This window comes from Qipengyuania triglochinis (genome assembly GCF_054655615.1).
Genome location: NZ_BAAHND010000001.1, coordinates 1,012,693 through 1,240,151 on the forward strand (window position 1 = coordinate 1,012,693; position 227,459 = coordinate 1,240,151).

211 protein-coding genes, 1 other RNA gene and 1 pseudogene (1 of these 213 running past the window's edge) are annotated in these 227,459 nt (G+C 60.1%); 104 read left to right on the forward strand and 109 right to left on the reverse strand.

The window, feature by feature from the left end; all coding sequences use genetic code 11:
- The 3 genes from ACYQ0G_RS05035 to ACYQ0G_RS05045 all read left to right on the forward strand — a co-directional run.
- Positions 1-45, forward strand: partial view of a hypothetical protein gene (locus ACYQ0G_RS05035; RefSeq protein ID WP_460100067.1) — the 3' portion only. 654 nt of this gene lie to the left of the window's left edge; 45 of the gene's 699 nt are visible here — the last part of the coding sequence; the start codon falls outside the window, past its left edge; its stop codon occupies positions 43-45.
- A gap of 189 nt (positions 46-234) precedes the next feature.
- Entirely contained in the window at positions 235-645 is a 411-nt protein-coding gene (locus ACYQ0G_RS05040) for a hypothetical protein (protein WP_460100070.1), read from the forward strand.
- 39 nt (positions 646-684) lie between these two features.
- Positions 685-954, forward strand: coding sequence for a hypothetical protein (locus ACYQ0G_RS05045; protein WP_460100072.1), 270 nt, complete (start codon positions 685-687; stop codon positions 952-954).
- A 49-nt stretch (positions 955-1,003) separates the two neighbouring features.
- Here the strand turns inward: ACYQ0G_RS05045 and ada are convergent, their stop codons facing one another.
- Positions 1,004-2,053: a bifunctional DNA-binding transcriptional regulator/O6-methylguanine-DNA methyltransferase Ada gene (ada, locus tag ACYQ0G_RS05050; RefSeq protein ID WP_460100075.1), complete on the reverse strand. Its 1,050-nt coding sequence runs from the start codon at positions 2,051-2,053 to the stop codon at positions 1,004-1,006.
- 103 nt (positions 2,054-2,156) lie between these two features.
- On the opposite strand from ada, the gene ACYQ0G_RS05055 reads away from it, so the two are divergent.
- The 10 genes from ACYQ0G_RS05055 to ACYQ0G_RS05100 all read left to right on the forward strand — a co-directional run bounded on the left by ACYQ0G_RS05055 (position 2,157) and on the right by ACYQ0G_RS05100 (position 12,627).
- Positions 2,157-3,737 carry a trypsin-like peptidase domain-containing protein gene (locus tag ACYQ0G_RS05055; RefSeq protein ID WP_460100078.1) on the forward strand — a complete coding sequence of 527 codons (1,581 nt, stop codon included), beginning with the start codon at positions 2,157-2,159 and terminating at the stop codon, positions 3,735-3,737.
- A gap of 139 nt (positions 3,738-3,876) precedes the next feature.
- Positions 3,877-4,431, forward strand: coding sequence for a F0F1 ATP synthase subunit delta (locus tag ACYQ0G_RS05060; RefSeq protein ID WP_460100081.1), 555 nt, complete (start codon positions 3,877-3,879; stop codon positions 4,429-4,431).
- 12 nt (positions 4,432-4,443) lie between these two features.
- Positions 4,444-5,973, forward strand: coding sequence for a F0F1 ATP synthase subunit alpha (gene atpA, locus ACYQ0G_RS05065; protein WP_460100084.1), 1,530 nt, complete (start codon positions 4,444-4,446; stop codon positions 5,971-5,973).
- A gap of 7 nt (positions 5,974-5,980) precedes the next feature.
- The gene (locus tag ACYQ0G_RS05070; RefSeq protein WP_460100087.1) at positions 5,981-6,274 is read left to right on the forward strand and encodes a putative quinol monooxygenase; all 294 of its coding nucleotides are present in this window, start codon (positions 5,981-5,983) and stop codon (positions 6,272-6,274) included.
- A 7-nt stretch (positions 6,275-6,281) separates the two neighbouring features.
- Positions 6,282-7,166 carry a F0F1 ATP synthase subunit gamma gene (locus ACYQ0G_RS05075; protein ID WP_460100090.1) on the forward strand — a complete coding sequence of 295 codons (885 nt, stop codon included), beginning with the start codon at positions 6,282-6,284 and terminating at the stop codon, positions 7,164-7,166.
- 13 nt (positions 7,167-7,179) lie between these two features.
- Positions 7,180-7,542: a hypothetical protein gene (locus ACYQ0G_RS05080; protein ID WP_460100092.1), complete on the forward strand. Its 363-nt coding sequence runs from the start codon at positions 7,180-7,182 to the stop codon at positions 7,540-7,542.
- Between the two features lie 20 nt (positions 7,543-7,562).
- Positions 7,563-9,020: a F0F1 ATP synthase subunit beta gene (atpD, locus tag ACYQ0G_RS05085; RefSeq protein WP_460100095.1), complete on the forward strand. Its 1,458-nt coding sequence runs from the start codon at positions 7,563-7,565 to the stop codon at positions 9,018-9,020.
- 2 nt (positions 9,021-9,022) lie between these two features.
- Positions 9,023-9,280, forward strand: coding sequence for an ATP synthase F1 subunit epsilon (locus ACYQ0G_RS05090; RefSeq protein WP_460100098.1), 258 nt, complete (start codon positions 9,023-9,025; stop codon positions 9,278-9,280).
- A gap of 117 nt (positions 9,281-9,397) precedes the next feature.
- Entirely contained in the window at positions 9,398-10,396 is a 999-nt protein-coding gene (locus tag ACYQ0G_RS05095; protein WP_460100100.1) for a phosphatase PAP2 family protein, read from the forward strand.
- 98 nt (positions 10,397-10,494) lie between these two features.
- Entirely contained in the window at positions 10,495-12,627 is a 2,133-nt protein-coding gene (locus ACYQ0G_RS05100; RefSeq protein WP_460100103.1) for a prolyl oligopeptidase family serine peptidase, read from the forward strand.
- A 56-nt stretch (positions 12,628-12,683) separates the two neighbouring features.
- On the opposite strand, the gene ACYQ0G_RS05105 is transcribed toward ACYQ0G_RS05100, so the two are convergent.
- Together ACYQ0G_RS05105 and glmU are read right to left on the reverse strand one after the other, a co-directional pair.
- Complete coding sequence (locus ACYQ0G_RS05105) at positions 12,684-12,962, reverse strand: HNH endonuclease (RefSeq protein WP_460100648.1); 279 nt, start codon at positions 12,960-12,962, stop codon at positions 12,684-12,686.
- Positions 12,959-14,341: a bifunctional UDP-N-acetylglucosamine diphosphorylase/glucosamine-1-phosphate N-acetyltransferase GlmU gene (glmU, locus tag ACYQ0G_RS05110; protein ID WP_460100105.1), complete on the reverse strand. Its 1,383-nt coding sequence runs from the start codon at positions 14,339-14,341 to the stop codon at positions 12,959-12,961. The genes ACYQ0G_RS05105 and glmU overlap by 4 nt, the downstream gene beginning before the upstream one ends.
- Before the next feature lie 60 nt (positions 14,342-14,401).
- Here glmU and ACYQ0G_RS05115 point away from each other — a divergent pair, with 60 nt between their 5' ends.
- The 3 genes from ACYQ0G_RS05115 to ACYQ0G_RS05125 all read left to right on the forward strand — a co-directional run bounded on the left by ACYQ0G_RS05115 (position 14,402) and on the right by ACYQ0G_RS05125 (position 17,448).
- Positions 14,402-15,085, forward strand: coding sequence for an HAD-IA family hydrolase (locus tag ACYQ0G_RS05115; RefSeq protein ID WP_460100108.1), 684 nt, complete (start codon positions 14,402-14,404; stop codon positions 15,083-15,085).
- A 124-nt stretch (positions 15,086-15,209) separates the two neighbouring features.
- Positions 15,210-16,139, forward strand: coding sequence for an SDR family NAD(P)-dependent oxidoreductase (locus ACYQ0G_RS05120; protein WP_460100110.1), 930 nt, complete (start codon positions 15,210-15,212; stop codon positions 16,137-16,139).
- Positions 16,140-16,323: 184 nt separating this feature from the next.
- On the forward strand, positions 16,324-17,448 hold the full coding sequence (locus tag ACYQ0G_RS05125) for a hypothetical protein (protein ID WP_460100113.1): 1,125 nt from the start codon (positions 16,324-16,326) through the stop codon (positions 17,446-17,448).
- Between the two features lie 77 nt (positions 17,449-17,525).
- On the opposite strand, the gene ACYQ0G_RS05130 is transcribed toward ACYQ0G_RS05125, so the two are convergent.
- The 4 genes from ACYQ0G_RS05130 to ACYQ0G_RS05145 are packed head-to-tail and all read right to left on the reverse strand — an operon-like array spanning position 17,526 to position 20,523.
- Entirely contained in the window at positions 17,526-17,879 is a 354-nt protein-coding gene (locus ACYQ0G_RS05130) for a DUF2794 domain-containing protein (RefSeq protein WP_460100115.1), read from the reverse strand.
- Complete coding sequence (epsC, locus tag ACYQ0G_RS05135) at positions 17,879-18,586, reverse strand: serine O-acetyltransferase EpsC (protein WP_460100117.1); 708 nt, start codon at positions 18,584-18,586, stop codon at positions 17,879-17,881. Before epsC ends, ACYQ0G_RS05130 begins: the two co-directional genes overlap by 1 nt.
- Before the next feature lie 28 nt (positions 18,587-18,614).
- Positions 18,615-19,226 (reverse strand): HdaA/DnaA family protein, encoded by a 612-nt coding sequence (locus tag ACYQ0G_RS05140; RefSeq protein ID WP_460100119.1) that lies wholly within the window; start codon positions 19,224-19,226, stop codon positions 18,615-18,617.
- Positions 19,227-19,248: 22 nt separating this feature from the next.
- Entirely contained in the window at positions 19,249-20,523 is a 1,275-nt protein-coding gene (locus tag ACYQ0G_RS05145; protein ID WP_460100121.1) for a heavy-metal-associated domain-containing protein, read from the reverse strand.
- A 91-nt stretch (positions 20,524-20,614) separates the two neighbouring features.
- Here ACYQ0G_RS05145 and purM point away from each other — a divergent pair, with 91 nt between their 5' ends.
- The 4 genes from purM to ACYQ0G_RS05165 are packed head-to-tail and all read left to right on the forward strand — an operon-like array spanning position 20,615 to position 23,712.
- Positions 20,615-21,712, forward strand: a complete 1,098-nt coding sequence (purM, locus tag ACYQ0G_RS05150; RefSeq protein WP_460100124.1) for a phosphoribosylformylglycinamidine cyclo-ligase — start codon at positions 20,615-20,617, stop codon at positions 21,710-21,712.
- Positions 21,705-22,298, forward strand: coding sequence for a phosphoribosylglycinamide formyltransferase (purN, locus tag ACYQ0G_RS05155; RefSeq protein ID WP_460100126.1), 594 nt, complete (start codon positions 21,705-21,707; stop codon positions 22,296-22,298). The genes purM and purN overlap by 8 nt, the downstream gene beginning before the upstream one ends.
- Positions 22,298-22,504, forward strand: coding sequence for a hypothetical protein (locus ACYQ0G_RS05160; protein ID WP_460100128.1), 207 nt, complete (start codon positions 22,298-22,300; stop codon positions 22,502-22,504). Before purN ends, ACYQ0G_RS05160 begins: the two co-directional genes overlap by 1 nt.
- Positions 22,501-23,712 carry a sulfotransferase gene (locus tag ACYQ0G_RS05165; RefSeq protein ID WP_460100131.1) on the forward strand — a complete coding sequence of 404 codons (1,212 nt, stop codon included), beginning with the start codon at positions 22,501-22,503 and terminating at the stop codon, positions 23,710-23,712. Before ACYQ0G_RS05160 ends, ACYQ0G_RS05165 begins: the two co-directional genes overlap by 4 nt.
- Here ACYQ0G_RS05165 and ACYQ0G_RS05170 read toward each other — a convergent pair.
- From ACYQ0G_RS05170 to ACYQ0G_RS05195, 6 genes are all read right to left on the reverse strand, one after another.
- Positions 23,704-24,129, reverse strand: a complete 426-nt coding sequence (locus ACYQ0G_RS05170) for a nuclear transport factor 2 family protein (protein ID WP_460100134.1) — start codon at positions 24,127-24,129, stop codon at positions 23,704-23,706. The genes ACYQ0G_RS05165 and ACYQ0G_RS05170 overlap by 9 nt on opposite strands.
- A 95-nt stretch (positions 24,130-24,224) precedes the next feature.
- Positions 24,225-24,647 (reverse strand): nucleoside-diphosphate kinase, encoded by a 423-nt coding sequence (gene ndk, locus ACYQ0G_RS05175; RefSeq protein WP_460100137.1) that lies wholly within the window; start codon positions 24,645-24,647, stop codon positions 24,225-24,227.
- Between the two features lie 89 nt (positions 24,648-24,736).
- Entirely contained in the window at positions 24,737-25,258 is a 522-nt protein-coding gene (locus ACYQ0G_RS05180; RefSeq protein WP_460100139.1) for a hypothetical protein, read from the reverse strand.
- A 40-nt stretch (positions 25,259-25,298) separates the two neighbouring features.
- Complete coding sequence (locus ACYQ0G_RS05185) at positions 25,299-25,739, reverse strand: DNA polymerase III subunit chi (protein ID WP_460100141.1); 441 nt, start codon at positions 25,737-25,739, stop codon at positions 25,299-25,301.
- Positions 25,740-25,773: 34 nt separating this feature from the next.
- Positions 25,774-25,926 carry a DUF2256 domain-containing protein gene (locus ACYQ0G_RS05190; RefSeq protein ID WP_221542924.1) on the reverse strand — a complete coding sequence of 51 codons (153 nt, stop codon included), beginning with the start codon at positions 25,924-25,926 and terminating at the stop codon, positions 25,774-25,776.
- A gap of 15 nt (positions 25,927-25,941) precedes the next feature.
- Positions 25,942-27,399: a leucyl aminopeptidase gene (locus ACYQ0G_RS05195; protein WP_460100144.1), complete on the reverse strand. Its 1,458-nt coding sequence runs from the start codon at positions 27,397-27,399 to the stop codon at positions 25,942-25,944.
- Between the two features lie 100 nt (positions 27,400-27,499).
- Between ACYQ0G_RS05195 and ACYQ0G_RS05200 the strand changes: the two genes are divergently transcribed.
- From ACYQ0G_RS05200 to rsmA, 4 genes are all read left to right on the forward strand, one after another.
- A complete protein-coding gene (locus tag ACYQ0G_RS05200) occupies positions 27,500-29,860 on the forward strand; it encodes an LPS-assembly protein LptD (RefSeq protein ID WP_460100146.1) in 2,361 nt (786 codons plus the stop codon).
- 126 nt (positions 29,861-29,986) lie between these two features.
- On the forward strand, positions 29,987-31,336 hold the full coding sequence (locus ACYQ0G_RS05205; RefSeq protein ID WP_460100149.1) for a peptidylprolyl isomerase: 1,350 nt from the start codon (positions 29,987-29,989) through the stop codon (positions 31,334-31,336).
- A 2-nt stretch (positions 31,337-31,338) separates the two neighbouring features.
- Positions 31,339-32,346 (forward strand): 4-hydroxythreonine-4-phosphate dehydrogenase PdxA, encoded by a 1,008-nt coding sequence (pdxA, locus tag ACYQ0G_RS05210; RefSeq protein WP_460100151.1) that lies wholly within the window; start codon positions 31,339-31,341, stop codon positions 32,344-32,346.
- Positions 32,339-33,172 carry a 16S rRNA (adenine(1518)-N(6)/adenine(1519)-N(6))-dimethyltransferase RsmA gene (gene rsmA, locus ACYQ0G_RS05215; RefSeq protein ID WP_460100153.1) on the forward strand — a complete coding sequence of 278 codons (834 nt, stop codon included), beginning with the start codon at positions 32,339-32,341 and terminating at the stop codon, positions 33,170-33,172. The genes pdxA and rsmA overlap by 8 nt, the downstream gene beginning before the upstream one ends.
- A gap of 10 nt (positions 33,173-33,182) precedes the next feature.
- Here rsmA and ACYQ0G_RS05220 read toward each other — a convergent pair whose 3' ends face one another.
- A complete protein-coding gene (locus tag ACYQ0G_RS05220) occupies positions 33,183-33,728 on the reverse strand; it encodes a PilZ domain-containing protein (RefSeq protein WP_460100156.1) in 546 nt (181 codons plus the stop codon).
- Between the two features lie 68 nt (positions 33,729-33,796).
- Positions 33,797-35,896: a malate synthase G gene (locus ACYQ0G_RS05225; protein ID WP_460100159.1), complete on the reverse strand. Its 2,100-nt coding sequence runs from the start codon at positions 35,894-35,896 to the stop codon at positions 33,797-33,799.
- Between the two features lie 155 nt (positions 35,897-36,051).
- Here ACYQ0G_RS05225 and ACYQ0G_RS05230 point away from each other — a divergent pair, with 155 nt between their 5' ends.
- Together ACYQ0G_RS05230 and ACYQ0G_RS05235 are read left to right on the forward strand one after the other, a co-directional pair.
- On the forward strand, positions 36,052-37,260 hold the full coding sequence (locus ACYQ0G_RS05230; protein WP_460100162.1) for a hydrolase: 1,209 nt from the start codon (positions 36,052-36,054) through the stop codon (positions 37,258-37,260).
- Positions 37,257-38,273 carry an arginine N-succinyltransferase gene (locus ACYQ0G_RS05235; protein ID WP_460100164.1) on the forward strand — a complete coding sequence of 339 codons (1,017 nt, stop codon included), beginning with the start codon at positions 37,257-37,259 and terminating at the stop codon, positions 38,271-38,273. The genes ACYQ0G_RS05230 and ACYQ0G_RS05235 overlap by 4 nt, the downstream gene beginning before the upstream one ends.
- 166 nt (positions 38,274-38,439) lie before the next feature.
- On the opposite strand, the gene ACYQ0G_RS05240 is transcribed toward ACYQ0G_RS05235, so the two are convergent.
- Positions 38,440-38,685, reverse strand: coding sequence for a hypothetical protein (locus ACYQ0G_RS05240; protein WP_460100167.1), 246 nt, complete (start codon positions 38,683-38,685; stop codon positions 38,440-38,442).
- Between the two features lie 247 nt (positions 38,686-38,932).
- Between ACYQ0G_RS05240 and ACYQ0G_RS05245 the strand changes: the two genes are divergently transcribed.
- Together ACYQ0G_RS05245 and ACYQ0G_RS05250 are read left to right on the forward strand one after the other, a co-directional pair.
- Positions 38,933-40,183, forward strand: a complete 1,251-nt coding sequence (locus ACYQ0G_RS05245) for an N-succinylarginine dihydrolase (protein ID WP_460100171.1) — start codon at positions 38,933-38,935, stop codon at positions 40,181-40,183.
- Between the two features lie 147 nt (positions 40,184-40,330).
- Positions 40,331-40,639 carry a hypothetical protein gene (locus ACYQ0G_RS05250; RefSeq protein ID WP_460100175.1) on the forward strand — a complete coding sequence of 103 codons (309 nt, stop codon included), beginning with the start codon at positions 40,331-40,333 and terminating at the stop codon, positions 40,637-40,639.
- Positions 40,640-40,853: 214 nt separating this feature from the next.
- Here ACYQ0G_RS05250 and ssrA read toward each other — a convergent pair.
- Together ssrA and mscL are read right to left on the reverse strand one after the other, a co-directional pair.
- Positions 40,854-41,197, reverse strand: a transfer-messenger RNA (tmRNA) gene (gene ssrA, locus ACYQ0G_RS05255).
- 22 nt (positions 41,198-41,219) lie between these two features.
- Positions 41,220-41,702: a large conductance mechanosensitive channel protein MscL gene (gene mscL, locus ACYQ0G_RS05260; protein ID WP_460100178.1), complete on the reverse strand. Its 483-nt coding sequence runs from the start codon at positions 41,700-41,702 to the stop codon at positions 41,220-41,222.
- 157 nt (positions 41,703-41,859) lie between these two features.
- Here mscL and ACYQ0G_RS05265 point away from each other — a divergent pair, with 157 nt between their 5' ends.
- The 5 genes from ACYQ0G_RS05265 to ACYQ0G_RS05285 are packed head-to-tail and all read left to right on the forward strand — an operon-like array spanning position 41,860 to position 45,342.
- Positions 41,860-42,474: a LemA family protein gene (locus ACYQ0G_RS05265; RefSeq protein ID WP_460100180.1), complete on the forward strand. Its 615-nt coding sequence runs from the start codon at positions 41,860-41,862 to the stop codon at positions 42,472-42,474.
- Between the two features lie 27 nt (positions 42,475-42,501).
- Positions 42,502-43,335, forward strand: a complete 834-nt coding sequence (locus ACYQ0G_RS05270; protein ID WP_460100183.1) for a TPM domain-containing protein — start codon at positions 42,502-42,504, stop codon at positions 43,333-43,335.
- The gene (locus ACYQ0G_RS05275; RefSeq protein WP_460100186.1) at positions 43,335-44,009 is read left to right on the forward strand and encodes a TPM domain-containing protein; all 675 of its coding nucleotides are present in this window, start codon (positions 43,335-43,337) and stop codon (positions 44,007-44,009) included. The genes ACYQ0G_RS05270 and ACYQ0G_RS05275 overlap by 1 nt, the downstream gene beginning before the upstream one ends.
- A 2-nt stretch (positions 44,010-44,011) precedes the next feature.
- Entirely contained in the window at positions 44,012-44,557 is a 546-nt protein-coding gene (locus tag ACYQ0G_RS05280; protein ID WP_460100188.1) for an NUDIX hydrolase, read from the forward strand.
- Positions 44,558-44,559: 2 nt separating this feature from the next.
- A complete protein-coding gene (locus ACYQ0G_RS05285) occupies positions 44,560-45,342 on the forward strand; it encodes an SDR family oxidoreductase (RefSeq protein WP_460100191.1) in 783 nt (260 codons plus the stop codon).
- 32 nt (positions 45,343-45,374) lie between these two features.
- On the opposite strand, the gene ACYQ0G_RS05290 is transcribed toward ACYQ0G_RS05285, so the two are convergent.
- The 3 genes from ACYQ0G_RS05290 to ACYQ0G_RS05300 are packed head-to-tail and all read right to left on the reverse strand — an operon-like array spanning position 45,375 to position 45,868.
- Positions 45,375-45,596, reverse strand: coding sequence for a PspC domain-containing protein (locus ACYQ0G_RS05290; RefSeq protein WP_460100193.1), 222 nt, complete (start codon positions 45,594-45,596; stop codon positions 45,375-45,377).
- Positions 45,593-45,712, reverse strand: coding sequence for a recombination protein F (locus tag ACYQ0G_RS05295; protein WP_460100196.1), 120 nt, complete (start codon positions 45,710-45,712; stop codon positions 45,593-45,595). The genes ACYQ0G_RS05290 and ACYQ0G_RS05295 overlap by 4 nt, the downstream gene beginning before the upstream one ends.
- 36 nt (positions 45,713-45,748) lie before the next feature.
- Positions 45,749-45,868 (reverse strand): recombination protein F, encoded by a 120-nt coding sequence (locus tag ACYQ0G_RS05300; protein ID WP_460100198.1) that lies wholly within the window; start codon positions 45,866-45,868, stop codon positions 45,749-45,751.
- A 230-nt stretch (positions 45,869-46,098) separates the two neighbouring features.
- On the opposite strand from ACYQ0G_RS05300, the gene recF reads away from it, so the two are divergent.
- The gene (gene recF, locus ACYQ0G_RS05305; RefSeq protein WP_460100199.1) at positions 46,099-47,181 is read left to right on the forward strand and encodes a DNA replication/repair protein RecF; all 1,083 of its coding nucleotides are present in this window, start codon (positions 46,099-46,101) and stop codon (positions 47,179-47,181) included.
- Here the strand turns inward: recF and ACYQ0G_RS05310 are convergent.
- Positions 47,178-47,876 (reverse strand): arylesterase, encoded by a 699-nt coding sequence (locus ACYQ0G_RS05310; RefSeq protein ID WP_460100202.1) that lies wholly within the window; start codon positions 47,874-47,876, stop codon positions 47,178-47,180. The genes recF and ACYQ0G_RS05310 overlap by 4 nt on opposite strands.
- Positions 47,877-47,899: 23 nt before the next feature.
- On the opposite strand from ACYQ0G_RS05310, the gene ACYQ0G_RS05315 reads away from it, so the two are divergent.
- Positions 47,900-48,613, forward strand: coding sequence for an ABC transporter ATP-binding protein (locus ACYQ0G_RS05315; protein WP_460100651.1), 714 nt, complete (start codon positions 47,900-47,902; stop codon positions 48,611-48,613).
- A complete protein-coding gene (locus ACYQ0G_RS05320; RefSeq protein WP_460100205.1) occupies positions 48,610-51,117 on the forward strand; it encodes an ABC transporter permease in 2,508 nt (835 codons plus the stop codon). Before ACYQ0G_RS05315 ends, ACYQ0G_RS05320 begins: the two co-directional genes overlap by 4 nt.
- Positions 51,118-51,206: 89 nt before the next feature.
- On the opposite strand, the gene ACYQ0G_RS05325 is transcribed toward ACYQ0G_RS05320, so the two are convergent.
- Positions 51,207-53,915, reverse strand: coding sequence for a TonB-dependent receptor (locus ACYQ0G_RS05325; RefSeq protein WP_460100208.1), 2,709 nt, complete (start codon positions 53,913-53,915; stop codon positions 51,207-51,209).
- A 270-nt stretch (positions 53,916-54,185) separates the two neighbouring features.
- Here ACYQ0G_RS05325 and typA point away from each other — a divergent pair, with 270 nt between their 5' ends.
- Entirely contained in the window at positions 54,186-56,006 is a 1,821-nt protein-coding gene (typA, locus tag ACYQ0G_RS05330; protein ID WP_460100209.1) for a translational GTPase TypA, read from the forward strand.
- A 71-nt stretch (positions 56,007-56,077) separates the two neighbouring features.
- Here typA and ACYQ0G_RS05335 read toward each other — a convergent pair whose 3' ends face one another.
- From ACYQ0G_RS05335 to ACYQ0G_RS05345, 3 genes are all read right to left on the reverse strand, one after another.
- On the reverse strand, positions 56,078-56,929 hold the full coding sequence (locus tag ACYQ0G_RS05335) for an outer membrane protein (RefSeq protein WP_460100212.1): 852 nt from the start codon (positions 56,927-56,929) through the stop codon (positions 56,078-56,080).
- A gap of 156 nt (positions 56,930-57,085) precedes the next feature.
- Positions 57,086-57,406: a hypothetical protein gene (locus tag ACYQ0G_RS05340; RefSeq protein WP_460100214.1), complete on the reverse strand. Its 321-nt coding sequence runs from the start codon at positions 57,404-57,406 to the stop codon at positions 57,086-57,088.
- Positions 57,406-57,843, reverse strand: coding sequence for a ZIP family transporter (locus ACYQ0G_RS05345; RefSeq protein ID WP_460100216.1), 438 nt, complete (start codon positions 57,841-57,843; stop codon positions 57,406-57,408). Before ACYQ0G_RS05345 ends, ACYQ0G_RS05340 begins: the two co-directional genes overlap by 1 nt.
- Before the next feature lie 103 nt (positions 57,844-57,946).
- Here ACYQ0G_RS05345 and putP point away from each other — a divergent pair, with 103 nt between their 5' ends.
- On the forward strand, positions 57,947-59,428 hold the full coding sequence (putP, locus tag ACYQ0G_RS05350) for a sodium/proline symporter PutP (RefSeq protein WP_460100218.1): 1,482 nt from the start codon (positions 57,947-57,949) through the stop codon (positions 59,426-59,428).
- A 62-nt stretch (positions 59,429-59,490) separates the two neighbouring features.
- The gene (locus tag ACYQ0G_RS05355; protein ID WP_460100654.1) at positions 59,491-60,162 is read left to right on the forward strand and encodes an extensin family protein; all 672 of its coding nucleotides are present in this window, start codon (positions 59,491-59,493) and stop codon (positions 60,160-60,162) included.
- Between the two features lie 6 nt (positions 60,163-60,168).
- Here ACYQ0G_RS05355 and ACYQ0G_RS05360 read toward each other — a convergent pair whose 3' ends face one another.
- From ACYQ0G_RS05360 to ACYQ0G_RS05390, 7 genes are all read right to left on the reverse strand, one after another.
- Complete coding sequence (locus tag ACYQ0G_RS05360; protein ID WP_460100220.1) at positions 60,169-60,801, reverse strand: response regulator transcription factor; 633 nt, start codon at positions 60,799-60,801, stop codon at positions 60,169-60,171.
- A gap of 164 nt (positions 60,802-60,965) precedes the next feature.
- Complete coding sequence (locus ACYQ0G_RS05365) at positions 60,966-61,715, reverse strand: proteasome-type protease (protein ID WP_460100222.1); 750 nt, start codon at positions 61,713-61,715, stop codon at positions 60,966-60,968.
- 13 nt (positions 61,716-61,728) lie between these two features.
- Positions 61,729-62,544 (reverse strand): transglutaminase family protein, encoded by an 816-nt coding sequence (locus ACYQ0G_RS05370; RefSeq protein ID WP_460100225.1) that lies wholly within the window; start codon positions 62,542-62,544, stop codon positions 61,729-61,731.
- Positions 62,544-63,488: an alpha-E domain-containing protein gene (locus ACYQ0G_RS05375; RefSeq protein ID WP_460100228.1), complete on the reverse strand. Its 945-nt coding sequence runs from the start codon at positions 63,486-63,488 to the stop codon at positions 62,544-62,546. Before ACYQ0G_RS05375 ends, ACYQ0G_RS05370 begins: the two co-directional genes overlap by 1 nt.
- A gap of 18 nt (positions 63,489-63,506) precedes the next feature.
- Positions 63,507-64,934: a circularly permuted type 2 ATP-grasp protein gene (locus ACYQ0G_RS05380; protein WP_460100230.1), complete on the reverse strand. Its 1,428-nt coding sequence runs from the start codon at positions 64,932-64,934 to the stop codon at positions 63,507-63,509.
- A gap of 64 nt (positions 64,935-64,998) precedes the next feature.
- The gene (locus ACYQ0G_RS05385) at positions 64,999-65,763 is read right to left on the reverse strand and encodes an esterase/lipase family protein (RefSeq protein WP_460100232.1); all 765 of its coding nucleotides are present in this window, start codon (positions 65,761-65,763) and stop codon (positions 64,999-65,001) included.
- A 34-nt stretch (positions 65,764-65,797) separates the two neighbouring features.
- Positions 65,798-66,349, reverse strand: coding sequence for a DUF3617 domain-containing protein (locus ACYQ0G_RS05390; RefSeq protein WP_460100235.1), 552 nt, complete (start codon positions 66,347-66,349; stop codon positions 65,798-65,800).
- Positions 66,350-66,449: 100 nt separating this feature from the next.
- Between ACYQ0G_RS05390 and uvrB the strand changes: the two genes are divergently transcribed.
- The 3 genes from uvrB to ACYQ0G_RS05405 all read left to right on the forward strand — a co-directional run bounded on the left by uvrB (position 66,450) and on the right by ACYQ0G_RS05405 (position 71,135).
- The gene (gene uvrB, locus ACYQ0G_RS05395; protein ID WP_460100238.1) at positions 66,450-68,645 is read left to right on the forward strand and encodes an excinuclease ABC subunit UvrB; all 2,196 of its coding nucleotides are present in this window, start codon (positions 66,450-66,452) and stop codon (positions 68,643-68,645) included.
- A gap of 347 nt (positions 68,646-68,992) precedes the next feature.
- Entirely contained in the window at positions 68,993-70,510 is a 1,518-nt protein-coding gene (locus tag ACYQ0G_RS05400) for a S10 family peptidase (protein ID WP_460100241.1), read from the forward strand.
- 31 nt (positions 70,511-70,541) lie between these two features.
- Positions 70,542-71,135 (forward strand): hypothetical protein, encoded by a 594-nt coding sequence (locus ACYQ0G_RS05405; protein ID WP_460100244.1) that lies wholly within the window; start codon positions 70,542-70,544, stop codon positions 71,133-71,135.
- On the opposite strand, the gene ACYQ0G_RS05410 is transcribed toward ACYQ0G_RS05405, so the two are convergent.
- Positions 71,092-73,137 carry a protein-disulfide reductase DsbD family protein gene (locus ACYQ0G_RS05410; RefSeq protein ID WP_460100656.1) on the reverse strand — a complete coding sequence of 682 codons (2,046 nt, stop codon included), beginning with the start codon at positions 73,135-73,137 and terminating at the stop codon, positions 71,092-71,094. The two genes, ACYQ0G_RS05405 and ACYQ0G_RS05410, sit on opposite strands and share 44 nt — an antisense overlap.
- A gap of 52 nt (positions 73,138-73,189) precedes the next feature.
- Here ACYQ0G_RS05410 and ACYQ0G_RS05415 point away from each other — a divergent pair, with 52 nt between their 5' ends.
- Positions 73,190-74,404, forward strand: coding sequence for an FAD-dependent monooxygenase (locus ACYQ0G_RS05415; RefSeq protein WP_460100247.1), 1,215 nt, complete (start codon positions 73,190-73,192; stop codon positions 74,402-74,404).
- A gap of 3 nt (positions 74,405-74,407) precedes the next feature.
- Here the strand turns inward: ACYQ0G_RS05415 and ACYQ0G_RS05420 are convergent, their stop codons facing one another.
- The 3 genes from ACYQ0G_RS05420 to hemC all read right to left on the reverse strand — a co-directional run bounded on the left by ACYQ0G_RS05420 (position 74,408) and on the right by hemC (position 76,950).
- The gene (locus ACYQ0G_RS05420; protein ID WP_460100249.1) at positions 74,408-75,259 is read right to left on the reverse strand and encodes a hypothetical protein; all 852 of its coding nucleotides are present in this window, start codon (positions 75,257-75,259) and stop codon (positions 74,408-74,410) included.
- Between the two features lie 66 nt (positions 75,260-75,325).
- A complete protein-coding gene (locus ACYQ0G_RS05425; RefSeq protein WP_460100252.1) occupies positions 75,326-76,012 on the reverse strand; it encodes a uroporphyrinogen-III synthase in 687 nt (228 codons plus the stop codon).
- Positions 76,009-76,950: a hydroxymethylbilane synthase gene (gene hemC / locus ACYQ0G_RS05430; RefSeq protein WP_460100254.1), complete on the reverse strand. Its 942-nt coding sequence runs from the start codon at positions 76,948-76,950 to the stop codon at positions 76,009-76,011. The genes ACYQ0G_RS05425 and hemC overlap by 4 nt, the downstream gene beginning before the upstream one ends.
- Positions 76,951-76,995: 45 nt before the next feature.
- Between hemC and tsaD the strand changes: the two genes are divergently transcribed.
- The 14 genes from tsaD to ACYQ0G_RS05500 all read left to right on the forward strand — a co-directional run bounded on the left by tsaD (position 76,996) and on the right by ACYQ0G_RS05500 (position 90,518).
- On the forward strand, positions 76,996-78,036 hold the full coding sequence (gene tsaD, locus ACYQ0G_RS05435) for a tRNA (adenosine(37)-N6)-threonylcarbamoyltransferase complex transferase subunit TsaD (protein WP_460100257.1): 1,041 nt from the start codon (positions 76,996-76,998) through the stop codon (positions 78,034-78,036).
- Positions 78,033-79,022, forward strand: a complete 990-nt coding sequence (locus ACYQ0G_RS05440) for an NAD(P)H-dependent glycerol-3-phosphate dehydrogenase (protein ID WP_460100260.1) — start codon at positions 78,033-78,035, stop codon at positions 79,020-79,022. Before tsaD ends, ACYQ0G_RS05440 begins: the two co-directional genes overlap by 4 nt.
- Entirely contained in the window at positions 79,019-80,533 is a 1,515-nt protein-coding gene (locus ACYQ0G_RS05445; RefSeq protein ID WP_460100262.1) for a lipopolysaccharide biosynthesis protein, read from the forward strand. The genes ACYQ0G_RS05440 and ACYQ0G_RS05445 overlap by 4 nt, the downstream gene beginning before the upstream one ends.
- Positions 80,534-80,799: 266 nt before the next feature.
- The gene (locus ACYQ0G_RS05450; protein WP_460100265.1) at positions 80,800-82,299 is read left to right on the forward strand and encodes a vWA domain-containing protein; all 1,500 of its coding nucleotides are present in this window, start codon (positions 80,800-80,802) and stop codon (positions 82,297-82,299) included.
- Between the two features lie 41 nt (positions 82,300-82,340).
- Positions 82,341-83,078, forward strand: a complete 738-nt coding sequence (locus tag ACYQ0G_RS05455; RefSeq protein ID WP_460100268.1) for an OmpA family protein — start codon at positions 82,341-82,343, stop codon at positions 83,076-83,078.
- 12 nt (positions 83,079-83,090) lie between these two features.
- A complete protein-coding gene (locus ACYQ0G_RS05460; RefSeq protein WP_460100270.1) occupies positions 83,091-83,216 on the forward strand; it encodes a hypothetical protein in 126 nt (41 codons plus the stop codon).
- Positions 83,213-83,770: a helix-hairpin-helix domain-containing protein gene (locus tag ACYQ0G_RS05465; RefSeq protein ID WP_460100272.1), complete on the forward strand. Its 558-nt coding sequence runs from the start codon at positions 83,213-83,215 to the stop codon at positions 83,768-83,770. Before ACYQ0G_RS05460 ends, ACYQ0G_RS05465 begins: the two co-directional genes overlap by 4 nt.
- A gap of 66 nt (positions 83,771-83,836) precedes the next feature.
- Positions 83,837-84,205, forward strand: coding sequence for a response regulator (locus ACYQ0G_RS05470; RefSeq protein ID WP_460100274.1), 369 nt, complete (start codon positions 83,837-83,839; stop codon positions 84,203-84,205).
- A gap of 90 nt (positions 84,206-84,295) precedes the next feature.
- Positions 84,296-84,682: a four-helix bundle copper-binding protein gene (locus ACYQ0G_RS05475; RefSeq protein ID WP_460100276.1), complete on the forward strand. Its 387-nt coding sequence runs from the start codon at positions 84,296-84,298 to the stop codon at positions 84,680-84,682.
- Positions 84,683-84,880: 198 nt separating this feature from the next.
- A complete protein-coding gene (locus tag ACYQ0G_RS05480; RefSeq protein ID WP_460100278.1) occupies positions 84,881-86,065 on the forward strand; it encodes an acyl-CoA dehydrogenase in 1,185 nt (394 codons plus the stop codon).
- A 211-nt stretch (positions 86,066-86,276) separates the two neighbouring features.
- Positions 86,277-86,918 (forward strand): maleylacetoacetate isomerase, encoded by a 642-nt coding sequence (gene maiA, locus ACYQ0G_RS05485; RefSeq protein ID WP_460100659.1) that lies wholly within the window; start codon positions 86,277-86,279, stop codon positions 86,916-86,918.
- Positions 86,919-86,932: 14 nt separating this feature from the next.
- On the forward strand, positions 86,933-87,943 hold the full coding sequence (locus tag ACYQ0G_RS05490) for a fumarylacetoacetate hydrolase family protein (protein WP_460100281.1): 1,011 nt from the start codon (positions 86,933-86,935) through the stop codon (positions 87,941-87,943).
- Positions 87,944-88,020: 77 nt separating this feature from the next.
- On the forward strand, positions 88,021-89,262 hold the full coding sequence (locus ACYQ0G_RS05495) for a potassium/proton antiporter (RefSeq protein ID WP_460100284.1): 1,242 nt from the start codon (positions 88,021-88,023) through the stop codon (positions 89,260-89,262).
- Positions 89,259-90,518: a hypothetical protein gene (locus tag ACYQ0G_RS05500; RefSeq protein WP_460100287.1), complete on the forward strand. Its 1,260-nt coding sequence runs from the start codon at positions 89,259-89,261 to the stop codon at positions 90,516-90,518. Before ACYQ0G_RS05495 ends, ACYQ0G_RS05500 begins: the two co-directional genes overlap by 4 nt.
- 27 nt (positions 90,519-90,545) lie before the next feature.
- Here the strand turns inward: ACYQ0G_RS05500 and ACYQ0G_RS05505 are convergent, their stop codons facing one another.
- Positions 90,546-91,709: an acyl-CoA dehydrogenase family protein gene (locus tag ACYQ0G_RS05505; RefSeq protein WP_460100290.1), complete on the reverse strand. Its 1,164-nt coding sequence runs from the start codon at positions 91,707-91,709 to the stop codon at positions 90,546-90,548.
- Position 91,710: 1 nt separating this feature from the next.
- Positions 91,711-92,472, reverse strand: a complete 762-nt coding sequence (locus ACYQ0G_RS05510) for a crotonase/enoyl-CoA hydratase family protein (protein WP_460100293.1) — start codon at positions 92,470-92,472, stop codon at positions 91,711-91,713.
- 111 nt (positions 92,473-92,583) lie between these two features.
- Here ACYQ0G_RS05510 and ACYQ0G_RS05515 point away from each other — a divergent pair, with 111 nt between their 5' ends.
- Positions 92,584-93,852, forward strand: coding sequence for an acetyl-CoA C-acetyltransferase (locus ACYQ0G_RS05515; protein WP_460100296.1), 1,269 nt, complete (start codon positions 92,584-92,586; stop codon positions 93,850-93,852).
- A gap of 21 nt (positions 93,853-93,873) precedes the next feature.
- Here the strand turns inward: ACYQ0G_RS05515 and cysN are convergent, their stop codons facing one another.
- From cysN to ACYQ0G_RS05530, 3 genes and pseudogenes are all read right to left on the reverse strand, one after another.
- Complete coding sequence (gene cysN / locus ACYQ0G_RS05520) at positions 93,874-95,781, reverse strand: sulfate adenylyltransferase subunit CysN (RefSeq protein ID WP_460100299.1); 1,908 nt, start codon at positions 95,779-95,781, stop codon at positions 93,874-93,876.
- Positions 95,781-96,698 (reverse strand): annotated as a pseudogene (cysD, locus tag ACYQ0G_RS05525) (sulfate adenylyltransferase subunit CysD); the annotation flags it as partial. The pseudogene cysD and the gene cysN, both read right to left, overlap by 1 nt.
- 251 nt (positions 96,699-96,949) lie before the next feature.
- On the reverse strand, positions 96,950-97,738 hold the full coding sequence (locus tag ACYQ0G_RS05530) for a hypothetical protein (RefSeq protein WP_460100300.1): 789 nt from the start codon (positions 97,736-97,738) through the stop codon (positions 96,950-96,952).
- Between ACYQ0G_RS05530 and ACYQ0G_RS05535 the strand changes: the two genes are divergently transcribed.
- Positions 97,719-97,943, forward strand: coding sequence for a hypothetical protein (locus ACYQ0G_RS05535; protein WP_460100302.1), 225 nt, complete (start codon positions 97,719-97,721; stop codon positions 97,941-97,943). The genes ACYQ0G_RS05530 and ACYQ0G_RS05535 overlap by 20 nt on opposite strands.
- A 117-nt stretch (positions 97,944-98,060) precedes the next feature.
- Here ACYQ0G_RS05535 and ACYQ0G_RS05540 read toward each other — a convergent pair whose 3' ends face one another.
- The 23 genes from ACYQ0G_RS05540 to ACYQ0G_RS05650 all read right to left on the reverse strand — a co-directional run bounded on the left by ACYQ0G_RS05540 (position 98,061) and on the right by ACYQ0G_RS05650 (position 123,514).
- A complete protein-coding gene (locus tag ACYQ0G_RS05540) occupies positions 98,061-98,843 on the reverse strand; it encodes a Bax inhibitor-1/YccA family protein (RefSeq protein ID WP_460100304.1) in 783 nt (260 codons plus the stop codon).
- 121 nt (positions 98,844-98,964) lie between these two features.
- Positions 98,965-99,468: a type III secretion system chaperone family protein gene (locus ACYQ0G_RS05545; RefSeq protein ID WP_460100307.1), complete on the reverse strand. Its 504-nt coding sequence runs from the start codon at positions 99,466-99,468 to the stop codon at positions 98,965-98,967.
- Positions 99,469-99,626: 158 nt separating this feature from the next.
- Positions 99,627-101,534, reverse strand: coding sequence for an SPOR domain-containing protein (locus ACYQ0G_RS05550; RefSeq protein WP_460100309.1), 1,908 nt, complete (start codon positions 101,532-101,534; stop codon positions 99,627-99,629).
- Between the two features lie 40 nt (positions 101,535-101,574).
- Positions 101,575-103,371: a cell division protein FtsZ gene (gene ftsZ, locus ACYQ0G_RS05555; protein ID WP_460100311.1), complete on the reverse strand. Its 1,797-nt coding sequence runs from the start codon at positions 103,369-103,371 to the stop codon at positions 101,575-101,577.
- Between the two features lie 138 nt (positions 103,372-103,509).
- Positions 103,510-104,808 (reverse strand): cell division protein FtsA, encoded by a 1,299-nt coding sequence (gene ftsA / locus ACYQ0G_RS05560; protein ID WP_460100313.1) that lies wholly within the window; start codon positions 104,806-104,808, stop codon positions 103,510-103,512.
- Positions 104,808-105,599: a cell division protein FtsQ/DivIB gene (locus ACYQ0G_RS05565; RefSeq protein WP_460100316.1), complete on the reverse strand. Its 792-nt coding sequence runs from the start codon at positions 105,597-105,599 to the stop codon at positions 104,808-104,810. The genes ftsA and ACYQ0G_RS05565 overlap by 1 nt, the downstream gene beginning before the upstream one ends.
- 106 nt (positions 105,600-105,705) lie before the next feature.
- Entirely contained in the window at positions 105,706-106,686 is a 981-nt protein-coding gene (locus tag ACYQ0G_RS05570) for a D-alanine--D-alanine ligase (protein WP_460100319.1), read from the reverse strand.
- Positions 106,687-106,792: 106 nt separating this feature from the next.
- Entirely contained in the window at positions 106,793-107,722 is a 930-nt protein-coding gene (murB, locus tag ACYQ0G_RS05575; RefSeq protein ID WP_460100661.1) for a UDP-N-acetylmuramate dehydrogenase, read from the reverse strand.
- Positions 107,723-107,760: 38 nt separating this feature from the next.
- Entirely contained in the window at positions 107,761-109,170 is a 1,410-nt protein-coding gene (murC, locus tag ACYQ0G_RS05580; protein ID WP_460100322.1) for a UDP-N-acetylmuramate--L-alanine ligase, read from the reverse strand.
- A complete protein-coding gene (gene murG, locus ACYQ0G_RS05585) occupies positions 109,167-110,378 on the reverse strand; it encodes an undecaprenyldiphospho-muramoylpentapeptide beta-N-acetylglucosaminyltransferase (RefSeq protein ID WP_460100325.1) in 1,212 nt (403 codons plus the stop codon). The genes murC and murG overlap by 4 nt, the downstream gene beginning before the upstream one ends.
- Positions 110,375-111,634, reverse strand: a complete 1,260-nt coding sequence (locus ACYQ0G_RS05590; RefSeq protein ID WP_460100663.1) for an FtsW/RodA/SpoVE family cell cycle protein — start codon at positions 111,632-111,634, stop codon at positions 110,375-110,377. Before ACYQ0G_RS05590 ends, murG begins: the two co-directional genes overlap by 4 nt.
- A gap of 5 nt (positions 111,635-111,639) precedes the next feature.
- Positions 111,640-112,935 (reverse strand): UDP-N-acetylmuramoyl-L-alanine--D-glutamate ligase, encoded by a 1,296-nt coding sequence (murD, locus tag ACYQ0G_RS05595; protein WP_460100327.1) that lies wholly within the window; start codon positions 112,933-112,935, stop codon positions 111,640-111,642.
- Positions 112,932-114,002: a phospho-N-acetylmuramoyl-pentapeptide-transferase gene (gene mraY, locus ACYQ0G_RS05600; protein WP_460100329.1), complete on the reverse strand. Its 1,071-nt coding sequence runs from the start codon at positions 114,000-114,002 to the stop codon at positions 112,932-112,934. The genes murD and mraY overlap by 4 nt, the downstream gene beginning before the upstream one ends.
- A 16-nt stretch (positions 114,003-114,018) precedes the next feature.
- Positions 114,019-115,476 (reverse strand): UDP-N-acetylmuramoyl-tripeptide--D-alanyl-D-alanine ligase, encoded by a 1,458-nt coding sequence (locus tag ACYQ0G_RS05605; protein ID WP_460100332.1) that lies wholly within the window; start codon positions 115,474-115,476, stop codon positions 114,019-114,021.
- Positions 115,473-116,954, reverse strand: coding sequence for a UDP-N-acetylmuramoyl-L-alanyl-D-glutamate--2,6-diaminopimelate ligase (locus ACYQ0G_RS05610; protein WP_460100335.1), 1,482 nt, complete (start codon positions 116,952-116,954; stop codon positions 115,473-115,475). Before ACYQ0G_RS05610 ends, ACYQ0G_RS05605 begins: the two co-directional genes overlap by 4 nt.
- Positions 116,951-118,654, reverse strand: a complete 1,704-nt coding sequence (locus ACYQ0G_RS05615; protein WP_460100665.1) for a peptidoglycan D,D-transpeptidase FtsI family protein — start codon at positions 118,652-118,654, stop codon at positions 116,951-116,953. Before ACYQ0G_RS05615 ends, ACYQ0G_RS05610 begins: the two co-directional genes overlap by 4 nt.
- A 41-nt stretch (positions 118,655-118,695) precedes the next feature.
- Positions 118,696-119,223, reverse strand: a complete 528-nt coding sequence (locus tag ACYQ0G_RS05620; RefSeq protein WP_460100337.1) for a hypothetical protein — start codon at positions 119,221-119,223, stop codon at positions 118,696-118,698.
- Positions 119,220-120,158 carry a 16S rRNA (cytosine(1402)-N(4))-methyltransferase RsmH gene (gene rsmH / locus ACYQ0G_RS05625; protein WP_460100338.1) on the reverse strand — a complete coding sequence of 313 codons (939 nt, stop codon included), beginning with the start codon at positions 120,156-120,158 and terminating at the stop codon, positions 119,220-119,222. Before rsmH ends, ACYQ0G_RS05620 begins: the two co-directional genes overlap by 4 nt.
- Positions 120,155-120,640 (reverse strand): division/cell wall cluster transcriptional repressor MraZ, encoded by a 486-nt coding sequence (locus ACYQ0G_RS05630; protein WP_460100340.1) that lies wholly within the window; start codon positions 120,638-120,640, stop codon positions 120,155-120,157. The genes rsmH and ACYQ0G_RS05630 overlap by 4 nt, the downstream gene beginning before the upstream one ends.
- A gap of 363 nt (positions 120,641-121,003) precedes the next feature.
- Positions 121,004-121,762: an ABC transporter gene (locus tag ACYQ0G_RS05635; protein ID WP_460100343.1), complete on the reverse strand. Its 759-nt coding sequence runs from the start codon at positions 121,760-121,762 to the stop codon at positions 121,004-121,006.
- On the reverse strand, positions 121,740-122,123 hold the full coding sequence (locus ACYQ0G_RS05640) for a hypothetical protein (RefSeq protein ID WP_460100345.1): 384 nt from the start codon (positions 122,121-122,123) through the stop codon (positions 121,740-121,742). The genes ACYQ0G_RS05635 and ACYQ0G_RS05640 overlap by 23 nt, the downstream gene beginning before the upstream one ends.
- 14 nt (positions 122,124-122,137) lie before the next feature.
- The gene (locus ACYQ0G_RS05645) at positions 122,138-123,154 is read right to left on the reverse strand and encodes a cysteine synthase A (protein ID WP_460100347.1); all 1,017 of its coding nucleotides are present in this window, start codon (positions 123,152-123,154) and stop codon (positions 122,138-122,140) included.
- A 42-nt stretch (positions 123,155-123,196) separates the two neighbouring features.
- Positions 123,197-123,514, reverse strand: coding sequence for a 2Fe-2S iron-sulfur cluster-binding protein (locus ACYQ0G_RS05650; protein WP_460100350.1), 318 nt, complete (start codon positions 123,512-123,514; stop codon positions 123,197-123,199).
- A gap of 87 nt (positions 123,515-123,601) precedes the next feature.
- Here ACYQ0G_RS05650 and ACYQ0G_RS05655 point away from each other — a divergent pair, with 87 nt between their 5' ends.
- Both ACYQ0G_RS05655 and ACYQ0G_RS05660 read left to right on the forward strand, forming a co-directional pair.
- Positions 123,602-124,219, forward strand: coding sequence for a DNA-3-methyladenine glycosylase family protein (locus tag ACYQ0G_RS05655; RefSeq protein WP_460100352.1), 618 nt, complete (start codon positions 123,602-123,604; stop codon positions 124,217-124,219).
- Between the two features lie 15 nt (positions 124,220-124,234).
- The gene (locus ACYQ0G_RS05660; RefSeq protein ID WP_460100355.1) at positions 124,235-125,041 is read left to right on the forward strand and encodes an SDR family oxidoreductase; all 807 of its coding nucleotides are present in this window, start codon (positions 124,235-124,237) and stop codon (positions 125,039-125,041) included.
- 70 nt (positions 125,042-125,111) lie between these two features.
- Here the strand turns inward: ACYQ0G_RS05660 and ACYQ0G_RS05665 are convergent, their stop codons facing one another.
- Positions 125,112-125,402: a 4a-hydroxytetrahydrobiopterin dehydratase gene (locus tag ACYQ0G_RS05665; protein WP_460100357.1), complete on the reverse strand. Its 291-nt coding sequence runs from the start codon at positions 125,400-125,402 to the stop codon at positions 125,112-125,114.
- Between the two features lie 55 nt (positions 125,403-125,457).
- On the opposite strand from ACYQ0G_RS05665, the gene ccmA reads away from it, so the two are divergent.
- Positions 125,458-126,042 (forward strand): heme ABC exporter ATP-binding protein CcmA, encoded by a 585-nt coding sequence (gene ccmA / locus ACYQ0G_RS05670; protein ID WP_460100360.1) that lies wholly within the window; start codon positions 125,458-125,460, stop codon positions 126,040-126,042.
- Positions 126,039-126,689: a heme exporter protein CcmB gene (locus tag ACYQ0G_RS05675; protein ID WP_460100362.1), complete on the forward strand. Its 651-nt coding sequence runs from the start codon at positions 126,039-126,041 to the stop codon at positions 126,687-126,689. The genes ccmA and ACYQ0G_RS05675 overlap by 4 nt, the downstream gene beginning before the upstream one ends.
- Before the next feature lie 25 nt (positions 126,690-126,714).
- Here the strand turns inward: ACYQ0G_RS05675 and map are convergent, their stop codons facing one another.
- Both map and ACYQ0G_RS05685 read right to left on the reverse strand, forming a co-directional pair.
- Positions 126,715-127,542, reverse strand: a complete 828-nt coding sequence (gene map / locus ACYQ0G_RS05680; RefSeq protein ID WP_460100365.1) for a type I methionyl aminopeptidase — start codon at positions 127,540-127,542, stop codon at positions 126,715-126,717.
- 41 nt (positions 127,543-127,583) lie between these two features.
- On the reverse strand, positions 127,584-128,411 hold the full coding sequence (locus tag ACYQ0G_RS05685) for a PdaC/SigV domain-containing protein (RefSeq protein ID WP_460100368.1): 828 nt from the start codon (positions 128,409-128,411) through the stop codon (positions 127,584-127,586).
- Between the two features lie 44 nt (positions 128,412-128,455).
- On the opposite strand from ACYQ0G_RS05685, the gene ACYQ0G_RS05690 reads away from it, so the two are divergent.
- From ACYQ0G_RS05690 to ACYQ0G_RS05715, 6 genes are all read left to right on the forward strand, one after another.
- Positions 128,456-129,844, forward strand: a complete 1,389-nt coding sequence (locus tag ACYQ0G_RS05690; RefSeq protein ID WP_460100371.1) for a leucyl aminopeptidase family protein — start codon at positions 128,456-128,458, stop codon at positions 129,842-129,844.
- 70 nt (positions 129,845-129,914) lie between these two features.
- Positions 129,915-130,268 (forward strand): hypothetical protein, encoded by a 354-nt coding sequence (locus tag ACYQ0G_RS05695; RefSeq protein ID WP_460100374.1) that lies wholly within the window; start codon positions 129,915-129,917, stop codon positions 130,266-130,268.
- A complete protein-coding gene (gene argC, locus ACYQ0G_RS05700; protein ID WP_460100377.1) occupies positions 130,258-131,187 on the forward strand; it encodes an N-acetyl-gamma-glutamyl-phosphate reductase in 930 nt (309 codons plus the stop codon). The genes ACYQ0G_RS05695 and argC overlap by 11 nt, the downstream gene beginning before the upstream one ends.
- Before the next feature lie 182 nt (positions 131,188-131,369).
- Positions 131,370-131,708, forward strand: coding sequence for a P-II family nitrogen regulator (locus ACYQ0G_RS05705; protein WP_460100380.1), 339 nt, complete (start codon positions 131,370-131,372; stop codon positions 131,706-131,708).
- 69 nt (positions 131,709-131,777) lie between these two features.
- Positions 131,778-133,187: a type I glutamate--ammonia ligase gene (glnA, locus tag ACYQ0G_RS05710; RefSeq protein ID WP_460100381.1), complete on the forward strand. Its 1,410-nt coding sequence runs from the start codon at positions 131,778-131,780 to the stop codon at positions 133,185-133,187.
- Between the two features lie 142 nt (positions 133,188-133,329).
- Positions 133,330-134,262, forward strand: a complete 933-nt coding sequence (locus ACYQ0G_RS05715) for a PilZ domain-containing protein (RefSeq protein WP_460100384.1) — start codon at positions 133,330-133,332, stop codon at positions 134,260-134,262.
- Between the two features lie 58 nt (positions 134,263-134,320).
- Here the strand turns inward: ACYQ0G_RS05715 and ACYQ0G_RS05720 are convergent, their stop codons facing one another.
- Both ACYQ0G_RS05720 and ACYQ0G_RS05725 read right to left on the reverse strand, forming a co-directional pair.
- Positions 134,321-134,968 (reverse strand): hypothetical protein, encoded by a 648-nt coding sequence (locus ACYQ0G_RS05720; protein ID WP_460100386.1) that lies wholly within the window; start codon positions 134,966-134,968, stop codon positions 134,321-134,323.
- Complete coding sequence (locus ACYQ0G_RS05725) at positions 134,965-135,171, reverse strand: helix-turn-helix transcriptional regulator (protein ID WP_460100387.1); 207 nt, start codon at positions 135,169-135,171, stop codon at positions 134,965-134,967. The genes ACYQ0G_RS05720 and ACYQ0G_RS05725 overlap by 4 nt, the downstream gene beginning before the upstream one ends.
- 145 nt (positions 135,172-135,316) lie before the next feature.
- Between ACYQ0G_RS05725 and ACYQ0G_RS05730 the strand changes: the two genes are divergently transcribed.
- The 3 genes from ACYQ0G_RS05730 (at position 135,317) to ACYQ0G_RS05740 (ending at position 137,652) form a co-directional block, all read left to right on the forward strand.
- Positions 135,317-135,916: a lysozyme gene (locus ACYQ0G_RS05730; protein ID WP_460100390.1), complete on the forward strand. Its 600-nt coding sequence runs from the start codon at positions 135,317-135,319 to the stop codon at positions 135,914-135,916.
- An 84-nt stretch (positions 135,917-136,000) separates the two neighbouring features.
- Positions 136,001-137,056: a hypothetical protein gene (locus tag ACYQ0G_RS05735; RefSeq protein ID WP_460100392.1), complete on the forward strand. Its 1,056-nt coding sequence runs from the start codon at positions 136,001-136,003 to the stop codon at positions 137,054-137,056.
- 14 nt (positions 137,057-137,070) lie between these two features.
- Complete coding sequence (locus ACYQ0G_RS05740; RefSeq protein WP_460100395.1) at positions 137,071-137,652, forward strand: fasciclin domain-containing protein; 582 nt, start codon at positions 137,071-137,073, stop codon at positions 137,650-137,652.
- Between the two features lie 9 nt (positions 137,653-137,661).
- Here ACYQ0G_RS05740 and ACYQ0G_RS05745 read toward each other — a convergent pair whose 3' ends face one another.
- From ACYQ0G_RS05745 to ACYQ0G_RS05760, 4 genes are all read right to left on the reverse strand, one after another.
- Positions 137,662-141,864, reverse strand: a complete 4,203-nt coding sequence (locus ACYQ0G_RS05745; protein WP_460100398.1) for a translocation/assembly module TamB domain-containing protein — start codon at positions 141,862-141,864, stop codon at positions 137,662-137,664.
- The gene (locus tag ACYQ0G_RS05750; protein WP_460100400.1) at positions 141,864-143,966 is read right to left on the reverse strand and encodes an autotransporter assembly complex protein TamA; all 2,103 of its coding nucleotides are present in this window, start codon (positions 143,964-143,966) and stop codon (positions 141,864-141,866) included. The genes ACYQ0G_RS05745 and ACYQ0G_RS05750 overlap by 1 nt, the downstream gene beginning before the upstream one ends.
- A gap of 28 nt (positions 143,967-143,994) precedes the next feature.
- Positions 143,995-144,837: an arginyltransferase gene (locus ACYQ0G_RS05755; protein ID WP_460100402.1), complete on the reverse strand. Its 843-nt coding sequence runs from the start codon at positions 144,835-144,837 to the stop codon at positions 143,995-143,997.
- 155 nt (positions 144,838-144,992) lie between these two features.
- On the reverse strand, positions 144,993-146,246 hold the full coding sequence (locus tag ACYQ0G_RS05760) for a threonine ammonia-lyase (protein WP_460100405.1): 1,254 nt from the start codon (positions 146,244-146,246) through the stop codon (positions 144,993-144,995).
- 111 nt (positions 146,247-146,357) lie between these two features.
- Here ACYQ0G_RS05760 and ACYQ0G_RS05765 point away from each other — a divergent pair, with 111 nt between their 5' ends.
- Positions 146,358-148,007, forward strand: a complete 1,650-nt coding sequence (locus ACYQ0G_RS05765; protein WP_460100408.1) for an amidohydrolase — start codon at positions 146,358-146,360, stop codon at positions 148,005-148,007.
- Here ACYQ0G_RS05765 and tatC read toward each other — a convergent pair.
- The 9 genes from tatC to ACYQ0G_RS05810 all read right to left on the reverse strand — a co-directional run bounded on the left by tatC (position 147,992) and on the right by ACYQ0G_RS05810 (position 155,253).
- The gene (gene tatC, locus ACYQ0G_RS05770; protein WP_460100411.1) at positions 147,992-148,807 is read right to left on the reverse strand and encodes a twin-arginine translocase subunit TatC; all 816 of its coding nucleotides are present in this window, start codon (positions 148,805-148,807) and stop codon (positions 147,992-147,994) included. The two genes, ACYQ0G_RS05765 and tatC, sit on opposite strands and share 16 nt — an antisense overlap.
- Entirely contained in the window at positions 148,807-149,259 is a 453-nt protein-coding gene (gene tatB, locus ACYQ0G_RS05775) for a Sec-independent protein translocase protein TatB (RefSeq protein WP_460100414.1), read from the reverse strand. The genes tatC and tatB overlap by 1 nt, the downstream gene beginning before the upstream one ends.
- Before the next feature lie 23 nt (positions 149,260-149,282).
- Positions 149,283-149,513, reverse strand: a complete 231-nt coding sequence (gene tatA / locus ACYQ0G_RS05780) for a twin-arginine translocase TatA/TatE family subunit (RefSeq protein ID WP_460100417.1) — start codon at positions 149,511-149,513, stop codon at positions 149,283-149,285.
- Positions 149,514-149,584: 71 nt separating this feature from the next.
- Positions 149,585-150,181, reverse strand: coding sequence for an SMC-Scp complex subunit ScpB (gene scpB, locus ACYQ0G_RS05785; RefSeq protein WP_460100418.1), 597 nt, complete (start codon positions 150,179-150,181; stop codon positions 149,585-149,587).
- Complete coding sequence (locus ACYQ0G_RS05790; RefSeq protein ID WP_460100666.1) at positions 150,178-150,915, reverse strand: segregation and condensation protein A; 738 nt, start codon at positions 150,913-150,915, stop codon at positions 150,178-150,180. The genes scpB and ACYQ0G_RS05790 overlap by 4 nt, the downstream gene beginning before the upstream one ends.
- A gap of 59 nt (positions 150,916-150,974) precedes the next feature.
- The gene (nagZ, locus tag ACYQ0G_RS05795) at positions 150,975-151,994 is read right to left on the reverse strand and encodes a beta-N-acetylhexosaminidase (protein WP_460100421.1); all 1,020 of its coding nucleotides are present in this window, start codon (positions 151,992-151,994) and stop codon (positions 150,975-150,977) included.
- A gap of 90 nt (positions 151,995-152,084) precedes the next feature.
- Positions 152,085-152,786: an SPOR domain-containing protein gene (locus ACYQ0G_RS05800; protein ID WP_460100424.1), complete on the reverse strand. Its 702-nt coding sequence runs from the start codon at positions 152,784-152,786 to the stop codon at positions 152,085-152,087.
- 4 nt (positions 152,787-152,790) lie between these two features.
- Complete coding sequence (gene argS / locus ACYQ0G_RS05805; RefSeq protein ID WP_460100427.1) at positions 152,791-154,530, reverse strand: arginine--tRNA ligase; 1,740 nt, start codon at positions 154,528-154,530, stop codon at positions 152,791-152,793.
- A gap of 69 nt (positions 154,531-154,599) precedes the next feature.
- A complete protein-coding gene (locus ACYQ0G_RS05810) occupies positions 154,600-155,253 on the reverse strand; it encodes a hypothetical protein (RefSeq protein WP_460100430.1) in 654 nt (217 codons plus the stop codon).
- A 93-nt stretch (positions 155,254-155,346) separates the two neighbouring features.
- Here ACYQ0G_RS05810 and ispH point away from each other — a divergent pair, with 93 nt between their 5' ends.
- Genes ispH through rnhA form a run of 3 tightly spaced genes read left to right on the forward strand, consistent with a single transcriptional unit; the run spans position 155,347 to position 157,767 of the window.
- Positions 155,347-156,333, forward strand: coding sequence for a 4-hydroxy-3-methylbut-2-enyl diphosphate reductase (gene ispH, locus ACYQ0G_RS05815; protein WP_460100433.1), 987 nt, complete (start codon positions 155,347-155,349; stop codon positions 156,331-156,333).
- A complete protein-coding gene (locus ACYQ0G_RS05820; protein WP_460100436.1) occupies positions 156,334-157,290 on the forward strand; it encodes a homoserine kinase in 957 nt (318 codons plus the stop codon).
- Between the two features lie 27 nt (positions 157,291-157,317).
- Positions 157,318-157,767 carry a ribonuclease HI gene (gene rnhA, locus ACYQ0G_RS05825; RefSeq protein WP_460100439.1) on the forward strand — a complete coding sequence of 150 codons (450 nt, stop codon included), beginning with the start codon at positions 157,318-157,320 and terminating at the stop codon, positions 157,765-157,767.
- On the opposite strand, the gene ACYQ0G_RS05830 is transcribed toward rnhA, so the two are convergent.
- Together ACYQ0G_RS05830 and ACYQ0G_RS05835 are read right to left on the reverse strand one after the other, a co-directional pair.
- Positions 157,764-158,858, reverse strand: coding sequence for an NAD(P)/FAD-dependent oxidoreductase (locus ACYQ0G_RS05830; RefSeq protein ID WP_460100442.1), 1,095 nt, complete (start codon positions 158,856-158,858; stop codon positions 157,764-157,766). The genes rnhA and ACYQ0G_RS05830 overlap by 4 nt on opposite strands.
- Complete coding sequence (locus tag ACYQ0G_RS05835; protein WP_460100668.1) at positions 158,858-159,835, reverse strand: alpha/beta fold hydrolase; 978 nt, start codon at positions 159,833-159,835, stop codon at positions 158,858-158,860. Before ACYQ0G_RS05835 ends, ACYQ0G_RS05830 begins: the two co-directional genes overlap by 1 nt.
- Positions 159,836-159,926: 91 nt before the next feature.
- Here ACYQ0G_RS05835 and ACYQ0G_RS05840 point away from each other — a divergent pair, with 91 nt between their 5' ends.
- From ACYQ0G_RS05840 to ACYQ0G_RS05870, 7 genes are all read left to right on the forward strand, one after another.
- Positions 159,927-160,628, forward strand: a complete 702-nt coding sequence (locus ACYQ0G_RS05840; RefSeq protein WP_460100444.1) for an A24 family peptidase — start codon at positions 159,927-159,929, stop codon at positions 160,626-160,628.
- 89 nt (positions 160,629-160,717) lie between these two features.
- The gene (gene cpaB / locus ACYQ0G_RS05845; protein ID WP_460100446.1) at positions 160,718-161,782 is read left to right on the forward strand and encodes a Flp pilus assembly protein CpaB; all 1,065 of its coding nucleotides are present in this window, start codon (positions 160,718-160,720) and stop codon (positions 161,780-161,782) included.
- A 38-nt stretch (positions 161,783-161,820) separates the two neighbouring features.
- The gene (locus tag ACYQ0G_RS05850; RefSeq protein WP_460100448.1) at positions 161,821-163,359 is read left to right on the forward strand and encodes a type II and III secretion system protein family protein; all 1,539 of its coding nucleotides are present in this window, start codon (positions 161,821-161,823) and stop codon (positions 163,357-163,359) included.
- 13 nt (positions 163,360-163,372) lie between these two features.
- Entirely contained in the window at positions 163,373-164,023 is a 651-nt protein-coding gene (locus ACYQ0G_RS05855) for a CpaD family pilus assembly protein (protein WP_460100450.1), read from the forward strand.
- A 9-nt stretch (positions 164,024-164,032) separates the two neighbouring features.
- Complete coding sequence (locus tag ACYQ0G_RS05860; RefSeq protein WP_460100671.1) at positions 164,033-165,283, forward strand: CpaE/TadZ family protein; 1,251 nt, start codon at positions 164,033-164,035, stop codon at positions 165,281-165,283.
- Between the two features lie 74 nt (positions 165,284-165,357).
- Entirely contained in the window at positions 165,358-166,329 is a 972-nt protein-coding gene (locus ACYQ0G_RS05865) for a type II secretion system F family protein (RefSeq protein WP_460100674.1), read from the forward strand.
- A gap of 16 nt (positions 166,330-166,345) precedes the next feature.
- Positions 166,346-167,335, forward strand: a complete 990-nt coding sequence (locus ACYQ0G_RS05870) for a type II secretion system F family protein (protein WP_460100451.1) — start codon at positions 166,346-166,348, stop codon at positions 167,333-167,335.
- A 49-nt stretch (positions 167,336-167,384) separates the two neighbouring features.
- On the opposite strand, the gene ACYQ0G_RS05875 is transcribed toward ACYQ0G_RS05870, so the two are convergent.
- Both ACYQ0G_RS05875 and ACYQ0G_RS05880 read right to left on the reverse strand, forming a co-directional pair.
- Positions 167,385-167,855 (reverse strand): MarR family winged helix-turn-helix transcriptional regulator, encoded by a 471-nt coding sequence (locus tag ACYQ0G_RS05875; RefSeq protein ID WP_460100453.1) that lies wholly within the window; start codon positions 167,853-167,855, stop codon positions 167,385-167,387.
- A 65-nt stretch (positions 167,856-167,920) separates the two neighbouring features.
- On the reverse strand, positions 167,921-168,796 hold the full coding sequence (locus ACYQ0G_RS05880) for a crotonase/enoyl-CoA hydratase family protein (RefSeq protein ID WP_460100455.1): 876 nt from the start codon (positions 168,794-168,796) through the stop codon (positions 167,921-167,923).
- 272 nt (positions 168,797-169,068) lie between these two features.
- Between ACYQ0G_RS05880 and ACYQ0G_RS05885 the strand changes: the two genes are divergently transcribed.
- Both ACYQ0G_RS05885 and ACYQ0G_RS05890 read left to right on the forward strand, forming a co-directional pair.
- A complete protein-coding gene (locus ACYQ0G_RS05885) occupies positions 169,069-170,448 on the forward strand; it encodes an NAD-dependent succinate-semialdehyde dehydrogenase (RefSeq protein WP_460100458.1) in 1,380 nt (459 codons plus the stop codon).
- A gap of 28 nt (positions 170,449-170,476) precedes the next feature.
- Entirely contained in the window at positions 170,477-171,076 is a 600-nt protein-coding gene (locus ACYQ0G_RS05890) for an SDR family oxidoreductase (RefSeq protein WP_460100460.1), read from the forward strand.
- A gap of 79 nt (positions 171,077-171,155) precedes the next feature.
- On the opposite strand, the gene ACYQ0G_RS05895 is transcribed toward ACYQ0G_RS05890, so the two are convergent.
- Entirely contained in the window at positions 171,156-171,941 is a 786-nt protein-coding gene (locus tag ACYQ0G_RS05895; RefSeq protein WP_460100462.1) for an SDR family NAD(P)-dependent oxidoreductase, read from the reverse strand.
- Between the two features lie 150 nt (positions 171,942-172,091).
- Positions 172,092-173,264: an acetyl-CoA C-acetyltransferase gene (locus ACYQ0G_RS05900; protein WP_460100465.1), complete on the reverse strand. Its 1,173-nt coding sequence runs from the start codon at positions 173,262-173,264 to the stop codon at positions 172,092-172,094.
- Between the two features lie 408 nt (positions 173,265-173,672).
- Between ACYQ0G_RS05900 and ACYQ0G_RS05905 the strand changes: the two genes are divergently transcribed.
- Positions 173,673-176,846, forward strand: coding sequence for a TonB-dependent receptor (locus ACYQ0G_RS05905; protein ID WP_460100467.1), 3,174 nt, complete (start codon positions 173,673-173,675; stop codon positions 176,844-176,846).
- Positions 176,847-176,981: 135 nt separating this feature from the next.
- On the opposite strand, the gene ACYQ0G_RS05910 is transcribed toward ACYQ0G_RS05905, so the two are convergent.
- Positions 176,982-178,436: a tetratricopeptide repeat-containing sulfotransferase family protein gene (locus tag ACYQ0G_RS05910; protein WP_460100470.1), complete on the reverse strand. Its 1,455-nt coding sequence runs from the start codon at positions 178,434-178,436 to the stop codon at positions 176,982-176,984.
- Between the two features lie 424 nt (positions 178,437-178,860).
- On the opposite strand from ACYQ0G_RS05910, the gene ACYQ0G_RS05915 reads away from it, so the two are divergent.
- Both ACYQ0G_RS05915 and ACYQ0G_RS05920 read left to right on the forward strand, forming a co-directional pair.
- Positions 178,861-181,872, forward strand: a complete 3,012-nt coding sequence (locus ACYQ0G_RS05915) for a TonB-dependent receptor plug domain-containing protein (protein WP_460100472.1) — start codon at positions 178,861-178,863, stop codon at positions 181,870-181,872.
- A 101-nt stretch (positions 181,873-181,973) separates the two neighbouring features.
- Positions 181,974-182,261 carry a hypothetical protein gene (locus tag ACYQ0G_RS05920; RefSeq protein WP_460100475.1) on the forward strand — a complete coding sequence of 96 codons (288 nt, stop codon included), beginning with the start codon at positions 181,974-181,976 and terminating at the stop codon, positions 182,259-182,261.
- A 37-nt stretch (positions 182,262-182,298) separates the two neighbouring features.
- On the opposite strand, the gene ACYQ0G_RS05925 is transcribed toward ACYQ0G_RS05920, so the two are convergent.
- Positions 182,299-183,333 carry a hypothetical protein gene (locus ACYQ0G_RS05925; protein WP_460100478.1) on the reverse strand — a complete coding sequence of 345 codons (1,035 nt, stop codon included), beginning with the start codon at positions 183,331-183,333 and terminating at the stop codon, positions 182,299-182,301.
- Positions 183,330-183,905 carry a hypothetical protein gene (locus tag ACYQ0G_RS05930; RefSeq protein WP_460100480.1) on the reverse strand — a complete coding sequence of 192 codons (576 nt, stop codon included), beginning with the start codon at positions 183,903-183,905 and terminating at the stop codon, positions 183,330-183,332. Before ACYQ0G_RS05930 ends, ACYQ0G_RS05925 begins: the two co-directional genes overlap by 4 nt.
- A 266-nt stretch (positions 183,906-184,171) precedes the next feature.
- On the opposite strand from ACYQ0G_RS05930, the gene ACYQ0G_RS05935 reads away from it, so the two are divergent.
- Positions 184,172-187,282, forward strand: coding sequence for a TonB-dependent receptor domain-containing protein (locus tag ACYQ0G_RS05935; RefSeq protein ID WP_460100483.1), 3,111 nt, complete (start codon positions 184,172-184,174; stop codon positions 187,280-187,282).
- A gap of 595 nt (positions 187,283-187,877) precedes the next feature.
- The gene (locus ACYQ0G_RS05940; RefSeq protein WP_460100484.1) at positions 187,878-190,886 is read left to right on the forward strand and encodes a TonB-dependent receptor domain-containing protein; all 3,009 of its coding nucleotides are present in this window, start codon (positions 187,878-187,880) and stop codon (positions 190,884-190,886) included.
- A gap of 75 nt (positions 190,887-190,961) precedes the next feature.
- On the opposite strand, the gene clpB is transcribed toward ACYQ0G_RS05940, so the two are convergent.
- On the reverse strand, positions 190,962-193,538 hold the full coding sequence (clpB, locus tag ACYQ0G_RS05945; protein WP_460100487.1) for an ATP-dependent chaperone ClpB: 2,577 nt from the start codon (positions 193,536-193,538) through the stop codon (positions 190,962-190,964).
- 137 nt (positions 193,539-193,675) lie between these two features.
- A complete protein-coding gene (locus ACYQ0G_RS05950; RefSeq protein WP_460100489.1) occupies positions 193,676-195,124 on the reverse strand; it encodes an ATP-binding protein in 1,449 nt (482 codons plus the stop codon).
- Positions 195,125-195,242: 118 nt separating this feature from the next.
- On the opposite strand from ACYQ0G_RS05950, the gene ACYQ0G_RS05955 reads away from it, so the two are divergent.
- The 5 genes from ACYQ0G_RS05955 (at position 195,243) to ACYQ0G_RS05975 (ending at position 202,458) form a co-directional block, all read left to right on the forward strand.
- The gene (locus ACYQ0G_RS05955) at positions 195,243-197,450 is read left to right on the forward strand and encodes an acylase (RefSeq protein ID WP_460100491.1); all 2,208 of its coding nucleotides are present in this window, start codon (positions 195,243-195,245) and stop codon (positions 197,448-197,450) included.
- Between the two features lie 95 nt (positions 197,451-197,545).
- Positions 197,546-200,446, forward strand: coding sequence for a M16 family metallopeptidase (locus ACYQ0G_RS05960; protein WP_460100494.1), 2,901 nt, complete (start codon positions 197,546-197,548; stop codon positions 200,444-200,446).
- Between the two features lie 57 nt (positions 200,447-200,503).
- Entirely contained in the window at positions 200,504-200,809 is a 306-nt protein-coding gene (locus ACYQ0G_RS05965; RefSeq protein WP_404677852.1) for a hypothetical protein, read from the forward strand.
- A gap of 162 nt (positions 200,810-200,971) precedes the next feature.
- The gene (locus tag ACYQ0G_RS05970; RefSeq protein WP_460100496.1) at positions 200,972-201,760 is read left to right on the forward strand and encodes a hypothetical protein; all 789 of its coding nucleotides are present in this window, start codon (positions 200,972-200,974) and stop codon (positions 201,758-201,760) included.
- Positions 201,751-202,458, forward strand: a complete 708-nt coding sequence (locus ACYQ0G_RS05975; RefSeq protein WP_460100499.1) for a hypothetical protein — start codon at positions 201,751-201,753, stop codon at positions 202,456-202,458. The genes ACYQ0G_RS05970 and ACYQ0G_RS05975 overlap by 10 nt, the downstream gene beginning before the upstream one ends.
- A 65-nt stretch (positions 202,459-202,523) precedes the next feature.
- On the opposite strand, the gene ACYQ0G_RS05980 is transcribed toward ACYQ0G_RS05975, so the two are convergent.
- The 7 genes from ACYQ0G_RS05980 to rpsU all read right to left on the reverse strand — a co-directional run bounded on the left by ACYQ0G_RS05980 (position 202,524) and on the right by rpsU (position 210,215).
- Complete coding sequence (locus tag ACYQ0G_RS05980) at positions 202,524-204,686, reverse strand: S46 family peptidase (protein WP_460100502.1); 2,163 nt, start codon at positions 204,684-204,686, stop codon at positions 202,524-202,526.
- Between the two features lie 123 nt (positions 204,687-204,809).
- Positions 204,810-205,961 (reverse strand): FG-GAP repeat domain-containing protein, encoded by a 1,152-nt coding sequence (locus ACYQ0G_RS05985; RefSeq protein ID WP_460100503.1) that lies wholly within the window; start codon positions 205,959-205,961, stop codon positions 204,810-204,812.
- Between the two features lie 16 nt (positions 205,962-205,977).
- Positions 205,978-207,477, reverse strand: coding sequence for an Asp-tRNA(Asn)/Glu-tRNA(Gln) amidotransferase subunit GatB (gatB, locus tag ACYQ0G_RS05990; protein WP_460100506.1), 1,500 nt, complete (start codon positions 207,475-207,477; stop codon positions 205,978-205,980).
- Positions 207,474-208,955: an Asp-tRNA(Asn)/Glu-tRNA(Gln) amidotransferase subunit GatA gene (gene gatA, locus ACYQ0G_RS05995; RefSeq protein WP_460100509.1), complete on the reverse strand. Its 1,482-nt coding sequence runs from the start codon at positions 208,953-208,955 to the stop codon at positions 207,474-207,476. Before gatA ends, gatB begins: the two co-directional genes overlap by 4 nt.
- Positions 208,955-209,257, reverse strand: coding sequence for an Asp-tRNA(Asn)/Glu-tRNA(Gln) amidotransferase subunit GatC (gene gatC / locus ACYQ0G_RS06000; RefSeq protein WP_460100511.1), 303 nt, complete (start codon positions 209,255-209,257; stop codon positions 208,955-208,957). Before gatC ends, gatA begins: the two co-directional genes overlap by 1 nt.
- Positions 209,258-209,307: 50 nt before the next feature.
- A complete protein-coding gene (locus tag ACYQ0G_RS06005; RefSeq protein ID WP_460100513.1) occupies positions 209,308-209,871 on the reverse strand; it encodes an FKBP-type peptidyl-prolyl cis-trans isomerase in 564 nt (187 codons plus the stop codon).
- 137 nt (positions 209,872-210,008) lie between these two features.
- Positions 210,009-210,215: a 30S ribosomal protein S21 gene (rpsU, locus tag ACYQ0G_RS06010; RefSeq protein ID WP_006834591.1), complete on the reverse strand. Its 207-nt coding sequence runs from the start codon at positions 210,213-210,215 to the stop codon at positions 210,009-210,011.
- Positions 210,216-210,421: 206 nt separating this feature from the next.
- Between rpsU and crcB the strand changes: the two genes are divergently transcribed.
- Genes crcB through ACYQ0G_RS06040 form a run of 6 tightly spaced genes read left to right on the forward strand, consistent with a single transcriptional unit; the run spans position 210,422 to position 214,123 of the window.
- Positions 210,422-210,832: a fluoride efflux transporter CrcB gene (gene crcB / locus ACYQ0G_RS06015; protein ID WP_460100517.1), complete on the forward strand. Its 411-nt coding sequence runs from the start codon at positions 210,422-210,424 to the stop codon at positions 210,830-210,832.
- Positions 210,829-211,959 carry an RluA family pseudouridine synthase gene (locus ACYQ0G_RS06020; RefSeq protein WP_460100519.1) on the forward strand — a complete coding sequence of 377 codons (1,131 nt, stop codon included), beginning with the start codon at positions 210,829-210,831 and terminating at the stop codon, positions 211,957-211,959. The genes crcB and ACYQ0G_RS06020 overlap by 4 nt, the downstream gene beginning before the upstream one ends.
- Positions 211,959-212,558, forward strand: a complete 600-nt coding sequence (locus ACYQ0G_RS06025) for an FMN-binding negative transcriptional regulator (protein WP_460100521.1) — start codon at positions 211,959-211,961, stop codon at positions 212,556-212,558. Before ACYQ0G_RS06020 ends, ACYQ0G_RS06025 begins: the two co-directional genes overlap by 1 nt.
- Positions 212,555-213,214: an HAD-IA family hydrolase gene (locus ACYQ0G_RS06030; protein WP_460100523.1), complete on the forward strand. Its 660-nt coding sequence runs from the start codon at positions 212,555-212,557 to the stop codon at positions 213,212-213,214. The genes ACYQ0G_RS06025 and ACYQ0G_RS06030 overlap by 4 nt, the downstream gene beginning before the upstream one ends.
- Positions 213,201-213,410 carry a hypothetical protein gene (locus tag ACYQ0G_RS06035; RefSeq protein WP_460100526.1) on the forward strand — a complete coding sequence of 70 codons (210 nt, stop codon included), beginning with the start codon at positions 213,201-213,203 and terminating at the stop codon, positions 213,408-213,410. The genes ACYQ0G_RS06030 and ACYQ0G_RS06035 overlap by 14 nt, the downstream gene beginning before the upstream one ends.
- A complete protein-coding gene (locus tag ACYQ0G_RS06040; RefSeq protein ID WP_460100529.1) occupies positions 213,407-214,123 on the forward strand; it encodes an ATP12 family chaperone protein in 717 nt (238 codons plus the stop codon). The genes ACYQ0G_RS06035 and ACYQ0G_RS06040 overlap by 4 nt, the downstream gene beginning before the upstream one ends.
- A gap of 27 nt (positions 214,124-214,150) precedes the next feature.
- Here the strand turns inward: ACYQ0G_RS06040 and ACYQ0G_RS06045 are convergent, their stop codons facing one another.
- Positions 214,151-215,050 (reverse strand): AraC family transcriptional regulator, encoded by a 900-nt coding sequence (locus tag ACYQ0G_RS06045; protein ID WP_460100531.1) that lies wholly within the window; start codon positions 215,048-215,050, stop codon positions 214,151-214,153.
- A gap of 149 nt (positions 215,051-215,199) precedes the next feature.
- Between ACYQ0G_RS06045 and ACYQ0G_RS06050 the strand changes: the two genes are divergently transcribed.
- Complete coding sequence (locus ACYQ0G_RS06050; RefSeq protein WP_460100534.1) at positions 215,200-215,925, forward strand: SDR family oxidoreductase; 726 nt, start codon at positions 215,200-215,202, stop codon at positions 215,923-215,925.
- Positions 215,926-216,081: 156 nt separating this feature from the next.
- On the opposite strand, the gene ACYQ0G_RS06055 is transcribed toward ACYQ0G_RS06050, so the two are convergent.
- Genes ACYQ0G_RS06055 through ACYQ0G_RS06070 form a run of 4 tightly spaced genes read right to left on the reverse strand, consistent with a single transcriptional unit; the run spans position 216,082 to position 219,652 of the window.
- The gene (locus ACYQ0G_RS06055) at positions 216,082-216,666 is read right to left on the reverse strand and encodes an ABC-type transport auxiliary lipoprotein family protein (RefSeq protein ID WP_460100537.1); all 585 of its coding nucleotides are present in this window, start codon (positions 216,664-216,666) and stop codon (positions 216,082-216,084) included.
- A 17-nt stretch (positions 216,667-216,683) separates the two neighbouring features.
- Positions 216,684-217,631 (reverse strand): MlaD family protein, encoded by a 948-nt coding sequence (locus ACYQ0G_RS06060; protein ID WP_460100540.1) that lies wholly within the window; start codon positions 217,629-217,631, stop codon positions 216,684-216,686.
- A gap of 9 nt (positions 217,632-217,640) precedes the next feature.
- Positions 217,641-218,543: an ABC transporter ATP-binding protein gene (locus ACYQ0G_RS06065; protein ID WP_460100543.1), complete on the reverse strand. Its 903-nt coding sequence runs from the start codon at positions 218,541-218,543 to the stop codon at positions 217,641-217,643.
- Positions 218,543-219,652 carry an ABC transporter permease gene (locus ACYQ0G_RS06070; protein ID WP_460100545.1) on the reverse strand — a complete coding sequence of 370 codons (1,110 nt, stop codon included), beginning with the start codon at positions 219,650-219,652 and terminating at the stop codon, positions 218,543-218,545. Before ACYQ0G_RS06070 ends, ACYQ0G_RS06065 begins: the two co-directional genes overlap by 1 nt.
- 103 nt (positions 219,653-219,755) lie before the next feature.
- Here ACYQ0G_RS06070 and ACYQ0G_RS06075 point away from each other — a divergent pair, with 103 nt between their 5' ends.
- A complete protein-coding gene (locus ACYQ0G_RS06075) occupies positions 219,756-222,593 on the forward strand; it encodes a valine--tRNA ligase (RefSeq protein ID WP_460100547.1) in 2,838 nt (945 codons plus the stop codon).
- 238 nt (positions 222,594-222,831) lie between these two features.
- Positions 222,832-223,566, forward strand: a complete 735-nt coding sequence (locus ACYQ0G_RS06080) for a 7-carboxy-7-deazaguanine synthase QueE (protein ID WP_460100550.1) — start codon at positions 222,832-222,834, stop codon at positions 223,564-223,566.
- Positions 223,567-223,688: 122 nt separating this feature from the next.
- Here ACYQ0G_RS06080 and ACYQ0G_RS06085 read toward each other — a convergent pair whose 3' ends face one another.
- The 3 genes from ACYQ0G_RS06085 to ACYQ0G_RS06095 all read right to left on the reverse strand — a co-directional run bounded on the left by ACYQ0G_RS06085 (position 223,689) and on the right by ACYQ0G_RS06095 (position 227,425).
- Positions 223,689-225,674 (reverse strand): ATP-binding protein, encoded by a 1,986-nt coding sequence (locus ACYQ0G_RS06085; protein ID WP_460100553.1) that lies wholly within the window; start codon positions 225,672-225,674, stop codon positions 223,689-223,691.
- A 99-nt stretch (positions 225,675-225,773) separates the two neighbouring features.
- Entirely contained in the window at positions 225,774-226,523 is a 750-nt protein-coding gene (locus tag ACYQ0G_RS06090; protein ID WP_460100555.1) for a TIGR02186 family protein, read from the reverse strand.
- A complete protein-coding gene (locus ACYQ0G_RS06095; RefSeq protein ID WP_460100558.1) occupies positions 226,520-227,425 on the reverse strand; it encodes a sulfite exporter TauE/SafE family protein in 906 nt (301 codons plus the stop codon). The genes ACYQ0G_RS06090 and ACYQ0G_RS06095 overlap by 4 nt, the downstream gene beginning before the upstream one ends.
- Positions 227,426-227,459 lie beyond the last annotated feature (34 nt).

A 227,459-nucleotide genomic window follows, 5' to 3' on the forward strand; every position in this document is an offset into this window, starting at 1 on the left:
CCCGACACGCTGGACGTCGATCTCCACCGGCCAGTGTCATTTTGAATGCTGGCGGCTACGGGCCGAAATGCCCTTGCTATTGGCTTGCGCCTTTTTCCTGCGCGCCTAAAGGTTTCGCGCCCGACGAGCCGACAATATTCGGTTATGTAATGCGGCGGAAATACGTAAAAAGTATTTGGTCATCATCAAAGTAAGCAGAAAAATTCCGCCCGATATTTATAGAAAGCTCTATCCATGATTGGTCTCTCACTTATTTTCTTGGGCCAGTTGGTAGTTTCCACCAATGAGCCACAGCGTGCCGAAGTCTGGGAAGAAACCTATCGTGCGGAATGTCCGGGGAATTCGTTGACGATCGCCCGTAGGATCGAGGATCCCGTCAGCCCGCCGGTAGTGACATTGAACGGCAAAGACGTTTCCGAGGCATCCGGCTTAGCCGAAGAACTGGGAGTGAGTGGCGCCGCTTATCGCATGTCGTTCCTGTGCTCTTCTTCCGACGAGGACGTGCTGTTACTCCGGTGGGTCCGCGGTCTGGCCGGCGATGACGGAACCGTTTCCTACCGGTCAGGCGCCGCTTCCTTCTCCAGAGATGAAGTGCTGGATGTCGAGGCGAGTGATGTAAGCGAAAGTGATTTCTGGTATCGCTAGCCGGCGCTGTTGGCTCAGCGGCGATACTAGAATTATCGCATGCCGCTTGGCGCATCAAGGGTTGTTCAGCAAATTGGGCTGAAGAAGATCCGGGCGTTTGCCACTCGCAACGACCACCAGCTCAGCGGACCCGCTCCGAAGAGCGTGATCTATTTTGAGGGAATACCCGACGGCGGAACCGCGGTCATTCGTTCACCAAATCAAAACCCGACCGCATTCACGCCGGAGAAAAGTCTGGAATTGGTCAACGGAAATCTGACCAGCTGCGATCGGCTGGACGATCGCGACTGGATTTGCACGTTCGGCTGACGGGCGAATTGATGGCGCATGCAACCTCTGAGGAGCACCTCGCCTGGCCTCACCCTTCCTTCTCCCGCCGCAGCAATTCCGCCTTTATCTCGGTGCCATAGGCATAGCCGCCCAGGCCGCCGTCGGCAGCGATTACGCGGTGGCAGGGGATGAGGACGGCGATGTTGTTTGCGCCATTGGCGCCGCCCACGGCGCGGCTGGCCTTGGGGCTGCCGAGCGCGGCGGCGAGTTCGCCATAGCTGCGGGTTTCGCCCGGCGGGATGTCGCGCAGCGCCTGCCACACGCGTTGCTGGAAGGCGGTGCCTTTCACGTCCAGCGGGATGTCGGCGCTGGTGGCGGTATGCGGGGCCTCGACCGCGGCGGCGACCTGTTCGAACAGGCTGCGGAAGTCCTCCCCGCCGTTGGCCAGTTCCGCCTTGGGAAAGCGGGCGCGCAATTCCTCCTCGCCCTCATCGAAGGACAGGCAGCAGACCCCGCGCTCGGTCGCCGCGACCAGCATCGGGCCGATCGTGGTGTCGACTTTCGCCCAATGCACCGTGCGGCCCTTGCCGCCATCCTTCCAGTCGCTGGCCGTCATGCCGCTGTCCTTCCTGTCGTCGTAAAAGCGTGAGGGTGAGGCATAGCCCGCTTCGTAGATCGCGCCGGTCACGCTGGTGCCCCCGGCCAGCGCCTCTTCCGCCCGCTCGCGGCGCAGCGCGCGTTGATAGGCGGCGGGCGACAGGCCCACCGCGCGGGTGAAGATGCGCTGGAAATGGGTGGGCGAATAATCGGTCAGCGCGCCGAGCCGGTCGAGCGAGAGGCTGTCCTCGGCTTCCTTCATCGCGGCGAGCGCGTGGAGCACGGCCTGTTCCTCCCGGCTCTGCTGGTCGGGGGCGCAGCGTTTGCAGGCGCGCAGCCCCGCCGCCTCTGCCGAAGCGGGATCGGCATAGAAGCGCACGTTTTCCCGCTTGGGCGCGCGTGCCGGGCAGGAGGGGCGGCAGTATATGCCGGTCGAGTGCACTCCGGTCACGAAAGCCCCGTCGAACCGCCGGTCCTTCGCCAGCGCGATGCGCCAGCGTTCCTCGTCGGTCAGGGGTGGGGTGTCGGGCGTCTTTACCATGGGCTGCTTTCCTAGCGTGTGGGGCAAGGAATGCCAAAGCTCTGGACGCGGCGCATCCCGAACCTTGCGGTCAATGCGGGGACATAGGTAAGGACCGGCGCCAATGACACGTTTTCTCACAGCAATCGCGGCACTGATGGCGCTGCTCCTGCCCGCCATCGCGCAGGCCGAACCTGCCGATATCGATGTGGCGGCGCGCGGCGTGGTCCGCGTCGTGATCCTTGGGCAGAGCAGCAATGACGAGATCTATCCCGTCAGCCATGGCACCGGCTTCGCCGTCGCGCCGGACAAGATCGTGACCAATGCCCATGTGGTGCGCGATGCGATGAGCGACGGCGATCTGCGCATCGGCATCGTGCCCAGCGGCGGGGGCGAGGCGGTGTATGGCCAGATCATCGCGGTCAACAGCCGCACCGATCTGGCGCTGGTCGAGGTGACGGGCGATCTGCGCCTCCCTCCCCTCGCCATCACCTCGCGCGAGGTGGCGGACAGCGGGCAGGTGGTCAGCGTGGGCTATCCCATGAATGTGGACCGCGCGCAGGGTCTGGCGATGAGCGATATCTTCCGCTCCATGCCGCCGGTGAAGAGCCCCGGCTTCGTCTCGGGTGCGCGGCCGAGCCGCCAGTTCGATACCATCCTCCACACCGCGCCCATCGCGCGCGGCAATTCGGGCGGCCCGCTGCTCGATCCGTGCGGTCGCGTGGTCGGGGTGAACAGCTTCGGCGCGGACAATGAAGGCGGCGATGCGGAATTCTTCTTCGCCGTGTCCAACCGCGAACTGCTGCCTTTCCTGCGCGAGAACGATGTGACCCCGCGGACCAATGACAGCCCCTGCCGCAGCCTCGCCGATCTCGATGCGGCGGAGAAGGAGCGGCTGGACGCGGAACGAGTGGAGGCCTTGCAGAAGCTGGCCCAGCGGACCGAGGAGACGCGCGAGAAGCGCGAACGTGCATTGCTGAAAGCGCAGCTGAGCGTGGCGCAGGACCGCGAGGACCGAATGGCGCTGGCTTTCGTGCTGCTGCTGGTCGCCTTCGGCCTGGGCCTGTGGGCATGGAGCCACCGCGAACGTACCGATTCCGAGGCAGAGGACGCCCCGCTGCGCCATAAGAAAGCGAACATCGCCTTCGCGCTTGCCGGCTTCCTTATAGTGGTGGCGCTGATCGCCTTCGTGACGCGGCCCGGCCTGGACGAGATCGACCGCCGCGTGGCCGCCGATATGCAGGATGGCACCACCGCTTCGGGCGGCAGCGACCCGCTCGCCGCCAATGCCGGGGGCGATGGCAGCTTCGTGTGCCATATCCTTCCCGAACGCAGCCGCATCACCAATGCGGAAACGCCCGAACTGATTTTCGACTGGACTGCTGAGGGCTGCGTCAACGAGCGCACGCAATATGGTTATGCCTCGGGCAATTGGTCGCGCGTGTTCGTACCGAACGAGGAAGACGCCGTGGCCGTGAACAGCTTCGATCCCGACCGCCGCATCTTCCGCTCCGAACGCTATCTCCTGCCGCGCAGCGCGATGAGCGAGGCCCGCGAGGCGCGCGGAAAGTACAAGGCCCCCAGCTGCGGCGCACAAGGTGCGGCGAGCACGCTCGGCGATCTGCAGGGCGAAGTCCTCGGCCAGCTTCCCCGCCAGCCCAACGAACGGCTGGTCTATCAGTGCGAGCCGAACGAAGGCCCGTGATCAACTAAGCTGACTCGGGTTGCCTTGCGGGACCCCCTTTGCTAGGCGCGCGCCAATCTTGCCGGGGCGATTCAATTTCGCTGCTAATCGGCATGGACGTACAGAACCCTTTTTCCGACCCTTAGAGGACGAGAGACGCGTGGATATTTCCGCCGGTATTCGGGCTAGCCTTGCAGGGCGTTATGCCTCAGCCCTATTCGATCTGGCCAGCGAGGCCGGGACCGTTACCGCGGTCGAATCGGACCTCGACAAGCTCGAGGCTGGCCTGGCCGAATCGCCCGAGCTCAAGATGCTCACCACCAATCCCCGCGTGACGCGTGGCCAGGCCGAAAAGGCCCTGTGGGGCGTATCGGCCATCATGGGCCTCAGCGACCTGACGCAGAAGTTTCTCGGCACGCTGGCGCAGAACCGCCGTCTCGGGCAGCTTCCCGGCGTCATTCGCGCCTTCCGCACGATCGCTTCCGCCCAGCGCGGCGAAGTCTATGCGGATGTTACCAGCGCCCATGCGCTGACCGACGCGCAGCTTGCCGATCTCAAGAGCAAGCTCACGGCCCGCGAAGGCCGTACCGTCAAGCTTTCCACGAAGGTCGACCCCGAGATTCTCGGCGGCCTCGTCGTAACCATCGGATCGAAGCGTATCGACGGCTCGATCCGCACCCGTCTCAATTCTCTCGCCCAGGCCATGAAGGCTTAAAGGACTAGAAACATGGATATCCGCGCCGCAGAAATCTCCAAGGTCATCAAGGACCAGATCGCCAATTTCGGCAGCGAAGCCGAAGTCAGCGAAGTCGGTTCCGTTCTCTCCGTTGGTGACGGCATCGCCCGCATCCACGGCCTCGACAACGTCCAGGCCGGCGAGATGATCGAATTTGCCAATGGCGTGCAGGGCATGGCCCTGAACCTGGAAGCGGACAATGTAGGTGCCGTGATTTTCGGCGCCGATACCGACATCGCCGAAGGCGACACGGTCAAGCGCACCGGCACCATCGTGGACGTTCCCGTCGGCAAGGGCCTGCTCGGCCGCGTGGTCGATGCTCTGGGCAACCCGATCGACGGCAAGGGCCCGATCGTTGCCGACAAGCGCATGCGCGTCGAAGTGAAGGCTCCGGGCATCATCCCGCGTGAATCGGTTTCCGAACCCGTGCAGTCGGGCCTCAAGGCCGTCGACGCGCTCGTTCCCGTCGGCCGCGGCCAGCGCGAGCTGATCATCGGTGACCGCCAGACCGGTAAGTCCGCCGTCGCGATCGATACCTTCATCAACCAGAAGGAAGCCAACGCAGGCGACGACGAAGGCAAGAAGCTATACTGCGTCTATGTCGCCGTCGGCCAGAAGCGCTCCACTGTCGCCCAGATCGTGAAGAGCCTCGAAGAAAACGGCGCGATGGAATATTCCATCGTCGTAGCCGCTACCGCTTCGGAGCCCGCTCCGCTGCAGTATCTCGCACCCTACACCGGCTGCGCGATGGGTGAATTCTTCCGCGACAACGGCATGCACGCCGTCATCTGCTACGATGATTTGTCCAAGCAAGCCGTCGCCTATCGCCAGATGTCGCTGCTGCTTCGTCGTCCTCCGGGCCGTGAAGCTTATCCGGGTGACGTGTTCTATCTCCACAGCCGCCTGCTCGAGCGCGCAGCAAAGATGAACGGCGCCAATGGCGGCGGTTCGCTGACCGCACTGCCGATCATCGAAACGCAGGCAGGCGACGTGTCGGCCTATATCCCGACCAACGTGATCTCGATCACCGACGGCCAGATCTTCCTTGAGACCGACCTGTTCTATCAGGGTATCCGTCCGGCCATCAACGTCGGCCTGTCGGTCAGCCGTGTGGGCGGTGCCGCCCAGACCAAGGCGATGAAGAAGGTCTCTGGCTCGATGAAGCTCGACCTTGCCCAGTATCGCGAAATGGCTGCCTTCGCGCAGTTCGGTTCGGACCTCGATGCTGCCACGCAGAAGCTGCTCAACCGCGGTGCGCGCCTGACGGAACTGCTCAAGCAGCCGCAGTTCAGCCCGATGCCGTTCGAGGAGCAGACCGTGTCGATCTTCGCCGGTACCAATGGCTACCTCGACGATGTCGCAGTGAACCGCGTAACCGATTACGAAGAGCAGATGCTGAGCTACATGCGCAGCGAGCATGCCGACGTGCTGGAAACCATCCGCACCACCGGCAAGTTCGAAGACGACACCAAGAACAAGGTCGTCGACGCGCTGAAGGCTTTCGCCAAGCAGTTCGCCTGATCGAGAGATGAGCTACACCGTCTTCGCCACGATCCCGGTCAAGCCGGAGCATATGGAGGCCGCCGCACAGGCAGTGGCCGCCATCGTGCCTGCGACTCGTGACGAAGCCGGTTGCATCTCGTTCGAACCGCGCCGCGCCGCGGACGGTTCGAGCATGATCATGATTTTCGAAGAGTGGGCGGATCGCGACGCGTTCGATTTCCACCATGCTCAGGAATATACCAAGGACGTCTTCGCGAAATACGAGAGCTGGCTCCAGTCGGAACCCCAGCTCGTCGAAGTGAAGTCGCTGGAAGGCTGAACGAGATATGGCAAGCCTCAAGGAACTCAAGGGCCGGATCAACTCGGTCAAATCGACCCAGAAGATCACCAAGGCCAAGCAGATGGTCGCAGCGGCCAAGCTGCGCCGTGCGCAGGCCGCGGCCGAAGCTGCCCGCCCCTATGCGGAACGGCTTTCGGGCGTGATGGGATCGCTGGCAAGCAAGGTGGCTGGCGACAGTGCGCCCATGCTGCTGCGCGGCAATGGTGCAAACCAGCGCCACCTGCTGGTGGTGGTCAACACCGACAAGGGCCTGTGCGGCGGTCTCAACGCCAATATCGTCAAGGCTGCCAAGGCCAAGGCGAAGGCGCTGATTGCCGAAGGCAAGGACGTCACCTTCTACCTCGTGGGCAAGAAAGGCCGCGCGCCGATCAAGCGTGACTATCCCAACCGGATCGCCAAGCACTTCGACACTTCCGAAGTCCGCCAGCCGGGCTTCGAGGAAGCCGAGGAAATCGCCGACGATCTGATCGCCCAGTTCGAGCAGGGCGAATTCGATGTCGCCCATCTCGTTTTCCCGATCTTCAAATCGGCCCTCGCGCAGGATCCCACCGTGGATCAGCTCATCCCTGTTCCGCCGCCAGAGGCTGACGGAGTAGATGGCATGGCCGGCAATGGCGCCGTGGTCGATTACGAACCGGGCGAAGAGGAAATCCTCGAGGACCTGCTGCCCCGTTACGTGAAGACGCAGATTTTCGGTGCTCTGCTGGAACGCGAAGCATCCGAACAGGGCGCCTCGATGACCGCCATGGACAACGCCACGCGTAACGCAGGCGATCTGATCCAGAAACTGACCATCCAGTACAACCGCAGCCGCCAGGCCGCCATCACCACCGAGCTGATCGAAATCATCGCCGGTGCCGAAGCTCTTTAAAGGACGAATAGACGTGAAGAAACTCGCCCTCCTCCTCCCGGTCTTCGCCCTCGCGGCCTGCGGTGAAGAGCCCGCACCCGAGCCGACCCCGGCCGAGGTTGCCGCGCCCGAACCGGTCAGCACCCTGCCCGCTCCGGACACGGAACTCTTCAAGACCACTTTCGCCGAAACCTGTGAAGGCGCAGAACCGGTCAACAACGCCGTGTGCCGCCGCGCCATGGGTGCCGAGACCGTAACCTGCGAATTCGGCCTCGGTGAAGACGAATACCTTCGCCACGAGGCAACTCTTGCCGTTAACGAGACGAACGACGGCTGGATGCTCGCAGACGCCGACGCCCTTTGCGCCGAACACAGCGCTCACCACAAAGCCTCCTGAGCCAGTAGGAACCTTTCATCATGGCCACCGCACCAAAGCTTAATCAAAGCCCCAATGGCGTAATCAGCCAGGTTATCGGCGCCGTCGTCGACGTCGCCTTCCAAGGCGATCTGCCGCCGATCCTGACCGCGCTGGAAACCAAGAACGGCGAGAACACGCTCGTTCTCGAAGTCGCCCAGCACCTCGGCGAAAATACCGTCCGTACCATCGCGATGGACGGCACCGACGGTCTCGTCCGTGGCCAGGAAGTCGTGAACACCGGATCGCAGATCTCGGTTCCTGTCGGACCCAAGACGCTCGGCCGCATCATGAACGTCATCGGCGCACCGATCGACGAACGCGGCCCGATCGGCGCTGAAGAAAGCATGCCGATCCACGCGGACGCACCGCTCTTCGTCGACCAGTCGACCGAAGCGGCCATCCTCGTGACCGGCATCAAGGTCATCGACCTTCTCGCCCCCTACGCCCGTGGCGGTAAGATCGGCCTGTTCGGCGGCGCCGGCGTCGGCAAGACCGTGCTGATCCAGGAACTCATCAACAACATCGCGAAGGGCCACGGCGGTGTGTCCGTCTTCGCCGGTGTGGGTGAGCGTACCCGCGAAGGTAACGACCTTTACCACGAATTCCTCGACGCAGGCGTTATCGCCAAGGACGAAGACGGCAACGCCACTTCGGAAGGTTCGAAGGTTGCGCTCGTGTTCGGCCAGATGAACGAGCCTCCGGGCGCGCGTGCCCGCGTTGCTCTCTCGGGTCTGACCATGGCGGAATATTTCCGCGACGTCGAAGGCCAGGACGTGCTGTTCTTCGTCGACAACATCTTCCGCTTCACGCAGGCGGGTTCGGAAGTGTCGGCACTGCTCGGCCGTATCCCTTCGGCCGTGGGCTATCAGCCGACGCTGGCCACCGACATGGGTAACCTGCAGGAACGCATCACCTCGACCACCAAGGGTTCGATCACCTCGGTCCAGGCCATCTACGTTCCCGCCGACGACCTTACCGACCCGGCTCCGGCTGCCTCGTTCGCCCACTTGGACGCCACGACCACGCTGAACCGCGCGATTTCGGAACTGGGCATCTACCCGGCCGTCGACCCGCTCGACTCCACCAGCCGCGTGCTCGAACCGCGCGTCGTCGGTGAAGAGCACTACCAGACGGCTCGCCGCGTTCAGGAAACGCTGCAGAAGTACAAGAGCCTGCAGGACATCATCGCCATCCTCGGCATGGACGAACTGTCTGAAGAAGATAAGCTGACTGTGGCCCGTGCCCGCAAGATCCAGAAGTTCCTCAGCCAGCCGTTCCACGTGGCCGAAGTCTTCACCAACATTCCCGGACAGTTCGTCCAGCTGGAAGACACGGTGAAGTCGTTCAAGGCTGTCGTCGACGGTGAATACGATCACCTTCCGGAAAGCGCCTTCTACATGGTCGGCGGCATCGATCAGGTGGTCGAGAAGGCCCAGAAGCTGGCGGAAGAAGGCTAAGCATGGCCCTGCATTTCGAACTCGTCACTCCGGCCAAGCTGGTCCGTTCCGAGGAGGTCCACATGGTGGTCGTCCCCGGCGCGGAAGGCGAATTCGGTGTGCTCGACGGGCATGCGCCCTTCATGTCGACCATCCGCGACGGCGCCGTGCAGGTCTACAAGACCGAAGGCGCTGCGCCCGAGACCATCGAAGTCCGCGGCGGCTTCGCAGAAGTGGGCGATAAAGGCCTGACAGTCCTCGCCGAACACGTCGAGGGCTGATCCGGCCTCACAATGAATTTAAAAGGGCGGCCGATGTGCCGCCCTTTTTCATGCCGCAAATGGAAAAGTAACCCGGGCCCGCTATGGCGATTCCGGACAGGGAGTTATCGAACCAGCATGGTCATTCGCGGCATTACCTTCGGCTATCTGACCATTATCGCGATCGCGTGTGTCGCCTTGTTGCTTCCCCTGCCGGACAACAGCCGGGGCGATTCCTTCCTGACGCTCGCGGTACTGGTCATCCCATTCTTCCTCTGCGCGCAGCCGCTGCGCCTGATGCTGAAGCGCCACCCCGCCCCCACCCGGCAATTGGTCGCAGAGTTCCGCGCCAACTGGCCTCAGATCCTGTGGGCGGCAGCGCTCTACCTCTCGCTTGCGGTCACGCTTGAAGCATTCAGCGCCATCAAGAAGTCGATCCCCTTCATCGTGCCGTTCTATCTCGATCCGTTCCTGATCGATCTTGACCGGACCCTCTTTTTTGGCACCGATCCCTGGCGTGTGACGCATACCCTGTTCGGGTGGCTGACCCAGCCGATCCTGTGGCTCTACAATGGCTGGCATTTCGCCCATATCGGGCTGGCCGTCTGGATCGCCTTTGCCTTCGACGAGGTCCAGAAGGTCCGCTTCACGCTGCTACTGCAGTTCATCTGGCTTGGGCTGGGCGGAGGAGCTGCACTAGCTCTTTCGTCGGTCGGCCCGATCATGGTTGGGGATTTCTATCCCAATGATGAGTTCCGACCTCTGCTGGACCTCCTCCAGCGGGAAGCGCCCTCGCTCATCACGACCAAAAACCTGCTTATTTCGACCATGGACGATCCGCTCCTCATCAGCGGCATTTCGGCTATGCCCTCGGTTCATGTAGCCATAGCGACTGCCATCGCCCTCTGGCTGCAGCGATACCGGATCCGGGTGCTGACGATACTTGGCTGGCTCTACGCGGCGGCCATCTATGTCGGTTCGATCCATCTCGGCTGGCATTATGCCACCGACGGTATGTTCTCAGCCGCCATGGTGCTGCTGGTGTGGTGGCTTTCCGGCCGGTACGTCCGGTGGCTGCAGAGCCGGGAATTCAACCTCGGACACCCTCGCCCCGCTTCGACAGCGTACGAAAGCTGACCGTGCAATCGTCGAACGGTTGAAAGGAGCCGACGGGCGATTTTACTCTTTCGTCCCGCGGCGGCATAGTGGCGCCTTTCCTAGGAGGGACGCGATAAATGAAACTTGTATCGACACTCGCGATGGGGGCGGCCATGGCCTTCGGCATGACGACACCCGTATTAGCGCAGGACGGCATTCCCGGCCCCGACGAAGATCCCTTCATCTGGCTGGAAGAAGCCCGCAGTGACAAGGCCCTAAACTGGGTCGAGACCGAAAACGAGCGGACCACCGCCCACATGATGGCAGACCCGCGCTTCGCCCAGCTCAAGGCGGAAGCGCTGGCGATCTACGACAGTGAAGACAAGATCCCCTATGTCTCCTTCCGTCCGGATGGCCTGTATAATTTCTGGCAGGACAAGCAGAACCCCAAGGGCATTCTGCGCCGCACCACGCTCGAAAGCTATCGCAGCGACGAACCGCAATGGGAAACCGTGTTGGACATCGATGCGCTGGCCGCTGCCGAAGGCAAGGAATGGGTCTACAAGGGCTCGTCGTGCCTGCCGCCCGAAATGCGTTACTGCATGATTTCGCTGTCCGACGGGGGGAAGGATGCCACCGTCATGCGTGAATTCGACATGCAGACCGGGACCTTCGTGGAAAACGGCTTCGTCATCGACAGCGAAAGCCAGGGCGATGCCGAATGGCTTGACCGCGATACCCTGCTGGTCAGCCGCGATTTCGGCGAAGGCACGCTGACGGAGAGCGAATATCCCTTCACCACCCGCCTGTGGAAGCGCGGAACCAAGCTTGCCGATGCACCGGAAATCTACCGAGGCGAAGCGAGCGACGTCTGGGCCGGTGCCGGCCTGCTGCGCGATAGCAAAGGTACGGTTCACGGCTATACCGCCATGCGCGGCACGTCCTTCCACGATCGCGCCTGGTATCTTCAGCAGGATGGCGAATGGGTCCGGCTCGACATGCCCGAAAAGTCCTCGCTTGGCGGGATCATCGATGGGCAGATGCTGTTCTCGACCGATGTCGACTGGACGGTGGGCAATCAGACCTTCCCGGCCGATTCGCTGATTTCCGCCGATCTGCAGGAATTCCTCGCCGATCCGAACGGCGCGACCAAGACGCTCGTCTGGGCACCGGGCGACCGGCAGACCAAGCAGGGCGGCGGATCGACCGCCAACAGCTACTACATCAACATTCTCGACAATGTGATCGGGAAGGTCCTGAAGTTCGACTATGTCGAGGGCAAGTGGGTCAGCAGCGAAATCGCCCTGCCTGACAATGCCACCGTCGGTGTGGCTGCCACGTCCGACGAATCCGACGACATCATGTATTCGGTGACCAACTTCCTCGAACCGAGTGCGCTCTACTATTCCGACGGCGCATCGACCCCGGAAATCATCAAGACCTCACCCGCCTATTTCGACCAGGCCGGAATGGACGTCGAACAGTTCGAAGCCACGAGCAAGGACGGGACCAAGATCCCCTACTTCCTCGTCAAGCCCAAGGGCATGGTGATGGACGGCACCACCGCCACGCTCTTGACCGGTTACGGGGGCTTCCAGGTGCCGCGTCTGCCCAGCTATCTCGGCACGACCGGCAAGCTGTGGCTCGAAAAGGGCGGCGCCTATGTGCTGGCCAATATGCGCGGCGGTGGCGAATTCGGCCCGATGTGGCACCAGAGCGCCATTCGCGAAAACAAGCAGCGGACTTGGGATGATTTCATCGCCGTGGCCGAAGATCTGGTCGCTCGCGGCATTACATCGCCAGACCACTTGGGCATCCAGGGCGGTTCGCAGGGCGGCCTGCTGGTGGGCACCGCCTTCACCCAGCGTCCGGACCTGTTCGATGCGGCGATCGTCCAGATCCCGCTGTTCGATATGCTGCGCTATCACCTGATCGGCCGCGGTGCTTCGTGGATCGGCGAATATGGCGATCCGCGCATTCCCGAACAGCGTGCATGGATCGAAGGCTATTCGCCCTACCAGAAGATCGTGGAAGGCGTGGATTATCCCGAACCCTTCCTCTGGGCATCGACCGCCGATGACCGCACCCATCCGGCGCATGCGCGTAAAGGTGCAGCCAAGCTCAAATCGCTCGGTCAGCCCTACTGGTATTACGAAGAAACCACCGGCGGCCATTCGGGCGGCGTCGACAATGAACAGCGCGCCCAGCTCCAGGCCCTGCAGATGGTCTATCTGATGCAGCGTCTGATGGACGACAACTCCGGCGAATAAACCCGCCAGAACCAGTGAAACCGATAGAGGGGCGGTCAGGAATGGCCGCCCCTTTTTTATCGCGCCCGTTTCACCGGCGCTTGGAAATCGGCGGGCTTGTCGGCAATCCAGCGCAGGAACCGGGCCATGTCTTCCGAGGCGGCAAGACGATCCCGATCGTCACCAAACCGCGCCAGTTCGGCATTGGTGAAATTGGCGTGGATCGTCTTGTGGCAGATCGGATGGACCGGCACCGTTGTCCGGCCCTTCTTCGATTTTGGGACAGGATGGTGCCACTGGATGCGGCGGCCCAGCGGGCGACCGCATAGCCAGCAGGTGAACGGCTCTTCGCTCAGCCCTTGTCGCCCCTGTCTTTGTTTTCGGCGGCCTTCTTCTTTTTCATCGTATCGTGGAAACGGTCGGCCCAGCCCGGTTTGACCATCTGGTCAGCGCGAACCATGCGCAATTCGCCAGCCGCCACGTCGCGGCTCACCGCGCTGCCGGCCGCTACAATGGCGTCCGCACCGATGGTAACGGGCGCGATCAGCGCGCTGTTGGAGCCGATGAAGGCGCGTTCGCCGATTGTCGTCTTGTGCTTGAAATAGCCATCGTAATTGCAGGTGATCGTGCCCGCGCCGATATTGGCGCCTGCGCCGATTGTCGCATCACCGAGATAGGTCAGATGATTGGCCTTGGCGCCTTCGCCCAAAGTGGCCTTTTTCATTTCCACGAAATTGCCGACCTTGCTTCCCTTTTCCATCACGGCCCCGGGGCGCAGGCGGGCATAGGGGCCCACTTCACAGCCCTCGCCAACGCTGGCGCCTTCCAGATGGCTGAACGCGCGGATAGTCGCGCCGTTGGCCACCGTCACGCCGGGCGCGAAAACGACATTGGGCTCTATGGTCACATCGCGGCCAATAACCGTGTCATAACTGAAGGACACGGTTTCGGGGGCCTTCAGGCTGGCACCTTCGGCCATGGCTTCCTCGCGGCGGTATTCTTGCCACTGCCGCTCTGCCGCGGCGAGTTCGGCCCGGCTGTTAATGCCCGTCACCTCGTTCGGATCGGTGCAGGAGATCACGGCGCTGGTATCGCCGTCTTCATTGGCGATATTGACGACATCGACGAGGTAATATTCTCCCTGCGCATTGTCATTGCCCACGCGGCGCAACAGGTCGAACAGATCGGCCGAGCGAGCCGCCATGACGCCCGAATTGCACAGCCGACAGCCGCGCTCTGCTTCGTTGGCGTCCTTGAATTCGACCATCTTGGAAATTCGGCCGCTCTCATCCGCAATGACGCGGCCGTAATGGCCCGGATCTTCAGGCTCGAAACCCAGTACCACCACCTTCGGCTTGTCTTCGGCATGGAGCCTGTCGAGCATGGCTTCCATCGTTTCGCCGCGCACGAAGGGAACGTCGCCGTACAGGACCAGCACATCGCCCGAATAGCCCTTCAGGCCACCCTCGGCCTGCTGCACCGCATGGCCGGTGCCGTGCTGCGGTTCCTGCAGGGCTGTCTCGGCACGATCGCCCAGCGCTTGTTCGACCTGGTCGCGCCCCGCGCCGACGATGACCACTTTCTTGGCCGGTGCCAGTTCGTCTACCGTGGCCAGCAGATGATCGAGCATGGGCCGTCCGGCAATCGGGTGGAGCACCTTGTGCAGCTCGCTCTTCATGCGAGTGCCCTTGCCCGCGGCAAGAATGACGGCGGCGAAATCGCGTTTGTTTTCCATGTCGGGGGCCATGCCATCATTCGCTTGCAGTTTGAAGAACCATCCTGCACTCGATTGGCAATGGCAGATTTTCCCTTCGATATCGTCGCCTTCGACCTCGATGGCACCCTTCTCGAAACGCACCGGGATCTTGGCACGGCGGTCAATCATGCGCTCGCGCTTGGCGGTTTCGCCACGATCCCGGTCGAAAGCGCGACCGACCTGATCGGCGGCGGTGCCAAGGCCATGCTCAAGCAGGCGATCGACCAGCAGGGCGGCCTTCCGCATGAGGAATTCCGCAAGCTCTATAAAAAGATGCTGGCCTATTACGGCGAGAATTATGCCGTTCACACGCGCCCCTATCCCCATGCGGTGGAGGTGCTCGACACGCTGGCTGCCCGGGGCATTGCCACCGGCGTGGTGACGAACAAGTTCGAGGAATTTGCCCGCGGCATTCTCGGCACGCTGGGGCTGCTCGACCGCTTCGCCTTCGTGATCGGCGGCGACAGTCTCGGCAAGGACGCGGACGGCAATTACATCGCCAAGCCCGCAGCAGATCCGCTGCTCAAAGCACGCGAACTGGCGGGCGGCGGCGCGATGGTCTTCATCGGCGACAGCAGTTACGACATGAAAGCGGCCCGCGCGGCAGGCGTCCCCGCCATTCTGGCCTGCTATGGTTATTGTGACGGCACGGCGGCGGAACTCGGCGCCGAAGCGGCGATTGATTCGCTGGCCGAACTGATCCCGACGCTGGATCGGCTCTAGCCCTCGTCCTGCCCCTACGGCACGGCGGATCGCCGCGCATACGGTTGCAAGTGCGGGGTTTAAGTGCCACTTCGCCTAGGCAATTGACCTTTACGTAAACGACAAACAACACAGGAGCAGCCCCATGAGCATCGATTTCAAGGACAAGGTAGCCATCGTCACTGGCGCAGGCGGGGGCCTGGGCCGCGAATATGCGCTCGAGCTCGCCCGCCGCGGTGCCAAGGTCGTCGTCAACGATCTGGGCGGTTCGCGCGATGGCACCGGCCATTCGGACATGGCCCTGCAGGTCGTCGAGGAAATCGAGAAGGCTGGCGGTGAAGCCGTGTCGAATGGCGGCAGCGTCACCGAATTCGACCAGATGGAAAAGATGGTCGCCGACGCCAAGCAGAAGTGGGGCGGCGTGCACGTCGTCATCAACAACGCAGGCGTCCTGCGCGACAAGACCTTCGCGAAGATGACCATGGACGATTTCGAATTCGTCGTGGATGTCCACCTCAACGGTTCGGCCAATGTGTCGAAGGCCGTCTGGGAAACCATGCGCGAGCAGGCCTATGGCCGCATCCTCATGACCGCTTCGTCGACCGGCCTGTTCGGCAACTTCGGCCAGGCGAACTATGGCGCGGCCAAGCTCGGCCTTGCCGGCCTGACCAAGACGCTGCAGCTCGAAGGCGCGAAGTACAACATCAAGGTCAACACGATCAGCCCGGTCGCCGGTACGCGGATGACTGAAGATCTCTTCCCCGAAGAAGCCTTCAAGCTGTTCGATCCGGTGAACGTGGTCCCGGCCGCACTCTTCCTCGTCAGCGAAGATGCCCCGACCAATGCCATCGTGGGCGCAGGCGCAGGCGGCTTCCACAGCGCCTGGACGGTGATGAACGACGCCGTGTGGCTCAAGGATGAAGAGCGGACCGTCGAAGGCTTCGCCGCCAACTGGGACAAGATCAGCGACTTCTCGAACCTCAAGGCCCCGCAGTCGGGTGCCGAACAGTCGGGCGCGATCCTGACCGCGATGCAGAAGGTTACCGGCGAGGGTCCGTCCTCGGCACGCGGATAATCCAAGCGAACTGCACGACCACAAAACTCGTCGTAGAACATTGCAACCCCGCATCATCTCCGGATGGTGCGGGGTTTTCTTCTCATCAGTGCCACGCACGTTTTCGATCTCAGCCCTCACAGCGTATTGACCTAGTAATACACCAAGCCTATGCCACTCTCTCCTTCAATCGGGAGATTTGGCGATGTACAGCCAGGAAGACCTGAATTCCGCCGTAAGCGCAGGTGTCATCAGTGCCAATGCCGCCAATGCCCTGCGCGCGCACGTTGCTGCATCGCGCGATGCAGTGCCCGCCGATGCGGAGCATTTCCGGCTTGTCACGGGATTCAACGATATCTTCGTGAGTATCGGGGTGGTCATCCTGCTGCTGGCTGCCGGAGGGATCGGGCAGCAAATCGCAAATGCGTTCACCGCCCCGCCCGTGATGGATATCTTCGATCCTTCTGAGGCGCAGATGGATGCGTTTATCGCTGCCGACAGGCTGCGCACCGGTCTGCAAATGATCCTCGGCGGAGTACTGGTGTCGGCTACCTCCTGGTTGCTGGCCGAATTCTTCACCCGCCGCAAACACATGGCGCTGCCTTCCATCCTCCTCCTCCTGGCCTTCGTGGGCGCGGTATTCGCCGCGATCATTGGCGTGGGCAATGTGCTGGGCGTGATGGCTTCGGACACAAGCAGCGCGGTCCTCATCTCCGCTTCGGGCCTGATCACGGCCGGGGCAGCCTGGCTTCACTGGCGCCGGTTCATGGTGCCCATCACCGTGGCCGCAGGCACGGGCGCGCTGGCCGTAACGGTAATCGCCATCATTGCCGCCGTTCTCGGCAACCCCGGAGAAACTGTGATCCTTTCGCTTGTGCTGGTATCCGGCCTCGCCATCTTCGCCCTCGCCATGCGCTGGGACATGACCGACCGCGATCGCACCACACGGCGCAGCGACGTGGCGTTCTGGCTCCACCTGCTGGCCGCCCCCATGATCGCGCATCCGCTGTTCTATTCGCTCGGCGTGACGCAGGGCGACAATATCGGCGCGGGCGCTGCACTGGCGGTGCTGGCGATCTATATCGTCTTCGGGATCGTGGCCCTGTCGGTCGACCGCCGGGCGCTGCTGGTCTCTGCCCTCGCCTATGTGTTGATCGCACTGACCTATCTGTTCCGGGAATTCGGCGCGGTAGAGCTGAACTTTGCGCTGACCGCGCTGGTCATCGGATCGGCCCTGCTAACGCTCAGCGCGCTGTGGACCCCGATCCGCCGAGCGGTAGTGAATGGTCTTCCAAGCGATTTGCAGGCCCGGCTACCAGCCACCGCCTGATCAACCGGCCACCGAGAGAAGGGTTCGTCCATGAGGGGCGGGCCCTTTTTCGTATCCGCCTTTGAAGAGGGTCGGGTTTATTCGTCCACCGCCTTCAGCAGGCGTCGCTCCAGCGGGGCGAGAACCCCGGCCAGTTCGTGGCCGCGTTTCAGCACCTGCCCATGTTCACCGAACAGCGTCCACATACCCTGCTTTGCACGCAGCGACGGACGTTTTTCTATCCGCGCCTGCGGCCGTTCGGCGTGACGCACAAAGGCGGCAAAGGTGGCGACATCCTTGGTGAAATCCATCGCATAATCGCGCCAGTGTCCGGCAGCGACCATGCGCCCGTAGACATCGAGAATCTTGGCCAGTTCATCACGGACGAAACCAACCTGCCCCGGCTTGCGCCCGGGGAAAGCAACGACATTCGCACTATTCGGCTGCGCCATCAGTCGGCGGTACCACTGCGCTGCTGCGGCTCTTGCGGTTGGCCGTTGTGCTGAGCCGCCCGCAATTCGGCGATCTCGCCGCGCAGGATCTGCAATTCAGCTTCCAGCCGTTCGACACCATCGCGGCTCGGCTCGCACGGATCGTCGCACGGCGTGCCGTAGGGCATGAATTCGCGCATCCATTCCTCTGCCGGCATCAGTGTGCTTCGCGCCTTGAGACCGATCATCGTCGCGCCTTCGGGTACTTCGTCGGTAACAACAGCATTGGCACCGATCCGCGCCCGCCGACCCACGGTGATGGGGCCGATAACCTGCGCGCCCGAACCGATGATCACATCGTCTTCGATCGTCGGGTGGCGTTTCCCGCCAACGCCGTTGGTCGGATTGGTCCCACCCAGTGTGACGCATTGATAGATGGTGACATTGTCACCGATATGGGCCGTTTCCCCGATCACAGTGAAGCCGTGATCGATGAAGAAATTGCGGCCGATCCTGGCACCGGGATGAATATCGATCCCCGTCACCATGCGGCTGAAATGATTGACCAGCCGGGCAAGGAAAAACAGATCTGCTTCGAACAGCCAGTGCGCCACGCGGTGATAGCCCAGGGCCCAGACACCGGGGTAAAGCAGGACTTCCCAGCGGGTGCGCGGTGCAGGATCGCGCTCCTTGATCGAGTCCAGATAGGCGATAAGCCGTTCGAACATACCCGGGAATTCTCTCACTTACCGCAGATCAAAGCAAGCGCGCCTGTTCGGGGCCTTCCACGGCTTCCAGCGCGTCGCGCCAGACGGACATGGTGGCGGGCTGCTTGCGTTCAAGACTCAGACGGTCGATTTCAGCAACGATCCGCTCGATAGCGGCATGGCTGCGCTCCATCCGCGGAACGAGATAGGCGGGTGCCCCTTCGCCCAGGACAAGGCCGCGCTGCGCAGCATGACTCAGCATGAGATCGGCCGCCATTTCATCGTCCGGCGGGCCCAGTTCAAGCTGTAGCGCCGCGCCCATCCGGCTGCGCAGATCGGGAAGCTGGATATTCCACCGTTCCTGCCCAATGGTCAGCAGCAGGGGGAAGCCGTCTTCGCGCGCGCGATTCCAGGCGTGGAATATCTCGGTTTCGTCCTGAAGGTGCGCATCGTCGATCGCCCCGCCGCCGGTGTGAGAGCCGAACCAAGTGGCGATCAGCGATTTGCCAGAACGTGGCGGGCCGCTGAGGATGGCCGTGCCGAAGGGCCAGCTATGCGGATCGCGCAAGGCGTCCGCCACCGTCGCATTCGCCGCCCCCAGCACGATGCTGGGTGCCTCCTTGGGTACGGGATGCAATAGCGGGAGCGCGATTTGCGTCATGGCAAACAGAATTGCCGCCCGCTCAGCGGCTGATCAAGAGCGCGGTCGGCCCCTGCTGAACGGCAAAACCCTTGGCCCGCAGCGCGTCGGCCAGCCCGCTGATGGAGCCGGAATAGCTTACCGTCAGCACCGAGGTGCCGCCAATCGCGGTGGAGCGAACGCCCGAAGACCGAACCCCCGGTGTGGCGCGGACGTCTGCCAGGATCGCGCTGAAGCTGTCCGCATCGGGCGATGCGAACTGGACCGTATAAAGCGCGACCGATCCTTCGGGCGGCGGGCGATCGATGGGCGCGGTGCTCAGCGCTCCGTCGCTGGTGGTCGGCGCGGGCGCGGCCTCGGCCTGCGCGCGCTGTTCGTCCTGAACGCGAAGCCTGCGGCCCAGATCGACGAGCCGCTGGATCGCGGGATTAAGTTCGCCCGGCTTCACATCCAGCGTAGGATCGGGCTGGATCTTGCCCGAGGCAAGCGCGCTTTCGAACAGGCTGTCGAAGCGACGCACGGCCTTGGCCAGCATCAGCGGCAGTTCGTCAGGATTTTCGGCCCGCATGGTGAAGCTGGCCAGGAAATCGCTGTCGGGCCCATGGCGGGCGGTGAAGGTCCCTTCGATCGGGCCCCCGGGATAGGAATATTTCAGGTTGGCAATCGGGACCAGTACGTCCGCCGCGCCGAATTCATCGAGAATGTTGTTCCACCACACGCGGCTGCGGCGCGTGGTCTGGCCGAATGTCAGCAACAGCGATTCGCCGCCCGATCCCTGCGGACGCACGTAATCGATTCGACTCTGCCCGGCCTGATATTCGGCCCAGGCCGCCTGCCACGGGTTGCGCTGCTCATACATGAGCTGCGTTCCGCCGGAGACGGTAACGGGCAGGACCAGCATTGGCGCACTGCGCGCTGCGCGGCCATCTTCGCCCAGATAGGCGGAGGCCCTCTGCCGGTCGAACACCACGCCCAGCGTGGCGACATAGCGTTTGGGCCCGAGCCGTTCGCTTTCGATCACGATTGCCGACACAAGGCTGACGATGCGCGATTCGGGAAGATCCGGCCCGTCGAGCTTTTCCCAGGCTTTTACCTGCGCTTCACGCCACGCCTCTTCGCGTGCTTCCACGCCGCTATCGGCGCTGACATCGACTTCGATGCCGGAAACCTGAATGTCTGTGGAGGCTGCAACCGGCGCGATTCCGCGATCGCCGCCAACCTGTGCCTGCGCCAGCCAGCCGGCCCCACCCGCCAGGGCAAGACCTGAAGCGATGAGTGCGGTGCGCGCGCGACGGGAAGAGAAAATATGTATGCCCATGGGGTGTTCGGGGGCCTTTTGCCCAAAGCATTCCGGAAATCCAAGCGGGAATGCTGGAAATTGCAGGCGAATTGCGCAAAAGGCTTGGCGCATGAGCAGCAACACGCCTTCCTACACCTACGAACAGGCCGGAGTTTCGATCGATGCGGGCAATGCGCTCGTCAAGGCGATCGGACCGCTGGTGAAATCCACCATGCGTCCCGGCGCCGATGGGGAGATTGGCGGCTTCGGCGGCTTCTTCGATCCCAAGGCCGCCGGCTATAAGGATCCTTTGCTGGTCGCAGGCAACGATGGCGTGGGCACCAAGCTCAAGCTGGCGATCGATACCGACATGCACGATACCGTCGGCATTGACCTGGTCGCCATGTGCGTGAACGATCTGATCGTTCAGGGCGCGGAACCGCTGTTTTTCCTCGACTATTTCGCCACCGGCAAGCTGGAGAACGGGGTTGCCGAACGCGTGATCGCGGGCATCGCCGAAGGGTGCAAACAGGCCGGCTGCGCGTTGGTCGGCGGCGAAACGGCAGAAATGCCTGGCATGTATGCAGGCGGCGACTATGACCTCGCAGGCTTCTGCGTCGGCGCGGTGGAACGCGGTGAACAGCTTACGGGTGACCGCGTTGCACCGGGCCACATCCTCCTCGGCCTCAAAAGTTCGGGCGTGCATTCCAACGGTTTCTCGCTTGTCCGGCGACTTGCCGAAGACAAGCACTGGAAGCTCGACCGGCCCGCACTGTTCGACAGCGAGCGGCTGCTGATCAATACGCTGATCGAACCCACGCGCATCTATGTGAAGACACTGCTTCCGCTGGTCCGTGATGGCCTGATCGACGCGATGGCGCATATCACCGGCGGTGGTCTGCTCGAAAATATCCCGCGCGTGCTGCCGCAAGGCGCGCATGCCGAGGTGGATGCCGATGGCTGGGACCAGCCGGGGCTTATGGCGTTCCTGCAGGCCCAGGGAAATATCGAACCCGGCGAAATGGCGCGCACCTTCAACTGCGGCGTCGGAATGGTGCTGGCCGTGGCCCCGTCCAAGGTCGAGCTGGTCCGCACTCGTCTCGAAGAGGCAGGCGAAGACGTGCTGGCGATCGGCCGCATTATCGAAGGCGACAAGGGCTGCACCGTCCGCGGCTCGCAAGGCACATGGTCCGCGAAAGAGGATTGGGAGGCCGTGCATCTTGGGTGACACGGCTTCGCCGGCCAGGACCAGGGTCGCGATTTTCATTTCCGGGCGCGGCAGCAACATGGCTGCCCTGCTCTATGCCGCGGCTCTGCCGGACGCTGCCTATGAGGTGGTGCTGGTTGCCGCCAACGATCCGGAGGCCGAAGGGCTCGCCCTGGCCTCGGCAGAAGGAGTTCCCACCTTCGCGCTCTCGCATAAGGGGATGAGCCGCGCGGATCACGATGCGGCGATGGACGAAGCCGCACGCAAGGCGGGGGCCGAATTCATCGTGCTGGCCGGCTATATGCGCATCCTGACCGAAGACTTCGCGCGCCAGTGGCAGGGCCGCATGCTCAATATCCACCCCTCCCTGCTCCCGAAATATCCGGGGCTCGACACCCATCAGCGCGCGATCGATGCGGGCGATAGTCATGGCGGCGTGTCGGTCCATCTCGTCACGCCCGAACTCGATGCAGGACAGGTGCTGGCCCAAATGCCGGTCGCGATTCGCGAGGGCGAGACCGCGGACAGCCTTGCCGAGCGGGTCCGCTTTGCCGAACACCAGCTCTATCCCCGCGTCCTGAACGATTATCTCAGTGTGCAGCGCTGATGGGCCGCCTCAGCCCCTACATCTTTTTCCTGCTCGCGATCCTCGCCTTCGGCATGATCGCTTTGCAGCCCGACGAAAGCTGGCAGACCGAGCAGGTCAATATGGTCGATGCCGTGCTGATTACCGTAGGCGTACTGATCGGTGCCCATGTCCTGCGTAAGGTCGGCCAAGTAGTCTACAAGCGCTGGAAGGACCGGCAGGAGTGAGCCCGCCGCGCCCGCATCTCTTCGCGCGTTCCGCAATCGCAGAGCGTGCCAACCAGGCGATTGCGGGCATGTGGGCGCGTGGCTGGACCGAAAAACCGCGGCTCGATCCTGACTTTCTGTGGGAGGAAGGGGCGAAAGGCTTTTCTGCCGAAGACGAGATATCCATCCGCGGCGAAGAGGACGTGGCCGATTTCCGGCTGCGGCTTGAAAAACTATGTCAGGCGTTGACCGGGGAAGCGCAGCTCAACGCGCTGGGCCATACCATGGCCTATGGTCAGTTGAAGGGCGCGATCCGCAAGCGGCACGCGCTAGGGCGGTTGTGGCGGGAGAAGCCTGATCTTGCGACCGCCACCATCGCGGCCCCCATTCTCGTCCTTGGCCAGATGCGCAGCGGTACCACGCGTGTGCAGCGTCTGCTGGCAGCCGATCCACGGTTCAGCGGCACAAGGTTCTGCGACAGCCATGATCCACTCCCTTCCCGCCCTGACCTGCGCCCGCTGAAGGCCAGGGTCGGCCTGTTCCTGGCGCGAAGCGTCAACCCGTGGCTCGAAACCATGCATCCCTTCGGCGCCATCCGCACCGATGAAGAAATCGGCTGGCTCGCAGCCGCACTCTCCCCCGCGGCGTATGAAGCGCAATGGCAAATCCCTTCCTTCGTCGCCTTCAGCGAAGACCGGAGCGCTGCGCCTATCTATCGCGAATTCAGCAGGATCTTGCGGACGGATGCCGTCGGGCACGGCAATGCCACGCGCCCACGGGTACTGAAATGTCCGCAGTTCAGCGAGGATTTGCCGGAACTGATTGGCCAGTTTCCCGATGCCCGCATTGTCTTATGCGAACGTGACCGGAAAGCAGTTCTGGCGAGCAGCGTTTCGATGGTCGCCAGCCAGCGCGCCTATCAGAGCGACAGTCACAGCGAGGTTGACCTGCGGGGGGAGTGGGAACGCAAAATCGACCTACGCGACACACGAATGACAGCGGCCCTTGACGAAGCTCATATTCCCGTCTCCCGGGTTTGCTTCCGCCGCCTGAACGATCAACCGCACCACGTGCTGGATTCTGTCTACCGGGATCTGGGCCTGGATTACGATCGGCTCGCCAGAACGGCAGCGGAGGGCGAACTTGCCCGGGCTGAGAAGGGCCACCATCGCAAGCACCGTACCCAGATCGCGCGGCTTGCACCCGCTCTGCGCGAAACTTCAGGCTGAGGAATGGCTGTGTTGGCGGCTGGCGTATTCGGGAAGGGTCATCTGGGCGAGTGACCGCGTCACCTCGGCAGAGCATATCCGTCCGTCTCGGAAGAGCACGCGCCACATGGTGGGCCCGCCAATCTCTTCGATCTCGCTTTCCAGATGGCCTCTCAGAAGCACTTCGCCGCGATTATGGTCCAGCGAATCGATCACGGTTGCCGGGCGACCGGCTGCTTCACGGAATCGGCGATCTTCCTCGATATATCTGTCCCGTCCGACGATGCTTCTGCCGGTGGCATCGTAGAATCGGAAATCCTCGGTAAGGTACTGATCGATATTGGAATAATCCATCCGGCTTACCGCCGAAACCAGATCCCGCACCAGCATTTCGCGCTGGCGCTTTTGACTGACCCGATTGAGGATTGTGGAAAGCATAACGGGTACACCCTTACCATAAGGGGGTACCCGCTGCCTATTTCATATGTTTTACCCGATCGAAACTATAACTAAGTTTCAAATGCGGGACGCAATCAGCCGACGATTTCGTCTTCGTTGAAGAAGAATTCGATCTCGGTCTTGGCGTTCTCGTCGCTGTCCGAACCGTGGACCGAGTTGGCTTCGATCGATTCCGCATAGGTCTTGCGGATCGTGCCTTCGTCTGCATCGGCTGGGTTGGTGGCGCCCATTACGTCACGGTTGCGCTTCACGGCGTCTTCACCTTCGAGCACCTGAACCACGACCGGGCCGGAGATCATGAAGTCGACCAGTTCGCCGTAGAAGGGGCGTTCCTTGTGAACGGCGTAGAAGCCTTCGGCCTGTTCCTTGGTCATCTGGATACGCTTCGATGCGACGACGCGCAGGCCGGCATCTTCAAGCATCTTGGTAACCGCGCCGGTCAGGTTGCGGCGGGTGGCATCGGGCTTGATGATCGAAAAGGTGCGGGTAACCGCCATGTTCAAGTTCCTTGCGAAATATGGTTGTCGATTTTTAGGAGAGTGTTCTCGCGCGCGCCCCTAGCGTCCGCACACGCGGACGGCAAGATTTACCGCAGGCCGCTGGTAACGCTGACCTGCCCTTCGGTCTGCCGCGCCCTGCGCGTGACCTGCAGCGCAAAACTTGTGCGGTCTGCCGAATTCTCGCCGCCCAGCGTGGTAGTTTCCCCGGCGTCGACCTCCACCTCCACATCAATACCGGCATCTTCCGCCTGCATGCGATAGAAATCGACCACGCTTGCCCGCGGATCTGGGGTGGTGAATTCGACTGTGACGAAGGCGCCCTCGCCCTGCTCCACCCAGGTCGTATTGGTAATCTGCGCATTGGGATAAGCAGTGAACGGCGGAGGAAAGCGCGCTTCGACATCGCTGCCGGCAAGCATCCTTGTCGTGACCCCGTCGGAATCGGTCAGCGTTGCGCGCACTTCGCCACTTTCCGGGTCGATGTCGTAAGAGCCGATGGGCTCCGCCGCGTCCTCCTGCGCTTCGCCCTGGCCCTCATCGTCATCCACCCTGGAGCAGGCAGACAAGGTCAGGGCGGGAATAAGGATGACGGGAAGCAGATGTCTCATGCTCTCTCGACGGGCGAGAGGCAGGCGGGTTCCTGCAAATTCAGCGGCCTTCGCGCCAGCCGCCTTCCGGTGTCTGCTTGAAGATGCGGTTGTCTATCGACTCTCTAGAAGCGAGATCGCGCCATAGCGTGCGCGCATTGTCGGTCGCGTCGGCATCGAACAGCAGCATCACGCGATCGAACACATTCGCCTCTTCGCGCCATTTCCCGTCGGCAAGGATGGCCATGCGGGCATCGTTCGGTGCTGCGCAATCCGCGGACAGGAGGATCGGCTGGCGCGAGGCGTGGGGGCCATCAACCGGGCCATTGGCCAAAAAGGCACCGCCGCCCTGGCCCCACAATGTCTGCGACAGCCCTTCGCGGGCCTCGGCATCTTCCGCCACGACAACCAGGCGTTCGCCCGCCTGCAAAACCTTGCGAGCAAGCTTGCCCACCGTCACATCCACCGGATCGCGGCTGAGCTGATAGAAATCGACACGCATATCTATGTCCTACCGCTCCGCTGCTTAATGAAGATTAGCCCTCACCGGATTTGGTCCGGCGGCACCGTTCGGAACAATAGCGGACATTGTCCCAGTCGCGCGCCCATTTCTTGCGCCAGGCGAAGCTGAGGCCGCAAGTTGCGCAGACCTTGGTCGGAAGGTCTGCCTTGCGCCTCATCTTCGCCATGACGCCGTTGCCGCCTCAGCCTTCCGCGGTATCCGCGATCAGGCGGTCGATCAGGCGCACACCGAAACCGGTGGCACCCTTGCCCCAGGTGCGGCCGGGCTTGTCCGACCATGCCGTGCCGGCAATGTCGATATGGGCCCAAGGCGTATCGTCGAGGATGAAGCGCTGGAGGAATTGCGCGGCCGTGATCGAGCCTGCACCCTTGCCGCCGATGTTCTTCATGTCGGCGATCGGGCTGTCGATCAGCTTGTCGTAAGCCTTGCCGATCGGCATGCGCCATACCTTGTCGCCAACGGCCTCGCCTGCATCGGCCAGTTCCTTGGACAGCGTGTCGTCGTTCGAGAACAGGCCGGCATATTCATTGCCCAGCGAAATGATGATCGCACCCGTCAGCGTGGCGAAATCGACGATGCGTGCAGGCTTGAACTCGGTCTGGGTCCAGTGCAGCGCATCGGCCAGCACCAGGCGGCCTTCGGCATCGGTGTTGAGGATTTCGATGGTCTGGCCGCTCATGGAGGTGACAACGTCGCCCGGACGCTGTGCGTTACCGTCAGGCATGTTTTCCACCAAGCCCATGACGCCCACGACATTGGCCTTCGCCTTGCGCTTGACCAGCGACAGCATGCCGCCCGCGACTGCGCCGGCACCGCCCATGTCCCACTTCATGTCTTCCATGCCGGGTCCCGGCTTGATCGAGATGCCGCCGGTGTCGAAGGTCACGCCCTTGCCGACGAATGCGGTCGGGGCTTCGCTGCCGCCGCCGTTCCAGCGGATTGCGAGGATGCGCGATTCGCGCGAGGAACCCTGCCCGACGCCGAGCAGCGATCCCATGCCGAGCTCTTCCATCTGAGCTTCGTCGAGCACGACGAGTTCGGCGCCGGTCCCTTCGAACCGTTCCTTGCAGCGGGCCACGAAGCTTTCGGGATAGATGATGTTGGCCGGTTCGGTGATCAGTTCGCGGGTGAATTCCACGCCTTCTGCCAGCGCGGATGCTTCGGTCCAGGCATCTTCGATGCCGTCCGGGCCGCCGACCACGGTCACGCTTTCCAGCGTCACCTTCTGATCGTCCTTCAGCTTGGTGCGATAGATGTCATAGCGCCAGTTGCGCAGCCGCAGGCCAAGCAGGACATGCGCCGCTTCGTCTGCCGACAGGTCGCTTTCGGTAAGGTCGAGCACCAGTTCCTTGTCGCCGCTCGACTGGTATTTACCGGCCAGCGCAGCGCCGGCCTTTTCCAGATTGGCGAGGCGGGCGTCGGACGTCTTGTCGCCCGCGCCGGCCAGCGCCAGCCGGGCAACCTCGCCGCCGTCTTCGACGAAGCCGTCGAAGGTCTGGCCGGTGTTGCCACGGAAACGCGCTGCCTCTGCCCCTGCGCGCATCGCGGCATTGGTGGCAGAAGGAAGCTTGCCCTTGTCGACCACATGCGCAATTAGGCGCGCGCCTTGCGGACGGGACTGATTGAACTGAATGTGCATGGATTCTCCAGAATTCTCTAATGAGCGGGACGCGCCCGAAAGCTGCAAGTCCCGAACGAACGCGATTGCGATTAGGCGTGGCCGGTGCGATAGGCAAGCCATGCACCGTGACCGCGTCCTTCCGTCGAATCACGTGATGCATCTTCTCGGGACTGCGGTTGCCGGGTTCGCCCTGTGCCATGCCGCCCCCGGTTTCGCGCAGGATGGCGCTGCCACCGGCGCCGGAACCGTGGAACAGCCCGAGGGCGAAAACCCTACCGATCTGCCCGCACCCGTTCAGGACAGCGAAGAGCCGGTCGTCATCGCCCGCGAAGACGATCTGCCCGCCCCCACACCTGAATTCAACGCGGCGGGCGAGCGGCAGATATCCTTTGCCGCCGACATCCTCAGTTACGATTCCGACGGTGAGACCACTACGGCAGAGGGAGACGTCGTGCTCCAGTCGGGTGACCGGTCGCTGCGCGCGAACAAGGTCACCTGGAACCAGCGGACCGGCCTGATCACCGCCACCGGCAATGTCCGCTTCGTGGACGAGAACGGCAACCAGCTCTTTACCGAAAGCGTGGAGCTGACCGACGAATTCGAAGCCGGGGAGATGGAAAACCTCCTCCTCGCACTGCGGGAGGGCGGCCGCCTCGCTGCCAATCGAGGCATCCGCGAAAGCGATGGCACGGTGGCGCTGGAAGAAGCGGCCTACAGCGCCTGCGCCATCACCACGCCCGAAGGCTGTAGCAAGGAACCGAGCTGGCGCATCACCGCCGACCGCGTGACCTACGATCCCGCCGAAGCCCGCGTCAGCTTCACCGGTGCCTATCTCGAAGTGTTCGGCCAGCGCCTGATCCCGCTGCCCGGCCTGTCGGTCCGCACCGATGGCGGGGCCGTGGGCGGCTTTCTGGTGCCCGACGTGCGCTTTTCCAAGAGCAACGGGATCGAGGTTTCGGGCAGCTATTACCTGCGTCTCGCCGACGATAAGGACCTGACGCTCTCGGGCTATGTCTTCTCCAAGACCACGCCCATGGTGTCCGCCCAATGGCGCCACCTGACCGGCAAGGGCGCCTATCAGATCACCGGCTATGCCACGCACAGCCGCCGCATTTCCAACTTCACCGGGGAAGAGACCTCGTCGCAGGCCGATCCGCGCGGCTATGTCTTCGCGAACGGCAAGTTCCAGTTCACCCCGAAGTGGAGTCTGACCAGCTCGCTCAGGCTGGCGACCGACAAGACCTTCCTCAGGCGCTACGACATCAGCCGCGACGACCGGCTGCGCTCGCACCTCAGCCTCGAGCGGATGGACGCCGATTCCTATTTCGCGGTCGAAGGCTGGGCTACGCAGACCCTCCGCCTGAACCAGGATCAGGACACCGTTCCCGTGGCCCTGCCGCTGGTGGATTATCGCCGCCGCCTTGCCGAACCCGTGCTCGATGGGCAAATCGATCTTCAGTTCAACACCATGGCTGTCACGCGCGATATCGGACAGGATACGCAGCGCGCATTCGCCAGGGCGGAATGGTCGCGGCGAAGCATCACCGGCATGGGCCAGGTCTTCACGCTCACCGGCATGCTGCGCGGCGATGTCTATCACTCGGACGACAATCTCGAGAACCCGAACCCCTATTATCGCGGCGAAGACGGGTGGCAGACGCGCGGCGTCGCACTGGCGGCCGCCGATGTGGAATGGCCTTTCGTCGGGAGCGTCATGGGCTTCGAGCAGGTCTTTACCCCGCGCCTGCAATTGGTCGCCACGCCGGAGATCAAGAACCTCGCCATTCCGAACGAGGACGCGCGGGCGATCGATCTGGAGGACTCGAACCTCTTCGCACTGAACCGCTTTCCCGGATATGACCGGGTGGAAGACGGCGCGCGTGTCACTTATGGCTTCGACTGGAAACTGCGCCGCCCGGGCGTGGAAATCTTCACCACGCTTGGCCAATCCTATCGCCTCGATGCGGACCGCGACATTTTTCCCGATGGCACCGGCCTGTCCGAACGGGTCAGCGATTTCGTGGGCCGGACGGAAGTGCGCTATCGCGATTTCCTCAAGCTTGCCCACCGTTACCGGCTGGACAAGGACAATTTCGCCGTGCGCCGGAATGAATTCGATGCGACGGTCGGCACCAGCCGTACCTATGCCGAAATCGGCTATCTCCGGCTCAATCGCAATATCGACACCGTGGAAGACCTGCAGGACCGCGAGGAATTGCGCGCCGCGGTGCGCGTTGCCTTCGCCAATTACTGGTCGGTGTTCGGGTCGGGCGTATTCAACCTGACCGACCGCGAGGAGGACCCCACGCTCACCAGCGACGGCTTCCAGCCCATCCGCACCCGCCTCGGGGTCGCCTATCAGGACGACTGCCTGGAAATGGGCGCCACCTGGCGGCGGGACTACATCTCCGCAGGGGATGCACGCCGGGGCGATACCTTCCAGCTCTACTTCAGCTTGAAGAATCTGGGCTTCCGATAAGGCCGCGATGTTGGCAGCGCGGGTCAAACCCGCTATCCGCCACGCGCAATCAGCTACGGTTAAGCCTTTCAGGGCCAAACCGCAGGCTATCCGGGCGCAAACATGGCGCCGTAAGGGAATACAAGCGTGAACGCACATATCGTATCGAAATTCATGGGTTTGACCGCAGCGGTGGGTCTCGCACTCGGCGCGCCCGGCCTGCACGCGCAGGCCGATGGCCAGGCGGTCGAAGCCAATCCGCTCGGCCTGCCCGATCAGCCGACTCTGCTGGCCAATCCCAATCCGAACGTCCGCCGCGCCACTGCCGTGGTCAACGGCCACGTCATCACCGGCACCGATCTGGATCAGCGCGTCGCCCTGCTGGTGAACGCCAACGATACCGAACTGCCGCCGGAAGAGATGGAGCGCGTCCGCTCCCAAGTCCTGCGCAATCTGATCGACGAAACCTTGCAGATCCAGGCGGCGGAAGCCGAAGACATCGTGATCTCGGACGCAGAGGTGGACCAGACCTTCGCCCGCGTTGCCGCGCAGAACAATCAGCGCGTCGAGGATATGGACCAATATCTCGGCAGCGTCGGTTCTTCGGCTGCCTCGCTCAAGCGCCAGATCAGGGGCGAACTCGCCTGGCAGCGCCTGCTGCGCCAGAAGGTCTCCTTCTTCGTCAATGTCTCTGCCGAAGAGGTGAACGAGATGATGGAGCGTCTGGAAGCATCCAAAGGCACCAATGAATATTGGGTCTGGGAAATCTTCCAGTCGGCCACGCCTGAAAACGACGCCGCGGTGGAAGCCAATGCCGCCAAGATCATGGAACAGCTGCGCCAGGGCGGCAGCTTCGTGGCCTATGCCCGCCAGTTCTCGGAAGCATCGACGGCTGCCGTCGGCGGCGATCTGGGCTGGATCAGGCTGCCCCAGCTGGGCGATCCGCAGCTTGAAACCATCGTCGACCAGATGGAACCCGGCCAGCTGGTCGGACCGCTTAAGATTCCCGGCGGCTACTGGATCGTCTATCTGCGCGACAAGCGTCAGGTGTTGATGGCCGATCCGCGCGATGCCACGCTCAGCCTCAAGCAGATCCAGATCGGTTTCGATCCGGCTGCACCCGAAGCGCAGAATCAGGCCAAGCTTCAGGCATTTCTCGGCGGCGTGCAGTCGATGCGCGGCTGCGGCAGTGCCGATGAAACGGCTGCAGCACTTGGCGCCAGCGTGGTCACCAACGATCAGATCCGCGCCCGTTCCTTGCCGGAGCAGCTGCAGAACATCGTTCTGGGCCTCCAGATCGGCGAAACTACCCCGCCCTTCGGTTCGGTAGAGGAAGGCGTGCGCGTGCTCATGCTATGCGGAAGGGACGATCCGGAAACCGCGGAAGGTCCGAATTTCGACCAGCTCATGGCACAGCTCGAGGACGAGCGTACCAACAAGGCCGCCCAGCGTTATCTGCGCGATCTGCGCAACGACGCCTACATCGAATATAACTGACGATGGCGCCGCTCCCATTGGCCGTGTCGCTCGGCGATCCGGCCGGGATCGGGCCTGAAATCATCGTGGAGGCATGGTCGCGTCGTCAGGACGGGGCCGTGCCTCCTTTTTTTGTGATCGCCGGCGCTGGCGTCCTGCGCCAGGCGGCCGAACGGCGCGGCATTTCGATCGAGGTTGCCCACATCCGGGAGGCTGCCGAAGCGCCCGCCGTCTTTCCGGATGCCCTCCCTGTTCTGGGCGAGGAAGAGTGCGAGTATCGCCCCGGATCGCCGGATCCGCATGGTGCCCGGCTGGCGCTGCATTCGCTGACCGAAGCCACCCGGCTCGCTGCGGACGATCAGGCCGGCGGCGTCGTCACTGCTCCGATTGCGAAGGGTGAACTGGCGAAGGTTGGTTTTACCCAGCCGGGCCAGACCGAATTTCTTGCCGATGCCTGTGGCTGCAAGCGGGAAGACACAGTGATGATGCTGGCGGGCCCCAGCCTGCGAACGGTTCCGCTCACCGTGCATTGCGCCCTTGCGGATGTGCCAAAACTTCTCACGCAGGATATGATTGTGCGCCGGGCGCGGATTGTCGCCGCGGCACTGCGCCGCGATTTCGGAATTCAAACACCACGCATCGCCATTTGCGGTCTCAACCCGCATGCCGGTGAACAGGGGCGGTTCGGCAAGGAAGAGGCGACCGTGATCGAACCGGCCATCGCGCAATTGCGCGGCGAAGGGCTGTCCGTAACCGGCCCCCATCCCGGCGATGCGCTCTTCACACCGCGCGCGCGCCAGACCTATGACGCGGCGCTGGCCATGTATCACGATCAGGCGCTCATCCCGATCAAGGCCATCGATTTCGACGAGGGCGTGAATGTCACTTTGGGCCTGCCCATTGTGCGGACCAGCCCCGATCACGGGACCGCCTTCGATATCGCGGGCAAGGGCATCGCCGATCCCGGTGCGATGATAGCCGCTTTGAAGATGGCGGGCCAAATGGCGGCACGGCGCTCGGGCCATGGCTGATCTTCCCCCTTTGCGCGAAGTCATCGCGCGGCATGGCCTTTCCGCCAGCAAGGCGCTGGGCCAGAATTTCCTGTTCGACGAACACTTGCTCGACCGGATCGCGGCGCTGCCGGGCGATCTGAACGGTCGCCGCGTGCTCGAAGTCGGTCCCGGTCCCGGCGGCCTGACACGCGCCCTGCTTCGTGCCGGCGCGGATGTCACCGCCATCGAGATGGACAGCCGCTGCCTGCCCGCTCTGGCCGAACTGGAAGCCGCCTTTCCGGGCAAGCTGCGCGTGATCGAGGGCGATGCGCTCAAGCTCGACCATGCGGAGATCATGGGGGGCGAGCCTTTCGCCATCCTGTCCAACCTGCCCTATAATGTCGGCACGGCGCTGTTCACCCGCTGGCTGGGGGGTGAGGAATGGCCGCCGCTGTGGACCTCGCTGACGCTGATGTTCCAGCAGGAAGTCGCGCAGCGGATCGCGGCGAAGCCCGGCACATCGGCCTATGGCCGGCTGGCGATCCTGGCGCAGTGGCGCGCGCAGGCAAAGCTGGCGATGAAGGTCCATCGCAGCGCCTTCACGCCCCCGCCCAAGGTGATGAGCGCAATCGTCCATGTCGAACCCGCCGCCATGCCCGAAGGCGTATCGGCGCGGATGCTGGAACGCGTGACAGAGGCCGCTTTCGGCCAGCGGCGCAAGATGCTGCGCCAGAGCCTGAAGGGCCTGCCCGGCGCGGTGGAGGCGCTGGAGACGCTCGGCATCGATCCGCAGCGGCGGGCCGAAACCCTGGAAGTCGGCGATTTCATCGCGCTGGCCAGGGCGCTGACCAAGGCGCAGGCCTAAACGCCGAAGCTCAGTCCCCGCTGGCGAGTTTGCGCAGCAATTGCGCCGCAATGTCGAGCACCTGCAGCTTTTCGGCGTGCTGCATCACCACATTCATATCGTCGGACAGCGCATCGGCCAGATCGTCGAGCGAATGGGCCACGCGCTTCATATCGTCGACCGTGATGACCGAATTGTGCGTCGGCGCAAGCGAGGCGGGCTGCGGTTTGCCGCTTTCGCGTCGGCTGAATTCTTCAAGGATTCGCTGGAAGGCGCGGTCGACCGAGTCTTGCGGCGGCGCATCGGGAAACCAGGCGGTGACTTCGGTCCGCTCATCGAAGGAAATGCCTGCCTGATCGGCCGCGCGCCACACCACCTTGCCATTGACCGACAGCGGCCCGCGCCGCAATTCCACGGCATTGCCCACGGCGGGCAGGCCCTCGCCTTCGATCAGCGCCCCCAGCGCGGAGATGTTGCACAGCCGGACCGCGCCGCCCCCTTCGGACGCAAGAAAACTGGCGCGGACGAGCAAGTCCACCCGCTCCTCACGGCGCTGTGCCTTGGTATTGACGGTCAAGCTTCGCGATCCCTCAGATAAAGTGACCGCCGTCTTAACGCATAAACTTTACCAGTTGCTTGATGAATTCACCCGCTCGCCGTTTTCTTCTGCTGGCGCCAGCGGTGCAGCAGAGGTTCGGTATAGCCGCTCGGCTGCTCAACGCCCTTGAAGATCAGGTCCTTCGCCGCGCTGAAGGCCGCGCCGTCCTCATTTTCCAGCAGCGGTTCGTAAAGCGGGTCGCCCGCATTCTGCTGGTCCACCTTGGCGGCCATACGGCGCAGGCTGTCCATCACCTGATCTTGCGAGATGACGCCATGTAGCAGCCAGTTGGCGATATGCTGGCTGGAAATGCGCAGAGTGGCGCGGTCTTCCATCAGGCCGACGTCATTGATGTCGGGCACCTTGGAGCAGCCCACCCCCTGATCCACCCAGCGCACCACATAGCCGAGCAGGCCCTGGCAATTGTTGTCCAGCTCCTCGGCGATCTCGTCTTCCGACCAGTTGGTGCCATCGGCGAGCGGGATGGTGAGCAGCTCCTCCAGCTTCGCCGCATCGGGCAGGCCCTGCTGGATCTCGAACACGTCTTCGCGTTGGTAATGGATCGCGTGCAGGGTCGCGGCGGTCGGGCTCGGCACCCAGGCGGTGTTGGCCCCGGCGCGCAAGTGGCCGATCTTCTCCAGCATCATCTGCCCCATCAGATCGGGCGCGGCCCACATGCCCTTGCCGATCTGCGCGCGGCCCGACAGGCCGTGCTTTAGCCCGATGCCGACATTGCGCGCCTCATAGGCTTTCAGCCAGGCGGCATTCTTCATCTCGCCCTTGCGCATCATCGGCCCGGCCCGCATCGAGGTGTGGATTTCATCGCCCGTCCGGTCGAGGAAGCCGGTGTTGATGAATACGATCCGGTCCTTCACCGCATGGATGCAGGTGGCCAGATTGGCCGAAGTGCGCCGTTCCTCGTCCATCACGCCGACCTTGATCGTATTGCGCGGCAGGTCGAGCAGATCCTCCACCGTAGCGAACAGATCGTTGGTGAAGGCGCATTCTTCGGGCCCGTGCATCTTGGGCTTCACGATATAGATGCTGCCCTTGCGACTATTGCCGTATCTGCCCAGCCCCGCGACATCCTGCGCCGAGATTGCGCTGGTCATCACGGCATCCAGAATGCCTTCGGGGATTTCGTCACCCTTCCACAGCATCGCCGGATTGGTCATCAGATGGCCGACATTGCGCACGAACATCAGGCTGCGACCAGGCAGGCTGCGCGCGGTGCCCGACGCATCGGTATAGGTAAGATCGCCCGCCAGTTCGCGGGTCAGCGTCTGCCCGCCCTTCTCGAAGCTTTCCGCCAGATCGCCGCGAATGATGCCGAGCCAGTTGCGATAGGCGAGAAGCTTGTCCTCGGCATCCACTGCCGCCACCGAATCCTCGCAATCGGCGATGGTGGTGAGCGCGGCTTCCAGCACGACATCGGAAATCCCTGCCCGGTCGGTCTTGCCGATGGCGCTCTCGCGGTCGAACTGCACCTCGATGTGGAGGCCGTTGTTGCGGAACAGCAGGCCCTTGGCGGTGGAGCCCACCCGCTGCCCCTCGTCCTTCAGCGCGATAGCGTCAGACCCCGAAATATCCGCCCAGCTTCCCTCGGCCAGCGGCAGCGTCTCGTCGAGGAAGCGCCGCGCTTCGGCAATCACCGCCGCGCCGCGTTCCTCGTCATAGCCACCCGGCCGGGCCGGCGGCGCGTCCAGCGCATCGGTGCCGTAGAGCGCATCGTACAGGCTGCCCCAGCGCGCATTGGCCGCATTCAGCAGGAAGCGCGCATTGAGGATCGGCACCACCAGTTGCGGTCCCGCCATGGTGGCGATCTCGGGATCGACATTCTGCGTGCCGATGGTGAAATCGCCCGGTTCGGGCACCAGATAACCGATCTCTTCCAGAAACGCGCGATAGGCACCCGCATCGTGGGGCTGGCCCGCGCGTTCGATATGCCATGCGTCGATTTTCGCCTGCAGAGCTTCGCGCGTCTGCAACAGCGCGGCATTGCGCGGCACGAATTCGCCCAGCAGCGCCGCCAGCCCCTGCCAGAACCCGTCCGCATCCCGGCCCAGCGGCGGCAGGACATCGCTCTCGACGAAAGCGGCCAGCGCAGGGTCGATTTCGATACCGGCGCGCGTCACATAATGGGTCATGGAACTCCTCTGGGTAGTCTGTAACTTGACGATGTGAACCCGGGGAGGAGTGGCACGGTCTATGCCGCCCCCCGTTGATGAATGCAAGGCGTGCCTGCCCGCCGCGTGTGTGGCGGGGGTGGACTTGAAGCCTGTCACGACTAAGGAAGTTGCCAATGAAACCGGACCACGCCCCCCAAGCCCTTCTCGACACGATCGATGCGGACACCATGCTGCGCGAGGTGCAGCAATGGGCCGCCATCAACACCGGCACGGCCAATATCGGCGGGCTGGAAAAGATGGCCGGGATACTGGCCGATGCTTTCTCCGCCCTGCCCGGCGATGTCGAACTGGTCGATCCCGCCACGGTAACCGCGATTTCCGCCGAAGGGCGCGAATTCGAGAAGCCGCATGGTCAGCACATGGTCCTGCGCGTTCGCCCCGATGCCACGCGGCGCTTCGTGCTCACCGGACACATGGATACCGTCTTCCCGGTCGATCACCCCTTTCAGGAGGTCACCTGGCTAGACGATGACACCATCAATGGCCCCGGCACCGCCGATATGAAAGGCGGGCTGAACGTCATTCTCCACGCGCTGAAAACCTTCGAAGGCATGGAGGGCGCCGACCGCGTCGGTTACGACGTGATGATCAATTCGGACGAGGAAACCGGCAGCCTCGCCAGCCGCGGCCTGATCGAGGAACTGGCCAAGGGCAAATACGCCGCGCTGACCTATGAGCCCAGCGCCCTGCCCGATGGCACGCTGGCCCATGCGCGCGGCGGCACGGGCAATTATTCCATCACCATCACCGGCCGCAGCGCCCATGCGGGCCGCAATCCGCATGATGGCCGCAATGCCATCGTCGCCGCATCCGACCTCGTGCTGCGGATCAAGGCGCTGGAAGCCGAAGACATCACCGTCAATCCGGCCAAGATCGAAGGCGGGGCGGCCAACAATGTCGTGCCCGACCTGGCAATCCTGCGCTTCAACATCCGCCCCAAATCCACCGATGCCATGCACCGCTTCGATGGCGAACTGGACACTATCCTGAAGGCGATCGAAACCGGCCACGAAGTCGGCGTGCATCGCCACGGCGGCGTGACCCGTCCGCCCAAGCCGGTGGACGAGAAGGCGCAGCGCCTCTTCGATCTGGTCAAGGCTTGCGGCGCCGAACTGGGCCAGACCATCGGCTGGAAACCCACCGGCGGCGTGTGCGATGGCAACAATATCGCCGCCACCGGCGTGCCCGTGGTCGATACCATGGGCGTGCGCGGCGGGGCGATCCACAGCCCCGATGAATTCATGATCGTTCCTTCGCTTCGGGAACGCGCGGCCTTGAGCGCGCTGGTCCTGTCGAAGCTTTCCACCGGAGAGTATTTGTGAGCTTCCGCCTGCGCGCCGCGCATATCAACGACCTCGAACATCTTTATGAAATGGCCAAGCTGACCGGCGGCGGCTTCACCAATCTGCCGCCCGATCGCGACGCGCTGACCCGCAAGCTTGAGCGCGCCGATGCCGCCTTCTCGCGCGAGGATGACGAGCTGGGTGACGACCAGTTTACGCTGGTGCTCGAGAACACGGAAACCGGGCAGATCCGCGGCACTTGCCAGATCTTCAGCCAGGTCGGTCAGGAATGGCCCTTCTATTCCTATCGCCTCAATACGCTCACCCAGCACAGCCGCGAACTGGATCGCACGGTCCGCGCCGAACTGCTCAGCCTCGTCACCGATCTGGAAGGATCGTCCGAAGTCGGCGGCCTGTTCCTGCATCCGGGCGAACGCGCGGGTGGCCTTGGCCTCCTGCTCGCCCGCAGCCGTTATCTCTTCATCGCCATGCATCGCGCGCGCTTTGCCGACCGCATTCTCGCCGAACTGCGCGGCGTGATCGACGATCGCGGCGGCTCGCCCTTCTGGGACGGCGTGGCGGGCCGGTTCTTCGGCATGACCTTTCAGGAAGCCGATTATTTCAACGCCACCAATGGCAACCAGTTCATCGCCGACCTGATGCCCAAGCATCCGGTCTATGTCGAAATGCTCAGCGATGAAGCCCGCAAGGTCATCGGCGTGCCCCACCCCAGCGGCCGCGCCGCCATGCGGATGCTGGAAAACGAAGGTTTCGCGGCAGAAGGCTATGTCGATATTTTCGATGGCGGCCCCAGCATGACCGCGCGCACCGACAATGTGAAAAGCATCGCCTCGGCCCGGCCCGCCCGGGTGGTCGATACCGATCTCGACATCGGCGAAAAGGCGCTGATAGCCACGGGCGAACTGGGCAGCTTCAAGGCCGCCTACGGCATGCGCGACTTCGGCGACGACGATACCGTGTCGATCGACCGCATCTGCGCCGAGGCGCTGGAAGTGAGCGTGGGCGATACGGTGTGGAGCGTCGCGAAGTAACCTGTCGAGGGTGATCGTTTTGAGCGCCACGCTTGCCTGACGGTCTCTCCATGGATTGCCGCGCGACCTCCGGCCACTCGCAATGACGAGCGAGAAAAGCCAACCGCCCACCAACCCGTCATCGCGAGGTGCAAAGCGACGCGGCGATCCATGGCGCCGCGCCTGCTCAACCGTCCCACGATGGATTGCCGCGCGCCCTCCGGTCGCTCGCAATGACGAGCGAGAAAAGCCAACCGCCCATCACCCCGTCATCGCGAGGAGCGAAGCGACGCGGCGATCCATCACGCCGCGCCTGCCTAACCGTACCACCATGGATTGCCGCGCGACCTCCCGTCGCCCGCAATGACAAGCGAGAAAAGCCAACCGCCCACACCCCCGTCATCGCGAGGAGCGCAGCGACGCGGCGATCCATTGGCGCCGCGCCTGCCAAACCGTCCCACAATGGATTGCCGCGCGCCCTTCGGTCGCTCGCAATGACGGACAGGGAAGCCCGACATGGGCGAAAGCACTGGAAATGACCGGCACCCCCACGGTATGGGCCTCCGCAACAAAACACGACATCCCCATCCCGTTCGGGCTGAGCCTGTCGACCCCCCGCTGAGTGCGGGAATCAAGAAACAGTACAGCCCAACCACACACGTGGGGCGAACGGAGATCAGATGGCACTCGTAGAAATCAATTTCGACGGCATCGTCGGCCCCAGCCATAATTACGCGGGGCTCAGCCTCGGCAATATCGCCAGCGCCAGCCACAAGGGCAACACTTCTTACCCCCGCGCCGCCGCGCTGCAGGGGATTGCCAAGATGCGGTCCAACATGGCGCTCGGGCTGGCGCAGGGATTCCTGTTGCCGCTGCCCCGCCCCAATGGCGATCTGATCCGCGGCTTTGCCATCGACGAAAATACCCCGCGCCAGTTGCTGGCCGCTGCATGGTCCGCCTCCAGCATGTGGACCGCCAATGCTGCCACCGTCAGCCCCGCTCCCGATACGGCGGACGGGCGCTGCCATCTGACCCCTGCCAATCTCGTCACCATGCCGCACCGCGCGCAGGAATGGCAGGATACGCAGGCGCAGCTGGCCGTGGCCTTTGGCGACGAGAATCATTTCACCGTGCACGATGCCGTGCTCCCCGCCTTCGGCGATGAAGGCGCGGCCAATCACATGCGTTTCTGCGAAAGCCACGGCGCACCCGGTGTCGAGGTCTTCGTCTGGGGCAAGCAGGGCGGCAAGTTCCCCGCGCGCCAGCACGAACAGGCCAGCCGCGCCATCGCGCGCCTGCACGGCCTCGATCCGGCCAAATGCGTCTTCATCGAACAGAACCCCGCCGCGATCGAGGCCGGGGCGTTTCACAATGACGTGGTCTCCGTGGCGAACGAGCGCGTGCTGTTCACTCACGAACGCGCCTTCGCCGATCAGCAGGGCGCCTACGAAGCGATCCGCGCCGCTTTCCCCGCGCTCGAAGTGGTCGAAGTGCCCGAAAGCGCGGTCAGCCTCGAAGAAGCGATCCGCACCTATCTGTTCAACGCCCAATTGCTTACCCTGCCCGGCGGCGAAATGGCGCTGGTCGTGCCGAGCGAGTGCCAGGAAAGCGCCAGCGTCTGGGCCTGGTGCGAACATATGCTGGCAGGCAATGGGCCGATCCGCCAGGTGATCCCGGTCGATGTGCGCCAGTCGATGGCCAATGGCGGCGGCCCCGCCTGCCTGCGCCTGCGCGTGGTGGCGGATCCGGCGACTGTCGACCAGCGCTTCATGCTGGACGAGGCCAAGGCCGACCGCATCGAATCGGTCATCGCCGAGATGTGGCCAGAGACGATCGACCCGGCCCAGATCGGCAGCGATGCGCTGGCCAGCCAGGTCATCGAGGCGCGCGAAGCCCTTTTGTCGGCGCTTTCCCTGGATGAACTCGCTTAACCCGGTGCATAAAAGTTAACCCGCTCGACAGGCTGCGTCGGCGCTCCTTACACCACTCCTTACGTTAACCATGCGATTCGGCGGGAACACGCCATTGGCACGCCCGTTGCACGGATGTAGGTTAAAGGAAGGAGCGTCGCGTCCTAGATGTGGGCAAGGGTCAAAAGGCTGTTCGTAATCAAGACACGCTGGGAAGCGTATCTGATTATCTACGCCCTCGCCCTTGGTGCCATGACGCGCGGTGCCCATTACACTGAAGTATATCCCGGCTGGCCGGGTTATTTATTGATGGCTGCCACGGCCGGCGCGGTGTTTCTCGGCGGCGCCAAAATTCTCGACGCCTTACGCTATGAAGCAGAGGCGCGCGCTGCTGCCGCGGCAGGTGGCGACGCTCAGCTTGTAAAAAGCCCTGCTTCAGCAGCAGCTACAGCCGAAACCAATACCACTCACACATAACTGACCCGTTAGGGCTGCCGATCCTGCCGTTCCAGGGCTTTCGCCTCCGATCAAGAGGGTGTTCGGTCGCTTTTTCGGAACACTTCGGACCGATTGGCCCCGCCTGGTGCAGCCACAGGATGGCGCGCGCAACGCCGCGAACGCGCATGGCGATCAGTGAATTCGAATTATCAGGAAGGTGGGGGTTTCTGTTGCTAGCTACCCCCGGAGCCCCGGAATCCGCTTCTGTTGCCCGGTGGGTCCAACCGCGCTTTAGCTTTGTAAGATCAGGGCGTTAGCCCGTCAGATTACGCAGCGAGAGCGAGTGCTTCGTTATCGTTGGCACTTGTGTGTTGTGAACAGTTTTACGGGTTACTCAGCCCGGGCGAAAACACTGTCTTTCAGCACACGTCGATCCTAGTTCGGCCCCGTCAGAAACCGCGGAATTCCGCGGATTTTGGTGGAGCCGCCGGGTACTGCCCCCGGGTCCGTTGTACCTATTGCACAGCACAATTTATCGCCATAGCCGGCCGAAACCGGCAGATCCCATATAGGGCAAAGCCGATGAATTTAAAGTGACTTCCCGCACAAATTGGAAAGATCAGCCATTCCCCGGGCCCTTCGCATCGTCCGTCAGACGGCCCGCTCTGGAATTGCGCAATTCGTCGCGGATTTCCTTGAGCAAATCGATCTCGGTCGGGCCCGGCGGGGTAATCACTTCTTCCGGTTTTTCCTCGAATTCCGCGATGACTTTCTTGGCATAGCGGACCAGCAGGAAGATGATGAAAGCCAGGATCAAAAAGTTGATTACCGCCGTGATGAAGCTGCCATAGCCGATCATCGCCGCTCCGGCTTCCTGCAGCGCAGCGTAATCGTCCAGGGGACCATCATATCCTTCCGGCGTATCGAGAAGGATGAAATAACGGCTGAAATCCGCGCCTCCGAAGATCGCGCCCACGATCGGCATGATGATTTCGTCGGTCAAAGATTTGACGATCGTGCTGAAGGCACCGCCGATAATGACGGCAACCGCAAGGTCGATCACATTACCCTTTGCGATGAAGGCCTTGAAATCTTTCAGCATGAGCGCGGCATCTTCCCTGTAATCTGGCTGCAGTCCCGAACCGAGTTTCTGGCACGGGAAATTCGCGCTCTCAACCCCTCGCTTAACTTGAAAGCCACAGCCACCGTGCTATCTACCTAAGACACATTTGCACATGTTGCTTTAGGGGAATACCGACATGAACCGCTTGACCGCTTTCCGCTCCGCCATGCTTGGCGCCGCCGCACTGGCTGTGTCTGCCTGTGGCATCAACTCGGTCCCTACGGCCGAAGAAAACGCCAAGGCAAAATGGGCAAACGTCGAAGCCGACTTCCAGCGCCGCGCGAACCTGATCCCCAATCTGGAGCAGGTAGTAATGTCCTCGGCAGAGGAAGAGCGCCAGACGCTCAACGAAGTGATCCAGGCCCGTGCATCGGCCACCCGCCCCGAGATTCAGCTTGAGGGTGACGATCTGAACGATCCGGCTAAAATGCAGCAATTCCAGCAGGCTCAGCAGAACTTGGGCGGTGCCTTGAGCCGCCTGCTCGTCTCGGTAGAACGGTATCCCGAACTGCGTAGCCAGGAAAACTTCGGTCGTTTCATGACGCAGCTCGAAGGCACCGAAAACCGCATCGCCGTGTCGGTGAAGGACTACAACGAAGCTGTGCGCCAGTATAACACGACCATCCGTACCTTCCCGGACACGATCGGCGCGAACATCATTCACGGTGCAGAGCCGATGGTCCCTTATGAGGCCGTGACCGAAGGGGCCGAAGCTGCTCCGCAGCTCGACATGCGCAGCAGCGCAGACTGATCTCCGCGCGGGGGAGGAGCGCAAATTATGAACTTTCTGACCAGGTTACTGGTGATGGTGGTGGCTGCGACGGGGTTCGCCTTGCCGGCCGCCGCCCAGCCCTCCTTTCCCGAGCGGGGAACCGCGCCAGTCGTCGATGAGGCCAATATCATCGACGATGCGACCGAGGCCGAGCTTACCCGCAAGCTGGAAGCCTTCGAGAAAGCGAACCAGCGGCAGTTCGTGGTGGCATCGGTGCCGGATTTGCAGGGGTACGATATCGCCGATTACGGCTATCAGCTTGGCCGATACTGGCAGTTAGGGGACGCGGATCGCAACGATGGGATCATTCTTCTGGTCGCGCCGAATGAACGCCAGATGCGCGTAGAGGTTGGCTACGGCTTGGAAGGCATCATCCCGGACGGTCTGGCCTATGAGTATGTTGAAGGCATGAAGCCCTATTTTCGCGAAGGAGATTATTCCGCCGGCATCGAATGGGGCGCCGATCAGATCATCAATCAGTTGCAACTTCCTCCCGAGGAAGCGGCTCAGGTAGCGCAGCAGGCACAGACGCAGCGCGAAAGCCGTAGCGGGGGTTTCCCAATAGGCACGCTGATCTGGTTCGGATTCATCTTTTTCTTCTTCATTCTGCCCATGCTGCGTGGTCGAGGAAAACGCCGGCGCTATCGCGGTGGTCCCTGGGGCAACGCGGCTCGCGACATCATGCTGTGGGAGGCTGGAAAGGCCGTTGCTCGTGGTTTCGATGATCGCGGTGGCGGCGGCTGGGGCGGAGGCGGCTTCGGCGGCGGAGGCTTTGGTGGAGGCGGCTTCGGCGGAGGCGGCGGAAGTTTCGGGGGCGGTGGCGCCTCGGGGGGCTGGTAATGGGCTATCTGAATGAAAAACAGCACACGATAGTCAGTGATGCTGTCGCGCAAGCCGAGTTGACGACCAGTGGCGAGATCGTGACTGTCCTTGCCGATCGCTCGGACGGTTACACCGATGTCGCGCTATGGTGGGCGGTAGGTGCAAGCTTCACTGCGATGAGTCTCTTTGCAATGATACCGGAAACTGTGCTTTCGGTGGTCGACAGCTTCGCCGGTGGCTGGTCGAGCGAATGGTCGCAGGGTCAGGTTCTTACCGTGTTGCTTCTTATCGGTCTCGTGACATTCCTTCTCATGCTGGCGCTTCAGCTGTGGCAACCGCTCAAATTCAAGCTCATTCCCGGGCCCGTTACCGCCGACCGCGTCCGCGATGCCGCTGTCCGGCACTTCAAGGTCGGGGCGGAACGCCGAACCCACGGCCGCACCGGCGTCCTGCTTTATCTTTCCATGCGCGAGCATCGCGCCGAAATCGTCGCGGATGAGCCTATTGCCGAGATGGTCCACGCTGAGATCTGGGGAGAGGCAATGGCAGACATGCTCGCCGAAGTCAGCCGCGGGCGCCTCGCCGAAGGTCTCGCTGCAGGCGTGAGAGATGTCGGCAAGGTGCTAGCGGAAAACTTCCCGCGTGCAGATGACGACGAGAACGAACTGCCCGACCGGCTCATCGAGCTCTAACCATGGGCGTTCCCGATCACGACAAACCAGAAGAGATCGTCTGGCAGGGTAAATACATCACCACGAAGATCCGCGGCCGCTGGGAATATGTTTCGCGCAGTCGCGGCATTCGTGCTGCTGTCATTCTCGCGGTAGATGACGACGACCATGTCCTGCTCGTCGAACAATATCGCGTGCCGCTTGGGCGTAATTGCATCGAGCTTCCTGCAGGGCTGATCGGCGACGATGACGGTGGCGAAGATGAAGATGCGCTGGCCGCTGCAGGACGGGAACTGGAAGAAGAAACCGGTTACCGCGCCGCCAGCTTGGAAAACATGGGCGAATTCTACTCCTCGCCCGGCATGGTCAGCGAAAATTTCACTCTTGTCCGCGCCCGGGGCCTGACGAAAATCCACGAGGGTGGCGGTGTTGAAAGCGAAAATATCACCGTACACCGGGTGGCGAGGACCGATCTGCCCGCTTTTCTGACTTCCAAACGCCGCGGAGGTTGCGGCACGGACGTACGTATGCTCCTTCTGCTCGGACAGGAAATCATTGAAGGAGAGTGAGTATGGCGGGTCGCTGCGAAGGTAAGCTGGCACTAGTCACAGGCGCAGCCCAAGGTCTCGGCCGCGCGCATGCCCGCAGACTTGCCGAAGAAGGCTCGCGTGTACTCTGCACCGATCTCAATGGTGATGGGGCAGCAGAGAGCGCCGAACTCATCAACAAGGAGTTGGGCGAAGGAACTGCTTTTTCGATCGAACACGATGTGACGGATCCGCAGGCGTGGGAGGCTGCTGTAGAAGCCGCACGCGAACACCTTGGCGGACTGAACGTCCTGATCAACAACGCCGGCATCGGCGTTGCCGGAAATATCGAGAATTGCGAATTCGATGATTGGAAGCGCTGCTTTGCAGTCAATGTGGATTCGATTTTTCACGGCTGCCAGAAGGCCCTGCCGCTGATGCGCGATCACGCGCCCGGTTCGATCGTGAACATTTCCAGCATCGCCGGGCTTATCGCCAGCGATACCATGCCTGCCTACAACTCCAGCAAGGCGGCAGTCTGGATGCTGTCGAAGTCGATCGCTTTGCACTGCGCGAAGAACAATATGGATATTCGGTGTAACTCGGTCCACCCCACCTTCGTCGACACTCCGATCCTGGACGGTACTGCCAAGGCGCACAGCCTCGACAAGAAAGTACTGCTGGACAAGCTTGCCCGGCAAATACCGCTCCGCAAAGTTGGGGAGCCGGACGATATCGCGAATGCTGTGGTCTATCTCGCCAGTGACGAGAGCAAGTTCATGACCGGCGCAGAGCTCAAGCTCGATGGCGGTATCTCGGCCATGTGAATTGGGACGCGGTCGTTCCCCCGCGTCCCAGTTTAGTCGGCAACCAGTGCAATGCCGAGATAGATGAGGATGAAGCTTCCGAAGCCGAGCAGCGTACCAAGTACGAAACCGACGCGGACCATCGTCGTATCCACTCCGAAATACCGGCCGATCCCGGCGCAGACGCCCATTAGTTTGCCGTTCTGACGATCGAGGCGAAACTTCTTGCTCGGAGTGACTGCATTGTCTTCATCGCGGAATTTTAGCTGGCTCATGCGAGAACTCCATTGGGTGAGGCGGGGACGATGGCATAGGCCAACATGGCGGCGGAGAGAGCGAGAGAGAACGCGGCTGCGAGGAGCTTTCCGCCGGATTTTTCGATGTCGAACATTTTAGATGTTTCCCTTTTTTAGCGAGTTGAAACAGATCAGACGAGCAGACCGGAGGGGCTGGCGGGGATGATTGCGTAAGCCATCATCATGGCCGAAGCGCCGAAAGCGAAGACTGCTGCGATTGCCTTGTTGTTGGCGAAGTCGATGTTGAACATTGTTTGTTTTTCCCTTGAACTTTGGCTTGTCACCGGACCATCCGGCTGACACCAAATTGATTGCAACGGGTGTGCCAAACTCGAAGAATGGCGGAATTGAGCCATTTCTATCTTAACCACACAGACTTGATCTGTTCATCAATCCGAAATATTGGCGAAAATCCCCAACAGTTAGATTCTGCGTTTAGGCTGGCTTGGGACGGGGCTGCGCGTTACGGCCTAATCCGCCCATGCTGGACCGGATCTCTCTCACTCATTTCCGTAATCACTCGGCCACTGAACTGACAGGTACCGCACGGTTCAACCTGCTTGTGGGCGAAAATGGCGCCGGTAAGACTAATGTTCTAGAGGCTATCTCACTGCTATCGCCGGGCAGAGGTTTGCGCCGCGCTCCGCTGACAGGAATAGTGCAGCATAATTCCACCGATGGTTTCGGCGTCGGGGCGAGCCTTTCGGCTCTCAATGACAGCGATCCTGTTCGCCTCGCCACCTATTCTGAGAGTCAGCAACCTGGGCGCCGGAAGGTGCGAATTAATGGCGCCGAAGCGACTGCAACCGCGCTTGGCGAGTGGCTTGCACTAACTTGGCTTACTCCAGCAATGGACGGGCTCTTTACCGGCCCTGCTGCCGATAGAAGGCGCTTCGTGGATCGGATGGCGTTGGCTCTCGACCCTGCACATGCCGTTCATGCTGCACGTTACGAAGGGGCGCTGCGCGAACGCAACCGCTTACTATCGGACGACCGTCCGCCTGAAAGCGCCTGGCTCGATGCGATCGAAGCCCAGATGGTCGAACATGGCGGCCGCTTGATCGCCGGACGTGCAGCTCTGGTGGAAACACTTATGGCTCGGATCGCCCATATGCCGAGCGAGCCCTTCGCGCGCCCCGCCCTGACCTATGCTCCTGGAGGGGCGGACAATGCCGAGGCCTTGTCTCAGGGGTTATTCGATGGCCGCCATCGCGATCGTTCTGCGCAGCGAACGCTGGTTGGGCCGCATCGTGACGAGCTGGAAGTCGTACATGCAGCCAAACGGGTCGCCGCGGCGCAAAGCTCGACGGGCGAGCAGAAGGCCATGCTCGTCGCCATTACCCTGGCTCATGCGGCCTTGGCCGCTCGGGGGCGCGCCGGCCTGTTGCTGCTCGATGAAGTCGCTGCCCATCTCGATCCACTGCGCCGTGCTGCCTTGTTCGACCAGCTAGAGGCCAGCGGCGCGCAGGTCTGGATGACCGGAACGGAAATTGCGCCGTTCGATAGCATCGCGGACCGCGCCGCCGTCTGGCGGGTCACGGGAGGTCAGGTCGATCACCTTTAATTTTCGACCGGAAGCGCGGTTTTCACATCGTCGACCGTGTCAGCTACCAACATGTCGACGCCCTTCTCAGTCGGATGAATGCGGTCAGACTGGAAGAGTGATGGATCCTCGTAGATACTCTTGAGCCAGAACGGCACCAGCTCTGCATCGTAATCGGCTGCCAGCTCCCCATAGATCGCATCGAAACGTTGCTGATAATCCGGTCCATAGTTGGGCGGAGCGCGCATACCCATCAACAGGACGGGAATGTCTCGGCTTTGCAATTCCTCAAGCATCGCCTCGAAATTGGCGCGTGTGTCCGCCGGATCTATGCCGCGGAGCATGTCGTTGCCGCCCAGTTCCAGCATAACGAGATCCGGCTTTTCCGATTGCTGATCGAGCACGAATGCCAATCTCTGCCTGCCCGCGGCACTGGTATCACCGGACACCCCAGCATCAATCACACGCGCGTTCACACCTTCTTTGCGCAGGGCGCGCTCGAGCCGTTCTGGATAGCCTTGATGCTCGGCAAGATTGTAGCCGGCGAACAAGCTGTCACCGAATGCGAGAATACGGCGCTCATCACCCTGAACTATGATGTCTTGAGGCGCTACGTCCTCGCTTGTCTGCTCGGTCGAGGGTTGCTCTTCGACTTCGTTCGAGCAGGCAACCAATGTGAAAGCGGATAGGACGATCGACAAACTTGCAGGGCGCATCGGCGGAGTTCCTTGTGCGGGCAGTGGCCTTCTGCCATCGCAGCCGGGTGACGACTTCTCAAGATGCGATTTGCGCCCGTGACCTGCGCCTCACCCTCGGCTCCACAGCAGCGCCGGTAGAAATTCTAAAGGGTCTGGACCTGACGGTGGGTGCCGGAGAGACGGTGGCCCTTCTTGGTCCTTCAGGATCGGGAAAAAGCTCGCTCATGGCTGTGCTATCCGGGCTGGAGCGCGCAACTTCGGGGACACTCCTGGTCGCGGGCCAGGATTTCGCCGCTATGGGGGAAGACAAACTTGCCCGCGCTCGCCGCGGTCGCATCGGCATCGTGCTGCAGGCTTTCCATCTTTTACCCACAATGACGGCATTGGAAAATGTCGCAACACCGATGGAGCTTGCTGGCGATAAAGACGCGGAAGGACGAGCACGTGCCGAACTCGAAGCGGTCGGCCTTGGCCATCGTCTGGACCACTATCCCCAGCAGCTATCGGGCGGCGAGCAGCAGCGCGTCGCGATTGCCCGCGCCATAGCCCCGCGGCCCGCTCTCATTTTTGCCGACGAGCCTACTGGGAATCTCGATGCGGCGACCGGCCATGAAGTTGTCGACCTCCTGTTTCGGCGACGCTTGGAGACTGGAGCCACCCTGTTAGTGATCACTCACGATCCCGAACTGGCTGAACATTGCGGCCGGGTCCTGACCCTGGGTGACGGCAAGATTGCAAGCGATACGGCAGCATGAGCTGGGCCAACGCTTGGAAGATCGCCCGGCGCGATCTCAATGCGCGCTTCAAGGGGCTACGTCTTTTGCTGGTGTGCATTTTCCTTGGCACCGCAGCACTGGCCGCGATCGGGTCTCTTACTGCCGCAATCGAAGGTGAATTGGAGGCCAATGGACAGACGTTTCTGGGTGGGGATCTCCAGATCGAACTCTGGCAACGGTCGCTCACTTCCGACGAACGCGCCGCTTTGGAAGAGCTCGGAACCGTATCCGCCGGAACCCGGATGCAAGCTATGGCGCGCAAGGACGACCTAGCCGCACCAATCGAACTTAAAGCGGTAGATGACGCCTACCCACTCTATGGCACCCTTGTGCTGAAAGATCAGGGCCAGGCCAGCGCTCCCACCCGCAATCAGGCGTACCTTGCGTCCGGCGCGGCCGACAGACTGGGTGTCGGACCTGGCGATACTTTCGTCGTCGGTACGCAAACACTGACGGCGGCAGGCATTATCGACGACGAGCCCGACCGACTTGGCGAAGGGTTTCAGCTCGGCCCCACGATTATCGTCGCCGAAGACCTGCCTCTCCGCGCAGGCCTTCTCGAGCCTGGGGCTATGTACCAGAGCAAAACCCGTGTCGCTCTCTCGGAAGGCGGTGATTTAGAAGCCATCGAAAATGACTTGGAAGATCGCTTTCCTGACGCCGGCTTCGACATCGACACGGCAGAGAATGGCGCGCCCGGTACGGACCGCTTTATCGAGCGAATGAGCGAATTTCTTACCCTTGTGGGCCTGGCCGCTCTGGTCATTGCCGGTATAGGCATCGGGGGCGGTGTGACGTCCTATCTCGACGCGCGGCGACAATCGATCGCCACACTGAAGGTTCTTGGCGCCGATAGCCGAGACATCGCGCGGATCTATGCTCTCCAAATTTTTGCCGCCTCGGCGGTCGGCAGCCTTGCGGGGCTTGTCGTCGGTGTAGCGGTGGTGCCCCTGCTCGCCCGAGCGCTTGAAGGGCTGTTGCCGGTCAATGCCGGACTGGTGATCGATGTGGGGGCGCTGACGCTCGCGGCAGCCTATGGCTTTTTAGTCGCGCTGGTATTCGCAGCACCTCCCTTGATGCGGGCGCGGCATTTTCCGGCGATGGCCTTGATGCGGGCCCGGGTAGCTCCACTCGCCCGCGACCGATCGGTCCTGATCGTGGTGGTCGGAGGGCTGGCTACCATCGTGGCCTTGCCCCTGCTTACCTCAAGCAGACCGCTGCTTGCCGGTGGGTTTCTGTTGGGCGCGGCGATCGTGCTCGGTCTGCTTGCCCTCCTCGGATGGCTCATCCGCAAAGGTGCGGCCGCTCTGCCTCGTCCCAGCAGCCCAATCGCGCGCGCCGCTCTGGCGAACATCCACCGACCCGGATCGAGCACTGGCTCGCTGGTGACTGCCTTGGGTTTTGGCCTTGCGGCCTTCGTTTTGTTGGCCGCGATCCAGAGCTCCATCGACGGCAACATTCAGAGCCGCGTTCCCGAGCGAGCGCCCGACTATTTCGTGCTGGATGTTCCCCGTGACCGCGAAGCAGATTTCCGCGATTTGGTAGGAAGGACAGATAGCGGGGCTAACGTACGCGCAGTGCCAGCGCTTCGCGGCGCAGTACTCGCCTTTGGGTCCGATGGCGCGATGACCCGCACCTCTGATCTTGACGAGATTCCCGACGGCGCTTGGGCTCTCCGCGGAGAACGTGGCCTCACCTATGCGGACGAGGTTCCCGAAGGGAATGAAATCATCGAAGGTTCCTGGTGGGGGCCGATGTATACTGGCGAGCCCCTCGTCTCTGTCGACAGGGATTTCGCCGAGGCTGCTGGATTGAAGATCGGCGACAAGCTGACCTTCGGTGTCTTGGGTGCGGAAATAGAAACACGTATCGCCAATATGCGTAACATCGATTGGGAGAGTCTGGGTTTCAATTACGTCTTCGTGCTGAGCCCCAATGCTTTGCGGGGTACGCCGCACAATCTTGCAGCAACTATCGAGCTTTCTGAGGGAACTCCGACCGGTCCGCTCTTGCAGGACCTCGTGCGTGAATTTCCCTCCACCTCGGTAATCGAGGTAGGAGGTGTACTCCAGCAGGCCCGCACAATCCTCGAGCAGGTCGGTATCGCTACCCTGGCGGCGGCTAGCGTCGCGGTGCTCGCGGGTATCGCCGTGCTATTAGGCGCCATTGCAGCAGCCCGTGCCTCACGCACTTACGACACCGTAGTTCTGCGCGTTCTGGGCGCCGACAGAAGGCAGGTTCTGGTCATGCAATTGGCAGAGTATGCACTGCTTGCAGGTGCGCTGGCCCTAGTTGCGTTGGGGCTAGGAACGGTGACCGCTTGGCTGGTCGTAACGCAGCTCTTCGAGTTCGATTGGTTGCCCGATTGGGGGCAGGTTTTTGCGGTACTCGGCCTTGGTCTTGCTGTGGTGATTGCGTTTGCGGTCGGCGGGTCCATCCCGCTCTTACGCACCAAACCAGCTCAAATATTGCGTGCCCTCTGAGAGCAGAATCATAAGCCCAATAACCCTTCGACCATATGAAAAAGGGGGCCCGAAAGCCCCCTTCCCCTAATCGCATTGTGCAAGCTTGATCAGAACTTGAACTTCGCAGCCACACCATAAGTGCGGGGCTGGTTCGGATAGCCAGAGATTGACTGGCCCTGCGCCACCGACGGGAAGATCGTCGTGATGTAACGATCGTCAAGCAGATTGCGTCCCCACACCGACACCTCGAGCCCCATCGCCATCGCATAGGTGAGCGAGGCGTTCAGGCTGTTGACCTCGCGCGTGTACTGCTGCGCTACGGCACGCGCCTGGGTGAAATCACGTTCCCCGGTAGCAGGATCGGTCACGATGAAGTTCGTCAGGCCGTTCAAGACCTGCACTTGGGACTGATAGGAGAAATCGCCGCGCAGGATGATGCGATCCCCTGCATCGTTGACTTCTTGATCGTAAGTCGCCCCGAATACGGCGGCCAGTTCCGGAACGCCGGCCACGGCAACACCAGACAAATCGCCTACCGGTGAATCGACGAAGCTGTCATACTGCGCGTCGAGATACGTCATGGCGAGATTGAAGGTCAAAGCCTCGGTCGGCCGGACATAGCCGTCGAACTCGATCCCGAAGGTTTCCTGTTTACCCGCATTGCTGAGGACGAACGACGAGCCGGTGAATGTGTTAGCCTGGAAATCGTCGATGCTCTGCTGGAAAACGGTCAGATTGGCAGCGGCCAAGCCCCAATTGCCCTTGATGCCGACTTCGTACACTTCCGAGTTTTCAGCGTCGGCGAAGCGTGTGCCCGGACGCAGATTGGTAACCGCGAGACCTTGTTGCTGCAGAGCCGCAAAATCGGATGGAACCGGGCGACTGTCGCGCGATAAATTGAAGCTCGGTGCCTTGTAGCCCGTTGCCCAGCTGGCATAGACGTTGAGTGTCGGCGTGACTTCATAGGCCAGGCGCACGTTCCAGCTCCAGTCATCGTCATTTGTGCTGCAGCTTTCGACTGCATTCGGACAGTTCTGGAACGGCGGAAGGAATTGCAGCGGCCGAAGCCCGAGAAGCGGATTGACCGCCGGATTGGTATCATTCGCATCGGCAAATGCCTGCACCCCTGCCGACACCTGGCCAAATGCTGCTGGATTGGCAGCTGCAAAGGCACCGATTTCGGCCTGAGAGGCCGGACGGCCAAGCATCAATATGTCACCGACCTGTCCAGACAGACCCTGAGCGAAAATTGCCCGATTCCCTGAGCCGACAAGATCGATCCCCGAAAACACATCTTCACTGCGGGAGTCAGTGACGATCTGCTTCTTATCCTTGGTGTAGTTGGCGCCAAGAGTCAGAACGAGCTCGTCAGTGAAAGCGAAATCGACGTTTCCGAAGAACGAATACGCTTCATTGTCTTGCGTTATCGAATTGAAAAAGCCTTGACCGTCAGCAAAGAACTGGCCTGTATAATCGGTGCCGTTCAGGGCGCTGAGTGTCGCTTCCAGAGAGGGCACGCTCTGCGTTCCCCCGGTCAGGCCGCGAATGAGCAAATCAGCATAGGTGCGGAAATCATCGCCGAAGATGATCTGGTCGGACGTGTCGACGGTCTCATCGAAATAGTAACCGCCGAGAAGGAAGTTGAACGGTCCATCGAAATCCGAGGAAACCCGGAGTTCCTGCGTGAACGTGTCGATGTCGGCATCACCGATATTTGCTCCCGAAGAGAGCGATGCGCTGGTGAAATCCACATCCTGATCGGCAGCTAGATGAGTTTCGCGATATGACGTTATCGATGTGAGAACGACATCGCCGAATTCATAATCGAGCTGGCCCGAGATACCGTAATTTTTGATGTCGTTCAGCGGGTCAACGTCAGTAAAAATCAGGTCGCCGTCTGGATTGTCGCGGAAATCGTTTATCTGCCCCCCGATCAAGGGAGAAGTGATGATACCGGTCTCTAGCGACGGAGCGACATTTACGACCCCGCAGCAGCGCTCTTCGATCTTGTCGTAATCCGCAATAATCCGGGCCTGTAGCGGTCCGCCGTTATCGAAAAGAAGCTGTCCGCGAGCGAACCACCGGTTGCGGTCATTGACGTCTTCACCGTTGAAACCGTTGGTCAGGAACCCGTCCCGATTATTGTAACCGGCGCCAGCGCTGAATGCGATTGAATCGCTGATCGGGCCCGTAACATAGCCTTTCACGACCTTCGCATCGTAATTGCCGTAGCTTGCCTCGACAGAACCAGAAAATTCAAATTCCGGACGCTTGGTGACGATCGAGATGACACCGGCACTCGCGTTCTTTCCGAACAGAGTGGATTGCGGGCCACGCAGCACTTCCACGCGCTGGATATCGGGAAGGTCCGAAATTTGCGCGACAGCGCGACTACGGTAAACGCCATCCACGAACATGGCGACTGACGGTTCGAGCCCGATATTGTTACCGTCCGTACCGAACCCACGAACTGAATAGCTTGTTGCGAATGCACTTTGCAGTTGGCTTACCTGGAGCGATGGAACAACAGTCGCGAGATCTGCGATGTCGCGAATTTGAGCGCGCTCGATTGTTTCGGCAGTGGTAACGCTGACTGCGACCGGCACCTCTTGGAGTGTCTGCTCGCGTTTGGTTGCAGTAACGATGATTACATTGGGGTCAGGGCTGGCTGCCTGTTCTTCCGCATTATCGTACTGAGCCGCCTGCTCCTGAGAAGCGTCCTGCGCGAAGGCGGACGTCGGAAGAACAATGGCGGCTGTACCAACCAGCAAGGCGGAACGAATAGTCGCCGTGCGACCATAGGCCTTAAATTTCATGTAGCGGCTTCCTCTCAAAACCTGATGTCATTTGCCTGCCCGCCTTCCCCAAAAAGCGCGCGGACGCCGAAGAATTAATTTTTTTCTGTTCTTCGACCGTCCAGCGTCTAGCGCATTTATTGGCTACTCCCAAGCGTGATGTGCCCGGACGGCAACACATCCCATCGGGTATGGGTGCTTGCCGCATTGCACCATTTCGGCTAGGTGCGCCCACGAATTGGCCGGCCCGCAAGTGCCCGCCGTTACGGCATCCTTACGAAAGCACTCATTATGTCCCGCGACCTTCGCAACGTGGCGATCATCGCCCACGTCGACCACGGCAAGACCACGCTTGTGGATCAGCTTTTCCGCCAGTCGGGTACCTTCCGCGAGAATCAGCGTGTGGAAGAACGCGCGATGGATTCGAATGACCTGGAAAAGGAGCGCGGAATTACGATTCTCGCTAAATGCACCAGCGTCGAATGGAACGGTACCCGCATCAATATCGTCGATACCCCGGGCCACGCCGACTTCGGCGCGGAAGTGGAACGTATCCTCAGCATGGTCGACGGCGTCATTCTGCTGGTCGACAGTGCCGAAGGCCCGATGCCGCAGACCAAGTTCGTCACCGGCAAGGCGCTCGGCCTCGGCCTCAAGCCGATCGTGGTTGTCAACAAGATCGACCGCGGCGACGCGCGACCCCAAGAAGTGCTCGACGAAGTGTTCGATCTGTTCGCCAGCCTGGATGCCAACGATGAACAGCTCGATTTTCCGAGCTTGTGGGCGTCTGGACGCGATGGCTACGCCAGTGACGATGAGACCGCTCGCGAAGGCAATCTCGAGCCGCTGTTCAAGCTGATCGTCGATCACGTGCCTGCGCCGGGCCTGGACACCGAAGCGCCCTTCAGCTTCCTCGCCACCCTGCTCGACCGTGACAATTTCATGGGCCGCGTCCTTACCGGTCGCGTGCAGTCGGGTAAGATCAACCTCAATGATCCGATTCACGCGCTTGATGCCGATGGTAAGGTTATCGAAGTCGGACGGGCGACCAAGCTCATGTCTTTCGACGGGCTGGACCGCGTTCCAGTGGAAAGCGCAGTTGCGGGCGACATCATCGCATTAGCCGGCCTCGAAAAGGCGACCGTATCCAACACCATCGCCGATCCGTCGGTGAAAACACCGATCGAAGCTCAACCGATCGATCCGCCCACGCTTGCTATGCAGTTCTCGGTCAACGACAGCCCGCTAGCAGGTCGTGAAGGGAGCAAGGTCACAAGCCGTATGATCCGCGATCGCCTTTATCGCGAAGCGGAAACCAACGTCGCAATCCGCATCACCGAAAGCGCCGACAAGGACAGCTTCGAAGTGGCCGGCCGCGGCGAATTGCAGCTGGGTGTGCTTATTGAAACGATGCGTCGTGAAGGTTTCGAACTCGGAATCAGCCGCCCGCGCGTACTTTTCCGCGATGAGAACGGCCAGCGCATGGAGCCGTTCGAAACGGTCGTCATCGACGTTGACGACGAGCATTCGGGTACGGTTGTTGAGAAGATGCAGCGCCGTAAAGCCGAACTGACTGAAATGCGCCCGTCGGGCCAGGGCAAGACCCGCATCACCTTCTCTGCACCGTCGCGTGGCCTCATCGGCTATCACGGCGAATTCCTGTCGGACACGCGCGGGACAGGCATCATGAACCGGCTGTTCGAAAAGTACGATAGCTATCGCGGCCCCATCGAGGGACGTCAGAACGGCGTACTTATCTCGATGGTTCCAGGTGAAGCGGTTCCTTATGCGCTTAACGCGCTCGAGGACCGTGGCGAACTCTTCATCAGCGGTGGCGCGAAAATCTACGAAGGCATGATTATTGGCGAGAACGCCAAGCCCGACGATCTCGAAGTCAATCCGATGAAGTCGAAGCAGCTGACGAACTTCCGTTCGACCGGCAAAGACGATGCCATCCGTTTGACACCTCCGCGTGTCATGACACTGGAGCAGGCCATCGCATACATCGATGACGATGAGATGGTGGAAGTGACGCCCGAGAATATTCGTTTGCGCAAGGCCATCCTCGATCCACACGAGCGCAAGCGGGCTAAGCGCTCCGGCCAGTTCTAAAGTCAGATCACACCGACAAAAAAAGGGCCGCTTCCGTAAGGAAGCGGCCCTTTCTTGTATCCGTGTAGGCCTTAGAAGTGAAAACCCACTGTTGCCCGGAAAGAGTCGATATTGAGATCAGTATTGCTCAAACGAACGTTGCTGGATCCACCCTGCAGTACGAACGGGTTCGTAGCAGGAGCAGTGCCCTGCGTCACTGCAACATAGGAATCGTCATCGTCGTAGCGGGTGTGAAGGTATTCAACACCGAACGACAGATTGTCGGTGATCATCAATTCACCACCCATACCGATCTGACCACCGAACTGCCAATCATCACCGTCAACGACTTCGAAAGCATTCGCAGTGTTGGTCGTTGCGAAGTCGTGGTCAATCTTTCCGTAAACAACACCACCGGTTGCATAGAGAAGCCCACGGCCATCGCCTGGGGAAATACCAAGCCGGCCACGCAGAGCAGCCGAACCTTCGACTTCACGGCTAAAGGTATAGCTTGCAGGTGTGGTGCTGAAGCCGGTGGTATAATCAGTCGCGCCGCCGAGCGTGCCTTCAACCAGTAAGCCAGCGACCGCAAAGTTACCTACGCGCGTATCGAATCCAGCCCGTATCGAACCGCTGATAGCTGAATCGTCGTCGCCACAACCTTGCGCCCTCTGGCTACCCAGCGCTTCGCCTGCGCAATATCCGGGTGAGAACGCGTTTCCGCCAGTTACAGTAGGAAGGTTCGTCTGAAAATCGGTACCACCGTTAGGATCGAAGACAATGCGCTCGCTGGCGCCATCATTGACGAAGTCGCCATTCACCGATGCGGAAACATAAGGTCCGGAGAAATAGTCGCTATCCATGCCGGCGTTGTCCGACTGCGCGACAGCTGGCGAAGCGGCTGCAACAGCCAGGATAGATGCAAGATAGAGGTGCGATTTCATTGAGTAATCCTTTTCACTTGTTCGGCAATCGGACGAGTGAAAACGACTTGGGTTCCGCGGAATTACATGCAAAACAACTTGCCCCAATGCATGTTGCAAACTTGTCACGGATGACTTGAGTTAAAAGTGAGATGAGACGCAAGATCACTTATGTTGTTATGAGATGACCACCGCCGTCTCTGCTAAAACCAGGGCAGCATACGAAGAAGCCCCTGCGAGAAAAGGCAGGAAGAAACTACGCCTCTCCGCGGGCAATTCTTCCTTGAGCACGAGAAGGACAATGCCGCCCGCTACAAAAGCGAAGAGGCAACCGATAATGACCTCAGGCAATTCAAGCAGCAGGCCAAGCGACCAGCCTCCTAGCGTGGCCCCGGCCAGCACCCACCGGCCCCTTGAATCATAAAGCTCTGGATGCTCGGTCCGGGTGCCGAAATCGGCCGTAACGAAATGTAGTATCATGGCGATGAAATATAACACTAGGCCAACGCCGGTGGTGTCTTCACGATGGTTGAGGAGATAGGTGATGAGGGGGCAACAAGCAAGGCGCTAGCACTAAGGTGCAGCCAAAATACCGGATGGTGCGGTCGATCCCTGCCCTCCTCCTGCTGCCTGGCATCGCGAGAGATGGAAAGGGCTCGCTCCAGACCGTAAAACAGCACCAGCCCAACAAGCGCCAAGGTATTTACGAGACTTTCGGCCATAACCGCATCGAAGCCGGTAGCCCGCTCAAAAGTCGCAGCATGCGATCCGAGTTCCGGCAAGATATGCATGAAGACATATCCCACCGCCACGCCCCCGGCAAAAGAGAGCCACTTGCTACGAGGCGTTCGCGCCAACCATTTCAGTCGACCGACAAATAGGTGCACGGCGCAAAAAGCGATAGCCATGGCAAAGGTGAGTACTGGCTGCTCCATAAGCCCCGACCTTTCCAAGAAAAATAAGCTATAGCAAGTAGGTGAGCGGGAGTGGTCCTTCCTAGTGTGGCCAAGCCCCGTTGCATTTGTTACGACCGGTTTCATGCAGACTGGTACACTTATCTCCCTCACCCTTTATTTCGTTTTGATGATTGCGATCGGCCTTTGGGCCTGGAAGCGCTCTACGGATACCAGTGAAGGTTATCTGTTGGCTGGCCGCAACCTACATCCTGCAGTTGCCGCTTTGTCTGCAGGCGCCTCGGATATGAGCGGATGGCTGCTGCTCGGACTGCCCGGCGCGCTGTTCGCCGCGGGTTTAGTAGAAGCGTGGATCGGCATAGGCCTCTTTGTCGGTGCTCTGGCCAACTGGATCATTGTTGCCCCTCGCCTCCGCAAACAGACCGAGGAACTCGGCAATGCCCTGACGATCCCGGAATTCCTCGCCAACCGGTTCCCGGAAAAAGCCACGGCGCTACGGGTGATATCGGCCTTGATCGTAGTGGTGTTCTTCGCCGTATACACCGCCGCGGGCCTGGTAGGTGGAGGCCTTCTGTTCGAAACCAGTTTTGCCGGGATCATCCCCGATGTCGGTTTGAGCGACTATATGGCCGGGATCTGGATCACTGCCCTCGTCGTGCTTGCATATACGATGGTTGGGGGTTTCCTGGCAGTAAGCCTGACCGATTTCGTCCAAGGATGCATCATGGTGGTCGCTCTCGTACTCATGCCGCTTGTGGTCATGTTCGGGGCCGGCGGAGAAAGCGGCGGTTCGTTGACTGACGTTCCGGTCGAGGGGTTCCTCAGTTTGACGCAGGGCCTGACCCTGCTCGGCTTTATCAGCGCAATAACGTGGGGCCTGGGATACTTCGGGCAGCCGCATATCATCGTGCGCTTTATGGCGATCGACACAGTAGAAAAGGTCAAGACTGCACGTAACATCGGGATGAGCTGGATGGGCGTCGCGCTGCTCGGATCGATCGGTATCGGCATAGCAGGACGAGCCTATACCGATCGAAACGGCATCGTAGTCGACAATCCAGAGACGATATTCATCGTCCTTGCGAACCTGCTCTTCCACCCTATCGTTACGGGCTTCCTGCTGGCTGCGCTGCTTGCAGCCATCATGTCGACGATCAGCTCACAACTTCTGGTGGCATCATCCTCGCTTACGGAAGACTTTTACAAGCTCTTCTTCCGCAAGCACGCCAGTGAGCGCGAGAGTGTCAATGTCGGGCGGGTGTGCGTAGCGTTGGTTGCCCTTGCTGCGATCTGGATCGCCAGCGATCCAGACAGCGAGGTCCTCGGCCTGGTGTCGAATGCATGGGCTGGCTTCGGAGCGGCATTTGGTCCCCTCATAATCCTGTCTCTGGTATGGGATCGCATGACCGGTGCCGGTGCCGTAGCAGGGCTCGTGGTGGGCGCGGGCACGGTTGCCGCATGGATCGCACTTGGCTGGAACAGCCAACTTCCTGGGTTCGACGGCGGCCTTTACGAGATCGTGCCCGGCTTCATCGCGGCGTGGCTGGCAACTTGGCTTGTCAGCAAGGCCACCTATAGTGCACGTGAAGCGCAGACTGCCCTCTAGCGCTAAAAACCCTATAGTTCGACGTTTTAGATAGGTTCAGCGTATAGGCATAAGGTATGACAATGCGCCGGATCGCACCCCTGCTAACATTAATCGCATCCATTTTTGTGGCTGGTTGCAGCGCCACGCCTGATACTCGCCAGCCTGCAAGTCCCGGACCTGTGGCGGGTCGTGGTTCTGTTAATTGGGAGCGACCGGAAGCGCGGCTTTGCCTGCAGCAACTGGGACAATCCGGCGCTCAGTTCGCCCCCTTGCCTGACCGGATGTACGGTGCGGGATGTTCCACACTCGATAGTGTAAAGCTGGATCGCGTCGGAGGAGATTTGGGTCCGCTGACCGTTACCAACCTCGGGCCGCTCGCCTGTCCTCTCGCCAACAGTTTCGCAGCCTGGGCACGCTACGGTGTCGATCGTGCCGCGCGGCAGATACTTGGCAGCCCGATTGCGAAAATAGAGACCATGGGCAGCTACTCCTGCCGCAATGTGGCGGGAACCGCCCGACGCTCAGCCCATTCGCGTGCCGAAGCCATCGATATAGGCGCTTTCGTGCTCGCCGATGGTCGGCGGATCACTGTGAAATCCGGCTGGAACGCCGGTCGCGACGAGCAGGAGTTTCTGAGAACGGTGCATCGCAGCGCCTGCAAAAGGTTTGGCACCGTATTGGGGCCGGACTACAACAGTGCTCACGAAGACCATTTCCATCTCGAACATGGCAACGGCAGCTTCTGCCGCTGATCCCGCTTACGCGACAACCGTCACGACCGGATCGGCCTCCAAGTGTGCTTCCAAGCGAAGACGGACAGCCTCAGCCGCGTGCTGCGCACCGAGTTTGCTCATCATGTTTGCGCGATGAATCTCAACCGTGCGAGGGCTAATGCTTAATTCTAGCGCGATCATTTTGTTGCTGCGCCCTTCAGCCAGCCAATCCAGCACTTCGCGTTCCCGGGGCGAGAGACTGGCGATCCGGTTGCGGGCTTCGATCATCTTGCGCCGAGCATCAGCATAGGCGTGTGCTTCGCTCGCTATCTGGTCGACCGCATCTCTCAATCGTTGACGATCCAGGGGAAGGCGCAGGTAATCCATCGCTCCTGCCTTGATAGCAGCAACGACATCACCCGGATCAGGGTCAATCGAAGTTCCGATCACGGGGATCCAGTCTTCAGCAATGCTTACCGCTCTCAGAACCTGGATAACCCCCTGAGAGGATTTATCGTCCCGGGCGAGAACCACTCCTTTACGCGGTGGAAAGGACATCAGTTCACCTACATCAGCGTAGATTTCGCAATGATACCCCAGTTCATGCCCCATTCGGGCCTGCTCTGCGCGCGAACTACTCGACCCGTCGACGATGTGGAGGATTGTTCGCTGCTTCATGGTTTACACCCTATGCGCACTCAGGGAAATTGCGCAGTCCGTAATTTTACGGATAGAGCCCAAAACATGCTGAATTAGAAGGAATTTATTATGTATCTGCGTCTTGTGCGACCCAATACGCAAGTACAGGGCCTTGGCCAAGACCCCATGTGAACGATACTTTCCTAGTCGTCTCCGCGATAGAAAGTATAATCCGGCAGGGAATGAAACGCGTTCTTGAGCGCATCCCCCCAGCCGGCAGAGATCACCTGGAAATAACTGTCATCCTGAGAAATTCGATGTTCGTGGATCGCTTCGTAGCTGTCCCTCGTAATCACCTGAAGGTCGAGCGGTAGACCTACAGAGAGGTTAGCTTTCAACGTGGAATCAAAACTGACCATCAGCAATTTCACCCCATCCTCGAGGCTCATCTTCCGGTCATAACCACGAATAATTATCGGGCGCCCGTACTTGGTTTCGCCGATCTGGAAAAAGGGCGTATCAAGGCTGGCCTCGATGAAATTGCCTTCCGGATAGACCATGAACAACCTGGGCTCCATGCCCTTGATCTGGCCTGCGACGATGATGGACGATGTGAAGCGTCCTCTTCCGCGAGAACCATTGGCCTCCTGTCGCTGGCCTATGATGTCACGCATCAGATTGCCGATCTCAGTGGCCACCTGAAACATGGTTGGTGATTTCAGCAGGATATTGTCGCGCTCGTCTGGTTCCTTCGTCCGCTCTTCCAGCTGACTGATTACAGCTTGGGTTGTTGCCAGATTTCCGGCGGTCATCAAAGTGATGATCCGGTCACCGGGCACCTGCCAAGTAAACATTTTGCGGAAAACCGAGATGTTATCGACACCCGAGTTTGTCCGTGTGTCGCTCATCAGGACGAGCCCCTTGTCGAGCTTCATTCCCACACAATAGGTCATTTGGTACTTCCGTTTACTGCTGGATCTGCTGCTGCTCGACTTGGACATCCACTTCGAGCACCTGGGTCGTATTACCGAAACTGATGCCCGTGACAGGGGATGCATCGCGATAGTCGCGCCCCGTCGCCACCCGCACATATCGTTCGTCGGGGCTTATGCCATTCGAAATGTCGAAGCCGACCCAGCCAAGTCCCTCGACGAAAGCTTCGGCCCAAGCATGGGTTGCCTCCTGATCGATGCGATCATTCATCATGAGATAGCCCGATATATATCGCGCCGGTACATCGAGCGCGCGGGCGGCACCGATGAAAATGTGGGCGTGATCCTGACAAACGCCCGACCTTGCCGCATAGCTCTCTTCGGCAGTCGTATTCCAATTCGTAGTGCCGATTTGATATTCGACCCGGTCCAGCGTTGCACGAGACAGTTCATGGAGCATGTCCAGAGGAGCGCCTTCGAACTTGCGTAGGTCCTCGATCAGTTTCTTCATTCCCGGACCCGGCCGAGTGAGGCGGGTTTGCGATAAGAAACTCCATAAGGGTAGGTGGCCAGCATGCCTGCCGATCACGCCTGCATGGTCATGCGTATCCACACGGCCACTGCAGGTGATTTTCACTTCGCGCGTACCCGGCTCAACCCCGACCAGTGTGGTCGTATTATGATGCTGGTCTTCGTAAGTGAGTTCCTCGTGGGCGTTTTCATACTCCATCGACCAGTCAAGGATCTCCTGCCCTTGCGTCTCTTTCGGGGTCAAACGCAGTCGCTGCAAAGCATGAACGACCGGATTGTCGAAATGATATCGGGTGGTGTGTTTGATCGAGAGGCGCATCAGGAAAGGAACCTGTAATCCGCAGCGATGGCATTACCGATCGCAGCATTCGAGGAAGTGAAATCGACGAGAAATTCATGCAGTCCCTGATCGAATATCTCGTCGATACTCAGATTGGTCAGACGCATGTCGGCATCGCGCATCAGGGCGTTGCTTTGCCCTTCGGTTCCGTGGATTCTCGCGAGGGCTGCCAGATTGGCTCGAAGCTCCGAGTGACAGAACGCGAGGCTGCGGGGAAACCGATCGTCGAGGATCAGGAATTCGCAGATACTGCGCGCATCGACTTGGGCTGCATTGAGCCATCGATAGGCGCGGTCGCCCGATACCGAACGCAGTACGGTATCCCACTGGCCGGTATCGAGGCTTGATCCGACATAAGATAGCGAGGGCAGCAAGAGGTAATATTTGATGTCCAGAATGCGCGCGATGGCATCTGCGCGCTCTATGAACATGCCGGTCAGAGCGAAGTGATACCCTTCTTCACGCAGCATGGAACCTTGCAACGCTCCACGCGCCAAGGTGCCCGCCCGCCGAATTGTGGCAACGGTCTCCAGCACACGATTTTCGCCCACCGGCTTTGCCAGTTGCTCATCGATCATGAGCCAGTTTTCGTTGATTGCTTCCCACAGCTCGCCACTGATAGCATTCCGCGACAGACGCGCATTCTGCCGGACCAGGCCAAACATGGACAAGATGCTGGCCGGGTTTCCATTTTCGCGCAGCAGGAAGTTCCATGCCTGCATACCAGTATAGCTCGCATGCTTGGCTTCATACGTTTTGCGTTGGCCAGAAGTGGCAATGACAGATCGCCACTCTTCTTCGGCTGTCACCAGATCGCGGGTAAGAGCCATTCGCAGGCCGGCATCGAGCAGGCGGGCAGTGTTCTCGGCCCGCTCGAGATAGCGGAACATCCAGAAGAGGCCGTTGGCAGTGCGTCCTAACATGTCGTTTCTCCCGGCATATCAGTCCTTCAGCACCCATGTATCCTTGGTGCCGCCTCCTTGGCTTGAGTTTACCACCAGCGATCCATCTTTGAGCGCCACACGCGTCAATCCGCCGGGAGTTATGTCGATCTTGTTGGGCGACATCAGCACAAAGGGCCGCAGATCTACGTGCCGAGGTGCAAGGCCCTTCTTGGTGAAGATGGGACAAGTAGAAAGCGATAGCGTAGGCTGGGCGATGTAATTGCTAGGATTTGCCACAACCTTGGCGCGGAACTCTTCAATTTCCTTTTTCGTCGCAGCAGGACCAACCAGCATGCCGTAGCCGCCGGAGCCATGGACTTCCTTGACCACCAGTTCCGCCAAATTGTCGAGCACGTATTTCAGGCTGTCGTCATCTGCACAGCGCCACGTTTCGACATTCGGCAAGAGAGGTTTCTCGCCAGTATAGAACTCTACGATTTCCGGCATGAAGGAGTAGATCGCCTTGTCGTCGCACACGCCGGTGCCAGGAGCGTTGGCAATCGTGATTCTTCCTGCGCGATACACATCCATGATACCCGGTACACCAAGTACGCTGTCCGGATTGAATGTAAGCGGATCAAGAAATTCGTCGTCCACGCGGCGATAGATGACGTCGACCGCCTTGTATCCGCTAGTCGTCCGCATTGCGACGCGACCGTCCACGACGCGTAAATCGCTGCCTTCCACAAGTTCGGCGCCCATCTGGTCCGCCAGGAAAGCATGCTCGAAATAGGCCGAATTGTAGATGCCCGGGGTCAGTACCGCCACGACTGGCTTGTCGCTGGCACAACTTGGCGCGCAGGCCGCAAGACTTTTCGCGAGACGGCGCGGGTAATCCGATACGCTTTCCACCGCGCAGCGCAGGAAGAGCTCGGGGAACATGGCCATCATCGTTTCACGATTTTCAAGCATATAGCTCACGCCCGACGGGGTGCGGGCATTGTCTTCGAGCACGTAGAATTCGTCCGGGCCGGTGCGCACCAGATCGATCCCGGTGATGTGCGTGTACACCCCGCCCGGCGGCGTGAAGCCTACCATATTGGAGAGCCAGGCCTCGTTATTGCGGAGGAGACGCTGGGGTAAGCGCCCCGCCCGCACGATCTCCTGACGGTGGTAAAGGTCGTGCATGAACGCGTTGAGTGCAGATACGCGCTGCTCGATCCCGCGGGATAACCGGCGCCATTCTGCGGCGTCGATGATGCGCGGTACCATGTCGAAGGGAATCAGGCGCTCTTCAGCCTCATCCTCGCCGTAAACGTTGAAGGTGATGCCGGTCTTGCGAAAGTTGGTTTCCGCTTCCGAATGCTTGCGGCGCAGCAGCTTCGGGTCCTGCCCGTCGTACCATTTGCAATAGTCGGAATAGGCGGACCTTACCGACCCATCGGGTTCACGCATCTCATTGAAGAATTCGGCTCCGCCGCTCATGTGCCCCCTGGATGTTAGCGATCCACATGACAGAATGTCTGCGGCCTTATCCAAGTATAAGGGTTCAGATGCGGTCCAGTTCCGAAAGAAGCGCCGCCATTGCTTCATTCGTCATTACAAAACCCATGTGAGTACAGCGCAAGGCAACGGCGCGATCACGCTCGTCAGCTTTACCGCACGCGCATTTGGGGGCGACTATTCCATCGCATGGGCTCCAGAAAGCTACTGTTTCTACAGGAGGTTTTTCGGAAACGACGGTATCGATTTCAGGTTCGTCGACGCGGTGGCCGGCGATGGCCTGGTAGGCGCGCCAGCCGTTATTGGCGCGGGGGCTGCCCGAGAAGGGGGAGCCCATGGTGATGACCTTGGCGACCTTATTCGGATGGCGTTTGGCGAGTTCCCGGGCCATCACGCCGCCCAGGCTCCAGCCGACCAGCGTGACCGGTTCGCGCCGGCGTTTATAGAGCTTTTTCAAGCGCTTCTCGACTCGTTTGAACCGCCATTTGGTGGCGCCGAGATTGTATCCCAGCCCCCACCGCTTGGCTTCGTGTCCCGCTTTTTCGAGCTGCCGCGCCATCCAGCGCATGCGGATCGGGTGCGCGCCGAAGCCGGGCAGGAGCATGACAGTCTGCGGTCTGACGGCTGGTTTTATTCCGAGTTTGGGCCCGAACACCCTCTTGATCGGAAGGAACGGATAGAGCCATTCCCGGAAAAACAGCCGGAGGCTGGGCGCCTGAGCATCATCCGCGCACGGTTCGGCCGCCAGTGCCAGCCGGCGGCTCCATTCCGCGCGTTGTTCGTAAAAAGGTAAGGTCGCCATCGTGGGCATAATGCGCGCTCACGATGGCGGGTTCCTGAACGGATCAGCCGTCGGCCGGGCAATCGCCGGTGCGGGTCATGCCGATTTTCATCGTTGTGGACTTTTCCTTGCCGTCTCCGGTCGGCTCCACGACGCGCATGGTCATCTCCGACGAGGTGCCGGTGGACGTGGTATCGAGGTTCACCTTCGCTTCGCCGTTCTGGCCTTTGCAGGTCATCTCGCCGCGCATGCCGTCCTTGTCCGCAGTCATGCTCTGGACGGTGCAATTGCCGTCCTGCAGACCCTGCGCAATGCCGGCCATGCCTTCATTGGCTTCTTTCTCGGTCAGGCAGCGCGCCGGGGCCATCCCGCTCATCGAGGAGAAGAACTGTTTGGCCTGCGCGATTTCTTCCGCGCTCATGGTCGGATCGGTCAGATCGACCAGTTCCATCTGCATCTTGTATTCGCCCGGCTCCAGCGGGCGCACCTTTTCAGCCGCCTGCTTCGCTTCTTCGGTGGAAACCGTGCCGTCACCATCGGCATCGACTTCTTCGCTGCCGGAAGAACAGGCCGCCAGCGCAAGAACGGCACAGGCGGTGGTAACGAAACGAAACATGGCAAATATCCTCTGAGTAATTCGGCCCCGACGCTAGCAACATCGCCCGGCCACGCAACAGCCGTTGCAGCCCTGCCCCGCGTTCCCCATATGTGCGCCCATGACAGAACTTGTAATTCGCAGAGGACTGGAAGAACCGGATACCACCGGCGATTTCGTCCCGCACAAACCCGCGCGTCCCGAAAAGTCGATGCCGGGCAAGGCGTTCAAGCTCGTCAGTGAATATACCCCCAGCGGCGACCAGCCCACCGCGATCGCCGAACTGACCGCATCGGCCCGCGATGACGAACAGACGCAGGTGCTGCTGGGTGTCACCGGTTCGGGCAAGACCTTCACCATGGCCAAGGTGATCGAGGAATTGCAGCGCCCTGCCCTGATCCTGGCACCGAACAAGATTTTGGCGGCGCAGCTCTATGGCGAATTCAAGAGCTTCTTCCCCGACAACGCGGTCGAATATTTCGTCAGCTATTACGATTACTACCAGCCCGAAGCCTATGTGCCGCGCAGCGATACCTATATCGAGAAGGAATCCAGCGTAAACGAGGCGATCGACCGGATGCGCCATTCGGCCACCCGCGCCCTGCTGGAACGGGACGATGTGATCATCGTGGCCTCGGTATCCTGCCTTTACGGTATCGGATCGGTCGAAACCTATTCGGCGATGATCTTCGACATCAAGACGGGCGACACGGTCGACCAGCGCGAGTTGATCCGCAAGCTGGTGGCGCTGCAATACAAGCGCAACGATGCCGCCTTTGCCCGCGGCAATTTCCGCGTGCGGGGCGACAATCTGGAAATCTTCCCCAGCCACTATGAAGACGTGGCGTGGCGCATCAGCTTCTTCGGTGACGAGATCGAGGAAATCAGCGAATTCGACCCGCTGACCGGCAAGAAAGGCGCCAGCCTGGAAAAGGTCCGTGTCTATGCCAATTCGCACTATGTCACGCCGGGGCCGACGATGAAGCAGGCGAGCGAGGCCATCAAGTTCGAGCTGTCCGAACGGCTGAAGGAACTGCACGCCGAAGGCCAGTTGCTGGAGGCGCAGCGGCTGGAACAGCGCACCAATTTCGATCTGGAAATGATTGCCGCCACCGGCTCTTGCGCGGGGATCGAGAATTACAGCCGCTTCCTGACCGGCCGCCTGCCCGGCGAACCGCCGCCAACGCTGTTCGAATATCTGCCCGAAAACGCGCTGCTGTTCGTCGATGAAAGCCACCAGACCGTGCCGCAGATCGGCGCCATGTCCAAAGGCGACCACCGGCGCAAGATCACACTGGCCGAACACGGCTTCCGTCTGCCCAGCTGCATCGACAACCGCCCGCTTCGTTTCAACGAATGGGACGCGATGCGCCCGCAAACCTTCTGCGTTTCGGCGACACCGGGCACCTGGGAAATGGAGCAGACCGGCGGCGTCTTTGCCGAACAGGTCATTCGCCCCACCGGGCTGATCGACCCGCCGGTAGAGATCAAGCCGGTCGAGGATCAGGTTCAGGACTGCATCGAGGAATGCAAGAAGACCGCCAAGATGGGTTACCGCACGCTGGTGACCACGCTGACCAAGCGCATGGCGGAAGATCTCACCGAATTCATGCACGAAGCGGGCGTGAAGGTGCGCTATATGCACAGCGACGTGGAGACGCTGGAACGTATCGAGCTGATCCGCGATCTGCGGCTTGGCGTCTACGATGTGCTGGTGGGCATCAACCTGCTGCGCGAAGGGCTGGATATTCCCGAATGCGGGCTGGTCTGCATCCTCGATGCCGACAAGGAAGGCTTCCTGCGATCCGAAACCAGTCTGGTCCAGACCATCGGCCGCGCCGCGCGCAACGTGGAAGGCCGCGTGATCCTCTATGCCGATCGCATCACTGGCAGCATGGAACGCGCCATGGCGGAAACCGACCGCCGCCGCGAAAAGCAGAAAGCCTATAACGAAGAACACGGCATCACGCCCAAGACGATCAAGCGCGATATCGCCGACATCGTGGCGCATAGCGCGGCGCAGGACGGCGTAACCATCGACACGGGCGATGCCGAGCGTAACAATCTCGTCGGCCATAACCTTCGCGCCTATATCGAGGATCTTGAAAAGCGGATGCGCAAGGCGGCCGCCGATCTGGAATTCGAGGAAGCCGGGCGCCTGCGCGACGAAATCCGCAAGCTGGAAAACGACGAGCTTGGCCTGGGCGACGCAGAGAAGAAGGCCCCCCGCGTCGGCCGCAGCGATGCGGGCCGCCCGGGCACGCGCAAGGACCGTTACGGCAAAACGCGCTATAAACGGATGGGCGGCAAACCTTGATAAATCCTGCCAGAGAGCATATACATCGCCTAGCGCTTGGTAACTGAACTCCTTTTGCGAACGCGCTAGCTCGGCTGAACTCTACCTCACGAGCTTGTTGAAATAACAAGCAGGAGGTCAGCATGACTCCATTTGAAATCGGTATTTTATCTATAGCTCTCCTTCGGTTGCTGTTGGATGCTTTCCAATTGCTCAAAAGAAAAAGCGCTGAATGATTTTTCCATCGCAGACACCCTCTATCGTTTATTTTTTCGACAAACGGATGGGCGGCAAACCCTGATCGACGAGCGTATTTGACGCTGATCGAAGGCGGCAGGCATAGGTCACCCCAATTGAGGGGAATTTCAATGATGACCAGCCGCCGCCTGATTTCCGGGGCCCTTGCCGCCAGCGCCTTTGCCCTGCTGCCCGCAACCGCCATCGCGCAGGACGATGCCAAGCCCGCCGCCAGCGCGCCTGCCGAAACGGTAGAGGCACAGGTCCGCACGCAGGATCTGACCGGCACATTCGGCGGCCAGCGTATGTCCTATCGCGCGACGGTTTCCGACACTGTTTTGAAAGCGGACGATGGCACGCCGGAAGCGGTGATCGTCACCACCAGCTATGTGAAAAGCCCGCGCGATACCTCTCGCCCCGTATTCTTCATCTACAATGGCGGCCCCGGATCGGGATCGGTCTGGTTGCAGATGGGTGCGTGGGGCCCGAAGCGCGTGGCCATCCCTTCCGATGCGAAGGATGACGGGGCTCCGCCGTATCCCATCCTCGATAATCCCGACAGCCTGCTCGACGTTGCGGACCTCGTCTTCATCGACCCACCGGGCACCGGTTTCAGCCATCTGACCGAAGGTACCGACCCGAAGAAATATTACGGGCTGGAAGAAGATGCGCAGGCCGTGGCCAAGGTGATCCGCCTGTGGCTGAACGAGAACGGCCGCTGGAACAGCCCCAAATATCTCGGCGGCGAAAGCTATGGCACCACGCGTACCGCCATGGTGGCCCGCGAGCTGGAAGGGCGCACCTATAACGATGTCGGCCTCAATGGCCTGATCCTGGTGTCTACTATCCTCGATTTCGCGGCGCGCGAACCCACTCCGGGCAATGAAATGGCCTATATCATGACGCTGCCCAACATGGCCGCCGCGGCATGGTATCACGGCAAGGCGCAGGCCCCTTCGGTCGAGGCGATCGTTGAAGATGCACGCCGTTTCGCTATCGGGCCTTTCGCCACGGCTTTGCTGAAAGGGCAGGATCTGCCCGCGGCAGAGCGTGCTTCGGTGCGCGCGGAAATGGCGCGGCTGACGGGTCTTTCGGAAACCTATCTCGACAATGCCGATCTGCGCGTGACCGCGCCGCGTTTCTACAAGGAATTGCTGCGCGATCAGGGGCTGACCATCGGCCGTCTCGATGCGCGTTATACCGGCAAGGATTACGATAACGCCGGGGAATATCCCGATGACGATCCCAGCTTCTATGGCATCGATGCGGGCTATACCGCCGCGATCAACAGCTGGCTGCGCGATGGGCTGGGTTACCGGACCGACCGCGAATATCAGGCCATCGGAAGGGATCCGGGCCGCAACTGGAACTGGTCGCTGTCGGGCGGGCAGCGCGGCGCCTATCTCAACGTCGCGCCCTTCGTGGGCGATGCAATGCGCAAGAACAGCGGTTTGCGCACCTTCGTGGGTCAGGGCTGGTACGATTTCGCCACCCCGTTCTTCGGCGCGGAATATTCGCTCAACCGCACCGGTATCCCGCAGGACCGGGTGGAGTTCCATTATTACGATGCCGGCCACATGATGTATATTCGCGACGAGGACCGGGCAAAACTGTCTGCCGACCTGCGCGCCTTCATCCGCGCCCGTTGACGGTGGGAAAAAGCTGGGCATAGGGGCGCGCATGGTTCGCACTCTCGCACTTCTTCCCCTGCTCGTTCTCGCCGCCTGCAAGCCGCCTGCCTCGGACGATTATCTCGCCCGGACGGTGATCAAGGAAGAACGCGCTGCGCCGCGCACGCCGATCGCGTCGCCCGATACCGAAGGGGCGGCGTGGGCGCCCAGCCCCAGGAGCGGGCGGCTGCTTTATGGCCTGCCGGGTGAAGCGCCGCTGCTCTCGCTCGCCTGTCAGGATGGCCAGCTGGTCTACACCCGCTATGTCGCCGCCGATGCCAATGCGAAGGCCGTGCTGGCGCTGATCGGCAATGGCCATGTCGAGCGCTTGTGGGTCGATGCCGAACAGGATGGCGCGGAAGGCAGCGATGCGTGGCTGTGGCGTGGGCGCACCGCCGCGGACGATCCGCGGCTGGAAGTGCTGACCGGGCGCAACCGCATCGAAGCGACCATTCCCGGCGCCGGTTCGGTGATCCTCAATGCCAGCAATGCGCCGGCAGAATTCATCAATCGCTGCATCACTTCGCTGGGCGAGCGCCCTGCGCCGGGCGATCTTCCGGCTAACGAGCTGCCAGAGCCCGATCAGCCAGCAGATCCGGCGTAAGCACCTGCGGCAATTGCTCGGCATCGCCGCCGGGCGCATACCACAGGTAAAGCGGCACGCCCGCGGCGCCCTGCCGTGCCAGGAAGCTGGCGATTTCCTCGTCCCGCCGCGTCCAGTCGCCGCGCAGGGTGACGACGCCTGCCTGCTCGAAGGCATCGCGCGTCTGTTCGCGCTCGATGGCGACGTTTTCGTTGACCTTGCAGGTCACGCACCAGTCGGCGGTAAACCACACGAACACCGCCTTGCCCGAAGCCCGCGCCTCGGCCAGCGCGGTCTCGGAGAAGGTCTGCGGGGCCAGCAGGCTGTCCTGAGCCATCGCGCGCGGCTGCGGCTGGGGGAAGCTCGAAATGGCGAAAATCGCCAGCGCCGCGATGCAGGCGAAGAAGATTGTGCCGCCGCCCAGCCCCCTGCCCTGCCGCTGGCCTAATGAGGCGAGCAGCGCCAGCAGGATGACCGTCAGCGCGGCAAGCAGGATCAGCCACAGATCGTCGGCAATGCGCCACAGCAGCCAGCCCAGCGCCAGCACGGTCAGCCCCATGGGCACCGCCATCCAGCGGCGGAACCGCTCCATCCACGCGCCCGGCCGGGGCAACTTGCGCCGCCATGCCGGAATGAAGCCGAGCAGCAGGAACGGCAGCGCCAGCCCCACGCCCAGCGCAGTAAATATCGCGAACCCTTCGACCGGCCGCAGCACCAGCGCCGCGCCCAGCGCCAGCGCCATGAACGGCCCGGTACACGGCGTCGCCACGAACGCAGCGAGCAGGCCGGTGCCGAACGACCCGCGCATCGACGCGCTGCCGCCCGCGATCGCCATGCCCGGCACCTGGAACAGGCCGAGGAAGTTGGCCGTGATGGCAACCGCCAGCAGGAACAGCGCGCCGACCACGCGCGGCTCCTGCAGCTGAAAGGCCCAGCCCACCTGCTCCCCGGCAGAGCGCAGCAGCAGGATGACCGCGCCCAGACCCGCGCAGGCCAGCACCACGCCCGCCGTATAGGCCAGCGCATCGCGCCGCGCAGACATCTGGTCCCCGCCTGCCTTCGCCAGCGACAGCGCCTTGAGACTGAGGATCGGGAAAACACAGGGCATGATGTTGAGCAGCAGCCCGCCCGCGAGCGCAGCCAGCAGCAGCACCCCCAGCGCGGGCATATCCGCAGCCCCGCTCAGCGGCTTCACGCCCTCCAGCGGCACATCCCCCTGCGCCGCCACGAACCGCAGGCCCTGCCCGTCGCCGAAAGACAGTATCCCCTCGATCCGCTGCGGCAGCGGCGCGGCATCGAAACCATCCCGCCGTTTGAGCGGGAGTTCGGCCACCAGCAGATCACCTTCGCGAATAAAGGTCTGCACCGCCGCGTAATCGGGGGCGAGGCCGCTGCCGAAATCGGCGGTTTTCATGAACAGATGCAACTCGCCGATGTCCAGAGAGGCAGGCAGCGGGATACCCACGCGCAGCCGGTCGCGCACGACCTCGTAACTTGCGGTGCGATCGAGCATGGGCGCAACGGCCGCCTGCCACGCGCGGAAATCGCCGCCCGGTCTTGCCCGCAGCACCGCATCCTGCGGCACGCAAATCCGGTCGGTACAGGCGAGGTAGGAGACATAACCCGTCACCGGCGCTGCCGAAGCGACATCCGAACCGGCCGGAATCTCCACCGGAACGAGGACGGCATAATCGCCTTCGTAGATGTGGTTCATCAGCCCCGAAATCGTGAGCTTTTGCGGCACGGGATAAAGCGGTTCGCCCGCTACCCAGCCTTCGGGCAGGTCGAGATCCAGCGACAGGCCCTGCCCGGCATCGCCCGGGTTCGACCAATATCCGTGCCATTCCCCGCTCGATGGGGTGAAATGCAGCGCCAGCATCCAGCTTTGCCCCGGCACCGGCGGCCCGTCGCTGCGCAATTCGACAGCGATGTTTTCGTCACCGAAGCGCGCTTCCTGCGCGGACAGGGCGGATGGAAAAAAACACGCGGCCGCCAACAGGAAAGCGAGCCAAAAAGCGCGCATCGCGTCCATTGTCCTTGCGTCGGTCACGCTCAGCGCATTAGGGATTGCCCCCATGACAGACAAGCGCGACTTGCTCATCCTCGGCGGCGGCCTCGTCGGCACCACACTGGCGCTGGCAGCGGCGAAACAGGGGCTTTCGAGCCACCTCGTGGACCGCGCCGATCCGGCCGATCTGACCGCCGAAGGTTTCGATGGCCGGGCCTCGGCCATTTCCACGGCGAGCTGGCGCCTGTTCCGCAACATCGGCCTGTCCGAGACGCTGGAACCGCATGGCTGCCCGATCGAGGCGATTGCCGTGGTCGATCAGATGAAGCCGGGCCAGATCGATTTCCGCCCCGAACCGCACGAAGGTTCGCTGGGCCGGATGTTCTCCAACCGCCAGCTGCGCATCGCGCTTTACGACGCGGCGAAGAACGAACCGCTGATTTCGATGCACGCACCAGTCGAAGTGACCAAGCGTCACCGCGATGCCTTTGGCGTCAGCGCAACGCTGGCAGACGGCACCGTGCTGGAAGCGGACCTGCTCATCGGCGCGGAAGGCCGCGGTTCGCCCACGCGGGAAGAAGCCGAGCTGAAAATGGCGAGCTGGGATTATTCCCACCGCGCCATCATCACCGGGCTGAACCATTCCAAACCGCATGACGGCGTTGCCTGGGAAATCTTCTATCAGGACGGCCCTTTCGCCCTGCTACCCATGCTGGACGGCCCCGATGGTGAGCATCGCAGCGCGCTGGTCTGGACGGTGGACGAGAAGGATGCCGCAGGCGTCATGAAAATGGGCGACCGCGCTTTTCTGGCCGAAGTGGAAAAGCGGATGGGCACCATCCTCGGCGATCTTGCGCTCAACAGCGGGCGATCATCCTATCCGCTCAGCTTCCAGCATACCGTGCGCATCGTGGACCAGCGCATGGCGCTGATCGGGGATAGCGCGCATGGCATGCACCCGATTGCCGGTCAGGGCCTGAATTTGGGCCTGCGCGATGTCGGCGCCTTGGTAGAAGTTCTGGCCGATGCCCGCAGGCTCGGCCTCGATCTGGGCGATGCCCAGGTGCTGGAGCGTTATGAGAAATGGCGCGCGCTCGATTCCGTCATGGTGATGGGTGCGACCGATACGCTCACGCGGATTTTCGGCGTCCCCGGCAAGACTGCCAGCGCGGTGCGCCGTCTAGGCATGGCCGGCGTTCAGCGCAGCGGCTGGCTCAAGAAGTTCTTCATGGACGAAGCGCGCGGCGTTTCGGGCGATGTGCCGGAGCTGATGAAAGGCTGAGGCCTATTCCTCGGCCGGGCTCGGCTGCGAAATCCGGTTGCCCGCGCCATCGCGCAGGCGGCGCGGCTCCAGCACGGCGGCCGTTTCGATCAGGTCGAGGGCGCGCTGCGTCGCGGCATAGCGTTCCGCATCGCGCAGCCAGCCTTGCGCATTGCGCGCGCCGGGCATGTTGCGCACTTCGGCAATGGCGGAACTGGTCCGACCGCTCATCAAAAACAGGCGGGCCCGTTCGATCCGCATTTCCGGCTGCGGCGACGGCGCGCTTTCTCGGCGGACGGTGAACAGGGCGCCAAGTTCTTCGGTAAAGCGTTCGAACCCGCCGCGCTGGTCACCCGACTGCAATTGCGGCGACAGGCCGTCTAACCGCGCGGTAAGCTGATCGAGCGTGACCGGATCGCGCGAGAAAGTCAGGATGGTGTTGACCGCATTGGGCAAGGCATCGCCGAACCGGAGCCGCAGTTGATCGGCAAGATAGCCGAGTTCCGCCCCCTTATCGATCGCCCGCCGGATTGCAAAAGCGATCAACAAACCTTCTGAGCGTGCCGCATTGCCCGCAGCTGCCTGCGCCTGCAGATCGAGGCGGGCAAGGCGTTGTTCTGCTGCAGCCAGACGCTGGTCGATGCCGCCCTGCTGTTCCGCCATCTGTTCCACAGTGTCGGCTGCTTCGCGACGTTCGGTTGCGGTGGGTGCCGGCGTGGGGGAACCCGGGGCGCGCGGTTCGTCGGCCGCGGACTGTGCCAGCTGGGGAGCGGGCTGCACCGTTTCCTGCGCATCACGATCGCGCCACGCAATATAGCCCACCAGACCTGCGCCCAATGCGAAGGAGGCGGCCACGGCCAGCAATACGGGTTTCATGTTACTTCGGCGCGCGCGCCGATTAGTCGAAAAATCGTCCATTCCGCTCCAACTCGCGAACCCTGTTCAGCCTTGGCACAAACCCTGCGCCATGGCCAGTAGCTCGGCATCGAGCGGGTGGGGCGCGGTATGCACCGCCTGCCAGCCTTTCCCCGCCATCCCGGCAATGCGCGGGCCAAGCGCGGCCACCGTGATGGTCTTGCGATCGATGCCCAGCCGGTCACACTCACTGACCAGCCGGCCGGCCGCCTCGCCCGAATGCAGCAAGGCGACCCCGCCCTGCTCGCGCAGAAGCTTGCTGACCGAGGGCGACATCTGCAGCGCTCGTGTACGATAGACCACTCGGGTATCGATCTCGATACCTTTGGGCCGATCGAGGTCGATCATCTTCTCACCCGCAAGCCGCAGGAAACGCAGTTCGCGCCCGGCAATATCGTCGAGCACGTTCTGCAACCCGCCCTTGCCGGTCTTGGTGACCATGAAGCCTTTTTCGCGTGCGCCCTCTGCGGTCGCTTCGCCCACGGCATAAACGGGCAGACCCGCCAGTTTCTCCAATCCCTTGCCGCCATGGCGAAAGACGTTGGAACTGCCGACCAGCAGCGCGTCGTATTCCTTGCGATCGGGCGCGCTCCATTCCACCGGCTCTACCTTGAACAGCGGGCAGCCATAGGCATCGAAGCCGGCGGCTTCGGCGGTTTGCAGCGTCACGCGCAAGCCCGGCTCGGGTCGGAATACGAATAGCGGCCGCGTCATGCCTCAGCACCGAAATGCACGGCAACATGCTCGGGCGCTTCGGCCAGCAAATCATGCGCCAACTGACGTGCGCCAGCTAAGTCGCGCGGATCGAACAGGCGCTCCTGCGCGATACGAATGGCCCCATCGGGGCTATAGATGGCGGCTTGCAGGTGCAGCTGATCGCCCTCGCGCCGGGTCAGCGCGGCGATCGGGCTGTGGCATGTGCCGCCCAATCCTTCGAGCAATGCGCGTTCGAGCATGATTTCCTCATTGCTCGGACCGTGATCGATCGCGGCCAGTACCTCGCGTGCGTAATCGTCATCCGCTCGGCATTCGATGCCAATGGCCGCCTGCGCCGGGGCCGGCAGCCAGTCTTCGGGATCAAGCCGGGTACCGACCGAACTTTCGCCCAGCCGCGCCAGCCCGGCGGCAGCCAGGAAAGTGGCGTCGGCGTCGCCTGCATTGAGTTTCGCCATACGCGTGGCGACATTGCCCCTGATGCCGACCACTTCAAGATCGGGCCGGGCATTCAGCAATTGTGCGGCACGGCGCGGCGCGCTGGTGCCGACACGGGCGCCCTGCGGAATAGCCTCCAGCGAGCTGGCGCCCAGCAGCACATCCGCCTTGTCCGCACGCGGCAGGATGGCGGCAATGGCGATTTCGGCGGGGCGGATCGTTTCCACGTCCTTCATCGAATGCACCGCGCCATCGATGCGGCCTTCCGCCAGCCAGATGTCGAGTTCGCGCGTCCACAGCGCCTTGCCGCCGATATCGGCCAGCGGGCGGTCCTGGATCTTGTCGCCACTGGCGATCACCGGCACCAGTTCGACGCGGTTTTCATCCCAGCCATGCGCGGCGCACAGGCGGGCGCGCGCCTCGTGCGCTTGCGCCATGGCAAGCGGTGAGCGACGGGTTCCAAGGCGGAAGGGAGCGGGTGCTGGCGTTCTGTCTGACATGGCGCGCGCTTGCCCTAGCGAGCGATAACGCTAAGGGAAAGCGCAATGACACTGGTTCTGGGCATAGAAAGTTCCTGCGACGAAACCGCCGTGGCCGTGGTCGACGGGGATCGGCGCATCGTGGCGCAGCGCATCGCCTCGCAGGATGAAGAGCATGCGCCCTTCGGCGGCGTGGTGCCGGAAATAGCCGCGCGCGCCCATGCCGAACGGCTGGCCCCCATGATCGAGGCAGTGCTGGGCGATGCCGATGTTACGCTGGGCGATCTGGACGGGATTGCCGCCACTGCCGGCCCCGGCCTGATTGGCGGCGTGATGGTCGGCCTTGTCAGTGCGAAGGCACTGGCCATGGCGAGCAATGTGCCGCTGATCGCGGTCAACCATCTCGAAGGCCACGCGCTCAGCCCGCGGCTGGCGGACGGCGAGCTGCAATTTCCCTATGCCCTATTGCTCGTTTCGGGCGGGCATTGCCAGATTTTGCGCGTCGATGGCGTGGGCCGGTATCGCCGCCTTGCCACCACGATCGACGATGCGCTGGGCGAAGCCTTCGACAAGACGGCGAAGATCCTCGGCCTCGGCTTTCCCGGCGGCCCGGCGGTGGAACGCGCGGCGAAGGAAGGCGATGCGGGCGCGGTGCCCCTGCCCCGCCCGATGGTCGGCAGCGGCGAACCGCACTTCAGCTTTGCGGGTCTCAAGAGCGCGGTTCTGCGCGCGCATGACAGCGGCAAATATCAGCCCGCCGATATCGCCGCGAGCTTTCAGCAGGCGGCGATCGATTGCGTGACCGACCGGCTGCGGATCGCGCTTTCCGAAATGCAGGATTGCGAGACTTTGGTGGTTGCCGGCGGTGTCGCGGCCAATGCCTCGGTCCGCGCGGCGCTGGAAGAACTGGCGGAGAAGCACGGCATGCGCTTCACCGCGCCGCCGCCAAAGCTGTGTACCGACAATGCGGCCATGATCGCATGGGCTGGGATAGAGCGGCTGGCGCTGCCAGACTTCGCGCCCGATCCGCTCGACATATCGGCACGGCCGCGCTGGCCGCTCGACGCCAGTGCCGAACCGGTGCGCGGTGCAGGAGTTAAGGCATGAAGGTGGGGGTTCTGGGTGCTGGTGCTTGGGGCACGGCGCTGGCGCAGATGGTGGCGAGCGATGGCAGCGACGTGCTGCTGTGGGCGCGCGAGGCCGCGCTGGTGGATGAGATCAACTCCGGCCGCATCAACTCGACCTACCTTCCCAGTGCCAGACTGGCCGAAAGCATCCGCGCGACCGACGATCTTGCCGAAATGGCCAAGCTCGATGTGCTGCTGGTGGTCACTCCGGCGCAGCATATGGGCCGCGTGCTCGAAGCCATGCCCGCCCATCCGCGCGATCTCATCCTGTGTTCCAAGGGGATCGAGGCCGGCACGGGCCGCCTGATGAATCAGGTCGCCCGCGACACCGCGCCCGGCAGCGACATCGCCGTGCTGTCCGGCCCTACCTTCGCCCATGAGGTGGCCGCCGGATTGCCAGCCGCCGTGACGCTGGCATGTGGCGGCAGGCAGGCGCAGTGGAAGCGCATCTCGCCCGCCATCGCCCGCCAGACCTTCCGGCCCTATTATTCCGATGACGTGACCGGCGCGGAAATCGGCGGCGCGGTGAAGAACGTGCTGGCCATCGCATGCGGCGTCGTCGACGGCCTGCAGCTTGGCCAGAACGCCCGCGCTGCGCTGATCGCGCGTGGCTATGCCGAAATGTTGCGTTTCGGCGAGGAAAGGGGTGCCAAGGCGGAAACGCTCACCGGCCTGTGCGGGTTGGGCGATCTCGTCCTCACATGTTCCTCCACCTCCAGCCGCAATTTCTCGCTCGGCAAAGCGCTGGGCGAAGGCAAAAGCGCCGCGGATCTGATGGCCGATCGCCGCACCGTGGCCGAAGGCGCACATACCGCGCCGGTGCTGGTGGAACTCGCCGCACGCCATGGCATCGCCATGCCGATCGTCACTGCAGTCTATGACCTGCTGCGGGGCGATAATCCGCGCGAAGTCGTGCAGGGCCTGCTGGCCCGCCCGCTGAAAGCCGAACAGGAACCCGGCGGGTGACAGCCACCACCAATGATGAAGACCTGTCCGCCCTGGCCAAGGGCGGCAAGCAGAACGTCCTCGGCTTCCTGCTGAGGCTGCTGGCGCGCATCCCCTTCCTCTTCATCGCGGGTCGCCTTTACGGGCTCGATGCCACCGGGCGCTTTGCTTCCGCGCTGGTCGTGGTCGAACTGACTGCGCTGATCTGCGCCATGGGCGAAAAGCGCGGCCTCGCCCAAAGGCTGTCCGATGGCGAGAAACACCATCCCGCCAATCTCGTCTATGACGGGATGCTGCTGGCGCTGCTCTTCTCCGGCATCGCTGCGGCTTTCTTCTGGCTGGTGCCCGCCCCGCTCTTCCCCAGCGGCGAATATACCGAACTCGACCGGCTGATCGTGCTGGCCATTCCGGGGTACGCACTGACAGAGATCGTGCTGGCCGCACAGGCCTATAAATACGATATCGCCACCACCGTCCGTGCACGGGCAATCGTGGAGCCATGGACCATCTCGATCATGGCGGGCGCGTTCTATTTCGTGCCTGCCCTTTCGGATTCGGGCCTGTCGATGGCCTATCTCGTGTCCATCTACGCCGGTCTCGCCACCGGCGTGTGGGCTTTCGTCCGCAGCTATGGCAAGCCGCTGGCATGGCGGCCCAGCCCGGATTACATGAGCAAGATCGTGCTGCGCGCCCTGCCGCTGGCCACTGCCGACGCGATCGAATGGGGCACGCGCCGGGTCGACGTGTTCATTCTCGGCCTGTTCGCCGCCCCGTCTGCCGTCGGCGTCTATTACATGGCGCAGCAGGTCGCCAGCCTGCCGCAGAAACTGAAAACCAGTTTCGAGCCCATTCTCGGCCCGGTCATCACAAAGAACCTCAAGACCAAGAATTACGAAGCCATTGCCAAACAGGTGTGCCAGGTCGGCTTCTGGATCATCGCGGCTCAGGCGGGCATCGGGCTGGCGCTGGGCGTGCCGGGTGAAGCGATCATGGGCCTGTTCGGACCCGACGCGGTTGGCGGCACGGGTGCGCTGGCCTTCCTGCTGCTGGCCGAGGTGGTGGCGGCCACTGCCGTGGTCTCGGAAGCCGTGCTTGTCTATGTCGCGCGGGTCCGCAACCTCTGGATCTCGATCGCCACAATCGCGCTTCAGGCGGTGCTTACCATCATCCTTATCAAGGTGGTCATGGCTTACGGCTATGGCGAGCCGTTCAAGGCAGCCGCCGCAGCCATGGCGTTGATGATCGCGCTCGGCGTTGCCAGCCTGGTCAAGGCGCTGCTGTTGACCAAAATCCTCGGCCACGGGATCAACAACTGGCGCTGGGCGCTCGTCTATGCTGCCGCGCCGGCGACGCTGGTGGGCTATCTGGCTACCTATCTGCCCGAATGGGCCGAACTGGCGCTGGGTGTCCCCGCAATCCTGGCAACCTATGGCTATATCATCTGGAAACGAGGCTTCGGCCCGGAAGATCGCGTCCTTTTCAGCAAGACAAAGAAACAGGAAAATCAGCAGCCGACGCCTGCTCCCGAATAATAAATTCGCATCCAGAGTAATTCCATGCAACTCTGAGCCGAATTGAAAAGGGGGATTCAATGAAGAACGTCCGACTTTTAACCGTTTGCGCTGTAATAGCACTCAGCGCCGGCTGTACTACGAAAGATGAGGGTCAGCTTGATCGCGCTAACGCTGACAGTTCTGTCGCCACCGGCATTGAGCCATCACCTCCACCTCCACCGCCACCGCCACCTCCTCCGCCACCGCCGCCTCAAAACAGGGTTGGTTATGCGAGACCCGTCGTGGTGTCCGCATCGGCCGCTAGGATTGGCGCCATCGAAGTCGAGCGTACGAATTCCTCTAGCGATGCAACCTATCGCTATTTTCCGCCGGTGTTCGTTCCGGCCCCTCCAAGCAGGGACGAGTATGACGGCGAAGAAATCTCTTCGGTAAAACTGGTCGCCAGCGAACCGGTCTCGACCTTTTCAGTCGACGTGGACACCGCCTCCTATGCCAATGCCCGCCGTTTCATAAGCGAAGGCTCGTTACCGCCACAGGCTTCGGCTCGCACCGAAGAATTCATCAACTACTTCCGCTATGATTACGATCTGCCCGAAGATCGCACCCGGCCGTTCTCGGTCAACACCGATGTGGCGGCAACGCCGTGGGATGCGAACACACGGCTCGTGCGGATTGGGCTGGCAGGGTACGAACTCCCGCACCAATCGCGGCCGCCTGCCAATCTCGTCTTTCTCCTCGACGTCTCCGGTTCGATGTCGAGCCCGGACAAATTGCCGCTGGTGAAAACGGCGATGCGGCAGCTGGCGGGGCAATTGACAGAGGAGGACCGCGTCTCGATCGTGGTCTATGCCGGGGCGGCAGGGGTAGTGCTCGAACCGACCAATAGCGAAGCCCGGATCAAGGACGCTATCACGCGCTTGAATGCTGGTGGCTCGACGGCAGGGGGCGCTGGCATTCAGCTTGCCTATTCGCTTGCCGAAGCCAACCGGATCGAAGGCGGTGTGAACCGGGTAATCCTGGCAACCGATGGCGATTTCAATGTCGGTATTTCCGACAAGGACGCGCTTATCCAGCTGATCGAGCAGAAGCGCGAAAGCGGAGTCACGCTGACCGTCCTCGGCTTTGGTCGCGGCAATCTCAACGATGCGATGATGGAGCAGATCGCCGATAACGGTAACGGCAATTACGCCTATATCGACAGCGCGATCGAAGCCCGGAAGGTTCTTGGCGACGAGATGGGGGCGACGCTTTTCACCATTGCCAAGGACGTAAAGATCCAGGTGGAATTCAACCCTGCCGTGGTGAGCCAGTATCGCCTGATAGGATATGAAAACCGCATTCTGCGCGAAGAGGATTTCGATAATGATGCGGTGGATGCGGGGGACATCGGCGCAGGCCACCAGGTCACTGCCCTCTATGAAGTGGTGCTCGCAGGTGCCAAAGGCTGGGTTGCCGACCGCCGGTACGAAAGCAAGCCCGACGCACGCGCAACCCAGCTCGCGGCAGAGGCGGCGTATATCAAACTGCGCTACAAGCTGCCCGATGAGGATACGTCCAAACTGATCAGTTACACCCTGCCTGCCAGCGCTCTGAAAACCGATCGCGCACCTAGCGGCGACTTTGCCTTTGCAAGCGCGGTCGCGGCATTCGGGCAGAAAGTGCGGGGAGATCCGATGCTTGCCGAGTTCAGCTATGTTAACATAGCGAACCTCGCTGGTCGCCAGAGCGATTTCTTCCGTCAGGAGTTCGTCGAGTTGGTGAAGACTGCGGACGCTCTGGAATAGGCACCTTGGCAGGCGAGGTCGCGGGCGGCTAAGAGCCGAGCATGGCTGCGCGCATTATCATCGCTTTCGGAGCACTGCTGGTGATGGCGATCGGTTCCGTATCCGTATTCACGGATCGGGCCGAGCGCATGGCGGATGAACTGTCGACAAAGGCCCAGGCCGCCCTCGCCCGGCAGGATCTCGCCATGATCGAGGCCGATTTCTCGAGCGGAACGGGTTCGCCCTCGCGCCATCCGGTGCTGTCCGGCGGAGACGACCTCAGCGACGAACAGCGCACCCGCGCGGCGCAGGTCGTCGCTTCCATCCCCGGTGTCGGCGGAGTCTCCTGGGTCGATGGCACGGCCAATGCCGCCAGCAGCGAACCGACGTACGAACCGCTCCATTGCCAAGAAGATGTCGACGGCCTGCTGCGCACCCGCACCATTCGGTTCGAAGAAGCCAGTACCGCCCTGATCCCGGCCAGCCGTATGCTGCTGGACGAAGTGGCGGATGCGCTCGAGCCCTGTGTGGGCGCGATCATCGCCATCACCGGTCATACGGACAAATCCGGCAATGAAGCCGACAATGTATCGCTCAGCATGGATCGTGCCCGGGTCGTGCGCGAAGCGCTGGTTCGCCGCGGCATCCCCCGCGAAGGCCTGCGCGCCCGTGGTTATGGATCAAGCCGGCCGGTTTCCAGCCTGACCGCGGAAGACCCGGCCAATCGCCGCATCGAATTTTCCGTGATACGGATGGAACCGCTCAAGCCAACCCCGGTCGACACGCCGGGGCCGCGGTGAAGGGAGAGATCGATGCCCATCTGGTTTGAAGTCATCGCCCTGATGCTGGTCGCCTACGGGATCGGCCTCACCATCGGCTTTACCCTGTGGGGCCGCGGGCAGGTGACAGAAGTAGAAGACACGAAGGAAGAGTTATGAACCAACTGCTTGCCGAATACTGGTACTTGCTGGCCATCGCGCTGGTGATCGGTCTCGTCGTTGCCTGGTATCTGTTCCGCAGCACCCGCCGCACCAAGGTGACCGGCGCCAGCCGGGGCGATGTGCTGGACGAAGGCGCGCAGAAGGCACAGCGCAACTCCGCGCTGGTCGATGCGCCCCCCGCCGCCGCACGCGATCCGCAGCCCGTTTCCACTCCTACCGGCCTTGGCGGCAGCGGCGCGGCAGTCGCTGCGAGCGCCGAAGTGTCGCAGGTGAAGGTAACGCCCGCCACCCCCAACCCGGTGGGAACCGAGAGCAACGATCTTACCAGCATCAAGGGCGTTGGTCCGAAGCTGGCCGCGCGGCTGCACGAACTTGGCATTACCTCCTTCGCGGAAATCGCATCCTGGACCGATGCCGATATCGACCGGATCGATGCCGAACTCGGCCGCTTCCAGGGGCGCATCCGGCGTGATGATTGGGTGGGCCAGGCGAGCCTGCTGGCAGAAGGCAAAACCGCCGAATATCAGGATCGTTACGGCGCAGGGGCGTAATCCGGGAACCTCTTCGCAATCCGCAGGTTGATTTACCTTGGGTCGGAGCAAACGAGGAGAGGCTGGATGATGCACTCGAAGCCGTTACGCGTACTGGTCGCCGAAGATGAAACCATCATCGGTCTGGATCTGTGCGACACCGTTACCGAAGCAGGTTACATCGTCGAAGGTCCGTTCGAGGATCTGTCCAGCGCCATGCTCGCCTATCAGAAGACAAAGCCCGATATTGCCATCCTCGATGTCCAGCTGGGCGACGGGATCGTGTACCCGCTGGCCGAACAGATGATGGCCGAAGACGTACAGGTCATCTTCCATTCCGGTCGATTGACGCCCGACGAGGTCGCGATCCGCTTCCCGCGGGCGCAGACCTTGGCAAAGCCGTGCCCTCCTTCGGAAGTGATCGACTCCGTCCAGCGCGCAACGCAGCTCAACTGAACGCCTAAACGGCTTCCGGGCCGATGCGCCCGGAACAGTTGGCCTCCTGTATCCATTCCTTGAAGCAAACCCTCCAAGGAAAGGATGCCCATGTCGCTGCAGAAAATGATCGATACCCACCCGCAGGTGAAGGACGAAACCGAGGAGCTTATCCTCGCCGCGCGGCACGCGATGTTGTGCTCGCTCTTCTGCACCAGTTGCGCCGATGCGTGCGTGGCCGAGGATGGCGATATGGCGCAGTGCATTCGCTACTGCTCGGACACCGCAGATATCTGCGCCGCCACCGCACGCCTCGCCGTGCGTCGTACCGCGCAGAATATCGACGTGCTGCGCGCCCAGCTCGAACTGTGCATCAAGGCCTGCGAAACCTGCGCCGAGGAATGCGAGAAGCATGACGATCCGCATTGCGCCATGTGCGCCAAGATGTGCCGCGAATGTGCCGATGATTGCCGCAAGGCGCTCCCGCTCGTGAAGTAAGGCTTTGCGATGCAAGGTGATTGGGGCGGCTCTCGTGTCGCCCCCTTCCCATTCGTAGCGCGAATTTGATGCCGTCTTGACGCCAGCGCGTGCTAGGCGGCCTTGACCCGATATCAGGGCAGGTCCAGCGGGTTTATGCACCTCTTGCGTACCCCCCGCCGCTCTGCCATCGGCAGATAAAGTTACAAAGGAGACCACATGGCTGGAATGGTGCCGTTCGACTGGCAGGATCCCTTCAACCTCGATGAACAGCTGACCGAGGAAGAGCGGATGATCCGCGACGCCGCGCATGGTTTTGCGCAAGGCGAGCTCCAGCCGCGTGTGATCGAGGCGTTTTCGCAGGAAAAGGATGCGCCCGAACTTTTCCCCATGATGGGTGAAGCGGGTCTGCTTGGCGCGACCATTCCCGAAGAATATGGCGGCGCCGGCGCGGGTTATGTCGCTTACGGTCTGATCGCGCGCGAGATCGAGCGGGTCGACAGCGGCTATCGCTCGATGGCCTCGGTCCAGTCCAGCCTCGTGATGTATCCGATCCATGCCTATGGTTCGGAAGACCAGCGCACAAAATACCTGCCCGGTCTCGCCAGCGGCCAGCTGATCGGCTGCTTCGGCCTGACCGAACCCGATGCGGGCAGCGATCCGGCAGGCATGAAGACCACCGCCAAGAAGGTGGATGGCGGCTATGTCCTCAACGGATCGAAGACCTGGATTTCCAATTCGCCCTTCGCCGATGTCTTCGTCGTCTGGGCGAAGAGCGAGGAACATGGCGGCGCCATTCGCGGCTTCGTGCTCGAAAAGGGCATGAAGGGCCTGTCTGCGCCCAAGATCGAAGGCAAAATTTCGCTGCGTGCCAGCACCACCGGCATGATCGTGATGGACGAAGTCGAAGTGGGCGAAGACGCGCTGCTTCCCAATGTTGAAGGTCTCAAGGGTCCGTTCGGCTGTCTCAACCGCGCCCGCTACGGCATCAGCTGGGGCGCAATGGGTGCGGCGGAATTCTGCATGCATGCCGCGCGGCAATATGGCCTCGACCGCCAGCAGTTCGGTGTGCCGCTGGCTTCCAAGCAGCTCTATCAACTCAAGCTGGCCGACATGCTGACCGAAATCTCGCTCGGCCTGCAGGCAAGTTTGCGCGTTGGCCGCCTGATGGATGAAGGCAAGTTCGCCCCCGACATGATTTCCGTGGTGAAACGCAACAATGTCGGCAAGGCGCTACACATCGCGCGCCAGTCCCGCGACATGCATGGCGGCAATGGTATTTCGGAAGAATATCAGGTTATCCGCCACATGGTGAACCTCGAAACGGTCAACACCTATGAGGGCACGCATGATGTCCATGCGCTGATCCTTGGCCGGGCAATTACGGGGATTGCAGCATTCTGACGCCGCCACCGCCAGCGCGGGCCCGCATGGCGAGCGCCGCTCGCCATGACGGTGCAACAAGCCTTTCCTACATTTGGAAGGTTTGCCAGAAGACGCGCATGAGCACCTCGCGCCCTTCCGGAAACCGCGCTTTTCAGCGGAAAACCGGCTGTGGTGTTTTTATGCCCAGGACCGTGCTCCATGTGCTCCATCCTGTAGGATTTGCCTTATGATCCGCCTGCACGGTTACTACCGCAGCTCCACCAGCTACCGCCTGCGCATCGCGCTGGAACTCAAGGGGCTGGAGTACGAATACGTGCCTGTGAATCTGCTCGAAAGCGAGCAGAAGGGCGCCGCCTTCACCAGCCGCAATCCCTTCGGTTCGGTGCCCCTGCTCGAAGCGGGCGGGATGGACCGTGTGCAATCCATGGCGCAGATCGAATGGCTGGACGAAGCCTATACCGACCGGCCGCTGCTTCCGAGAGATCTCGACGATCGCTATGTCGCGCGCGAACTGGCCTATGCCATTGCCACCGAACTGCATGCGCCGCTCAACCTGCCGGTGCTCAAGTATCTGTCGAACGAATACGGCAAGTCGCAGGACGAGATTGGCGTGTGGTATCGCCACTGGCTTGCCCGCACGCTCGACCCGCTCGAACAGCGACTCGCGCAGCTTGGCACGGGCGACTTCCTGTTCGATGCCCCCGGCTTCTTCGAGGTCTGCTTGCTGCCCCAGGTCTATAACGCTCGGCGGTTCGAGTTCGATTTCAGCGACAAGCCGCATATCGAACGGATCGAACGCGCCTGTCTCGCATTACCCGAATTCCAGCGCGCCCATCCGGACGCGCAACCCGACAACCCTGACAACAGTTAAGAGAGAGGACACCCATGAAACTCGCCACGCTCAAGGATGGAACCCGCGACGGCAAGCTGGTCGTCGTCTCCAAGGACCTCACGCGCTATTGCGCAGCGGACAACATCGCCCCCACCCTCCAGCACGCGCTGGACAATTGGGACACGATCGCGCCCACGCTCGAAGCGCTTTACACCGATGTGCAGCACGAAGCCGTGCCGACCGAGCGTTTCCACGAACGCGAGGCGCATTCGCCGCTGCCACGCGCCTATCAGTGGGCCGACGGTTCGGCCTACATCAATCACGTCGAACTGGTACGCAAGGCGCGCGGTGCGGAAGTGCCCGAGAGCTTCTACCACGATCCGCTGATGTATCAGGGCGGCAGCGACGGTTTCCTCCCCCCGCGTGACGACATTCCCCTGAAAGACACCAGCTGGGGCTGCGACATGGAAGGCGAGATCGCCGTCGTCACCGACGATGTGCCGATGGGCGTTTCGAGCGAAGAAGCCGCCAGCCACATCAAGCTGGTGATGCTGGTGAACGATGTCAGCCTGCGCGGCCTGATCCCCGGCGAACTGGCAAAGGGCTTCGGCTTCTTCCAGTCCAAACCCGCCAGTGCATTCAGCCCCGTCGCCGTCACGCCCGACGAACTGGGCGAGGCCTGGAAGGACAGCGTGATCCATCTGCCACTGATGGTCGATTACAATGGCGAACCCTTCGGCCGCGCTAATGCGGGCGTCGATGCAACGTTCAGCCTGTCCGATCTGGTCGCCCACGCCGCCAAGACGCGCGATCTGGGTGCGGGCACGATCATCGGATCGGGCACGGTTTCGAACCAGGGCCCCGGTGGCGATCCCGGCAAGCCGGTGGCCGAAGGCGGTCTCGGTTACAGCTGCATCGCGGAAATCCGCATGATCGAAACCATCGCCACAGGCGAAGCCAAGACGCGCTTCATGGCACCGGGCGACACCGTCCGCGTCGAAATGAAGGACGCCGAGGGCCATTCGATCTTCGGCGCTATCGAGCAGAAGGTGGTCGAAGCCTGATCTTCGGGCCCGCAGCGACACTTCGTCTCGAGTAAACATGCGGGCCGGTAACGGATCCGGCGATTGAGGTCTGTTCGATGGATTTTCTGGATACCCAGGCGACATTCCTCCTCGTCGGCATCCTTCTGCTGACAACAGTCCTTGCCGGCAGCGTTTCCAGCCGTTTCGGCCTGCCCGCGCTTATCGGCTTTCTCGGCCTTGGCATGCTGGCCGGTATCGACGGACCGGGCGGAATAGACTTCGAGAACTTCGCGCTCGCCCAGGCGATCGGGATGGCATCGCTGGTCTTCATCCTGTTTTCGGGCGGACTGGACACCGATCTGAAGGATGTCCGGCGTGTTGCCGCACCGGCGCTGCTGATGGCTTCCGTCGGCGTGCTCATCAGTGCGGGCATCGTGGCTGGCGCGGCGGTTCTCCTGCTCGATATCGCCCCGGCGCAGGCCGCGCTGCTGGGCGCGATCATCGCCTCTACCGACGCGGCCGCTGTCTTCGCTATCCTGCGCTCCACCGGGCTCGACCTTCATGGCGACGTGCCTGCCCTGATCGAAGTGGAATCGGGCTCAAACGATCCGATGGCGATCTTCCTCGTCGGGGCCGTCCTGCTCTTCATCTCGGAGCCATCCGCCTCGCCCCTGACGCTGGTGCCGGAGTTTCTGATCCAGATGATCATGGGCGCGATTATCGGCGTCGCTGTGGGCTTCGCCATGCCTGCCCTTCTGAAACGCGGGGGGTATCGTCAGGGCGGCCTCGCCTTCGTGATCTCGATCGCCGCCGCCCTCATAGCGTTCGGCGCCGCCGAACTGTTTTCGGGCAACGGGTTTCTAGCCGCCTATCTGGCGGGTCTGGTCGCGGGCAGCCGCTCCTATGCCGCCAAGCGCACGGTCTCGACCTTTCAGGACGGCATGGCGTGGCTTGCGCAGGTGGCGATGTTCCTCACCCTCGGCCTGCTCGTCACTCCGTCGCAGCTCGGTCCGGTCTTCGTGCCGGGCATTGCCATCACTGCGATCCTGATGTTCATCGCCCGTCCGGTGAGCGTGTTCATTTGTCTTGCCCCGTTTCGCCAATTCGCCTGGCGATCCAAGCTGTTCGTTTCCTGGGCAGGTCTGCGCGGTGCCGTCCCCATCGTGCTGGCGACCTTCCCCATCGTGGCCGGCGTCGAGGGGGCATTTGCGATTTTCAACGTGGTCTTCTTCGTGGTGCTGCTGTCCAGCGTCATCCAAGGGCCGACCATCAACTGGGTGGCCAAGCGTCTCGCGATCGCCGACCATGAAAGCCGCGCCTCTCAACGGCAACGCGGCCGTAAGGAAATCCAGCCGTGAGCAGTCCGAATCCCAGACGTAAGCGTGTCCTGATTGCGCTGCTGCTGGCAGTGGTGATCGGTTTGCCCCTGCTCGCTACGGGAGGTTCGCCCTGGGTAGAAGAGAAGCGCGCGGCCAGCGGAGATCAGGTCGCTGCAGCGAAGGAGCTCGCCCAGACAGCTCGATCGAGCCGCGAAACCGGTCAGCCGGTTAGCCTGACGCTGGAAAATCACGATCTGGCAGCGCTTTCTGCGATGGCGAGCCAGGGGGCTGCGCCGGCCCGCGTGGATGCACGGATCAAGGACGGCGTTTTGACGGTTACCGGAAGCCGGCCCCTGCTCTGGCGTTGGCTCAACATCCGGGCGCAGACCAGCGGGACCAGCAAGGGCCTGCCCGAATGGCGCGTACAGATTGGTGCGATTCCCCTTCCGGGCTGGCTGTCGCGTTGGGGGCTGGAGCAACTCCAGCAACGCTATGTCGGCAAAGACAGCGGCTTGCCCCCGCTCGACACGATCCTGCGCAAGCTCACGGTTGAACAGGAAAGCGTGGCCGCCAGTGTCCTCCTGCCCAAGGGGAGCCTGCTCGTACATGCCGCAGCGACCGGCACATCCACGCTGGATGAGAAGGGGATATCCAGGCTCTACTGCAGACTGGTCGAAGCGCAGCAAGCCAAGCCAGCGAAATCTCTGGCGGCGCAAGTACATCGCGCGCTGACCGCTACCGAAGCCACCCCCGAGGGGCATCGCACCGCCATCATTGCGCTCGCGCTCATCACGGCTACGCCCGAAAGAATGCACCTGGTCGGTGACGATGCGGCGCTCAAGGCATGCGCGCCACCTGCAAACATGACGCCGATCACCCTTCACGGAAGGGCCGACTGGGCGATGCATTGGGCGCTATCGGCGGCGCTGGAAACCGCGACCGGAAACCGGCTTGGCGGGCTGATCGGCGAATGGAAGGAACTCGCCGACACCAAGGCCGGAGTTGCAATGCTGGCCCCGGAAGACCCCAGCGGATTTTCCTTCGTCGACCTCGCCAGCGACAGAGCCGGGCTTCTGACAGCCCGGCGGCTGACCGATCCGCGCCACCTTGCCAAGACCCGCGCCAGGCTTCTCAAGGCGAGCGAGAATAGGCTGCTTCCTGAGGCAGCCCTCGACCTCAACGATGGGCTGACGGATGCCCAGTTCGTCGCACAATACGGCGCGCTCGACGATCCGCGTTACGAAGCCAAGGTCAGGGAGATAGACGCAATGCTGCGACGCGGCGGGATCGACTGACAAAAGCCGTCCCGCCGCGGCGTCCGCTCAAATGGAGCGTGCGATCACCATCTTCATGATCTCGTTGGATCCGCCGAAGATACGGGTGATGCGGCTGTCCCGATACATCCGCGCAATGGGGTAATCATTGATGTACCCTGCACCGCCATGGAGTTGCAGGCACTTGTCGACGATTTCCCCCTGCAATTCGGTCACCCAGTACTTAGCCATACATGCGGTTGGCACGTCGAGCTTGCCTTCCAGATGTTTGGCAATGCAGTCATTCACGAAAATGCGGGCCGCGGTGCCGCGCGCCTTGAGATCGGCGAGCGTGAATTGCGTGTTCTGGAAATCCCAGATCGTCTTCCCGAAGGCCTTGCGATCCTTCACGTAAGCGACCGTCTCTTCCAGCGCGCGTTCGATGGTGGTCATGGCGCCCATGGCGATGATCAGCCGCTCTTGCGGCAGTTCGCCCATCAGTTGATAGAACCCCTGCCCTTCGACGCCGCCCAACACGGCATCCGACGGCACGAAGACGTCATCGAAGAAAAGCTCCGACGTATCCTGTGCGTCCAGCCCGACCTTGTCGAGTTTCTTGCCCCGCTGGAAACCTTCCGCGCCCTCGGTCTCCAGCAGCATGAGCGAAATGCCCTTGGCCCGTTCCTTCGGATCGGTTTTGGCCACCACGATGATGAAATCAGCCGTCTGGCCGTTCGAGATATAGGTCTTTGCGCCGTTGATCCGGTAACCATTGCCATCCTGGATAGCAGTGGTGGTGATCGATTGGAGATCGGATCCCACTCCCGGTTCGGTCATAGCAATCGCGCTGACCAGTTCGCCAGTGACTAGCTTGGGCAGATACTTCTTCTTCTGCTCCTCGGTCCCGTGACGCACGAGATAGGGCAGAATAACCGTATTGTGCAGGCTTGCCGAGAAACCCTCAACGCCGTGTTTGCCCTGCTGATCGATCACGACCATTTCATGGCGGAAATCGCCGCCATGGCCCCCATATTCTTCAGGCACGGATGTGCCGAGCAACCCGGCTTCGCCAGCCTCGCGCCAGAATTCGCGTTCGACCTGGCCGTCCTCTCGCCATTTCAGGACGCGCTTTTCCGGGGCGTGCTTCTCGTAGAACTTGCCCACTGCGTCCGCGAAGATCGAGATCTCCTCATCTTCCATAAAGGCAGGCTGTGGTACGTCGATCACGCCCATCTTATTTCCCCTTCCAGTTGGGTTTGCGCTTTTCGGCAAAGGCAGCCGCACCTTCGCGGGCATCTTCCGACATGAAGACGGGGCCGATAAGTTGAGCTTGCTTGTCGTAACGCTCATCCATTGCCCAGCCGCGCGAATCCTTTACGATCTGCTTGGACACGCGGACGGCCAGCGGGCCATTGGCAGCGATGCGCGCGGCCAGTTCTTTTGCCTCGACCAGTGCAGAGCTATCGGTAACGCGATTGATCAGCCCCAGCTCGTAGGCGCGATCGGCTCCGATGAATTCCCCGGTCAGTGCCAGCTCCATGGCGATGCGTTCGGGAATCTGGTCGGGCAGCATCATCACCCCGCCCGCAGCTGCGACCAGCCCGCGCTTGACCTCAGGAATGCCGAATTTCGCATCCGTGTGCGCCACCACGAGGTCGCAAGCGATCATCAGTTCGAGACCGCCGGCCAGGGCATAGCCTTCGACCGCCGCGATCAGGGGCTTCTTCGGCGGAGACTGTACCACGCCGCCGAACCCGCGGCCTTCGATGCTGGGGGATTCGCCGCGCAGGAAGCCTTTGAGGTCCATGCCCGAGCAGAACGTACCGCCAGCGCCGGTCAAAATGCCGACGCGAAGCCCGTCATCTTCATCCAAACGATCCATGGCCGCGGCGATGCCTTCGGCGGCGGCTTTGGTCATGGCGTTCTTGGCTTCGGGGCGGTTGATGGTGACGATCAGGATACCGTCTTCGACCTGGGTCAGGACCTCGTCTGACATTCGCTCTCTCCATTTCGTTTTGAAACTGTTCTTGCTCCCTAGCTGCGGGACGCTTACGCAAACGTCAACCGGCATTTAACGCAATAAACGATTAGTCGAGAGGATCATGCCATGGCCGAAGCTTACATTATCGACGCTGTCCGGACGCCGCGCGGGATCGGCAAACAGGGCAAAGGCGCCCTTGCAGCGATGCATCCGCAGCATCTGGCGGCGACGGTGCTGAAGGCGATCCGGGACCGCAACGAGCTGGATACGGCGACTGTCGACGATGTGATCTGGTCCGTCAGTACTCAAGACGGGATGCAGGCCGGGGACCTGGGCCGGATGGCCGCGCTCGATGCCGGCTATGACGTAACTTCATCCGGAACGACGCTCGACCGCTTCTGCGGAGGCGGAATAACCTCGGTGGCGCTGGCCGCAGCGCAGGTGATGAGCGGTATGGAAGACTGCGTGGTCGCAGGCGGAACCGAAATGATGAGCCTGACCGCCCAGCTAGCGAAAGAGAGAATGGCGGCCGGGCTCAAGCCACCGATGATGGGCAGCTACAACGCGCGCCTGCAGGCGATGCACCCCCAGAGCCATCAGGGCGTGTCCGGAGATGCCATCGCCAGCATGGAAGGATTTACGCGCGGGGAACTGGACGAGGTGGGCTACCGCAGCCAGCAGCGCGCTGCAGCGGCTATTGCCGAAGGCCGGTTCGACAAATCGCTGGTCCCGGTCACCGATGACGACGGCAACGTCCTGCTCGACAAGGAAGAGTTCCCCCGCCCGCAGACGACCAGGGAAGGGCTGGCCGAACTCGAACCCGCCTTCGCGAAAATTGCCAACGTTCCGCTGGACAAGAAAGGCACTACCTTTGCGGGTCTGGTGAATGCCAAATATCCCGATCTCGAGATCGAGCATTTCCACCATGCCGGCAACAGCTCGGGGGTTGTCGACGGAGCGGCAGCGGTTCTGGTTACCTCGAAAGAATACGCTGAGAAACACGGCCTAAAACCCCGCGCGCGGATTGTCGCGACCGCGAATATGGGGGACGATCCCACGCTAATGCTCAACGCGCCCGTTCCGGCAGCGCGCAAGGTGCTCGAAAAGGCCGGGCTGACCACCGACGACATCGATCTTTACGAGATCAACGAAGCTTTCGCGGTGGTAGCGGCCAAATTCGTGCGCGATCTCGGGCTGGATTGGGACAAGGTCAATGTGAACGGCGGTTCGATCGCGCTCGGCCATCCGATCGGCGCGACCGGTTCAATCCTGATCGGCACCATGGTGGACGAGCTCGAACGCCAGCAGAAGCGTTTCGGCGCGGTTACCATGTGCGCCGCCGGCGGCATGGCCCCGGCGATCATCATCGAACGGGTCGAAGACTTCGTCGACTGATCCCGCCCGCGATCCTGCCGCCTATTTCAGCGGCAGGATCTGGCTGATGATGTGATCGGCCGCCTCTTCGGGGCTCATCGATACCGTATTGACGCGAATTTCCGGGTTTTCCGGTTCCTCATAGGGACTGTCGATCCCGGTGAAGTTCTTGAGCTTGCCCTCGCGCGCCTTGCGATACAGCCCCTTCACATCGCGTGCCTCTGCCACGTCGAGCGGGGTGTCCACATGGATCTCGATGAATTCGCCCTCGCCCATCATGTCGCGCACCAGCTGCCGGTCTGCACGAAACGGGCTGATGAACGCGGTCAGGACGATCAGCCCCGCATCGGTCATCAGCTTGGCGACTTCGCCGATCCGACGGATGTTCTCGATCCGGTCGCTCTCGGTAAAGCCCAGATCCTTGTTGAGACCATGCCGCACATTATCGCCATCGAGCAGGAAGGTGTGGCGGTTCATGATCGCCAGCTTCTTTTCGACTTCATTGGCAATGGTCGACTTGCCCGATCCGGACAAGCCGGTGAACCACAGCACGCGCGGCTTCTGGTTCTTCATCGCGGCGTGATCGTCGCGCGTGATATCGACCGCCTGCCAGTGGACATTCTGCGCACGCCGCAGGCTGAAATTCAGCATCCCTGCGCCGACTGTCCGGTTGGTAATCTTGTCGATCAGGATGAACCCGCCCAGCGCGCGGTTTTCGGCATAGGGTTCGAATACGATCTGGCGATCGGTGGTGATCTCGCTCACGCCGATGGAATTGAGGCCGAGCGTCTTTGCCGCAAGATGCTGCATCGTATTGACGTTGATCTCGTACTTCGGCTCGGAAACCGTCACGCTGACGAGCTGCGTGCCCAGCTTCATCCAGTAGGCCCGGCCCACGACAAGCGGGTTTTCGTCCATCCAGACAAGCGTGGATTCGAACTGGTCGGCGACTTCGGGCGGGCTGTCCGCAGCGGCGAGAACATCTCCGCGCGAACAATCGATTTCATCATCGAGCGTGATGGTGACGGACTGCCCGGCGACCGCTTCTTCCAGCTCACCGGCCATGGTGACAACCGCCTTGACCGTGCTCGTCTTGCCCGAAGGAAGCGAACGAACCGTGTCCCCCGGTTTCACACTGCCGCTGGCAATCAGGCCGGAGAAACCCCGGAAGTCGAGGTTGGGCCGATTGACCCACTGGACGGGCATACGAAACGGCTTTGCTACGTTTTCGTCGAGACGCACTTCGACGCTTTCGAGATGCTTCATCAGCGTCGGGCCATCGTACCAGCCCGTCTTATCCGACCGGCTCGTGATGTTGTCTCCGGCCAGCCCGGAAATCGGTATGGCGGTGAAGCTCTCGATCCCGATGCTCTCTGCGAAGGCGCGATAATCGGCGATGATCGCGTCATATTTCGCCTGATCGTAATCGATCAGATCCATCTTGTTCACTGCCAGCACCAGGTTCTTGATGCCGAGCTGGTGACACAGGAAACTGTGGCGCTTGGTCTGCACCAGCACACCCTTACGCGCATCGATCAGAATACAGGCGAGATCGGCGGTCGACGCACCCGTGACCATGTTGCGCGTATATTGTTCGTGACCCGGACAATCGGCGACGATGAACTTGCGGCTCTCGGTCGAGAAGAAGCGATAGGCGACATCGATGGTGATGCCCTGTTCGCGTTCCGCGGCGAGACCATCGACCAGCAGGGCGAAATCGATTTTCTGGCCCTGTGTGCCCACCCGCTTGCTATCGTTTTCGAGCGCCGCCAACTGGTCTTCGAAAATCATCTTGCTGTCGTAAAGTAGGCGCCCGATCAGCGTGGACTTTCCATCATCCACGCTGCCGCAGGTGATGAAGCGCAGCATCGTCTTGTGCTGATGCTTTTCGAGATAGGCATCGATATCCTCGGAGATGAGGGCATCTGTCTGGTAAATCTTGTCCGACATCAGAAGTAGCCCTCCTGCTTCTTCTTCTCCATCGAGGCATCGCCGCCATCCTTGTCGATCACGCGGCCCTGCCTTTCCGATGTGGTGGTCAGCAGCATTTCCTGAATGATTTCGGGCAGAGTCGCGGCCTCGCTTTCGACCGCGCCGGTCAGCGGGAAGCAGCCCAATGTGCGAAAACGGATCGAGCGTTCGGTAATGTCGGGCCGCTTGCCCATAACCTTTTCAAGCCGATCGATATCGTCGGCCATGAACAGGCCGCCTTCATATTCGAACGTCGGCCGCACGGCGGAGAAATACAGCGGCACGATCTCGATATTTTCAAGATGGATGTATTGCCAGATATCCAGTTCGGTCCAGTTGGACAGGGGGAAGATGCGGATGCTCTCCCCCTTCTTTTTTTTCGCGTTGTAGAGGTTCCACAATTCCGGGCGCTGCGCCTTGGGGTCCCACCCGTGGCTGGCCGTGCGGAAGGAGAAAATCCGTTCCTTCGCGCGGCTCTTTTCCTCATCCCGGCGGGCACCGCCAAAGGCGGCGTCGAAGCCGTATTTATCGAGCGCCTGCTTCAAGCCTTGCGTCTTCCACATATCGGTGTGGAGCGGCCCGTGGTCGAAGGGGTTGATGCCCATTTCCTGCGCTTCGGGGTTCTGGTGGACAAGCAGTTCCATGCCGGCCTCTTCCGCACTTCGTTCACGCAGGGCGTACATTTCCTGAAACTTCCAGGTCGTATCGACGTGGAGCAGAGGGAATGGCGGAGGCGAAGGATAAAAGGCTTTCTTAGCCAGGTGCAGCATCACCGCGCTGTCCTTGCCGATCGAATAGAGCATCACGGGTTTTTCCGCTTCCGACACCACTTCGCGCATGATGTGAATGCTCTCGGCTTCGAGCCTCTGCAAATGGGTAAGGGTCATGAAATTGGAATTTCCGGCTGAACTTTCTCGGGACCCTTAAAAGATTGCAGCCGCCATGATTGCACGCAAGCGGCGAACTCTCCCCCGCCGAATAGGAAAGTTTGTAACGTCGGAAGACGTATTCGGCAGACCTGTGTCATGGCCCTACCACGATCCAGCATACCGCCCGTAGGCCGGACGACCGTGCATTCTTATCAGCCGAAATGAAAATGGGCGGCCCAATCACTCCGGCCGCCCCTCAAGAACTTATCCAGCACGCTTTACTGGTTCGGAGTGTCCACACTCGTATCATCCGTGCTTTCGGCAGCGGGTGTCGTTTCGCCTTGCACGACTTCGCCCGATTGGAAGATCGGACCTTCATTGGGAAGTGATGTAGATGCGGCCGGTTCATCTGTTGCGATGGTGACCGGCGATTGAGCGTCGGCAGCACCAGCTACGGGTTCGGTCGGAGGCATAGAGTTCACCGCGGTCTGGCCCGGTTCTACGGTAGCCGCTGGATCCAGAGGGTTGGTGTATCCCTGAACGGTAGTCGTTACTGCGGCAGGAGGTCCATATTCGGAATCCCAGGCTGCCAGATCGACGCGATACTGCTCATACGCGCGGAAGAAATCCTCGAAAGCATTTTCGATCCGGGAAAGCGCGGTTGATGCAAACAGGTCGAGCTGGCTCGGCTCTACCGTAAGAGCCTCGTTACTGATGGCAAAGGAGACATCACAAAACGCATCCTGTGCCGGAGGAAGCGCGAAATAGTTGTAGACCTGGGTCATGTAGGAATCCTGCACGTCCCGATAAGTCGAACCGTAACGCTGGCGGAATTCGCTCTGCAACGCACGATTGGTGGCAGAAAGCTCCTTCGCATTGCGCTTCAGAAACGCACCGTAATTGTCCACCAGCCCTATGTATTTCGGATCTTGGCAATTGAGGGCCGCCACGTTGAGCGCTGACCGCAGATTCCAGGTCGTCTGAGCCGGTGTCAGACCAGCGTTGACCGTCTGACGCACGCCGTTGGCCGCGACCATTGGAATGGCCATGCTGGTCGTCGCACTCATGGGCGGTGTTGGCCGTGGCGGAATGACCACAGGCGGAGGAGGCGGCGGTGGAGGCGGTGGAGGCGGCGGTGGAGTTGTACATGCCGCGATGGCGCCGAGCGCTGCGGCCAATGTTGCGATACGGATGGATTGTGTTGAAATGCGGCTCACGGCGACGCCGACCCTCCTCGAAGACTATGTGACATCATCGCCCCGGATAAATTGACGGGGCATGAAGCGATGTCTCTCTTAGCGCTTTGAGCGCGCAAAGAAAATGCCCGGAGCGAGAGTTTCGCCCCGGGCATGATTTTCATTCCGTTAAGTGCAATCGGCAACAGTCGCTTTATTCGCGATTACCAAGGAACTGCAGCAGGAACATGAACAGGTTGATGAAGTCGAGATAAAGGCTGAACGCGCCCATCACGACTGCTTTGCCCGCGTACTCGGTGCCCCGAACGTATGAATATTCGGTCTTGAGGCGCTGGGTATCATAGGCGGTGAAGCCGGCGAAAATCAGCACGCCGAGAATGTTGATGACCAAGCCCATCGCGCCCGACTGGAAGAAGAACGCATTGAGCAACATGGCGACGATGATGCCGACAAGGCCCATAACTAGGAAGCTTCCCCAGCCGGAGAGGTTCTTCTTCGTGGTGTAACCGAACAGGCTCAGACCAGCGAAGGCCGCCGACGCAGCAAAGAAAGCCGAAGCAATGGATTCACCGGTGTAGGTAATGAAGATGGTCGACATCGACAGGCCGAACAGAACGGCGAACGACCAGAACATCGCCTGAAGTGTCGTCTTCGAGAAGCGCTGTACGCCGCCGAAGCTCAGCACAAGCACAAAGGCCAGCGGTGAAAGCGAGATGATCCAACCCAACGCAGTGGGCTGGAATGAACGGCCGTACGGCGTCTGCACAACGCTGTAGGCGGCCTCAAAAAGAGGAGAGTTGACGAATAGCAGAGCCACGATGCCCGTCAGCAGAACGCCAGAGGCCATCATGTTATAAATCGACAACATATGCTTGCGCAGCCCAGCGTCGAACGTAACGCCGCGAGCTGCCGGATCGCCAGTACGCGGGACAGACGTCACGTCCGGCCTGCGGTCTGTATCGTTCCAGTTGGCCATTTTCCAAAAACTCCCATGCGCGAGGACGAACCCTGCCTCGCTTCTGATCACAATATCGGTCTTTTACCTACGCATTTCAAGGAAAACCGAAACACACATGCCTAATACGCCGATAAGGAAATCAGGCCTCGCCAACCGCTTCCACCATTGCTGCCTCAAGGGCGGCACGGGGCTCTTTGTCCCCCCACAGAACAAACTGGAATGCGGGGTAGAAACGGTCGCATTCCTCCACCGCAATTTCCACCAGGGCCTGCGCTTGGTCCAGGCTCAGAAGGCCCTCGTCGCCAAGCAGGGTGCCATTACGGTAGAGGAGGACACTACCGTTGGACCAGATATCGAAATGGCCAAGCCACATCTGCTCATTCGCCAACGCAACGAGTTCGTGTGCAGCGGACCGCTTTTCCGAACCGATGCGGATATCGGGGAGGCAGAGTATCTGCAGGACGCGATCGTCCGATCGCCATACACCGCGCAGTTGATACTTCGCCCAGCTACCCTGAATTTCGCCGCAGATTTCATCTGCCGAGACTTCGCATGGCCAGCCCCGCGCGCCGAACAGCGCAACAAGCATGTCGAGAGGCGCTGCATCGTCCTCCACCTCGTATCGGCGTTCTGCGGAGTGCATCAGTGAGTTCCCGTCCATCTCATGCCCCACTTGTGCCGATTGGTTAAGGAACTTGGCAATCATCCCGAGCCTCGGTGCTGGGGAGAACATCACCAGCTTGTGCAAAGGTTGTGAACAATCGACTTTATACGGATAGGTGCCGAAACGGCGACATCCAATCAATCGAGCTTTTCGACCGCTTCGCCATCCTTACTGGAGAAGGTAAAGCTATCGACGCCGATCTGCTTGAGCGCAGTAACCATTTCCTGTGCAGCGGCCTCCGAATCATATGGCCCGGACAGCAATCGGTTGGTGGCTCCCCAACCAGCAACGTAGGGCCCCTTACCTTTGAGTGCCCCTTCGGCCTTTCGGGATATTCGACGCCAGTCGAATGCGAGCGCGTCTCTGTCGCGCCCCGTGGCGACCTGGACCCAGTTTCTCGCCGGATTGGCGGGGGCAGGCGGAGGCCCCACGGGGGCCGGTTCTGTTCCCGCAAGCGCAGTAACTTCTTCGCCCCGCGCACTCGTAAAAGTGAAACTGTCGACCCCAATAGCCTTGAGCTTGCCAGCAACTGCGCGCGCTTCCTTTGCGCTTCTGTAAGGGCCTGCGAGAAGCCGGTTCGCTTCGCCCCAAGTAGCTGTGAAAGCATTTTTACCCGCCAGTTCGCCGCCCGCATTGCGGACGATGCGGCGCCAATCGAATGCCAACGCGGAAATATCGCGCCCCGTTGCTATTTGCACCCAATGGCGAGATGGGCTTGTTGGCTTAGGTGGCTCGTTCGTTTCGCGGGGCACCTCGATAGCTCTTATATCCACTGCTCCTACCCTCGGAGCGGTGGACGAGCTTTCAGCCAAATCCAAGCCTGCGAAGGCTTCGGATACGCTTGCTCTTGGCTCCGATGGTGAAGCAAGGGGTGTCGAAGGCTCGGCGGCAGGTTGTGGCGGCGTGGTTACGACATTGGTCGCTATTTGATTCCGAGCGTCGCCATCGCCCGTCTTTGCAGCCGATAGTTCAGGGCCGTTCTGCGGCAACTCGCGAGAACTAGCGACAGCCGGCAATTCAGCTGAAGGTGTATTCTGCGCAGCCGACGTAGGCATATCACTCACTGCTGCAGAAGGGGACCGCGACGTACGTCGGTTACCCGCGCCCCTTTCAGCCCTGCGCTTTTCTTTCCGGTTGGACCGAGGCGAAGATGAGTCGCGATCGGATTTCGCGCCAGACCTGCCGCCAAGAGGAGCGCCCGCCGGAGCGAGACTGCTATCAGCGGTTTTGGCACTCGATGCACCGGAACGTGAATATGCGGCAATATCCGCATCGTCGCGTCCAACGTTCGTACTGCGAGGAAAAACACCCAAGGCACCTGCAGCAGCTTGCTGCGCCGGAGTGAGTTGAGTCATGTAACGCAGGTACGGTTCGATCTGCACGGAAGCGGCCCCCGGCATCATATCCCGCGCAATCTTTACTGCATCTTCCGTGTCACCCAGGATAGCGAGACCGAACGCACGTGTTCGAAAGGCGGCAAAGTCACCTTTTTCGAGTAGCGGAAGTAGCGTCGCTTCAAATCCAGCCTTGTCGCCTGAAATTGCCTGACTAAGAGCCAGCTTGCGCCGGACGTCTTCATCGGGTCCCGACGCAAGTGCCAAGCGGTAAAGTTCCTGAGCACTTGCAGCATCGCCGACCAGATCGAACGCCAATCCTCGTTCGGCAGCCATGGCAGCCAGCGGAATGCCGCCCTTTTCTGCTTCTGCAAACAGGCGAAGCGCTTCGACTGGCCTGCGCGAAAGCGTATAGGCTCTGGCCATTCCGAGCGAGATTCTCGGATTAGTTGGAGAAATCGCCTGCGCGCGACCAAAAAAACCAATTGCTGCCGCTACATCGCCAAGCCCAAGGGAGGCATCCCCGGCATCGATAAGAGCGGAAACGTCGTTTCCATCCTGCGCAAGTCTTTGCAACGCAGAGCTCAGCTGAGCAGAGTTCGGAGACGGTAACGGCTGAACGACTTCCTGGCTGTACGCACTGTATCCAGAAGCGACCAGCGCGACAATTGCCGCGCCAGTCCACCATCGTCTCTTAGCTCGGAGCTTCATTCGACTGTCGGGGCGAGAGAAAACCCGCCACACTCCCAATTTACTGGTTGTTTTGGCGACCAAGGAAGCGGGGAATATTCAATCCGCTACCGTTACCCTCGTCAGTGTCATCGTCGTCCTCCTCTTGCGAGGCGCTCGAGCCACGAGACAGGTTGGCCATGCGCTCAAAAAGGGTGCTGCCCTGCGATGCGCCTCCGGCTGGAGCGCCGCCAGGAGCATTGCTTCCTGCCCGCCCTCCGGCACCCGCGGCCGAACCGCCACCCTGGCCAGAAAAGAGCGGACTGCGAGCGGGCTGCGCCGAAGTGGCACTACTGGATCCATCAGCCAAACGATGCCGGCCAAGGTCAAGTGCCTCGTCAAAATCAGCTTCGTCCGAAAGATCGAGCGGAGTGGTGACCGAGCGGGGATCCTCATCGGTCCAACCATCATCAGTGCTGCTTCCGCGCGTATAATTCCTATCGTCCGCGGGCGCCGGGACGTTGCCCTGGTCATCGTCATACCGTTCGAAACGCTCGGTATGTTCGTTACGCATTCCGGCGAGCGGATCGACGATGTCATCGACATCGTCGTAGTCCTCATCCTCATCGCCGTAATCGTCACCAGCCCCTGATGGCGAGAGGCCAGCCGGTTTCATCAACGGGCCCTCTTCGTCTTCGCTATCGTCATAGTCCGAAGTTGCAGGCTTGCCGGGCGAACGAAGTTCCGCATCGTAAGTAGGCGAAGGAGCAGGCGCTGGCTCGGCCGACATTCCCTGGTCGAGTTCGAAAGGCTCTTCTTCCGCCTTGCTTTCCTCCAGGTCCAGCACGGGGCGCTGGGGCGCGCGTTGCGGAGCCATCGAGAAATTACGCGGCTGCGCGGGGGTGGACCGGCCGTCTTCTTCGATGCCGGTAGCCACGACCGAGACGCGGATCTGCCCATCGAGATCGGGATTGAATGCACTACCCCAGATGATGTTCGCATCGTCATCCACCAATTCGCGAATATGATTTGCCGCTTCATCCACTTCGAGCAGCTTCATATCTTCGCCGCCGATGATGGAGATGATTACTCCCTTGGCACCGGCCATGCTTACGCCATCGAGCAGCGGATTGGCGATGGCACGTTCGGCAGCTTCAAGCGCGCGATTGTCACCTTCCGCAGTGCCGGTACCCATCATAGCCTTACCCATTTCGCTCATGACGGAGCGCACGTCGGCAAAATCGAGATTAATCAGGCCAGGCATGACCATAAGGTCGGTGATCGAGCGAACCCCCTGCTGGAGCACCTCATCCGCCAGAGCGAAGGCCTCTTTGAAAGTCGTGTCGGCCTTCGCGACCAGGAACAGGTTCTGGTTCGGGATAACGATGAGCGTATCGACATGCTTCTGCAGTTCGTCGATGCCCGCTTCCGCGCTGCGCATGCGGCGCGTACCTTCGAAGAGGAACGGCTTGGTCACCACGCCAACGGTCAGAACACCCTTGCGCCGAGCCGCCTCAGCGATAACAGGCGCGGCGCCGGTGCCCGTGCCGCCGCCCATACCGGCGGCGATGAAGCACATGTTTACGCCTTCGAGCGCATCTTCGATATCTTCGACCGTCTCTTCAGCCGCCGCCTTGCCCACTTCGGGACGCGCTCCCGCGCCCAGCCCGCCGGTGATGTCCGGACCAAGCTGGATGCGCTTTTCTGCAGGCGAACTTGTCAGCGCCTGCGCGTCCGTATTGGCGACGATAAAATCGACACCTTCGATTTCGGCGTCCATCATGTTGGCAATGGCGTTGCCGCCTGCACCGCCAACACCAACGACCATAATCTTGGGGCGCATGTCGTCGCTGGAGGCAGGACCGATATTGATGCTCATTAGGCGTTCCCTTGGGAAAGAATTTTGGCCGAGGCCGTGTCACGCACGCTTTTGGCACAAAGCGATTCGCGTGTGCAAAGGGTAATTGCCGTTATCCACCGCGTTGCACGGCTCGTTTCAACCGAATTTACCCTGAATTCAGAAATATTCGCGTACCGCCTGCACCACCCGGTTGACAAGACCCAGCCCGGAATACCGTCGCGTGGGTTGATAGCTCGGCCCGACGTTGCGGATGTCGATAGGGTCTTCCGAAGCGTAAAGGCATAGGCCTGCCAGCGTTGCAAAGCCGGGAGTGGCGTGCGCTTCAGGCAGACCGCGCAACGCAGGCGGCTTTCCCCGCCGCACCGGTAAGCCGAGAGCGCCCTGTACGAATTCCGCAATGCCGTGAAGCTCTGCCCCGCCACCCGTCAGAACCACTTGGCCTCCGTTGGCGCCGGAAAACCCCATGGCCTTCAGGCCCTTGCTGATTTCGGTTGTCATCGTGCCAAGGCGATCGGTAACCACTGAGACAAGTTCTGCGCGAGGTATGCGGTTCTGCTCGTCGGCACCGCGAGCCAGACGTCCGTCGGGCCCTTCCCCTGGAGCATTGACGGGGATCATTTCTCGATGATCGCTCGGCGTAGCAATTGCCGAACCCGACACGCATTTGAGACGCTCTGCCTGCCCGCGTCTTATTCCCAGCGAACTTGCGATAGCGTCGGTTATGTCATTCGACCCGACAGGAATCGAGCGCAAACCAAGGAGCATGCCGCCCGCATGGACAGATACATTGGTGACTTGCGCACCGATCTCGACCAGGGCGACGCCCAGATCGCGCTCCTCGTTGGACAAGCAGGCATAAGCCGCAGCCAAGGGGCTTGCCACTACACCTTCCACGTCAAGATGCGCGCTTTGAACTGCCTCGATCAGATTCCGGACCGGCGCGCCATCGGCAAGCGTAACATGCACATCTACCCCAAGCGTTTCGGCATGCAACCCGATCGGATTTGCCACCCCATGGGCGCCATCAAGCGTGTAGTGAGCAGGTTGCGCATGCAGCACCATGCGCCCCTCCGGCTGGATGTGATCGCGCGCGGCATACAGAAGGTGCTCGACATCGTCCTCGTCGATCCGGCGCCCCCCTATCGCAACTTCGACGCTCGCGATCTTGCTCGACAAGCCGGCACCCGCGCATCCGATCCACACACCGGACACAGTCGTGTTGGCGTTTGCTTCAGCCGTTTCCACAGCCGCCCTGATAGCGTGAGTGGCGGCCGTCATGTCGGTCACGTAACCGCGCTTGATACCCTCGGCTTTGCGGTGGGACGAACCGAGCACGATCATCTCGCCAACCTCGCTTTGACCCATGATCATGGACGAAATGCGAAAGGAGCCGATATTGATAGCCGCGAAAACGCGGTTGATCCGTGGCAGCGGAGCGTGCGGGGAAGAAGCCATTATTCTGCGGTCCCCGATGTAAGTCCGCGCGGACATGGCCCATCTTTACAGCGCAGATAAGCACGATCAGGCACGCGCATGTCGATCGCTACAGCCTTACCTCCGATAAGCCTGTTCCTTCCATCCATCTCCGCGAATTTGACGAGCGCTGCCGGACCTTTGTCGCCTTCCGGCAAAGCAAGCATCTGGCCTGTTCCGAAGGTCAGGTTCCAGCGTCGGTTTCCGATCCACTCAGCGGCTGCGATTTGCGGTTTGAGAGCAGGCGCCGCGTCAAGCAAGCGTGTTAGATCAGCCACCTGCTTTTGCGCGCCGGGACCCGATATCACCAGCATATCGGCTGCTTCCTCGCGAGAGACAGGCTCAAGTTCGTGTCCCGTTGCGTCGACCAGAATAAGTCGATCAGGCTTTTGGACGACGGCATGCGGTTCACGTTCCACAATGTCGATTTTCAGCAGGTCAGGTAGCTGGCGGGAGACCCGGGCATCCGCGACCCAAGGAAGCTCTAGCAATCGCTCCCTGATTTGTCCGACCTCCACCAAGGGCATAGGACGATCCTGTTCGCCCAGCACCCGCTCATAAACGACCTGCTCGTTGAGCCTTTCGACCCCGGTCACGCGCACGCGGTCAACTTCGTAACCAGCCCTGCTGGCTGATTTGGCAAGCTCGGCGCGCGCGAGTTCAGGAAGACCGGCGTAACTCGCCACCGTCCACGCAACGACAAGTCCGAGCGCGATGATCAGCGTCAGGAAGAATTTATGCCACTGGTCCTCAGTGAACGGCAGAGCCGTCATCGCTCGATCGAGCAATCCCGACGTATGACGTTTTGCGGCCCGAGCCTTCTGGTTTCGACTTCGGGCCGCCGCAGATCGGCGTACGCCAGTGGGTTTGCGACTGACCTTAGCCATCGCTTCCCCGGTCCCGCACCACGCTACCGTGATGGCGCAATGCAGCTGCAATTACAGTCTCGACCAAATCGCCATATCCAAGTCCGGTTTCCCTGGCCTGTTCCGGTACGAGGCTAAGAGGGGTCATCCCCGGCTGAGTATTGGTTTCCAGCACGAAAAGGCCATCCTCTCCCTGCTCTTCGTCCCACCGGAAATCGGTGCGGCTGGTTCCGCGACAACCTAGAACCTTATGAGCCTTCAACGCGATTTCGAGACACAGGTCGCGAATACGCTCAGGAATATCAGCCGGACAGACGTGATCGGTCATGCCATCCGTGTACTTTGCATCGAAATCATAGAAGCCGCTCTTAGGCTTGAGTTCAGTCACCGCCAGAGCCCGCGGTCCGTCCTCGAAGTCCACCACAGCAGAGGTCATCTCACGGCCCTTGATGTAAGGCTCGGCGAGAAGTTCTGAGAAGTTTTGCCAAGGCCCCTTGGCGTCGCGACCGATGGGATTTCCGTAATTGCCTTCATCCGTCACGATTGCGACACCCACCGAGCTACCCTCGTTGACAGGCTTTAACACGTAAGGGCGCGGCAAGGGGTCACGGTCGAAAAGATCAACGGTCTTTACGATACGGCCCCCGGGCATCGGAACGCCGTGCGGCACGAGCGCCTGTTTTGTCAGTTGCTTATCGATTGCAATGACGGACGTCGCGAGACCAGAGTGCGTATAGGGAACGTCCATAAGATCCAGCATGCCTTGCACACTGCCGTCCTCACCCGGCACGCCGTGGAGAGCGTTGAAGACGACATCGGGTTTTGCTTCTGAAATGCGGGCTGCTACGTCCCGATCCATATCGATCCGCGTAACTGTATGCCCACGCTCTTCCAGCGCCTTGGCCACGCCCTCGCCAGACATGAGGCTTACCGGCCGTTCGTTTGCCCAGCCCCCCATCAGGACTGCAACATGAAGCTTGGGAAGATCGGTCATGTATCTTATCCGAATTGAAAAATTGCGGGCTGATCATCAGGCACAGCCTTGGCGCACCCGTTAATTTCTACGTTCTTGCGCTCGATGCAGGCGAGACAGATTTTGTTCACGGCCTACCCACGCGCTGAATTTCCCATTCTAGCTCGATCCCCGAATGCTCATAAACCCGGCGTTTGACTTCTTCGCCCAGCCCTTCGATTTCGGTACTGGTTGCTTCGCCTGTATTGATCAGGAAGTTGGTATGCTTCTCGCTAACTTGGGCCCCGCCCATTTGTAGGCCCCGACATCCCGCAGCGTCGACGAGTTGCCACGCTTTTTCGCCCGACGGATTCTTGAAAGTCGAACCACCAGTCTTGGTCCTCAGCGGCTGCGAATTCTCACGAGCTTCTGCAATTTCATCCATCTTTGCGCCAATGACGTCCGGATCGCCCGGCTCTCCCTGGAACCGCGCGCTGACGACTACCGCTCCTTGAGGAAGTGCTGAATGGCGATAGCTATATTGCAAATCTGCGGCTGGAAGCGTGATCATCCGGCCGCCCGGCATAACGACCTGACAATCGATCAGGACGTCGCTCACTTCACGGCCATAGGCGCCGCCATTCATGCGGACAAAACCGCCGACGGTGCCCGGAATTCCGCGCATAAACTCTAGGCCTGCCACGCCGCAGTCACGCGCCGCGCTAGCGACGAGAATTCCATGAGCTCCGCCGCCGCAATCAACGACACAGCTTTCGTCATTGATCGACACGTCAGCAAATTGCTTGCCCAGCTTGATTACCACGCCGGGAACGCCGCCATCGCGTACAATCATGTTAGAGCCCAAGCCGAGTGCCATCACCGGCAAATTACTATCCAGACGGCGTAAAAACTCTTTCAGATCATTCGTGTCAGAAGGTTCGTATAACCAGTCTGCCGTGCCGCCACTCTTGAACCACACTAGCTTGGCAAGAGGAGCGTCCTTGGTGAGCTTCCCTTCAAGCCCTTCAGTGTCGATACCGGCCTCGATGGATCCTTCCACAGCGCAGTCAGGCGCCATGCCGTCATCCCAGTTCCAGACATCGTTTTCCTGCCGGCTCATTCACCTCGCTCCTGCGCAATTGCATCGGCAAGTCCGGCGGCCCATTTCGTGATGTCTCCGGCCCCAAGGCAAACGATCAGATCACCTTGCTGCACGTCGGCGGCGAGCTTGTTTGCAAGCTCATCCCTATTGTCGACCGTTGCTGCGGAACGGTGGCCGCGGGATTTAAGGCCTTCCACTAGGGCTTCGGAGCTTACGCCTTCGATGGGTTCCTCTCCGGCCGCATAAACAGGCGTGACGTAGACCTGATCTGCTTCGTTGAAGCTGCTCTGGAAATCATCCATCAAGTCGTTGAGGCGAGTATAGCGGTGGGGCTGCATTACCGCGATCACTCGGTTGCCAGTGGCTTCACGCGCTGCTTCCAGCACTGCCCGAATTTCCACCGGGTGATGGCCATAATCGTCGATAACTGTAGCGCCGGCGACCTGGCCCACCTTCGTAAAGCGGCGACGTACGCCTCCAAAGCTCGAGAAGCCGCTACATATGACCTCGTCGGGACACCCCATTTCGATGGAAACGGCTATCGCCGCGAGAGCATTCTGAACGTTGTGACGGCCTGGCATCGGGAGCGTCACACCTTCGATACGGCGATCTTCCTCTCCACGCTGACGAACAATTACATCAAACCTATTTCCACCTTCATGAGGCTGGACATTGACCCCGCAGATATCCGCCTGGAGGTTAAAGCCATAGGTTACGACGCGGCGGTCCCGGACTTTACCGATCACTGCCTGGACCTCAGGATGATCGATGCAGAGCACCGCAGCCCCGTAAAAGGGGACATTGTGAATGAATTCGACGAACGCGTCCTTCACTCCATCAAAATCACCGTAATGGTCTAGATGTTCGGGATCGATGTTTGTGACGACCGCGATCGTTCCATCTAAACGCAGAAAGCTCCCGTCGCTCTCGTCCGCTTCAACGACCATCCAGTCACTGTCGCCGAGACGGGCGTTTGAACCGTACTGTTCTATGATGCCGCCGTTGATCACGGTCGGATCAATGGCACCGCAATCGAGCAGGCTGGCAATCATGCTGGTGGTGGTTGTCTTGCCATGCGTACCGGCCACCGCGATGGTCGACTTCAAGCGCATAAGCTCGGCCAGCATTTCAGCCCGCCGGACCACGGGAATGCGGTTCTCGAGCGCATGTGCGACCTCTGGATTCGTCCGCTTGACCGCTGTCGACGTGACGACCACCGAAGCGCCCTCCACGTTCTCTTTCTCATGCCCGATTCTGACGGAGATGCCCTGCGCACGCAACCGTTCGACAACCGGACTTTCGTTCAGGTCGGATCCTTGAACGGTATAGCCAAGATTGTTCATCACTTCGGCGATACCCGACATGCCGATGCCGCCGATCCCTACAAAATGGATCGTTCCGATATCGGTTGGTACGCCCTTCATTCCGCGATCTCCTTCTTGGCGGTCGATGTCTGGGAGGTCTGTCCTGCCACGACGCCTTGAGAGGCCCCACGCGCATTATTTCCGCCGACGCGGATAACATCCATCATGTCGGCCCCGCCAAAGCTTTCCAGCAGGTCGGCCAAGTCCTCTACGGCCTTGGGACGACCACAGTTCCATGCGGCATGAGCAGCGTTCGCAAGCCCTTCCGGATCGTCCGCCAACACACGGATCTGTTTTGCAAGCTCCTTGGGTCCGAATTTGTCTTGCCGGATCATTCGGGCGCCGCCGGCCTTCGCCATCTCTCGGGCGTTGGCAGCTTGATGATCGTCAGTAGCAATCGGTAGCGGAATGAGAATGGCTGGTCGGCCGACGGCGGTAAGTTCGGCAATGGTGGATGCTCCGGCGCGTCCGATAAACAGATGGGCATCGGCAAGTCGCACCGCCATGTCCTCGAAATAGGTCCCCAGCTCAGCAGGAATGCCATGGGTGAGATAACGCTCGCGCACGGCGTCGAGATCTTCCGGACGACACTGCTGCGTCACCTGAAGACGCTGCCGGATGGCGGGTGCAAGCATGGCCAACCCGTCGGGTACCACTTCCGACAATACCCGTGCACCCTGGCTTCCGCCTGTTACGAGCACACGAAGCAAGCCATCTTCCTCATAGGGAGGGAACGGCCTCTCTCGCAGGGTGAGCACTTCTGCACGTACGGGATTACCCACAAGATGGGTCTTGCCGTGCTGAAGCGGCTTGAGCCGTTGTACTTCAGGGTAAGCGGTTGCGATCGCATCCACCCGATTGGCAAACAGCCGATTTACCCGGCCAAGCACCGCGTTCTGCTCATGAATGATTGTCGGAATCTTGGCCGACGTAGACGCGAGGATCGAGGGAAGCGAAGGGTAACCGCCGAACCCGATTACCGCGCTCGGCTGAAAGCTTTCGAATAAGCGCAGGGCCATCCCGCGACCCTCCCAAACCGCTTTGGCTCCGCGCAGCCACTGAAGCGGATTTTTTCCGAACCGTCCGGCGGGCAGGACATGGGCAGGCATGAAATCTGGCTTGCCGGGTATCTGGGCTCCGCGCTCGTCGGTAATCAGAGCGACATGGTGTCCGCGCTTGTCCAGTTCGGTCGCTAGCGCAAAAGCCGGCAAAATATGGCCGCCGGTTCCCCCGGCAGCGAGCACGTAATGGCGGTTTGAATGCGTCACTGGTGAATTTCGCGCGTGATGCGCGCCTCCGGCGTTGTCATCCCGCCCCCCTGCCTCATGCCCAACAGGTCGCCAAGCCCCCGGGTGCTGGTTTTCAGATAGGGATTGCGGCGGGTGATCGAGATGAGAAGCCCTACAGCCATGCATACAGCAATGGTGGAAGACCCCCCATAACTGACCAGAGGCAGGGTCATTCCCTTGGACGGAAATAGCTGCAGGTTTACCAGGATATTGATGAAAGCCTGACCTCCCAACAGCGACACGAGCCCAGTCCCGGCAAGCAGAGCGAACAAATCTTCCTCTTCGAATAAGCGCATCAGCACGCGCATGATGATACCCAGATAAATCAACACGATCAGGGCGCAGAAGATCAGTCCGAACTCTTCCCCGATAACGCTAAAAATGTAGTCCGTGTGTGCTTCAGGCAGGCTCATCTTCCTGAGGCCCAATCCATAGCCAGCACCAGTCCACCCGCCAGCCAGAAGCGTGCGGCTAGCTAGGTCAACCTGATCATAGGCTGTGCCGCCACCGAAAAATGCGTCGATGCGGTGCCGCGCGTTGTCATAAAGAAAATACGTGGCGGTCAGCACAAAAAGGCCAGCTCCGATGACAGCACCCAGTCGCTTCATCGGCATCCCGGCCAGCAGGATCATGACCATCCACACACCGGCGAAAAGCATGAATTCACCAAAGTTCGGCTGCATCATGAGAAGCATACCGATAAGGCCGGTCAGGCCAGTCGAAATCCAGAGGACGGGTAAATTTGGATCCCGCATCCGCCAGGACAATATCCATGCGAGCACGATGGCGAAAGCCGGCTTGAGAAATTCAGATGGCTGGAACTGCATGCCGATGCTTATCCAGCGCCGAGCCCCGTTTATCTCCACCCCGATGAAGGGGACCAGGAAAAGAAGGCCGAGCATCGCAGCGCCCAATATTACACCGAACCGTCGCGCATTTTGACGGCTGAGTAAGGAAGCGCCGAACATAACGCCAAGGGCGATCGCCTGCCATGCGAGATGGCGATAGAAGAAATAAAGCGGATTGAGCGTGTCTGTCGAGGTGGAAAGGCGGTTAGCACTTGCTGGGCTTGCCGCGGCAACTGCGATGGTCCCGAGCGTCATTAGCAACAGCACGAGGCCGAGCAAGACGCGATCGATCTCGCGCCACCAGATCTTCAGCTGGCTCCAACGAGAAAGCTTTCCCCCTGGGATATGAGCCGGTTTACGCTTTGCGCCGGGTACGAAAGGCTGCATGACGTTCACTTGAGCGCTTCCACCAGTTCGCGGAAATGTTCACCGCGCTTTTCGAAATCACTATACTGGTCGAAACTGGCGCATGCGGGCGAAAGAAGGATCGTGTCACCCGGTTCGGCGTTAGCCGCCGCCGAAGCGACGGCGCAATCCAACGTCTCACACTGTTCTACCGGAACGCGGCCCTCGAGCGCCTTCGCAAAGTCCGGCCCGGCCTTGCCGATTGTGTAAGCAGCTTTCACGCGAGGAATTTCAGCCTCGCACTCGCCCAGCCCCGGTTCCTTGGCGAGCCCGCCGAGGATCCAATGGATATTGTCGAATGCGGCCAAGGCCGGCGCGGAAGCGGCCGTGTTTGTGCCCTTACTGTCGTTTACATAAGCGACGCTGGCGATCTCTGCGACGCGCTCCATGCGGTGCGGCAGGCCTGCGTAGCTTTTTAATCCCGATCGTATTTGCGAAATTGAGATCCCCAAAATGTCGCATGTTTCGATGGCGGCTGCTGCGTTTTCCCGGTTGTGGGGACCTTGTAAGGAGGGCCAGGCCGATTGCTCGCTGCGTTCGATCCCTCGGTTGTCGAATACATCTTCGAGAATGCTCGCAATCGAGCCTTCGGCGAATTTCCCTAAAACCCTGGCGTCGGTAAACCGGGCGATAGAGTTGTGACCTCGTGTCTGCATTGCCAACAATCGAGACTTGCTGGCCGCATACTTGCTGAAATCTCCATCATACCGGTCGAGATGGTCCGGGGCGATATTCAGAAGCACCGCCACATCGCAATCCAGCGAATAGGTCAGATCGATCTGATAGCTGGACAATTCCAACACGTAGACCCCACCTTCGGGCAGCGGCTCCTGTTCGAGGATCGGCAGGCCGATATTGCCGCCCATGGTGGTCGGCACGTCGGCGGTTTTGAGGATGTGATGAACCAACGCGGTGGTGGTGGACTTGCCGTTTGTGCCGGTGATGCCGATGACCTTGTGCGGCGGCAGCTCCTCGCGCGCCTGCGCGAAGAGCTCGATATCGCCGATCACCGGCACACCGAAGCTGTCGGCATGCGGATTGATCGGATGGGTGTTGAGCGGGACGCCGGGGCTGACGACCACACCAGCATAGCCAGTGAGGTTCGCTTTCAGCGGATCGCCGATAGCGCAGCGGCCGTCATACGGTTCGCGCGCCCCAGCACGGTCGTCCCACACCAGCACGTCGGCTCCGGCAGCCAGCAGCGCTTCGACCGTCGCCCGGCCGGACCGCGCGAGGCCGAGCACCGCGAATTTCTTGTCCTTCCAGGCGGATGAGGTGATCATCTGAGCTTGAGCGTTGCTAGCCCAAGAAGTGCGAGCACGATGGCCACGATCCAGAAACGGATCACGACCTTGCTTTCGGACCAGCCGAGTTGTTCGAAATGGTGGTGAATTGGCGCCATGCGAAAGACGCGGCGGCCTGTACGCTTGAACCAGAAGACCTGGATGATGACCGACAGAGCCTCGAACACGAACAGCCCGCCGACGATCGCCAGAACGACTTCGTGATGCGTCGCCACGGCGATCGCACCTAGAGCGCCGCCCAAGGCGAGGCTGCCGGTGTCGCCCATGAAGACAGCAGCCGGCGGTGCGTTGAACCACAGGAATGCCAGCCCAGCCCCCATGATGGCTGCGCAGAAAATCGCGAGTTCACCTGCGCCTTCAACATAGGGAATACCGAGATATTCGGAGTAGTCCACGCGGCCCACCAGATAGGCGATCACTGCGAAGGTGCCAGCGGCGATGATAACCGGCATGGTGGCCAGACCATCCAGCCCATCGGTGAGGTTCACCGCATTACCAGCACCGACGATGACGAAGGCAGCAAACACATAATACAGAGGTCCGAGCTCGATCCCAAAGTTGTTCACGAAAGGCACATAGACAAAGGTGTTGATCTGGCTGACGATAATCCAGCTTGCCACGCCAGCTACAGCGAATTCAAACAGCAAGCGAACCTTACCCGAAACACCCTTGTGGCTGGACTTCGAAACCTTGTCATAATCGTCGAGAAATCCGATCAGCCCGAAGCCACCCGTCACAGCCATACAGGCCCAGACGAACGGGTTGCTGAGGTCCATCCACAACAGCATCGACAGCGTTAGGCTGGCCAGGATCATGAGGCCGCCCATCGTGGGGGTGCCGACCTTTGCAAGATGAGTTTGCGGGCCATCTTCGCGGATCGGTTGACCTTTGCCCTGACGGACCCGGAGCATATCGATAAATCGTGGCCCGATGAGGAGTCCGATGAGCAGTGCCGTCAGCAGCGTCGCCCCCGCACGCGCCGTTTGATAACGCACGAGGTTGAAGAGACCTTCGAAGTTGAAATATTCTGCGAGGAGATAGAGCATCGGCGCGCGGCGCTTCCTAGGTAAAGTGGTCGACCAGCTTTCCGAGACCGACTGAATTCGAACCTTTCACCAGCACGGCGTCCCCTGCGATGATGCCGAATTGCTCCAGCAGCCCGATAGCCTCCCCGGCAGTATTGCAATGCTCCCACTCGAGCGGCTTGCCAAGCGAGTTGAAGGCGGGTTTCCCCAGTTCACGGGCGAGAGCGCGCATCTCCTCGCCGACAAAAATCGCATAGTCCACATCGGCTGCGATGAGCGGTTCGGAAAGTGCGCCATGAAATCTATCGGCGAAGTCACCCAGCTCCTTCATGGAACCCAGAACGGCGATGCGTCGGCTTGAGGGGGTCTGACCGAGTTGGGCAAGCGTGGCGCGCATGCTCGCAGGATTAGCGTTGTAACTTTCGTCGATCATCAGAGCCGTACCTCCGGGAACGGATATGCCATGGCGGGCTCCCCTTCCCTTCAAGCCGCCCATTTCAGCCAGCGCGAGACCGGCCGCGGCCATGTCACCGCCCGCAGCCCGCACAGCCGCCATCACAGCCAGCGAATTGATCACCCAGTGATCGCCAGGCTCTGCCACCGTGTAACAAAGACGGCCGCTGTCGAATTCACAGGTAACGAGGCTCCCGCCATTCGCGCTTGGTATGGCATCGAGCAACCGGATGTCGGCATGGGGTGCGCGACCGAAGCTTATGATCTTGGCTCCCATCCGGATCGCTGCCAGCCGCAGGCGTTCGAAATACTCGCTATCGGCAGGGATGACGGCGATGCCGCCCCGCTCAAGCCCCGAGAAAATTTCCGCCTTGGCTTCCGCGATAGCCTCCATTGATCCCAGGTTCTCGATATGCGCGGGCGCGATCGTCGTGATCACAGCGATGTTGGGACGAACCTGCTTGGAAAGTCCTTCGATCTCTCCCGCATTGTTCATACCCATTTCGAAGATACCGAACCGGCTACGGGCGGGCATTCTGGCTAGGCTGAGCGGCACCCCTACATGGTTGTTGTAACTGCGGGTCGATCGATGTGCAGCGCCGCGGCTCGCCCGTTCGAGGCTTGCGAAGATCGCTTCCTTGACCCCGGTCTTGCCGACCGACCCGGTAACTCCGATGATCTTCGCTTGGGTCCGGCTACGGGCCATCGTCGCCAGTGCCTTCAGCGCTTCTGTCGTATCCTGGACCAAGACATGCGGATAATCGACCGGTCGATCTACGATGGCGGCGGCTGCCCCGTTTTCGAACGCTTTCGCCAGAAACCGGTGACCATCCATTGCTTCGCCTTTAAGAGCAATGAAGAGATCGCCATTGACCACATCGCGGCTGTCCATCTCGACACCGGCCACCTGAAACGCGCAACTTGCCTGCCCATTGACCGCCTTGGCGATGGCTTCGCTGTCCCAAAGAGTCAGCGGAAGGAGGTCGCGTGGATCGGCAGGCCATTCGACATAGGCCGGGTGACGCAGGATCGCCGCGCTCACGATGCACCGCCATTCGCGATCTGGGCAGCGCATTCGCGAGCGACTTCGACGTCGTCAAAGGGATGGACTTGCATGCTTTCTCCCGATCCGATGATCTGACCTGTTTCGTGCCCTTTTCCCGCGATGAGGACGATGTCATCCGGTTTTGCGGCAGCAATGGCTTCATGAATAGCTTCGCGACGACCCGGCACTTCGCGCGCCTGAGGTGCGCCTTCAAGCACCTGACGGCGGATTTCCGCAGGATCTTCGCCTCGCGGATTATCATCTGTGACGATAACGAGATCGCTGGACTTCGCTGCTGCTTGGCCCATCGGCGCTCGCTTGCCATGATCGCGATCGCCACCAGCGCCAAATACGGTGATCAGCCTTCCAGAGACGTGCGGGCGCAAAGCAGCAATCGCAGCTTCCAAAGCGTCAGGCGTATGAGCATAATCGACGTAGATCGGGGCGCCGCCGGGGGCGATGACTGCCCGTTCCAAGCGCCCACGAACTGGCTGCAACCTTGAAACTGCATCCCATACCTGGCTAGCGGAAATACCGGTCGCCAACGCAAGGCCGGCGGAAGTAAGGGCATTGGACACCTGATACGCGCCGATCAGAGGCAGCCTGATGGTCCGTTGGGCTCCCTCATGCTCGATCGTCAACGACTGGCCAAGCTGGGTTGGTTCACGTCCGGTAAGCCGAATATCGGCTCCTTCTTCACCGACGGTCATGATTTTCAGGCCACGCTTTTTCGCGTGATCCACAACGCGCGCATTCCAAGCGCTGACACCCGAACCGATCCAGATGACAGCAGTAGCATCATCCGACACCACCTCGTCAAAAAGACGCATCTTCGCGGCGAAATAATCATCCATGTCCGCGTGGTAATCGAGATGATCTCGGCTGAAATTGGTGAAACCAGCGGCTTCTACCGGAATGCCTTCGTTGCGATATTGTGAAAGACCGTGACTGGATGCTTCGTAAGCAACATGGCTTACCCCTTCCCGGGCAAGGCCGCTCAAATTGGACAAGAAAGTCACTATGTCAGGCGTGGTCAGACCGGTGGAGACACTCCCGTCCGGAGTTGTAACGCCCAAGGTGCCGATGCTGGCTGCGCGCTCGCCAGCCATACGCCATATCTGGCGGACCATTTCTACGCACGAGGTTTTACCGTTCGTTCCAGTTACGGCGACGATATGCTCGGGGACCGGCGTGAAAAATTGCGCAGCCATCTCCGCAAAGCATTTACGGGGGGTGGGGCTCGCTATGTGGAGTGCCCCGTCCACTTTTGCTTCAGGCCGTGCGACGATCGCGATTGCACCAGCTTCAATGGCAGCAGGAATGAAATCCTCGCCATTGGCTTGAGCCCCTTGGAAGGCTCCGAAAACGGTACCCGGAGCAACCTTGCGATTGTCGATCGCAAAGCCGGTAACCGAGAAGTCCGCATTCTCGGGACATTGCACACCAGCGGCGCTAGAGATCTTACTGAGCTTCATTTCTGCGCCTCTGGAATGAGAGGTGTGATTGCTGAAATATCGATATCTCGCTTGTCGTCCGGACGCACGCCGATCAGAGGACCGATGCGCGGCACAAGGCGCCCGACGATAGGTGCCGCGTTCCATGCAGCCGTGCGCTGATAGGAACTGGCGAGCGTGCCCTTAGGTTCGTCGAGCATGGCAATCACGACATAGCGGGGGCGATCCATCGGAAAAGCAGCGGCGAAGGTAGAGACCAGCGCCGTACGCCGATAGCCACCCTTCCCGCCCGGCTTCTCAGCCGAGCCGGTCTTGCCACCGACGCGATAGCCGGGGGCATCGGCATTACGTCCTGTGCCGTAAATGGCGATTGCCCGCATCATCTGCCGCATCCTGCTTGAGGTCGACGCCTTGAATACGCGGCGCCCCTTGGGCGCCTGTCCCGGACCAAGCTTCTTTAACGTTGCCGGGCGATAGACGCCCCCGTTGACCATCGCCGCGTAGGCACTGGCGAGGTGCAGTGGCGTGACCGCGATACCGTGTCCGAAACCGACAGTCATATTGGTTAGGCGAGCCCATTTATCTCCGGGCCAGAGAGGAAAGCCTTTCGCGGGAAGCTCAATCTCCGGGCGACCATTCATCCCGAGATCGATCATATATTGGCGAAGCCGTTCCGGTCCCATTTCGTCGGCGATGCGGGCGCTGGTAGTATTCGAGGAATGGATCAGGGTCTCGACGGCATTGAGCGTCGGCCCCATTGCGTGACTATCGCGTATAGTGAAACGCCCAACCTTCACAGGCGATGCATCGAAGCGCTTACCCAAATCCCGGATGGTACCGGAATCGATTGCCGCAGCCACAGTCAAAGGCTTGAAGGTAGAACCTAGTTCGTAAACCTGGTTGGTCACGCGGTTGAACATCAGCTTCTGGCCTTCCGCGTCGATCTTGTTGGGATCGAATTCGGGAAGAGACGCAAGCGCCATTACCTCACCAGTATCCACATCCAGCACTATGCCGGCCCCGCCTTGAGCCTGCGTCAACTTCATGCCGCGGCGCAATTCGTCTTCCAGCGCACCCTGCACTCTAACATCGATTGAAAGAGCAATAGGAGTCCCGCGTGTCGCTGGATTGGTCAGATGGTCGTTGAAGACCTGCTCCATCCCCACCCGGCCATTGCCGTCTGCCGCCACATATCCGAGAACATGCGCCGCCATCTGCCCTTGCGGGTAATGACGATCCTCTTCCATAGGCATTTCAAGCGCAAGCTCACCGATGTCCTGCACGCGATTGGCTTCTTCCGGGAGCAGCCGCCGGCGAAGATACCCGCCCTTGCCGCTTGATAGATGTGCTGCAAGCGCCTTCTCGTCCATATCCGGGAAGATTGCTTTCAATTTGGACGCCACGTCTTCGGGTTTCGCAACCAGGGGCGCTTCGTCTTCGCCGAGCGCCTCTGGATTAAACCACAGCGCGTAGGCCGGAAAAGCGCGGGCCATTGGTACGCCATTGCGATCTACGATTTCGCCGCGATCGGGCAGAAGAGCCGCTTCAAGCGAAGTCGCGCGCGCTTCTTCCCCACCAGCTCCGAGATAGACAATCCGGCTAAGCGCTACGGCCGTTAAAAGTGCAAAAACGATGGCTATCCAAAGGACACGCCAGCGCGCAAGGTCGAGCGACTTCTGGCGAATGCTGACGAGTTGTACCCGTCCGCTCGCCATCGCCATGCTAACCGCCCCCGGTCCACCGTGGAGAGCGGAAAATGCGTTCACCGAGCGACCTCCGCCATGGCAACAGAAGCTGCCGCAGGCCGGGAAAGCCGCTGGGCGAGGCTGCTGGCAAGCCGCTGAGCAGGCTCCTCCACCTGTACCGCCGCTATCGCAATAGCTTCAGCATTCGCCTCGTCGTCGCCCAGCCATTCCTCGAACAGGCCTTCATCTTCCACGGGACCGGTGTCAGCCTTGGCGACCCGGATTGGCTGCGGGGCGTCCATGCCTCTTGGCGTACCCAGGACAGCCAGCTGACGCTCATGCTCTACATACTGGTCGGCACGCGGTGCGGAATATCCGAATTCGACCTGGTTCCATGCCGCGAGTTGCATCTGGCTTGCGCGAGTCTGGAATTCGGTTTCGAGCATCAGCTTGGATCGCTCAGATGCGATGATCTGCCGCTCGAGCAAGCGCACGTCGCTTTTCACGGCGTTCACCTTGAACGTCAGTGCGAGGAAGAGCGCGCCGCACATGCTGAGTACAAGCAACCAGCCAATCTGACGAATGCGCGAAGTCTGGGCCATCATGCGGCCTCCCTTGCCGGAGTGGAGGTGCGGACCGCGTGACGCAGAACCGAAGAGCGCGCACGCGGATTACGGACGATCTCAGCCTCGCCGGGCTTGATCGCCTTTGAAATGGGGGAAAAGACCGGATCGACCTGCACTGCCATGGGGACGTGACGCGAGGCGCTCGGGGGTGAGGATGCCTCGCGCAGGTAGCGCTTGACGATCCGGTCTTCGAGGCTGTGGAAGCTGACCACCGCCAAGCGGCCACCTTCGCACAACAAATGTTCGGCAGCCGACAGTCCCTGAGACAGTTCGTCGAGCTCGCCATTTACGTGAATTCTGATGGCCTGGAAGGTCCGGGTTGCCGGATCCTTTTTGTCATGCGGCTTGTGCCCCAGGGCCTTGCGCACGACAGTCGCCAGTTGGCCGGTCGTTTCGAGCGGGCGCGCAGCCACGATTGCCCGTGCGACGCGGCGCGACTGCCGTTCCTCACCGTATTGGTAGATCACGTCCGCGATCAGGTTCTCATCCGCAGTGTTGAGAAAATCGGCAGCGCTTTCACCGTCCTGACTCATGCGCATGTCCAGCGGTCCGTCGGCGGAAAAAGCAAATCCGCGATGCGCCTGGTCCAGCTGCATCGACGAAACGCCGATATCCATGACGACACCGTTTACGCGATCGACTCCTGCAGAGCGCATGACGTCGAGCATCTCGGAAAAACGGTGCGGATGAAGGATGAGGCGCGATGAATGACCTTCCCCTTCCTGCAAGGTCCGGCCAGCCGAGATCGCATCAGGATCACGGTCGAAGGCATGGACGGTCGCCCCGCGTTCGAGAAGAGCGCGCGTGTAGCCGCCGGCGCCGAAGGTCGCATCGATCAGAACGTCGCCCGGCTGCGGGTCGAGCGCAGTGATAACCTCTTCGAGAAGGACGGGGATATGAGGCGCGTCGCTCATTTGCCCTTGGCCTTGGCGTCGGCCAGCAAGCTCTCGCAGGCAGCCTTTGCGCTGGCCCAGTCATCGCCCATCTCGGCAAGCTCTTCCGGATTCCATAAGGTGAAAAAGCGGCCACCGCCCTGAAAGTAGAGCCCGCCATCGATCTTGCCGAGAGCGCGAAGATGATCGGGCATTACGAAGCGGCCACTGTCGTCGAACGGCATTTCGATGAAGCCAAAAAGCTGGCTGGCGCGTGTATCTCGGTCGAAGTCCTTGCCTACGCGAACAGCGATCTCTTCTTCGCGATCAAGTTGTGCGTCGAGCTCTTCTTTACGGCTGAGGCCGAAGCCGACGAGACAGTTCCAGGTGGGATGCTTCATCAGGCATAGAGTGCGGCCGTCGGAACTTTCCTTCACGGCCTTTCGGAAGAGCGGAGGGAGCACGAAGCGGCCCTTATCGCCCGCAGGCGAATAGGCTTGTCCGCTGTAACCTCCGAATTGCACTTCCCCGTTCCCCAGCTTGCGTTTGCATCCTCCCGATCGGCACACGTCTCCAGCCCGCGAAAGCACGTGCTCTCACGGCGCTCGAACCTTTCGGCATCGCGCGCAAAGACAGTGGCATGTCCGATGTGTGGGTGGTTTATCGCGGGAGCTGCAGGGATGGAAGGGAAAATTACGGGATTTTGCGGGATAGATCAGTAAAATTCTGAAAATCAAAGGAATTTTTGTTTGGGGTGCCGGGTAGGACTTACCTTCCTGTTAAGTATTATTGGCGGAAATCCGTCAGAATCGCTGAGAGGATCAGTGATTAAATCGGCGTGTCCCGTTAATTCCCGGGGTTCTTCCCGCGAAATCCCGACCGACTGGTCAGTTGTCGAATATGCGATCGATCAACGCCGATAGAGCGCTCTTGCGCACGGCATCGTCGTAGTGATCGTCCAAAACCGCGGCATCCGCGATTAATAACGCCCGACCCTGGCCGATCTTGCAATCCGCGATGAGACCGTCCGCTGAAAGGTCGCAGTCGGCATGGTCGCTCGCGCCCCGCGTTTCGAAGTGACCCGCCAAGTCGACCGGAAGGTTCGTCGTATTCGCTTGTTTGAGGCGCTCGCCGCCGGGCTGCTCTTCATCGTATAGCAAGGCAAGTCCCCAGCGCGAAAGAATTGGAGAAATCACCACCATGTCATGCGGACGTCTCGGATCCCCCAAGGGGTAGTCACTGTGCTGCGTCAGCATTGGATCTGCAAATATGAGTGCCCGGCCACCTTCGCGCAGCCAGGTGTCGAAGGATACGTTTTCCGACGGGGCCAAAGGGCGTGGCTGGGCAAGTATTACATGGTCGACCTCTGCAAGTGCCTCAGGCTCAAGCGTATCGAGCGGCAGGATCACGCCATCTTCTTCCAGCAACCCCCTCACCCAGCCTCGTTCCCCTTTTTCAAGAATCGAGGAAATGTCTCCGCCCTCGCCCCAATAGATCGGGAGAGTGGTGAACAGGCCGATTTCGCCGGACGCCTGCTCGCTCTGCGGAGTGGCAGGTGGCTCGCTTTGAGTTGGCTTTATGTTGCAACCTGCCAAGGCCAGTAGCAGAAAAGCCGCAGCGGGTTTACTGCTGGACAGGCGGAGCATCGGGAAAACCCTGTTCGGGAACCGGAGCGGGAGACTGCGATGCAGCGGGAGCCGGTTTTTGGGGCAGATCAGGTACGACGCCCGCTTCCATCAGCGGGTCATTCTGCTGAGTGGACTGGCTCGGCTCGGTAGTGGGCGCGGCTGCAGGCACCGCCGCAGCATCCACTTCCAGCATCCGATCCTGGATAAGACTAGCAAGCCCGATCAGCAGGACCATCAGGATAATCCCCCCTATACCGATCTGCAGCCGCTGCATCGATTGCGAACGGGTTCCTGCCAGGGGTACATCGGTAGGTTCGAGTGCAGTCGGCGCGCTGCGGGTAAGATCGAAAGATCGTGGCATGCCGGGAAACTTGGGCATTGCCGCGGCTCGCGTCAATCTTTCTCGTGGAGCCAGTCGAACACGGGCAGGTCCTTCGACTTCAACCATTCGGCATTGTAGAGCGTCGAGAGGTATCGAAATCCCGTGTCGCAAAGGATCGTGACCACTTGCGGGTTCTCTCGGCCTTCCGCCACAAGATGCTTGCCGAGCGCGACCGCGCCCCCGACGTTTATCCCGCTCGAAAGACCAAGGCACAGGCCTTCTTCGCGCAGAAGACGGGCCACCCATTCGATGCCTTGCTCGTCGGATATGCGGAACTGTGTGTCGATTGGCGCGCCTTCCAGATTGCCGGTAATGCGGCCCTGTCCGATACCCTCGGCTGCGGAAGAACCCTCGCTCTTCAGTTCACCATTGGCATAATAATTGTATAGCGCAGCACCGTGCGGATCGGTCAGCGCAATCACAACATCGTCATCGAATTCCTTGAGCCCCATGCCCACGCCGGCAATGGTGCCCCCCGTCCCGGCCGCACAAGTGAAGCCGTCGATCCGGCCATCGAGCTGCTCCCAGATTTCCTTCGCGGTTCCTTCGATGTGCGCTTTCCGATTGGCGGTATTATCGAACTGGCCGGCCCAGATTGCCCCATCGACCTCTTCAGCCATTCGGCGCGAAACGTGCTGGAAATGGTTAGGGTCGGCATATTTGGTCGGCGGGACAGTCACCAGTTCCGCACCAAGCGCGCGAAGCGTCTGCATCTTCTCGGTCGACTGGTTGTCGGGCATCACGATGACAGTGCGATAACCTAGGGCATTGGCTACCAGGGCGATACCAATCCCGGTATTCCCTGCAGTGCCTTCGACGATCGTACCGCCCGGCTTCAGTTCCCCGCGCGCTTCAGCATCGCGAATGATGTAAAGCGCTGCGCGGTCCTTCACCGATGCGCCCGGATTGGCGAATTCGCACTTGCCATAAATGTCGCAGGCGGCTTCCTCGCTTGGTCCTGCCAGGCGAACAACCGGGGTATTGCCGATAAGGTCGAGCGTCTGCTCGCGTACGGGGATTTGAGTCATGTTGGCCGAATTAGGCGTGCGATGCCGCAGCGGCAAACAACATCAATCTTCAGGTGCGATAGTAACCTTCAGTCCATCCAGTTCTGCGCTGAATGGTATCTGGCACGACAGGCGCGAGGTGTCTGCGCGGTGATCGCTGCTTTCGAGGAGATCGTCCTCGTCTTCACTCATTTCCGGAAGCTTGCCAGCAAATTCCGGGTCGATATGCACATGGCAGGTCGCGCAGGAACAGCATCCTCCGCACAGTGCCAGCAGCTCGTCGAAGCCATTGTCGCGAATGGCTTCCATCACGGTCAGGCCGTTCTCGACCTCGATTTCGGAAGTTTCACCTTCGCGGGTGGTGACGATCAGCTTCGGCATTGCTCGTATCCTGTATTGCCATGCCCGCAACGCGGGCCCTATGCGAGTGGCTGCTATTCAAACCGGTGCAGGAAGGCAAGCAAAGCCATGGGTCTGACGACAGCGACAATCCGCGCCCATCTCGATGAAGTTGCCAACAATGACCCACAGGTTGCAGCGGCGATAGACCGTGTAGGCTATCCCGAAGAACGCATTCGAGAAACGGGATATCGCACGCTTCTGAGAACGATCGTGGGCCAGCAAGTCAGCGTCGCTGCGGCATCGTCAGTATGGAGCAAGCTGGAGAACGAACTTGGCGAAGAAATGCTCGCCGCAGAATTGCTCGCTCGTCATTTCGATACCCTGCGCGCTTGCGGTCTTTCACGGCAAAAGCAAGGCTACGCGCGGTCACTATGCGAGTTGGTCGTCAGCGGAGAAATCGACCTTGAAGATCTTCCTACAGACGACGAGGCAGCTATTGAAAAACTGACCCGCATTAAGGGCATCGGCCGCTGGTCTGCGGAAATCTACCTGCTTTTTGCCGAAGGCCGACCGGACATCTGGCCCGCGGGCGATCTCGCTGTCCAGATCGCTTGCGGTAAATTGCTGAACCTCGACAACCGTCCGAGCGAGAAAGAAACACGCGCATTGGCTGAAAAGTGGAGGCCGCATCGCGGGGCGATGGCTATCTTCACCTGGCATGCCTATGCGGATCCGGCACTATAGATTGGGAGAGATTCTTTGAGCCAGCGCAAAGCTATCTTCATCACTGGCGGCGCATCCGGGATCGGCCGCGCCATTGCGCTTTATTTCGGTCAGCGGGACTATTTTGTCGGGATCGGAGATATCGACGAGGCCGGTATGCGGGAAACGCTCGATATGGTCGGGCATGGTTTCGTCTTTCAGCAGACATTCGACGTTCGTGATCGGGCCGAGTGGGACCGCGCCTTGGACGGGTTTTCGACCGCAGCTGGCGGCCGGATAGATATTGTTGCCAATAACGCTGGCATTCCGCTTGCCGGTCCTTTGATCGACAACAGCGAAATGGAGATTACACGCTGCCTCGACATTAATTTGAAGGGCGTACTTTTCGGCGCTCAAGCGGCGTATTCTCACCTCAAGCAAACCGCACCAGGGTCCTGCTTGCTCAACACTGCAAGTGCGGCGGGGTTATATGGAACACCCGGAGCGAGCGTCTATTCCGCCACCAAATTCGGCGTACGTGCGATCACCGAAAGCCTCGATGCGGAATGGGCGAAGGAAGGACTCAAGGTCCGATCGATCATGCCCAGCTTCATCGATACTCCGTTGCTGGATCACAATTCCAATGCTGCTAGCAATGACCGGATCCGCACCCGGGTGACCGATGCAGGCCTGGAAATAACCCCGGTTGAGGAAGTAGCCAAAGCCGCCTGGGATGCGGTGCACGGAGAAAGGCTCCATACCACGGTCGGCAAGACCGCGAAGAGGCTCGCTTTCGGAGCCCGTTGGCTGCCGGGAAGGCTTCGCAAGCAGACCCGCTCAGCATCGCGACCACTCGGGCGCTAGACTATCATTAGGCGGCGGCGAAGATTTTCGGATAAAGCTTAACAGCATCCGCCCAACACGCCGCCACAGCTTACACCAGCTTGTCGATCTTTTTGGCCATGTTCACGTCGCGCAGGCTGAGTCCGCCTGCATCGTGAGTGGTCAAAGTTATTTCGACCTTGTTGTAAACATTGAACCACTCTGGATGATGGTCGCGCTTCTCAGCGATGATCGCGATCCGTGTCATGAAGGCGAACGCTTCTGCAAAATCTGCGAATTCGAAAGCACGCTGGATTGCCTTGCCCTCTCGTGAAAGCGACCATTTCGGTAGCGCCCTCAGCCAGCTGTCACGTTCCTCAGGGGTCAGTTCATCGACGGCCATGCGCGAATCCTCTCTTGCTTGTCGTGCCCGCGCCTTTTGCCTATCGCTGCTGCCCATGCAAGCGCAGCTGACTGCAAATGATATCGCCTGCCGCAAGGGCGAAAGGCTGCTCTTCAAGGGCCTGTCGATGAACTGTGTCAGCGGGGATGCAGTTCATATCATCGGTGCAAACGGGATCGGTAAGTCGAGCCTGATGCGCATTCTGGCCGGGCTGGCGCGCCCGTTTGCAGGCGAAGTATCGGCAGCGGGCGCGATCGGCCTGGTAGACGAGCGGCTCGCATTCGACATGAATCAGCCTCTCGGCAAGGCGCTCGCCTTCTGGGAGCGGCTGGACGGCTGCCGGGATGGAAGGCGGGATCGAGGGCAAGATTTACTCCAGCTCGAGCCCCTGCTGGACGTGCCGGTGCGATATCTATCCACCGGGCAAAAGAAACGCGCAGCACTCGCTCGCCTTCTCAATCGGAATTGCCCGATCTGGCTGCTGGACGAACCCCTGAACGGGCTCGACAAGCAAGCCCAAAGCGCAGTGGAAATGCTGGTGGAGCAGCACTGTCGGGCGGGCGGAATTGTTGTGGTCGCCTCGCACCAGCAGATCGCGCTTAAAGGGAAGACAATTGCCATGGAGAGTTTTGCAGGATGAGCGCCCTCGCCCTGCTGCGCCGGGATCTTGGCCTATTGCTCCCCGGGGGGAGCGGCGGAGGCGTGTTGCCGTTGCTCTTCTTCCTGGCCGTGGCGATGCTTTACCCTTTTGCCGTTGGACCCGATGCGCAGATCCTGGCTCGGACCGGAGGCGGTGTCATCTGGGTGGCAGCGCTTTTGGCCGCAATCCTGCCATTGGAGAAACTGGTGTCAGCTGACCTCGACGCAGGCGTATTCGATCAATTGCATCTGCGCGGCATCAGCGAGGAACTGGTGATGGCCATTCGCTTGCTGGCTCACTGGCTCGCCTTCGCGCCATTGCTTCTTCTTGCCACATTGCCAGCGGCAGCGCTGCTTGGCTTGTCACAAGGAACCACACAGACAGTCTTGCTCGGATTGCTGGCGGGAACGCCCGGCCTGGCTGCCGTGGGTCTCGCCGTGGCGGCGCTAACCGCAACCATGCGGGGCGGCGCGGCGCTGGCCGGGCTGATGGTCATTCCCCTTGCCGTTCCGCTGCTCATTTTTGGAGCGGGCGCCTTGGCGCGGCCTGACAGTTCCGGCCTCTTGCTGACGGCGGCTATAAGTATCGGGCTAGTAGCCCTCGCGCCCTTTGCTGCCGGAGCAGCACTGAGAGCGTCCAGGGAATAGTCACCCCCAAGGAGCGACGCCGAAGTCAATAAGGGGGTTGGTGGAGGCCCTTGGGGCTTTCAGTAAAGATTTCCACGCCGTCTTCGGTGATGGCGATCGAATGTTCGAACTGCGCCGACAGCGATTTATCGCGCGTCACTGCAGTCCAGCCGTCATTGAGCATCTTGGCATTGGGCCGGCCAAGATTGATCATCGGTTCGATGGTGAAAAACATTCCCGGCTTGAGCAGCGGACCGGTGCCTTTACGACCGGTGTGGATCACTTCGGGTGCATCATGGAACAACCGGCCCACGCCATGCCCACAGAATTCCTGCACCACGCCATATCTATGCGACTTGGCATGGGCTTCGATCACTGCACCGATGTCACCAAGCCGTGCGCCAGGCTGGCTTGCAGCCTCGATGCCAAGCATCAGGCATTCATAGGTCACATCGACCAGCTTCCGAGCTTTCAACGCAGGTTCGCCAGCGTAGAACATGCGGCTGGTATCGCCATGCCAGCCATCGAGCAGAGGCGTGACATCGATATTCACAATATCACCGTCCTTCAGCGCCTTCTCGGACGGAATGCCATGGCAAATCACATGGTTGATGGACGTACAGCAGCTGTGTGCATAGCCGCGATACCCCATCGTGGCAGGCACGGCACCGGCATCCAGCGTCATTTCGCGCACTTTGTCGTCGATCTGGCCGGTCGTTACCCCTGGCTGGACCAAGTCCGTGAGTTCGTCGAGGATTTCAGCGGCGAGCCTGCCGGCCTTTCGCATTCCCTCGAAACCTTCGGGCCCATGAAGCTTGATGGTGCCATCACGATAGACGGTCTGTTCGCTGTCGATTACCTGATATTCGGTCATGTGCGCTCACTTAATGATTTCGGCGCGAAATTGCGAGAGTTCTAGCTGGTAACGCTAAACGCGCTTGCAAATTGCGGTTTTACGGCATCCAGAATGGAAGCGGTTACCGGGAAATCCAGTTCGTAATCACCCTCGGCATAAGCTCCGGCGACATAGGGACCGTAATAAATGCCGATACGGTCGAAAGTTTTCCCGTTGGATGAACCGACCAACACCGTCGCTTCGTCGATCCCGGGGCAATCAGTCGACCATTCTCCATCCCGTGTTACAGGTTCTCCGCGCCGTTTCGAGCGCTCTCGATCCAGAGCATTACAAAGCTTAGCTCCCAGTGCTGTTTCGAGCGCGACGGGGGAATTGAACATTTCGACGCCCTCCACGGCGCGTTTCGCTTTTCGATCCCAGATCAGCGAGCTCTTCCCGTGGTTGCCATGCGCACCCCCCGAAAAATCATAAAAGCTGGCCGAAAGGCTCAGCCAATTCTCAAGGTCGGCAACAACTTTCCATTCTTTCTCGAAGGCGCGGTTCCTGCAGGCCCCGCAATCTACCGGGGAATCCTGAATGGCTTCCTGCCAATCGTCTTTCTGCTCGGCCAGCTGCTCGTCGCGATCAGCTACGAAGCGCGCTTGCAGTTCGGGTATCCGGTTGACTGCCGCAGGCCAGCTGTAGGCAAAGGTACGAGACCCGTCGTCATCTTCGGAATTGTCTTCGAAATTTGTAGCCTTTGCCGCCGGCACTTCGGGTGGCTCCGGCGTCGGCTGTGTGTCCGCCCGCGCATTCATGGCTTCGACCGGAGCGGCGGCATCGCTACCCGACTGTGAACAGGCAGCGCTCGACAGTGCCAGGGAAATCAGGAACAGAGACTTGTGCATGGAATTACCTTGGCACCAGAAAGATTAATCGGAAGAAAACTAACATGGCCGACAAAGCCGACCTAATTCAGGCGGACCGCGGACAGCAGGCTGTCCCCATATTTCTCGTCAACAGGGAGGGATTTCCTGAATGGGAAAAAAGCCTGTCCACAGGACAGCGTGCGGCACTCGACGGCCAGAAATTCGACGGAAGCGGATATCAAGTGGGCATCGTACCAGATGGCGATGATTGGTTCGCAGTCGGTGGCGTGGCCAATCCCGAAGAACTTTCCAGCTGGTGCCTGGCAAAACTGGCGGAACAGCTGCCCGAAGGCACCTATCGTTTAGACAAGCGTGAACCCGGCCCCGCTATGCATGGCTGGCAGACTGCGCAATACGCATTCACTCGCTACAAAAAGCCCGACAAGCCGACCGGCCCGCGCATTCTTCTGACCAAAGAAGCGAAAAAGATCGATGCCGCCATGGCCGAAGCACAGGCTGTGTGTCTCGTTCGCGATCTGGTGAATACGCCTGCCGAAGACATGGGTCCCGCCGCGCTGGAGGACCAGTGCGAGCGACTGGCGAAAGAGCACGGCGGAAAACTGTCGGTCACGCGCGGCGATCAATTGGAGCAGGATTTCCCAATGGTCCATGCTGTCGGACGCGCCGCGGCGCGGCACCATGCGCCTCGTATTATGCACCTGACCTGGGGCAAGGAGAGCGATCCAGTACTCGCGATTGTCGGTAAAGGCGTTTGTTTCGACTCAGGCGGGCTGGATGTGAAGAATTCGTCCGGCATGCTGCTGATGAAGAAAGATATGGGCGGCGCGGCGCATGCTATCGCTCTGGCGCGCCTCGTGATGGGGGCAAAGCTTCTAGTTCGCCTGCATTTGCTCGTGCCTGCGGTAGAAAACGCCATTTCAGGAAATAGCTTCAGGCCCGGCGACGTGCTCAAGTCACGTAAGGGCCTGACCGTGGAAATCGGCAATACCGATGCCGAGGGCAGGCTCATCCTCGGTGATGCCCTTACCCGCGCCAGCGAGGAAAAGCCCGAACTGATCATCGACTTCGCCACGCTTACCGGTGCGGCGCGTGTCGCTTTGGGTCCCGATTATCCCGCGCTCATGACCCGCCGGGACGAGACTGCCGCTGCGCTGATCGAAGCAGGCAAAACGGTCGATGACGAACCTTGGCGACTGCCTCTTCCGGAAGCTTATGCTGAGTGGCTCCAATCAGAAATCGCCGATACGAACAATGCTCATGGCAATTCATTTGCGGGCGCAAGCGTGGCAGGACTGTTCCTCGATAAGTTCGTTGGCGATGGGCTTGATTGGGCCCATTTCGACACGTTTGCATGGCGTCCTGCAGCCAAACCCGGCCGACCGAAGGGCGGTGATGCATATGGACTGCGCGCTGCGTGGCACATGCTCCAGAAGCGGTTCACCTCGTCATAGTGAGGGCGGCAAGCTTGCCCCGCAGGCACTACGGGGTTAAGCGCTCGCGATTGCAATAAGGGACCGATACGTGAGCGCTGCGGCCGAATACAATTTACCCACCGGCATTGTCGGGCTGAAAGGCCCGATAAGCAAACCCGCGCCCGGCACGCTTCCGCTTCGCGGCGACCTGGCGCATATCGCGCTCGCCAACGGGTATCTCGCCGCACATTATGTGATTCCGCTCAAACGCACCCTTGCCGATCGAGATGTGACGCTGAAGCTTAATTCTCGTGACGATGCTGAAGAGGGCGCTACGCTAACCGCCGGATCCGCCGTTGAATTGCTCGACTGTGAGGGCGACTGGGTCTGGATTACCGCCGGCCCCGAAGGTCCCAGTGGCTATACGCGCTCGGCCGCACTGGTTCCAGCCGATGACGCATAGTGTCTTCATTGACGGGGCGGCAGGGACAACCGGACTCGAAATAGCCGAAAGGCTGGCCCCGCGCAGCGAGTTCTCGCTGATCACGCTCGACGATGATCGCCGCAAGGACGCCGCAGCGCGGCGCGAAGCATTGAATGAAGCCGACATTGCCATTCTCTGCCTCCCGGATGACGCGGCTCGCGAAGCAGTGGAGCTGATTGATCCGAGCAGCGGCACGAGGGTCATCGACGCATCGAGCGCGCACCGCACGACCGAAGGTTGGTGCTATGGCTTTCCCGAACTTGTGGGCAAAGAACGGGTGGCCGATGCGCGCAGGGTTAGCAATCCCGGCTGTTATCCCACCGGCTTTATCGGGCTTGTTGCCCCGCTTGTTAAGGCAGGTATTCTGCCAGCGGACTGGCCCTACACCGTCAACGCTGTGAGCGGCTATTCGGGCGGCGGCAAGTCGCTGATCGAACGGTATGAAACCGGTGAGGCGCCAGGCTTTCGTGCCTATGGTTACGATCTGAACCACAAGCATCTGCCTGAAATGAAGGCGCATGCAGGGCTGGAGCATCCCGTGCTTTTCGCACCGGCTGTCGTGCCGGCCTATCGCGGCATGATCGTGGAAGTGCCGCTTCATCTTGGCGCCATGCGCGATGAACCGCACGCCGGTGCACTCCGCGAAGCTCTGGCCGACTTTTATGCTGGCTCGGAGGTGGTGCATGTCCATTCCGAGGGTAAATTGGCTGAACTCGTTCTCGAGACGGATGCTGAGCCTGATGATGGCATGGACCTGTTCGTCTTCGGCAATGAAGACGGTTGGCAGGCGCGCCTCGTGGCGCGGCTCGACAATCTGGGCAAAGGGGCGAGCGGGGCAGCCGTGCAGAACCTGAACCTTCTTTGCGGGCTTCCCGAAACGTCCGGCCTGAAGCTTTAAGTGCCTACGAAATAGGCAACCGGCGGGCAGTTTTTGAGCACGCCTCAGCGGCTTGATCGAACTGCTCCACGCATTTTCGCCGTTTTCCTGATTGGCACGTTTCTTGGAACGTCGCGCGAAACATGACATTAAGTTGCCGTGCAGATTCTCACTGCGCGGCAACAAACGGGACCGGTGGACACGTGAAAAAGATCGAAGCGATCATCAAGCCCTTCAAACTCGATGAGGTGAAGGAGGCGCTGCATGAGATCGGCGTGTCGGGCATAACCGTTACCGAAGCCAAGGGCTTCGGCCGTCAGAAGGGACATACCGAGCTGTATCGCGGCGCCGAATATGTTGTCGACTTTCTGCCCAAGGTGAAGCTGGAAGTAATCGTGCCCGCAGATATCGCTGAACGTACGGTGGAAGCCATTGCGGGTGCCGCGCAAACCGGTCGCATCGGTGACGGCAAGATTTTCGTAAGTCCCATCGAAGGCGCCTTGCGTATCCGCACAGGCGAGAAGGATCACGACGCGATCTGATCTCGATCCAAATTTTCATGCCCACCACGCAGGTGGGCGCATTTCGAACTACCCCAACGGAGGCAATACATGTCAAAGGCAAACGACGTCCTGAAACGCATCAAGGACGAAGAAATCGAATGGGTCGACCTCCGCTTCACGGACCCCAAGGGCAAGTGGCAGCACCTGACCATGGTCGCATCGACGCTCGATGAAGATCAGCTCGAAGACGGCCTGATGTTCGACGGTTCGTCGATCGCGGGCTGGAAGGTCATCAACGAAAGCGACATGATCCTGAAGCCGGACCTGGAACGCGTTTATGTCGATCCGTTCAGTGCCGAACCGATGATGATCGTGTTCTGCGACATCGTGGAACCGTCCACCGGCGAATGGTATGCCCGCGATCCGAGAACGACCGCGAAACGCGCCGAGGCCTATCTCAAATCGACCGGCATCGGTGACACGATCTACGTCGGCCCCGAAGCCGAATTCTTCATGTTCGACGATGTCCGCTTCGAAGACGGTTATGCCGCTTCGGGCTATCGCCTCGACGATATCGAACTGCCGACCAATTCGGGCCGCGAATATGAAAGCGGCAACCTTGCCCACCGTCCGCGCGCCAAGGGCGGTTACTTCCCCGTCGCGCCGGTCGACAGCGCCGTCGACATCCGCGGCGAAATGGTTTCGACCATGATTGAAATGGGCCTGCCTTGCGACAAGCATCACCACGAGGTGGCCGCTGCGCAGCATGAACTCGGCGTTACCTTCGGCACGCTGGTCGAAACCGCCGACAACATGCAGATCTACAAATATGTCGTGCACCAGGTCGCGCATATCTACGGCAAGACCGCGACCTTCATGCCCAAGCCGATCAAGGACGATAACGGTTCTGGCATGCACACGCACATGTCGATCTGGGATGGCGGCAAGCCGACCTTCGCTGGCAACCAGTATGGCGGCCTGAGCGAGAACTGCCTCTATTACATCGGCGGCGTCATCAAGCACGCCAAGGCGCTTAACGCTTTCACCAACCCCACCACCAACAGCTACAAGCGTCTGGTGCCGGGCTTCGAAGCACCCGTTCTGCTCGCCTATTCGGCGCGCAACCGTTCGGCATCCTGCCGCATCCCCTACGGTGCGGGCGACAAGGCGAAGCGCGTGGAATTCCGCTTCCCCGATGCGATGGCCAACCCCTATCTCGCCTATGCAGCGCTGCTCATGGCGGGTCTCGACGGGATCCAGAACAAGATTCACCCCGGCGAAGCCATGGACAAAAACCTCTACGATCTGCCGCCGGCAGAGCTCGCAGACGTTCCGACCGTCTGTGGTTCGCTGCGTGAAGCGCTCGAAGCACTCGAAGCCGATCACGAATTCCTGCTGAAGGGCGAAGTCTTCACCAAGGATCAGATCGAAGCGTACACCGAACTCAAGTGGGACGAAGTCCTGCGTGTCGAAACCACCCCCTGTGCGGCGGAATTCGACATGTATTACTCCGCCTGATCGGGTAGAAATACGTAGACAGAGGCGCCCGGGGAATCCCGGGCGCCTTTTCTTTTGGAAGACCGACAATATACCAATTCTTAGGTTCAGCTCCCTATCCCTCTTGGTTGATGGAAACTTTCCGGGGCAACAAGGCGTGAGCATGTGGCACACCAAGCTGGGCGAACGAGCCGATGAAGGTCGTGCCGAACGCATCATTCTCAAGAAGAGACGAAAGCAGGATCCCGCAGCTAAGGGACTGGGCGCAGTAGCGATTTGCCGGCCTGGATCGCGGGCCAACGATGATCGCGCCAATCTGCGAAGCAAGCCCGCGCAAGCAAGCCATCGGGGGCAGAGTTACGACGTCGCGCTCCTGGACCTTTCCTCGAACGGGATCATGATCGCGGCAGAAATCCCCGTAGAGCACGGCGATAACTTGTCGCTTGTGATCGAAGACTCCCTGCCAATGACGACATGTGTTCGCTGGGTCCGCGATAGTAAGCTCGGCCTCGAATTTTCAGCCGGAACCGAGATCGTCGCAGAGCCGGAAAAGCGCAGCTTGTTACTGCATTCGGTTTGCCCTCACAAAAAGGACCAGTCCGGGCCCCCCTTCCCCGCGATGTCGCGCACGGTCGCGGGACCGCAATTGGTATGGGTCGCAAAGCTCTTGTGCGAAGGCCGCAAGGCGACCGCAAGGCTACGAACGATATCGGAGAGCGGAGCCATTCTCTCCCTGTCAGAACCGCTGGGCCTGACTGAAGGCGCGAAGATCACAATTCAGCTTGCAACTATCGGCAGCCCAACCGGCAAAGCAGGATGGTGCGCCGGTCAGGAAGTGTACGTCCGGTTTAATAAGGACTTCGATGTAACGGCACTGCGTGATGAACCCTGCGCAGAAATATCTGCCGCCGACGCGACTGCTTCAGGTTCCTTCCACGGCCACGAGGTACAGGACGACATGGACCATCTTCACATCGCCGCACTGCGGGTTGGGAAATGGCAGAAAATTTCCGACCATGACCATCGCAGTGTTTCCCTTGATGAGCTTCACGAAATGCTTGCAGCTACTACTCGCCCTGCTGCCGCGGAAGTCTAAACAGCATTCAGCCTGGGCGAAGCCACCTTGCGGCTACGCTCGAAAATGACAACACTTCTCAATTCGGCCCACGAGTAAGCATTCCCCGCTTGCCCGATTCCCAGAAGGCGGCAACGAGCAAAGTCGCCGCTACCAGGGTCAGCCAATCGAGCGGCGCAGGTGCCGGCGACAACTGCGCATGCGCAAGAATTGCCCATCCACCACCGATGAGGCCGACGAGAACGAAGGACAGGGCCATCGCATCGCGCGAGAGGGCTTGCTGCAACTCATCAGTGTGCCGGTTCATGAATTTCGACAGCACCATCCCCAGCGCAATCAACGCGATTGTCAGGGTGGCTCCCATCGTGGGAGCGATCCAGCCGCCAGGTCCGGACAGTGCCATGATGAGAAGCGCCAGCCCGAAGGCAGCCATCCCAATCGAACTGTAAATCAACTGAACCTTCAACTCGCGCAATTCATCCGCGTCTTCCACGTTCAGCAGCTTAGCGCCCGCTTTGGGCAAAAGCGCGCCCCCCATGACAGCAAGGCCGGCAACGATGTATATCAGCCCAACCAGCCCGGCGATTTCTGCCGAGGTGGAAAGCCCGGACCCGCGATCGGTCAAACGCAAAAATGCCATGGCCGCTATGAACCCGGTAAATGCGCCCACACCGATCGGCACCAATAGCTTCTTGAATTTTGCGTTGCGATGTTCGGCGCTTGTCATGCGATCGGCTCCCACTCGTCGATAAAAAGGTCTGGTACGCTGACGGCGAAAAGTTTCGCCATGCGCAATGCCAAGGGCAGCGAAGGATCGTATTTGTCGGTCTCGACAGCATTGATTGTCTGGCGTGACACGCCGAGCCTGCGAGCCAGCTCTCCCTGGCTCCACCCCTTTGCCTCACGTTGCTGTTTGACCCGGTTCTTCACGATACATCCGCTTGCTGTAAAGAGATCTTTACAGACAAGAGCTCTTTACAGTCAAGTGCTCTTTACAGCTCAAGGCATTTTCCATTTTCCTACTCGCGAAAAATCTGCCCAATCCTTTCGCCTTTCCACACAGAAGGGACCAACCATGAACCGCAAGATTGTTTTCGATACCGTCCGCCGCATCCTTGGGCGCGGCTTGCGCCAGACCGAGGTGGATGCTCTGGATGGAGCGCTGGACCAAGCGGGAGAAGATTTACCCCAGGACCGTGCTCCATGTGCTCCATCCTGTAGGATTTCCCCAGTCGGAATCCAACTTATCCAGCGCTTCGAATCCTGCGCGCGCTTGCGGCCTGACGGGCTTTACGAAGCCTATCCCGATCCGGGCACCGGCGGCGATCCCTGGACGATCGGTTGGGGCACCACCGGCCCTGAGATCGGTCCCGGCACCATTTGGTCGAGGGAGCAATGCGACCTTCGGTTCGAAACCGACCTCACCCGTTACGCGAGCGAGGTTTCCTCGGCGATCGGGGATGCTGCCACCAGCCAGAACCAGTTCGATGCGCTCGTAAGCTTCCATTACAATACCGGCGCCATTCGCCGGGCGAGATTGACCCGACTGCATATCCAAGGGCAGTTCGAGCGAGCCGCAGAGGAATTCGCAAGATGGCGATACGCAGGCGGGAAGGTTCTCAAAGGACTGGTGCGCCGGCGTCATGAAGAAGCGAAGTTATACCGAATGCAATAAGGGGCCGGGGGCCCAGCTTGCTCGGCAATGAACCGGAACCGACTCCTGTCACGCGCCGTTTCTACCGCCAAAGGAGTATCTGAAATGCGTATTTTCATGGCAGGAGCGGCAGCCATCGCGCTCGCCGCCACCAGCGCCGCAGCCCAAGGAAAGGGCAATGGAAACGGCAGTAACAACCCGAACGACAATGGAAAACCGCCAGCCGCCCAGCACAAAGGTAACGGTGGCCCGATGCAGGCTGACCGGGGACCCCAAAAAGCCCCGCATAGGAATCCTGGGAATGGTAACGGCCCCGGCGTCGATCAACGTATGGTCGATCGCGGCCCTGCGCAGGCAAACCGTGGCAATGGGAACGGTAATGCAATCGGCGCCGTCATCACCCCCAAAGGCAACCGCAGTAACGGGAATGGTAATGCGGCGAGCGTAAGCGCTGCAATTCGGGACCGAGTTCAGGAACAGGGGAACCGCGACATCCGCCGCGATGCCCGTGTCGTTTATGAGAACACGAAACGGGTACGGGACGGGAACTGGCTATCCCAAGATCGCGAACGCGGCTTGATCAATGGCTGCCCGCCCGGGCTCGCGAAGAAGAACAACGGCTGCAATCCTCCCGGCCAGGTCAGAAAGCGCTATGAGCGCAACGTATTCGGTTTCGACTACGGTCCGAGTCTCTTCGGCTTGAACAATTACGACCGCCGGGGCGATTACGCTTACAATGATGGCTATCTCGTACGCTACGGAAACGATGGTGGCATCGCCAGCTGGCTGCCCCTGCTGGGCGGTGCGCTGGGCGTCGGGAATATCTGGCCGTCGGGATATCAGAGCTACAACGTTCCCGATTATTACGTTGATTACTACGATCTCGGCGGACCCGATCGGTATCGCTATGCCGACAATGTCATTTATCGGGTGAACCCTCAGGACGATGCAATCACATCAATCGCAGCGTTGATCACAGGTGATGATATCAGTGTCGGCCAGCCTATGCCTAGCGGCTATGATGTCTACAACGTGCCCTATTCCTATCGCGATCGGTATTACGACACCCCCGATCGCATGTATCGCTACTCTGACGGCCGTATCTTCCAGGTCGACCCGCAGACACGCCTCGTAGCGGCAGTAATAGACCTTCTGGTCTGAACGAGAGAGCTTTCATGAAATCCAGATTCGCAAAACCCATGACGCTGGCTGTAGCAATTTCCGGCTTTGCACTCTTGCCAGCCTGCAGCAGCGAGACCGAAGAACCGGACAATCCTGCGGCGACGCAGGAAGAAGGAACGCGGACAATGGCCGCTTCGCTCGGCGAATTGCCTGATATGGCCTTGCTGAACGGAGCGATCTCTTCGGCCGAGCTTGGTTCGGTTTTCGACGGCCCCGGCAGCTACACTCTGCTGGCGCCCAACGACAAGGCTTTCGAAGCTCTGGGAGAACGCGGCAAGGTTCTTCTCCAGGAAGAGCAGCGCCCCGTGCTCGTCGGCCTTTTGCGCGAACACATCCTGCCCGGACACCTTACTCCGGAAAACATCGCCAAGGCGATCGATGACAGGGGGGGGGACGTGACCATGACGACGCTTGGCGGGGGCGAGGTGACCTTCTCGAAGAACGGCGACGATGTCACCGTGTCCAACGGCAATGGATCTTCAGCGAGCTTCGCCAGCAGCGCGACAGCAGCAACCAACGGCGTGATCATTCCGATCGACAGGGTCCTGGTGCCGAACGAACAGTCGCAGGGCTGACCTTCCGAACTAGTAGTCGCGGCTGACTTCCGCGACGACACTTTCGCGGCCGATGGTCGACACGCTTGCCAGCAAGGAAAGCCAGCTGGTGATGCGGAACTCGACCTCGGTAGCGCTATATCCCCGGCCGTCGGTGATGATCTCTACGTAGAAGCGGCGGCCGATATTCTTGCCCAGAGCAACACCTGTTTGCCGGCCAAGAGCCGGATCGGCAGAAACGATGCGCAGCCGGTCCAGACCGATTGCGCTTCTCAGCTGATTGATAGGATCGAGCCCACCACCGCCACGTAGGCTGGCTACTGCTGCGCCGAGTTGCAGCGCATCGGTAGCCGAAAGCGTTGTAATTGACCCGCCGAACAGCAGACGAGCGAGAATCTCTTCCTCCGGCAGTGCCGGATCCGAAGTAAACGCGATTTCCGTCTGCGATACGGTACCGGATACGGTCACCGCCACATCGACACCGTCACGTTCGGTTTCAGCACGGATATCGAGCGAGGGATCTATCTCCGTATTCTCGTCGAAGTTGATCTCGCCTCGCGTGAGTTCGAAGCGTGTTCCAGCAAAGGTGTAATCCCCGCGCACGACCTGCGCGCTGCCGCCGATGCGGGGATCGTCAGTCGTACCGCGAAGGATGATATCTGCACCCCATTCGCTTTCCAGTCCCATACCGTCGACATCGATACGACTGTTGCCCGAGGCATTGATCAGGTAACGCCAGGGACGTCCCGGCGCGACAACCGGGGCACGGTCCGAAGGTGCATTAATTTCGCGAGTGGCGATGACCGGAAGACGCATATCCTCCGCTGCGCTCGCCAATCGCCAACTAGCCCGATTGATACGCACGCGCCCAGCAATAGTCCCACCCAGGCCATTGGATACAATGCGCAACGGACCGGTCACTGTCGCAGAGAGCCCGTTTGCCCTGAGCAAGCTAGCATTCCGGGCCGATGCGCGCAGGTCCAGCGTGGGACCACGAATTTCGGTAAAGCGTCCTTCCACACGCTCGCCAAGACCTTCCAGGTCGACAATCCCGCTACCCGTTACCGTTCCACCGTTCTCGGTCGATCCTGCGAAACGCGTAAGGTTGAGGCGCGAACCAGCGAACGTCCCGCGGACGGTCACATCCCGGATATCGGTGCCCGAAAGCGAACTTCGTACGCGTAGATCCTCGCTACGCACCGTACCTCGTACCCGGGGATTGGCGAGTGTGCCGGTCGCATTGGCTGCGATGGAAGCGGGCCCTGTAAGATCGAAAGCGTCGATAGCGGCCAGTCGCCAGAGGCTCTCAGCGGCACCCTGATATCGTAGCTGCGCATCGAGTTGGCCAGCACGCAAGCGCTGGGTCAGATCGCCGCTCCGGGGAAGGCCGTTTATATAAGCCTGGATGCGCCCGCGCTGAATATCCTCATTCGCCAGGACTGCCCGAGCCTCGAGGCTGTTTTCTTCCAGCCTGGCAAGCAGCGAAAGATCGACAGGTTTTGACGACAACACAAGTCCGGAGCGGGTCAGTTGATTGACCTTTACGCGCGCCGTCCCCGTGGGCAGACCACCACGTACGGATTGGATGTCCACGACACCTGAGATTGTGCCGCCCAGCCCTAAGTCGTTCATAACGACATCGACAAGCGACAACGGCATGCGTGCAAGTTTGACTTCGAGGTCGGTTTGTTCGGATCCGAACGAACCCGACGCAATCGCCCCGCCATCGGCAAAATTGATCTGGGTCGGCGCAAGTTGCCAGCCCCCGCCCTCAAGGGCGGTTAGGACCGCGCGGCGGGGCATGGTGATCTTGCGCCCTGCGAATTGACCGTCGGCTGCCAATGCAATCCTGTCGGACTGGAACTGAGCGTTCAAATCGAGTGCGAACCTGTTGCCACGACGGCCGGAAATGGCCGCATCGAGTTTCCCTACTCCATCCACCACCTCGCCCTGCGCCGCCATTCTGCCGATGAACAGTGTTCCATATTGGAGACCCTGAGCATTTGCGGAACCGGAGAATGTATAACTACCCCCACCGATTACTCCGGTGGCATCGATATCGGCGCGACCGATGGAAAGAGGAGTAGCTCCGCCGAAGTGGGCATTGCGAGCAGAGAGATCGAGATCGACGCCTTGGCCTCCCCTCCTCGGCGTCAGTGCGATCGTCCCATCCAGCCCTCCGCCAGCAAGGACCAATGCTCCCTGAGCTCCGCCCTCGACCAGGGTGAGATCACCCGACACATTGGTATCGGAAACGGTCAGGCTATCGATGTCGATGCGGGTCGGTCCGCCTTGAGGCGAATAAAGTCCCAGTGATCCGGCAAAAGGTCCTAGTACGGATCCGCCTTCGGTATCGATGGAGAACCCGTCGTCAGTGGGCGCGATGGCCAGTCGGACGTCTTCTAGGCCTGTGACCGGCCGCGCGAAGACCAGTTCCGCCGTAGGAGCGCCGTTCTCAATACGACCCTCAACTGTGAAGGGCCCGTAATCGGCATGCTCTCCGTTTCCAGCAAGGGTGGTCGTCGATCCCGAGATCCTTCCATCCATTGCCAGACGTAACTTTTGAGAATTCACCCGCAAGCGCGTGAAATCGATTGCGGCTCCGCTTCCGGTAGCCACGCCACCGCGAACCCGAACTGTTGGGCCTGCCAGGTTGGCAAGGGTCTCGTTCGTGACCGGCGAGATACGGGCATCGAGATCGGCTGCGATTTTCCATCCAGAAGGAAGGAGATCGAAATCGATCATCGCTGTTCCGCCTGCGGTCCCTACGTTGTTCAAGGCCAAGCCATCTGCGCGCACAGGGCCCCGTACTTGATAGCGGCCGGAAGCAAGGTTCCCGCGCAAAGCCAAGTTCGCAGCAAGTCCTTTGAATGCAATTCTCAGGTTGTTGCCGAGAAGCTGATTTCCCGAAAGCACAAGCTGGCCTCGCCCGTTTCCGTTCACAAGACGCGGATCCACGAGGTCATTGCCCGTCTGAATGCGCTCGACGTTCAGAGAAAGCGGAAGTGTCCAGCTATTGCCATCGTAACGGGCGGTCCCTTCCTGTCGCAGTCCGCCAATTCTTGTCGTTCCCGAAATCAGGCGCCCTACTGTCAGGTCGTGAACGATCGTGAGATCGGAGAAGCTGCCGTTCAAAGTGGCAGTCGCTTGCGCATTTTCCAAGCGAAGGCTCTCACCAAACAACGCCGGATCGCGCAATCCGACATCGATTTGGTAATCTGTTACTCTGTTTTCAGCCAGGTCGATCAGCCCTTCGCCGTCAAAGCGCAGACCTCGACCAATCAATCGTGTGCGACCATCGAATTTCCGGGCATCGATTGCTAACCGCGATTGAATGGCAACGTCTTCGCCCAGCGCATTTGCCACGGTTCCTGTCACGAAATCACTCGGGTCTACCTTACCGATCAGCCCGAAAATGCCGTCATTGGCCGTCACGCGAAGTGCGGCAATCCTTTCCTCTGGCGAGCGAACCAGCAGCCCACCTTGCCAGCGAGACCAAGTTCCATCGCCTCGCAGTTTTGCACTATAGCCCTGCGGAAGGCCGAGCATGGCTACTAGAGGGCCATCGTCGAATGCTTCTATGTCGGCGGAGAGGTCGAAATTATCGCCATCAGGTTCGGCATCGACCAGCAGCGCCAGAGTATCCCGTTCGCCAAGTCGCGCATCGCCATCGACGAACAAGCGGCGATCTTCCACCTGCACCTGAGCATTCAGGTCGACCCTTTGCGCCGTATCTCCCGCGAGCCCGGGTGCCAGCATGAGATTTTCGACTTGAAGCTTGTCGATGGAAATATCGAAGCCGGGCAAGATCGGCCCTTCTTCCTCGCTGGGAAGGAATTCAGGAAGTCGAGCAAGCGTGGCTCTGCGCGCGGATAAACTATCAATGTCGAGCCGGTTGTCTAACCAGGCCCGGGGGTTCCAGTCGATCTCGGCTTGGGGGATCGTGAGAAAAACCCCCTGAGGATCGGACAGGGTGACATCGTGCAGTACGGCATCGCCGTAAATATTACCTTCGATCCTTCCGACCCGAATAACCAGACCGTTTGGAAACGTACGCTTGCTTATCTGGCTGGCCAGAAAGCGTTCGCCCAAAGGCGTATTGAGAACGATTAGCGCCGCGATAACAAGCAGGATCGGAGCAGCGATAAGGATAACCGCCCATTTGCCGATCTTTCCAGCCCTGCTGCGTTCACGCTGCGGAGCGGCCTGCTCTCCCATATCGACGTCTGTCATCAGAATGCCTGCCCGAGCGAAACGTAAACCGCGACCGGAGCGTCATCCTCGTCGGGGGTCAATGGGACGCCGACATCGAGGCGGATCGGCCCGAAGCCGGTATGGTAGCGCAAGCCAAGGCCCGCGCCTATCTTGATATCTTCGAAATCTGGGGTTGGATCAGGTCCGACCGAGCCTGCATCGACAAATGGTACAACAGAAACGGCGCCATCGAGGAATCCCGTGCGAATTCGAGCTTCGAACGCAAGTTCCACAAGGCTACGTCCGCCGGTCGGTTCGCCCAAGTCATTGACTGGCCCGATCTTGCGGTAACCATAACCACGCACGGAACCGCCACCGCCAGCATAGAAGCGCCGTGATGGTGCGATTTCCAGCAGGTCTGCGCCAGGTATCGAACCAAAAGTTGCCCTTCCGGCGAGCACTATTCGATCTCCAAGCGACTGGTAGTAGCTGCCGTCGATCTGACTACGCACATAGAAGCTTTCGACACCATTGGTGGTCGATGCTTCGGGAGACAATCTGCCGCCAAGTCGGAACCCGCGGGTGGGGTCGAGCAAGTCATCAGTCTCGTCGAAGAGAACCGTGCCCGGAAGCGCAGCCACGAAATAGGTCTGGCGTGGTTCCACCACCCCATCAACGACTGGCGGGCGCTCTTGCGTTGCAATCAGTTCCAGCCCTGCCGACCAACTAAAGTTTTTCTGGAACAGCAAGGTCGATTTCCGCTCGAAGACACCCGTCAGTGCAATCGTGCGCGCGTCGAAAGCTGGGCTGTCGATCGTGTTGGCGTAAGCATCCAGCGTGAGGACGCGATCGCGCCCACCGAAGTTGTTCTTCCGGAATGTTACTCCGGCCAATTGCTCTTGAGTCCCCGCTATACCGCGAATGCGCAAGGAACCTTCCGGAGGAAACAGGTTGCGATGTTCCCAACTCGCTTGAACGCGGACGCCTTCTTCCGATCCATAACCAATCGCACCAGCGATCGTGCGTAGCTTGGCCCGCTGAAGTTCGACGTCCATCGCAACGACCCCAGGTTCTTCGCCAGTTGGCGGAGAAATTTCCCGTGGCGTGACGGAAACCGATGAGACCAGACCTGTAGCTGTGATTGCACGACGCAAGTCAAGCGAAAGGCTGCGCTGATAGGTGTCGCCCGGCTCGAACCGCGCAATCTTCGCGAGATGCCGACCCGACAGGAAGCCAGGCTCGCTACTGACCACTTCCCCGAAGACATATTTGCCGTTCGGCGAGACATTCATTGTCAAATCGCCTTCGACCCGCTCGTGATCGATCAGCAATTCAGGCGCATCGATAGAAGCGAAAGGATATCCGGTTTCACCCAATGCACGATCAAGATCGAATTGCTCCTGCACGATCGTATCGCTCTGCAAAAAATCGCCCGGATAAATTTCGAAAGAATCGCGTAGCTCTGCCCCATCGGGCGCTGCTGCAAGATTGCCGAGATCGACCGCACCAACCTTGTACCGCTCGCCAGGAATTATATCGAAGCGCACTGTTGGCGTTTCGGAAGCCGTTGCCTCACCCGCTTGCAAGTTACCGATCGAACGGATGACCTGTCCATCATAGTAGCCGTACACCCGAAGCAGATCACCGAGTAATTCTTCGTCTTCGCGAGCGCGGGCAGCAAGCTGTGCGAGATTGGCCTCTGAATCCTCAAGCTCTTCGATTGTCGACAGGGCTTCAAAGCGTTCCACGAAGTCTCCACGACCGGAGAAAGGCGGCTCGGTCTGTGGGAAACCCAAGACCAAGTTATCGCCGATACGGTCGGTCTCTGCCTCCTCAAACGAAACACTAGGCTGGCCCAAATCCAGGTCGGCAAATTCGATGTCTTCGTCAGGTTCGAGTGGCTGGAAATCCTCGATCGCGATATCTTCCGGCCAGGGCAGATCGAAACCTGGGGGCTGGCTAATGGGCGTGTCCGGGTCCGGCGCGTCCAAATCGGAAGATTCGATTGCTTGATCGGCACCCTGTTCAGCCCAACTGTCTGGATTTTCGACAGCCGTATCTGGAATCAGGTCTTCGAGAGATGGGTTCGACGATTGCGCATGAGCACCAACCGAGAAACCAAGCAAGGCAACCGCAGCCACACAATGCTTCAGGCTGCTCCGAAACTTCTCAATCGCGAACCTTGTACCGGAGCCTGCCGCCATCCTTGGATGGCATGGGATCGTCATTCCGCTGGCCATGAGAGCGTACGGAGTCCTCAATGAGGCGCTTTTGCTCAAGATCGGGAAAGCGCTCCCACCCGAGGCGAGTGAGGCGCTCGAGCGGGCGATACCGGACCTTGTATTGCATACGGTCCGACCCTTCGACCCAATAGCCGAGGTATACATAAGGCAGCCCGCTGTCCGCAGCACGCCTGATGTGGTCGAGAATAATGTAGTTCCCAAGCCCGGATCGATCCTCAATTTCAGGGTCATAAAAGCTGTAGATCATCGACAGCCCATCACCCTGCACATCTGTGAGACATGCACCGACCAGACGACCCGGCTCGGCACCTACTCCCGTCTCCCGATATTCAACGACATAGCTCGATACGGGCGTATGTTCCACCATATCGGCAAAATCTGATTCGTCCATCTCCGCCATGCCTCCACCGGGGTGTCGTGCGGCGAGATATTTCCTTAATAAGGCGTATTGTTCTTCGGTAGCCCAAGGCCGGCATTCGGAAACGACAAGATCGTCGTTGGATTTCAGAGTGCGTTTCTGGCTGGAAGACGCCCTGAATTCATCGGCAACCACGCGAACGGAAACGCACGCCTGGCAGTCCAGGCAGGATGGACGATATGCCACGGTCTGGCTGCGACGAAAACCGATCCGGCTTAGCGCCTCGTTCAATTCATCTGCAGATTCGCCGCGCAGTTCCGTGAAGACCTTTCGCTCGCTCCTGCCCGGCAGGTACGGACACGGCGCCGGGCTGGTCACGAAAAACCGGGGGAATCGAATAGGTGCCGTCACGGCTGCGGATCCTTTTGTTGCTACGAACTCTATTCGTGAACAACTCCGTTATGCATGACGCGGGTCCAGGTTAAAAGACTCTTAACCATGAAAATTGGCCACTGGGCGCGAGTCGCACCTAGAGGCCAAAAATGCTTTGAATTTTGAAGTGAGCTTCAGGCGAGTTCAGCCAGCTCGACATTATAGCCTTTGCCTTCAAGTGCCTTCACCAGTCGATCGATCTGCGGAGCATCACGCGCTTCGCATTCGATTTCGGTGATCAAACCTTTGGCAGGTAAGGTCGTAAAGATGCGCTGATGATAAATTTCGATGATGTTGACATTGTGCTCGTTAAATTCACGCATGACCTTGAACAGGGCACCTGGACGGTCCTGAAGAGTGATGCGTAGGCGGGCAAGCCTCCCCGAACGCGCAAGGTCGCGCACCAGCACGTTGGCAAGGAGGCGTGTATCAATGTTCCCACCGCACAATACGAGCCCGACGGTTTTGCCAGCGAATTTCTCGGGATTGGATAACACCGCCGCGAGGCCAGCAGCACCGGCCCCCTCTACCACGGTCTTCTCAATCTGGAGAAGCAGCGACACGGCATGCTCGAGATCCGCTTCTTCGACGAGAAGCACTTCGTCGACCAATTCTGAGATGATCTGCCGCGTGAATGCGCCGGGTTCCTTGACCGCAATTCCTTCAGCCAGCGTGTCGCCACCACAAGGCAGAACATCTCCCGTCACAGCAGAATACATTGAGGGATAGAGCTTTGCCTGAACCCCTATCATGTGGATGTCGGGGTTGAGCGCCTTGGCGACCGTCGCCATTCCGCTCATCAGTCCACCTCCCCCGATCGGCACGACAAGATAGTCGAAGTCGAGCTTTTGCTCGAGCATCTCGAGGGCGACTGTGCCCTGTCCAGCGGCAACCTTGGGATCGTCGAAAGGATGAACGAAAGTCAGACCGCGTTCTGCTTCCAGTGCACGCGCATGTTCATACGCTTCATCGAAAGTTTCGCCGAACAGTACCACGTTGCCGCCGACGCTTTCCGTCTGCATGACCTTAACGCTCGGAGTAGTCGAGGGCATGACGATGGTTACGGGCACACCTAGCCGCCTTCCATGGTAGGACAGGCCCTGAGAATGATTTCCAGCCGAAGCCGCAATAACGCCCTTTGCTCTTTGCTCTCCCGATAATTGCTCCAAGGCGTTGAGCGCGCCGCGCTCCTTGTAAGCGGCGGTGAACTGATGGTTTTCGAATTTCAGCCAGATGTCAGCGCCTGAAATATCGGACAGTGTGATAGAACGCATCATCGAGGTCTTGACCACGGCGCCATCAATGCGCTGGGCTGCCTCTCGCACATCGGCCAAGGTAAGAAGCTCGCGCGCGTCCTGATCGGCGCGCAGGGTTGATGCCTGTGTCATGGCGGCTGCCCCTAGTGGGTCGCAGACAACGGCGCAATTGCCGAAAGGGTTTGCGCGCGCCAAGCTATGCCTTATCGCGCATATCAGACCTACCGACTTGGGATCGCCTTGATGAAATTAAAACTCGCTACCGCTCTTCTCGCTTCGGCTATTGCAATGCCTCTGCAAGCTGATGTGCTGGTAGATAATGTGGACGGCGTCACACTTGACGAGGGTGGCAAGGTCACGCGCTTCGAGGCCCTTGTCATTGATGATGAGGGCCGGGTTTCGCAAGTCCTTCGCCGCGGCCAAGAGCGTCCGCGTACGGAATATCGGGAAGACGGCGAAGGCAGGATCATGATCCCAGGCATGATCGACGCGCACGTTCATGTCATGGGTGTGGGCTTCGGGGCGCTGACTCTCGATCTGTCTGACACCAACTCGTTGGAAGAAGCGCTTCAGAAAATCCGGACCTTTGCTGCCGAAAACGAATCCCGGCCGTGGATACTCGGGCGGGGTTGGAATCAGGAAAGATGGGGTCTCGGCCGCTTCCCGACGGCCGCCGAACTGGACAGCGCGGTGAGTGATCGACCTGTGTATCTTCAACGTGTGGACGGGCACGCCGGCTGGGCCAACAGCCTTGCCTTGCAAGCAGCAGGCATCACATCCGATACCAAATCCCCGAGCGGTGGCCGGATCGAAAGACTTGCCGACGGCAAGACCCCGTCCGGCGTGTTTGTGGACGCCGCAGAGCAACTTATGAATTCGGCAATTCCCGCACCGCGACCGAACGAGCGCGACTTGGCTTTTGCAGAAGCCCAGAAAGTCTTTCACCGGCAAGGTATCACCGCTGTTGCCGACATGGGCACGAGTATCGAAGACTGGCAGGCGTTTCGCCGTGCTGGCGACAACGGTTCGTTGACGCTTCGGATAATGAGCTACTCTGCTGGTATCGATGAAGCTCTGCTCATCGCGGGCGCGAACCCGTCGCCCTGGCTTTATGATGACAAGCTACGGCTAAATGGCGTGAAGCTCTATCTCGATGGAGCGTTGGGCAGCCGCGGAGCGTGGCTTAAGGAGCCTTACAGCGACGATGCCGGAAATCGCGGACTTCCGCTGATGGCGCCTGCCCAGCTCCGCAATATCCTGGTCCGCGCGGCACAAGGCGGCTTCCAGCCGGCAATCCATGCTATTGGAGACGCTGCTAACGCTGAAGCGGTTAACGCCGTAACTGAAATCGCAGAAAGCTTCCCTCAGGATCTTCGTTGGCGCATCGAGCATGCACAAATCATCGACCCAGCAGATCTTTCGAAATTCTCCAACCACGGGATCATCGCCAGCATGCAACCTGTCCACCAGACAAGCGATATGTATATGGCTGAAGCACGCCTCGGACAGGATGGGCTTGGCGGGGCCTACGCTTGGAACACCATTCTCGAATTGGGCGGAAAGCTGGCCTTCGGCTCTGATGCTCCAGTGGAATCGGCCGATCCGTTCGCTGGCTTCGCTGCCGCAATTACGCGAAGCAATTCCGCTGGCGAACCCTTCGGTGGCTGGCAACCGAACGAGAGAGTAAGCCGAGAGGAGAGCTTCGCTGCCTTTACCGCAGACGCGGCCTACGCAGGATTTGCCGAGGGACGCTTCGGCCGTTTGATACCCGGTGAACGCGCTGACTTTGTTCTGGTAGACACCGATCCGCTCATGGCCACGCCCGAAGAAATTCGACAGACCCGAGTATTTGAAACGTGGGTGGGCGGTCGCAAGGTCTACGACGCGGACTGATCGCCTTCGGACTCCGCTGGCACCTCTGCCTCAATCTTGGTCTTTGCATCGCGCCGGTCGAAAACGCGCATCAACAGCAGAGAACCTTCAAATAGCAGCAGCAAAGGGATGGCCAGGAGCAATTGCGACCCTGGATCGGGCGGGGTTATCACTGCGGAAAGTGTTACGACAAAAACGATCACGTAACGCCGCGCGCCAGCCAATTGGCTACGCGTGACAATTCCCGCGCGATGAAGGAGCAACAGCAAGACCGGCAGCAGGAAGCTCATCCCGAAGGCCAAGATAAACTGCATCACCAGACCAAGGTACTCGTTCGCCGTGGGCAAAGCCTGGATTTCCAGGCCCCCGGCCGTCCCTTCGAATCCGAGAAACCAGGTAAAGGCAGTGGGCATAACAACAAAGTAAGCGAGCGACGCCCCGGCGAGAAAAAGGAACGGCGTTGCAAGCAAAAATGGGAGGAAAGCCTTTTTCTCCTTTGCGTACAGCCCCGGAGCGACAAACGCCCAAAGCTGATTGGCGATATAAGGAAACGAAAGGCAGAAGCCGGCAAACAAGGCGACCTTCAATTCCACGAAAAAGACTTCGTAAAGCTTGGTGAAAATCAACTGGCCCTCCCCCTCCGGAAAGGCCTCCTTGAGTGGTTGGATCAGAAAGCCGAGAATATCGTCTGCAAAATACAGACAAACCCCGAAAGCAACAACGAGCGCCGCGACGCAGCGTACAAGCCGCGATCGCAACTCGATCAGGTGATCCAGCAGGGGCGCCTGCGTATCATCTATGTCCCTAAGCTGGAAAGCCATCAGCTATCCTTATTGGTCTCGTCGAACGGCAGGCCCGGCTCTTCACTCGATTGCCCCTCTTCGGTGCGAGGTGAAGCGGGTCGATCAACCTTGTTTACCAGTGCTTCAGCGCTGACGTTCGATCCACTCCGCTCGGCGCGTTCAGGGGCCAGCGGCTCCATGCCCTCACCAGAAGGCAGTATGTTGTCGGGAGCTCCACCCTCCGGTTCGCTACCGGTAGGATACTTGGCCATAATTTCCTTATTACGCTGAGACCACTTTTCTTCCATGTCCTCGATCTCGGCCTGACGAACCATTTCGTCGATGCCAGAGCGAAAATGAGAGGAAATGCGGCGCAGCTTACCGATCCAGCGGCCAGCAGTGCGCATGGCAGCGGGCATATCCTTGGGTCCAATCACTAGGATTGCGACCACCACGATAACCAGTAATTCGGCCGCGCCGACGTCAAACATGGCCTAACGGCTCTTCAGCGATATCACTTGGTCTCTGACGGTTTTTTGACCTGATCTTCGGTCAGCCCATCATCTGCTGGCTTCGCATCATGCGCGATTTGCTTGGCCGGCTTCGTCTCTTCTTCATTCATTCCTTGCTTGAAGCTTTTGATGCCTTTGCCGAAATCACCCATCATTTCCGAAATTCGCCCGCGTCCGAATAGAACGAGGATCAGAATGGCGATGATGACGAGTTGCCAAGGGCCGAGCGACATTGTGAATACCTTCCAAGCGGATGCGTTTGATCACAAGTATAGGCGCCCTTTGTGGCGAATGCCAGTCAGGCTTAAAGAGAGGATTCCTCGGCCTCTGCATCAGGTTCGGAGCCCTCGCCCATCAACTCCTCGTAAGCATCCTCGACCGGATCCAGAAGACCTGTCGCACGCAATTCCGCAATCCCCGGCAGGTCCTTACGGCTAGTCAGGCCGAAATGATCGAGGAAATCCGGAGTTGTCGCATAAATTGTCGGTCGACCGGGGACCTCCCGCCTGCCAGCGATCTTGACCCAGCCGGCCTCCATCAAGACATCAAGTGTGCCGCCGCTCGTCTGCACGCCTCGTATCGATTCGATTTCGGCACGACTTGCGGGCTCGTGATAGGCGATGATTGCAAGAACTTCGGTCGCAGCTCGAGAGAGTCTGCGCACTTGCTCGCGCTCCTTACGAAGCAGATGGGCCAGATCTGATGCTGTTTCGAAATGCCAGCGCATCCCTCGCTGGACGAGGCGTATCCCCCGGCTCTCATAAAAGGCAGCAAGAGCTTTCAAACTTTCGCGCACACGACCTTTATCGACGTCGCCAAGGAACCCCGCCAAGGCCTCCACGCTCATCGGTTCTTCAGCCGCGAAAAGAGCTGCTTCTATTGCGCGTTCCAACTGGTTCACCTTGCCCGCCGTAGCCGCATCGGCCCAAAAGTCTCGTCTTGGTCGATTTCCGCCCTGCCAAGCCTAGCCAATTCGAGAGCCGCCACAAAACTCGAAGCTAGTGCCGACTTTCGTAATCGCGGCTCCGCGTGTGGGGGAAGGAATTCGCGCAACTCCATCCATTCCAGAGTGACCCCGAGCATATTTGAGACCCGATCAAGCGCTGATTCGAGCGTCATCACAGGCCGTTCCCGAACCATATGGACCGCAGGAGCGGTGCGTGCTTTCACCCGACCATAAGCCTCGATCAGCGCGAACTGATCACTGTCCCAGCAGGTCTTGCGGACAATGTCCAAGCCTTCCGGGCTCCCACGAAGAAACACGTCCCGCCCGATCCGGTCGCCGCCCATCAGCCGTGCTGCAGCCTCTCGCATTGCATCCAGTCGTTGCAATCGCAACTGGAGCTTCAGCGCCAGTTCTTCAGGGCTTGGATCTTCCTGCTCCTCCTTCGGCAGGAGCATAGCTGACTTGAGATACGCAAGCCACGCTGCCATCACGAGATAGTCGGCCGCAACCTCCAGCTTGAGCGCCTCCGCCTGATCGATGTATTCGAGATATTGCTCGACCAGAGACAGAATGGATATCTCTCGCAGGTCCACTTGCTGGCGCCTTGCGAGGTCGAGCAACAGATCGAGCGGACCTTCCCAGCCCCCGAGTTCCAGATAAAGAGCGTCAGTATCGCTCCCGTCTTCCATGGAATGGCCTTCCTGTTCGCGGTCAGCTTGTTCAAGCTCGGCGAACGGAAGGCCGTTGCTCATGCCAACTGTTCCGTCAGAGCCAGAAGATCATCGCGTTTTGCAAGAAGGTCACCCATATCGATTGCGTCCGGCTGCTCACCCATGGCGTTGTGAACGCAGTCTAGGCGGCGCGTACTGGTGTCCGACATGTCGGGAAACCGCTCGGCAATCTGCCGCTGCTCGGCCATGTTCGCCCAGCAATTGAGGATGATGTCACAGCCGGCGGCCAGTGCAGCGGCCCCGCGGTCGGGTATGCTGCCCTTCAGCGCTTGCATGTCGATGTCGTCGGTTAGCAAGAGCCCGTCGAAACCGATCCTGCCGCGGATGATCTCTTCGATCACCCGGTCTGATAATGTCGCCGGATTATCCTTGTCCCACGCAGTGAAGACGATGTGGGCGCTCATGCCGAGCTGGTGATGCGCCAGGGCCTGGAAGGGTTCGATATCCTTTTCGAGCTCTTCATCGCTGGCCGTTACTACGGGCAGCTCCTTGTGGCTGTCCGATGTCGCCCGTCCATGCCCGGGCATGTGTTTGAGACAGCCTACGACGCCGCCCCTTGTCATGCCCTCGAGTACCGCGCGGCCCAGCGCCGCCACCTGCACCGGCTCGCTGCCGAGAGCGCGGTCACCTATGACATCGTCGGTTTCGGGTCGCCGGACATCGAAGGGAGCGTGGAAGTCCACCGTCACGCCTACCAGCGCGAGCTCCCGCGCCATCGCTTCCGCATTTACGCGAGCCGCTTCGATCGCAGAGGCTGGCGCAATCTCGTACAGCTTGGCGAACGCTTCCCCGGCGGGATATTTCGGCCACTCGGGCGGCTTCATCCGCGCCACACGTCCGCCTTCCTGATCGATCGATATAATCAACCGCTCCCGCCCGTGAATGGCGCGTAGATCGTCGGTCAGTCTCCGCATCTGCTGGCGGTCGATGCAATTTCGGCCGAACAGAATATAACCAGCCGGATCTGCCTCGCGGAAGAATGCGCGCTCGTCCGGCGAAAGGTCCGGGCCTGAGATACCGAAAATGGCAGGTGTCATGTCAGCAAAACTGCGATCTTTCTGCGCTCGTGCCAAGGAAGCATGAGTCAGCAGGTGTGGAAATCGGGGCGAAAGTCTTTTCGGTTCTGGCTATTTTACGAAGCAGGCCAATCCATCGTTCTGAAGGCGATCACAAAGCGACCGCGCTTCTGATTTGCCACCGGTCAAGGCCTGGAGGCGATAGACAGTCCCAATGTCGACCTGCGCTTCGACCACACGGTGCCGTACGCCGTTCAACACTTCGGTTTGCCGCAGGAGGCGTCCCCAAGCCTCTTCGGCATCGCCGCGCTTGGGATAAGCACCAACCTGCACACTCGTTCCCGCAGCAGGTTCCGGGCTACGGGGGCCTTCATTCATGGTCGTAGAAAGAGACGGTGATGCTGGCTCGGCTGCCGGCTTCACGGGTGCTTCCGCCGTTGACTTGTCGGCCAACTTGCTTTCGCGCCGCTTTCCTTCTCCCACGGCGAAGCTGGTGTCACCGGTACCAGCGTATTCCTTGCCACCGGGATTTTCGGGCCGGGTTTTATATGGCTCTGTCGGCGCCTCGACCACACTGCCATCCGCAGGCGGTTCATCGCTGGTTGCACCCAAGGCGAACCATGCAGCTCCGACGAGAACAGCTACGAACAACAGCGAGAACGCGCCAATCATGACGAGCCGCGAAGTGGCAAAGCCAGCTTCTCGCTCGTCCTCGTCCTCCGATTCCAGCCACGGGAGACGCTCGTCGCTTTCGATCAGTTCAAGATCGGTGCCGCCCCAATCTTCCCCGTGCTCGTAGGGCGCTCTCGCCATTGCCTTACATCTCCTCGACTGCCTCGACACCTAATATGCCGAGACCATTGCGGATCACCTGCCCGACTTGCGCCGCCACGAAGAGGCGCGCTGCGGTCAGCTCGGCATCACTCTCCTGAATGATCCTTTTCGCAGGATCATCATTACCCGCATTCCAGAAGCTGTGGAAGGCCGCTGCAAGGTCGCCGAGGAAGAAGGCAATGCGATGCGGCTCGCGAGCCTTTGCAGCCGCCTCTACCACGCGCGGGAATTGCGCAGCTTCGCGAACCAGAGCAATCTCGTCCGCCCCAAGTCGATCGAGGTTCGCGTCACTCGGCTCCACGCCCGCCTTGCGCAGCGTAGAGCGTATGCGCGCGTGGGCATATTGGAGGTAGAAGACCGGATTGTCCTTCGACGCTTCGACAACCCTTGCGAAATCGAATTCCATCTGGGCTTCGGGCTTTCTGGTCAGCATGGTGAAACGCACCACGTCCTTGCCCACTTCGTTGACCACGTCCGCGAGCGTTACGAAAGTGCCCGAACGTTTGGACATCTTAACCGGTTCGCCATTGCGGACCAGATTGACCATCTGCACCAGTTTCACATCGAAAGGCACATCGCGCCCGGCGCCCTTGGTAAGCGCGGCGACTGCTGCCTTGATCCGCTTCACCGTACCGGCATGGTCGGCGCCCCAGATGTCGATCAGCGCGTCCGCCGTTTCCGCCTTTTGGAAGTGATACGCCAGATCTGCACCGAAATAGGTCCACGCCCCGTTCGACTTCTTGATCGGGCGGTCCTGATCATCGCCGAACTCGGTCGACCGGAAGAGCGGAAGCTCAACCGGCTCCCAGTCTTCGGGCGGCGCCTTTCCTTTCGGGGCCTCGAGCACACCGTCATAGACGAAGCCGTGTTCGCGAAGCCAGGCCTCCGCCTCTTCGGGCTTACCCGCGGCCTGAAGCGTCGCTTCCGATGAAAACAGATCGTGATGGATGCCAAGAAGCGAGAGATCCTCGCGGATCATGTCCATCATTGCGGCAACCGAACGCTCACGGAACAGGTCCAGCCAATCGCTTTCCGGCGCACCCTTGTATGCGTCACCGAACTCCTGTGCGAGGCGCTCCCCAACCGGCTTCAGATAGTCTCCCGGATAAAGCCCCTCCGGAATGGCGCCGATGTCTTCGCCAAGCGCTTCGAGATAGCGGAAATGCGCAGACCGCGCGAGAACGTCCACCTGTCCGCCAGCATCGTTGACGTAATATTCGCGAATGACCTTGTGGCCGGAAAACTCCATCAGACCGGCCAGCGCGTCGCCAACTACAGCGCCGCGGCAATGCCCCATATGCATGGGCCCGGTTGGATTGGCGGAGACATATTCGATATTTACGACCTGTCCGCCGCCGATTTGAGACCGGCCGTATCCATCGCCAAGCGAGGCGATCGCCTCCAGTTCGCGCAGCCACGCAGTGTCTGAAAGGCGAAGGTTGATAAACCCGGGGCCCGCAATGGCCGCTTCAATAATGTCGGGATCGCGGTTCAGGTGAGCGATGATCATTTCCGCCAGAGCACGCGGATTGGTCTTCGCCTGCTTGGCGAGTACCATTGCGGCATTCGTGGCGAGATCGCCATGCGAGGGATCGCGCGGCGGTTCTACCGTCACGCCCGAACGGTTTGTTTCCGCGGGAAGGTGGCCTTCCATCTCGAGGGCGTTGAGAACGGCGTCAATTCGCGCCGTAAAACCGGCGTGCAAAGTCTGGATGTCGGACATAGCAGCGCGCCTAGACGAACGACGCAAAATGGCAAGATGCTAAGCGTTCGGCTGGCAGGCCGAGAGACCCTAGCGGGTTGCGTTATAACGCAATTCGTCCTGTGTCAGCTGGAAGCCCACGAGCAGTTCGAAAGTCGCGCGCTGGACCGCTGCGCGTACTTCTGGGTCAGCCAGCGGGTCGACGGCAGCGTCCGGATCGCCAGCCTCGCGCTTGCGCGTGATCTTCTCGCGGATATCTTCGGGAAGGGTCGCATCGGCACGATTGACGTATGCGCCAGCCTTGCCGCTTGCCATTGCGCGCTCCTCACCATCAGCAAAATTGACAGTTACCGTTCCGACCTGTTTCGAGATGACCGCGCTTCCGCCGCGCAGAACGGAGGAGAAATACGGTATCTCTACCGAGCGTGCCCCGCTGGTATCGCTGCGCCGCGCGACCACATTGAAAGTCGCTTCGGTATATACTCGTTCGCCCGTCTCGTTGCAGGTCGAGCTAAGGTCCGTCATCGAGGCAGTGACATCGAGATCTGCCAGCGTACGGGAAGTCGGGCTGCGAAATAGCGTGATGTCGCCAGTGTAATCGGGGATGCCAACGGCCGGGCAAGTCGTACGGACCGCGGTTATCCCTGCGCCACCACCATCAACCACCAGTTCACCAGAGGTTTTGCAACCTGCCAATACAAGGCCAAGTCCCAGGGCAGTCAGGAGGCGAGTACGGGTGATCATGTTGGCGGCATTCCTCATGTGTTCGTATGCGTACCCTGCGGCACGGCTCGCGTCCCCTAGCTTGACGCGATGCAAAGCGCTAGGGGGGCTCATATGAACGCTCCCTTTCAATCCCCGAATGACGATGGTCGGGCGAACGATCAACGCTTGCCTCTCAAATTGCTTATCGCCGCACCTCGCGGGTTCTGCGCCGGCGTCGACAGGGCGATCGAGATCGTGGAGCGCGCGCTCGAGAAATATGGCGCGCCCGTCTATGTCCGCCATGAGATCGTGCACAATCGCTACGTAGTCGACTCATTAAAGGCGAAGGGCGCAATTTTCGTCGAAGAGCTGAGCGAGGTGCCCGACGACGTGCCGGTCGTATTTTCCGCGCACGGCGTGCCCAAATCCGTTCCTGCCGAAGCGGACCGGCGCAAGCTCCTTTATGTCGACGCGACCTGCCCGTTGGTCAGCAAGGTTCACAGGCAGGCCGAGCGCCAGATCGAAAAGGGCCAGCACATCCTTTTCATCGGTCACGCCGGGCATCCGGAAGTGGTCGGGACGATGGGACAAGTGCCTGAAGGCCAGATTTCATTGGTCGAAACCTTGGACGACGTTGCGAAGCTGCCGTTCACGCAGGACGATGATCTGTCGTACCTAACGCAGACAACGCTCTCGGTAGACGATACGCGCGAAATTACCGAAGCACTGGAAGCGCGCTTCCCGCAGATCGTCGCGCCCAAGGCGGAAGACATTTGCTACGCTACCAGCAACCGCCAGGCAGCGGTCAAGATTATTGCACCTGCTTGTGATCTTGTGCTGGTAATCGGAGCGCCGAACTCCTCGAATTCTGTAAGGCTCGTCGAAGTGGCTGAGCGGCTTGGAACCGACGCGCGCCTCATCGAACGCGCTGATGAAATTCAGGCTGATTGGCTTGATGGCATCGGCACTATGGGGCTGACTGCGGGGGCTTCCGCCCCGGAAACACTCGTGCGCGAAGTAGTGGATCGTCTCTCTGAATGGCGCGTAGTCGAAGAAGAGCCGGTCGCCGCCGCCGAGGAAAACATGGTGTTCAAACTGCCACGCCAACTTACCGAATAGGTGGCTGTCTACACTCACCTCGGGGCGGAAGACTTTGCTCGCCTGATAGCGGAATACAACGTTGGCGACCTGGTCTCTGCCAAAGGAATTGCCGAGGGAGTTTCCAATTCCAACTGGCTGATCGAGACCACGCGCGGACGGTACATTCTGACGATGTATGAGCGGCGCATAGATGTGTCGCAGCTGCCTTTCTTCTTGGGACTGCTGGATCATCTGGCGCAATCGGGCTGTGCGGTGCCAGCGACCATCCATGATCGCAATGGCGCTGCATACCGGGAAATCGATGGGAAAGCCGTTGCTCTCATCGAATTTCTTCCGGGCGTTTCTCCCACTCGCCCTACCCCCGATCAAGCTGAAGCGGTGGGGGCCGCATTGGCGAGAGTACACATCGCAGGACTGACCTTCGGTGAGAAGCGAGAGAACGACCTCGCCCCGAAGGACACGGCAGCAATATTGCGCGCTTGCGATCCTGCTGTGCTTGCGGGCATCGATGGACAGCTAACCAGAGTTGCCGCTCGCGCCGACGACGTTGTCGCACGATGGCCTCGTTCTCTGCCGTGCTCCATCATCCATTCCGATCTTTTTCCCGACAACGTCCTGCTGCTGGACGGAAAGGTCTCGGGTATGATCGACTTCTATTTCGCAGCCTATGATATGATGGCTTACGATCTCGCCGTTACGCATGCTGCCTGGTGCTTCGATACGGACGGCATGAACTTCGATCGGGCCGTCGGCAACGCACTTCTGTCCGGTTACGAAGCCATCCGTCCGTTGACCGACGCCGAGCGCGAAGCTCTTCCCATTCTCGCCCAGGGCGCTTGCCTGCGCTTTGTCGCAAGCAGAGCTGAAGATTGGATCGAAACACCTGCCGATGCGCAGGTGCTGCGCAAGGATCCTCTCGATTTCCTTCGGCGGTGGGATTTCTACGCTGAAAAAGGCCAGGCTGCGTTTGCCTGATCGCGATCGCGCGTTAAGGCATCCGCGATGAAACGGATTGAAATTTTCACTGATGGTGCCTGCAAGGGCAACCCAGGACCCGGCGGCTGGGGCGCCCTGCTGCGCATGGGAGAGCATGAAAAGGAACTATCGGGCGCCGAACCGCAAACTACCAACAACCGCATGGAAATGACGGCTGCGATCAGGGCCCTGGAAGCGCTGAAGGAGCCGTGCCAGATCACTCTCCACACCGACAGCACCTATCTCATCGATGGCATCACCAAATGGATCCACGGTTGGAAGAAGAAGGGCTGGAAGAATGCTGCGAAGAAGCCTGTCGTCAATGAAGACTTATGGCGCAAACTAGACGATCTGCGCAGTAAGCACGAGATCGACTGGAAATGGGTGAAAGGTCACTCGGGCCACCCCGAAAACGAACGCGTCGATCAGCTAGCCAGTGACGCAGCCGACGAAATTGGCATGCGCCACCGCACCTAGAGGAAGCGGGATGGATCGTACTTTGATGCGTCCAGCCCGGCTGTCATCTGATCGCGCGGTTCACCAAGGAGCAGCTGTGCGGCAAGCCTGGCCGCAGCCGGCGAAGTCTGGATACCAAAACCGCCCTGCCCTGCGAACCAGGCAAAGCCTTCCACAAATGGATCGAACCCATAGACCGGCAAACGGTCAGGAGCGAAACTGCGCAGCCCTGCCCAGCGTTTCTCTACAGCTTCAATCCGCAAATCGACGACCTGCTCCAAACGGTGAATTGCAGTAGCGACAGCCAGCTCTTCCGGTGCGGCGTCGCATGGTTTGCTGGGCTCTTCATCATGGGGGCTAACCCAAAGACGGCCACCGTCCGGCTTGAAATAGAATTGGCCCGATATGTCGAGCACCAGAGGCTGATCCGATGCGGGCGCCGGTTCGGTACGAAGCTGGACGACCGTACGAAGCAGAGGCTGGATGCTGATAGGCCTGGCCCCCGCCGCGACCGCAACCCCATCCGCCCAAGCCCCTGCTGCATTGACGAGCACCGAAGCCCTAAAGCTGCCTGCTTTCCCGCAATCCAAAGTCCATACGCCCTCGGCACGCGATGCAGCCTGTAATGCTGCGCGACATTTCAAATCCACAGCCGTTGCTCGCGACAGAGCAAGGAAGTGCGCGTGCAGGCTGGCCACGTTTATATCTGCGCACGCCGGTTCCCAAATACCGTGCGTCCACTCGCTGCGAAGGCTTGCGATATGCGCCTTCAGTATCGGTTCCCCCACTCTCTCGATCCCGGCCCCGGTACCGGAGAAGCGATCCATGAAACGGGCGAGCTTAGCCTCATCGGCATCCCGCCCGATATAGAGAGCGCCGCGCCGCGTGAGAAAACCGTTTTCCTGCAGATAATTGCCCGATGCCAAGGTAAGCGGGACAATATCCGGCCCACCATAGCATTCGTCCCAGAATGCCGCGGATCGACCAGTCGCATGATAGCCCGGCTGATCCTCGCCTTCTAGAAGGAGAACGCTAACTCTTCGCTCGCCAAGTTCAGCGGCAAGACTAGCGCCGGCAATTCCGGCACCCACGATGGCAAAATCGTAGATCATCACTTTTGACGGGGCGCCAACCGGTCGAGGAATTCCGAGATCACGTCCATAGCCCGACCTCTGACGGCAGGAACTTCGCGCAGGATTTCATGATGCGCTTCCTCTCCGAATGAAGCCAACTTTCCGTGCGGCAAACGCTCGGCGGCTCGAACCGCTGCCTCATGTTTCACTAGTTTATCATTAGAAGTGGAAACGATCAGTATTGGAACATGTACTTTCTCCAATGCCCCGGCTGCTTGCAGTGTACTGGTTGAGGCGTAAGCTCTCTCTACCCATCCCCAGCTTCCCGGTCCCATCGTCAAATAAGGCCGGTGCTCGCGCCAGTATAATTCGTCCTCATAACGCGCATCGTCATGCGTCAGAAGATCACGCCTTCTTGCTGGCATCTCGCCGGGTTTCTCGCTCCATTTCCAGGCAGGTCGTTTAGGGGAGCCAATGCGGGCCATTACGCGCGAAATCGCATGCAAAATCGAAAGCGGCAGCGGCGGTCCGGTCATTTGCAGCATGGGAGCCGAAAGAATCACGGCATCCGGATCGACGGCCTCTTCGATGAGTGCGCGAGTTACGATGTGCCCTCCCATTGAATGGGCGATCAGCACATGGGGACCGGAGGTATCTTTCTTCCACTGCTTCCAAAAATGAGCAAGATCGGCCACCCAATCACCGAAATCCTTTATGTGGCCGGTTACCTCGTCGTCCCCCAGCCGACCAGAGCCGCCCTGTCCACGCCAATCTGCGGCGGTAACTTTCCATCCGGCCCGATGCCATTCCTCGAGGCTTTCGAGATACTTTTCATAAAAGTCCGCTCGCCCGGGAAGAAAAAGGATCGAGCCCCGCTCCCCGCTTCCCCCACCTGGCCAGTCTATCCGGCGAATTTCATGACCGTCCTCGCCAAGCCAAACACTTTCTATTGCGTGGCCCGGGATCTTGCGGCGATCGATCGGTTCGTCGCCTTGTGAAGTAAGCGAGGCAGGAATTGAAACCTCCGTTTAGCGCGTTCCACATGGTTACTTTTTGGTAAGCATGTTTCTGTAGGCATACCGTTCGAGAAAAGTTCGGGACGGTGCAATGGACCATGTGATTTTCACCTATGTGTTGCTCGGCGCCTTGGCAATGGCGCTGATAGTGGCTGCTTTCACCGATCTGAAAAGCAGGATCATCAGCAACAAACTGAATATCGCTATCGCTGCAGGGGCGCCGTTCTTTTGGTGGGCAACAGGTTTGGAACTGTGGCCCGGTGCCGCCCTCCAACTCGGATTGGCTGCAATCACCTTTGCTATCTGTGCCCTCTTCTTTGCCATTGGACAGATGGGTGGCGGCGACCTCAAGCTTCTTACGGTGCTAGCGCTCTGGTTTCCGCCTACACAGTTCGTGAGCTTGGTATTGATAATGGCCATGGTTGGCTGGGTGCTGACCCTGGTTATGGGGATATGGGGCGTGTCCCGCTCTAACATAGTAGGAGCAAGGCCCGTCCGTGACACGGCAATCCTGATCGGATGCACGCTGATAGCTGCCCTTTTCGCCAGCTCCATACTGGGCGGCCCTAAGCTTTCGTTGCCGCTGGCGCTAAGCGAATCAGTTGGCGGGAGTGTCGCCTTGGCTCTGGTGCCGATCGCGATACTCGCCATCGTTACCCTCGCATCAATCCGTATCATTCGGCGGCACAAGCATCAGCCGCGCATTCCCTACGGTCTCGCGATCTCGATGGCCGGGCTTTGGGTCGTGGCTGCAGCACTTCGCCCCGAAATAACGCCCATTCTGGCGAGCTGAAACGCGATTTTAACCAATCACCTCGTACGCAGAAAACCATACCCGCCCGCTTTCGAATCTCACGGGCCAAATGAGAGGGCTGACAAGCCATGGATAGGAAGAAACTGGTTCTGCTGGTAAGCGCACTGATCGTTGCGGTCGGTACTGCTCTCATTGCCCGCAGCATATTTGCAGGCGCGGCTGCTCCTAAAGCCGAGGCCGCTGCCGTTGTAGAATCGCAAGGCCCCAAGGTGCTCGTAGCACAGCGAGCTCTGCCGATCGGCACGATCATCACGGCAGACGCGATCGGTTATCAGCTGTGGCCGAAGGAGCTTGTGCAGGATGCCTACTTCCTCGACGGCGAAGCAGACGTAACCCAACTCATCGGGACAGTGGTACGTCACCCAGTTACCGCGGGCGAACCAGTCACCCAAGGTTCGCTTGTCAGCCCTGGCGATCGCGGATTTCTCGCCGCCGCACTTACTCCCGGCATGCGCGCCATTACTGTGCCTGTTGATGTAAAAGCAGCCGTAGCCGGCTTCGTCTTCCCTGGAGACCGCGTCGATATGGTTCTGACGCAGTCAGTTTCGGGTGAAGGCGGAGCACTCAAGGTTTCAGAAACAATCCTGCGTAATCTCCGCATCTTGGCAACCGATCAATCGACCAGCCAAGAAACCGTGGAGGGCCAAACCCGTGTGAAATCCTATCGTACCGTTACGCTGGAAGTTACACCCCAAATTGCTGAGAAGGTAGCCGTGGCGCAGACCCTTGGTTCATTGAGCCTTGCTCTTCGTCCTTTAGCCGACAGCCACAGCGAACTCGAGCGGGCCATTGCGTCTGGCGAACTTGTAATCCCTGAAGGGACCTCGCCCGCTGAAGAGGAGCAACTGTTACGCGAGGTTTCAAGTCGCCCCGATGACGGCAAAAGCACTTTTGTTACCGGCGGTGATGTGTCTCGCTTCCAGAGAAGTTCGATGCCTGCACAGGGTCGCGCCCCAGCTGGCGGTGGTGAGAGCTACGCCGCTCCGGTTCGTCGTGGTCCTATGGTCACAGTAACGCGCGGTAAAAAAAGCGAGGATGTCAGCATTGGCGCCGGCCGGCTTACGAATGCGGTCAGCGGCGGAATGACCAACGCCGGGCAGACTGTGCCGTCCGCCTTGAGCACCATCCGTTAAAAACGAAGCTGACAGTTAGTCACTCTAGGGGCATGTACATGAAACGTCGTCTCACCACCAAATTGCTGTTTGCCAGCATCGCGCTTGCTCCGCTAGCCGCTGCTCCGGCGACCACTGCGTCCGCACAGTCCGTAATCCGTCCAAACCAGGATATTGTTCTTTCTATCGGTCGCGGCGAGCTCATCAACATTCCCGGCTCGATGTCGGATGTTTTCATCGCTGACGATGGAGTTGCAGACGTACAGATCAAATCGCAACGCCAGTTGTATCTCTTCGGCAAGGCGGGCGGCGAGACAACGGTGTATGCGAGCAATGCTACAGGGCAAATCATCTGGTCCGCCAATGTGCGCGTCGGGTCGAACATTTCGAGCATTGATCAGATGCTGAACCTCGCCATGCCCGAAGCCAAAGTGAACGTCGCAACGATGGGCACAAATACCATCCTGTTGACTGGAACGGTCGGGGCGCCAGAAGATGCCGCTGATGCGCAGGCATTGGTGGAAGCATACGTCGGCACCGATTTCAACGTCATCAGCCGACTCCGGATGGCCACACCTCTTCAGGTTAATCTTCGCGTAAAAGTGGCCGAGGTGAGCCGCAACGTAGTTCGGTCAATAGGCGTCAATCTCGCCACGGTCGATGCGACTAGTGGGTTCAGATTTGGTATTGGCCAAGGGTTTCCCAATGGGGTCCCAATCTTTACGCCAGATGGCCCCGCTGGCCTTGGCGTAGGTTTCAATCAAGCAACGCCAGGCGGAAGTGATATCCCCACGACTGGGCAGGGAAGCACTCTCGGATTTGCTGGTCACCTCTTGGGCCTCGATGTCCTTTCGGCACTCGATCTAGCAGAAAACCAAGGTCTCGTGACCACCTTGTCCGAGCCTAACCTTACGGCCCTTTCCGGAGAAACTGCGGAGTTTTTGGCCGGCGGCGAGTTCCCGGTTCCGGCGAGTGGTGGTCTCGGTTCTACAAGTATTAGCTTCAAACCATACGGCGTTAGCCTTTCATACACGCCGACGGTTCTCGCCAATGGACGGATTTCCATGCGGGTACGTCCAGAGGTTTCTGAAATCTCGAGCCAGAACGCAATCCAGGTGGGTGGATTCCAAATCCCTGCGCTCGTGACGCGTCGGGCGGAAACCACAGTGGAGTTGGGGTCGGGACAAAGCTTTGTCATTGCAGGGCTTTTGTCGAACAATTCGCAGAACGCCATCGAGAAAGCACCAGGCCTGGGTGACATACCAATCTTGGGAAATCTTTTCCGATCGACGACTTATCGGAAGGGAGAGACCGAGCTCGTAATCGTTGTCACCCCATACCTAGTCAAACCGGTCGATGCGAATGAAGTCAGTCTTCCGACGGATGGTTACTTGAAGCCGACGGAGTTGCAGAGGCTAATCGAGTTTCGCGAAGCGGACGGCGTTTCCAGTGGCGAACGTCCGGCACCCCAAGCGACTACGCGTGAAGCGGGTCCGGAAATTTCGGATGCTCGTGGTCAGACGCGAGACGCTCTCGCCGTAGAAACGCAACGTAATCCAAGGACTGCTCCGGCCAAGCCTGGCTTCAGCTTCGAATAAGGGGGAGAGCAAGATGCACTACTTCACGAATCGCAAATATGTAGCCTCGATCGCGGCGTGTCTCGCTCTTACCGTCGGAGGCTGCGGTACGATGAACATGGAGAACCGCACGCTGTATAGCGTTAGCCAGCCAGTCGTCGAACGCTCTAACTATACGCTCGACTTAAACACGAGCGGTGAAGGCCTCGCTATTGGTGAGCAGCAGCGGCTAGCTGACTGGTTCGAAAGTATGGATCTGCGCTACGGCGATCGCATTGCAATCGATGACCCTGTCCAAAGCTTGGCCGTGAGAGACGATGTTGCCACCATCGCCGGGCGCCATGGCATGATGGTTGATGAGGGAGCACCCTTAACCACAGGAACGGTTACCCCGGGACGGGCAAGGGTCGTCATTACACGCACTTCGGCGTCCGTGCCAGGGTGCCCGGATTGGTCCCACACAGCGGAATGGAATCCGAGTAACTCTACCAATCCGAATTACGGCTGCGCAACCAACAGTAATCTCGCCGCCATGATCGCCAATCCGGAGGACCTCATCAAGGGCCAGGAAGGTACCGGTGAGACGGTGGTCACAACATCTACGAAAGCCATCAAAACCTATCGCGACAAGGATCCGACGGGAGCCGGTGGACTGTCTGCAGTTAGTACCGGAGGAGGCCAGTAAGCCATGAACATGCCTGCAAATCGCGATCCTTTCGCTGCATATATCTGCGACGAAACTGCCTTGGACGTGCTACGCCCGGTCGTGATCGAACTCGGCTGGCAACCGGAAAAGTGCAACAAGGGCGGCCTGCGAAATGCCGTCCAGTCGCTATCAGTGTCGGCAAGTCCGAACATCCTGATGGTGGACCTTTCCGAAAGTGGCGATCCGCTCAACGACATCAATGCTTTGGCAGAAGTCTGCGAACCCGGAACAGTGGTTATCGCCATCGGCCAAGTCAACGACGTACGTCTTTATCGAGATCTGATCTCGAGCGGCATCCACGACTACCTGCTCAAGCCCTTGTCCGCAGCTGTCTTACGTGATTCGCTAAACAATGCGCAGGCGGTTTTCGCAGCCCCTCGCGGAGGAGAAGGCGAGCAGGTCAAGAACCATATCTCTGCTGCGATAATCGGCACCCGCGGGGGCGTCGGCGCTTCCACGCTCGCGACATCCCTTGCCTGGCACTACAGTGCCGACAAGCGGATGCCGACCGCTCTGCTTGATCTCGACGTGCACTTTGGGACCGGCGCACTGACACTCGATCTGGAGCCGGGCCGCGGCCTTACCGATGCGATCGACAATCCCAGTCGTATCGACGGCCTCTTTATCGAGCGCGCCATGATACGCGCGAATGATAATTTGGCGATCCTGTCAGCCGAGGCCCCGATCAACTCACCGCTCATGACCGACGGTGCGGCTTTCCTCCAGTTGCAGGAAGAATTCCGTCATGCTTTCGAGATGACCCTCATCGATCTGCCGCGCAACATGCTGATCAATTTTCCTCATGTTCTCAATGAAGTGAACGTTGCGGCTGTGGTTTGTGAGATGACCCTCGCCTCCGCACGCGACACCATTCGCATTCTGTCGTGGCTCAAGACCAATGCAGGGCACGTTACTCCGCTCGTTATCGCGAACAGGGTACAGCCTGGGACCGCAGAAATCAGCAAGGCCGATTTCGAAGCTTCGATCGAACGCAAGATCGATGTGTCTATCCCGCTTGATCAGAAAGCAGCGAGCGCGGCTGCGAAGCTGGGAAAAACCGTTATCGATGCGAGTGGTTCGAGCAAAATGTCTGCCAGCATCAAGCAAGCAGCGTCGCAGATTATCGGGCTTGGTGAAACCGACAGCGAAGATGTGGAGGCTTCTGATGGAAAGAAGTCTTTGCTCGGGGGCTTTGATCTGAAAGGCCTGATGACGAAAAAGGAAAAGGTCCCCGCCTGAAGCACCGGATGACTGCCATACCTATGATGGCGACATTATCCGGAGTTCGAATGAGCAGTTGACGGAGTAGAATGATGAACATGGTCCAGCTCGTACTGATTGGTGGCGGAATGCTGGTTCTGCTCGTCCTGCTTTACTTCGCCTTTGCCGGACCGAATGTGGCTAAGGCCAGCCAGAGGCGACTGCAGCAAGTCCGTTACCGGCATTCGGAAAGCACCGACGCAAAGGTTGAATCTCAGCTCAAGAAAGCTATCGCTGCGCGCAAGCCGACACAGTACCGTCAGGCAGGATCGGAATCCCGCATTGCTGCCTTGGCCCTCCGACTCGATCGGACAGGGAAAAACTGGACTTTAAGCCAGTATGGCTATGTTTCGCTCGGCCTGGCGGTCATCACTGCCGTCGTGCTCTATTTGCAGTCAGGATCGCTCGCCTTGGCTGGTGGAGTCGGCGTGTTTCTTGGGGCTGGTATTCCACATCTGGCCGTCAATATGACGATTTCGAAACGCACCGCACAATTCAATGCCAAGTTTCCAGATGCCATCGAACTGTTAGTTCGCGGGCTCCGCTCGGGTCTCCCGGTGACTGAAACTTTGGGCGTGGTGGCACAGGAAATCCCGGGGCCGGTAGGCCAGGAATTTAAGGGTATCGTCGAGCGAATAAAAATCGGTCGCACGATGGAAGAGTCTCTTCAGGAAACGGCCAATCGCCTTAACATTCCGGAGTTCAATTTCTTCTGCATCACCCTGGCGATCCAGCGAGAGACAGGGGGCAACCTAGCTGAAACACTTTCGAACCTTGCCGACGTACTTCGGAAGCGCTCACAGATGAAACTGAAAATTCGCGCGATGAGTTCGGAATCTAAGGCCTCTGCCTATATCGTCGGTGCGCTCCCGTTCGTCGTCTTCACCATGATTTGGTCGATCAATCCGTCCTATATCGGCGGCTTTTTTACCGATGATCGCTTGATTGTGACAGGGCTCGGAGGCCTCGTCTGGATGAGCATTGGCGCCTTCATCATGGCGAAAATGGTCAGCTTCGAAATCTGAGCGGGAAGGAAGACTCATGGAAAGTGCAACCGGCCCTACCCTGCTTGGCTTCGATGTCGTGTTGGTCGGATCAATTCTCGCCGGCGTCGCTGCGATGGCGGTAATGTTTGCAATCTATACTGCGCTGACAATCAAGGATCCGATGGCAAAGCGCGTAAAAGCCTTGGAAGGGCGGCGCGAAGAACTGAAGCTCGGCTTGGTAACAGCCAGCGCGAAGAAACGTCAGAGCCTCGTCCGCAATTCTAGCACGACTGACAAGGTCCGCGATACTCTCGGCAACATGAAGGTTCTGCAGCAGAGCCAAGTCGAGGATATGCAGCAGAAGCTGGCGTGGGCTGGCTTTCGCAACAAGGAGGTCGCTGTCGTCCTTATCGCCTTGCGCATGATTCTCCCCGTCATACTCGGGACCGTAGCTGCAGTCCTGCTTTACGGCATCGAGATTTATCCCGACTGGGAATTCAAGCGCGTGGCAGCAATGGGTGCGGCCCTCTACCTTGGTTATAAGGGACCGGAGATCTATCTCTCGAACATTGCGACCAAAAGAACGGATGCGATCCGCAAGGGCCTTCCGGATGCGATCGACCTTCTTGTCATCTGCGCCGAGGCAGGTCTTACGGTCGACGCTGCGTTTAACCGAGTGGCCAAGGAACTTGGACGGGCCTACCCTGAGCTTGGCGAAGAGTTCACGCTTACAGCAATCGAACTGTCATTCCTCAACGAGCGCAAGAAGGCTTTCGACAATCTGGCGTTCCGCGTGAACCTGGAAGCAGTCAAAGGTGTCGTAACGACCATGGTCCAGACCGAACGTTACGGTACGCCACTGGCATCCGCGCTCCGTGTGTTGTCGGCTGAATTCCGCAACGAACGAATGATGCGTGCCGAAGAGAAGGCTGCTCGTCTGCCGGCCATCATGACCGTGCCGCTCATCCTCTTTATTCTGCCGGTGCTGTTCATTGTCATCCTCGGCCCTGCAGCTTGTGATATCTCCGACAGCTTCATGAGCTGATCGCGAACTCTGCGAACCAGAGACGAGAAGAGAAAGCCTCGTCGACTATTTAGTCGGCGAGGCTTTCTGCGTCGAATTCGCCGGCATTTTTGCGCAAGCGGGCGAGCATGTCGCGCATTTGCGTTCGTTCTTCTTCGCTTAATACCGAGAAGAGCTCTTCCTCTATCTTGAGCGCGAGCGGCATGATGCCGGCGTGGACCGCCCTTCCCTCTGCCGTCAGGTCAAGCAGGTGAGAGCGCCCATCACTCTCGTTCGGGGTGCGGACGGCCAGCCCCCGGCTCTCCAGCGTCTTGCAGGCCCGGTTGACCGGCACCTTGTCCATCAGCGTGGCCTGCGAAAGCTCGCGCTGGGTCGTGGGGCCGCTGTCGCCGAGTACCGCCATGATCCGCCACTCGGTCGTCTTAAGGGCGAAACGCTTGCGATATTGTTCGGCGATCCTGGTCGAAACGGCATTCGACGCGACCGACAATTGGTACGGCAGGAAATCGGCGAGGCGCTGGGCGGGCTTGCGAGTTGTCATACCGGCAAGGTCTAATGAAGCGCCCCGCTTTTACAAGGTTGCAGCCGTAACCACTCCTTTCGCGCCTACTTGTATTCCGGTTCTTCCCACCAGGGGTAGAAATCGGGCATGTTTTCACTGACCGTATCGGGATATTCGGGCGGCCGCTTCTCCAGAAAGCTGCGGACACCTTCCTTGCTGTCCTCGCTCCGGCCCAGCCGGTAGATCGAGCGGCTGTCGATCCGGTGCGCCAGCATGGGATGGTCGAGCGCAGGCAGACGCCACAGCATGGCCCGCGTCATCGCGACCGAAACTGCCGAGGTATTGTCCGCGATCTCGCGCGCCAGCGACATTGCAGCGCCCATCAGATCCTGCTGAGGATGCACCGAGCGGACCAGCCCCTTGTCCAAGGCTTCGGCAGCATCGAAGATACGCCCGGTCATGCACCATTCGAGCGCGGTCTGCATGCCCACCAGCCGCGGCAGGAACCAGCTTGAGCAGGCTTCGGGCGTGATGCCGCGCCGCGCGAACACGAAACCGAACCGCGCATTGTCGCTGCACAGGCGCATATCGAAGGGAAGCTGCATCGTGGCCCCCACGCCGACTGCCACACCATTGCAGGCGCCGATCACCGGCTTCTTCGAATTGAATAGCCGCAGCACCAGCTGACCGCCGCCATCGCGCACGCGATCGTCGGACAGGTCCTCCACCGGGGCATGGCGCGCGAAGACATTGCCCTTCTCCCCATCCGGGGTGAGATCGGCGCCAGCGCAAAAGGCACGTTCGCCCGAACCGGTCACGATCACGGCGCGCACGCTGTCATCGGCATCGGTGACATCCAGCGCGTCGATGAATTCCTGCTTCATCACGCTGGTGAAGGCATTCATCCTTTCGGACCGATCCAGCGTCACGATGGCGATTCCATCGTCGATATCGAGCGTGATCTGGGTGAAGTCGTTCATTTGGATTCCCTCTCCGGTAATCCTACAGGATGGAGCACATGGAGCACGGTCCAGGGGTAAAAACAACGCCCCGGATTCACAGGCCCCCTCCAGACAAACCAGATATCGAAATACCGCGCGATCCCATGACCGGTGCATAGCGCGTCATTGCCAAGTAGGAAACACGGTAGACCGAGCGCCCGCTGCCACCACGCGTGCCGCGCCTCTGGAACGCCATCGCTCCCACACCCGTTGCAAAGGCGAACTGTTTTTCAATTCAAGCAAGGTGGCCAATGGCACAAATTACAACGAACAACCCCGCGACGCGCGAAGACATCGAAACCTACGACCTGATGTCGAAGGACGAGGCTTTCTCCAAGATCGATGCCGCGCATGAGGCTTTCCAAGAATGGCGCACGCGCAGTCACGAAGATCGCGGCGAAATTCTGCGCAAGATCGCCAAGACCCTGCGCGACAATGCCGACCGCATCAGCGAGCTGATGACCAAGGAAACCGGCAAGCTGCTGAAGGACGGCAAGACCGAAGTCGAAATCTGCGCGCGTATCTTCGAATACTCCGCCGATCGCGGGCCCGAGGAGCTGGCCGACGAGGAGCGTGAGCATTCAGGCGGGAAGAAGAAGGGCATCGTCACCTATTCCCCGATCGGCGTGATCTATTCGATCCAGCCGTGGAACTTTCCCCTTTATCAGCCGGTGCGCGTGCTGGCGGCCAATGCCATGGCCGGCAATGCCTGCATTCTGAAGCATGCCAGCATTTGCACCGGAAGCGGCCTGCTGCTGCGCGATCTGTGCCTCGAGGCAGGACTGCCGAAGGGTCTGTTCGATGTCGTCCTGGTCGATCACGACACATCCGACCAGATCATCGAACATGACAAGGTCCGCGCCGTGACCATGACGGGCAGTGACGATGCCGGGCGCCATATCGGCAGCAAGGCTGCAAAGGCGCTCAAGAAGACGGTGCTGGAACTGGGTTCGAACGATGCCTATCTGGTGCTGGAAGACGCCGATATCGATCTGGCAGTGAAGACCTGCGTCATGGGCCGCCTTTATAACAATGGCGAAACCTGCGTGTCGGCAAAGCGCTTCGTGGTCACCGACGCCGTCTATGACCAATTCATCGAAGCGTTCGTCGAGCGGATGAAAGGCACCCAGCTGGGCGCGCCGACCGACGAAGATACGCAGCTGGGCCCGGTATCCAGCAAGGAACAGTTCGATACGCTGGTCGAGCAGGTCCAGAAGAGCGTGGATGGGGGCTGCACGCTGCTGTGCGGCGGCGATCCGGAGGAAGATCCCAAGGGCTGGTATTATCCCGCCACGGTTCTTGCCGACTGCAAGAAGGGCACACCGGCCTATGACGATGAACTGTTCGGCCCGGTCGCCTCGGTGATCCGGGCAAAGGACGATGAAGACGCCATGCGCATCGCCAATGACAGCCGTTATGGCCTTGGCGGCGGCATCTTCACCAAAGATCAGGACAAAGCCATCCGTCTTGCCCGCGATCATTTCGACACCGGTATGATCCGGGTGAATTCTTTCGGCGCGGCCGATCCAAACATGCCCTTCGGCGGCGTGAAGGACAGCGGTTACGGCCGCGAACACGGCGGTTTCGGCATGAAGGAATTCGTCAACGCCAAGGCCATCTTCCTTCCCTGATCCCAATCAATCTCGCTGGAGAGAAATCATGAAAATCCTCGTAGCCGGGGCAACCGGCAACACGGGCACTCGCCTCGTCAAAGAACTGGCTCGGCGCGGCCACCAACCGATCGCGCTGGTGCGGGAATCATCCGACACCGCCAAGCTGCCCGACAATGCAGAACAGCGGTTGGGCGATCTCACCGACCTGCAGGACGATGTCACCGATGGGTGCGAAGTCGTCATCTTTGCTGCCGGGTCGGGCGGTGATACCAGCGCCGAAATGACCGACAAGGTTGACCGCGACGGTGCGATCAGGCTGATCGACATTGCCGAGAAAAGCGATGTCCGCCGGTTCGTCATGCTGAGTTCGGTGGGGGCGGATGATCCCGACCCCGAAAGCGAACTGGCGCATTATCTCGAAGCCAAGCATGCTGCAGACGAGCGGCTGAAAAGCAGCAAGCTCGATTATGCCATCCTGCGGCCGGTTTCGCTGACGGACGATGGCCCCACCGGTTCGGTCCGCCTTGGCGACGATGTCGATCCCAAGGGCAAGGCAGCCCGCGGCGACGTTGCAGTCCTTCTCGCCGATGCGGCGGAGCAGGACGAATGGACCGGGGCCATCAAGTTGATGGAAACGGCTTACTGAGCCAAGCTGCCCCCAAACGAAAAAACGCCGCCCGTTCGCACTTGAACGGGCGGCGTTTTTCGTTATCCGGTACGCTGACTTAGCGCGGCGGCATCCGGATCGCACCATCGAGGCGGACATCCTCGCCGTTGAAATAGCCGCATTCGATCATGGTCATGGCAAGCTTGGCATATTCTTCCGGATTGCCGAGGCGTTTCGGGAACGGCACGCTGGCGTTGAGCGCTTCGATCGCCTTTTCAGGCAGCCCCATCAGCAGTGGAGTTTGGAAGATGCCTGGCAGGATCGTGTTCACACGAATGCCTTCATTCATGAGATCGCGCGCAATCGGCAAGGTCATGCCGACAACGCCGCCCTTTGAAGCCGAATAGGCTGCCTGACCAATCTGGCCATCTTCCGCGGCGACCGAGGCCGTGTTGACGATCGCGCCGCGATTGCCGTCATCGGTGATCGGATCGAGCGTCATCATGCCCGCCGCCGACTTGGCGATGCAGCGGAATGTGCCGATGAGGTTCACCTGCACCACGAATTCGAAGGCACTGATCGGGAAATGCTTGATGCTGCCGTCTTCCTTGGAGCGGCTGGCGGTCTTGATCGCATTGCCGATACCGGCGCAGTTGACCAGGATACGTTCCTGCCCGTGCGCTTCGCGGGCCTTGGCGAAGCCTGCGTCGACCTCTTCCTCGCTGGTGACGTTGACCTTGCAGAAAACGCCGCCGAGTTCTTCGGCCATGGCGTTGCCCTTCTCTTCGTTCATGTCGAAGATGGCGACCTTGGCACCCTTGGCCGCGATAGCCCGCGCGGTTGCCGCGCCGAGGCCGGATGCGCCGCCGGTGACGATGGCGGGTGTGTTGCTGCTTACTTCCATAACTCTCTCCTGGATCGAAAACTGGTGAATGTGCCCCGGTCGGTCGCGTGCCGGGGGCAAAAGGTCAATGCGCCTGTCTGCGCCGAACGGGCGCGCAGATGAAATTCAGCACCGCCAGCCCCCTGCCCACTCGCGCCCGACCAGCGCTGATTACAAGGCTTCGACGATGGTGACATTGGCGACACCGCCGCCTTCGCACATCGTCTGCAGGCCGTATTTCTTGCCGCGGGCCTTCAGGGCGTGAACCAGCGTAGCCATCAGCTTGGTCCCCGACGCGCCGAGCGGGTGGCCCAGCGCAATGGCGCCGCCATTGACGTTGAGCTTGTCCGGATCGGCGCCCGTGTGCTTGAGCCAGGCCAGCGGGACCGGCGCAAAGGCTTCGTTCACTTCGAAAAGGTCGATATCCGAAATCTTCATGCCCGCCCGTTCAAGCGCGCGATCGGTGGCGAACAGCGGTTCTTCCAGCATGATGACCGGATCGCCTGCGGTAACCGTCAGATTGTGGATGCGCGCGATGGGGGTGAGGCCATATTCCTTCAGCGCCCGTTCGCTGACCACGAGAACCGCGCTCGATCCGTCGCAGATCTGGCTGCTCGATGCGGCAGTGATCGTGCCATCGGGGCTCAGCAGCTTGACGCTCGAAATGCTTTCCATCGTCGCATCGAACCGGATGCCTTCGTCCACCGTATGCATTTCGGTGCCTTCGGGGGTCTCGATCTCCACCGGCACGATCTCGGCCTCGAACGCGCCGGACTTGGTGGCTTCGGCAGCTTTGCGGTGACTGTCCAGCGCGAAGCGGTCCAGATCATCCTTGGTGAAACCGTGCTTCTTCACGATCATTTCCGCGCCCATGAACTGGGACCACTGGATGCCGGGATATTTCTCTTCCAGCCCGGGCGATTTGTAGTGCCCCAACCCCTCTTTCATGTGGAGCATGGCAGTCGATCCCATGGGAACGCGGCTCATGCTTTCCACGCCGCTGGCGATCACGACATCCTGCGTGCCGCTCATCACCGCCTGCGCGGCGAACTGGATGGCCTGCTGCGATGATCCGCACTGCCGGTCGATGGTGACGGCGGGCACGCCCTCGCCCAGATGCTTCGCCGCAAGGACGGCATTGCGACCCACCTGCATCGCCTGTTCGCCGCCCTGGCTGACGCAGCCCATTACGACATCGTCAACCGCCTTCGCCTCGAGCCCCGACCGCTGCATCACCGCGTCGAGCGAACGCGCCGCCAGGTCCACGGGATGCACGCCCGCAAGCCGCCCTCCCCGGCGCCCGCCCGCAGTCCGCACGGCTTCGACGATATAGGCTTCAGGCATGTGTCTCTCCAAAGATACGTTTCTATTTGAGACTTGGTTATGACCCCATGGCTGGAGAATCAAGGATTACGCGAAATCCCCTATATGAAAGTATTCTAATATTTATTGTATAAGTGATCAGGGTCCGAGTATCGGTTAACTCCATTGAACCCGAAGATTCCCGCACGGGATTTAGTGTCATATACACCGGTCTCAGATGTAACCGAATTACAACACAAGTAACATAAGCGTATAAACGTTGCGCATTCCCTTGCTTAATGGTTGCCGTGGTCATTAAGCATGCGCCCATTCCATCGTCCCCACCCATGGCGAAAACACGCATTGCGTGGGGAATTTTGGAGGGAATTGCCTGAACGACGTTGGATCGTTCAGGCGTTTAATAGAGGGAAAAACGCAATAATGACGAACATGAGCTTATATAAGCGACTGCTCGCTTCCAGCTCTGCGCTCAAAGCGCTGGCTATTGTGGGGGGAACCGCAGCCGCCGCTGGCTTGGCCGCTCCGGTTGCCGCTCAGGACTACACCGCAGGTGCAGTCAGCGGTACTGTAACCGATGAAAGCGGGAGCCCAGTTTCGGGAGCGACCGTAACCATCACTTCGAACGCGCAGGGCTTCACGCGCACCGCGACGACGGGCTCGAACGGCTCGTTCCGGTTCAACAGCTTGCCGACCGGCTCTTATAACGTGGCCGTAACCGGCGCTGGCGTCGCGGATTATCGCGCAGATGACGTCACCGTGCTTGCAGGTCAGGCGGTTTCGCTCGACATCGCTGCTTCGACCACTGATGTCATCGTCGTCACGGGCGCCACCATCGTCCGCGATTTCGAAGGCAACACCCAGGGTCTTACCGTCGACGTTGAAGAACTGACGAAGAACGTCCCGGTCGCGCGCGACTTGACCTCGGTCATCCTGCTCGCCCCGAGCACCAGCCAGGGCGACAGCGCGTTCGGCAACCTTGCCTCGATCAGCGGCGCTTCGGTGGCCGAAAACGCATATTACGTGAACGGCCTCAACGTCACCAACTTCGACAACTATCTCGGCGGTGCCGACGTACCGTTCGACTTCTACAAGACTGTAGAAGTGAAGTCGGGCGGCTATCCGGCCGAATTCGGTCGGGCCACCGGTGGTATCATCAACACGACGACGAAGTCGGGTACGAACGATTTCTTCGCAGCGATGCACCTCAACTGGTCGCCGGACTTCCTGCGTTCCAACCAGGAAGATCTTGTAACCTGTCAGCGCGTCGATGCGTCCGATCCGACTTCCGAAGAAGTCTGCTTCAATTCGACCGCTCGCCGGTTCGACGAAGTCGACAATCTCTCGGCAGTCCTGGAAGCCGGTGGCGCGATCATCCCCGACCGCCTGTTCGCCTATGGCTTGGTCGAAATGCGCCGCGATACCAGCCGTGTGGTCGATGTTCTCGGTGAAACCGCGTTCGACCGCATCAGCACCGATCCGTTCTGGGGTGCGAAGGTCGACTTTTATCCTGTCGACAGCCAGCATCTCGAATTCACGATCTTCGACACGTCGCGCACAACACGCCGTTCCGATGTCGGTTTCGTAGTCCAAGAAAATGGTCAACCCGCTGTCGGGCTTGCCAATTCGGTCACCGATATCAATGCCGGCGGCCTGAACTATGTCGGTCGTTATACCGGGACCTTCACGGACTGGTTCACTCTTTCGGCCGCTTACGGTAAGTACGAAGAAAGCTTCGATAACGTCGGTGTAGCAGGTGCTGCAGGCGCGCCTTACTTCCGCAATGCTGCTGGTGGCGAATATTTTGGTGTTTCTAGCCTTGCATTCTACAATGGTCAGCGCACTGCGAGCCAAACGTTCCCGCACACCAATGAGCGCGAATTTTATCGTGTGGACGCCGATTTCTTCGTTTCGTTGCTTGGCCAACACCACATCCGGATCGGATACGATCAGGAAGACAACAACCTGACCAAGTCGTCAGTGCGGACCGGCGCAGATGCGCTTCTGAACGCAGGTCTCCTTTCGCAAGAAGCCTACGATGCAGGCGCCGGGGGTGCCGGTGCACTGCTGTATGTCCGAGATCCTGCAACGACTGGTGGTCCTCCGACAGTAGAAATTAACTACTTCAATTCGGGCGGGTCATTCGACGCGACCAACCGCGCTTTCTACATCCAGGATCAGTGGGACATCACAGACGCCCTTACCTTGAATATCGGCGTGCGCCGGGACGACTTCAAGGTGATGCGTCCCGATGGCCAGCAGATCGTGAATCTCGACGAAAACTATCAGCCGCGTATCGGTTTCACTTATGACGTGAGCCGTGACGGACGCCTGTTTGGATCCTACGGCACCTATAACCTGCCGTTCGCCAGCAACACTGCGTTCCGCACGACGGGGGCCGAATTCTACATTCGTGAACGCTATGAACTGGAAGGACTCGACGCCAATAACTTGCCGATCCTCGGCGATCAGGTAACGAACAATCCCAGCTATCAGGCAAGTTGCCCGATTAATCTGACGCCTGATTCATCTGGCCAGTTCTGTAACGTTACCGGTGACGGTTCCATTGCATCGGCAGACAATCTGATTTCGCAGAATCTCAAGGCTACCAAACAGGAAGAGTGGATCATTGGGTATGAGCACCTCGTCGGGGAAATTCGCCTCGGCCTGAGCTACACCCGCCGTCGTCTGCTGGCCAACGCCGAAGACGTCGCGATCGATGCTGCTGTCCTCGCATATTGCGACGAACAGGGTATTGCCGGTTGTTCTTCGACCTTTACGGGCTTCCATCAGTACGTCATCCTGAACCCGGGTGAAGATGCCATCGTGTCCTTGGACGCAGCCGGCAATCCGGACCTGGACGGTCAGGTCGTTACGCTTACTGCAGAAGATCTTGGTTATCCCAAGGCCGAGCGTAAATTCGACGCCGTCGAATTCAAGTTCGACCGCCCCTGGGACGGCAACTACTCTTTCGGTGGTAGCTACACCTGGTCGAAAACCCGCGGTAACTCGGAAGGCTTCGTTCAGTCCGATTTCGGTCAGGACGATGCCGGCCTGACGCAGGACTTCGACCAGCCGGGCTTCACGGACTATGCGTTTGGTCGCCTTCCGAACGACCGCCGTCATCGCATCAAGCTTCGCGGTGCGGTAGCATTCGATGATCGTTTCACCATGGGTGCGAACGTGATCGTTGAATCACCTCGTCCGCTGAGCTGCTTCGGTTTCGATCCGCGCGGCAACTTCAACACGCCGGATGAACCGTACAGCGCATTCGGCAACCAGTACGGGGCCGCTTCACGCTTCTGCGGTGGCGAACCTTCCGTCCGCGGTACGGCTCAGGAAACCGATTGGCTGGCAACCTTCAACATCAAGGGTGCCTACAACATCGAGCTGAATTCCGGTCAGACCGTCACCCTCCGGGCCGACGTGTTCAACCTGTTCAACTCGCAAGCGGTTACCGAGCGTAACGAAATCGGCGAACTCGATTCACCGATTACCGATGCGAATGATGTGGTTACGGGTTACCCCACCAACCCCAACTACGGAATTGCTACCCGCACGCAGTCGCCACGCTCAGTGCGCCTCGGCGTCGACATCACTTTCTAAGAGTTGTCGATCTCTGAAAAATGGAAAGGCGGGCTTCGGCCCGCCTTTTCTTTTGTCTGGTGGAAACTCGAAGGGCGGCGATCACACCAACGCAAGATTGCACGACATCCCAAGCTTGGTTTTCGACGAGCTACTTCAAGTGAAGTAAGCCTCTCGAAAAGGTGCGAGCTGATCGCTAAAGAGCGCTGCCTTCCCGATCGCGTCCGACGAGATTGGTGCACGGACCTGTTTCACACTAGCAGTACGGACTTTCCGCTTGCTCATGTGGAATTCACGCGTTTGCGGTTCATCCTGAAGACCGAAATGGTTCAGTATCGCGGCAATCCCTTCTTCGGGTGCGCGAACCAGATCCTCATAAAAAACGGTCAAAATCCGGTCCGGAAAAACGTGTGTCCAATGATCGTGAAGCGCGTCTTCTATTTTCATGTGGCGGGCGATATCTTCCATGGACCAACTCCACGGGACAGAAGACGTGAAGAAAGCGCGATACGATGATAATGCGACGTCTTCCGGATTACGGCGCAGCCATACTACCCTTGCTTCAGGCATCGAATGTAGCGCCAGGCCCATCACCATCGATTGATTGAGCGTCTTGTCGACTACGAGACCGGGCTGACGGAACCGCATATCGAGCATCCGGTGATAATCGGCAGCGAGCGCGCCGAAAGGATCGGGTCCCGTGGTCTGTGTCTGATATTGCAAAGCCCCATCGAATGTCCGGTCAAATGTAGGAATGATGGCCGGGTGAAAGAGGTTTATCTCGGCACCGTCGCCGACCTCACTATGGCTTGCCAAGATGGATTCTACCAAGGTCGTACCCGAGCGCGGAAGCCCGTGAACGAAGAGCGCGCGCTGACCCGCGAATTGGGACGGCTTCAAAGCTTCCAGGCTCTTCTTGGAAAAGCCCTCGGTGAGGCGCCGAGCTTGTTCGGCTTCCAGCTGGTAATCGTAAGGCTCCGCCTGCCTTCTTATTCGCGCACCCCGATCGTAGTAGACGAAAGCCTGCTCGATATCGTCCAGGTCTACCAGCGCCTTGCCCATGGCGTAATGATATCGCGACTGGGTCAGTGGGTCGTAAGAACCAATGTGATCTTCGACCGAGGCCAAAGCTTCGAAATCGGGATCTCCAGCTGCGAATGTCTTGGCCATCGCCAAGCCGAACCATGCCTGTGGTTCGCTTGGCTCAATCTTCAAAGCGTCGCGTAAAAGCGCTTCTGCCTTCTCGAAATCGCCTTCCTCGCTGGCGATTGTGCTGCGAAAGTGGAGGCTTGCAGGGTGATTTCTTGCATTCGCGGGGAGACGATCAAGGTAGCCCAGAGCCTCTTCGGATCTCCCCATCTGGGCCAGAAGCCCGCAGTGTTTCAAAAGACCACCCAAGGTGATCGGTTCGGACAGAGCGACACGGCGTGAGGCATCGATCGCCAAGTCGATTTCGCCGATCTTTTCCGCAAGTTTGGCGATATTGCCCCAGCGTCCGGTGCCGCCGGGCCCGGAGTTCAACTCCTGCTGCAACAGATCAGCGGCGTGAGCGCGCTCTCCTTTTTCCAGCGCGGATAAAGCGTCGAAAATCAATGACCGATTGGATACCATTCCTCCAAGTTAGCTTGCAGAAATATCCTGTCCATGGTGCCCGAAGGTCGAGTGTCGATTCGATTTGCAGGATCGGCTATTAATCCACGGCTGCGACACGCGTTGGATAAGAAGTGAAGCCAATATTGGGCACCTCGCGGCATGACGCGTCTCGTTAAACAATCTGGCCTCGCAAAGATTTGATTTTCGAGCAGTGCGTATCGCATCGGGCGCCGACCTCCCCATGCGCTCCCCACTCAGCAATGTTGCAACCTTGTCACACCAGCAAGCATATTGGCCGCAAATGCTGCAACTGCGTTGCTCAAAGCACAAGGATAGCGCAACTTCCGTCCACCAGAGTGATGTGGAGCGATGCAATTGGCAAGTTGTTGCTTGAATCCGGTCGTCCACAGTCTGCGCAACCAGTTGTTTGGGGAAACAATCAATGAAATTTAACTTCGCAAATTTGAGCGGCCGTGCGGTGCTTTATGCCAGCGCCGGACTTACGGCTATGGCGCTTTCGGCTCCGGCCATGGCGCAAGTCGCCACCGAAGATGAAGAGAGCGTTGATTCGCCTGCAGCGCCCGAGGCCATCGTTGTCACCGGGTCGCGCATCACCAACCCGAACCTCGAGCTGGCCAGCCCCGTAAGCGTAGTTACCAGCGAAGACCTCGAATTGGCGCAGACCAACGTCGCGGAAGAATTCCTGCGCGAACTCCCCTCGGCGGTTCCCAGCATCGGTTCCGCGGTTAACAACGGCAATGGCGGCGCAAGCTTCGTCAACCTGCGTGGCATCGGGTCCAACCGTAACCTCGTCCTGCTAGACGGTCGTCGCTTCACCCCTGCCGACACCACCGGTCGCGTTGACCTCAACAACATTCCATTGGCGGTCATCGAGCGCACCGAAATTCTGACGGGCGGCGCTACCACCACCTATGGCGCGGACGCCATCGGCGGCGTCGTCAACTTCATCACGAAACGTGATTTCGAAGGTGTTGAAGCAACCGTTTCGGAACAGCTTACCGAAGAAGGCGACGGAGCAGTATTCCGCGCCGATGTTACGATCGGCGCAAATTTCGACGACGGCCGCGGCAACGCTGTCCTGAGCATCGGCTATCAAAACCAAGATCCGGTCTATCAGGGCGACCGCGACTTCTCGATCTTTAACGTCGGCTCATTCAACGGCCAAGGCGGTGGCTCGTCCAACGCGGTTCCAGCTGTTATTGTCGCTGGCGATGGACCCGATGCCGATACCGTTGGTTTTTCAGGACAGATCAGCGATGATGGATTGACCCTTGGCGAGTTTGATCGTCCCTTTAATTTCAATCCGTTCAATATTTTCCTAACACCCTTCGAGCGGTTCAACATCTACGGTTCGGGCCGGTACGAGATGTCGGATGCCGTTGAAGTGTTCACGCAGGCGTCTTTCTCGAAGAACACTGTATCGACGATCATCGCTCCGGGCGGTTCGTTCTTCAACACATACACCTTTAACTTGAACAACCCGTTCATTCCGGATGCCATTGCCCAGCAATTCGGTGACAACCTTGGCTTGACCGCGGCAGAATATGCAGCTGCGCGCAATACGCAATTTGGTCCCACCTTGGCCGATGGAACTGCCAACCCCGATTACGTAGAGTTCGACGCGCAAGTTCGCCGCCGCACACCGGAAGCTGGTGCGCGTACCTCGGACTTCACTACCACCTTGTTCAATCTTGTTGGCGGCCTTCGCGGCGACATCACTCCGAACGTTCAGTGGGAAGTTTCGGGCACCTATGGTGAGAGCGAGCAAATACAGCGTCAGGGCGGTTTCGCTCGTTTTGACCGGCTGCAGCAATCGGTTCTTGCAATCCCAGATGGCGCTGGCGGCGTCCAGTGTATCGATACAAATGGCGGCTGTGCGCCTATCAATCTGTTCGGGAACCTTGGTAACCTTGGTTCGCAAGAAGCCATTGATTATGTCTTCAATCTTACCCAGCAGGTCATCACTAAGGCTTCGCTGCAGCAGGTTCAGGGCCTTCTCACTGGCGACTTCGGTTTCGGAATCTCCGACACCCCGGTGGCATTCGCCGCGGGTGCTGAATATCGCAAATACACTGCATCGCAAATCTCGGACGAAGCTTCGCAAACTCCGGGCGCAGTTGTTGGTGGTGGCGGCGCTGCTCCCAACATCGATGGCGAATACGATGTGAAAGACGTTTTCGGCGAATTGGTGATCCCAGTCATCGAAGACTCCTTCATTCGTGAACTGACTGTAGAGCTCGGTGCACGTTATTCGGATTACTCGACAGCCGGTGGCGAATTTACCTGGAAGGCCGGCGGTACTATGTCGCCGACTGACTGGATCACCTATCGTGGTAACTACCAGCGCTCGTCGCGCACGCCGAATATCGGCGAGCTTTTCTCGCCGGTGACGACGTTCCTGACGAACCTCGCGGTGGATCCTTGCGCTGGCAGCAATCCGGTCGGTAATGCCGACCTTACGGCCGCCTGTGTTTCACAGATTGTCGCAAACGGCGCCACACAGGCACAAGCTGAAGGGTTGATCGGCAACATCTTGCAGCCAGCTGCTGGACAGATCAACGCCACCGGCGGTGGGAACCCGGATCTTGGTGTCGAAACTGCGACTACCTGGACGGTCGGTGCGGTAATCGAACCGCTCTATAATCTGTCCCTGACTGTCGACTATTGGAACATCAAGATCGAGGATGCTATCACATCGCCTACGGTCGATGACCTGGTGGGTGGTTGCTATAACAACCCAGGAGCCAGCAACCCGATCTGTGGTCAGATCCTGCGAAGCGCCACGACGGGCGGGCTGGACGGATCTCCAGACGAAGTGCCTGGTCTTCTGCTTGGTTCTTCGAACCTTGGTACAATCAAGACCGACGGCATCGACGTCAGCTTGCGCTATCGCACAAGCCTGACCGACACCATCGGCCTGCGCTTATCGACAGATGGTACATGGGTAAACCGGAACAAATTCCAGGCGACACCCACATCCGTTGATCGCGAATGCGTGAGCTATTATTCGGTCAACTGCAGTTCGATCCAACCGGAGTTCGTGTTCAACACGCGCGCTACGGTGTCGTTCTTCGATCAGGTCGATGTTTCAGTTCTCTGGCGCTATCTCAGCTCGACTGAATTTGAACCGCTTCAGCGTGAACAGTCCGGCGACGCATTCGTAGGAACACTCGATGAATCGACTGGACCGCTTGCTGGTCGCGATGTGGACTTCAACAATATCGATGCCGAAAACTATTTTGATCTGAGCACGCGCTGGATGGCGACCGATAACTTCGAGTTCGTCTTCACCGTGCAAAATCTGCTCAACAATAAACCGACCGTTGTCGGTTCGGACATCGGCTCGACCGCGTACAACTCGGGTAATATCTACCCCTCTACTTATGACGCGCTGGGCCGCCGCTATGCAGTAGCTGCGAAGTTCCGCTTCTAATTCAATCGTCGTAACAAATTGAAAGGGGCGGCTCTTGAAGCCGCCCCTTTTTTGTTTCTCAATTACATGTTAGAAGAACTCTAGTTCTTGGAGGAATCTTGATGTTAAAACAGGTTCAACTTGCAGCTATGGCTGTGGCACTTGTGCTGCCGGGTAGTGTCGCTTTCGCTCAGGAATCCACTGCAGAAGAAAAAGAACAGCCAGAGAAGATCACTGATCGTGATCATCCTGACTTCGTTCGATGCCGCACGGAACGGGTAGTCGGCTCGCTCGCGAAGAAGCGAAAAGTGTGTCTTACAAATCGCGAATGGGAAGAGTTCGCTCGCCGAGGCAATGACGTAGCCAGACAAACGGTCGCACAAAACGCCGCTGGAATGACGACAGATTAAGCGAAGTCTCTCAACAGGTGTGTGGAAAGGATCCGACCTAATCCAGGTTGGTTTCGGGATTTACATTGAGGTCGATCCCCTTCGCCAACTGACGGATCCACTCCGCGACCATATCTATTTCTTCCCGATTGTACTCTCGAGTATGATCAAGTCGTGCTTGCCTGTCATCCGCAGAGTAGGCAGCGCCATCCTTTGAATTACGCGTAAAAACCGGTCCTTCCGCTATTGCCTGTGCTTCAGAATATCCCAGTGGTATTTCTAGGTGTCTATAGAAAGCCTTCGTCGTGCGGAGCGGATCCCTCAACAGCGTAGCGCTGTCGCAGAAGGCCACCCGATTGGCGCCTAACTTTTTTTGCATCCGAGTGAAAATGGCCAAATGGGACAACCAACTTAAACCGGCAATCTGCAAGTCGGTCAGTTCCAATAGTTCTTCTGTAGTGAACTTATGGCTGAGGGCGTGATCTTTTGCCTGCCCGATCAATGATGTGCGTGCCCACTGACGCCCCCACAACCCCTTGACCGCAATCGAGGAAAGGAATTCTTCGATTGGCGCGTACAGGAGCAACGCTCTCGCGTTCGGCCGCATAGCGAGGATGGCGGGCCCGATGACGTTCGCAATGCTAGAAGGCTTGATTACCACATGCTGATCGTGCCCCAACGGCCGTGACAAGAGTGATAAGGAAAGATCGAGTACCTCCGCCAGACTTTGAGTTTCTGCCCCGCGCCGTCTCCAGCCTACGATATCGTTAAGCAATACAGGCTCTTTAAAGCCCATTGCCACGCCCTCGAGGTCGAACATGCGAGCGGCAAGAGTGGAGCAGCAATACGCTGAATGGAAAATAAAGTGAATTGGCGCCTGCGGCACAAGCGATTTGTCGATCCGATCGCGGGGTACGGCTATGAAGTTCTGAGTGCCTCCGAGATGTTCATCAGTGAGGAAGCTAGCTGACCGGTGATCCTCTCTTGAGACCCGAACAAAACGAAAGCTATCATCTGTTTCGTCGTAGCGATGCGGAAGCCAATCCGGATCAGCGAGGATCGCCAAACTGTCACTCATTACGATGTCAGTCACCGGATCCGCGTCACGCCCTTGAAACCCGTCTTACCAGGAATGCGAATGCGAAAACCGCCGGTTCCACTTTCACTTATCGTTACAGTAAGCCCAGGCTTGAAGCTGGCCCTTAACCCCCCGGTAGATGTCAATCTCCATAATTGACCATTCTCAAGTTCGATTACAGTCATTCGGGTACGTAAATCTTCGTCGACCCTAGCTATCGTGGCATCGAGTTCGACCATTTCGGTACCTTGCCCGTCGATCGGGAGACCGAAACGTTTACGCTTGTATGCATCGCGTTTTGTTACAAGCGACTGGTCAACTCCGTAAAGCGCGTCGAGAGCAACATCATAACATTCAAGACGCTCGGCACTGCTGTCGATTTCGCGGCATGCTTGTAACGATGTATCGGTGGGAGGGGCATCCTGCGCCGACGCTGAGGAGGAAACGGGACCGCTGAAAAGCAGAGCAATAGGCAACAGTCGATACATGGGCGATCCCGTCAAAATTAAAGCAAAGCCTAGCAGATAGAACAAATTCTTCCAAGATTTTCGCTCATTAAGTTCATCCCTAGCGCCCGCGCTGAGCATGAGTTCTCGGCGAAACGGATTGATGCGCTGCGTATCGATGTTCCCGATAATGCGCCCCCCTCACATTATCGCACATTTCTAATGTGGCAACCTTGTCACACTAATTTAAATATTAGTCATATATAATACACGGGCATTGCCCAAGCCTGCCGTATCCCGCAGGTTTCCCCAATCAGGCCGTGCTGGAGAGAACGGCTTCTGCATGAGTATCCGCTCCAGAAGCTCGCATCATGGTCTGTGTGATTAATTGGTTGGGGATACATTCCATGAAATTGAATTTTGCAGATTTCAGCAGTCGTGCTGCGCTCTATGCGGGCGTCGGATTGGCTGCTGTGGCGCTTTCGAGCCCTGCTCTGGCGCAGGATAATAGCCAAGAAGCCGCCCCTGAACAGGTCGACGTGACTGACGCGGTTGCACCTGATGCAACTTCGAACACCCAAGGTGCCATCGTCGTCACCGGTTCGCGTATCCGTCGCCCGGAAATCGTCGGCACCGAGCCCACCAGCTCGATTAGCGCCCAATACTACGATGACCGGAATATTACCAATGCGGCCGACGCGCTGAACGAACTCCCGCAGTTCCGCAGCAGCGTCAGTCAGCGTGGCGACCAGGCTGGTTATGGTGCTGGCGTCAACTTCGTCAACACGTTCGGGTTGGGTTCAAACCGTACGCTGAGCCTCGTCAACGGTCGCCGCGTCGTTTCTTCCAACCTTCCTTCGCTGTTCTCGTCCGGCGCACCAGGCGTTCAGGTCGATCTCAACGTCATCCCGACCAACCTTATCGAGCGGATCGACAATGTATTCGTTGGCGGTGCGCCAATCTACGGTTCGGATGCCATAGCCGGAACCGTCAACATCATCTTGAAGGATGATTACGAAGGATTCGAAGTTGACGCGACTTCCGGAATTTCGGATCGCGGCGATGCGTTCAACTACAATGTTTCGGGACTGTTCGGCTCTAACTTTGCCGATAACCGCGGCAACGTCACGCTTTCGATGGCGTACGATAAAGCGAACGGTGTTCGCGGCTCAGACCGTCAACACATCCGCGAAAACCTCGGCTTCCTGAACAACAACTGCGCCCCCGGCACCGACCAGCCTGCGGATGACGGCCGCGTCAATCCGAACATCGGGTGCAATACCGGCCCGGACGACGGCGTCCCGGCACGTGTCGTATTTCCGAACGTGCTGTCGCCTTACCTTTCCACCGGCGGTGTTATCACAGACGCGGGCTTCGGTCTCGCATTTGCTCCTGACGGAACCATCATCGACAATATCTTTCCGGGCACGAACCTCACCGGCTTTTTCGGAACGGGGCTGAGCCCGACGGCCTATAACACAGCCGATCAGTTCAGTGTCACCTCGACGCTTGAGCGTTTCACCACCAATGCATTTCTCAGCTACGAGATCATGCCGGGCGTGGAAGCGTTTGCAGAAGGCCTGTACTACAACAGTCGTGCGATCGAAGAAGGCAACAATCCTTCGTTTAACACCTTCGTATTCGACCCGGGTGTGTCGGGCGGCCTTACCTATGATGTCGCGACCAACCCGTTTCTCACGGATCAGGCTCGCGCCACTCTGACTGGCCTTGGCCTTACCACCTTCAACGTTTCGCGTTCCAACGAAGACCTCTTTGATAATGGTACGGTAACCGAAAGCGAGCTCAAGCGCGGCGTAGTCGGCCTGCGAGGTGAATTCGGCGGCCTGTTCGACAATCGCTGGAACTACGAAGTCAGCTTCAATTACGGCACAAACGAAATTGAAAACTTCGGTCAGGAGATCAACCAGCAGCGGTTCATCAATGCGGTAAGCTACGTTGCCGGCCCCAATGGCCCGGTCTGCACGGCGACGCCCCCTGTACCGGTCGCTCCCGATCAGCCGGTTCAGCCGATCGCCGATCCTGCCTGCGTTCCGCTCAATCTTCTTGGTGTCGGTGTAGCCAGCCAGGAAGCGCTGAATTACATCCGTGAAGACATCAACGATGTCGCCAACATCACTCAAAAGGTCATCAACGCCAACTTCGGCGGCGATCTTTTCGACCTGTGGGCCGGTCCGATCGGTTTCAACGTAGGTTACGAACATCGTGAGGAAGAAGCATCCTTCACACCCTCGAGCTTCACTCAGTTCGGTGAAGGCCGGGGATCTGCTGTGACTCCGACTTCGGGCAAGTACAATGTCGACGAGGTCTTCGGCGAAGTGCTGGTACCACTGGCATCGCCTGAGAACGATATTCCGTTCCTCAACAGTGCGGAAGTGTTCGGCCGGGTCCGGTATGTCGATAATACCGTGAATGGTGGCTTCACTTCCTTCGCAGTTGGCGGTCGTATCGCTCCCATCGAGGACATCCAGTTCCGCGGGAACTTCACACGCTCTTTCCGCGCTCCTGCGATTACCGAACTGTTCCTCCCACAGAGCCCTACCTTCGTTCGTCCGCCTGACCGTTGTACTGCGCAGGCGATCGATGCCGGTCCGGTTCCGGAAACACGCACACGGAACTGCTTGGCGTTCTTGGCAGCGACCAATAACGATCCGGCCACCTATAACTTGCTTGCAGCGCAGGCATCGGTTGCCGGTCTGTCGGGAGGCAATCCGAATCTCGAAAACGAGAAGGCTGACAGCTTCACCTTCGGTGTGATCGTGCGTCCGCGTTTCGTGAATGGTCTAACCATCACTGCTGACTACATCGACATCGAACTTGAAGGTCCGATCGCCAGCTTGACTGCGGCGGAGCTTGCCTCGGGTTGCTTTGACAACGAGAACTTCAACGCAGCAGACCCGGTCAATGGCAACTCCTTCTGCCAGGCACTTGGTTTTGGTGCGGATGGACAGATCCCCAACCTGCCCACGGATCCGGCTGTAAGGACCGGCTTCGTCAACGGTCAGAGGATCCTGTTCGAGGGCATCACCGGAGCGCTGGATTATCGCACTTCGCTCGACGGACTCGGTATTCCGTTGACCCTGCGCACAGGAGGTGATCTCCTTTATGTGAAGCGTCGCATCGAAGACATCACCGGGGTGGCTCCGCAGCGTTCGGACGGTACTCTCGGCGATCCGGAATTCTCCGGCCAGGCCCGCCTGGTGTTCGCCGGCGAAAACTTCGGTGTCGGGACTTACGTGAACTACACTGGCGAGCAACTGTTCTCGCGCTTCGATCGTGGCGGCAGCCCGAACGATACGCGTGAACTCGACGAGCTTGACGATTACGTGACGGTCAACATGAACGTGTATTTCGATACGGAAAGCGATTTCCGCTTCAACTTCGCGGTTACCAACCTGTTTGATCGTATCGGTCAGGACTATTTCGGATACATCTATCCGGGCTCGGAAAACGACGACATCGGTCGCCGCTATGCGATCAGTGTGAGCAAGCGTTTCTAAACACACTACTCCGACCAACTGAAAGGGCCCCGAGATTTCGGGGCCCTTTTTTTGAACGCAGTGAGTTACTTATCACGGGAAAGGGACCTCCCGCTACGCTACGCTACTTTCATCCTAGGAAGTGATCATGAAATCCTTTTTGGATCCATAATCAATTCATCAAATCAAGCTATTACCGTGTCTCCTGACCTACATCCACGCGCTAACCCCACAGCGAAGGAGCGCGATATTTTCGCAATTTAGGATACTCTAATTCTAAAGTTCCGACGGCGAGAATTTATTTCCATGCGATCGAATTGGCTTCAATACGTTTGCTACAGTTTTTCGGATGCAAGCCCTTCATAACACCTTGTTTACCAGATTGTTTTTCGGATCATTCATCCCTGCTCATGGTTCGGGCTTGCCAACGCATGCGTTGCAGGAGCACCACACAGCATTTATTGTTGCTTTTTTTTGAAGCAATCTGTTTGCTGAACGCAATTTAGAAGCGCATTCACCTTCTATCGGGTCCCACGCGGATGGTTTCGTTATGGCTCTCATCCCACTTGATGTGCCGGAGACCGATTTTATTACATAACACTTGGGAATGTAACGAATGCGAACTTTTAAAACAAAACTGAGCGGTCGCGCTGCTCTTTATGCTGGAGCCGGTATCGCGGCAGTAGCACTTGGCACTCCAGCGATGGCGCAGGAAGTGACAACCGAGCAAATCGGCAATGGCGCTCCTGCGGAAGCGACTGCTAGCGGGCAGGACACCATCGTCGTCACTGGTTCGCGTATCCGTCGGGCAAACCGTGACACCATGGAACCGTCGATTGTGGTCGGTTCCGATCAGATCGAGGAACGCGGCCTGACCAATGTTGGCGAGGTCCTTAACGATCAGCCCGCATTTGGACCTCCCGCCAGCAGCCCGGTAGGTGGCCAGGGTGGCAGTTTTGGTTCTGGTCAGAGCTTCATCAATTTCTTCGGACTCGGTTCGCAGCGTACCCTCACGCTAGTTAATGGCCGACGCTACGTTAGTTCAAACACCGCTTCGATCTTTGGCCCGACCGCCGCGGGATCGCAGGTTGATCTCAACACCATTCCGACGCTGATGGTCGATCGCCTCGAAACGATCGCTGTAGGGGGCGCACCGATTTACGGGTCTGATGCCATCGCCGGAACGGTCAACATCATTCTCAAGGACCGTTTTGACGGCATTCGCCTCGACGCGCAGATGGGAATCGCCGAAGAAGGCGACGCTCGGGAATACCGCGTTGGCGGAATTGCTGGCACGAGCTTCGCAGATGGACGAGGTAACGTCGTCGCCGCTGTGGAATACAATAAGACTGACGGTCTGCTCTACACCGATCGCGAACGCACGGCCCGTGGCTTGTACTATGCCGCCCCGAACGACCCGAACTCCCCCTTCGACAACGTTCTCATAGAAAATCGTCGCTTGCCAATCTTGAGCCAGTTCGGTGCGCCGACGACAGCGGACATTTTCCCTGGCGAAGGATTCGATATCACCGATGGCAGCGGTAACACGCTTGTCTTTGACGCGAATGGGAACCTCGTACCGCTCGACTTCGGTGTTCGCTACGGTACTGTAAGTTCGTCGGGCGGCAATGGCTTCAGCCTCCTTCCGGTATCGAACCTGCTTTCACCCGTCGAACGCTACCTTGGCGCCCTGTCGGCAAGCTATGACGTTTCCGACAGCATCACCGCGTTCGTCGATGCACAGTATGCAAATTCCAAGGGCACCGAACTCCGTGCACAACCGGTTTACAATACCGCGTTGTTCGACGATGCGGGTACGCCGGATGGGAATCTCATTGTATCGCTCGACAACCCGTTCCTTTCCGATGAAGCGCGTGCCACGATCGGCGCCCAGCTTCCCGCCGGCCAAGACTTTTTCTATCTCGGTCGTGCCAATACCGACCTAATTTCCGGAGAAGGGTCTTCGGAAGTCGAAGTGTATCGCGTCGCAGGAGGCCTGCGCGGCGATCTTTATCTCGGATCACGCGATCTCAATTGGGAAGTTTCGGCCACCTACGGCCGTTCACGGACCGAAGGTCGCAGCCGGGAACTGGTTCAACAGAACTTTGAAAACGCTTTGGCTGGCTGCCCAACTGATGCCGTCAGTTCACCGATCGAAACGATCAGCGGCACATGTACGCCGTTCAATCCCTTCGGCAATCAGAATACCCAAGCTGTGGCCGACTACATAACGACGATTGCCAATCCGACTGCAACCAATGAACAGGTCGATGTCATCGCTACCATCGGCGGTGATCTAATCGACATCTGGGGCGGAGCAGTCGCGTTTTCGGTTGGCTATGAACATCGTGACGAGTCGGCCGATTTCGATCCGGGCACTTTCTTCTTCGGGCAGCCAGATGCTGAAGATCCAGATGCTCCGCGCACCCAGTATGGACGCTCTATTCCAATCGATCCTGTTTCCGGTTCGTACAACACCGACGAGGTCTTTGGCGAGCTTCTGGTCCCGATCGTATCGCCATCGATGGACTTGCCTTTCGTAAACTTACTCGAAGCCAAGGGCGCCGTGCGGTACGTTGATAACTCGCTTACGGGCGGCGATTTGACCTGGACCGCTGGAGGCCGCTGGAAGCCGGTTGAAGATATTGCTTTCCGGGGCAACTTCACCCGCTCTATCCGCGCGCCTGCCATCACCGAACTGTTCAATCCGAACAGCGCGATTTTCACGACGGCTGATGATCCGTGCGATTCTCGTTACATCAACGCCGGTCCTAACCCTGAGCAGCGTCAAGCAAACTGCGCTGCAGCGGGCCTGCCAGCGAACTTCACCTCGAATATCGTGGACTTCACCACTCGCGGTTCGCTTTCTGGCAACACCGATCTCGAGAATGAAAAAGCCGACAGCTGGACAATAGGCGCGGTTCTCACGCCGACGTTCGCACGGGGTCTTACGCTTTCAGTCGATTACGTGGATATCGCGCTGGAAGGCGCTATTCAGAGTGTCGATGCGGAAGGCACCCTCGAAGCGTGCTATGATGCCAACGACTTCCCGAATTCCGCTTGCGATAGAATTGATCGTGGTGCGGACGGCCAGGTCGAATTTATCCGGACCGGATATCTGAACGTCGCATCGTATGATTACCAGGGTATCATTGCCGACCTGCGCTGGTCTGAGCCGACGCCCTTCCTCGGCGCTGATAGCCGCCTTGGGTTGCGTGGCTCGTATCAGTACATCGACAAGCTCGAACAGCAGGTCGGTACTGGCGATCTTTCGACGTCACGTGGTTCGATCGGCTACTCCAAGCATCAGGGAACCCTCGGCGTCACTTATGACAATGGTGATTGGGGTGCGTTCACTCAGTTCCAATATATCGGCAAGGCAGTTGTCGATGCCGACGCGGATCCGAGTGCATACCAGTTCTTCGATGTTGACGATGTCGTCTTTATGGATGCCGGTCTGAGCTTCCGGACCGAAGACAACTTCGTTTTCCGCTTCATCGTAGAAAACGTGTTTGACCGTGATGCTCCTATCCAGGTCCCCGCAGCTGGTGGAGCAAGTCTCTCGACCTATTTCGACGGTATCAGGGGTCGTTATTTCAAGGCAGCAGCAACATTCGAATTCTAATCGATAGCTTGCGACCTAAAGAAAGGGCCCCCGGAAACGGGGGCCCTTTTTTTAATGTCTATTTAAGTGGGGCTCCTACGCCACCTGCATCTCTAGCGCCCCGTCGCCCTCATCAACGTTAACCGTCGAACCATCAGGCACGTTGCCTGACAGGATCATATCCGCCAGTGGGTCCTGCACGTAGCGCTGCACCGCTCGCTTCAATGGACGAGCGCCGTATACCGGGTCATAGCCAACCCGGCCGAGCCACTTCTTGGCGGCCTCCGTAAGGTCCAGTTCGATCTTGCGATCCTTCAGCAGCCTCTGAACCCGCGCGACCTGGATATCGACGATGGGGGCCATGTGCTCCTGAGCCAGGCGGTGGAAGAGGATAATCTCGTCCAGGCGGTTAAGAAACTCGGGCCGGAAATGGCCGCGAACCACGTCCATCACCTGCGGCTCGACATCCTCGACCTTCTGATCATCTTCCATGTTCGCCAGATACTGGCTGCCCAGGTTGGAGGTAAGGATGATCAGCGTGTTGCTGAAATCGACCACCCTGCCCTGCCCGTCGGTCAGGCGGCCGTCGTCGAGGACCTGCAGAAGCACATTGAAGACATCGGTGTGCGCCTTCTCGACCTCGTCGAACAGCACGACCTGATAGGGCCTGCGCCGCACAGCCTCGGTCAACACGCCGCCTTCTTCGTAACCGACATAGCCTGGAGGCGCGCCGATCAGGCGGGCGACTGCGTGCTTTTCCATGAATTCGCTCATGTCGATGCGGACCATTGCGCTGTCATCATCGAACAGGAAGCCGGCGAGCGCCTTGGTCAGTTCGGTCTTGCCGACCCCCGTGGGGCCAAGGAACAGGAAACTTCCCAGCGGACGGCCGGGGTCCTGAAGCCCCGCACGTGCGCGGCGCACGGCCTTGGACACGGCATCGATCGCCTGGCTCTGGCCGATCACGCGCTTCGCCAGAATGTTTTCCATGTCGAGCAGCTTCTCGCGCTCGCCCTCCATCATCCTGTCGACCGGGATTCCCGTCCAGCGCGAGACTACGCCAGCGATGTCGTCCTCGGTCACTTCTTCCTTGAGCAGAGCGTTGTCGGTCTGGCCGCTGGCTTCCGAAAGCTTCTTTTCCAGCTCCGGAATTCGGCCATATTGCAGCTCGCCCGCCTTTTGCAGGTCGCCGCTGCGCTGCGCCTGTTCCAACTCGATCCGCGCCGCGTCGAGCTCTTCCTTGATCCGTGCCTCGGCGTGGATCTTGTCGCGCTCGTTCTGCCAGCGGGTGGTCAGTTCGCTTGATTGCTGTTCGAGTTCGGCCAGTTCCTTGCGCAAGTTTTCGAGCCGATCCCGGGATGCGCTGTCGGTTTCCTTCTGCAGCGCCTGCTCCTCGATGCGCAGCTGGATGATGCGGCGGTCGAGACCTTCGATTTCTTCCGGCTTGCTCTCCACTTCCATGCGGATGCGCGATGCCGCTTCGTCCATCAGATCGATGGCTTTGTCGGGCAGGAAGCGGTTCTGGATATAGCGGTTGGAGAGCTGTGCAGCAGCCACGATCGCACCATCGGTGATACGCACGCCGTGATGCAGCTCGTACTTGTCCTTGATGCCGCGCAGGATCGAGATCGTGTCCTCCACGCTCGGCTCGTCGATATAGACAGGCTGGAAGCGCCGCTGGAGGGCCGGATCTTTCTCGACATATTTCTGATATTCGTCGAGCGTGGTGGCGCCGATGCAGTGAAGTTCTCCGCGCGAAAGGGCGGGCTTCAGCAGATTGCCTGCATCCATACTGCCTTCCGACGCGCCCGCGCCGATGAGAGTGTGCATTTCGTCGATGAAGAGGATGATCTGGCCTTCTGCGCCCTTCACCTCGTCCAGCACGGCCTTCAGCCGCTCCTCGAATTCGCCGCGATATTTCGCGCCGGCAATCAGCGCGCCAAGGTCCAGCGACATAAGCGTGCGGCCCTTGAGACTGTCGGGAACGTCGCCATTGGCAATACGCAGCGCGAGGCCTTCGGCAATCGCGGTCTTGCCGGTGCCGGGCTCGCCAATAAGGGCCGGATTGTTCTTGGTACGGCGGGCAAGGATTTGAACCGTGCGACGGATTTCCTCGTCACGGCCGATCACCGGGTCGAGTTTCCCGTCGCGCGCCGCCTGCGTGAGGTCGCGGGCGTACTTCTTCATGGCGTCGTAAGCGTCTTCCGCGCCTGCACTGTCGGCAGTGCGGCCACCAGTTGCCTCCTGGATCGCGTCTTCAAGCGATTTTGCATCGACACCCGCTGCCTTCAGGGCCTTGCCGGCGTCGTTTTCCGCAAGAGCAAGCGCCTGCAGGATGCGCTGGACCGGGACGAAGCTGTCGCCCGCTTTCTCGGCAAGCTGTTCCGCCTGATCGAGCGTGCGCACCGCGTCATTGTCGAGGCCTGGCGTAGCTTGCGCGCCGCCACCGGATACAGAAGGCACCTTGCCCAACGCCGTATCGATTTCGGTAATCGCCACGCCCGGGTTGCCGCCGGCGCGCTGGATCAATTGAGCGGCCATGCCCTGCTCGTCGTCCAGCAGTGCCTTCAGAAGGTGTGCAGGCGAAATGCGCTGATGGCTCATGCGGATCGCGACCGTCTGCGCCGCCTGAAGGAAGCCTTTGGCCCGATCGGTGAATTTTTCGAGATTCATCTAAAACCCCTCTTGCGAGAATTGTCGCTCGAATATGGTGTTGCGGATATGCAACACAAGGCCCCGCGGCAAATTTTGCGAGGTGTGTTATTCAAACATAGGGGTGTGCCTGCTTCGCGCGAGAGGCAAGCGGAAATTTATTCCGCAGAGATGCCTTCAAGGCCGGGCACCATTACAGTCCGTCCACCGCCGAAATCTTCGCGCACTACGATCAGGCCCTGTCGTTCCAGATGTTCGAGAAGCCGGCGAATACGGCCAGGCGAGCTGGTGCCGTAAGCTCTTGCGAGCTCGGCTTCGTCGACCTGTGTTTCCCCGGCATGCGCTGCCTTAGCGATGACCAGGAACGGAACCAGTAGATCTTCATCCACCGACCGCGCCAGTTCCATGATCCACGCCTGAAGATCCTCACCCAGTTCGCCCAGCCCGGCTCCTGCAACGGCAAACCGGCGGCGGAAAGCGTACATGTCGGGCATGGGGCCGATCAGCCGTTCGCGGCGACACCGGGTGAGAAACGTCTGGAATTGCGCACTGGCGGACTGGAAGGCGATACCCTCTTCGTTCGCCAGTTCATGGATGATTTCGTCTATGCGCTGGACGACAGCAGATTTGTCGGTGTCCTGTGCCGGAGCCTCCACCTGCCGTTCCTCGGCATGGGCGATGCTATCTTCGATCTCTTCTATCCGCGGTGCTGGAGGCGGCGCCGGTGGCGGTGGCGCCTTGGCAACGTCGGCAGCCAGATCGCGGGTAAGTAGATCGGCCATGTCTTCAGGTGCTGTATCGGGCAGCGCCATCAGCCCTTCGCTGCGAGCGGTATTGCCAGTTTTCACCGGACCGATCTTCACCGACAAGGGCAGGCGCGTGATCGCGGGCCCCAGCGCTAGGAAATGTCCGCGTTCCAGCTCGCGTATCCGTTCGGCCTGCCTCCGGTCCATGCCGAGCAGATCGGCGGCGCGCACCATGTCGATATCGAGAAAGGTCCGCCCCATCAGGAAGTTCGAAGCCTCGGCAGCCACGTTCTTGGCCAGCTTGGCGAGACGCTGCGTCGCGACGATCCCGGCCAGGCCGCGCTTGCGCCCCCGGCACATGAGGTTGGTCATGGCCGACAGCGTCATGCGCCGTGTGTCTTCCGCGATTTCGCCAGCCACCGCGGGAGCGAACATTTGCGCTTCGTCGACAACGACCAGCGCCGGATACCAGTGCTCTCGCGGTGCATCGAACAAAGCGGTCAGAAATTGCGCCGAACAGCGTATCTGCTGTTCCACTTCCAAGCCATCCAGATCGAGCACGACGCTTGCGCGGTGTTCGCGGATGCGCCGCGCCAAGGCTTCGATTTCACCCGGCGAATAAGCCGATCCGTCGATCACCACATGGCCGAATTCTTCGGCAAGGGAAGGAAAGTCGCCTTCCGGGTCGATCACCACCTGTTGAACGAGACCCGCGCTTTCTTCGAGCAGACGGCGCAGCAGATGCGACTTGCCGCTTCCCGAATTGCCCTGAACGAGCAGACGGGTGGCGAGAAGTTCCTCGACGTCGAATTCCACCGGCTTGCCGGAAGAATCATGTCCAATGGTGATCTGGGTTGTCACAGCCCCATGGCTAGCGGCCCGAATCCGATTGGCGGAAGGCCCTGCGCCGGGTTTTGCCCAGAGCATTGCGCCGCCCTGCCCCGCTCGCTAGGCATTCCGTCAGGAGAGGATTGAATTGATGGCGAAATGGTTCTGGCGCACCGGTGCGGTGCTGCTGTTGGCGGTGCTCGTGGCATTCATCGCACTGGCTACGTGGGAGCCTCTTTGGGCGGAACGCAGCGACAGCCTCCCGCCAGAAGCAAACTATTCTGCCGAAATTATCCGTGACGAATTCGGTGTGCCTCATATCTATGGCAAACGGGATCGCGATGTCGCCTATGGGGTGGCCGTTGCGCATTCGGAGGATGATTTCTCCACGCTTCAGGATGTCATCGCCATGGCTCGTGGCCGATATGGCGCGATTGCGGGGCAGGACGGTGCAGCAGTAGATTACGTTTACCACGTGCTCGACGCGCGCGGGACTGCAGAACGGCACTATCCCACAATGCCTGCCGATACGCGCGCCCTGTTCGAAGCCTATGCCACCGGCCTGAATGACTACGCCAATCAAAATCCGGACGAGATCAAGCTGGGCAATCTCTTCCCCGTCAATGGACTGGATGTGGCAGCCGGTTTTGCGCTTCGCCAGCCGTTTTTCTTCGGCCTCAACAATGTGATCGAGCCGCTGGTCGCAGGCGACGATTTGCGCCGGGAATATGGTCCGGACATCCCGGGTTTTCCTCGCGGAGTCACTCCCGATGCAGCGGTGGGGGCTTTTAGCGCAGAACCCGAAAAGACTGCCTATTCGCCCTTCGGGAAGGATGCGGCCCATAACGGATCCAACGCCTTTGCAATTGCCCCCGATAAATCAGGCGGACCAACCATCCTAGTATCAAACAGCCACCAGCCGTGGCGCGGCGGAGTGGCTTGGTACGAACTTGTCGTCGAAAGCGAAGAGGGCTGGCACTATGCCGGGGCCAATTTCCCGGGATCACCCTTACCCTTCCTGGGCCATAACGAGGACCTCGGCTGGACCAATACGGTCAACACCCCGGATATGGTCGACGTATACAAGCTGGAACTGGACGAGACCGGCACGCGGTATCGGTTCGGCGGTGAATGGCGTGAACTGGAGACCCGTGAGGTCACCCTGCCAGTCCGGGTCGGCCCCGTAGTCTTGCCGATCGGCAGGGAAGTGCACCGCAGCGTGCACGGGCCGGTCATCATCAATGACAAGGGTGCCTTTGCTTTCCGCTATGGCGGCATGGACAATCTGGGCCAGCTCGATGCCTATTACCGGCTCAACAAGGCGAGAAGCCTGGCGGAGTGGGAAGCCATCTTAGCGCGGATGGATATTCCTTCGACCAATTTCATCTATGGCGATGCTGTAGGCAATATCGCCTATGTCTACAATGCGGCGATCCCCGACCGTAAGACAGGTCCCAACTGGCGCGGCATTCTGAATGGAACGGACCCCTCGCTCGTCTGGAAGGGGCCCGTCGATTACTCGGCGCTGCCACGCTACGTGAACCCCGGCTCCGGCTGGCTCTATAACGCCAACAACACTCCATTTACTGCTGCAGGTGCTGGCAGCGACTTATCGCCTCAAGCCTTCGCACCGGACCTCGGAGTGGAGCTGAAGCAGACCAACCGCTCACGCCGAGCCTGGCAATTGATGAGTGAGGCGGAACAGCTAGATCGCAAGACGCTCGAGGAAATCAAATACGACACTGGCTACGCGCGCGAAGGCTATGTTGCCGATCTATGGGCCGAGCTCGATACGCTGGATGTGTCCGAAGATCCCGAGCTCGAGGCCGCCCGCAGATTGCTGCTCGACTGGGACTTCACCGCCGACAATATAGGGCGTGCCGACAGCCTGGCCCTGTTGATGATCCGCGAATTCATGTCGTGTCGCTATCAGAACAAGAAATGCCCGGGAGTGCGCGACGAGTTGGTGAAGGCAGTCGATCACCTGCAGACCCATTTCGGCCGGATCGATCCGCCCATGGGCGAACTGTTGCGCCTGCGACAGGGCGACGTCGATTTGCCGCTCGACGGCGGTTCCGACACGCTGCGCGCATCGACGCTCTGGGATGTGGAGGATGACGGGCGGCTCTCCGTTCGACACGGCGACAGCTTCATCCAATGGGTGGAATGGGCGCCGGGCAAGCGCGTAACCTCGCGGTCGATCCAGCCTTACGGATCGGCGACGACCCGCCCTCACTCTCCGCATTACGCCGATCAGGCTACGCTGTTCGTCCAGCATCGCTTGAAGCCGGTGCATTTCTGGCGCGAGGATGTGCTGGCCAATGCCGCGACCCGAAAGACAGTGACGCATCGCCGCTAGCTGCTTAGGATCGCACGCAATGAGTCGTTCGAACTCTGAAGAAAACTCGGCAGGAAATTTGCGGCGAAAGCCGCTGGCTCGACAGGGAGACCACAATGAAGACCTTTAGTATGATGACGAGCGTTCTCGCGCTGACCTTGGGCGGCTGCGCGACGGTGCAAGAAACGGACATGGCAGCAGCCCCCGCCGCGGCTACTCCGGCTGCCGAAAACGGCGATCTGGCGCAGCTCGTCGACCAGGTTCAAATTCCCTATGAAACCTTCACCCTGCCGAATGGCCTGACCACGGTCGTTCACACCGATCGCAAGGCACCGCTGGTCGCCGTATCGGTATGGTATGACGTTGGCTCGAAACACGAACCTGCCGGCAAGACCGGCTTTGCCCATCTGTTCGAGCATTTGATGTTCAACGGTTCGGAAAACGCCGATGGCGATTTCTTCGAACCGCTCCAGCAAGTCGGCGCGACCGGCTTCAACGGGACCACCAATGCCGACCGGACGAACTATTTCGAAACTGTTCCGACTGCGGCGATCGACCGTGTGCTGATGCTCGAAAGCGACCGGATGGGATACCTTCTCGGCGCAGTGACGCAGAAAAAGCTCGATAACCAGATCGGCGTCGTCCAGAACGAAAAGCGCCGCGGCGATAACCAGCCCTTCGGTCTGCTGCGTTATGAAGTGGTCGAGAACATCTTCCCGCGCGGCCACCCCTATTATCACTCCACGATCGGTTCGATGGACGATCTGACCAACGCCTCGCTCGATGATGTGAAGGACTGGTTCAAGGACCATTACGGCCCGAACAACGCCGTGCTGGTGCTGGCGGGCGACATCGATCTCGCCACTGCAAAGGAAAAGGTGACCAAGTGGTTCGGCGCCATCCCGAGCGGGGACGAAGTGGTAGATCCGGCCATTACCGTGCCACAGCTTGCCGCGGACAAGGAAAAGGTCATCAAGGACCAGGTTTCCACCACGCGCATCTATCGCATGTGGCCCATCCCTGGCGAAACCTCATCCGACACCGTGCCGCTGGCACTGGCTCAGACCACATTGGGCGGCCTCGCCAGCTCGCGGCTCGATAACGCTCTCGTGCGCGGCCAAGGCCTTGCCGTATCGGTCTCAAGCTGGGCGTGGACCAATGAAGATGCGGGCGTCTTCATCGTCCAGGCCGATCTCAAGCCGGGCGTCGAACGCGCCACTCTCGAAGCGGCACTGGACCAGCAAATTGCCGAGTTCATTGCGCAAGGTCCGACGGCGGACGAACTCGAACGCTCCAAGACGTCCATCGTGTCCGGCCTGATCGGCGGGCTTGAATCGGTTGGCGGTTTCGGCGGCAAGGCAGTCACGCTGGCCGAGGGTGAACTTTATCACGACAACCCCGGCCATTATCGTGCCCAGCTTGAAAGCATGGTCGATGCAACCCCGGCTTCGGTTCGCGCTGTCACCCAGAAATGGCTGACCAAGCCGCGCTTCTCGCTGATCGTGGAACCTGGTGAACGTACCGAAGGCGGTGAAAATCGCGGCGGTGCGGTCATGGCCGATACGACGGGTGAAGGGCTGAACGCAGCACCGGTCGAATATTACTGCAACCCGGACTTCTGCGATCCTGAGGAAATGCGCACTCTGAAAGCGCAGGACCGCTCGCAATTGCCCCCTGTAGGCCAGCTTACCGATCTGGACTTCCCCGACATCGAACGCGCTACGCTTTCGAACGGAATGGAAGTCTATTTCGCTCGCCGTGACGCGGTGCCCAAGGTGACGGTACGCATGGTGTTCGATGCCGGTTACACGGCTGACGGCCGTGACGAACTTGGCACCCAGTCGCTCATGCTGGCAGCAATGGACGAAGGCACGGAAGATCTCGACGCGACCCAGCTGGCGATCGCGCAGGAACGTCTCGGCGCGAGCATCAATGGCTTTGCCAATCTGGACGAGACGAGCTTCCAACTCTCCTCTCTCTCCACGCGGCTCGCACCTTCGCTCGACCTGTTTGCCGATTTCGTGCGCAATCCCGGCTTCCGCGCCGATGATCTGGAGCGTGTCCGCTCGCAGCAGCTCAATCGCATCAGCGCCGAAATGAAGAACCCAACCAGTGCGGGGCAGCGCGTGCTGACTCCGCTTGTTTTCGGCGCCCATCCTTATGGCGTTCCGTCTTCAGGCCTCGGCGATGCTGCGGTGGTAGAAGGGCTTAGCCCGGCCGAACTCGATGCGGCGCACCAGCGCTGGATCCGTCCGGACAATGCGCAGGTTTTCGTGGTGGGCGACACTACGCTTGCCGAAACCGTAAGCCTGCTGGAAGGCTCGTTCGGTGACTGGAAGGCTCCGGCCACGCCGATGCCGACGAAAACCTACGATGTGGACGTGCCCGCTCCCGAAGCGCGAATCGTCCTGCTTAACCGGCCGAATTCGCCGCAATCGGTGATCCTTGGTGCGCGCGTTCTCGATACCCGCGGCACCGACGACAACACCGTGCTGCTGGCTGCAAACGAGGTTCTCGGCGGAAGCTTTCTCTCGCGCATCAACATGAACCTGCGCGAGACCAAGGGTTGGTCCTATGGCTCTCGCTCTGGTGTGACCTACAATCGAGATCGTCTGGTCTATGCCGTCCAGGCCGAAGTGCAGGCGGACCGCACGGGGGATTCCATCGTCGAACTGAAGAAGGAAATCACCGGTTTCGTCGGCGACAATGGCGTCACCGCAGCCGAACTCGAACGCACGATCAATGGGAATGTCCGTGAACTCCCCGGTCAGTTCGAAACCTCGAACTCGGTCCTGGGCGGAATGGTCAACATCGTGAAATACGATCGTCCCGACGATTATTACGAGACCATCGCCGATAAGTACCGCGCACTGACCGCCGATGAACTGGCCGCGGCTGCTCGCGAGAACTTCGTCTATGGCGACATCGTCTACGTCGTCGTGGGCGATGCCGAGGTGGTCGAACCGCAGCTCGAACGTACCGGCCTGCCCTACACCGTCCAGCAACTGGACCAGTAATTGACACCAGTGTAAGTTATGGCGATTAAGCCGCATCTTTAATCAAGGAGAATACGCATGTCCGTAGCCGGAACTTATGACACCGTCGTCAAGAGCCCGATGGGCGACCAGAAGGGCACCTTCACCGTGGTCCCGGGCGACGATGGCAACACCTTCACCGGTTCGATGGCCGGCGGAATGGGTTCGATGGATGTCAAGGATGGCAAGATCAACGGCAACGAACTGACCTGGGCGATGGACATGACCGTCCCCATGCCGATGACCCTGAACTGCAAGGCAACCGTCGATGGTGACCAGATGACCGGCACGGTCAACGCTGGCGCATTCGGCGACATGGCACTGACCGGCGAACGCCAGGGCTAACGCCAGCAGCACTTACAAAAGAGGGCTGCCGGAGAGATCCGGCGGCCCTTTTTCTTTGTCCGCCTCAAAACTGTGCTTTGATATGGTACAGCCAAGGCAGAAAAGAACAGATCGAGTCGCAATCACGAGTGGGCCTTCACGGCCGGTATTGGGAGTGCGATTATGAGAGGACTCATTTCAAGAATTGGCGCATCGGGCGCGGCACTGAGCCTGCTGGCAGTTCCCGCACTGGCAGAAAAAGCCAGCCAGCTGCGGGACATTAACGGCTCGCTTGGACGTGATGCCGAATATCAGCTTAGGCAGCGCGGCTTCTACCACGTTTCTACCCACAAAAATAACATGGGCTATGTTTACAGCTATTGGTGGGACAAAGCCGATGACGACTGTGTTCAGGTCGAAGTCTATGACGGCCGGGTCGATACCATCAATGATGCGAGCGATCAGGATTGCGGCCATCACGACGGCAATCAAGCGGCCGCCGCTGTCGGTGTCGTGGCAGGCGCAGCCATATTGGGCGCCCTATTAAGCCATAAGTCGCATCACCATGACGACAACAAGCACTACGACACGCGCGATGGAGAATTACAATATGAGCGCGGGTATCAGGATGGGCTGCACAATGCGTCCTACCACAATTACGATCGCGCCGACGCATACTCGAACGGCTATCGTGCGGGCGTTAACCAACGCAATGCAAACCTGTCCCATCATTACGGTCGGGGCGGATATGATGAAGTCGCCGCCTTCAACGATCTGAAGGGAGCCCGCGCAGCTGGCGGAATGAGCGAATTGGAACGTCGGGGATTCCGTCAGGTCGATAATTTCACGAGCGGAAACGCGCGCTATTCGATTCAGTGGCGGCCGCAATCGCGTCAATGCGTGCAGGTGACTATCGCCGACGGCCATTTCTACGATTTGCGCGACATCGGCCAGCATCCGCAATGTCGCTGAACCTGATTGGGAAAAATCAGAAACTCCCGTTCACCGGTACTGCTGCCGTAACGCTCCTACTTGCGGCGTGCGGCAGCCCGCCGGAACCGGATGCAGACGAAAGCAGGATCACGACCGCGATACCTTCGCACCTGGCACCATTCGGAAAAGGCTACCCAAATGCCGGTGACGATTGCCGCAATCTCGGTGAGAGCGCGCATACATCAGCTTACCTCGGTGACAGTGCCATTCTCGTCGGTTGCCCGGATGATGCTTCTGCCAAAGAATTGGGCGGAACCGTTGTCGATGTTGTGGATGGCATCAGGCTGGTCAGCGTTCCTGCTGGCAATGCAAACATCGGCATGGGCGAGAACCAGCCCTTCGGGGTGAACGAAGACGCCACTATTGCTGAACGCGATTACGATGCCATGGCCAGCCTGCCCTGCGGCTTTCAGCGAAACGCTCCAACTCAACGCTGCGAGGCCGGTGTAAAACGCGAGTGGGGAGAAGATGGGACCACCCTTGTCGAGGTAATGAAACCCGATGGTCGTAAGCGGGCCCTCTATTTCAATGGCCTAAAGCCATACGGTGCTGATAGCGCTGAGTCCGACGGCTCGGCAGGCTGGGATTTCTCGTCGACACGGGAAGGGGACCGGACGACCATCTTATTCGGTCCCGAGACATATGTTCTGATCGACGCCTTCATCGAGGGCGGCTGACAGAAACAGGGCCGCAGGAACGAACTGTTCCTGCGGCCCAGCCTGATTATCCAGTAGAATGTTGCTTAATCGACGATATCCATTTCCTCGATCAGGCCGTCTGCCCCGTCGACCTTGTCCATCACCCACAGCATGTACCGTGAATCGACATGGATACTGCGCGTCGTACGCGGATCGAAATCCCAGTCCGAATTGACGCTTTCGAAGGTGCCGTCGAACAGCAGGCCGACCAGTTGTCCCTTGGCATTTAGCGTAGCCGAACCGCTGTTACCGCCCGTCACGTCCAGATCGGACATGAAGTTGACCGGCACGGAATCGATCGAGTCCAGCTCGTATTTGCCGTAGTCCTTGGCTTCGATCAGATCGAGCTCACGCTGCGGTGCGTTGAACGGTTCTTCGCCCGTATCCTTCTGCGTGATGCCTTCAAGCGTAGTGAACGGCAGATATTCCATCCCGTCGAAGGGCGATCCGCCCATGACATTGCCATAGGTGATGCGCAGCGTGGAATTGGCATCGGGATAGGTCAGCTGGCCTTCCGAACGCTGCCACTGCGTGATCGCATCCATATAAGCAGGACGCAGTGCGAGCGAACGACCGGCACGCTCTTCCGCTGCGTCTTCAAGCCCGCGATCGTAATCGTAAAGCGCAACGGCAAGCTTGATGAAAGGATCGTCACTGGCTTCGAAGGTAGCCGGGTCCGCTTCCATCAGGGCGAGACGGGTTTCCGTGTCGCCAAGCGTGGTATTCGCATAATAGCTGTCGAGCAGGCCAGGCAGGTCAGCCGCGGTGGTCTGCTGCGTAAGGCCCAGCGCCTTGTCGAAGGTGGGCACACGTTCGGCTGCCGGCTGCTGGATGTAGCCGTTCAGGAACAGCAGCCATTCGGCCTTGTCCACGGTCGGATCGTAGCGGCGGTCAAGCGCCTGAAGACCCTGGCGGAAAAAGGTCAAATCGCGGTCCTGATAGCCGGATTCGCGCTGCGCATTCGGCTTCTCGCGTTCCTTCGAGAGGCGATAGAGCCGCTGCGCCGCGCCGAGCAATTGCGGGCGTGTGGCATTGCCGTACCAGAAGCTGGTCCGCGCGGCCTGTGCGCTTTCCTGCGCAAGGGCGCTCAGCTGCGCGATAGCGGTGCCGTAATTGGCGCGGCTGGGATCAGCGGCAATCCACCGGGCCAGTTCGGCCTCCCGTTCACGACGGCGCTCGACGAGGCCGACCCGGCGTGCGCCATCGATCTGGCCGCGCAGGTTCTTTTCGTAATTGTTGAGGCCCGCAAGGCGGCTTTCGTATTTGACCCGTGCATCGGACCCGGCAGGTGCCGCATCCTCGATCGTGCCGATCCATTCGGTCAGCAGGGTCTGGAAGGTAGGATAATTCCAGCCAAAAGTGTTCTCAACTTCGGCCAGCAGGGCATAGCGGCTGGTCGATCCGGGATAGCCCGCGACCATCACGAAATCGCCCTCGTCGAGGCCCGACGCGCTGACCTTCAGATGATGCTCCGGCTGATAGGGGACGTTCTCTTCGGCATAGTCGGCAGCCGAACCGTCCGGGGCGACATAGGCGCGGTAGAAGGAGAAATCGCCCGTGTGGCGCGGCCACATCCAGTTATCGATGTCGCCGCCGTATTTGCCCACCGAGTCGGCCGGGGCGTAGACCAGCCGTACGTCGCGCACTTCGAGGCGCTCGATCAGCGTGTATTCCGCCCCACCGTAAAAGCTCGCGACCTGGCAGCGGTAACCTGCCTTTTCCTCGCACTCGGCTGTGATATCCTTCAGCCGCTGCTCGACCGTGTCGTAGCGGTCCGTGGGAGACAGCGCATCGGTACCGGCGCGAACGCGATCGGTAACATCGGTCAGCGCAGTCGTGACATAGATGCGCGATCCCGGCGCGGCGGGCACTTCATCGCCCATGGTCTTCGCGAGGAAGCCGTTTTCGAGATAGTTGTTTTCCGCCGTCGAATTGTACTGCACCGATCCGCGGGCGCAGTGATGATTGGTGACCACCAGGCCTGCAGGCGAAACGAAGCTGGCCGAACACCCGCCAAGCGAGACGATGGCACCCATCGGGAAGCCGGTCAGATCGCTCAGCGCTTCGGGATCGAGTTCTAAACCGGTAGCGCGCAGATCGTCAGCGATCTCGGGCAGCTGCTGCGGCGTGAACATGCCCTCCTTCGCGGCGAGCGGCGCAGATGCGACGCAGGCCAGCAGCGTGGCGACGGTGGTAATCTTTCTCATAAAATCAGGTCCCCTACCTTATGCGCGACAAGCGCATGATGGAGAGGAGGTATCTATCTTCAATCAGTCGGGCAAGCGCATGACCGTCAGGTTACTTCACCGCTCGACAAGTAGCGCCTTCGCTCAGTCAGCCACGGGTGGAATACCAAGCAGCACCTCGTTAGATGCGCCCGAGTTTGCAATCACGATATCAAGGATCGCGTCGCCGTTCATGTCACCCAGCGCAATCCCGTAAGTATCCCCGGGATCGCCCGGAAGAATTTCACGCTCGAAGTGCCCATCGCCAGAATTGCTATAGACCAGGTTCGCACCTTCGGTCCCGACGACCAGATCGACATCACCATCGCCATCCAGGTCTCCCGCAGCGATAGCCTGCACGCCCTCCCCGGTCTGGCCGAAATGACTGGCCAATGAGAAGCTTCCGTCATCGCCCTGACGGAAAAATGAATGAGTGCCATTGGTCGACACAAGCACGATGTCCACCAGCCCATCGCCATTGAAATCACCAGTCGCAACGTTTCGATGGTCGCCTTCGCTTTGTGGCAAGGCAGATATCGCGAACGTGCCATTACCATCGTTCGACATTACCACGCTGGCCGCACCGTCGCGCCGCGCGAAGACCAGATCGATATTGCCGTCCCGATCCATATCTTCGGCGACCACGCCGGTGGAACCGAAGCCGTCATCGGGTAAGTCTGTCGCTGGACCAAAGGCGGCATCACCCAATCCGAAATGCACCCGGTCCGGCTCCCGCCGTGTCGCGACGATCAGATCGAGGTGCCCGTCAGAGTTTACATCGGCCAGGGTGGCCGAGCGCGCCGGAACCGCGCTGCCAGGAATTTCGCCCGCCACAGAGAAGCCAGCGGAACCGCTATTTAAGAAAATAAGCGCTGGAAGAAGGTCACGTACCGCAACCGCATCGATATCCCCGTCCCCGTCCAGATCGGCGAGCCGGATCGTATAGGTGGATGACCGCGTTTCTCCCAGCGGCAGTGCTTCCAGCAGGCGGCCATTCCCGTGGTTCAGAAACACCCAGTCCTGTTGAGGCCAGTGTCTGCCGTTTGCGGCCACCACATCCAGATCGCCGTCCCCATCCAGATCGGCCAGCGATACATCCGCCGTGCGGCTGTCCTCTTCGTCGAACAGCAGAAAGGGATGCTCGCGGAACGAGACTGCGGCTTCTTGCGCCAGCAAAGGCGCGGAAGCCGTCACGAGCATCAAACCCAATGCCAGCTTTCGGACATGGAACTGATCAAGATAGCGTTTGCCCATCATTGGCCGCCAGCGAGTGTCAGCCGAGCTTGTCCTTGAGTATCTGGTTCACCACCGCCGGATTGGCCTTGCCCTGCATCGCTTTCATCGTCTGACCGACGAAGAAGCCAAAGAGCTTGTCCTTACCGCCGCGATACTGCTCGACCTTGTCCTGGTTGTTGGCAAGGATGTCGTCGATCGCAGCTTCGATGGCACCGGTATCGGAAACCTGTTTCAAGCCTTCGCTCTCGGCGATCTCGTCCGGCTCGCGGCCGGTCTTGAGAACGATTTCGTAGATTTCCTTGGCCTGGCCGCCCGAAATCTCGCCCTTGTCCTGCATGGCCAGGATCGCTGCCTGACGGTCCGCAGTGGCGTGGGCCGGATTGGCTTCCTCGCCGAGGGATTTCATTACCCCGGGTGCGACCGAGAGCGCCCAGTTCGCAACCTGGGTGGCAACTGCCTTGGCTTCTTTGCCAATTGTCTTGGCGGTAGCTTCCAGCAGTGTCTCGAACCGCGCGAAGGTTTCCACCTCGGCAGTCAGTTCGCGGGCGTTGTAATCGGTCAAACCAAGCTCGCCCGTGTAGCGCGCGCGCTTGGCATCGGGCAGCTCTGGAAGCGAAGCGCGGCAATCATCGAGGAAGGCGTCTTCCAGCTCCAGCGGCAACAGGTCCGGATCGGGGAAGTAGCGGTAATCATGCGCATCTTCCTTCGAACGCATGGTCCGCGTGGTCCCGGTGCCCGGATCGAACAAGCGCGTTTCCTGATCGACAGAGCCACCGCTTTCCAGCACTTCGACCTGCCGGTTAGCTTCGTATTCCACGACCTGCATTACGAAGCGGACAGAGTTCACATTCTTGGTTTCGGTGCGTGTGCCCAGCTCGCTGTCGCCCACCTTGCGGACCGAGACATTGACGTCGGCGCGCATAGAGCCTTCTTCCATATTCCCGTCGCAAGAACCGACATAGCGCAGGATCGAGCGCAGCTTGCGGACATACGCCCCGGCTTCTGCGGGCGAGGTCATATCGGGCCGCGACACGATTTCCATCAGCGCCACACCGCTGCGATTGAGATCGACATAGGACATGGTCGGATGCTGATCGTGCATCAGCTTGCCAGCATCCTGTTCGACATGGATCCGCTCGATGCCGATCACCTTGTCTTCGGCAATACCAGCCTTCTCGTCCGCATCGATCAGCAGTTGCCCTTCACCCACGATGGGGTGGTAAAGCTGACTGATTTGGTAACCCTGTGGCAGATCGGCATAGAAGTAGTTCTTACGGTCGAACCGGCTCCATTTGTTGATCTGGGCGTCGATCGCCATGCCGGTGCGCACGGCCTGGCGGATGCATTCGCGATTGGGCACCGGCAGCATGCCCGGCATCGCCGCATCGACGAGGCTGACTTGCGTGTTCGGCTCGGCACCGAAAGCGGTCGAGGCACCGCTGAACAACTTGGCGTTGGAAGTGACCTGCGCATGGACTTCGAGGCCGATCACGACCTCCCATTCGCCGGTTTCGCCCTGAATGCGGTACGTGCTCACCACCATTTCTCCGGTTTGCCGTCAAAGTTTGCGCGCTGCTGGATCGCCAGACCCGCGTTCAGCACACCCTGCTCATCGAAGGGCCTGCCGACGATCTGAAGACCAAGAGGCAAACCGTCGGGGTTCATAGTCGCGGGCACGCTCATCGCGGGCAGCCCGGCAAGCGATGCTGGCACGGCGAAGACGTCGTTGAGATACATCGTCAGCGGGTCTTCGTTGAGCGAGCCCAATGGGAAACTGGCGGTCGGCGTCGTCGGCGCGAGGATTGCATCACACTGTTCGAAAGCCTTTTCGAAGTCCTGCGCGACCAGCGTGCGGATCTTCTGCGCCTGCGTGTAATAGGCGTCATAGAAACCGGCACTCAGCACATAGGTGCCGATCAGGATACGGCGCTTGACCTCGTCGCCGAAGCCGTCGGCGCGGGTGGCGGCATACATGTCCTGCAGTCCCGCCCCATCGGGCAGATCGCGCAGGCCATAACGGACGCCGTCATAGCGGGCCAGATTGCTCGACGCTTCGGCAGGGGCCACGATGTAATAGGCGGGCAGCGCATATTTGGTGTGCGGAAGCGAAACGTCGACGATCTCGGCGCCCGCATCGCGCAGCCATTCCTTGCCCTGCTCCCAGCTCTTGAGGATTTCCTCATCGGTGCCTTCCATCCGGTATTCCTTCGGGATACCGATCTTCTTGCCCTTGAGATCCGCTGACAGCGCGGCTTCCCAATTGGGCACCTCCATCTGCAGGCTGGTCGCGTCCTTTGGATCGAACCCGGCCATCGCTTCCAGCATGATCGCACAGTCTTCGACGCTGCGAGCCATCGGGCCTGCCTGATCGAGGCTGCTGGCGAAAGCCACCACGCCCCAGCGGCTGCAACGGCCATAGGTCGGCTTGATCCCGCAAATGCCGGTGAAGGCAGCGGGCTGGCGGATCGAGCCACCCGTGTCGGTCCCGGTGGCAGCAGGCGCAATGCGTGCGGCGACAGCAGAGGAGGATCCGCCCGACGAACCGCCCGGGCTCATCGCGGCATTGGTGCCATCCTTCTTCCACGGCGAATTGACGTTGCCGAAATAGGATGTCTCGTTCGACGAACCCATCGCGAACTGGTCGAGATTGAGCTTGCCCAGCATGCCCGCGCCCGCGCCCCACAGCTTCTGGCTGACAGTGCTTTCGTACTGCGGCGTGAAGCCTTCGAGGATATGGCTGGCCGCGGTGGTCTGCACGCCCTTGGTGGCGAACAGATCCTTCATCCCGATGGGCACGCCGCCCATTTTACCGAGATCTTCGCCCCGCTCGCGCTTGGCATCGACCGCATCGGCCGCGGCAAGCGCATGATCGGGTGTGGTAACGATAAAGGCGTTGAGTTCGGCAGCGCCAGCAACGGCAGCGTTGAAGCTTTCCGCCACTTCGCGCGCGGTGAAATCGCCGCCCGCCACGCCGTCACGGATGTCCTTGACACCAAGCTGTGTGAAATCGGTCATTATTCGATCACCTTCGGCACGCCGAAGAAGCCGTGTTCGGCCGCCGGGGCATTGGCGAGTACATCCTCGCGCCGGCCACCCGCGGTTTCGGGAATGGCATCGACGACATCGTCGCGCAGGCGCAGGGTATTGGGAATGACCGCGGTCATAGGCTCGACGCCGGAAGTATCGACCTCGCCCAGCTGTTCGACCCAGTCGAGGATGTTGTTGAGTTCGGGGACCATGCGATCAAGCTCCGCGTCGCCCATCTTGATGCGGGCGAGCGAGGCGATCTTGGCCACTTCTTCGCGTGTGACTGACATGAGGGCGCGTTAGCCGGGCGCGCCCCCACCTTCAAGCGGCTAGATGAGGGTTATTCAGCGCCGGGTGCAGCTTGGCCGCCCTGCTGCGCGCCCATGGCACCCATCATCGACTGCAGCTGCTGCAGCTTGGCATCGAATTCCTGACGCGACAGAATGTCCGTCACTTCCACTTCGAAAGTCAGATCGGCATTGGCCGGGATCGGCGAACCCGGAGGCGGTTCGGCGCCATAGCCCTGGTCGGCAGGCACGGTGACCAGATATTTGCCGCCTTCTTTCATCTTCAGCAGTGCATCGAGGAAACCGGGAATCAGCGCGCCTTCTTCCAGCAGCATCGGCGTGCCTTCTGGGAAAAAGCCGGGAGGGATCGGGAGCGGCTGCGAACGGTCGAATTCGGTGCCATCGTCCAGCGAGCCGACATATTTCACGAACATGACCTGACCCATTTCCGGCGAAGGCCCTGTGCCTTCGGTCAGCGTTTCCATCCCGGCCGTTTTCGGCGAAGCGGCCCATGCCAGCCCGCCGCCCAGCAGAATGGCGACGAGAACGCCCAGCCAGAGCTTGGTCAACGAGCCTTTCTTGATCGGCTGCAGCGGTACGCGGGTAATCTCGGTCATGTGAACTGTGTCCTGATACGCAAAGGGCGCGGATTTCTCCGCGCCCTCATGGCTTGTCTGGTAAGCTGGTGCAACGCGGTTTTGAATTTTTGGCCCGTCCGGGCGCAAAACCAATGTGCACGCTGGATGACGGCGTCTTACTTGATGCCGTCACGCTCCATACGCTTGCGCTCCAGCTTGCGGGCGCGGCGAACGGCAGCAGCCTTTTCGCGAGCGCGCTTTTCGCTGGGCTTTTCGTAGTGGCGACGCAGCTTCATTTCGCGATACACGCCTTCACGCTGCAGCTTCTTCTTGAGCGCGCGGAGGGCTTGATCAACATTGTTATCGCGAACCATGATCTGCATAAACTTAAATACCTCGACTTTGCGGGCCAGAGCCCGCGCAAAAGCGGGGTATGCCTCCTTAATAGGGTTTCGCTTCTATAACGAAAAGCGCGCCGAATCCGTTCCGGACCGGCTCGAACGAGGCGGCACATAAGGATTCGCAACGAAAAAGGCAAGCACGTAACAGCGGCTTTCGCATTTGCGCACCAGCGGCTAGAGGCAGGCACATGTCCAACCTTTCCCCCCTCGTAGCCACGCTGCATGTCGCCATCGGCGGCGGTGCCGGCGCAGCGCTGCGGTATCAGGCAGGCCGCGCGATCACGCAGTGGCTCGGCGCACCGATCGTCTCTGCCTTTCCCTTCGCCACCCTTGCGGTCAACGCGCTGGGCAGCCTGCTGATGGGGCTGCTGGCCGGATGGCTTGCCCGGCACGGCGGCGAAAGCAACGAACAGATGCGCCTTTTACTGGGCGTGGGCCTGCTGGGCGGGTTCACCACCTTCAGCGCCTTCAGCCTGGAAATGGTGCTGCTGATCCAGCGCGGCCAGTTCCTGTTCGCCACGCTTTACGCCGTTCTTTCCTTCGCGCTCGGCTTCACCGGACTGATGATGGGCCTCGCGGTTATGCGGGTGGCGGCATGAAGACCTCAGACGAAGTACGCAACTTCACCGTCGAAGCGGATGACGACGGCATCCGGCTGGACCGCTGGTTCAAGCGCCACTTGCCGCAGGTCGGCTTCGGCACGGTCAGCAAATGGGCCCGCACCGGGCAGATCCGTGTCGATGGCGGCCGGGTCAAACCCGAAGATCGACTAGCGCAGGGCCAGCAGATCCGCGTCCCTCCGGGCGGCGACGCGCCGGACCGGCAGGCCAAGCCCAAGCGCGAACTGACCAAGGCCGAACGCGAACAGGCGGCCGACATGCTAATGACGCAGACCAAGAGCGCGCTGGTCATCAACAAGCCCCCCGGCCTCGCCACCCAGGGCGGGACCAATACCTTCAACCATGTCGACGGCCTGCTCGATGCCTATATGGAAGAAGGCGAGGAACAACGCCCCCGTCTGGTCCACCGGCTCGACAAGGATACCTCCGGCGTCCTGCTGGTAGCCCGCACCCCGGGCAGCGCGGCATTTTTCTCCAAGCGGTTCTCCGGCCGCAGCGCCAAGAAGATTTACTGGGCGCTGGTCGTGGGCGTGCCCGACATCCGCGAAGGCGTGATCGAGGCGCCGCTGGCCAAGCAGCCCGGTTCGGGCGGCGAGAAGATGCATGTCGATCACGAAGGCGGCGCCCCGGCCAAGACGAAGTACCGCGTTGTCGAAAGCGCGGGCAAGAAGGTCGCCTGGCTCGAACTGCAACCGCTGACGGGGCGCACCCACCAGCTGCGCGTGCATTGCGCGGCTATGGGGCACCCGATCGTGGGCGATGGCAAATATGGCGGCAAGGACGCATTCCTCACCGGCTCGATCAGCCGCAAGATGCATCTCCACGCCCGCCGGCTGATCATCGACAGCCCCGATGGCAAGCTCGATGTGACCGCCGAGCTGCCCGAACATTTCGCCACCAGCATGGAGCAGATCGGCTTCGACGAGAAGGTCAGCGACGCCACTCCCATGCGTGACGATCCGCCACCCGCCACGCGCGAGGAAAAGAAACAGAAGGCGCGCCAGCACGCGAAGACCTACAAAAAGAACCAGCGCGGTCCGCGGCGCGCCCGCGGGGCCACAGGAGGCAAGCCGAAAGGCCGTCCCGGCGGCAAGGGTGCTCGTTGATGCATCCGAACCCGCTGTTCCGCAGCGAGGACCGCGACCTGCTTCGTGAACTCGTGCACCAGATCGGCTTCGGCATGGTCTTCCTGACCACGAGCGATGGCCCACGCGTTGCACATACGCCATTGCTTTTGAGTGAGGACGGAAAGCTGCGCTTTCACCTTGCTCGCGGCAATGCGCTCACGAAACATCTCGAAGGTGCGAATGCATTGGTCACGGTCAATGGGCCGGACGGGTATGTGTCACCGCGCTGGTACGACGACCGCGACACGGTGCCGACATGGGATTACGTCGCACTCGAAATGGAGGGGCGCGTAAGAATGCTTGCGGAGACCGAACTCGATACCTTGCTTTACGATCTGATCGCAAAGCACGAGTCGCGGCTCGAAGGGACAAGGTGGGAAGCTTCAGAAGCAAGCGAGTCGATGTGGAATCAGTTGCTCAAGGGTATTCGCGGATTCGAAATCGACATCGCGGTGTGGCGCCCCACTTTAAAGCTTTCCCAGAAGCGTACCGCAGAAGAGCGCGAGCGCATCGCGGCTGGTCTTGATCATTCTGGGAGCGCGCGGCTTGCTCAATTCATGCGCAGGTTGCCAGCATGAAGGGACTGGTCATTTTCGATTGCGACGGCACGCTGGTCGATGGACAGGCGGCAATCTGCGACACGATGGACGAGGCGTTCGCGGCAGCCCGCCTCCCCAGCCCCGATCGCAACGAGGTCCGCCGGATGGTCGGCCTCAGCCTGCCGCAGGCGCTACGCCGGCTGGCACCCGATGCGAGCGATGACCAGCACGATATCGCGCTTGAGGCGTACAAGTCCGGTTACCGCGACCGGCGCTTCAAAGGCACGCTGGAAGAACCGCTTTATGATGGCATGGCCGCCTTGATTGATCGCCTGGTCGAAGCCGGATGGCTGCTCGCCGTAGCCACCGGGAAGAGCGATCGCGGTCTGCATTCCTGCCTCGACATGCACCAGATCAAGCACCATTTCGTCTCGCTGCAGACCGCCGACCGGCATCCGTCCAAGCCTCACCCCTCCATGATCGAGGAAGCTCTGGCTGAAGCCGGAGTGGACAGCGGCAGTGCGGTGATGATCGGCGACACCACTTTCGACATCGAAATGGCGCGTGCCGCAGGCATCCGCGCCATCGGTGTCTCGTGGGGCTATCACGAACCGGCCGAACTGATGGAAGCCGGGGCTCAGGGCGTTGCCAACACGACGCAAGAGCTGGAGGAGCTGATCAATGCAGGGGCATGATCCTGCCCTTGCCAAATTCCTGCTGCTCAATGTGATCCGGATCGCCGGCCTGCTTGCGGTGCTCGCGGGCATCGCGGGCCTGGGTGACAGATTGCCCATGCCCCAATGGCTCGCCGCGCTGGCAGTTATCGTGGGCGTGGGATTGTTCTTTATCGTACCGATGTTTGTCGCGCGCCGCTGGAAGGGCCGCAAATGAAGCGTTTTTACAAGGAAGTATCGATCGCCCCGGCAGGTGACGGCTGGCAGGTCATGCTGGATGGCCGCCCGCTGAAAACACAGGGCGGACGGCCGCAGATCGTGCCGGGCATGAATCTGGCGGAAATGCTGGCCGAAGAATGGCGCGCGCAGGGCGAAACGATCGACCCGGCAACCTTCCGCTTTCGCGACATGGCCGACTATGCGCTCGACGTGGTGGCGCGCGATCAGGGCGCACTGGTCGAAAAGCTGCTCGGCTATGCAGAGACCGACACGCTGTGTTTCCGCGCCGATCCGGAGGAACCGCTCTACCGGCGCCAGCAGGAATTGTGGGAGCCGATCGTTGCCGGACTGGAAGCGCGCGAAGGCGTGACCCTGCACCGCATCAGCGGCATCCTCCACCGCCCGCAAACCGAAGAAACGCGCCAACGACTGACAGCGCGGCTGGGAGAGCTCGACCCGTTCACGCTGGCTGCACTCGAACAGACGACCTCGCTAGCGGCATCGCTGTGCATCGGGCTGGAAGCGTTGCAGCAAGGCGCGGACGGCGATGCGCTTTGGGCCGCTGCCAATCTCGAAGAAGAATGGCAGGCCGATCTGTGGGGCCGCGACGAGGAAGCCGAGGCCCGCCGAGACCGGCGCAAGGACGATTTCCTGGCTGCGATGGAGTTTGCCGGGGCTGTACAGGGATCTTCGTCGGTTCCGACGGGGTAAAGCGTTTACGGCTACATATCTGCCTTATCACAACGGCGTCAGAATAGTCCCCCCGCTGGTTTGCAGGCGCATCAGGTCCTGTCGCGGCGGAGCGCCGAACAGGCGGGAATATTCGCGACTGAACTGCGAGGGACTTTCATAGCCCACTGCGAACCCGGCCGACCCTGCATTGGCGCCTTCCGAAAGCATGAGCCGCCGCGCTTCCTGAAGCCGCAGCTGTTTCTGATATTCCAGGGGTGTCATCCGGGTGACCGCCTTGAAATGCTCGTGGAGCGAAGACGGGCTCATGCCCGCCGCCGCCGCGATCTCGTCGATACGCAAGCGTTGATCGAAGGCGGAGAGGATTTTGCTGATGGCCCGGCTCACCTGATTGAGGTGGCTGTCGCCCACCGCCATGTAGCGCAGCGTCGGCCCATGCGGCCCTGTCAGGAGGCGGTAGAGTATTTCCCGCTCTATCAACTGGGCCAGAGCAGGAATTTCTTCCGGACGATCGAGCAATCGCAGCAACCGGCAGGCGGCGTCCACCAGATCGTCGTCGCTGCGGTAGACGGCCAGTGCCGGCAGGTCGGCTTTCGGTGCGCGCTCCCCTTCTTTCATGATGAGATCGACCAGTGCGGATTGGTCGATATCGATTTTCGCGCAAAGGTAAGGCGCATCGGGGCTGGCCTGCGTTACGTGCCCGATCAGCGGCAAGTCCAGCGACACCAGCAGGTAATGCTCTGCATCGTAAGTCAGGCTCTGATCTGAAAGCGTCACACGCTTCGACCCTTGGGCAATTAGGCAAAGTGAGGCTTCATAGACCGCTGGCAGCGGCTGGGTCGGCTCATCAGCGCGGAACAGGGACAGCCGTGATATCGCCGTATCAACCATACCGGTGCGGGTGACGTGCCGCGCGATCTGCGTAGCCAGTTCGGAATGCTTGCTCATCTCCTTGCCCTGCCACTCCACCGTGCCACTCCGCAATCCGTAGGGTATGGATTCTGGAGGATCGTGCAAGGATTCCAGCGGATCGCGATCACGCCTTGCTGACCATCGTTCTATCTACTGTCCAACCAGACAGATCGAAAGGAACTGGCATGACGAAGGTAATAGAGAAAACCGTTTTGATCACCGGCGCTTCAAGCGGGATCGGCGAGGCAACCGTCCGCGAGTTGGCCGGGACAGGCGCGAAACTGTTCATCGGCGCGCGGCGCACCGAACGGCTGGAAGCGCTCGCAAACGAATTGGGTGACGCTGTGGCGTGGCAATCGCTGGACGTGACGGATGCAGAAAGTTTCCAGGCCTTCGCTGAGGCGGCGCAGGAACGCTTCGGGAGCGTTGATGTCCTCATCAACAACGCCGGCATCATGCCGCTCTCTCCGCTTGCTGCGCTGAAACAGGACGAATGGTCCCGGATGATCGACGTGAACATTCGCGGCGTGCTGAACGGGATTGCAGCGGTCCTGCCGGGCTTCATCGCCCAGGGTTCGGGGCATGTAGTCAATGTGGCCTCGATAGCGGCGCACTTCGTGATGCCAAGCGCGGCGGTCTATTGTGCGACCAAATACGCGGTATGGGCGATTACGGAGGGCCTGCGGCAGGAACATGACGATATCCGGACCACAATCATCTCTCCCGGTGTGGTCGAGACGGAACTGGGCAACGACATAACCGATCCGCAGATTGCCTCCGCGCTGACGACCTGGCGGGAAAAGTCGCTGACGCCGGACGCGATTGCGCGCGCCATCCGTTATGCGCTCGAACAGCCGGAAGGCGTCGACATCAACGAAGTGATCGTTCGCCCAACGGCAGCAGGAATGTAATCAATCCGGGGGAGCGCCGGTTGCAGGGCCAACCTGTTTCTGGCGCTCCTCTACCTTCCATTCCACCCGCATCGGCAGACAATAAGCTGCCTGCCCAAAAAAGCGGGACTTAAGGGTACACTCGCTGAATGACGCGAAGTGCGCCGCTGGCAGGCGTTACCCGATCCAGGCCGCGATCTGCGCCGCCACGTCATTGGCCGCCTGGTTCAACGCCGGGCCGACGCTTGCCGTTTCGGGGAGGACACCCGGCACGGTGGCTTCGAAACGGCGCGTGACGACATCGCTGCCTTGGCCCGGACGCACGGCGTCGAACACCACGACCACGCTGCCGCTGCGGGCATCGTAGCCGAACTGGCGCAGCGTGCCGGTCAGGCGGTTGTCGGCCAGCACGCCGGGATCGTCACCGTCGATCACCACGCGGTTGGACTGCGTGCGGATGGTTTCGGCGATCAGGCGGCGGAACAGGCGGGCGGGCTTTTCCACCCACACGGCGTCTTCCAGATAGGCCAGCTCGGTGTCGGTCACCTGCACCGGAACGCGCGTGACGTCGAGCGCGCTGGGCGCTTCGAACTCCATCAGCGAAATCGCCGTGCTCGCATTGCTGGATTCGGCAGCGTCGGCGGGCGCACTTGCCGTGGGGGTGAGCGTGAGCAAGCTGTCGGGCGCATCGCCGCCGAAGGAGATGCAGCCGCCCAGCAGCAGCACCGGTGCCAGCATGGCGAATTTGAAATGCGTGGTCATCGCGCGAGGCCCCTTGTTCACGGCTTGTAGTCGGGCAGCGGCTTGCTGTTGAGCAATGCGCCCGCCCCTTGTTCGTCGATCTTTTCCGTCACGTCGCGCAGCGCCTTGCTGGTGGCACGCAGATCGCGCAGCGTGGCTTCGGCGGCGGGCAGCGTGCTTTCGGTGAGCTGCCTGGTCGCCGGGCGCGCTTCGGACAGGACGCCCTGCAATTCTTCCGAGGCATTGCCTGCCTGCTTCAGCGTGGTGCGCAGCTGGTCGGCCAGCGCCGCCCCTTCCTGGTTGAGCAGGCGGTCGGTCGAGGCAGTGACAGTCTCGAATTCATCCAGCGCTTCGGACGCTTCGCGCAGCGTGATCTGCAATTCGGCCATGGTGCGTTCGAACTGCGGCGCAGCATCGGCCAGCGCGGCGGTCATCTGGTTGGTGTTGGCAAGGATGCCGGCAATTTCGCCCTGGTTCTGATCGTCGAGCAGCTGGGTCAGCCGTTCGGTCAGCGTGGCCAGCCGTTCGAGCAGCAGCGGGGCGTTCGACAGAAGCGCGTTCAGGCCGCCGTCCTTGGGCGGGATGATCGGCACGCCTTCGGTGCAGGCGGTGGTTTCACAGGAGATCGGCGGAGCGCCGCTGCGCGCGCCATCGAGCAGGATGGTCGAAACGCCGGTGAAGCTGCCCTGGATCGTGGCGGTGGTGCCGACGAGGATGGGCACTTCTTCCTTCACGGCGATGCGTACGCGGACGAATTCGGGGTCCTTTTCCCACAGCACGATCTGGCTGACCTGCCCCACCGGAACCCCGGCGAAGCTGACCTGGCTGCCATTGGCGAGGCCCGACACGCTTTCCTTGAAGAAGATGTCGTATTCCTTCTGGTCGCCCTCGCCCCAGCGGGCGATCCAGACGATGAACAGCGCCAGCGCCGCCAGCACTGCAAGCGTTACCGCCCCGACCCAAACGTAATTTGCCCGCGTTTCCATCTTCTTCGCCTATGCCTTCTTTTCCGGGGCGTTGTCCAACGCTTTGACGGCGTGGGCAGCGACCGGCATGTCCATGTGGCGCCGCAATTCGTCCAGCGCCTGGGCAGTCAGCGCCGCCCGTCCGCGCGGCCCGTTGAAATATTCCTGGATCCAGGGATGATCGAGTTCCATCAGCTTGGGAACGGTGTCCACCGCGATCACCTGCTTGTCCGCCAGCACCGCCACGCGGTCGCAGATTTCGTGCAGCGTATCGAGATCGTGGGTGATCAGGAACACCGTGAGGCCGAGGGTTTCTTTCAGTTCGCGCGTGAGATTGTCGAACGCCGCCGCCCCGATCGGGTCGAGGCCTGCAGTCGGTTCGTCCAGAAACAGCAATTCGGGATCGAGCGCCAAGGCGCGCGCAAGGCCGGCGCGCTTCTTCATGCCGCCCGAAAGCTCGCTCGGATATTTGGTCACCGCTTCTTCGGGCAGGCCCGACAGCATGATCTTGTAGCGGGCGATTTCCCGCCGCAGCGTGTCGGAAATCTCGGGGTAGAACTGCTTGAGCGGGACTTCGACATTCTCGCCCACGGTCAGGGTGGAGAACAGCGCCCCGCCCTGGAACAGCACGCCCCAGCGATCGCGCACGCCGATTTCCGCATCGGGTTCGGCATCGACGATCGACTTGTCGAACACTTTGATATCGCCTTCGGCAGGCGGCTGCAGGCCGATGATAGAGCGCATGAGCACCGATTTGCCGGTACCCGATCCGCCCACCACGCCGAGGATTTCGCCCCGCTTTACCTTGAGGTCGAGATCCTGGTGAATGACCTGGTCGCCGAAGCGGTTCACCAGCCCTTCGACCACGATGGGATATTCGCCGCGGAACCGCTCATTGCGGCGCATGGGCCCGTTGTCCTGTTCGTCCGCCATCAGGCCCAGCCCACCTTGGTGAAGAACACCGCGAAGAACGCGTCGAGCACGATCACCGCGAAGATCGCCGCCACCACCGACAGGGTGGTCCGCCGCCCGACTTCCTCCGAATTGCCCTTCACCTGCATGCCGTTGTAGCAACCGGCCAGCGCAACGATCAGCCCGAAGACCGGCGCCTTGATCAGGCCGACCCACACGTCATAGGTCGGCACCACGTCCTGAATGCGCGACAGGAAGGTCCAGAACGGAATGCCCAGCATCAGTTCGCCGACCACTGCGCCGCCGATGATCGCCATGCAGGACGCGTAAAAGCCCAGCAGCGGCATCATCAGCACGGCGGCCATGATGCGCGGGATGACCAGCGCTTCCATCGGGGCGATGCCGATGGTGCGCATGGCGTCGATTTCCTCGGTCAGCTTCATCGTGCCGATTTCCGCGGCAAAGGCGCTGCCCGACCGGCCCGCCACCATGATCGCGGTCATCAACACGCCCAGTTCGCGCAGCGTTATACGCCCGACGAGGTTCACCGTCAGCGTTTCCGCGCCGAAAGCGGCCAGTTGCACCGCGCCCTGCTGCGCGATGACCACGCCGATAAGGAAGCTCATCAAACCGATGATCGGCAGCGCGGCCACGCCGACCAGTTCCAATTGCTTGACCAGCGCCACCATGCGGAAACGGCGGGGATGGCGAATGAGGGTGGAAGCGGAAATCAGCAAGGCGCCAAGGAAGCTGACGACGCCGACCACCGAATTGCGGGCGTTATAGACCTTTTCGCCCATCGCATCGGGCACGCGGGTCCACACCGGCAGGCGTTCGGGCCGCATGTCCTGTTCGCTGTCCATCCCGTCGAGCGCGGTCAGCAGCCGCTGCGCCCGTTCGTTCGCCCCGGTGATTTCGGCCTTGTTTTCGCTGGCGATATTGCAGGCGATCCATGCGCCGACCGTGTCGATTTCGGTTACATCGGACAGGTCCACGCGGGCGATCGGCTGGTCGATCTTGCGCAGCTCTGCGTCGAGCGCACCGATCGTCGATACCAGATACGGGCCGGAAAGCGTGAGTACCGCGCCCCCTTCCCCGTCTTCGATGTCATATTCAGCCAAGCGCGCCATTCGGTTTCGCATATGCGGCGAAACGTCACGGTAAACAAGTCGGTATCCACCACAATCCCATAGAGCGTTGCCTTGGAGAAAAGGCGCTGGCAAAGGCGAAGCCATGAGCACCGAGCTATCCAAGACCTTCGACCCTGCGGAAATCGAGCAGCGCTGGTACGCGCATTGGGAGGAAAACGGCCTGTTCCGGCCCGAGCGGCCCGATGCCGAACCCTTCACCATCGTGAACCCGCCGCCGAACGTCACCGGCAGCCTGCATATCGGCCACGCGTTGGACAATACGCTGCAGGACGTGGTGATCCGTTACGAACGGCTGCGCGGCAAGGATGCGCTGTGGGTGGTCGGCGTCGATCATGCGGGCATCGCCACGCAAATGGTGGTCGAACGCCAGCTGGAAGCCCAGCAGGACAAGCGCACCAACTATTCGCGCGAGCAATTCGTCGACAAGGTGTGGGAATGGAAAGAGGAAAGCGGCGGCACGATCACCGGCCAGCTGCGCCGCCTCGGCTGTTCGATGGACTGGTCACGCGAACAGTTCACCATGGACGAGCATTTCAGCGATGCTGTGCTCAAGACATTCGTCGATCTTTACAATGACGGCCTGATCTACCGCGACAAGCGGCTGGTGAACTGGGACCCGAAGCTGAAGACCGCCATTTCGGACCTCGAAGTGGAAACGCAGGATGTGAAAGGCGGCTTCTGGCACTTCAGATACCCGCTGGCAGATGGCGTGACGCTGGCCGATGGCCGCGATTACATCGAAGTCGCAACCACGCGCCCTGAAACCATGCTCGCAGATATGGCCGTGGCCGTGCATCCGACCGACGAGCGCTACAAGAGCGTGGTCGGCAAGTATGTGGATCTGCCGATCACCCGACGCCGCATCCCCATTGTTGCGGACGAACACGCCGACCCCGAACTGGGCAGCGGCGCGGTGAAGATTACGCCGGGGCATGACTTCAACGACTTCGAAGTCGGCAAGCGCGCAGGCATCGCGGCGAACCAGATGCTCAATATGTTCGATGCCGAAGCCAATGTAATTCAAACAAATCCGCTTCTAGATGGCCTGATTCCAGAAGAATTTATTGGCTTGCACCGCTTCCGTCGCGAGGGTGTAGACGGCGCACGCGAAGCAGTTGTCAAGCGAATGAAAGCCGAAGGCTTTCTCATCCCTCACATCACCAAGAACAAGGATGGCGAGCCGGTAGAGCAGGACGCTGAACCGCGGACCATCGCTACGCCTTTTGGCGATCGCGGCGGCGTTGTAATCGAGCCATGGCTGACCGATCAATGGTACGTCGATGCTGAAAAGCTTGCGGTGAAGCCGATCGAGGCAGTTCGTACTGGCGAAGTCCAAATCGTCCCGAAGACGTGGGAAAAGACATTCTTCAACTGGATGGAGAACATCCAGCCGTGGTGCGTTTCGCGCCAGCTGTGGTGGGGTCACAGGATTCCGGCTTGGTACGGACCGAAAAAAATGCCCGATGGAGGCCTGATGTACTCCGCTCAGACAGAGCACCAAAAGTGCTTTGTCGCCTCGACCGAACGCGAAGCAATAGAAAAAGCGCGAGAATACTACGGTCGGGAAATTGTCGTAGTCGCCGAAGCAAGCGACGACGCTTTGAAGTCAGCTTCTGAGTGGAAAACTGATACGGCCATCTGGCAAGAGTCCGACGTCCTCGACACATGGTTCTCCAGCGCGCTGTGGCCCTTCGCCACACTCGGCTGGCCGGAAAAGACCGACCTGCTCGAAAAGCATTATCCCAACAATCTGCTCATTTCGGGCTTCGACATCCTGTTCTTCTGGGATGCGCGCATGATGATGCAGGGCATGCATCTGACCGGCAAGGCGCCCTGGCCGCGCCTTTACCTGCACGGGCTGGTGCGCGCGGCGGACGGGGCGAAAATGTCCAAGTCCAAGGGCAATGTCGTCGATCCGCTGGGCCTGATCGACCAATATGGCGCCGATGCGCTGCGCTTCTTCATGTCGGCCATGGAAAGCCAGGGCCGCGACATCAAGATGGATGAAAAGCGGGTCGAGGGGTATCGCAACTTCGCCACCAAGCTGTGGAACGCGACCCGTTTCTGCCAGTCCAACGGCATCGGGGCGAGCACCAGCATCGCCGCGCCGGCCGCCACGCAGGCGGTGAACAAGTGGATCATCGGCGAAGTGGTTGCCACGAAGACCGCGCTGGATGCCGCCATGGCGGACCTGCGTTTCGATGCCGCAGCCAACACGATCTATCACTTCGTGTGGGACCGGTTCTGCGACTGGTATATCGAACTGATCAAGGGCAATTTCGACGAGGAAACCAGGGCCGTTGCTGGCTGGGCGCTCGACCAGATCCTGGTCATGCTGCACCCCTTCATGCCCTTCATCACCGAGGAACTTTGGTCGAAGCAGGGTGACCGCGCCGACTATCCGCTGATCACGGCAAAATGGCCCGAACCCGAAGCCGGGATCGATCCTGCCGCCAAGGCGGAAATCGACTGGCTGATTGCGCTGACCAGCGCAGTGCGCGCGGCGAAGAACGAACTCGGCATTGCGCCGGGGGCCAAGCTGGAAGCCTATTGCTCTGCCCCCTCCGTTCTCGGGCGCAAGGTGGTGGAAGAAAACGCTGCCGCGATCGAACGGCTTGCCCGCCTCACGCCGGTCCACTTCGCCGAAGCGCCTGCGGGCGCCGCGATGCAGATCGGTGCGGGCGAAGATGCTTTCATCATCCCGCTGGAAGGCGTGATCGACGTGGACGCGGAAAAGGCCCGGCTCGCCAAGGCGATGGAGGCCAGCCAGAAGGAATTCGGCAGCCTCAACGGGCGGCTCAACAACGCCAATTTCGTCGAGAGGGCCAAGCCCGAAGCGGTGGAAAAGGCACGCGCCGATGCCGCCTTCCACGCCGCAGAGATCGACCGTCTGCGTGCCGCGCTGGCACGGCTGGGGTGAGGATCGGCTTTCCTACAGCCTGCTTTCCTGCCTATGCCGTGGCCATGCAATCGCCGCGCACCTTCGACCCTGCACCGGGCAGGCTGACCAGCACCGCAAACGGGGCCGGGCGGAAGTTGACACCTCCGCTCGCCCCGGTGCCGGGTTTTTCGTTCGGTTTCCGTAGCTTGAACGCCATTCGCGGTGGAGCAGGAGTTTTTGCAAATAGGGGTGTCGGTGTAACACCGAAGGGCGCATCATGGCATTAGTCCTCGCCACCGACGACACCGGCGGGCCCGAGATCTTCGCCTCGGTTCAGGGCGAAGGGCCCAGCGCGGGAATGCCGGTCGCCTTCATGCGCCTGTCGCGCTGCAACCTTGCCTGCGTCTGGTGCGATACGGCCTATACCTGGCATTTCGAGGGGGACGAGCGCCCGCACCGCGGCGGCGTGACTTATGCGCGCAAGCCCAATCAGGTGACGCTGCCGGAAGACGAAGTGGCGGCGCTCATCCAGTCGCTGGGGCAAAGCCGGCTGGTCATTACCGGCGGCGAACCGCTGTTGCAGGCCCCTGCCCTGGCAAAGCTGATCGACCTGCTGCCCGATATCTCGGTGGAGATCGAAACCAACGGCACCACCAAGGCGCCGCCGCCGCTCGATATCCGGATCGACCAGTTCAACGTCAGCCCCAAGCTGGCGCATAGCGGCAATCCGGCGGAGCTTGCCCTGCTGCCGGAACGGCTGGATGCCTATGCCACCGACCCGCGCGCGTGGTTCAAGTTCGTGATCGCCGAGCCATCGGATGTGGACGAAGTGCTCGCCCTGCGCGATCGCTATCGCTTCCGGCCCGGCCACGTCTTCCTCATGCCCGAAGGCACCGACAGCGAGACGCTGCGCGCGCGCGAGAAATGGCTCGCGGGCCTATGCGTGGAACACGGCTTCCGCATGAGCGACCGCCTGCATATCCACCTGTTCGGCGATACGAGAGGCACGTGAAGAAGGAGAAAGTATCCGGGCCGGCGGAGGCCTGGCAAGGGCGACCGCCCGCCCGCAGCGGGTGCAGCTTGCTGCACATCTAGCGAGGACGAACCCGCGGAGGCGGGTTCGCAAAACACAAACTATCCCTGAGAGCGCCAGCGCTGGACGGTCCGCAGGACGATGTCCTCCTCGCCGCCGGGGCTGTTCCACATCTCGATGAAGCTCGGGTCTTCGGACGCCGGGCGCTTGATCTCCTCGAGATTGTCGAAGCTCACGCGGATCGGGATGGCGACACCCTCGCCGCAGATGATGCACTCGCGGTTGCGCAGCGCCGGGATCGCATCGAGGAACCCGCGCGCACCTTCCGGCATGGCGGCGCGGACGAATTCCTGGTCGCGGTCGTTGTTGAGGCGCATCGAGATGATCGTGCCGCACTGCGACAGCACGCCCTCGGCAAGGTCGGACGGGCGTTGGGTAATGAGGCCCAGCGAGATACCGTACTTACGGCCTTCTTTGGCGATTCGGCCGAGAATGATGCCGACCGAGTTGCCGTCGGCGTTCTTCTCGCTCGGCACGTATCTGTGGGCCTCCTCGCACACCAGCAGGATGGGCGTGGTCTTCTCGTCGCGGCCCCAGATGGCGAAGTCGAAGACAAGGCGGCTGAGCACGGCGACCACGGTAGCGGTAATGTCGGACGGCACGCCCGACACGTCGATGATGGAAATCGGCTTGCCGTTCGAAGGCATGCGGAAGATCTTGGCGATGAAGTCCGCCATCGTATCGGCCACCAGCATGCCCGAGAACATGAACTGGTAGCGCGGATCGGCCTTGAGCTCGTCGAGCTTGTTCTTGATCCGCATATAGGGCGCGGAATTGGTGGCCTTGTCGAGCTTGCCCATCTGATCCTGAACTTCGTTGGACAGGTCGGACAGGAGATAGGGGATCGGCGAATCGACGGTGATCTTGCCCATCGTTTCGGCAAGGCGGCTTTTCTGGCGGGCCTTCAGCAGACACTTGGCCAGAATATCCGCATCCACCTGCCGCTCGTTGCCGTTGCTGGTAAGCAGGACTTCGCAATGCTCTTCGAAGTTCATGATCCAGTAGGGCATCTGCAGGTTCGACACGTCGAGGATGACCCCGGTCGTCCTGAAAGCCGCGGAATACTCGCCATGCGGATCGATCATGACGATGTGCCCTTCCGGAGCCGCCTCGCAAATCCGATGGAGGATCAGGGCAGCGCTGGTCGATTTACCCGTACCGGTCGATCCGAGCAGGGCGAAATGCTTGCCCAGCATGGCATCGACATAGATCCCGGCGCGGATATCCTTGGTGGGGTAAACCTTGCCGATCGTCACGGCGCTGCGCCCGTCGCTGGCGTAAACTTGTCTGAGGTCGGGTGTGGATGCAGGAAAGACCATCGCGCCGGGAACCGGATACCGCGTCACACCGCGCCGGAAACCGTGCAGGCGGCCGGTCAGCTTCTCCTCGATGCCTTCGCCGAGAAAATCGATATTGGCCAGAATGGTACCCGCCTTGCGGTCCTGTTTCTGGTTACGCACGCTCGCCAGAAGCCAGCTGCTGCCGACACGGATCTTGATCTGAGAACCAACCTGTCCCGCCATGGCCACGGCCGGATCGTTGTCTTGCGAACATTCGGTCAGCCGCTGGAGATCGATGGCGATCATCGATCCGGATCCGGCGATTTCGAGGACCACGCCGATGGGCTGCATCGCGTTGTCGCTGACCGGTTCCTCTTCCTTCTTCGGCTTCGGTTCGGGGGCGGGCTGCGGCTTTGGCGCAAGCTGGGATGGCCGCGGCGGCGCTTCGCCCAAGCGAGGAGCGGGAGCCTGCGGAGCCTGTTCCTGAGGCGTGGGCTGCGCGGCGCGCTGAACGGGAGATTCCCCGATCGACGGCTGAGGAATGGGCGCTACTTGGGCAGGCTCTTCCGGCGGTGCAGGCTGCTGGTGAACGTAACCCGATCGCGAAACCGCCCCACCCGCTCCGCCCTGATCGCTTTCGCTGGAGCGCCTGATCCGGTCACGCAGCGAACGGGGGCCGGATTGCTCCGCCTCCATCTGGCGACCACCGCCAAGACCGCGAAAGTTACCATTACCCGTATCACTCATTATCCGGCCCTGATCCCTGGGGTATCGACCACATGCGGTCAGCCGGATATTTCGCCGATAAGGGTTAAGATCGGGTCAACGAAGTATCGTTCGACTTACTCAAAGCCGCGCAAACAGCCGCCCTGCGCCCCATCCCATGCCCACCGAAAGGAACACAGCGATAAGCCCGTAAGCCAGCCCCCATCGATTGGCGCTTACCTCTACAAACCGTTCGAAGCCGACCTTGCGAACCTCGACGGTCGCCTCCGCCGAAGCGATGACGCGGCCATCGGTCACGGCAAAGGTTTCCGCCGTGTAAGTGCCCGTCGTGACATTCGATGGCAGCGAGATGCGCGCCTGATAGAGCACGTTCTGGCTGATCTGGACGCCGTTCATATCCTCCTTGTAGAGGCCCTGGCGCTGTTTCAGATCGACCAGTCCTTCGCTGAAGCGCAACTGCTCCACCGGATTGATGCTTCCGCTCGGTGAAAGCTGGATGTAACCGGTTCCGAACTCGTAGATGGCAGCCGTCTTCTCATCGACGATCTCGCTGACGGGGCGCGACGATGCCACCGCGAAGAAGCTTGGGACCGAGCGGAAATCCGTACTTTCGGCATTAACCCACACGCCCACGAAACGCTCTTTCTCACGCAACCGGACAGGCTCGCTTGGCCCTTTGAGAACCACTACGATGTCATACCCCTGACCGCTGCGCCCAGCTGGATCCAGCACAGCACCGAACAGCAGCAGTTCGGTCCCGGTGAATCCTTGTCGCACCTGTACCTCGTGCTGTGAAACTTCAGGCACCAGTAGCGGGTCCCGCTGGCCCGACAGCATCAAGGCTGCAATCAGGAGGAACAGCGCTCTCACAACGGATAAACCGTATAGATTTCATCGGGCTGGTAGAACAGTCCGAGAAACATGCGGAAGGCGATGAGCAGCACGATCGTCGCCAATACCAGGCGCAACAGCTCTGGTTTCGCCCTGACCGCAAGCCGTGATCCGAACTGAGCCCCCGTCACCGAGCCTAGGAGCAACAGACCGACGAGCACGATATCCACCGCACGGGTGGTAAGCGAATGCATGAGTGTGGTCGCGATGGTGACAAACAGGATGTTATAGAGACTAGTGCCGACTACGACATTCGCGCTCATCCCCAGGATATACAGCATGGCAGGAACGAGAATGAACCCACCGCCCACGCCCATCAGCATGGTAAGGATTCCCACGACCACACCGACGATAGCCGGCGCTAACGGGCTGATATACAGACCAGAGCCGTAAAAACGCCAACGCCAGGGAAGATTCGCTACCAGCGGGTGGTGCCGCCGTCGCGCGGCCTGCTTGCCCGTGGTCCCCCGAAGCACCTGGATCGATTCTTTAGCCATCAGGATACCGATCGATCCCAACAGGATAACGTAGAGCGAGCTGATAACGACATCGATCTGGCCGATCGAGCGGAAAAAGCGGAAGAGCAGAGCCCCGATCCCGGCGCCGATGATCCCGCCTCCGACCATGACGGTTCCCATCCGGTAATCCACACCCTTACGCTTGCTGTGTGCAACTACGCCCGAAACGCTCGCCCCGGTGACCTGGGTCGATGCCGAGGCTGCGGCGACGGTCGGCGGAATGCCATAGAAGATGAGCAAGGGTGTGGTGAGAAAGCCACCACCAACGCCGAAGAGCCCTGAAAGGACGCCGGTAATCGCCCCGAGCGCAACGATCCACAGACCGTTGACCGACAAATTGGCGATTGGGAGGTAGACGTCCATTAGCAGCCCCTATCCCACGGACATTCTGTATAAA

Coding starts and splice junctions, on each gene's coding strand:
- ACYQ0G_RS05040 (WP_460100070.1), top strand. CDS start 235: ATGATTGGTCTCTCACTTATTTTCTTGGGCCAGTTGGTAGTTTCCACC.
- ACYQ0G_RS05045 (WP_460100072.1), top strand. CDS start 685: ATGCCGCTTGGCGCATCAAGGGTTGTTCAGCAAATTGGGCTGAAGAAG.
- ada (WP_460100075.1), bottom strand. CDS start 2,053: ATGGTAAAGACGCCCGACACCCCACCCCTGACCGACGAGGAACGCTGG.
- ACYQ0G_RS05055 (WP_460100078.1), top strand. CDS start 2,157: ATGACACGTTTTCTCACAGCAATCGCGGCACTGATGGCGCTGCTCCTG.
- atpA (WP_460100084.1), top strand. CDS start 4,444: ATGGATATCCGCGCCGCAGAAATCTCCAAGGTCATCAAGGACCAGATC.
- ACYQ0G_RS05070 (WP_460100087.1), top strand. CDS start 5,981: ATGAGCTACACCGTCTTCGCCACGATCCCGGTCAAGCCGGAGCATATG.
- ACYQ0G_RS05075 (WP_460100090.1), top strand. CDS start 6,282: ATGGCAAGCCTCAAGGAACTCAAGGGCCGGATCAACTCGGTCAAATCG.
- atpD (WP_460100095.1), top strand. CDS start 7,563: ATGGCCACCGCACCAAAGCTTAATCAAAGCCCCAATGGCGTAATCAGC.
- ACYQ0G_RS05090 (WP_460100098.1), top strand. CDS start 9,023: ATGGCCCTGCATTTCGAACTCGTCACTCCGGCCAAGCTGGTCCGTTCC.
- ACYQ0G_RS05095 (WP_460100100.1), top strand. CDS start 9,398: ATGGTCATTCGCGGCATTACCTTCGGCTATCTGACCATTATCGCGATC.
- ACYQ0G_RS05100 (WP_460100103.1), top strand. CDS start 10,495: ATGAAACTTGTATCGACACTCGCGATGGGGGCGGCCATGGCCTTCGGC.
- glmU (WP_460100105.1), bottom strand. CDS start 14,341: ATGGAAAACAAACGCGATTTCGCCGCCGTCATTCTTGCCGCGGGCAAG.
- ACYQ0G_RS05115 (WP_460100108.1), top strand. CDS start 14,402: ATGGCAGATTTTCCCTTCGATATCGTCGCCTTCGACCTCGATGGCACC.
- ACYQ0G_RS05120 (WP_460100110.1), top strand. CDS start 15,210: ATGAGCATCGATTTCAAGGACAAGGTAGCCATCGTCACTGGCGCAGGC.
- ACYQ0G_RS05125 (WP_460100113.1), top strand. CDS start 16,324: ATGTACAGCCAGGAAGACCTGAATTCCGCCGTAAGCGCAGGTGTCATC.
- ACYQ0G_RS05130 (WP_460100115.1), bottom strand. CDS start 17,879: ATGGCGCAGCCGAATAGTGCGAATGTCGTTGCTTTCCCCGGGCGCAAG.
- epsC (WP_460100117.1), bottom strand. CDS start 18,586: ATGTTCGAACGGCTTATCGCCTATCTGGACTCGATCAAGGAGCGCGAT.
- ACYQ0G_RS05140 (WP_460100119.1), bottom strand. CDS start 19,226: ATGACGCAAATCGCGCTCCCGCTATTGCATCCCGTACCCAAGGAGGCA.
- ACYQ0G_RS05145 (WP_460100121.1), bottom strand. CDS start 20,523: ATGGGCATACATATTTTCTCTTCCCGTCGCGCGCGCACCGCACTCATC.
- purM (WP_460100124.1), top strand. CDS start 20,615: ATGAGCAGCAACACGCCTTCCTACACCTACGAACAGGCCGGAGTTTCG.
- ACYQ0G_RS05160 (WP_460100128.1), top strand. CDS start 22,298: ATGGGCCGCCTCAGCCCCTACATCTTTTTCCTGCTCGCGATCCTCGCC.
- ACYQ0G_RS05170 (WP_460100134.1), bottom strand. CDS start 24,129: ATGCTTTCCACAATCCTCAATCGGGTCAGTCAAAAGCGCCAGCGCGAA.
- ndk (WP_460100137.1), bottom strand. CDS start 24,647: ATGGCGGTTACCCGCACCTTTTCGATCATCAAGCCCGATGCCACCCGC.
- ACYQ0G_RS05180 (WP_460100139.1), bottom strand. CDS start 25,258: ATGAGACATCTGCTTCCCGTCATCCTTATTCCCGCCCTGACCTTGTCT.
- ACYQ0G_RS05185 (WP_460100141.1), bottom strand. CDS start 25,739: ATGCGTGTCGATTTCTATCAGCTCAGCCGCGATCCGGTGGATGTGACG.
- ACYQ0G_RS05190 (WP_221542924.1), bottom strand. CDS start 25,926: ATGGCGAAGATGAGGCGCAAGGCAGACCTTCCGACCAAGGTCTGCGCA.
- ACYQ0G_RS05195 (WP_460100144.1), bottom strand. CDS start 27,399: ATGCACATTCAGTTCAATCAGTCCCGTCCGCAAGGCGCGCGCCTAATT.
- ACYQ0G_RS05200 (WP_460100146.1), top strand. CDS start 27,500: ATGCACCGTGACCGCGTCCTTCCGTCGAATCACGTGATGCATCTTCTC.
- pdxA (WP_460100151.1), top strand. CDS start 31,339: ATGGCGCCGCTCCCATTGGCCGTGTCGCTCGGCGATCCGGCCGGGATC.
- rsmA (WP_460100153.1), top strand. CDS start 32,339: ATGGCTGATCTTCCCCCTTTGCGCGAAGTCATCGCGCGGCATGGCCTT.
- ACYQ0G_RS05225 (WP_460100159.1), bottom strand. CDS start 35,896: ATGACCCATTATGTGACGCGCGCCGGTATCGAAATCGACCCTGCGCTG.
- ACYQ0G_RS05230 (WP_460100162.1), top strand. CDS start 36,052: ATGAAACCGGACCACGCCCCCCAAGCCCTTCTCGACACGATCGATGCG.
- ACYQ0G_RS05240 (WP_460100167.1), bottom strand. CDS start 38,685: ATGGATCGCCGCGTCGCTGCGCTCCTCGCGATGACGGGGGTGTGGGCG.
- ACYQ0G_RS05245 (WP_460100171.1), top strand. CDS start 38,933: ATGGCACTCGTAGAAATCAATTTCGACGGCATCGTCGGCCCCAGCCAT.
- ACYQ0G_RS05250 (WP_460100175.1), top strand. CDS start 40,331: ATGTGGGCAAGGGTCAAAAGGCTGTTCGTAATCAAGACACGCTGGGAA.
- mscL (WP_460100178.1), bottom strand. CDS start 41,702: ATGCTGAAAGATTTCAAGGCCTTCATCGCAAAGGGTAATGTGATCGAC.
- ACYQ0G_RS05265 (WP_460100180.1), top strand. CDS start 41,860: ATGAACCGCTTGACCGCTTTCCGCTCCGCCATGCTTGGCGCCGCCGCA.
- ACYQ0G_RS05270 (WP_460100183.1), top strand. CDS start 42,502: ATGAACTTTCTGACCAGGTTACTGGTGATGGTGGTGGCTGCGACGGGG.
- ACYQ0G_RS05275 (WP_460100186.1), top strand. CDS start 43,335: ATGGGCTATCTGAATGAAAAACAGCACACGATAGTCAGTGATGCTGTC.
- ACYQ0G_RS05280 (WP_460100188.1), top strand. CDS start 44,012: ATGGGCGTTCCCGATCACGACAAACCAGAAGAGATCGTCTGGCAGGGT.
- ACYQ0G_RS05285 (WP_460100191.1), top strand. CDS start 44,560: ATGGCGGGTCGCTGCGAAGGTAAGCTGGCACTAGTCACAGGCGCAGCC.
- ACYQ0G_RS05290 (WP_460100193.1), bottom strand. CDS start 45,596: ATGAGCCAGCTAAAATTCCGCGATGAAGACAATGCAGTCACTCCGAGC.
- ACYQ0G_RS05295 (WP_460100196.1), bottom strand. CDS start 45,712: ATGTTCGACATCGAAAAATCCGGCGGAAAGCTCCTCGCAGCCGCGTTC.
- ACYQ0G_RS05300 (WP_460100198.1), bottom strand. CDS start 45,868: ATGTTCAACATCGACTTCGCCAACAACAAGGCAATCGCAGCAGTCTTC.
- recF (WP_460100199.1), top strand. CDS start 46,099: ATGCTGGACCGGATCTCTCTCACTCATTTCCGTAATCACTCGGCCACT.
- ACYQ0G_RS05310 (WP_460100202.1), bottom strand. CDS start 47,876: ATGCGCCCTGCAAGTTTGTCGATCGTCCTATCCGCTTTCACATTGGTT.
- ACYQ0G_RS05320 (WP_460100205.1), top strand. CDS start 48,610: ATGAGCTGGGCCAACGCTTGGAAGATCGCCCGGCGCGATCTCAATGCG.
- ACYQ0G_RS05325 (WP_460100208.1), bottom strand. CDS start 53,915: ATGAAATTTAAGGCCTATGGTCGCACGGCGACTATTCGTTCCGCCTTG.
- typA (WP_460100209.1), top strand. CDS start 54,186: ATGTCCCGCGACCTTCGCAACGTGGCGATCATCGCCCACGTCGACCAC.
- ACYQ0G_RS05335 (WP_460100212.1), bottom strand. CDS start 56,929: ATGAAATCGCACCTCTATCTTGCATCTATCCTGGCTGTTGCAGCCGCT.
- ACYQ0G_RS05345 (WP_460100216.1), bottom strand. CDS start 57,843: ATGGAGCAGCCAGTACTCACCTTTGCCATGGCTATCGCTTTTTGCGCC.
- putP (WP_460100218.1), top strand. CDS start 57,947: ATGCAGACTGGTACACTTATCTCCCTCACCCTTTATTTCGTTTTGATG.
- ACYQ0G_RS05355 (WP_460100654.1), top strand. CDS start 59,491: ATGCGCCGGATCGCACCCCTGCTAACATTAATCGCATCCATTTTTGTG.
- ACYQ0G_RS05360 (WP_460100220.1), bottom strand. CDS start 60,801: ATGAAGCAGCGAACAATCCTCCACATCGTCGACGGGTCGAGTAGTTCG.
- ACYQ0G_RS05365 (WP_460100222.1), bottom strand. CDS start 61,715: ATGACCTATTGTGTGGGAATGAAGCTCGACAAGGGGCTCGTCCTGATG.
- ACYQ0G_RS05370 (WP_460100225.1), bottom strand. CDS start 62,544: ATGCGCCTCTCGATCAAACACACCACCCGATATCATTTCGACAATCCG.
- ACYQ0G_RS05375 (WP_460100228.1), bottom strand. CDS start 63,488: ATGTTAGGACGCACTGCCAACGGCCTCTTCTGGATGTTCCGCTATCTC.
- ACYQ0G_RS05380 (WP_460100230.1), bottom strand. CDS start 64,934: ATGAGCGGCGGAGCCGAATTCTTCAATGAGATGCGTGAACCCGATGGG.
- ACYQ0G_RS05385 (WP_460100232.1), bottom strand. CDS start 65,763: ATGCCCACGATGGCGACCTTACCTTTTTACGAACAACGCGCGGAATGG.
- ACYQ0G_RS05390 (WP_460100235.1), bottom strand. CDS start 66,349: ATGTTTCGTTTCGTTACCACCGCCTGTGCCGTTCTTGCGCTGGCGGCC.
- uvrB (WP_460100238.1), top strand. CDS start 66,450: ATGACAGAACTTGTAATTCGCAGAGGACTGGAAGAACCGGATACCACC.
- ACYQ0G_RS05400 (WP_460100241.1), top strand. CDS start 68,993: ATGATGACCAGCCGCCGCCTGATTTCCGGGGCCCTTGCCGCCAGCGCC.
- ACYQ0G_RS05405 (WP_460100244.1), top strand. CDS start 70,542: ATGGTTCGCACTCTCGCACTTCTTCCCCTGCTCGTTCTCGCCGCCTGC.
- ACYQ0G_RS05410 (WP_460100656.1), bottom strand. CDS start 73,137: ATGCGCGCTTTTTGGCTCGCTTTCCTGTTGGCGGCCGCGTGTTTTTTT.
- ACYQ0G_RS05415 (WP_460100247.1), top strand. CDS start 73,190: ATGACAGACAAGCGCGACTTGCTCATCCTCGGCGGCGGCCTCGTCGGC.
- ACYQ0G_RS05420 (WP_460100249.1), bottom strand. CDS start 75,259: ATGAAACCCGTATTGCTGGCCGTGGCCGCCTCCTTCGCATTGGGCGCA.
- ACYQ0G_RS05425 (WP_460100252.1), bottom strand. CDS start 76,012: ATGACGCGGCCGCTATTCGTATTCCGACCCGAGCCGGGCTTGCGCGTG.
- hemC (WP_460100254.1), bottom strand. CDS start 76,950: ATGTCAGACAGAACGCCAGCACCCGCTCCCTTCCGCCTTGGAACCCGT.
- tsaD (WP_460100257.1), top strand. CDS start 76,996: ATGACACTGGTTCTGGGCATAGAAAGTTCCTGCGACGAAACCGCCGTG.
- ACYQ0G_RS05440 (WP_460100260.1), top strand. CDS start 78,033: ATGAAGGTGGGGGTTCTGGGTGCTGGTGCTTGGGGCACGGCGCTGGCG.
- ACYQ0G_RS05455 (WP_460100268.1), top strand. CDS start 82,341: ATGGCTGCGCGCATTATCATCGCTTTCGGAGCACTGCTGGTGATGGCG.
- ACYQ0G_RS05460 (WP_460100270.1), top strand. CDS start 83,091: ATGCCCATCTGGTTTGAAGTCATCGCCCTGATGCTGGTCGCCTACGGG.
- ACYQ0G_RS05465 (WP_460100272.1), top strand. CDS start 83,213: ATGAACCAACTGCTTGCCGAATACTGGTACTTGCTGGCCATCGCGCTG.
- ACYQ0G_RS05470 (WP_460100274.1), top strand. CDS start 83,837: ATGATGCACTCGAAGCCGTTACGCGTACTGGTCGCCGAAGATGAAACC.
- ACYQ0G_RS05475 (WP_460100276.1), top strand. CDS start 84,296: ATGTCGCTGCAGAAAATGATCGATACCCACCCGCAGGTGAAGGACGAA.
- ACYQ0G_RS05480 (WP_460100278.1), top strand. CDS start 84,881: ATGGCTGGAATGGTGCCGTTCGACTGGCAGGATCCCTTCAACCTCGAT.
- ACYQ0G_RS05490 (WP_460100281.1), top strand. CDS start 86,933: ATGAAACTCGCCACGCTCAAGGATGGAACCCGCGACGGCAAGCTGGTC.
- ACYQ0G_RS05495 (WP_460100284.1), top strand. CDS start 88,021: ATGGATTTTCTGGATACCCAGGCGACATTCCTCCTCGTCGGCATCCTT.
- ACYQ0G_RS05505 (WP_460100290.1), bottom strand. CDS start 91,709: ATGGGCGTGATCGACGTACCACAGCCTGCCTTTATGGAAGATGAGGAG.
- ACYQ0G_RS05510 (WP_460100293.1), bottom strand. CDS start 92,472: ATGTCAGACGAGGTCCTGACCCAGGTCGAAGACGGTATCCTGATCGTC.
- ACYQ0G_RS05515 (WP_460100296.1), top strand. CDS start 92,584: ATGGCCGAAGCTTACATTATCGACGCTGTCCGGACGCCGCGCGGGATC.
- cysN (WP_460100299.1), bottom strand. CDS start 95,781: ATGTCGGACAAGATTTACCAGACAGATGCCCTCATCTCCGAGGATATC.
- ACYQ0G_RS05535 (WP_460100302.1), top strand. CDS start 97,719: ATGCTGGTCGTCGCACTCATGGGCGGTGTTGGCCGTGGCGGAATGACC.
- ACYQ0G_RS05530 (WP_460100300.1), bottom strand. CDS start 97,738: ATGAGTGCGACGACCAGCATGGCCATTCCAATGGTCGCGGCCAACGGC.
- ACYQ0G_RS05540 (WP_460100304.1), bottom strand. CDS start 98,843: ATGGCCAACTGGAACGATACAGACCGCAGGCCGGACGTGACGTCTGTC.
- ACYQ0G_RS05545 (WP_460100307.1), bottom strand. CDS start 99,468: ATGCACTCCGCAGAACGCCGATACGAGGTGGAGGACGATGCAGCGCCT.
- ACYQ0G_RS05550 (WP_460100309.1), bottom strand. CDS start 101,534: ATGAAGCTCCGAGCTAAGAGACGATGGTGGACTGGCGCGGCAATTGTC.
- ftsZ (WP_460100311.1), bottom strand. CDS start 103,371: ATGAGCATCAATATCGGTCCTGCCTCCAGCGACGACATGCGCCCCAAG.
- ftsA (WP_460100313.1), bottom strand. CDS start 104,808: ATGGCTTCTTCCCCGCACGCTCCGCTGCCACGGATCAACCGCGTTTTC.
- ACYQ0G_RS05565 (WP_460100316.1), bottom strand. CDS start 105,599: ATGACGGCTCTGCCGTTCACTGAGGACCAGTGGCATAAATTCTTCCTG.
- ACYQ0G_RS05570 (WP_460100319.1), bottom strand. CDS start 106,686: ATGACCGATCTTCCCAAGCTTCATGTTGCAGTCCTGATGGGGGGCTGG.
- murB (WP_460100661.1), bottom strand. CDS start 107,722: ATGGCGCCTGACTGCGCTGTGGAAGGATCCATCGAGGCCGGTATCGAC.
- murC (WP_460100322.1), bottom strand. CDS start 109,170: ATGAAGGGCGTACCAACCGATATCGGAACGATCCATTTTGTAGGGATC.
- ACYQ0G_RS05590 (WP_460100663.1), bottom strand. CDS start 111,634: ATGCAGCCTTTCGTACCCGGCGCAAAGCGTAAACCGGCTCATATCCCA.
- murD (WP_460100327.1), bottom strand. CDS start 112,935: ATGATCACCTCATCCGCCTGGAAGGACAAGAAATTCGCGGTGCTCGGC.
- mraY (WP_460100329.1), bottom strand. CDS start 114,002: ATGCTCTATCTCCTCGCAGAATATTTCAACTTCGAAGGTCTCTTCAAC.
- ACYQ0G_RS05610 (WP_460100335.1), bottom strand. CDS start 116,954: ATGAAGCTCAGTAAGATCTCTAGCGCCGCTGGTGTGCAATGTCCCGAG.
- ACYQ0G_RS05615 (WP_460100665.1), bottom strand. CDS start 118,654: ATGGCGATGGCGAGCGGACGGGTACAACTCGTCAGCATTCGCCAGAAG.
- ACYQ0G_RS05620 (WP_460100337.1), bottom strand. CDS start 119,223: ATGATGGCCCAGACTTCGCGCATTCGTCAGATTGGCTGGTTGCTTGTA.
- rsmH (WP_460100338.1), bottom strand. CDS start 120,158: ATGAGCGACGCGCCTCATATCCCCGTCCTTCTCGAAGAGGTTATCACT.
- ACYQ0G_RS05635 (WP_460100343.1), bottom strand. CDS start 121,762: ATGCTCCGCCTGTCCAGCAGTAAACCCGCTGCGGCTTTTCTGCTACTG.
- ACYQ0G_RS05640 (WP_460100345.1), bottom strand. CDS start 122,123: ATGCCCAAGTTTCCCGGCATGCCACGATCTTTCGATCTTACCCGCAGC.
- ACYQ0G_RS05645 (WP_460100347.1), bottom strand. CDS start 123,154: ATGACTCAAATCCCCGTACGCGAGCAGACGCTCGACCTTATCGGCAAT.
- ACYQ0G_RS05650 (WP_460100350.1), bottom strand. CDS start 123,514: ATGCCGAAGCTGATCGTCACCACCCGCGAAGGTGAAACTTCCGAAATC.
- ACYQ0G_RS05655 (WP_460100352.1), top strand. CDS start 123,602: ATGGGTCTGACGACAGCGACAATCCGCGCCCATCTCGATGAAGTTGCC.
- ACYQ0G_RS05665 (WP_460100357.1), bottom strand. CDS start 125,402: ATGGCCGTCGATGAACTGACCCCTGAGGAACGTGACAGCTGGCTGAGG.
- ccmA (WP_460100360.1), top strand. CDS start 125,458: ATGCAAGCGCAGCTGACTGCAAATGATATCGCCTGCCGCAAGGGCGAA.
- ACYQ0G_RS05675 (WP_460100362.1), top strand. CDS start 126,039: ATGAGCGCCCTCGCCCTGCTGCGCCGGGATCTTGGCCTATTGCTCCCC.
- map (WP_460100365.1), bottom strand. CDS start 127,542: ATGACCGAATATCAGGTAATCGACAGCGAACAGACCGTCTATCGTGAT.
- ACYQ0G_RS05685 (WP_460100368.1), bottom strand. CDS start 128,411: ATGCACAAGTCTCTGTTCCTGATTTCCCTGGCACTGTCGAGCGCTGCC.
- ACYQ0G_RS05690 (WP_460100371.1), top strand. CDS start 128,456: ATGGCCGACAAAGCCGACCTAATTCAGGCGGACCGCGGACAGCAGGCT.
- argC (WP_460100377.1), top strand. CDS start 130,258: ATGACGCATAGTGTCTTCATTGACGGGGCGGCAGGGACAACCGGACTC.
- glnA (WP_460100381.1), top strand. CDS start 131,778: ATGTCAAAGGCAAACGACGTCCTGAAACGCATCAAGGACGAAGAAATC.
- ACYQ0G_RS05715 (WP_460100384.1), top strand. CDS start 133,330: ATGTGGCACACCAAGCTGGGCGAACGAGCCGATGAAGGTCGTGCCGAA.
- ACYQ0G_RS05720 (WP_460100386.1), bottom strand. CDS start 134,968: ATGACAAGCGCCGAACATCGCAACGCAAAATTCAAGAAGCTATTGGTG.
- ACYQ0G_RS05730 (WP_460100390.1), top strand. CDS start 135,317: ATGAACCGCAAGATTGTTTTCGATACCGTCCGCCGCATCCTTGGGCGC.
- ACYQ0G_RS05735 (WP_460100392.1), top strand. CDS start 136,001: ATGCGTATTTTCATGGCAGGAGCGGCAGCCATCGCGCTCGCCGCCACC.
- ACYQ0G_RS05740 (WP_460100395.1), top strand. CDS start 137,071: ATGAAATCCAGATTCGCAAAACCCATGACGCTGGCTGTAGCAATTTCC.
- ACYQ0G_RS05745 (WP_460100398.1), bottom strand. CDS start 141,864: ATGACAGACGTCGATATGGGAGAGCAGGCCGCTCCGCAGCGTGAACGC.
- ACYQ0G_RS05760 (WP_460100405.1), bottom strand. CDS start 146,246: ATGACACAGGCATCAACCCTGCGCGCCGATCAGGACGCGCGCGAGCTT.
- ACYQ0G_RS05765 (WP_460100408.1), top strand. CDS start 146,358: ATGAAATTAAAACTCGCTACCGCTCTTCTCGCTTCGGCTATTGCAATG.
- tatC (WP_460100411.1), bottom strand. CDS start 148,807: ATGGCTTTCCAGCTTAGGGACATAGATGATACGCAGGCGCCCCTGCTG.
- tatB (WP_460100414.1), bottom strand. CDS start 149,259: ATGTTTGACGTCGGCGCGGCCGAATTACTGGTTATCGTGGTGGTCGCA.
- tatA (WP_460100417.1), bottom strand. CDS start 149,513: ATGTCGCTCGGCCCTTGGCAACTCGTCATCATCGCCATTCTGATCCTC.
- ACYQ0G_RS05790 (WP_460100666.1), bottom strand. CDS start 150,915: ATGGAAGACGGGAGCGATACTGACGCTCTTTATCTGGAACTCGGGGGC.
- nagZ (WP_460100421.1), bottom strand. CDS start 151,994: ATGACACCTGCCATTTTCGGTATCTCAGGCCCGGACCTTTCGCCGGAC.
- ACYQ0G_RS05800 (WP_460100424.1), bottom strand. CDS start 152,786: ATGGCGAGAGCGCCCTACGAGCACGGGGAAGATTGGGGCGGCACCGAT.
- argS (WP_460100427.1), bottom strand. CDS start 154,530: ATGTCCGACATCCAGACTTTGCACGCCGGTTTTACGGCGCGAATTGAC.
- ACYQ0G_RS05810 (WP_460100430.1), bottom strand. CDS start 155,253: ATGATCACCCGTACTCGCCTCCTGACTGCCCTGGGACTTGGCCTTGTA.
- ispH (WP_460100433.1), top strand. CDS start 155,347: ATGAACGCTCCCTTTCAATCCCCGAATGACGATGGTCGGGCGAACGAT.
- rnhA (WP_460100439.1), top strand. CDS start 157,318: ATGAAACGGATTGAAATTTTCACTGATGGTGCCTGCAAGGGCAACCCA.
- ACYQ0G_RS05830 (WP_460100442.1), bottom strand. CDS start 158,858: ATGATCTACGATTTTGCCATCGTGGGTGCCGGAATTGCCGGCGCTAGT.
- ACYQ0G_RS05840 (WP_460100444.1), top strand. CDS start 159,927: ATGGACCATGTGATTTTCACCTATGTGTTGCTCGGCGCCTTGGCAATG.
- cpaB (WP_460100446.1), top strand. CDS start 160,718: ATGGATAGGAAGAAACTGGTTCTGCTGGTAAGCGCACTGATCGTTGCG.
- ACYQ0G_RS05850 (WP_460100448.1), top strand. CDS start 161,821: ATGAAACGTCGTCTCACCACCAAATTGCTGTTTGCCAGCATCGCGCTT.
- ACYQ0G_RS05855 (WP_460100450.1), top strand. CDS start 163,373: ATGCACTACTTCACGAATCGCAAATATGTAGCCTCGATCGCGGCGTGT.
- ACYQ0G_RS05860 (WP_460100671.1), top strand. CDS start 164,033: ATGCCTGCAAATCGCGATCCTTTCGCTGCATATATCTGCGACGAAACT.
- ACYQ0G_RS05865 (WP_460100674.1), top strand. CDS start 165,358: ATGAACATGGTCCAGCTCGTACTGATTGGTGGCGGAATGCTGGTTCTG.
- ACYQ0G_RS05870 (WP_460100451.1), top strand. CDS start 166,346: ATGGAAAGTGCAACCGGCCCTACCCTGCTTGGCTTCGATGTCGTGTTG.
- ACYQ0G_RS05875 (WP_460100453.1), bottom strand. CDS start 167,855: ATGACAACTCGCAAGCCCGCCCAGCGCCTCGCCGATTTCCTGCCGTAC.
- ACYQ0G_RS05880 (WP_460100455.1), bottom strand. CDS start 168,796: ATGAACGACTTCACCCAGATCACGCTCGATATCGACGATGGAATCGCC.
- ACYQ0G_RS05885 (WP_460100458.1), top strand. CDS start 169,069: ATGGCACAAATTACAACGAACAACCCCGCGACGCGCGAAGACATCGAA.
- ACYQ0G_RS05890 (WP_460100460.1), top strand. CDS start 170,477: ATGAAAATCCTCGTAGCCGGGGCAACCGGCAACACGGGCACTCGCCTC.
- ACYQ0G_RS05895 (WP_460100462.1), bottom strand. CDS start 171,941: ATGGAAGTAAGCAGCAACACACCCGCCATCGTCACCGGCGGCGCATCC.
- ACYQ0G_RS05900 (WP_460100465.1), bottom strand. CDS start 173,264: ATGCCTGAAGCCTATATCGTCGAAGCCGTGCGGACTGCGGGCGGGCGC.
- ACYQ0G_RS05905 (WP_460100467.1), top strand. CDS start 173,673: ATGAGCTTATATAAGCGACTGCTCGCTTCCAGCTCTGCGCTCAAAGCG.
- ACYQ0G_RS05910 (WP_460100470.1), bottom strand. CDS start 178,436: ATGGTATCCAATCGGTCATTGATTTTCGACGCTTTATCCGCGCTGGAA.
- ACYQ0G_RS05915 (WP_460100472.1), top strand. CDS start 178,861: ATGAAATTTAACTTCGCAAATTTGAGCGGCCGTGCGGTGCTTTATGCC.
- ACYQ0G_RS05920 (WP_460100475.1), top strand. CDS start 181,974: ATGTTAAAACAGGTTCAACTTGCAGCTATGGCTGTGGCACTTGTGCTG.
- ACYQ0G_RS05930 (WP_460100480.1), bottom strand. CDS start 183,905: ATGCTCAGCGCGGGCGCTAGGGATGAACTTAATGAGCGAAAATCTTGG.
- ACYQ0G_RS05935 (WP_460100483.1), top strand. CDS start 184,172: ATGAAATTGAATTTTGCAGATTTCAGCAGTCGTGCTGCGCTCTATGCG.
- ACYQ0G_RS05940 (WP_460100484.1), top strand. CDS start 187,878: ATGCGAACTTTTAAAACAAAACTGAGCGGTCGCGCTGCTCTTTATGCT.
- clpB (WP_460100487.1), bottom strand. CDS start 193,538: ATGAATCTCGAAAAATTCACCGATCGGGCCAAAGGCTTCCTTCAGGCG.
- ACYQ0G_RS05955 (WP_460100491.1), top strand. CDS start 195,243: ATGGCGAAATGGTTCTGGCGCACCGGTGCGGTGCTGCTGTTGGCGGTG.
- ACYQ0G_RS05960 (WP_460100494.1), top strand. CDS start 197,546: ATGAAGACCTTTAGTATGATGACGAGCGTTCTCGCGCTGACCTTGGGC.
- ACYQ0G_RS05965 (WP_404677852.1), top strand. CDS start 200,504: ATGTCCGTAGCCGGAACTTATGACACCGTCGTCAAGAGCCCGATGGGC.
- ACYQ0G_RS05970 (WP_460100496.1), top strand. CDS start 200,972: ATGAGAGGACTCATTTCAAGAATTGGCGCATCGGGCGCGGCACTGAGC.
- ACYQ0G_RS05975 (WP_460100499.1), top strand. CDS start 201,751: ATGTCGCTGAACCTGATTGGGAAAAATCAGAAACTCCCGTTCACCGGT.
- ACYQ0G_RS05980 (WP_460100502.1), bottom strand. CDS start 204,686: ATGAGAAAGATTACCACCGTCGCCACGCTGCTGGCCTGCGTCGCATCT.
- ACYQ0G_RS05985 (WP_460100503.1), bottom strand. CDS start 205,961: ATGATGGGCAAACGCTATCTTGATCAGTTCCATGTCCGAAAGCTGGCA.
- gatA (WP_460100509.1), bottom strand. CDS start 208,955: ATGACCGATTTCACACAGCTTGGTGTCAAGGACATCCGTGACGGCGTG.
- gatC (WP_460100511.1), bottom strand. CDS start 209,257: ATGTCAGTCACACGCGAAGAAGTGGCCAAGATCGCCTCGCTCGCCCGC.
- ACYQ0G_RS06005 (WP_460100513.1), bottom strand. CDS start 209,871: ATGACCGAGATTACCCGCGTACCGCTGCAGCCGATCAAGAAAGGCTCG.
- rpsU (WP_006834591.1), bottom strand. CDS start 210,215: ATGCAGATCATGGTTCGCGATAACAATGTTGATCAAGCCCTCCGCGCG.
- crcB (WP_460100517.1), top strand. CDS start 210,422: ATGTCCAACCTTTCCCCCCTCGTAGCCACGCTGCATGTCGCCATCGGC.
- ACYQ0G_RS06020 (WP_460100519.1), top strand. CDS start 210,829: ATGAAGACCTCAGACGAAGTACGCAACTTCACCGTCGAAGCGGATGAC.
- ACYQ0G_RS06025 (WP_460100521.1), top strand. CDS start 211,959: ATGCATCCGAACCCGCTGTTCCGCAGCGAGGACCGCGACCTGCTTCGT.
- ACYQ0G_RS06030 (WP_460100523.1), top strand. CDS start 212,555: ATGAAGGGACTGGTCATTTTCGATTGCGACGGCACGCTGGTCGATGGA.
- ACYQ0G_RS06035 (WP_460100526.1), top strand. CDS start 213,201: ATGCAGGGGCATGATCCTGCCCTTGCCAAATTCCTGCTGCTCAATGTG.
- ACYQ0G_RS06040 (WP_460100529.1), top strand. CDS start 213,407: ATGAAGCGTTTTTACAAGGAAGTATCGATCGCCCCGGCAGGTGACGGC.
- ACYQ0G_RS06045 (WP_460100531.1), bottom strand. CDS start 215,050: ATGAGCAAGCATTCCGAACTGGCTACGCAGATCGCGCGGCACGTCACC.
- ACYQ0G_RS06050 (WP_460100534.1), top strand. CDS start 215,200: ATGACGAAGGTAATAGAGAAAACCGTTTTGATCACCGGCGCTTCAAGC.
- ACYQ0G_RS06055 (WP_460100537.1), bottom strand. CDS start 216,666: ATGACCACGCATTTCAAATTCGCCATGCTGGCACCGGTGCTGCTGCTG.
- ACYQ0G_RS06060 (WP_460100540.1), bottom strand. CDS start 217,631: ATGGAAACGCGGGCAAATTACGTTTGGGTCGGGGCGGTAACGCTTGCA.
- ACYQ0G_RS06065 (WP_460100543.1), bottom strand. CDS start 218,543: ATGGCGGACGAACAGGACAACGGGCCCATGCGCCGCAATGAGCGGTTC.
- ACYQ0G_RS06070 (WP_460100545.1), bottom strand. CDS start 219,652: ATGGCGCGCTTGGCTGAATATGACATCGAAGACGGGGAAGGGGGCGCG.
- ACYQ0G_RS06075 (WP_460100547.1), top strand. CDS start 219,756: ATGAGCACCGAGCTATCCAAGACCTTCGACCCTGCGGAAATCGAGCAG.
- ACYQ0G_RS06080 (WP_460100550.1), top strand. CDS start 222,832: ATGGCATTAGTCCTCGCCACCGACGACACCGGCGGGCCCGAGATCTTC.
- ACYQ0G_RS06085 (WP_460100553.1), bottom strand. CDS start 225,674: ATGAGTGATACGGGTAATGGTAACTTTCGCGGTCTTGGCGGTGGTCGC.
- ACYQ0G_RS06095 (WP_460100558.1), bottom strand. CDS start 227,425: ATGGACGTCTACCTCCCAATCGCCAATTTGTCGGTCAACGGTCTGTGG.